General features: G+C 49.1%; 191 protein-coding genes, 3 rRNA genes, 3 pseudogenes and 4 riboswitches (2 of these 201 cut by a window edge). Of the genes and pseudogenes, 143 read left to right on the plus strand and 54 right to left on the minus strand.

What is annotated here, in order from left to right:
• Positions 1–215: the 3' end of a BrxA/BrxB family bacilliredoxin gene (locus H70357_RS02850; protein WP_038585544.1), read on the plus strand. Its footprint begins 220 nt before the window's first position; 215 of the gene's 435 nt are visible here — the last part of the coding sequence; its start codon lies beyond the left edge, outside the window; the stop codon is at positions 213–215.
• 105 nt (positions 216–320) lie between these two features.
• On the plus strand, positions 321–1,130 hold the full coding sequence (gene nadE / locus H70357_RS02855) for an NAD(+) synthase (protein ID WP_038585547.1): 810 nt from the start codon (positions 321–323) through the stop codon (positions 1,128–1,130).
• Positions 1,131–1,245: 115 nt separating this feature from the next.
• Here the strand turns inward: nadE and H70357_RS02860 are convergent, their stop codons facing one another.
• Entirely contained in the window at positions 1,246–2,064 is an 819-nt protein-coding gene (locus H70357_RS02860; protein ID WP_038585549.1) for an alpha/beta hydrolase family protein, read from the minus strand.
• Positions 2,065–2,333: 269 nt separating this feature from the next.
• Here H70357_RS02860 and acpS point away from each other — a divergent pair, with 269 nt between their 5' ends.
• A complete protein-coding gene (gene acpS, locus H70357_RS02865) occupies positions 2,334–2,726 on the plus strand; it encodes a holo-ACP synthase (protein WP_038585551.1) in 393 nt (130 codons plus the stop codon).
• Positions 2,727–2,834: 108 nt separating this feature from the next.
• Positions 2,835–4,226, plus strand: a complete 1,392-nt coding sequence (gene mutY / locus H70357_RS02870) for an A/G-specific adenine glycosylase (protein WP_038585554.1) — start codon at positions 2,835–2,837, stop codon at positions 4,224–4,226.
• 704 nt (positions 4,227–4,930) lie between these two features.
• Here mutY and H70357_RS02875 read toward each other — a convergent pair.
• Entirely contained in the window at positions 4,931–5,539 is a 609-nt protein-coding gene (locus H70357_RS02875; protein ID WP_038585557.1) for a superoxide dismutase, read from the minus strand.
• A 597-nt stretch (positions 5,540–6,136) separates the two neighbouring features.
• Between H70357_RS02875 and H70357_RS02880 the strand changes: the two genes are divergently transcribed.
• From H70357_RS02880 to folE, 5 genes and pseudogenes are all read left to right on the plus strand, one after another.
• Positions 6,137–6,556 (plus strand): GNAT family N-acetyltransferase, encoded by a 420-nt coding sequence (locus H70357_RS02880; RefSeq protein ID WP_038585559.1) that lies wholly within the window; start codon positions 6,137–6,139, stop codon positions 6,554–6,556.
• 181 nt (positions 6,557–6,737) lie between these two features.
• Positions 6,738–7,355 carry a signal peptidase I gene (gene lepB / locus H70357_RS02885; RefSeq protein ID WP_038585562.1) on the plus strand — a complete coding sequence of 206 codons (618 nt, stop codon included), beginning with the start codon at positions 6,738–6,740 and terminating at the stop codon, positions 7,353–7,355.
• An 18-nt stretch (positions 7,356–7,373) separates the two neighbouring features.
• Positions 7,374–9,141: pseudogene (queG, locus tag H70357_RS02890) on the plus strand (tRNA epoxyqueuosine(34) reductase QueG).
• A gap of 103 nt (positions 9,142–9,244) precedes the next feature.
• Positions 9,245–9,496 carry a YneF family protein gene (locus H70357_RS02900; RefSeq protein WP_038585565.1) on the plus strand — a complete coding sequence of 84 codons (252 nt, stop codon included), beginning with the start codon at positions 9,245–9,247 and terminating at the stop codon, positions 9,494–9,496.
• A 50-nt stretch (positions 9,497–9,546) separates the two neighbouring features.
• The gene (gene folE / locus H70357_RS02905) at positions 9,547–10,140 is read left to right on the plus strand and encodes a GTP cyclohydrolase I FolE (RefSeq protein WP_038585568.1); all 594 of its coding nucleotides are present in this window, start codon (positions 9,547–9,549) and stop codon (positions 10,138–10,140) included.
• Between the two features lie 90 nt (positions 10,141–10,230).
• Here the strand turns inward: folE and H70357_RS02910 are convergent, their stop codons facing one another.
• Both H70357_RS02910 and H70357_RS02915 read right to left on the minus strand, forming a co-directional pair.
• Positions 10,231–11,406, minus strand: a complete 1,176-nt coding sequence (locus H70357_RS02910; protein ID WP_038585570.1) for a Fe-Mn family superoxide dismutase — start codon at positions 11,404–11,406, stop codon at positions 10,231–10,233.
• Positions 11,407–11,613: 207 nt separating this feature from the next.
• Positions 11,614–12,654 (minus strand): alpha/beta hydrolase, encoded by a 1,041-nt coding sequence (locus H70357_RS02915; protein ID WP_038585573.1) that lies wholly within the window; start codon positions 12,652–12,654, stop codon positions 11,614–11,616.
• A gap of 288 nt (positions 12,655–12,942) precedes the next feature.
• Here H70357_RS02915 and H70357_RS02920 point away from each other — a divergent pair, with 288 nt between their 5' ends.
• Both H70357_RS02920 and H70357_RS36855 read left to right on the plus strand, forming a co-directional pair.
• Positions 12,943–13,689, plus strand: coding sequence for an IclR family transcriptional regulator (locus tag H70357_RS02920; protein ID WP_038585575.1), 747 nt, complete (start codon positions 12,943–12,945; stop codon positions 13,687–13,689).
• A 163-nt stretch (positions 13,690–13,852) separates the two neighbouring features.
• Positions 13,853–16,084, plus strand: a complete 2,232-nt coding sequence (locus H70357_RS36855; RefSeq protein WP_269322463.1) for a response regulator transcription factor — start codon at positions 13,853–13,855, stop codon at positions 16,082–16,084.
• A gap of 173 nt (positions 16,085–16,257) precedes the next feature.
• On the opposite strand, the gene acnA is transcribed toward H70357_RS36855, so the two are convergent.
• Positions 16,258–19,002 carry an aconitate hydratase AcnA gene (gene acnA / locus H70357_RS02930; RefSeq protein WP_038585578.1) on the minus strand — a complete coding sequence of 915 codons (2,745 nt, stop codon included), beginning with the start codon at positions 19,000–19,002 and terminating at the stop codon, positions 16,258–16,260.
• A 266-nt stretch (positions 19,003–19,268) separates the two neighbouring features.
• Here acnA and H70357_RS02935 point away from each other — a divergent pair, with 266 nt between their 5' ends.
• The 9 genes from H70357_RS02935 (at position 19,269) to H70357_RS02975 (ending at position 27,016) form a co-directional block, all read left to right on the plus strand.
• The gene (locus H70357_RS02935) at positions 19,269–20,297 is read left to right on the plus strand and encodes an amidase domain-containing protein (protein ID WP_038585582.1); all 1,029 of its coding nucleotides are present in this window, start codon (positions 19,269–19,271) and stop codon (positions 20,295–20,297) included.
• Positions 20,298–20,316: 19 nt separating this feature from the next.
• The gene (locus H70357_RS02940; protein ID WP_038585584.1) at positions 20,317–21,408 is read left to right on the plus strand and encodes a D-alanine--D-alanine ligase; all 1,092 of its coding nucleotides are present in this window, start codon (positions 20,317–20,319) and stop codon (positions 21,406–21,408) included.
• Positions 21,409–21,457: 49 nt separating this feature from the next.
• Complete coding sequence (locus H70357_RS02945; protein WP_038585586.1) at positions 21,458–21,775, plus strand: hypothetical protein; 318 nt, start codon at positions 21,458–21,460, stop codon at positions 21,773–21,775.
• A complete protein-coding gene (gene uvsE / locus H70357_RS02950; protein ID WP_038585590.1) occupies positions 21,772–22,779 on the plus strand; it encodes a UV DNA damage repair endonuclease UvsE in 1,008 nt (335 codons plus the stop codon). Before H70357_RS02945 ends, uvsE begins: the two co-directional genes overlap by 4 nt.
• Positions 22,780–22,941: 162 nt before the next feature.
• The gene (locus H70357_RS02955) at positions 22,942–23,820 is read left to right on the plus strand and encodes an inositol monophosphatase family protein (RefSeq protein WP_156130802.1); all 879 of its coding nucleotides are present in this window, start codon (positions 22,942–22,944) and stop codon (positions 23,818–23,820) included.
• Between the two features lie 22 nt (positions 23,821–23,842).
• Positions 23,843–24,133, plus strand: a complete 291-nt coding sequence (locus H70357_RS02960) for a hypothetical protein (RefSeq protein WP_052091784.1) — start codon at positions 23,843–23,845, stop codon at positions 24,131–24,133.
• A gap of 106 nt (positions 24,134–24,239) precedes the next feature.
• Complete coding sequence (locus tag H70357_RS02965; RefSeq protein ID WP_038585596.1) at positions 24,240–25,526, plus strand: stalk domain-containing protein; 1,287 nt, start codon at positions 24,240–24,242, stop codon at positions 25,524–25,526.
• A gap of 151 nt (positions 25,527–25,677) precedes the next feature.
• Positions 25,678–26,241, plus strand: coding sequence for a peptide deformylase (gene def / locus H70357_RS02970; protein ID WP_038598485.1), 564 nt, complete (start codon positions 25,678–25,680; stop codon positions 26,239–26,241).
• Between the two features lie 154 nt (positions 26,242–26,395).
• On the plus strand, positions 26,396–27,016 hold the full coding sequence (locus H70357_RS02975; RefSeq protein WP_038585598.1) for a hypothetical protein: 621 nt from the start codon (positions 26,396–26,398) through the stop codon (positions 27,014–27,016).
• A gap of 140 nt (positions 27,017–27,156) precedes the next feature.
• On the opposite strand, the gene H70357_RS02980 is transcribed toward H70357_RS02975, so the two are convergent.
• Positions 27,157–28,473, minus strand: coding sequence for a glutamate-1-semialdehyde 2,1-aminomutase (locus tag H70357_RS02980; protein ID WP_038585601.1), 1,317 nt, complete (start codon positions 28,471–28,473; stop codon positions 27,157–27,159).
• 197 nt (positions 28,474–28,670) lie between these two features.
• Positions 28,671–29,723, minus strand: a complete 1,053-nt coding sequence (locus H70357_RS02985) for an LCP family protein (RefSeq protein ID WP_052091785.1) — start codon at positions 29,721–29,723, stop codon at positions 28,671–28,673.
• A 102-nt stretch (positions 29,724–29,825) separates the two neighbouring features.
• On the opposite strand from H70357_RS02985, the gene bcp reads away from it, so the two are divergent.
• Positions 29,826–30,290: a thioredoxin-dependent thiol peroxidase gene (gene bcp, locus H70357_RS02990; RefSeq protein WP_038585603.1), complete on the plus strand. Its 465-nt coding sequence runs from the start codon at positions 29,826–29,828 to the stop codon at positions 30,288–30,290.
• Positions 30,291–30,409: 119 nt separating this feature from the next.
• On the plus strand, positions 30,410–34,699 hold the full coding sequence (locus tag H70357_RS02995) for a 2-hydroxyacyl-CoA dehydratase (protein ID WP_052091786.1): 4,290 nt from the start codon (positions 30,410–30,412) through the stop codon (positions 34,697–34,699).
• Positions 34,700–34,796: 97 nt separating this feature from the next.
• Here the strand turns inward: H70357_RS02995 and H70357_RS03000 are convergent, their stop codons facing one another.
• On the minus strand, positions 34,797–35,483 hold the full coding sequence (locus tag H70357_RS03000; protein WP_038585606.1) for a hypothetical protein: 687 nt from the start codon (positions 35,481–35,483) through the stop codon (positions 34,797–34,799).
• 230 nt (positions 35,484–35,713) lie between these two features.
• Between H70357_RS03000 and H70357_RS03005 the strand changes: the two genes are divergently transcribed.
• The gene (locus H70357_RS03005) at positions 35,714–36,160 is read left to right on the plus strand and encodes a MarR family winged helix-turn-helix transcriptional regulator (RefSeq protein WP_038585609.1); all 447 of its coding nucleotides are present in this window, start codon (positions 35,714–35,716) and stop codon (positions 36,158–36,160) included.
• 2 nt (positions 36,161–36,162) lie between these two features.
• The gene (locus H70357_RS03010) at positions 36,163–37,692 is read left to right on the plus strand and encodes a DHA2 family efflux MFS transporter permease subunit (RefSeq protein WP_038585611.1); all 1,530 of its coding nucleotides are present in this window, start codon (positions 36,163–36,165) and stop codon (positions 37,690–37,692) included.
• 78 nt (positions 37,693–37,770) lie between these two features.
• On the opposite strand, the gene H70357_RS03015 is transcribed toward H70357_RS03010, so the two are convergent.
• The 3 genes from H70357_RS03015 to tnpB form a co-directional block, all read right to left on the minus strand.
• Positions 37,771–38,073 carry a zinc ribbon domain-containing protein gene (locus H70357_RS03015; RefSeq protein WP_052091787.1) on the minus strand — a complete coding sequence of 101 codons (303 nt, stop codon included), beginning with the start codon at positions 38,071–38,073 and terminating at the stop codon, positions 37,771–37,773.
• A 118-nt stretch (positions 38,074–38,191) separates the two neighbouring features.
• On the minus strand, positions 38,192–39,124 hold the full coding sequence (locus tag H70357_RS03020) for a helix-turn-helix transcriptional regulator (protein WP_038585614.1): 933 nt from the start codon (positions 39,122–39,124) through the stop codon (positions 38,192–38,194).
• A 196-nt stretch (positions 39,125–39,320) separates the two neighbouring features.
• A complete protein-coding gene (gene tnpB, locus H70357_RS03025) occupies positions 39,321–40,409 on the minus strand; it encodes an IS200/IS605 family element RNA-guided endonuclease TnpB (RefSeq protein ID WP_038585617.1) in 1,089 nt (362 codons plus the stop codon).
• A gap of 199 nt (positions 40,410–40,608) precedes the next feature.
• On the opposite strand from tnpB, the gene H70357_RS03030 reads away from it, so the two are divergent.
• A complete protein-coding gene (locus H70357_RS03030) occupies positions 40,609–41,871 on the plus strand; it encodes an MFS transporter (RefSeq protein WP_038585620.1) in 1,263 nt (420 codons plus the stop codon).
• Positions 41,872–42,026: 155 nt separating this feature from the next.
• Here the strand turns inward: H70357_RS03030 and H70357_RS03035 are convergent, their stop codons facing one another.
• Entirely contained in the window at positions 42,027–42,656 is a 630-nt protein-coding gene (locus tag H70357_RS03035; protein WP_038585622.1) for a DedA family protein, read from the minus strand.
• A gap of 108 nt (positions 42,657–42,764) precedes the next feature.
• Between H70357_RS03035 and H70357_RS03040 the strand changes: the two genes are divergently transcribed.
• From H70357_RS03040 to H70357_RS03115, 16 genes are all read left to right on the plus strand, one after another.
• Entirely contained in the window at positions 42,765–44,195 is a 1,431-nt protein-coding gene (locus tag H70357_RS03040) for a polysaccharide deacetylase family protein (RefSeq protein ID WP_038598493.1), read from the plus strand.
• Between the two features lie 163 nt (positions 44,196–44,358).
• Positions 44,359–45,765 carry a DUF58 domain-containing protein gene (locus H70357_RS34110; RefSeq protein ID WP_052091788.1) on the plus strand — a complete coding sequence of 469 codons (1,407 nt, stop codon included), beginning with the start codon at positions 44,359–44,361 and terminating at the stop codon, positions 45,763–45,765.
• Positions 45,734–48,115, plus strand: coding sequence for a DUF4129 domain-containing transglutaminase family protein (locus H70357_RS34115; RefSeq protein ID WP_052091789.1), 2,382 nt, complete (start codon positions 45,734–45,736; stop codon positions 48,113–48,115). Before H70357_RS34110 ends, H70357_RS34115 begins: the two co-directional genes overlap by 32 nt.
• 218 nt (positions 48,116–48,333) lie before the next feature.
• Positions 48,334–49,872 carry a glutamine-hydrolyzing GMP synthase gene (gene guaA / locus H70357_RS03055; protein WP_038585625.1) on the plus strand — a complete coding sequence of 513 codons (1,539 nt, stop codon included), beginning with the start codon at positions 48,334–48,336 and terminating at the stop codon, positions 49,870–49,872.
• A 165-nt stretch (positions 49,873–50,037) separates the two neighbouring features.
• Positions 50,038–50,439, plus strand: a complete 402-nt coding sequence (locus H70357_RS03060) for a nuclear transport factor 2 family protein (protein ID WP_038585627.1) — start codon at positions 50,038–50,040, stop codon at positions 50,437–50,439.
• Positions 50,440–50,556: 117 nt separating this feature from the next.
• Positions 50,557–50,656: riboswitch (purine riboswitch) on the plus strand.
• Between the two features lie 127 nt (positions 50,657–50,783).
• Entirely contained in the window at positions 50,784–52,184 is a 1,401-nt protein-coding gene (locus H70357_RS03065; RefSeq protein ID WP_038585630.1) for an NCS2 family permease, read from the plus strand.
• 175 nt (positions 52,185–52,359) lie between these two features.
• Positions 52,360–54,363: a glycosyltransferase family 39 protein gene (locus H70357_RS03070; protein WP_038585633.1), complete on the plus strand. Its 2,004-nt coding sequence runs from the start codon at positions 52,360–52,362 to the stop codon at positions 54,361–54,363.
• Positions 54,360–58,184, plus strand: a complete 3,825-nt coding sequence (locus H70357_RS03075) for a glycosyltransferase family 39 protein (RefSeq protein ID WP_052091790.1) — start codon at positions 54,360–54,362, stop codon at positions 58,182–58,184. The genes H70357_RS03070 and H70357_RS03075 overlap by 4 nt, the downstream gene beginning before the upstream one ends.
• 43 nt (positions 58,185–58,227) lie before the next feature.
• Positions 58,228–59,208, plus strand: coding sequence for a glycosyltransferase family 2 protein (locus tag H70357_RS03080; protein ID WP_038585635.1), 981 nt, complete (start codon positions 58,228–58,230; stop codon positions 59,206–59,208).
• Positions 59,198–59,602 carry a GtrA family protein gene (locus H70357_RS03085; protein ID WP_038585638.1) on the plus strand — a complete coding sequence of 135 codons (405 nt, stop codon included), beginning with the start codon at positions 59,198–59,200 and terminating at the stop codon, positions 59,600–59,602. The genes H70357_RS03080 and H70357_RS03085 overlap by 11 nt, the downstream gene beginning before the upstream one ends.
• Positions 59,603–59,698: 96 nt before the next feature.
• Positions 59,699–60,304, plus strand: coding sequence for a class D sortase (locus tag H70357_RS03090; protein ID WP_231578372.1), 606 nt, complete (start codon positions 59,699–59,701; stop codon positions 60,302–60,304).
• Positions 60,305–60,425: 121 nt separating this feature from the next.
• A riboswitch (cyclic di-GMP riboswitch) is annotated at positions 60,426–60,507 on the plus strand.
• A gap of 73 nt (positions 60,508–60,580) precedes the next feature.
• Positions 60,581–60,663: riboswitch (cyclic di-GMP riboswitch) on the plus strand.
• 13 nt (positions 60,664–60,676) lie between these two features.
• Positions 60,677–61,483 carry a transglutaminase-like domain-containing protein gene (locus H70357_RS03095; protein WP_038585644.1) on the plus strand — a complete coding sequence of 269 codons (807 nt, stop codon included), beginning with the start codon at positions 60,677–60,679 and terminating at the stop codon, positions 61,481–61,483.
• A 361-nt stretch (positions 61,484–61,844) separates the two neighbouring features.
• Positions 61,845–63,400 (plus strand): 16S ribosomal RNA (locus tag H70357_RS03100).
• Between the two features lie 246 nt (positions 63,401–63,646).
• Positions 63,647–66,573 (plus strand): 23S ribosomal RNA (locus H70357_RS03105).
• A 76-nt stretch (positions 66,574–66,649) separates the two neighbouring features.
• Positions 66,650–66,766 (plus strand): 5S ribosomal RNA (gene rrf / locus H70357_RS03110).
• Together the 16S, 23S and 5S rRNA genes form the textbook arrangement of a ribosomal RNA operon.
• A gap of 262 nt (positions 66,767–67,028) precedes the next feature.
• Complete coding sequence (locus tag H70357_RS03115) at positions 67,029–67,784, plus strand: acyl-[acyl-carrier-protein] thioesterase (protein WP_052091791.1); 756 nt, start codon at positions 67,029–67,031, stop codon at positions 67,782–67,784.
• Between the two features lie 99 nt (positions 67,785–67,883).
• Here the strand turns inward: H70357_RS03115 and H70357_RS03120 are convergent, their stop codons facing one another.
• Both H70357_RS03120 and tsaA read right to left on the minus strand, forming a co-directional pair.
• The gene (locus tag H70357_RS03120; RefSeq protein ID WP_038585646.1) at positions 67,884–68,819 is read right to left on the minus strand and encodes an AraC family transcriptional regulator; all 936 of its coding nucleotides are present in this window, start codon (positions 68,817–68,819) and stop codon (positions 67,884–67,886) included.
• A gap of 67 nt (positions 68,820–68,886) precedes the next feature.
• A complete protein-coding gene (gene tsaA / locus H70357_RS03125) occupies positions 68,887–69,330 on the minus strand; it encodes a tRNA (N6-threonylcarbamoyladenosine(37)-N6)-methyltransferase TrmO (protein ID WP_052091792.1) in 444 nt (147 codons plus the stop codon).
• A 128-nt stretch (positions 69,331–69,458) separates the two neighbouring features.
• On the opposite strand from tsaA, the gene H70357_RS03130 reads away from it, so the two are divergent.
• From H70357_RS03130 to ilvA, 20 genes are all read left to right on the plus strand, one after another.
• On the plus strand, positions 69,459–71,597 hold the full coding sequence (locus H70357_RS03130) for a DNA topoisomerase III (RefSeq protein WP_038585649.1): 2,139 nt from the start codon (positions 69,459–69,461) through the stop codon (positions 71,595–71,597).
• A gap of 190 nt (positions 71,598–71,787) precedes the next feature.
• Entirely contained in the window at positions 71,788–73,071 is a 1,284-nt protein-coding gene (locus H70357_RS03135) for an MFS transporter (RefSeq protein WP_052091793.1), read from the plus strand.
• Positions 73,072–73,151: 80 nt separating this feature from the next.
• Entirely contained in the window at positions 73,152–73,415 is a 264-nt protein-coding gene (locus H70357_RS03140) for a DUF1294 domain-containing protein (RefSeq protein ID WP_038585652.1), read from the plus strand.
• A gap of 52 nt (positions 73,416–73,467) precedes the next feature.
• Positions 73,468–73,902, plus strand: a complete 435-nt coding sequence (locus H70357_RS03145; RefSeq protein ID WP_038585655.1) for a universal stress protein — start codon at positions 73,468–73,470, stop codon at positions 73,900–73,902.
• Positions 73,903–74,067: 165 nt separating this feature from the next.
• Positions 74,068–74,169: riboswitch (purine riboswitch) on the plus strand.
• Between the two features lie 247 nt (positions 74,170–74,416).
• Complete coding sequence (gene purE, locus H70357_RS03155) at positions 74,417–74,902, plus strand: 5-(carboxyamino)imidazole ribonucleotide mutase (protein ID WP_038585661.1); 486 nt, start codon at positions 74,417–74,419, stop codon at positions 74,900–74,902.
• 164 nt (positions 74,903–75,066) lie between these two features.
• Complete coding sequence (locus tag H70357_RS03160) at positions 75,067–76,326, plus strand: 5-(carboxyamino)imidazole ribonucleotide synthase (RefSeq protein WP_052092430.1); 1,260 nt, start codon at positions 75,067–75,069, stop codon at positions 76,324–76,326.
• Positions 76,327–76,332: 6 nt separating this feature from the next.
• The gene (purB, locus tag H70357_RS03165) at positions 76,333–77,628 is read left to right on the plus strand and encodes an adenylosuccinate lyase (RefSeq protein ID WP_038585664.1); all 1,296 of its coding nucleotides are present in this window, start codon (positions 76,333–76,335) and stop codon (positions 77,626–77,628) included.
• Positions 77,629–78,043: 415 nt separating this feature from the next.
• Positions 78,044–78,934, plus strand: a complete 891-nt coding sequence (locus H70357_RS03170) for a phosphoribosylaminoimidazolesuccinocarboxamide synthase (RefSeq protein WP_038585666.1) — start codon at positions 78,044–78,046, stop codon at positions 78,932–78,934.
• Positions 78,935–79,234: 300 nt separating this feature from the next.
• On the plus strand, positions 79,235–79,480 hold the full coding sequence (gene purS / locus H70357_RS03175; RefSeq protein WP_019913657.1) for a phosphoribosylformylglycinamidine synthase subunit PurS: 246 nt from the start codon (positions 79,235–79,237) through the stop codon (positions 79,478–79,480).
• Positions 79,481–79,485: 5 nt separating this feature from the next.
• The gene (gene purQ, locus H70357_RS03180) at positions 79,486–80,175 is read left to right on the plus strand and encodes a phosphoribosylformylglycinamidine synthase subunit PurQ (protein ID WP_038585669.1); all 690 of its coding nucleotides are present in this window, start codon (positions 79,486–79,488) and stop codon (positions 80,173–80,175) included.
• Positions 80,153–82,399 carry a phosphoribosylformylglycinamidine synthase subunit PurL gene (purL, locus tag H70357_RS03185; RefSeq protein WP_038585673.1) on the plus strand — a complete coding sequence of 749 codons (2,247 nt, stop codon included), beginning with the start codon at positions 80,153–80,155 and terminating at the stop codon, positions 82,397–82,399. Before purQ ends, purL begins: the two co-directional genes overlap by 23 nt.
• Positions 82,384–83,880 carry an amidophosphoribosyltransferase gene (purF, locus tag H70357_RS03190; protein WP_038585676.1) on the plus strand — a complete coding sequence of 499 codons (1,497 nt, stop codon included), beginning with the start codon at positions 82,384–82,386 and terminating at the stop codon, positions 83,878–83,880. Before purL ends, purF begins: the two co-directional genes overlap by 16 nt.
• A gap of 688 nt (positions 83,881–84,568) precedes the next feature.
• Complete coding sequence (purM, locus tag H70357_RS03200) at positions 84,569–85,609, plus strand: phosphoribosylformylglycinamidine cyclo-ligase (RefSeq protein WP_038585681.1); 1,041 nt, start codon at positions 84,569–84,571, stop codon at positions 85,607–85,609.
• Positions 85,609–86,223: a phosphoribosylglycinamide formyltransferase gene (gene purN, locus H70357_RS03205; RefSeq protein ID WP_038585683.1), complete on the plus strand. Its 615-nt coding sequence runs from the start codon at positions 85,609–85,611 to the stop codon at positions 86,221–86,223. The genes purM and purN overlap by 1 nt, the downstream gene beginning before the upstream one ends.
• A 437-nt stretch (positions 86,224–86,660) precedes the next feature.
• Positions 86,661–88,208: a bifunctional phosphoribosylaminoimidazolecarboxamide formyltransferase/IMP cyclohydrolase gene (purH, locus tag H70357_RS03210; RefSeq protein WP_038585686.1), complete on the plus strand. Its 1,548-nt coding sequence runs from the start codon at positions 86,661–86,663 to the stop codon at positions 88,206–88,208.
• A 24-nt stretch (positions 88,209–88,232) separates the two neighbouring features.
• Positions 88,233–89,498: a phosphoribosylamine--glycine ligase gene (purD, locus tag H70357_RS03215; RefSeq protein WP_038585689.1), complete on the plus strand. Its 1,266-nt coding sequence runs from the start codon at positions 88,233–88,235 to the stop codon at positions 89,496–89,498.
• A gap of 288 nt (positions 89,499–89,786) precedes the next feature.
• Positions 89,787–91,100, plus strand: coding sequence for an SEC-C metal-binding domain-containing protein (locus H70357_RS03220; RefSeq protein WP_038585691.1), 1,314 nt, complete (start codon positions 89,787–89,789; stop codon positions 91,098–91,100).
• A gap of 252 nt (positions 91,101–91,352) precedes the next feature.
• The gene (locus H70357_RS03225) at positions 91,353–91,580 is read left to right on the plus strand and encodes an aspartyl-phosphate phosphatase Spo0E family protein (protein ID WP_331281748.1); all 228 of its coding nucleotides are present in this window, start codon (positions 91,353–91,355) and stop codon (positions 91,578–91,580) included.
• Between the two features lie 426 nt (positions 91,581–92,006).
• A complete protein-coding gene (locus H70357_RS34120; RefSeq protein ID WP_052091794.1) occupies positions 92,007–94,190 on the plus strand; it encodes a methyl-accepting chemotaxis protein in 2,184 nt (727 codons plus the stop codon).
• A gap of 132 nt (positions 94,191–94,322) precedes the next feature.
• Positions 94,323–95,585 (plus strand): threonine ammonia-lyase IlvA, encoded by a 1,263-nt coding sequence (gene ilvA / locus H70357_RS03235; RefSeq protein ID WP_038585695.1) that lies wholly within the window; start codon positions 94,323–94,325, stop codon positions 95,583–95,585.
• 79 nt (positions 95,586–95,664) lie between these two features.
• Here the strand turns inward: ilvA and H70357_RS34930 are convergent, their stop codons facing one another.
• Positions 95,665–96,609 (minus strand): hypothetical protein, encoded by a 945-nt coding sequence (locus tag H70357_RS34930; protein WP_052091795.1) that lies wholly within the window; start codon positions 96,607–96,609, stop codon positions 95,665–95,667.
• Positions 96,610–96,648: 39 nt separating this feature from the next.
• Positions 96,649–97,311, minus strand: a complete 663-nt coding sequence (locus tag H70357_RS03245) for a DUF1129 family protein (protein WP_038585699.1) — start codon at positions 97,309–97,311, stop codon at positions 96,649–96,651.
• 190 nt (positions 97,312–97,501) lie between these two features.
• Between H70357_RS03245 and H70357_RS03250 the strand changes: the two genes are divergently transcribed.
• From H70357_RS03250 to corA, 13 genes are all read left to right on the plus strand, one after another.
• Complete coding sequence (locus H70357_RS03250; protein WP_156130804.1) at positions 97,502–97,702, plus strand: hypothetical protein; 201 nt, start codon at positions 97,502–97,504, stop codon at positions 97,700–97,702.
• Positions 97,703–97,892: 190 nt separating this feature from the next.
• Entirely contained in the window at positions 97,893–98,723 is an 831-nt protein-coding gene (locus H70357_RS03255; RefSeq protein ID WP_038585703.1) for an alpha/beta hydrolase family protein, read from the plus strand.
• An 85-nt stretch (positions 98,724–98,808) separates the two neighbouring features.
• Positions 98,809–99,585 carry a DODA-type extradiol aromatic ring-opening family dioxygenase gene (locus H70357_RS03260; protein ID WP_038585705.1) on the plus strand — a complete coding sequence of 259 codons (777 nt, stop codon included), beginning with the start codon at positions 98,809–98,811 and terminating at the stop codon, positions 99,583–99,585.
• 274 nt (positions 99,586–99,859) lie between these two features.
• The gene (locus H70357_RS03265) at positions 99,860–100,960 is read left to right on the plus strand and encodes a DUF3048 domain-containing protein (protein WP_038585707.1); all 1,101 of its coding nucleotides are present in this window, start codon (positions 99,860–99,862) and stop codon (positions 100,958–100,960) included.
• Positions 100,961–101,165: 205 nt separating this feature from the next.
• Positions 101,166–101,783, plus strand: coding sequence for a DUF47 domain-containing protein (locus H70357_RS03270; protein WP_038585709.1), 618 nt, complete (start codon positions 101,166–101,168; stop codon positions 101,781–101,783).
• 13 nt (positions 101,784–101,796) lie between these two features.
• Positions 101,797–102,786, plus strand: coding sequence for an inorganic phosphate transporter (locus H70357_RS03275; protein ID WP_038585711.1), 990 nt, complete (start codon positions 101,797–101,799; stop codon positions 102,784–102,786).
• A 362-nt stretch (positions 102,787–103,148) separates the two neighbouring features.
• On the plus strand, positions 103,149–103,877 hold the full coding sequence (locus tag H70357_RS03280; protein ID WP_038585714.1) for an amino acid ABC transporter ATP-binding protein: 729 nt from the start codon (positions 103,149–103,151) through the stop codon (positions 103,875–103,877).
• A 32-nt stretch (positions 103,878–103,909) separates the two neighbouring features.
• Positions 103,910–104,767 carry a glutamate ABC transporter substrate-binding protein gene (locus H70357_RS03285; RefSeq protein WP_442950455.1) on the plus strand — a complete coding sequence of 286 codons (858 nt, stop codon included), beginning with the start codon at positions 103,910–103,912 and terminating at the stop codon, positions 104,765–104,767.
• A gap of 165 nt (positions 104,768–104,932) precedes the next feature.
• Entirely contained in the window at positions 104,933–105,583 is a 651-nt protein-coding gene (locus H70357_RS03290) for an amino acid ABC transporter permease (protein ID WP_038585717.1), read from the plus strand.
• Between the two features lie 647 nt (positions 105,584–106,230).
• Complete coding sequence (locus H70357_RS03295) at positions 106,231–106,881, plus strand: amino acid ABC transporter permease (protein ID WP_038585720.1); 651 nt, start codon at positions 106,231–106,233, stop codon at positions 106,879–106,881.
• Between the two features lie 87 nt (positions 106,882–106,968).
• Positions 106,969–108,264 (plus strand): ATP-binding protein, encoded by a 1,296-nt coding sequence (locus H70357_RS03300; protein ID WP_038585723.1) that lies wholly within the window; start codon positions 106,969–106,971, stop codon positions 108,262–108,264.
• Between the two features lie 3 nt (positions 108,265–108,267).
• Positions 108,268–109,170, plus strand: a complete 903-nt coding sequence (locus tag H70357_RS03305; RefSeq protein WP_038585726.1) for a response regulator — start codon at positions 108,268–108,270, stop codon at positions 109,168–109,170.
• A gap of 191 nt (positions 109,171–109,361) precedes the next feature.
• Positions 109,362–110,321, plus strand: a complete 960-nt coding sequence (gene corA / locus H70357_RS03310) for a magnesium/cobalt transporter CorA (RefSeq protein WP_038585729.1) — start codon at positions 109,362–109,364, stop codon at positions 110,319–110,321.
• A 21-nt stretch (positions 110,322–110,342) separates the two neighbouring features.
• Here corA and H70357_RS03315 read toward each other — a convergent pair whose 3' ends face one another.
• The gene (locus tag H70357_RS03315; RefSeq protein ID WP_038585732.1) at positions 110,343–110,888 is read right to left on the minus strand and encodes a hypothetical protein; all 546 of its coding nucleotides are present in this window, start codon (positions 110,886–110,888) and stop codon (positions 110,343–110,345) included.
• A gap of 427 nt (positions 110,889–111,315) precedes the next feature.
• Here H70357_RS03315 and H70357_RS03320 point away from each other — a divergent pair, with 427 nt between their 5' ends.
• The 5 genes from H70357_RS03320 (at position 111,316) to H70357_RS03340 (ending at position 115,535) form a co-directional block, all read left to right on the plus strand.
• Complete coding sequence (locus tag H70357_RS03320; protein WP_019913624.1) at positions 111,316–111,606, plus strand: YerC/YecD family TrpR-related protein; 291 nt, start codon at positions 111,316–111,318, stop codon at positions 111,604–111,606.
• Positions 111,607–112,380 carry a sirohydrochlorin chelatase gene (locus H70357_RS03325; protein WP_038585733.1) on the plus strand — a complete coding sequence of 258 codons (774 nt, stop codon included), beginning with the start codon at positions 111,607–111,609 and terminating at the stop codon, positions 112,378–112,380.
• Positions 112,381–112,619: 239 nt separating this feature from the next.
• Positions 112,620–113,513: a diacylglycerol kinase gene (locus H70357_RS03330; RefSeq protein WP_038585736.1), complete on the plus strand. Its 894-nt coding sequence runs from the start codon at positions 112,620–112,622 to the stop codon at positions 113,511–113,513.
• A 93-nt stretch (positions 113,514–113,606) separates the two neighbouring features.
• Entirely contained in the window at positions 113,607–115,178 is a 1,572-nt protein-coding gene (gene rlmD / locus H70357_RS03335; RefSeq protein WP_038598520.1) for a 23S rRNA (uracil(1939)-C(5))-methyltransferase RlmD, read from the plus strand.
• 108 nt (positions 115,179–115,286) lie between these two features.
• Positions 115,287–115,535, plus strand: a complete 249-nt coding sequence (locus tag H70357_RS03340; protein WP_076110188.1) for an amidohydrolase family protein — start codon at positions 115,287–115,289, stop codon at positions 115,533–115,535.
• A gap of 49 nt (positions 115,536–115,584) precedes the next feature.
• Here the strand turns inward: H70357_RS03340 and H70357_RS03345 are convergent, their stop codons facing one another.
• On the minus strand, positions 115,585–116,529 hold the full coding sequence (locus H70357_RS03345; protein WP_038585742.1) for a ketopantoate reductase family protein: 945 nt from the start codon (positions 116,527–116,529) through the stop codon (positions 115,585–115,587).
• Positions 116,530–116,678: 149 nt separating this feature from the next.
• Between H70357_RS03345 and H70357_RS03350 the strand changes: the two genes are divergently transcribed.
• On the plus strand, positions 116,679–117,269 hold the full coding sequence (locus H70357_RS03350) for a TetR/AcrR family transcriptional regulator (protein ID WP_038585744.1): 591 nt from the start codon (positions 116,679–116,681) through the stop codon (positions 117,267–117,269).
• A gap of 547 nt (positions 117,270–117,816) precedes the next feature.
• On the opposite strand, the gene H70357_RS03355 is transcribed toward H70357_RS03350, so the two are convergent.
• A complete protein-coding gene (locus H70357_RS03355; RefSeq protein ID WP_038585747.1) occupies positions 117,817–118,794 on the minus strand; it encodes a phosphotransferase enzyme family protein in 978 nt (325 codons plus the stop codon).
• Between the two features lie 510 nt (positions 118,795–119,304).
• Between H70357_RS03355 and H70357_RS03360 the strand changes: the two genes are divergently transcribed.
• Both H70357_RS03360 and H70357_RS03365 read left to right on the plus strand, forming a co-directional pair.
• The gene (locus H70357_RS03360) at positions 119,305–119,817 is read left to right on the plus strand and encodes a LytTR family DNA-binding domain-containing protein (RefSeq protein WP_231578374.1); all 513 of its coding nucleotides are present in this window, start codon (positions 119,305–119,307) and stop codon (positions 119,815–119,817) included.
• Positions 119,818–119,830: 13 nt separating this feature from the next.
• Positions 119,831–120,259 carry a DUF3021 family protein gene (locus H70357_RS03365; protein WP_038585750.1) on the plus strand — a complete coding sequence of 143 codons (429 nt, stop codon included), beginning with the start codon at positions 119,831–119,833 and terminating at the stop codon, positions 120,257–120,259.
• Positions 120,260–120,492: 233 nt separating this feature from the next.
• Here H70357_RS03365 and H70357_RS03370 read toward each other — a convergent pair whose 3' ends face one another.
• The 4 genes from H70357_RS03370 to H70357_RS03385 all read right to left on the minus strand — a co-directional run bounded on the left by H70357_RS03370 (position 120,493) and on the right by H70357_RS03385 (position 125,481).
• Positions 120,493–123,051, minus strand: a complete 2,559-nt coding sequence (locus H70357_RS03370) for an ABC transporter permease (RefSeq protein ID WP_038585752.1) — start codon at positions 123,049–123,051, stop codon at positions 120,493–120,495.
• A complete protein-coding gene (locus H70357_RS03375) occupies positions 123,048–123,737 on the minus strand; it encodes an ABC transporter ATP-binding protein (protein ID WP_038585755.1) in 690 nt (229 codons plus the stop codon). Before H70357_RS03375 ends, H70357_RS03370 begins: the two co-directional genes overlap by 4 nt.
• Positions 123,738–123,818: 81 nt before the next feature.
• Positions 123,819–124,808, minus strand: coding sequence for a sensor histidine kinase (locus H70357_RS03380; RefSeq protein WP_038585758.1), 990 nt, complete (start codon positions 124,806–124,808; stop codon positions 123,819–123,821).
• Positions 124,795–125,481, minus strand: a complete 687-nt coding sequence (locus H70357_RS03385; RefSeq protein WP_038585761.1) for a response regulator transcription factor — start codon at positions 125,479–125,481, stop codon at positions 124,795–124,797. The genes H70357_RS03380 and H70357_RS03385 overlap by 14 nt, the downstream gene beginning before the upstream one ends.
• A 281-nt stretch (positions 125,482–125,762) precedes the next feature.
• On the opposite strand from H70357_RS03385, the gene H70357_RS03395 reads away from it, so the two are divergent.
• The 13 genes and pseudogenes from H70357_RS03395 (at position 125,763) to H70357_RS03455 (ending at position 141,701) form a co-directional block, all read left to right on the plus strand.
• Complete coding sequence (locus tag H70357_RS03395; protein ID WP_038585768.1) at positions 125,763–126,752, plus strand: tRNA dihydrouridine synthase; 990 nt, start codon at positions 125,763–125,765, stop codon at positions 126,750–126,752.
• Between the two features lie 193 nt (positions 126,753–126,945).
• Positions 126,946–127,176 (plus strand): AbrB/MazE/SpoVT family DNA-binding domain-containing protein, encoded by a 231-nt coding sequence (locus H70357_RS03400; protein ID WP_038585771.1) that lies wholly within the window; start codon positions 126,946–126,948, stop codon positions 127,174–127,176.
• Positions 127,170–127,511, plus strand: a complete 342-nt coding sequence (mazF, locus tag H70357_RS03405; protein ID WP_038585773.1) for an endoribonuclease MazF — start codon at positions 127,170–127,172, stop codon at positions 127,509–127,511. Before H70357_RS03400 ends, mazF begins: the two co-directional genes overlap by 7 nt.
• Before the next feature lie 42 nt (positions 127,512–127,553).
• Positions 127,554–127,862 carry a hypothetical protein gene (locus tag H70357_RS03410; protein ID WP_038585776.1) on the plus strand — a complete coding sequence of 103 codons (309 nt, stop codon included), beginning with the start codon at positions 127,554–127,556 and terminating at the stop codon, positions 127,860–127,862.
• A 269-nt stretch (positions 127,863–128,131) separates the two neighbouring features.
• Positions 128,132–128,700, plus strand: a pseudogene (locus tag H70357_RS03415) (SF0329 family protein).
• Between the two features lie 171 nt (positions 128,701–128,871).
• The gene (locus H70357_RS03420) at positions 128,872–129,201 is read left to right on the plus strand and encodes a MazG-like family protein (RefSeq protein ID WP_038585778.1); all 330 of its coding nucleotides are present in this window, start codon (positions 128,872–128,874) and stop codon (positions 129,199–129,201) included.
• 20 nt (positions 129,202–129,221) lie between these two features.
• Positions 129,222–129,776 (plus strand): hypothetical protein, encoded by a 555-nt coding sequence (locus H70357_RS03425; protein WP_038585780.1) that lies wholly within the window; start codon positions 129,222–129,224, stop codon positions 129,774–129,776.
• Positions 129,777–129,814: 38 nt separating this feature from the next.
• Positions 129,815–131,155 carry a hypothetical protein gene (locus tag H70357_RS03430; protein ID WP_038585782.1) on the plus strand — a complete coding sequence of 447 codons (1,341 nt, stop codon included), beginning with the start codon at positions 129,815–129,817 and terminating at the stop codon, positions 131,153–131,155.
• Positions 131,156–131,415: 260 nt separating this feature from the next.
• Positions 131,416–133,521 (plus strand): AAA family ATPase, encoded by a 2,106-nt coding sequence (locus tag H70357_RS36220; protein ID WP_052091796.1) that lies wholly within the window; start codon positions 131,416–131,418, stop codon positions 133,519–133,521.
• Complete coding sequence (locus H70357_RS03440) at positions 133,508–134,554, plus strand: 5-methylcytosine restriction system specificity protein McrC (protein WP_038585784.1); 1,047 nt, start codon at positions 133,508–133,510, stop codon at positions 134,552–134,554. Before H70357_RS36220 ends, H70357_RS03440 begins: the two co-directional genes overlap by 14 nt.
• 260 nt (positions 134,555–134,814) lie before the next feature.
• Entirely contained in the window at positions 134,815–137,379 is a 2,565-nt protein-coding gene (locus H70357_RS03445) for a type I restriction-modification system subunit M (RefSeq protein ID WP_038585786.1), read from the plus strand.
• On the plus strand, positions 137,376–138,602 hold the full coding sequence (locus H70357_RS03450; protein ID WP_038585788.1) for a restriction endonuclease subunit S: 1,227 nt from the start codon (positions 137,376–137,378) through the stop codon (positions 138,600–138,602). The genes H70357_RS03445 and H70357_RS03450 overlap by 4 nt, the downstream gene beginning before the upstream one ends.
• Before the next feature lie 15 nt (positions 138,603–138,617).
• Entirely contained in the window at positions 138,618–141,701 is a 3,084-nt protein-coding gene (locus tag H70357_RS03455) for a type I restriction endonuclease subunit R, EcoR124 family (protein WP_038585791.1), read from the plus strand.
• A 92-nt stretch (positions 141,702–141,793) separates the two neighbouring features.
• Here H70357_RS03455 and H70357_RS03460 read toward each other — a convergent pair whose 3' ends face one another.
• Positions 141,794–142,042, minus strand: a complete 249-nt coding sequence (locus H70357_RS03460; protein WP_038585794.1) for a helix-turn-helix domain-containing protein — start codon at positions 142,040–142,042, stop codon at positions 141,794–141,796.
• A 151-nt stretch (positions 142,043–142,193) separates the two neighbouring features.
• On the opposite strand from H70357_RS03460, the gene H70357_RS03465 reads away from it, so the two are divergent.
• The 3 genes from H70357_RS03465 (at position 142,194) to H70357_RS03475 (ending at position 147,476) form a co-directional block, all read left to right on the plus strand.
• Entirely contained in the window at positions 142,194–142,691 is a 498-nt protein-coding gene (locus tag H70357_RS03465) for a hypothetical protein (RefSeq protein WP_038585799.1), read from the plus strand.
• A 158-nt stretch (positions 142,692–142,849) separates the two neighbouring features.
• Entirely contained in the window at positions 142,850–145,090 is a 2,241-nt protein-coding gene (locus H70357_RS03470; protein WP_038585802.1) for an MrcB family domain-containing protein, read from the plus strand.
• Positions 145,062–147,476 (plus strand): restriction endonuclease-like protein, encoded by a 2,415-nt coding sequence (locus H70357_RS03475; protein ID WP_038585805.1) that lies wholly within the window; start codon positions 145,062–145,064, stop codon positions 147,474–147,476. The genes H70357_RS03470 and H70357_RS03475 overlap by 29 nt, the downstream gene beginning before the upstream one ends.
• A 306-nt stretch (positions 147,477–147,782) precedes the next feature.
• Here the strand turns inward: H70357_RS03475 and H70357_RS03480 are convergent, their stop codons facing one another.
• Both H70357_RS03480 and H70357_RS03485 read right to left on the minus strand, forming a co-directional pair.
• Complete coding sequence (locus H70357_RS03480; RefSeq protein WP_038585808.1) at positions 147,783–149,522, minus strand: sensor histidine kinase; 1,740 nt, start codon at positions 149,520–149,522, stop codon at positions 147,783–147,785.
• A complete protein-coding gene (locus H70357_RS03485) occupies positions 149,519–150,253 on the minus strand; it encodes a response regulator transcription factor (RefSeq protein WP_038585811.1) in 735 nt (244 codons plus the stop codon). Before H70357_RS03485 ends, H70357_RS03480 begins: the two co-directional genes overlap by 4 nt.
• A gap of 291 nt (positions 150,254–150,544) precedes the next feature.
• Here H70357_RS03485 and H70357_RS03495 point away from each other — a divergent pair, with 291 nt between their 5' ends.
• The 9 genes from H70357_RS03495 to H70357_RS34140 all read left to right on the plus strand — a co-directional run bounded on the left by H70357_RS03495 (position 150,545) and on the right by H70357_RS34140 (position 161,868).
• Positions 150,545–150,856 (plus strand): YbjQ family protein, encoded by a 312-nt coding sequence (locus H70357_RS03495; protein ID WP_038585821.1) that lies wholly within the window; start codon positions 150,545–150,547, stop codon positions 150,854–150,856.
• A gap of 263 nt (positions 150,857–151,119) precedes the next feature.
• Complete coding sequence (locus H70357_RS03500) at positions 151,120–151,851, plus strand: CPBP family intramembrane glutamic endopeptidase (protein WP_231578375.1); 732 nt, start codon at positions 151,120–151,122, stop codon at positions 151,849–151,851.
• A gap of 384 nt (positions 151,852–152,235) precedes the next feature.
• Positions 152,236–152,976, plus strand: a complete 741-nt coding sequence (locus tag H70357_RS03505) for a Fic family protein (protein WP_038585824.1) — start codon at positions 152,236–152,238, stop codon at positions 152,974–152,976.
• A 256-nt stretch (positions 152,977–153,232) separates the two neighbouring features.
• Complete coding sequence (locus H70357_RS03510) at positions 153,233–154,393, plus strand: cobalamin-independent methionine synthase II family protein (protein ID WP_038585826.1); 1,161 nt, start codon at positions 153,233–153,235, stop codon at positions 154,391–154,393.
• Between the two features lie 259 nt (positions 154,394–154,652).
• Positions 154,653–155,729, plus strand: coding sequence for an ABC transporter substrate-binding protein (locus H70357_RS03515; protein WP_038585829.1), 1,077 nt, complete (start codon positions 154,653–154,655; stop codon positions 155,727–155,729).
• A gap of 1 nt (position 155,730) precedes the next feature.
• Positions 155,731–156,507, plus strand: coding sequence for an IucA/IucC family C-terminal-domain containing protein (locus H70357_RS03520; RefSeq protein ID WP_038585831.1), 777 nt, complete (start codon positions 155,731–155,733; stop codon positions 156,505–156,507).
• A 30-nt stretch (positions 156,508–156,537) separates the two neighbouring features.
• On the plus strand, positions 156,538–158,259 hold the full coding sequence (locus H70357_RS03525; protein WP_038585834.1) for a helix-turn-helix domain-containing protein: 1,722 nt from the start codon (positions 156,538–156,540) through the stop codon (positions 158,257–158,259).
• Between the two features lie 154 nt (positions 158,260–158,413).
• Positions 158,414–160,147 (plus strand): ABC transporter ATP-binding protein, encoded by a 1,734-nt coding sequence (locus H70357_RS34135; protein ID WP_052091797.1) that lies wholly within the window; start codon positions 158,414–158,416, stop codon positions 160,145–160,147.
• A complete protein-coding gene (locus H70357_RS34140; protein ID WP_052091798.1) occupies positions 160,144–161,868 on the plus strand; it encodes an ABC transporter ATP-binding protein in 1,725 nt (574 codons plus the stop codon). The genes H70357_RS34135 and H70357_RS34140 overlap by 4 nt, the downstream gene beginning before the upstream one ends.
• Before the next feature lie 61 nt (positions 161,869–161,929).
• On the opposite strand, the gene H70357_RS03540 is transcribed toward H70357_RS34140, so the two are convergent.
• The 4 genes from H70357_RS03540 to H70357_RS03555 form a co-directional block, all read right to left on the minus strand.
• A complete protein-coding gene (locus tag H70357_RS03540) occupies positions 161,930–162,484 on the minus strand; it encodes a dihydrofolate reductase family protein (RefSeq protein ID WP_038585839.1) in 555 nt (184 codons plus the stop codon).
• Between the two features lie 112 nt (positions 162,485–162,596).
• Complete coding sequence (locus tag H70357_RS03545; RefSeq protein WP_038585842.1) at positions 162,597–163,430, minus strand: MerR family transcriptional regulator; 834 nt, start codon at positions 163,428–163,430, stop codon at positions 162,597–162,599.
• 21 nt (positions 163,431–163,451) lie between these two features.
• Complete coding sequence (locus H70357_RS03550; protein ID WP_038585846.1) at positions 163,452–164,195, minus strand: ABC transporter permease; 744 nt, start codon at positions 164,193–164,195, stop codon at positions 163,452–163,454.
• A gap of 31 nt (positions 164,196–164,226) precedes the next feature.
• On the minus strand, positions 164,227–165,168 hold the full coding sequence (locus tag H70357_RS03555; RefSeq protein WP_038585848.1) for an ABC transporter ATP-binding protein: 942 nt from the start codon (positions 165,166–165,168) through the stop codon (positions 164,227–164,229).
• 201 nt (positions 165,169–165,369) lie between these two features.
• On the opposite strand from H70357_RS03555, the gene H70357_RS03560 reads away from it, so the two are divergent.
• The 8 genes from H70357_RS03560 (at position 165,370) to H70357_RS03590 (ending at position 174,198) form a co-directional block, all read left to right on the plus strand.
• A complete protein-coding gene (locus H70357_RS03560) occupies positions 165,370–166,179 on the plus strand; it encodes a hypothetical protein (protein ID WP_038585851.1) in 810 nt (269 codons plus the stop codon).
• Between the two features lie 117 nt (positions 166,180–166,296).
• Positions 166,297–167,265, plus strand: coding sequence for a helix-turn-helix transcriptional regulator (locus H70357_RS03565; protein ID WP_038585853.1), 969 nt, complete (start codon positions 166,297–166,299; stop codon positions 167,263–167,265).
• 131 nt (positions 167,266–167,396) lie between these two features.
• The gene (locus tag H70357_RS03570) at positions 167,397–167,615 is read left to right on the plus strand and encodes a hypothetical protein (protein ID WP_038585856.1); all 219 of its coding nucleotides are present in this window, start codon (positions 167,397–167,399) and stop codon (positions 167,613–167,615) included.
• A gap of 41 nt (positions 167,616–167,656) precedes the next feature.
• Positions 167,657–167,938 carry a hypothetical protein gene (locus H70357_RS35640; RefSeq protein ID WP_156130807.1) on the plus strand — a complete coding sequence of 94 codons (282 nt, stop codon included), beginning with the start codon at positions 167,657–167,659 and terminating at the stop codon, positions 167,936–167,938.
• Positions 167,939–168,319: 381 nt separating this feature from the next.
• Positions 168,320–170,329 (plus strand): serine hydrolase domain-containing protein, encoded by a 2,010-nt coding sequence (locus H70357_RS03575; RefSeq protein WP_038585859.1) that lies wholly within the window; start codon positions 168,320–168,322, stop codon positions 170,327–170,329.
• Between the two features lie 373 nt (positions 170,330–170,702).
• Positions 170,703–171,584: an aminoglycoside 6-adenylyltransferase gene (locus H70357_RS03580; RefSeq protein WP_038585862.1), complete on the plus strand. Its 882-nt coding sequence runs from the start codon at positions 170,703–170,705 to the stop codon at positions 171,582–171,584.
• A gap of 556 nt (positions 171,585–172,140) precedes the next feature.
• Positions 172,141–172,875 (plus strand): hypothetical protein, encoded by a 735-nt coding sequence (locus tag H70357_RS03585; RefSeq protein WP_038585865.1) that lies wholly within the window; start codon positions 172,141–172,143, stop codon positions 172,873–172,875.
• Between the two features lie 156 nt (positions 172,876–173,031).
• On the plus strand, positions 173,032–174,198 hold the full coding sequence (locus H70357_RS03590) for a DUF4317 domain-containing protein (protein WP_038585868.1): 1,167 nt from the start codon (positions 173,032–173,034) through the stop codon (positions 174,196–174,198).
• Between the two features lie 98 nt (positions 174,199–174,296).
• Here the strand turns inward: H70357_RS03590 and H70357_RS03595 are convergent, their stop codons facing one another.
• Positions 174,297–174,830 carry an NAD(P)H-dependent oxidoreductase gene (locus H70357_RS03595; RefSeq protein WP_038585871.1) on the minus strand — a complete coding sequence of 178 codons (534 nt, stop codon included), beginning with the start codon at positions 174,828–174,830 and terminating at the stop codon, positions 174,297–174,299.
• A 190-nt stretch (positions 174,831–175,020) separates the two neighbouring features.
• On the opposite strand from H70357_RS03595, the gene H70357_RS03600 reads away from it, so the two are divergent.
• A complete protein-coding gene (locus H70357_RS03600) occupies positions 175,021–175,386 on the plus strand; it encodes a winged helix-turn-helix transcriptional regulator (protein WP_038585874.1) in 366 nt (121 codons plus the stop codon).
• Positions 175,387–175,422: 36 nt separating this feature from the next.
• Here H70357_RS03600 and H70357_RS03605 read toward each other — a convergent pair whose 3' ends face one another.
• Positions 175,423–176,364 (minus strand): AraC family transcriptional regulator, encoded by a 942-nt coding sequence (locus H70357_RS03605; RefSeq protein WP_038585877.1) that lies wholly within the window; start codon positions 176,362–176,364, stop codon positions 175,423–175,425.
• A gap of 442 nt (positions 176,365–176,806) precedes the next feature.
• Here H70357_RS03605 and H70357_RS03610 point away from each other — a divergent pair, with 442 nt between their 5' ends.
• From H70357_RS03610 to H70357_RS03635, 6 genes and pseudogenes are all read left to right on the plus strand, one after another.
• A complete protein-coding gene (locus H70357_RS03610) occupies positions 176,807–177,826 on the plus strand; it encodes a glycoside hydrolase family 88/105 protein (RefSeq protein WP_038585880.1) in 1,020 nt (339 codons plus the stop codon).
• 12 nt (positions 177,827–177,838) lie between these two features.
• Positions 177,839–180,001 (plus strand): 1,3-beta-galactosyl-N-acetylhexosamine phosphorylase, encoded by a 2,163-nt coding sequence (gene gnpA / locus H70357_RS03615; RefSeq protein ID WP_038585883.1) that lies wholly within the window; start codon positions 177,839–177,841, stop codon positions 179,999–180,001.
• Between the two features lie 215 nt (positions 180,002–180,216).
• Positions 180,217–181,005 carry a peroxide stress protein YaaA gene (yaaA, locus tag H70357_RS03620; protein ID WP_038585886.1) on the plus strand — a complete coding sequence of 263 codons (789 nt, stop codon included), beginning with the start codon at positions 180,217–180,219 and terminating at the stop codon, positions 181,003–181,005.
• A 173-nt stretch (positions 181,006–181,178) separates the two neighbouring features.
• Positions 181,179–182,096, plus strand: a complete 918-nt coding sequence (locus tag H70357_RS03625) for an AraC family transcriptional regulator (protein ID WP_038585889.1) — start codon at positions 181,179–181,181, stop codon at positions 182,094–182,096.
• A 119-nt stretch (positions 182,097–182,215) separates the two neighbouring features.
• Positions 182,216–182,800: pseudogene (locus H70357_RS36475) on the plus strand (aminoglycoside phosphotransferase family protein); the annotation flags it as partial.
• Between the two features lie 222 nt (positions 182,801–183,022).
• Positions 183,023–183,592 carry a GNAT family N-acetyltransferase gene (locus tag H70357_RS03635; RefSeq protein WP_038598536.1) on the plus strand — a complete coding sequence of 190 codons (570 nt, stop codon included), beginning with the start codon at positions 183,023–183,025 and terminating at the stop codon, positions 183,590–183,592.
• 79 nt (positions 183,593–183,671) lie between these two features.
• Here H70357_RS03635 and H70357_RS03640 read toward each other — a convergent pair whose 3' ends face one another.
• The 6 genes from H70357_RS03640 to H70357_RS03665 are packed head-to-tail and all read right to left on the minus strand — an operon-like array spanning position 183,672 to position 189,038.
• On the minus strand, positions 183,672–185,123 hold the full coding sequence (locus tag H70357_RS03640; protein ID WP_081965670.1) for a Sapep family Mn(2+)-dependent dipeptidase: 1,452 nt from the start codon (positions 185,121–185,123) through the stop codon (positions 183,672–183,674).
• On the minus strand, positions 185,120–186,124 hold the full coding sequence (locus H70357_RS03645) for an aldo/keto reductase (RefSeq protein WP_038585891.1): 1,005 nt from the start codon (positions 186,122–186,124) through the stop codon (positions 185,120–185,122). The genes H70357_RS03640 and H70357_RS03645 overlap by 4 nt, the downstream gene beginning before the upstream one ends.
• Positions 186,125–186,135: 11 nt before the next feature.
• Positions 186,136–186,501, minus strand: coding sequence for a tautomerase family protein (locus tag H70357_RS03650; protein WP_038585893.1), 366 nt, complete (start codon positions 186,499–186,501; stop codon positions 186,136–186,138).
• Positions 186,502–186,546: 45 nt separating this feature from the next.
• Positions 186,547–187,380, minus strand: a complete 834-nt coding sequence (locus H70357_RS03655; RefSeq protein ID WP_052091799.1) for a MetQ/NlpA family ABC transporter substrate-binding protein — start codon at positions 187,378–187,380, stop codon at positions 186,547–186,549.
• A gap of 42 nt (positions 187,381–187,422) precedes the next feature.
• The gene (locus H70357_RS03660; RefSeq protein WP_052091800.1) at positions 187,423–188,100 is read right to left on the minus strand and encodes a methionine ABC transporter permease; all 678 of its coding nucleotides are present in this window, start codon (positions 188,098–188,100) and stop codon (positions 187,423–187,425) included.
• A complete protein-coding gene (locus H70357_RS03665) occupies positions 188,085–189,038 on the minus strand; it encodes a methionine ABC transporter ATP-binding protein (RefSeq protein ID WP_038585895.1) in 954 nt (317 codons plus the stop codon). The genes H70357_RS03660 and H70357_RS03665 overlap by 16 nt, the downstream gene beginning before the upstream one ends.
• Positions 189,039–189,348: 310 nt before the next feature.
• Here H70357_RS03665 and H70357_RS03670 point away from each other — a divergent pair, with 310 nt between their 5' ends.
• From H70357_RS03670 to H70357_RS03695, 6 genes are all read left to right on the plus strand, one after another.
• Positions 189,349–190,395: a LacI family DNA-binding transcriptional regulator gene (locus tag H70357_RS03670; RefSeq protein ID WP_052091801.1), complete on the plus strand. Its 1,047-nt coding sequence runs from the start codon at positions 189,349–189,351 to the stop codon at positions 190,393–190,395.
• Positions 190,396–190,481: 86 nt separating this feature from the next.
• Positions 190,482–191,195: a response regulator transcription factor gene (locus H70357_RS03675; RefSeq protein ID WP_038585898.1), complete on the plus strand. Its 714-nt coding sequence runs from the start codon at positions 190,482–190,484 to the stop codon at positions 191,193–191,195.
• Positions 191,192–192,289, plus strand: coding sequence for a sensor histidine kinase (locus tag H70357_RS03680; protein ID WP_038585900.1), 1,098 nt, complete (start codon positions 191,192–191,194; stop codon positions 192,287–192,289). The genes H70357_RS03675 and H70357_RS03680 overlap by 4 nt, the downstream gene beginning before the upstream one ends.
• 129 nt (positions 192,290–192,418) lie before the next feature.
• On the plus strand, positions 192,419–193,330 hold the full coding sequence (locus H70357_RS03685; protein WP_038585902.1) for an ABC transporter ATP-binding protein: 912 nt from the start codon (positions 192,419–192,421) through the stop codon (positions 193,328–193,330).
• Complete coding sequence (locus H70357_RS03690; RefSeq protein WP_038585904.1) at positions 193,327–194,034, plus strand: ABC transporter permease; 708 nt, start codon at positions 193,327–193,329, stop codon at positions 194,032–194,034. Before H70357_RS03685 ends, H70357_RS03690 begins: the two co-directional genes overlap by 4 nt.
• 17 nt (positions 194,035–194,051) lie before the next feature.
• Complete coding sequence (locus H70357_RS03695; RefSeq protein ID WP_038585906.1) at positions 194,052–194,786, plus strand: ABC transporter permease; 735 nt, start codon at positions 194,052–194,054, stop codon at positions 194,784–194,786.
• Between the two features lie 89 nt (positions 194,787–194,875).
• Here the strand turns inward: H70357_RS03695 and H70357_RS03700 are convergent, their stop codons facing one another.
• Positions 194,876–195,199: a DUF2178 domain-containing protein gene (locus H70357_RS03700; protein WP_038585908.1), complete on the minus strand. Its 324-nt coding sequence runs from the start codon at positions 195,197–195,199 to the stop codon at positions 194,876–194,878.
• Positions 195,199–195,405, minus strand: a complete 207-nt coding sequence (locus H70357_RS03705) for a helix-turn-helix transcriptional regulator (RefSeq protein WP_038585910.1) — start codon at positions 195,403–195,405, stop codon at positions 195,199–195,201. The genes H70357_RS03700 and H70357_RS03705 overlap by 1 nt, the downstream gene beginning before the upstream one ends.
• A gap of 218 nt (positions 195,406–195,623) precedes the next feature.
• Here H70357_RS03705 and H70357_RS03710 point away from each other — a divergent pair, with 218 nt between their 5' ends.
• Positions 195,624–198,989: a HEAT repeat domain-containing protein gene (locus tag H70357_RS03710; RefSeq protein WP_038585913.1), complete on the plus strand. Its 3,366-nt coding sequence runs from the start codon at positions 195,624–195,626 to the stop codon at positions 198,987–198,989.
• Between the two features lie 226 nt (positions 198,990–199,215).
• On the opposite strand, the gene H70357_RS37015 is transcribed toward H70357_RS03710, so the two are convergent.
• On the minus strand, positions 199,216–199,296 hold the full coding sequence (locus H70357_RS37015; protein WP_368665125.1) for a putative holin-like toxin: 81 nt from the start codon (positions 199,294–199,296) through the stop codon (positions 199,216–199,218).
• A gap of 323 nt (positions 199,297–199,619) precedes the next feature.
• On the opposite strand from H70357_RS37015, the gene H70357_RS34145 reads away from it, so the two are divergent.
• The 3 genes from H70357_RS34145 to H70357_RS03725 are packed head-to-tail and all read left to right on the plus strand — an operon-like array spanning position 199,620 to position 203,855.
• The gene (locus tag H70357_RS34145; protein WP_052091802.1) at positions 199,620–201,617 is read left to right on the plus strand and encodes a serine hydrolase domain-containing protein; all 1,998 of its coding nucleotides are present in this window, start codon (positions 199,620–199,622) and stop codon (positions 201,615–201,617) included.
• A gap of 32 nt (positions 201,618–201,649) precedes the next feature.
• On the plus strand, positions 201,650–202,348 hold the full coding sequence (locus tag H70357_RS03720; RefSeq protein WP_038585916.1) for a response regulator transcription factor: 699 nt from the start codon (positions 201,650–201,652) through the stop codon (positions 202,346–202,348).
• Complete coding sequence (locus H70357_RS03725) at positions 202,317–203,855, plus strand: sensor histidine kinase (protein ID WP_156130808.1); 1,539 nt, start codon at positions 202,317–202,319, stop codon at positions 203,853–203,855. The genes H70357_RS03720 and H70357_RS03725 overlap by 32 nt, the downstream gene beginning before the upstream one ends.
• 80 nt (positions 203,856–203,935) lie before the next feature.
• Here the strand turns inward: H70357_RS03725 and H70357_RS03730 are convergent, their stop codons facing one another.
• Positions 203,936–204,532, minus strand: a complete 597-nt coding sequence (locus H70357_RS03730) for a TetR/AcrR family transcriptional regulator (RefSeq protein ID WP_038585919.1) — start codon at positions 204,530–204,532, stop codon at positions 203,936–203,938.
• A 352-nt stretch (positions 204,533–204,884) separates the two neighbouring features.
• On the opposite strand from H70357_RS03730, the gene H70357_RS03735 reads away from it, so the two are divergent.
• From H70357_RS03735 to H70357_RS03745, 3 genes are all read left to right on the plus strand, one after another.
• On the plus strand, positions 204,885–206,828 hold the full coding sequence (locus tag H70357_RS03735) for a serine hydrolase domain-containing protein (RefSeq protein WP_052091804.1): 1,944 nt from the start codon (positions 204,885–204,887) through the stop codon (positions 206,826–206,828).
• A gap of 228 nt (positions 206,829–207,056) precedes the next feature.
• A complete protein-coding gene (locus tag H70357_RS03740; protein WP_038585922.1) occupies positions 207,057–208,607 on the plus strand; it encodes a glycosyltransferase family 39 protein in 1,551 nt (516 codons plus the stop codon).
• A 6-nt stretch (positions 208,608–208,613) separates the two neighbouring features.
• Positions 208,614–208,859 carry a hypothetical protein gene (locus H70357_RS03745; protein ID WP_038585925.1) on the plus strand — a complete coding sequence of 82 codons (246 nt, stop codon included), beginning with the start codon at positions 208,614–208,616 and terminating at the stop codon, positions 208,857–208,859.
• A 67-nt stretch (positions 208,860–208,926) separates the two neighbouring features.
• Here H70357_RS03745 and H70357_RS03750 read toward each other — a convergent pair whose 3' ends face one another.
• Genes H70357_RS03750 through H70357_RS03760 form a run of 3 tightly spaced genes read right to left on the minus strand, consistent with a single transcriptional unit; the run spans position 208,927 to position 210,646 of the window.
• A complete protein-coding gene (locus H70357_RS03750) occupies positions 208,927–209,565 on the minus strand; it encodes a flavodoxin family protein (RefSeq protein ID WP_038585928.1) in 639 nt (212 codons plus the stop codon).
• Entirely contained in the window at positions 209,562–210,065 is a 504-nt protein-coding gene (locus H70357_RS03755) for a flavodoxin family protein (RefSeq protein WP_038585930.1), read from the minus strand. The genes H70357_RS03750 and H70357_RS03755 overlap by 4 nt, the downstream gene beginning before the upstream one ends.
• A gap of 11 nt (positions 210,066–210,076) precedes the next feature.
• Positions 210,077–210,646, minus strand: coding sequence for a TetR/AcrR family transcriptional regulator (locus tag H70357_RS03760; protein ID WP_038585932.1), 570 nt, complete (start codon positions 210,644–210,646; stop codon positions 210,077–210,079).
• A 183-nt stretch (positions 210,647–210,829) separates the two neighbouring features.
• Here H70357_RS03760 and H70357_RS03765 point away from each other — a divergent pair, with 183 nt between their 5' ends.
• The gene (locus tag H70357_RS03765) at positions 210,830–213,217 is read left to right on the plus strand and encodes a GH36-type glycosyl hydrolase domain-containing protein (protein WP_038585934.1); all 2,388 of its coding nucleotides are present in this window, start codon (positions 210,830–210,832) and stop codon (positions 213,215–213,217) included.
• 272 nt (positions 213,218–213,489) lie between these two features.
• Here H70357_RS03765 and H70357_RS03770 read toward each other — a convergent pair whose 3' ends face one another.
• The gene (locus H70357_RS03770; RefSeq protein WP_038585936.1) at positions 213,490–215,265 is read right to left on the minus strand and encodes an ABC transporter ATP-binding protein; all 1,776 of its coding nucleotides are present in this window, start codon (positions 215,263–215,265) and stop codon (positions 213,490–213,492) included.
• Positions 215,252–217,027 (minus strand): ABC transporter ATP-binding protein, encoded by a 1,776-nt coding sequence (locus H70357_RS03775; RefSeq protein ID WP_038585939.1) that lies wholly within the window; start codon positions 217,025–217,027, stop codon positions 215,252–215,254. Before H70357_RS03775 ends, H70357_RS03770 begins: the two co-directional genes overlap by 14 nt.
• Positions 217,028–217,270: 243 nt before the next feature.
• Here H70357_RS03775 and H70357_RS03780 point away from each other — a divergent pair, with 243 nt between their 5' ends.
• The 3 genes from H70357_RS03780 to H70357_RS34950 all read left to right on the plus strand — a co-directional run bounded on the left by H70357_RS03780 (position 217,271) and on the right by H70357_RS34950 (position 219,413).
• Positions 217,271–218,266: an effector binding domain-containing protein gene (locus H70357_RS03780; protein WP_038585942.1), complete on the plus strand. Its 996-nt coding sequence runs from the start codon at positions 217,271–217,273 to the stop codon at positions 218,264–218,266.
• Between the two features lie 225 nt (positions 218,267–218,491).
• Entirely contained in the window at positions 218,492–218,815 is a 324-nt protein-coding gene (locus tag H70357_RS03785) for a PadR family transcriptional regulator (protein ID WP_052092434.1), read from the plus strand.
• Between the two features lie 49 nt (positions 218,816–218,864).
• A complete protein-coding gene (locus H70357_RS34950; protein ID WP_081965673.1) occupies positions 218,865–219,413 on the plus strand; it encodes a DUF1700 domain-containing protein in 549 nt (182 codons plus the stop codon).
• Between the two features lie 175 nt (positions 219,414–219,588).
• On the opposite strand, the gene H70357_RS03795 is transcribed toward H70357_RS34950, so the two are convergent.
• Positions 219,589–220,200 carry an adenylyltransferase gene (locus tag H70357_RS03795; protein WP_197073651.1) on the minus strand — a complete coding sequence of 204 codons (612 nt, stop codon included), beginning with the start codon at positions 220,198–220,200 and terminating at the stop codon, positions 219,589–219,591.
• 152 nt (positions 220,201–220,352) lie between these two features.
• Between H70357_RS03795 and H70357_RS03800 the strand changes: the two genes are divergently transcribed.
• Positions 220,353–221,108, plus strand: coding sequence for an aminoglycoside phosphotransferase family protein (locus H70357_RS03800; RefSeq protein WP_038585948.1), 756 nt, complete (start codon positions 220,353–220,355; stop codon positions 221,106–221,108).
• A gap of 23 nt (positions 221,109–221,131) precedes the next feature.
• Here the strand turns inward: H70357_RS03800 and H70357_RS03805 are convergent, their stop codons facing one another.
• On the minus strand, positions 221,132–222,292 hold the full coding sequence (locus H70357_RS03805; RefSeq protein WP_038585951.1) for a leucine-rich repeat domain-containing protein: 1,161 nt from the start codon (positions 222,290–222,292) through the stop codon (positions 221,132–221,134).
• Between the two features lie 233 nt (positions 222,293–222,525).
• Here H70357_RS03805 and H70357_RS03810 point away from each other — a divergent pair, with 233 nt between their 5' ends.
• Together H70357_RS03810 and H70357_RS03815 are read left to right on the plus strand one after the other, a co-directional pair.
• A complete protein-coding gene (locus tag H70357_RS03810; RefSeq protein WP_038585954.1) occupies positions 222,526–223,227 on the plus strand; it encodes an ABC transporter ATP-binding protein in 702 nt (233 codons plus the stop codon).
• Between the two features lie 13 nt (positions 223,228–223,240).
• Positions 223,241–225,769 carry an ABC transporter permease gene (locus tag H70357_RS03815; RefSeq protein ID WP_038585957.1) on the plus strand — a complete coding sequence of 843 codons (2,529 nt, stop codon included), beginning with the start codon at positions 223,241–223,243 and terminating at the stop codon, positions 225,767–225,769.
• A gap of 49 nt (positions 225,770–225,818) precedes the next feature.
• Here H70357_RS03815 and H70357_RS03820 read toward each other — a convergent pair whose 3' ends face one another.
• Both H70357_RS03820 and H70357_RS03825 read right to left on the minus strand, forming a co-directional pair.
• Complete coding sequence (locus H70357_RS03820) at positions 225,819–226,289, minus strand: GNAT family N-acetyltransferase (RefSeq protein ID WP_052091805.1); 471 nt, start codon at positions 226,287–226,289, stop codon at positions 225,819–225,821.
• Positions 226,289–227,275, minus strand: a complete 987-nt coding sequence (locus H70357_RS03825; RefSeq protein WP_038585960.1) for a DUF4003 family protein — start codon at positions 227,273–227,275, stop codon at positions 226,289–226,291. Before H70357_RS03825 ends, H70357_RS03820 begins: the two co-directional genes overlap by 1 nt.
• 190 nt (positions 227,276–227,465) lie before the next feature.
• Here H70357_RS03825 and H70357_RS03830 point away from each other — a divergent pair, with 190 nt between their 5' ends.
• Positions 227,466–228,371, plus strand: coding sequence for a GNAT family N-acetyltransferase (locus H70357_RS03830; RefSeq protein WP_038585963.1), 906 nt, complete (start codon positions 227,466–227,468; stop codon positions 228,369–228,371).
• A gap of 175 nt (positions 228,372–228,546) precedes the next feature.
• Here H70357_RS03830 and H70357_RS03835 read toward each other — a convergent pair whose 3' ends face one another.
• The 3 genes in view from H70357_RS03835 to H70357_RS03845 are tightly spaced (at most 2 nt apart) and all read right to left on the minus strand, a layout consistent with a single transcriptional unit that may run on beyond the window.
• Positions 228,547–229,338: an ABC transporter permease gene (locus tag H70357_RS03835; RefSeq protein WP_038585966.1), complete on the minus strand. Its 792-nt coding sequence runs from the start codon at positions 229,336–229,338 to the stop codon at positions 228,547–228,549.
• A gap of 2 nt (positions 229,339–229,340) precedes the next feature.
• The gene (locus H70357_RS03840) at positions 229,341–230,132 is read right to left on the minus strand and encodes an ABC transporter permease (protein ID WP_038585969.1); all 792 of its coding nucleotides are present in this window, start codon (positions 230,130–230,132) and stop codon (positions 229,341–229,343) included.
• Positions 230,129–230,686 carry the 3' portion of an ABC transporter ATP-binding protein gene (locus H70357_RS03845; protein ID WP_038585972.1) on the minus strand. The gene runs 447 nt beyond the window's last position, so 558 of the gene's 1,005 nt are visible here — the last part of the coding sequence; its start codon lies off the right edge, out of view; it ends in the stop codon at positions 230,129–230,131. The genes H70357_RS03840 and H70357_RS03845 overlap by 4 nt, the downstream gene beginning before the upstream one ends.

The following is a 230,686-nucleotide window of genomic DNA, read 5'->3' on the forward strand; positions in this document are numbered from 1 at the left end:
CGGATCATCTGTTCACCGTGTTCGCCGGACAGGAGAAGGAAGCCACTGCTAAAGCACGTGAATACTTCGCTCCATATCCGCCTTCTTCACCATCTATCGCTTTGATGAAGGATGGAGAGCTTGTTCATTTTATTGAGCGTCATGGGGTAGAAGACCGTTCAGCTGCCGAAATTGCTGCTGAATTGAAGGAAGTATTCAACCGTTTGTGCCAGTAATAGCGGTTAATTCATAGGATCTCGCGGTGGCCGGCAATCCGGCTGCTGCGGGATTTTTTCAAAATATAATTTATATGTTCAAAGTGATGAAACGGGGTGTGGTTTGTGAGCTTGCAAGAAGAGATTATTGCTGCCCTCGGCGTAAAGCCGGCCATTGATGAAGAGGCAGAGGTACGGAGGCGTGTCGATTTCCTGAAAGCATATGTACGGCAGGCAGGAGCAAAAGGGCTGCTCATTGCGATCAGCGGCGGGGTCGACAGTGCGGTGGCAACAGGCCTGTGCAAACGGGCAACCGATGAGCTGACCGCAGAAGAAGGCAAGGAGTACATCACCCTTGGCGTATTTCAGCCTTACGGTGTCCAGGAGGATATCGAGCACAGCTACGCGGTGGCTGAAGCTTTTGAACTGACACATAAGGTTGAGACCAATATTGAAGAAGCTGTAAATGAGATCGCACTTGAGGTTGAACATAGCCTGAAAGCGCTGGGCCAGCACCGTCACATTACACATCAGGGCAAAGGCAATGTGAAGGCGAGAACCCGTATGGTTATGCAGTACGCGCTCTCCTTCGAGAATAATCTGCTGGTAGTGGGAACGGATCATGCTTCCGAGGCCATCACCGGCTTTTACACCAAATGGGGCGATGGCGCAGTCGATATTACACCGCTGAGCTCGCTGAACAAGCGCCAGGTACGCCAGCTTGCAGCTTATCTGGGAGTACCGGCGGATATCGTAACCAAAGCACCGACGGCCGGACTCTGGCCCGGACAGACGGATGAAACTGAGCTGGGTATTACGTATGATGACAACAGCGACTATCTGGAGGGCAAACAGGTCAGCCCTGAGGTTGCCGGGAAACTGGAAGCTTATTACCGGAGAACGGCGCACAAGCGCAATGTAATACCGGGCATCTAGAAGGAGAAGTTTATACAAAAACCGCCGGAGATCTGAGTGCATACTCAGACTTTCCGGCGGTTTTGTGTGTAGTATTATATGATATGGCGGTCTTCCGTTGGCGGCGGGCCGGCGGTTATCCGGCCAGTACGCTGCGGATAAACTCGCGGGTAGCGTCGATCGCCTGTTCCAGCTGCGGAGTGGTCCCGGCAAAAGGATGGACACTGCCAAAGGTATGATTGCCCTCCGGAATTTGCACCCGCTCTATATCGGGCCGGAGGTTGACCAATTGCTCCGAGCCGCGGCGCAGCCGTTCGCTATCCTGGGTCCCCTGAATGAGGACAACGGGGAAAACGGCAGTTTTCATTCGCTCCAGAAGATTGTAGCGCCCGGCTTGCCGCTCCAGATCTTCAATAATGACGGCATCGAGCGGCATTTGCTGACCCGTGCGGCCATTGAGTACATGAGTCCGGCCGCTTTGTTTCATTTCGCGTTTTTGTTCTTCAGTGAACAAATCCAGATCGGTGATTCCGTTCCAGGAGATGACTCCGGCAATCTCCTCGGGGTGGTCCAGTGCGTAAAGCAGACAATCGCCGCCGCCGCGGCTGTGACCCAGCAGGAATAAGGGCAGGCTGCCAAATTTATGATGCTGGCTGAGATAGGAGAGCAGAATCTCCATGTCTTTGATCTCGCGGTTATAGGTATTGCGGGCGAACTTCTCAAGCTCGGTGAAATTCTGCAGATCCTCACCGATTCCCGCATGGGAGAAATTGAAGGAGATCACTTCATGCTCCTGGCTGAGCGCGGCTGCGAGGTAAGGGAACATTCCCCAATCCTTAAAGCCCTTGTATCCGTGGGCAATAACAATCAAACTATTGGCTTTGCCTTGAGATGGAAAATGTGAGCAGCGCAGGACGGCATCTTCTCCGGCAGGCAACTGAAAATTGCGGTTCATGGTCGATTCCCCTCTCTTTAGCTTTCAGAGATTATTATGTCTTCTTAATATAGAATTGAGATTCTGTGGTTAAGATTCATGATGAGGGAAGTAGCAGGATAGACTTCGGCGGTTTTTTCTTTTAAGATAGCAGAAAGAATCCGGGACAACTATAATCTATATGATTTACGGACAATGTCATATGAAGATCATACCATTAACAAAGCTATTAAGGATAGCTATCAGATTGAAGCGGTTTATGACTGCACGTCCATAAGGAGCGTGGGATTTTGATATACGGGATCGGGCATGATGTGCTGGAAATCCAGCGGATTGAAGCATTAATGAATAAAGGATCTGGAGCGAAGTTTATCCGGCGTATCCTTACAGAGGCAGAGCTTGAGCTTCTGGAGCGGCGGGGCGGCAATGCTGCGGAGTTCATAGCCGGGCGGTTCGCGGCCAAGGAGGCGGTTGTGAAAGCGCTGGGCTGCGGCATCGGCCGGGAAGTGGGGTTTCAGGATATTCAGATCCTGCCGGATGTATATGGCAAACCGATAGTTACACTCTCAGAGGAGGCCTGGGAACGGCTCCGGCTGAAAGGCCGGGAGTACCTCATTCATCTTACCATTACCCACAGCCGTGAGCTGGCTTCGACTTTTGCGGTAATGGAACGGAGGGCTTGAGCGGCAAGGAAGGCTGGGGTTTATAGTACGGGACTTGAATGAACTGACGGGCCGTAGCTCCACTGATGCCAGTGTGAAGTGAATATAAAGAATCAAGGAGAATAAATGATGACAACGCATGAACAACAGGAGCAGGCGCAGCAAGATACTAAGTTGTTTTTTAGCCGTAATCTGCTGGAATGGTACCATGGGCAGAAACGTGATTTGCCTTGGCGGCGCCATCGCAATCCGTATTATATCTGGATTTCGGAAATTATGCTGCAGCAGACGAGAGTCGATACGGTAATTCCATATTTCAACCGCTTCATTGAGCGGTTTCCTACGGTGGAATCGCTTGCCGACGCACCGGAGGAGGATGTGCTGAAATGCTGGGAGGGTCTTGGTTACTATTCCCGTGCACGGAATCTTCAGCATGCCGCGCGGCAGGTGAAGGAACAATACGGCGGAATGGTTCCGAATGACCGCGATGCCGTATTCAGCCTTAAAGGAGTTGGCCCCTATACGGCAGGAGCTATTCTCAGCATTGCGTTCAACCGGCCTGAACCTGCGGTGGACGGAAATGTGATGCGGGTATTGTCCCGCTACTTTCTGATGGAGGATGACATCGCTAAGGGGCCGACGCGGGTGAAGATGGAGCGGCTGGCGGCGGAGCTGATCCCGGAGGGGGAGGCTTCGCATTTCAACCAGGCGCTAATGGAACTCGGGGCGCTCGTCTGCACGCCGAAATCACCGCGCTGTCTGCCTTGCCCGGTGATGGAGCACTGCGCCGCGCGCCTGGCGGGCTGCGAGACTTCGCTGCCCGTCAAGACCAAGGCCAAGCCGCCGCGCCCCGAGGAGCGGCTGGCGGCCCTTGTTACGGGCCGCGGCGAGCACGCGGGCCGGGTGCTGATCCGGCAGCGGCCATCCAGCGGGCTTTTGGCCCGCATGTGGGAGCTGCCGCACTGGCCGGCGCCGCCTGCGGAGGGCGGCGCTTCCGCTGCGCTGCTGCCTGAGGCGGCAGCGCTGGACCGGCTGCGCCGGTCACTGCGGCAGGCCGGGATCTTCGCCCGGCCTGAAGAGCACTGGATGGCTGCGGAACATACGTTCAGCCATATCGTGTGGACCCTGCAGGTGTACCGCTGCAGGGAAGAGGACGCCCCGGCGCTGCCGCTGGCGGCGGAGGGACGGGCGGCATACGCGGCCGGGAACGCGGCTGCCGCCGTGCCCACGCAAGGCAGCGCTCCACCCGCAGATGGCACACAAGCTGGTGCTGCACTGGCCTCAGGCATGCCGCCAGCCAGTGTTGTGCGTGCTATGGACACGCCAGATGCGTATGAGGTTGATCTCTTCACCGCCGCGGACAGCCCGGTCGAGCAGTTTGCAGACGGTAGCGGAAATCCGGAGGATGCCGGAGCCGTGCGGTGGATCAACCGCGAGGACATGGCGAACTACGCCTTTCCGAACGTTTTTTTGAAGCTGCTTAACCATTATTTTGATGAGCTGGAAGCACAGAAGCTGTAATAGCGGAGAAGAGTGGCTTGATGAGGGGAATAGGACCGAATAGGCTGGCAGAACGGGCGGTACGAAATGGGGTTCTAGGGCGAACCGGAGCGAAGCGCGATTACCTGAGAGAGTGAGCGCGTGCAAGTAATGAAGCGGAACGGTTTATCAATGGAATCTGAGCACAGGTAATGTCCAAAGTCTAGATTTCTAAACCGTATTGCAGCTGATCCAGCTCGCATCTCCCTCAGGTTCAGGTCGAGATGCAGTTCTATTGCACTCTGTACAGCAGAATCTAGTGGAATAGGCGTTTTTGGCGATAAATCCAGAAATCTGTTGTACAAAATACAGCGGAATGTCATTTATTGCTGAGCAATGAGCATTCTACTGCAGAAAGTGCAATCACATAAAAATGCCTGATAGCAATCAGGCATGAGTGCTACGGATCAAATTCAGTCTAGATAACGACTGGTTTGTACAAAAGCATTCGCTACTGTAGCGCTCCAAGCGTACGCTGCCGCATCAACTCCGGGCCTATCAATGAAAAACGGCTGCGCTATGTCCTAACTGGACACGGCGCAGCCGTTCTCACATCTAGGGATAAGGTGGAAGCTGGACACCACATCCTGCGTACAGCAACGGCCCCGTCCTTTAAAAAGGACGGGGCCGTTTAAGTTATAGATTAGAGTAGGCTGAGCAAGGCGCGGCGATATCGCCGCAGTCCCTTACTTCGCGCTTTCGTAACGTTTGCCGACTTCTTCCCAGTTAACTACATTCCAGAAGGCCTTGATGTAGTCAGGGCGTTTGTTTTGATAGTTCAGGTAGTAAGCATGCTCCCATACATCGAGGCCGAGGATAGGAGTAGCACCTTCACTGATTGGGTTGTCTTGGTTCGGTGTGCTTGTTACAGCAAGTTTTCCATCCTTAACCACGAGCCAAGCCCAGCCGCTGCCGAAACGGGTAGTTGCTGCAGTAGCAAAATCTTCTTTGAATTTGTCGAATCCGCCCAGCTCGCTGTCAATTGCAGCTGCCAGTGCACCTGTAGGTGCGCCGCCGGCGTTTGGTCCGATGACTTCCCAGAACAGGGTATGGTTGGCGTGTCCACCACCGTTGTTGCGAACAGCAGTGCGGATGGATTCAGGTACAGCGTTCAGGTCTGTGAGAAGCTCTTCGATGCTCTTGTTTTGAAGTTCAGGTGCTTTTTCCAGAGCGGCGTTCAGGTTCGTCACATAAGTATTATGGTGCCTGTCATGATGAATCTCCATCGTCAATGCGTCGATGTGCGGTTCAAGAGCGTTGTTCGGATAAGGAAGTGCCGGTAATTGAAATGCCATGGAAAAATCCCTCCTGAGTTTATTAGAATTGTATAGATAAAGAATTTTGGCAGTCTTGACGTCAAAACCCCTTATTTCCAATGCCTCTTATTGGTTATATCCGATAAGATACTTTTATTAAACCGTATCTGGAACAATAATGCAACATTAAACAAACATAAACGTTTAAAAAGTTGTGATCAAACAAACCTGACCGGAAGTGTAAATGCTGTGTTAAACTTATAGAATTCCGTGGAGACTTTGCTTTTATACCTTTGAATTTACCTTTATAAAGAAAATATGTAAACATGTTTCATGAAAACGCTTCATATCAAGCGCTTTCAAAAGAAAAATGGTGATATCGCGAGAAAAGTGTGCTTTAATAGAGTCAAAAGCAGGTATTCCTCGGTTTTTGGAGATTAGAGAAGTTACCGACCATTTTACATTAGGTTAATACTTCTTTGATCGCAAGAAAAGCTGCTTGAAATGATGGATTCGACAACATCCTCGAAATTCATCCATTTTTGCTTTTCTGATGCCTTTTTTCCTCTTTATACTGTTACGGGAACTCCTTCTTTTTGTTAAACTCTAAGCCATAGAAAAGGGAGATTTTAAAGAATGCACGTTCGTTCCTTTCAATTAAGCGACGTTACCCCTGTGACTGAACTGCTGCAGAGCGCATTATCGGAAGAATGTTTTGAAAGCACGATCGAGCCCTTCTCCAGACAGCTTTCTTGGGATTCAGATCTCATTGTAGTTGCTGAGGATGAAGAAGAAATTGTTGGTGCGCTGATAGGTACAATCGAGAAGAACCACGGCTGTTATTTCCGAATTGCCGTCCATCCCGACTACCGCCGCAGAGGAATCGGCAAAAGTCTTGTAACGGCGATGGAACACAGATTTCAGGCGCGCAAGGTCAGCGGTATTTTCGTAGCCGTTGATGAGCACAATTCCTTCGCATTGCCGCTGTATGAAGCTATGGGATATGATGAGAATCAAATCTTCAAATCAGTACGGAAGCTCAGCATCGTTGGATAATGTCTTTTATCATGGGCGCTGCGTAAGCGGAAACATTTACTAAATAGAGAACTATAGCGACTTGCATAGTCTGATCCATTATACTAAAGCATATCTCCCCGAAGTCCATTGCAAATGGCCGGGAGATATGCTTTTCTATTGTTATAGACTTGATCTACCAATCTGGGCAAGAAGGTGGCATATGGACCGGGAGCTTGAAGGGGAATTTATGCGAAGCCGCAAGCAAAGATACAGATCTGTCACACATCACGGTTCCAAACTGCAGCCGGGAAACAGATGGATTCTAGAACTGCGGGATTGGGTAATCACCGCGGCAATTGTATTTGGGTTCATGTCGCTTTTGAATTTATTTATTTTCGATATTTCTACTGTGGTCGGCCAGTCCATGCAGCCTACGCTGGTTGAGGGGGAGAAGCTGATCATTAACAAGATCACTTTGAGCTTTGCGAACCCGTCGCGGGGAGATGTTATTGTGCTGCATGATCCCAGCACCGGCCCGGACCGCAAGGAATATCTGGTGAAACGCGTCATTGGGATACCCGGTGATTTCATAGAGGTGCAGGGACATAAACTGTATGTTAACGGAAAAATGGCCGATGAGCCTTATATTGATACGGAAATTCAGGATCCTGATTTTTCGGGGCTGACTGTCGAAAAGGGAAGCTATTTTGTGATGGGCGATAACCGGCATGCCGGAGCCAGTAAGGACAGCCGTTACTTTGGCACTGTCCCGCAGAAGAGTATTGTCGGCAAGGCAGTTTATATCTGGTGGCCGCTCTCCAAACTGAATTCATTATAAGAGAAGGTGAAGGCGGAAATGAACATTAAAACTCAGTCATCCTATGCTCCTCCGCCTTCCATATGGGAAGATCTCAAAGCGGAGATCAAGGCTGCCGCTCCGGCGCTGGGCATAGATGATATCGGGTTTGCGACGGCGGAGCCGTTTCTATATTTAAAAAATATCCTGCAGGATCACCGGGACAAGGGGTATGAATCCGGTTTTGAAGAGCCTGATTTGGACAAGCGGACTATTCCGGCACTTCCGTCCGGTGAGACTCCGCTATCCATTCTGGCCATTGCGGTGGCCTATCCTTCCAAGATGGAGAATCCGCCCAAATCTGAGCCGGGTGCGCGCCGGGGGATTCTGGCCCGGGCTTCCTGGGGCCAGGATTACCATCATGTGCTGCGTGAAGCGCTGGGGAAGCTGGAGGCTTTTATCCGCGAGCGTGTGCCGGATGCCGTGCTGGAGAGTATGGTGGATACTGGCGTGCTGGTAGACAGAGCTGTAGCGGAGCGGGCAGGAATCGGCTTCAGTGCCAAGAACTGTGCGATCATCTCTCCCAAGTGGGGGTCATGGATCTATCTTGGAGAAATGGTGACGAATATTCCGTTTCCCCCGGATGCACCCGTGGAGGAAGGCTGCGGCGAGTGTACGAAATGTATTGACGCTTGTCCTACCGGGGCACTCGTTGGCCCAGGTCAGCTTAACGCCCAGGCCTGTATTTCCTATTTAACGCAGACCAAAGGGTTCTTAAGCGATGAGTATATGACCAAGATCGGCAACCGGCTGTATGGCTGCGATACCTGCCAGATTGTCTGCCCGAAAAATCGCGGGAAGAACTGGAACCACCGTCCGGAGCTGCTGCCTGATCCGGAGATCGTCAAGCCGCTTTTGCTGCCGATTCTTGAGCTCAGCAATCGCGAGTTCAAAGAGAAATTCGGCAGCAGTTCGGCGGCCTGGCGCGGCAAAAAGCCGATCCAGCGCAATGCGATTATCGCGCTTGGCAATTTCAAAGAGGCTGGCGCTGTACCGAAGCTGACCGAAATTGTGCTGCGGGAGTCACGCCCGGAAATGCGCGGGACTGCGGCCTGGGCGCTTGGGCGCATTGGCGGCGGAGAGGCGCTGGCGGCTGTTGAAAAGGCACTGTTGGCTGAAGAGGACAACCAGGTCCGGGAGATGCTTGAACGGGCGCTGGACAAGCTGCTGAAGCGGGAGGAGACGGAGAGCAATGAGCAAGCTGGCGGGGGGCAGTCTGGGAACTGAAACTGCTGTGTATTACAGTGAAATGGAATCGCCGATTGGCCCGCTGACCTTATGTGCAACAGAGGCGGGATTATGTCTTATAGAATTCGGGACATTTGCCGGGAGCCGGGACAACCTGGAGAAATGGCTCAAGGTACAGATTGGAACTGTGATATTAATCGAAGATGAGTCCCGGCTGAAGCAGGCTAAAGCACAGCTTGAGGCATATTTTGCCGGTGGACTGCAGGACTTCACGCTGCCTCTGGATATGCGTGGCACGGCTTTCCAGCTTCAGGTATGGGAGGCGCTGCGCGGCATTCCCTACGGAGAGTCCGCTTCCTATAAGGATATTGCTGTGCGGATCGGCAATCCGCAGGCTGTGCGCGCTGTAGGCGGAGCTAATAACCGCAATCCTGTTCCGGTAATTGTGCCGTGCCACCGGGTAATCGGTGCGGGAGGAACGCTGGTCGGCTACGCCGGTGGCCTTGCGATTAAGACCCGGCTGCTGCAGCTCGAAGCAGAGCACGCCCTCCCGGATGACACCGGAACCTACCTCTTCTGACTCATGGGATTTACCAATTGCTGTCCAGTTCTTGAAATGCTATGATAGATTCGCATGCCCGCAGCGGGCGCTGCAGACAATTGAGTACAAAGGTGGATTCCAGATGAATATTGTATGGCCTATTATTACGCTTGTTGTTGGTCTGATCGGCGGATTCTTTATCGGTGTATATTATCTACGCAGACAAATGACAACGATGCAAAATGATCCGGAAATGCTGCAGAAGGTTGCGAAGCAAATGGGTTACAACCTGAACGGCAAGCAAATGCAGCGTGCACAGCAAATGATGAAGAACAATAATCAGCCTGGACGTGCTCCTGTTGCAAACAAAGGGCAGCGGCGCAAGGGCAAGTAACACGGCCCGGATAGATGAAGGTATACGCGGGTGCGGAAGGGGGAGGTTTCATGGGGGGCATCAAGGAATACGTAAACGGCAAGGTCTCGGTGAACCGCGAGCAGATCGAGTACCATGTTGAGAAGATATTGGAGTTAATCGGAGAGGACACCGGCCGCGAAGGGCTGTTGGAAACACCGGCACGGGTCACGCGGATGTACGAGGAGATATTTGGCGGTTATTCAATAGATCCCCGAGAGGCGCTTGGTGTAACTTTTGATGAATCTCACGAAGAGCTTGTCATTGTAAAGGATATCGTCTATTACAGCCAATGCGAGCATCACATGGCTCCTTTCTTCGGCAAAGTGCATATCGGCTACGTCCCAAGCGGGCGTATTGCCGGACTAAGCAAACTGGCCCGTCTCGTTGAAGCGGTTAGCCGGCGTCTGCAGGTGCAAGAGCGGATCACGACTCAAATTGCCGACATCATGACCGAGGTGCTGAATCCTCATGGGGTCATGGTCGTCGTAGAAGGCGAGCATCTGTGCATGTGTGCCCGTGGGGTGAAGAAGCCCGGCAGCAAGACGGTGACCATGGCGACGAGAGGAAGCTTCCGTGAGGATGCTGCCGCACGCGCGGAGTTTTTGGCTTTGATCAAGGAATAGGATGATAGGGGAGATTCTCCCGGATTTGTACACATACAGAGCCCTGCTTTCACTTTAGATGAGAGCAGGGCTCTGTTTATTTCGAAGATCTCAAAAGGGCTGCCAGACCAGCTTGCGGGCGGCGGCATAACGCTGTGAGACATAAGGCCAATTGACGACCTTCCACCAGTCTTGTATATAGGCGGCGCGATTGTTCTGATGCTTGAGGTAATAGGCATGCTCCCACACATCCAGGGCGAGCAGCGGCACAACATCCCATTGCGACAAATTCTGGTGTTTCTCAGCAGTGAGGATTTCCAGTCTGCGGCTGCGCGGACTCCAGACAAGAATAGCCCAGCCACCGCCTTCAACCTTATTCGCTGCTTCGGTGAATTGCGCTTTAAAGGCATCATAGCTACCGAAGCTGCGTTCAATGGCGTCCAGCAGGGCGCCGGTAGGACGTCCGCCGCCTTGTGGAGACATTACGTTCCAGAAGATGGTGTGAAGATAATGCCCGGCACCATTAAAAGCAAGCTCTCGTTCCCAATGTTTGACGAGATCGAAATCGTTGGTTTTGCGGGCTTCCGCCAGCTTAATTTCTGCTTTGTTCAGTCCGTCTACGTAGCTTTGGTGATGTTTGTCATGATGGATGGTCATGGTCTTCTCGTCGATATACGGTTCAAGCGCATTATAAGCATAAGGGAGCGGAGGCAGCTTATGCCCGCCTATAGGCACAGAACCGGGTTCACGGGTTTGGGCTGCCGGGGTTGCCGGCCCAAACCCGTTGCCGCTGCCCTCTGCAGAAGCTACAGACGCAAACTCCGCTGGGTCGGCTGCGCTTTCCCGCATTAGAACGGATACCTGTCCGGGCGTGCTCAGTCCTCCCAGAACAGCAAGGAAATACTCGGACTCGCGAATAATATGCATTAGTACAATACCAGCCAGCGGCTGGGCTTTCACCGCCTTGCTGCTTTCGCACAGTGCGTATAGCTGGCGGATGAACTCACGCGACTGGGAACAGACCGTCTGCAGCAGCAACTCTGTTTCGGCAGCAAGTTCACGCTGCCCGGCAAATGCCGGAGTGAGCGAAGTTTCCAGCAGCCGCCGCGCGGCTTGCTCTGTGGCACCAAAGACGACAGCCCATTCATCGAGTAGTTTGACATAAGGCTCTTCCAAGTGAGGCACAATTGCTTTGATGACTTCGGTATGCTCTTTCTCCTGGGTCTTCCAAAATACAGTTTCTTCGAGTATTCGTGCTGGCAGCAGCGGTCCATATACATATAACATTACATGCAGTCCTCCCGTCCGATATCTTAAACGGTTCATTATATGAGCGGAAGCAGTGTCTTATGTGGCCTTGCCTGGAGAGAATAATATATAAAGGCTTTGGTAAGGCGGTAGCAGCTAAACAACAAAAATAGCGTGCAGAGTTGTATTTTATGAATACATTCTGCACGCTTTTTATTTTTGATAAAAGATGATGCCTTAGTGAGGTTATTTGCCGGCAATGGAAGTCTGCTCATTCTCCTGGCTCTTGGCCAAATGCACATTGCCCAGAAAAGCGGAAACACGGCGCAAATATTCGCGGGGATGCTCGCGGAACAGCAGCTCATGGTGGCTGTCCTCGACGATCCATGAATCCGAGTACGGGTTGCTCTGGTTGGCCGCAAGCTCTTCGGCAATCGGGTATGGCGCCTTGTCATCCTTCGTGCCGTGCATGAACAGAACGGGGAAAGGATAGTCTTCAGCCTTTACCTTGGAATAAGGAATTTGATTTAGCCCTGTGCCGTTCAGTACCGGGAAGAGCAGCTCCATAATTTCCAGGGAAGGCTGGCGGGGAAGATCAATATTTTGCTTGATATTATGGTAAAGTGTATCCGGCTCCAGCAAAAAAGTGCTGTCCAGAATCATCGCATCGACGTCCTTGGTAACTAGCCCCGCCTGAAGCGCTGTGCCGGCACCCATGGAGAAGCCCCAAACGACGATCTCTCCGGCTCCCCGGTCCTTGGCGAACTGTATGGCGCCTAAGAGCTGCTGGGATTCTTTTTTGCCGCCGGTAGCGATATCCTTGTTGGTCTGGGAAGCGAAGCCATAGTCGAACATGACGACGTTGAAATTCAGGCTATGGGCATAATGGGCCAGATCATACATCGGTACCCAGGATTCCTCGCGGTTGGCGCCGTAGCCATGACTGAAGACAATGGTTTTGGTAGAGTCCTTGGACGGGATATACCAACCCTGCATCGTCCGGCTTCCGTCATGCGCCTGAAAGGTCACATCTTCATAGTCCAGCCCCTTGGCCAGTGAAGGGTTGGAGTACAGGGGAGCCACTGTCGGATTAGACAGCACCCAGGCAATATAGCCATGCAGGGCAATGAAGCAGAACACAAAAAAGAAAAATACGGACAGCAGCAATGCGACTACAATATGTTTAACGCGAATCATCCCCAGTGAAAGGTTGGGGGCGATGTCTGACTTATCCTCCTTGGTCTTGCGTGAGACCGGTCTGCCGGTACGGTGGGTTGCCAGATCCATAAGATCCACTCCTAAAATCGCAAAGTCAAAATCAAACTGAACTGTTTCATGTAATGAACTATTTCCATTTGTATCGGCATAATTAATTCATATGTTTAATCGTATGGGGACGCCCTCATAAAGTCAATGAATTCGCCGTTTTTGTAATCTAACTGTAAAGTGCGGCCCAGCCTTTTCCTGTCAGTTAATATACTGGACTTTCCTTGGGCTTTTGCTCTAAGATAGAATTAACTATGTACAATTATGTAACCGGGTTTCATTTAATGAAACAGGTAAGGGGAGATTGCTGTGGAGGATCGTAAACTGACCGTACGCGCTGTAGAACGGGCGCTGGATATATTGCTGTGTTTTACGAAGGAGAATGATGATCTAAGCTTGACTGAGATTGCCGCCAAAATCAGCCTCCATAAGAGTACTGTGCACCGGCTGCTCACTACCCTGGAGGAGAAGGGCTTTCTGATGCGCAATGAAAGTACCGAGAAATACCGGCTTGGTATGCGGATTTGGGAGCTGTCTACCCATCTGCCGACGCTGGATGAACCGGCGGCACTGCTGCTTCCGGCGATGGAGCGGCTGCGCGACCGGCTGGGAGAGACGGTCAGCCTCTATCTGCGCGACGGTCTGGAACGTGTGCGCATTCAGGCTGTGCAGAGCCGGCAGGCAATCCGCCGGGTGGCACAGATTGGTGCCCGGCTGCCCTTATCTGTTGGCGCTTCCAGCAAGGTGCTGGCCGCCTATGCGCCGCATGAGGTGCAGATCCGGCTGCTGGCAGATCCGGCTTGGCCGGAAACTGTAGATAGAAGCCTATACTTGGAGCAGCTTAAGGAAATTACCCGCCGGGGCTATGCGACCAGCTTCGAGGAGCGGGAACCAGGGGCTGCTGCAGTGGCTGTTCCTATTGTCGGCCGCAATGGCAGCGTAGTGGCAGCCCTTTCCCTGTCCGGCCCTGTCAGCCGCTTGTCCCGGGAAACTCTCGAGGAATATGCTGTGATTCTTTCGGAGAATGCAGCCGAAATGGGATTGATGATGGGGTAATCGGGAAAGTCTGGTTATGCAGTCGAATTATGGGGGTAAATTAAAGAGAAAGCTGCCAGAAGCAGTAATATTCAATTTGTAACTATAGGGAAAATGAACTATGATAAAAAATTATAGGTTTCAGATTTTATAAGTAATTATACTTTTTATTCCGGGGGGATGGGTGATTCCATTGAGCGCTGCAGTACCCGATTCATTAATGGAAGAGATTCAACAACTTCAAGACACATTCGGTGCTGTTACGAGTCAGGCTCTTGTGCTAACGGATCAGGAAGGAAACTTGATAACCCGTCCAACCATTGCAGGAAGGTTTTATAAGGAGATTATTGACTCCTTGCAGCACGTACACCGTCCCTTTGAGCAGACACTGCGCCGCTTGGGGGCCTTGTCACATCCTGCCGTCTTGGACCGGTGGATTCCCGGATTGAAATATATCATTACCCCGCTGGTTCCGGAGTACGGAGAGATTTATTATCTCTGGTCAGGCCTCTATATGGAGGAAGGTGCGAAGGAACTGGTATTGCAAGCCTTCGAGTCCAAGATGAAGAATCATCCGGAATATGATCAGCTAAGTTCTGAGCTAGCTGCCTTACCCGAGAGCAGTAGTGAACGTGTATTCGAGATCAGGGACAAGATAGCCGTTCTTGGCAGTATCCTGTGCAAATTAATAGGAGGCTCTGCCCTTAAGCCGGTGACGGAAAGAAACACTATGATGATTTCGCGCCTTCTGACTCATCTGGAGGAGGATTTCCTGAAGATTGAAGAGGTGCTCCAGCAACTGGCAGGGACTTTTTCAGCCGCCGATTTGTATGCCTTTGCCAAGGAGAACGATGAAGGGCAATTCAAGGTGAATTATGCTGCGGGAAAAGAGGCACATCTTTTGCTGAATGCTGTATTTCCGCAAGGGGACGGTTTTTTTGGACAAGCGGTCCTCGGCAAAGATCCGAGACATTGGAAAGACATTGCCAAAGATCCAAGATCCCTTTACTTCACCCGGCGGGGGATGACGCTGCCGGAATGCCTGTCTTGTTATCCGGTTTTGATCAACAACGGCAAAAGGGCGCTTTTGCTGGCAATCAGCTTTGGAAGAAATGAACAGGTTCAGGGCTACGACCGGCAGGAGCAAATCGTCGCCTCTTTGCTGGGAATATCCGACTGGGGAGAAATGCTGCTGCACAGGGGAAAACTGCTTGAAGAAGGAGCGTTCCTTCTTAAGGAAGCGGCTAGACTGCTGCCGCAAGCGTTGTCGAGGAAAGATCTAGGTATGCAACTGCTGGATGTTGTCATGGTCATGCCTTTCTATCCCTCATCCACGTTGGTTTACTTTCAGGAAATCGAGAGTCCGAACATTACGTATTTTTCCAGAGGCTGGACCTCAGATGAGGATGCATTGTATGTCAAAGGGCTGGAGTCCCGCTACTCCCAGCAATCCTTTCTCTCGTCTGCTGTCATCTTTGAGACGGCAGGAGGTTCGGTTCTGCTCGAATGTCCGCTGCTATCCGGGAACGAGTTCAAAGGACTGTTGTCTGTCGGATTCAGGGGGCGAAGTGAAGCGGAGCAATGGCAGACCTTCATCGAATCGGTAGCCTGTCTGGCCACTGTTGCCATTCGTCTTCTGGAGAAGGAAGAAAGGTATATCGGGCAGGCTGAGGCCTTTATGACCGAACTGCGCCGTTACCTCCAGAATGCAAACACTGAACTGAGCAGTCTATCGCTGGACGCTTCCGATATGGCGGTAGATTTTGCCCGTTACATAGGCCTGACTGAAGAGGAAGCTGAAAGGGTGGGAAAGACGGCTCTGCTGTCTCCTTTCCATATTGAAGCGTTAATGGATTTTGGATATTACCCGGATGAAATCTCGCTGCTGCAGCAGGTGGACGAGTTGGCCTCTCAATTCTTTACTGTGGAGAAGCCTCCCCTGCCTCTATCCGGCCAGGTGCTTGCACTGATACTGCAGCATACAGGAAGAGGTGCAGATCAGAAACATCTGGGCAGCCCTCCGCACAAATGGATTGATCCATCCAGATACAGCAAGGACTACAATATTGCTTCCTGGATTGAGGATGAACGGATTTCCTCGTTCCAGTCGTTTCTGCTGAGCCGGGAGGATTCGCGGCCTAAGAAGAGAATCGTATCGGCAGCGAGGCTGCTGGATAGCCCGGCATTGACTACACTCAAGGAAGAATGGGGGGTCTCACCCCGGGAAGAAGAAGTACTTGAGCTAATTGTCCACGGGAAAACGAATAAGGAAATTGCCAACACGCTGTTTATCAGCGAGCATACCGTCAAAAACCACCTGAGCCGCATCTTTAACAAGATGAACGTAACCGACCGCTCGCAAATTATTGCACTTATCTATAAGGTAATCCTCGATGCCGAACGCATCGAGATTTAGGCCTGATCCGAAGCTGCAGATACCGCTTGGATTGGATGAAGCTTCACCACAGGGTAAGCTGAATAGCCCCCGACAATCTCCCTTATGGGATTGTCGGGGGCTATTCAGTCTGTTCAACGCTGTCAGGATGGAACACAAGCACAGTGGGTTCCATCCATCCTGACCAGCTGTAGTTATTCTACAGGCAGCGCAGTTTCCGAAGCGGCAGCATCAGCCAGCATCTGGCGGAGTACCGTCTGCAGAATGCCGCCATTGCGGTAGTAGTCGATGTCAACGGTGCTGTCTAACCGGGCAATGACCGGGAATTCAAACTGTGTGCCGTCCTCGCGGGTGGCGGTGACGGTCAGTTCCTGGCCTGGCAGCACGTAGTTGTCGAGTCCGGTGATATTGAAGGTCTCGCGTCCGGTCAGTCCCATGCTGCTCCAGCCGTGGCCTTCCTGGAATTGCAGCGGCAGAACGCCCATGCCGACCAGATTGCTGCGGTGAATCCGCTCGAAGCTCTCGGCGATGACCGCCTTGACCCCAAGCAGCAGCGTACCTTTGGCGGCCCAGTCGCGTGAGCTGCCTGTGCCGTATTCCTTGCCCGCGATAACGATCAGGTTCTGTCCAGCCGACTGGTACAGCATGGACGCATCGTAGATCGACATCACTTCTTCGCTCGGCAGGAAGGTGGTTACCCCGCCTTCCGTACCCGGTGCAACCGCGTTGCGGATCCGGATGTTGGCGAACGTGCCGCGCATCATCACCTCATGGTTCCCGCGGCGTGAGCCGTAGGAGTTGAAGTCGGCGCGTTCCACGCCATGGCTGCGCAGATATTCTCCGGCAGGACCGGAGGTGGAGATATTGCCCGCCGGCGAAATATGGTCGGTAGTGACGGAGTCGGCAAGCAGCGCTAATACCCGCGCGTTGCTGATGTCCTTGATATCTCCGACACCATCCGCCAGATGCTCAAAGAACGGCGGGTTCTGGATGTATGTGGAGTTGTCATCCCATTCATACAACTCGCCTTCCGGCACAGGAATCGAATTCCAACGTTCGTTGGCAGTAAATACATTCTCGTATTTACGCCGGAACATCTCTGGACTCAGGGAGAGGCTGATTGCTTCACGAATCTCTGCAGAAGTCGGCCAGATGTCTGCAAGGAATACAGGCTCACCCTGCGGATCATAACCCAGCGGCTCAGTCTTCAGATCAATGTTCACAGTGCCGGCCAGGGCATAGGCTACAACGAGCGGCGGGGAGGCCAGGTAGTTTGCTTTAACCTGGGCATGCACACGGCCTTCGAAGTTCCGGTTGCCGGATATTACTGCAGCTACTGTCATATCATGTTCTGAAATGGCCTGGCTGACTTCATCCGGCAGCGGGCCGGAGTTGCCGATACAGGTAGCGCAGCCGTAGCCGGCCAGATAGAAGCCCAGAGCCTCAAGCGGCTTCAGGAGATCGGCTTTTTCCAGGTATTCCGTAACCACAAGCGATCCCGGAGTGAGACTGCTCTTCACATAGCCTGGCTTAGTCAGACCGCGTTCCACGGCTTTTTTGGCCAGCAGCCCGGCTCCAAGCATAACGCTAGGGTTGGAGGTATTCGTACAGCTGGTGATGGCTGCGATTACGACGGCACCGGTGCTGAGCTTGCTGGTGCTGCCATTCTTGTGCTGTACTTCCACGACTTCGGCAATCTTCTCATCACTGAGGCCGTAGCCTCCCTTGTCAACAGGGGTACGGATGATGCCCTCGAAGTTCTCTTTCATATGTGTCAGCTCGACACGGTCCTGCGGACGTTTCGGTCCGGCAAGGCTGGGAACAACAGAGGCAAGATCAAGCTCGATGACGTCGCTGAACTGCGGGTCCGGTGTATCCGCGGTGCGGAACATGCCTTGAGCTTTGTAATAGTCACCGACCAGCTCGACCAGTTCATCCGGACGTCCGGTGCTGCGCAGGTAGGCCAGCGTTTCTTCATCAACCGGGAAGAACCCGATGGTCGCTCCGTATTCGGGAGCCATGTTGGCTACGGTCGCACGGTCAGCAAGGCTGATGTTGGCAAGGCCCGGTCCGTAGAACTCTACGAATTTGCCGACAACGCCTTTCTTGCGCAGCATTTGCGTTACTGTCAAGGCCAGGTCGGTTGCCGTAGCACCTTCCATCAGGCTGCCTGTAAGCTTAAAGCCAACTACATCCGGTGTAACAAAATACAGCGGCTGCCCAAGCATGCCTGCTTCGGCTTCAATACCGCCTACACCCCAGCCGACGACTCCAAGGCCATTGATCATAGTGGTATGGGAATCTGTGCCGACCAGGGAATCGGGATAGACTACAGTTTCACCGTCAACGGACTTGGTAGTGGCCACGGACGCCAAATACTCCAGGTTGACCTGATGCACAATTCCTGTTGCCGGCGGAACAGCGCGGAAGTTGTTGAAGGCGGTCTGCGCCCAGCGCAGGAAGCGGTAGCGTTCTTCATTGCGTTCAAATTCTACATTCATGTTGTATTCAAGCGCATCGGCGGTGCCAAAAGCATCGACCATAACAGAGTGGTCAATGACAAGGTCAACCGGAACGAGCGGATTGATCTTCTTGGGATCGCCTCCCGCTTTCTTGACGGTATCGCGCATTGCAGCGAGATCGACGACCACGGGCACACCGGTGAAATCCTGCAGGACGATCCGCGCAGGAATAAAAGGAATCTCTTTATTGCGGTCTATACCACCTGACCAGCCGGCCAGCTGTTTTACATGCTCTTCCGTGATCGCCCGTCCGTCATACTGGCGGACAGCCGCCTCAAGCAGTACTTTGATGGAAAATGGCAGGGATGAAATGCTGCCTGCGCCTTGTTCTTCAAGGGAATTAAGATGATAGTAGCGGTAGGTTTTGCCGCCTGACTCCAGGTTCTTAGCCAGGGAAAAATGGTCCTTGCTTGGCATATATGCGCCTCCTCGTTTCATCTAGTGAAACATCATTTCATATTGTTTGTATGTTAAGTATAACGGTTACAAAGGGGGGAGTAAAGTTTTTTTTCCTGCTTTTTCACCCAGATTTGCCCTGTCCGGCAGGCCATCTTGCGCTTTGCCTAAAGCTTGGGAATTAGCTTGGCCTGCTTGTCATTCACTGATTCCATCTGTATAGCCGCAGGTATTCCTTCATATACATAGGACAGCAGCCAAACAGGGATGAAGGGGCGGGAAACGGGATGGAATTAGAGTGGAAGAAAAGCTTGTATGTTTATGTGGATCAGTTAAACAAGGCACGGGTGGCACCGGGGGCCGAACCGCGCCGTACTGCCGTCATGGACCCGCGTTATCTCGTGGCCCAGGGGGAGCGCTCCCGGCGGCTTGCCCAGTGGTATAACCGCCGGGGGATTACTCCTCTGCGTGCGGAGACCGGTGTCAGGACGCTGCGCACCGTCCGCCAGAATCCGGGTGAGGTCGTAGCCGATGTAGCGCTGCACAGTGCACTGTATTATGAGAAGGGCGGAATGACGCACCGTGAGGATACGATCGAGACGGAACGTCTGACTTTTGTGCGGGAGGGCAGCGCCTGGGAGATAGCCACTGTGGAGCGCAGTGTGCAGGAAAGAAATACGCAGCGCAGAGCACTGGATGCGGATCCCGCACTGCGGTTGTCCAAATGGGGCGAGGTACTGCCTGCCCCGCAGCCGTCGCAGCCGCTGCTTAACCGGAATGTGCTCCGCGGGATTGCCGGATCGAAGGAGGTCCGTTACCGCCGGGAAGAAGCGGCAGCCTATGCTGACCGCTGGTGGAAGGACGGCAATCCGGAGTTTGAGGTTTTTGATGTGGACTGCACAAATTATGTGTCTCAATGTCTCTTTGCAGGGGGCGCACCTATCAACTATACTGGTAAAAGAGAAACCGGCTGGTGGTACAAAGGCTACAATGGAGCGCAGGAATGGTGGAGCTTCAGCTGGGCTGTGTCGGACAGCCTTCAGCGCTATTTGAGCGGGGAGCGGAGCAGCGGACTTCGCGCTGAGGCCGTGGAGCGGCCGGATCAGCTGATGCTTGGCGATGTCATCCTGTACGACTGGGACGGCAACGGCCATTACCAGCACAGCACGATCGTCACCGCTTTTGACGCGGGCGGAATGCCGCTGGTGAATGCAAGAACGGTCAGCAGCCGTCACCGCTTTTGGGATTACCGTGATTCCTATGCATGGACCGACAGAACGGCCTACCGTTTTTTTCATATCAATGACTACTTATAATTCAGAAAGAGGTTAGGGCATGGGGAACACAAAATTAACCGTAGGACTGGTGTACGGCGGCAAATCCGGAGAGCATGAGGTATCGCTGCAGACGGCATTCGCGGTTATGAACGCTTTTGACTACGATAAATATGAGATTATTCCTTTCTATATTTCCAAACAGGGGCTGTGGAAGGTTGGCGAAACACTCACCGCCGCTTACAGCGGAATTGAGCAGTTGAAGCTTGCCGGGGCAGCCGGAGATATGGGCACAGCATTGAATGCGGTATTCAGCGGACTAGCGGGCGGGGAGAAGAGCATTGATGTGATGTTCCCGCTGCTGCACGGCACCAATGGGGAAGACGGTACGATTCAGGGCCTGTTTGAAATGGCGAATATTCCTTATATCGGCGCAGGCGTGCTGGCTTCATCCGCAGGTATGGATAAAGTCGTGATGAAGAAGCTGTTCGGCGAAGCGGGTCTTGCGCAATGCGAGTACTGTTATTTCAACGCTGCCGTATGGAAGCACAAAAGCCATGAGCTGATTATGGGGGTAGAGGATAAGCTGGGTTACCCTGTGTTCGTCAAGCCGGCCAATCTGGGCTCCAGTGTGGGCATTTCCAAAGCCGTAGATAAGGAAAGTCTAATCAAGGCTGTCGATTTTGCTTTCCGCTATGATACCAAGGTCATCATTGAAGAATTTGTTGATGCCCGTGAGGTGGAGGTTGCTGTACTTGGCAATGAGGAACCCGAGGCTTCCGTTCCGGGTGAAATCGTCTCTTCCGGAGAATATTATGACTATGCGGCAAAATATATCGACGGCAAATCGCAGATGCTGATTCCGGCTCCTGTCGACCCTGAGGTGGCGGACCGCCTGCGTGAATCGGCGATTGCTGCCTTCCGGGCGATCGAAGGCAGCGGGATTACCCGTGCCGACTTCTTCGTACGGAAATCCGACGGCCAAATTCTGATTAATGAAGTGAATACAATGCCGGGCTTTACGCCGTTCAGCATGTACCCGCTGCTGTGGCGCGAGACAGGTGTATCGTATCCTGCTCTGCTGGACCGCATGATCGAGCTGGCGCTGGAACGTTACAAGTATAAACAAGGCCTTAAATACGACAATGAATAAAATCAGGTGAGCGGCGGGATCCTTCCGGCCGGAAAGGAGAGACAACAGCATGGGTTTTCAATCGGAATTCAATTCGGTCTGCAAGTTCAAGAATGAGCAGGAGCTGTATGAACTGCTGGAGTACGGCCGCACCAAGATGGTGAAGCAGGGTTTTCGCGTGTATCCGACCGGCCAGAAGGTTATTGCCTATACACCGGAGAATGTGGCTGTGGCGATCGTCAAGATCTCCGCTTCGATCGCGGAGATCAACTTCCAGGGCAATGAGGTTACAGCGGTCGAGATGGAGCTGGTACGCAAGCTGAACGAAGAAGAGTCGCGGGTGCAGACGGCGCTTGCCTATGAGATGTTCTTCGGGGAAGAAGGATGATTGTCCGCTTCGGATATGTAGCCATGTCCACCGTCATCCCAGACTGTTCACCATCCAAGACAATGACGATGGCAAGCTTTGCGAAGCTGAACGACCGCGAAGCCGGGCTGCGGCGTCTGGAGACCCTTGCGAAGACGAACCTGCATAATACGCTGCGCCTGCTGAAGCATAATGCCGGCTCAGATATTATGGTGTACCGCATGACTTCCAAGCTGATTCCGCTGGCAACGCATCCTGATCTGCAGGACTGGAACCCTTTGGCCGTACTGGCTGAAGAGTTTGCCGAAGTGGGCAGCTATGTGAAGAAGCACGGGATGAGGGTGTCCTTTCATCCTGATCACTTTACGGTGCTAAGCACGCCCCGTCCCGAGGTGCTGGCGAGTTCCATCCGTGATTTGCAGCATCATACGGATATGCTCGTTGCAATGGGGCTGCCGGCAACGGCCAAGAGCAACATTCATATCGGCGGGGCCTATGGGGACAAGCCTGTGGCGGCAGCGCGGTTCCGGGAGCATTTTGCAGGGCTTGCTCCTGAACTGCAGGAGCGGGTTACGCTCGAGAACGACGATAAGACATTTAACGCGCAGGAGACGCTGGAGGTTGCCCGCAGTCTCGGGCTGCCGATGGTGCTCGATATTCATCACCAGTGGGTGAATAATGAAGGCGAGCTTCCATGGGAGCTGTGGCCGGAGATTCAGAAGACCTGGAAGAGTCCGCTGGCACTGAAGGATGTGCTTCCAGGCGAACTGCTGCCGCCTAAGATCCATGTCTCCAGTCCGCGCAGTCCTTCTGATCCCCGCAGCCATGCCGATGGTGTGGAACCGGCGCCGCTGCTGGCTTTTCTAAAGCGGATTGCAGCCGATACCCCTGCTGTGGATGCCATGATTGAAGCGAAATCGAAAGATGGTGCCCTGTTTGGTCTGATGGAGGCAATGAAGGAGCTGGCGGAAGCCGGCAACGGAATTACGATATTGGACGGGGCCAGTATTAATATTGAGCCGTAACCTGCACCATGCCAGAAGATTTGGGCAGGAAGCCTGGCAGGTTTGACTTGATAAGTAGACTGAAATAAGGTACGTTGAATGAAACTTAAGCAGCAGTGAGCCTGTGTGTAGCAGCAATGTTTCATGGGAGAGCGATTAAGTACAAGAAAGTGGAGTGAAGATATGAATCCTTTAAATCCTGAGAACCGGAAGGAACGGGAGCCCTATGTAGTTACAAGCAAAGGGCACACGGCGGCAGCGATTAACGCGGCAGCCAAAGCGGGGGAATGGATCAAGAGCAGACAAGGTCAAGTGAAGGAGCTGGGCAGCAAGACATCGGCCCAGGACCTGGTAACGGAAGTTGATAAAGGCGTGGAGCAGATGATCCGCCGGCTGATCCTGACCCATTATCCTGACCATGCTATCCTTGGAGAAGAGGGTGTTCAGCCGGGAACAGATTCGGTTGCTGCCGCTCTGGAAGAAGGACGGCAACACGAATACCTGTGGATTGTCGATCCGATTGACGGCACTACCAATTTTGTGCACGGATTTCCGTTCTACTGTGTTTCCATAGCTCTCGCCGTTAAGGGAGAACTGACTGTAGGTGTTATTTACGACCCTATCCGTGACGAGATGTTCGTCGCCGAGAAGGGTAAAGGAGCTTACATGCACGGCGTGCCTACCTCGGTTTCTGCCGAGACGGTACCTGGGGACAGTCTTATTGCGATGGGCTTTCCGCCGGACCGCACCTTTGCGCAGCCGGCGAATATGGCGGGACTGCAGCAGATTCTGCCTCAGGTCCGCGGCATCCGTGCCGGAGGTTCAGCTGCGCTGAATCTGGCCTACGTGGCGGTTGGCCGGGTGGATGGTTACTGGGAGGTCGGCCTGAGTCCTTGGGATTGCGCAGCGGGCGTGCTGCTCGTGAGGGAATCCGGCGGCAAGGTTACCGATACCTTGGGTAATCCTTATGACATCGGCACTCGCCATGTTGTGGCGAGCAACGGTAAAATTCATGATTATCTGGTTTCATCCCTGAAGGAAGCCAAAGCAACGGGATTTTAGCTTTAAGGAGGCAACTGGAACCATGAGCCGTAATGATGATCTGGAGCGCAAGCTCAGTGAGCTTTTGGAAGACGGGGACATGGAGCAGGGCGACAACAAGGACAAAGAAATCCGTCAAATCTCGCCCAAGTATGAAATCCGGATCCAGACTACACTCGATCCTATTGTAGAAGAAACCTTGCGCTACCGTAAAATAGCTTATGAACTGGATGACCGTTATGACAGATATCTGGAGCGTGCAGGAAAGAGCCACGCTCCCCGCAACGCCGAGGGTACAAAGAACAGCACCGGGTCCGGCAGCGGACAGGAATAAGTCACCGGGCCAACAGCAGGAGCGGTTTCCCGATACGGGAAACCGCTCTTCTGCGCAGAGCGGCAGAATGTTAGAATGGAATTATATTACTTTTGGGAGGGGAACGATGCTGAATACATGGAGGAAAATAGCGGCTGCCGGAACAAGCGGTCTGCTGCTGCTCGCCATACTGGTTAGCGCAGGTGCAGGATACGCCAAGGCCGAGGAGGCTGCTGCAGCAACCCAGGGATCGGAGCAGGATATCTTTCGCATTGTAGCACTGGGAGATTCGATAACTGCCGGATATGAGCCGGGGATGACCGATGTAAACGTGAAACCCTACGGTTACGCAGAAAGACTGCTGGAACAGGGGTATTATCATGGAAGAAGCACACTCGGCAATTACGGTATTCTGGGGCTGACCTCAACAGGGCTGCTTAATTATACCGGTGCGATTAAAGACGGTGCTGTGATTACAGCTGAGGGTATTCAGGCAGGGCTGCCCGATCCGCGGATAGAGCAGTTTGCGGCACTGACTCCGCAGATCCGGACCGAGCTTGCTCAGGCGGATCTAATTACAGTCACGATCGGCGGAAATGATGTCAGCAGCCTATTCCTTCAGTACAAGCAACTGACGGATGAAGATTTCCAGGCTCAGCTGGAGCAGCGTTTGAGCGCCTACAATACGAATGTGAAGACAGCGCTTGAGAACATCCGTGTCGTGAACCCGCAAGCAACCATTCTGATAGCCGATCAGTATCAGCCGGCTCCCAAATTTGCGGTAAAAGAGGCCTATCCCAAGCTGATGGGCGCAGCGGAGCGGTTGACAGCCATGGCGGACAGTATTGCGGCCAGTTTCGACCAGACCGGAGCACCGGTGCGGGTAGCCCATATTGCCAAACAATTCGTGGGTCTTGAGGGCTCGCTGACACATATCATATCGTTGGATTTTCATCCTACACAGCTGGGATATGAGAAAATCGCCCGGGTGTTTGCAGAACTGCAGTGGGGAGAATACCGCACACCGTCTGTTGCTGCAACAGCGCCGGGTTCGGCACCGATGTCGATTGTGGTAAAAGGCACAGAGCTTAATACCCCAAATAAGCCAGTCATTAAGAACGGCCAGAACTTTCTCGCACTGCGCGATGTTCTGAATGCTGTGGGTGCCAGTGGAAAGTGGGACAGTAAGACAGCCAGCGCAACAATTGTTTACGGTGACCGGACGGTGGTTATTACCATTGGCTCGAAGTATATTAAGGTCAATGGGGAAGATCAAGCAATTGATACACCGGCGTTTCTGCAAAAGGTCGGCAAAGAGGAGAAAACTTACCTGCCGCTTGCCGCACTTGCTACGGGACTCGGTTTCGACGTGAAATACAGCAGTCAGTTGAAGACTGCTTTCATAAATCCATAAAGCTGCATAAAATAATAGTGTAACGCCTTGAGCAAATACTTATAGGTGCAAGTAGCAATTTATAAATCATCATTATGAATTTAGCCCGCATGGCAAAGGTGGATGAGTGTTGTTGTCTAGTACAAAATATAGTGAAGATTATGTGATCACGATGGATGATATTATTCGGGAAGGTCATCCTATTCTCCGCAGTGTAACCGAGCCGGTACAGCTGCCGCTGCAGGATGCTGACCGTGAAGCGCTGCAATGCATGATGCAGTTTCTGAAGAACAGCCAGGACCCGGAGGCTTCCGCCAAACATAAGCTGCGTTCCGGCATTGGCTTATCCGCGAATCAGATCGGCCTTCAGAAGCGGATGTTCGTGATGTACCTGAAGGATGACAAGGGCAAGATTGTGGAGCATACCTGGGTGAATCCCAAGATCATTAGCCATTCGCTGGCGATGGTGTATTTGCCGGAGAGCGAGGGCTGCCTGTCTGTGGACCGGCCGGTTCATGGTTTTGTTCCGAGATATGAGACGGTAAAGGTAAAAGGCTATGATCTGAACGGCAAGGAAATCGTCCTGAAGTTCAAGGGTTACCAGGCCATAGTGATTCAGCATGAAATGGACCACCTGGACGGGATTATGTTCTATGACCGGATCAACCAGGAGAATCCGTTCAAACTTCCGCAGGATGTAGAAATCCGCAGCCTATATGATCAGAAAGCAAACTGAAGAGAGCTGCCGATGGCAGAAAGCTGTTGTCTTTAGGGATGACAGCTTTTTGTGCTGTCTATCTAGATTTCTTATAAATGGAAAAAAAGTGATATAATATCACAATCATAGCTAGGATGGAAACAGATTACACTGAACCTGGGAGGGAAAAGAAATGGGCTGGAGCAGGATGCCACTACGGGGAATACCGAATGATTACAATGATGAGGCCAGAGTAATTGATGAACAGATCTTAAGACTGGTGCAGCAGCGCAAGGCGCTCTCCGGAGGGAGGGCGCTTTTTCCGGAAGAGGAAACCTTGAAGCAACTGGCGGCGGAGTCTGGTCTTGAGGTTTCGGAAATATCGCTGATTCTAAGCAATCTGAACGAAGCCCGGCCCAGACGGCATTTCTGGGATGAGCCCGGGCCGCTGCTTGGGGTGCTGGCAATAATGAAGACTACGCTGGATGGCGATTTTGAATATATGCTGACCCACTCCATGCAGTATGAGAAGCTAAGCATCGTCACCCTGGAAATCAAGTGCTTGAAAGAAACGGTGGAGCGTGTCCATATTAATCCCATGCTTAAGCTTGCTGTTCTAAGTGAGACAAGCTATGAAGTAGAAAATCACGGTGCAAACGGCGGCGGAGCGCATGTTCACATGCAGTTCATGATCTCTCCGCCTCTTCCGGAGGATCTCAGCACCACACAGTTTTCTCTGGTGCCCGGAAGCAGCAGATTCCAGCGTCCCGTCTTCGAAGAGGTCAAACTGGACAAGCAGATTGATTTCTATTGATCGGCTGGTTTGATTCCCACACTTGAATACGGCTATGCAAATAACCCACTGCGGTAAGCCGCAGTGGGTTTGAATTTGTTAATGGAAGCAGGTCTAGTAAGCTTAAGTAATCAGTGCTGCAGCCGGGCAGGTGTTTATGATTATTTCTCTGCCGCCATTGCCTGGAAGGAAGCTTCCGCAGCTTCCAGTGTTGCGTCAATATCGGCATCCGTATGCGCTGTGGTCAAGAACCAGGCCTCATATTTGGACGGGGCAAGGTTGATCCCGCGGTTCAGCATATGGCGGAAGAAGCTGGCGAACATTTCTCCGTCCGTATCTTGAGCTTCCTCGTAGTTGGTGATCGGGTGAGCGCAGAAATGGGTGGAGAACGCCCCGCGGATCCGGTTGATCGTTAACGGAATGCCGTGACGGTCTGCCGATTGCTGCAGTCCCTCTGTCAGCCGGACTGACAGCCGTTCCATTTCCTCATATACTCCTTCACCCTGCAGCACCTCAAGACAGGCGATACCTGCCGAGATGGAGGCTGGGTTGCCGGCCATAGTTCCGGCCTGGTAAGCCGGACCGAGCGGCGCAACCTGTTCCATCACATGCTTGCGGCCGCCGTAAGCGCCGATCGGAAGACCGCCGCCGATGATTTTGCCGAGCGCGGTCAGATCAGGTGTAATATCTTCGTGATTATCAAGGCCTGCATAAGTTTGTGTAGAACCGTAATGGAAACGGAAAGCGGTGATGACCTCGTCATAAATGACAAGCGATCCGTTATCATGGGCCAGCTTGCACAGCCCCTCCAGGAAACCGGGCTCCGGCATAACCATACCGAAATTGCCGACGATCGGTTCCACCATAACAGCGGCTACATCGCCGCCCCATTTCTCCAGCGCCTCGCGCAGTCCGCCAAGATCGTTGAACGGAACGGTGATGACTTCTTGGGCGATGCTGCCGGGAACTCCGGCGCTGTCAGGAATGCCCAGTGTAGAAGGACCGGAGCCGGCAGCGACCAGTACAAGGTCGGAGTGGCCATGGTAGCAGCCGGCGAATTTCACGATCTTACTGCGCTTGGTATAAGCGCGGGCCACCCGGATTGTGGTCATGACGGCCTCCGTGCCGGAGTTGACGAACCGCACTTTATCCATCGAAGGGATTGCTTCCTTGAGCATTTTGGCCAGCTTGATCTCAAGCTGGGTGGGTGTGCCATACAGGATGCCATTCTGTGCGGCTTCCGTAATCGCCGCTGTGATATGCGGATGGGCATGGCCGGTAATAATCGGCCCGTAGGCTGCGAGGTAATCGATGTACTCGTTGCCGTCCTCGTCCCAGAAGCGTGAGCCTCCTGCGCGTTTCATAAATACCGGCGCGCCGCCGCCAACAGCCTTGAAGGACCGGGAGGGGCTGTTGACGCCTCCGACGATATGCTGAAGGGCTTCCTGATACAACTGTTCTGATGTGGTACGGTTCATGAATAATCATCCTTTCATATGTCTTGGGCAAGGGAACGGGCGAACTGGCGGCGGATGCCGCTGTTCGCCCGTCCTGAGGCCAAGCATGGGTTGTTGAAAATATAAGAATTTATATGTTTCACACGATAACTTATCCTTCTATTTCTCGCTGAAACGGTACCGTCCTTAAAAAGGACGGCAAAGCCGCTTCCACTTGTTTAATTGTTCTCTGCGCTTGCGGACGGACTGCTGTCCGGGGAAGCCTCAGTCGATGGCGTCGGCTCAGGTGCAGTCATGGTATCCTGCACGAATTGCTTCAATTTATCTTCACTGCTGATGCCGATAACGGAGGAACCTCCGCTTGTTGTCTCTTCTGTCAGCAAGTTCATCGGCGGTATTTGTTCACTACCGCCCATCGAGCCGTCATAGCCGACGGTGGCAAGCTTCCACATATCGCCCATATCCATGTTGGTATCGATGTATGGGATCACCTCAGACAATATGTTAGGCAGTTTAAGAATGGAAGTGGTGCTGATTACCTTGTCCGAAACAGCCTTAAGGAAACCCCGCTGCCGTTCTGTCCGGGTGAAATCAGATGTCGCATCATGACGGAAACGCACATATTGCAGCGCCATGTTGCCGTCAAGATGCTGAAAGCCTTTCTTCAAATCAATGTCGAATTCCGGCCCGTCGGCTTTTGTCTTGTAGACCATATCTTTTTCAACCTCGTAATCCACCCCGCCGACGGCATCCACCAGTTTGATGAAGCCCTGGAAATCGGTATAGACATAATATTGAATCGGGATGCCCAGCAAGTCGCTTACTGTCTGCATCGCCGTATTGGGTCCGTGTGTAATTGCCGTATTAATACGTTCTTTGCCATGTTCTGGTATAGATACATAGGTATCACGGAGAATGGAGAAGACATAGAACTTCTTTTTCACCGGATCAAGGGAGGCAACCAGCATCGTATCCGAGCGGGGGACTTCGCCTTTCTTCACTCCACGGGCATCCACGCCCATAAGCAGGATATTTACAGGCTCCGTGCCTTCCCATTTAGGAGGCTCAGCAACATCCGCCGAAGGGGAGGGAACAGATGCGAACGGCGATTTATCACCCGTTTTGTGCATGTTGTCGAGCTGGTTGTAGACGGAGGAGAAATAGTAGACAATTCCGCCGATCACTAGGAGAAGTATAATTGCCAGAGTCCAGAGCAGCGGTTTCTTCTTCGATTTGCCGGCTTTTACGTGCCGTTTCTTTCTTGGAGGCATTTCGTTCTTCCTTTCGCATTTGCATTCTCTACATTATAATTTCTTTTAGGAATACAAGCAATTTCGGAATATTCCCCCAAAAACTTTAGGAGTGAACCATTAATGAATGGAATTGAAATCGGTGATGAAGTCCCTGACTTCAGCCTTCCCGCCTCCACGGGCCGGAACATCAGCTTAAGCCAGTATCGTGGCCGCAAGGTGCTGCTATATTTTTACCCGAAAAATATGACCTCCGCCTGCACACAGGAGGCTTGCGATTTCCGTGACGCCCACGACCGGATTGCTGCGCAGGGTGCCGTGGTACTCGGAATCAGTGCCGACAATCTGGCCTCGCATGCCAAGTTTGCCCTGAAGAACGGCCTGCCTTTTCCGCTCTTATCCGACGAGGAGCATAGTGTAAGCGAGATGTTCGGGGTGTGGCAGCTGAAAAAGCTGTACGGCAAGGAGTTTATGGGCATCGTGCGCTCCACCTTTCTTATAGATGAGCAAGGCAAGCTTGCGGCAGCGTGGAGAAAAATTCGCGTTAAGGGTCATGTGGAGACAGCATTGAGTGAAATCACGAAATAATTAAGTATGCTAGTAGTGAATTGTAAATGTCTGTTACATTTTTAACAGCCTTCCTAATGCGCTCTCATGATATAGTTGCCTCATATTACTTCAAATTTGGAGCAAGGCATGGTGATGGCATGATGATACTGCGTATTGGGCTGGACGTCGGATCAACTACGGCCAAATTGGTTGTTATGGAACGAAGTACAATCATTTATCAGGATTACGTGAGACATTATAGCGATATAAAAAAAGCGGCTCTATCCCTCCTGTCAGATGTACAGCACAGGTTCCCGGATAGAGAGGCAGCATTGACTGTAAGCGGTTCCTCGGGGCTGTCCTTATCAAAGCTTGGCGGAGTACCCTTTGTCCAGGAGGTCATCGCCTGCACCAAAGCGATCAGCGAGCTGATTCCGGGGTGCGATACGGCGATTGAGCTTGGCGGGGAGGATGCCAAGATTATTTATTTAAGCGGCGGCATCGAGCAGCGCATGAACACTGCCTGCGCCGGCGGCACCGGAGCGTTCATCGACCAGATGGCTTCGCTGCTGCAGACCGACCCTGCCGGACTGAATACGCTGGCAGAGAAGCATGAGCGGATCTACCCGATCGCCTCGCGCTGCGGCGTATTCGCCAAGAGCGATGTGCAGCCGCTGCTGAACGAAGGGGCGCGGCGCGAGGATGTCGCGGCTTCGATCTTCCAGAGCATCGTGAACCAGACGATCAGCGGCCTCGCCTGCGGCCGTCCGATTCGCGGGCGGGTGGCTTTCCTGGGCGGACCGCTGACGTTTCTGCCCGCCTTGCGGGAACGTTTCGCAGAGACGCTGGGACTGAAGGAAGGGGAGGTGCTGTTCCCGGAACGCTCGCAATATTTTGTCGCGATTGGTTCGGCGCTGTCACAGAGCGACCCGCTCGTGCTGCCGCTGCCTAGCTGGCTGGAACGGATTGAAGCGGTGGACTTCAAGGCGGACCGTGCAGAGGATGCCGAACTGGCGCCTTTGTTTGAGACGGATGAGGATTTAGCCGAGTTCCGGCTTCGCCATGGCAGGGCCTCGGTTGCCCGCGCTGAGCTGGCTTCATACCGCGGACCTTGCTATCTCGGCATTGATGCCGGTTCGACGACAACAAAGCTTGTCATTACCGGCTCCGCCGATGAAATCCTCTATACCTTTTACGGAAGCAACAAAGGCAATCCGCTGCAGTCCGTCACCGATGCGCTGAAGGAGATTTACCGGATTCTGCCGGAAGGCTGCTATATCGCCGGCTCCTATGCGACTGGTTACGGCGAAGGATTGGTTAAGGCCGGGCTGCGTACCGACGGCGGTGAAGTGGAGACAGTGGCCCACTATAAGGCTGCGTCCAAGTTCATGCCTGAGGTAGACTTTATTCTGGATATCGGCGGACAGGATATGAAATGCATTAAGATCCGCGGAGGGGCAATTGACAGCCTGATGCTGAATGAAGCCTGCTCGGCGGGCTGCGGCTCTTTTCTGGAGAGCTTCGCCTCCGCGCTGGAGCTCGGTATCGAGGAATTTGCCAAGTCCGCGCTGGAGTCTAGCAAACCGGTGAATCTGGGCTCGCGCTGTACAGTATTTATGAATTCCAAGGTGAAGCAGGTGCAGAAGGAAGGGGCTTCCCTGGCTGACCTGTCCGCAGGACTCGCCTATTCCGTAATCAAGAACGCTTTGCAAAAGGTTATCAAAATCCGCAACCCCGAGGACCTCGGGCGCAATATCATTGTGCAGGGCGGCACCTTCTATAACGAAGCCGTACTGCGGGCTTTTGAGCTCCTGACTGGCCGGACTGTGGTCAGACCTGATATTGCCGGTGTTATGGGGGCCTACGGCTGTGCGATTATTGCCAGAGAACATGCCGGCTTGGACGGCTTCAGCACGATTCTTGGTCCGGAAGAGCTTGAAACCTTTGAATATCAGGTGTCGCCGGGCCGCTGCAGCCGCTGCGCCAACAATTGCGCACTGACCATCAGCCGTTTCCCCGATAAGAGCTTTCACGTCACCGGCAACCGCTGCGAACGCGGTGCGGGTGGCAAGAAAGAGAAGAACAACCTGCCGAACCTGATGCAGTATAAATATGAACGGTTCTTTGACTATGAAGAGCTGCCGGAAGAACAGGCAGAGCGGGGCACCGTCGGTATTCCGCGGACCATGAATATGTTCGAGAATTATCCGTTCTGGCACACCTTTTTTACGACACTGCGCTACCGGACAGTGTTGTCGCCGAAGTCGAGCAAGAAGCTGTATGAGAGCGGAATGGATACGATCCCTTCGGAATCGATCTGCTATCCCGCGAAGATGGCCCATGGACATGTGCAGAGCCTGATCGGCAAAGGCGTCGATTTTATCTTTTATCCGGCGGTTGTGTATGAGAAGAAGGAGGACGATGCGGCGCAGAATCACTTCAACTGCCCGGTGGTTGCTTCTTATCCTGAGGTTATCCGCAATAATATGGATGGTCTCAAGGAAAGTGGTGTTCCGCTCGTCAGCCCGTTTCTGACCTTTGACGATATTTCGGCCCTGACCAAGAGCCTGATCAAGACCTTTATGGATATTCCGAGAGAAGAGATAGCGGCAGCGGTACAGGCTGGAATTGCCGAAGCCGAGCAGGCCAAAAATGATCTGCGTACGAAGGGCGAAGAAACGCTGGCGTTTCTGACGTCTACAGGGACAAAGGGGATTCTGCTCTGCGGCCATCCCTACCATGCCGATCCAGAAATCAATCACGGCATCGCCGATATGATTACCGGAATGGGGCTCGCCGTGCTGACCGAGGATTCGGTCTGCCATCTGGACCGCAGCGAAGGCGATGTGGCTGTGGTGAATCAATGGACGTACCACGCCCGGATGTACCGTGCCGCCCGTCTTGCAGCCGGCAGAAATGATCTGGAGCTTGTGCAGCTCACCTCCTTCGGCTGCGGCATCGACGCGATCACTTGCGATGCCGTGCAGGAGATTATGGAGCGCCACAACAAGGTATACACCCTGATCAAGATTGATGAGATCAGCAATCTCGGCGCTGCGCGCATCCGGCTGCGGTCGCTGCAGGCAGCGATGCGCGAGCGTGAGAAGGGCGATGTGCAGCCGCAGCTCCTCTATAAGACACAGGCCAATGTTCCGTTTACGAAGGAAATGAAGGAGACCTATACCATTCTGGCACCGCAGATGTCGCCGGTTCACTTTGAGTTGTTTGAACGGGTCTTCCGTGACGCCGGGTACCGTCTCAAGGTGCTGGAAACCACCGGTCCGCAGGAGACCGAGGAAGGCCTCAGATTCGTCAATAATGATGCGTGTTATCCGGCGATTGTCACCATCGGGCAAATCCTCTCGGCCCTGAAGAGCGGCGACTACGATCCTAACCGGACAGCGGTCATCATGTCGCAGACAGGCGGGGGCTGCCGGGCTACCAACTATATCTCGCTGCTGCGCAAGGCGCTGAAGGATTCCGACCTGGGGCAAATTCCCGTCATCTCTCTCAATGCTTCGGGAATGGAGAATCAGCCGGGCTTCCGCATCCACCTCAAGCTGGCGAACCGGCTGATCGCCGCTGCCTGCTATGGTGATCTGATGATGCGGCTGCTGCACCGTTTCAGACCCTATGAGCGGATTCCGGGAAGCGCGGAAGCCCTCTACCGCAAAGGGATGGAGCGCTGCAAGATCAGCCTGTCGACGTTCTCCTTCCGGGAGTATAAGCGGGTGATCCGCGAGATCGTCGCCGAGTTCAGCCGCCTGGCGGTCACACCGGCAGTGAAGCCGCGGGTGGGCATTGTCGGCGAAATATTGATTAAGTTCCATCCGGACGCCAACAACCGGATCATTGAGATGATCGAAGCCGAAGGCGGCGAAGCAGTAATGCCGGACTTCCTCGATTTTATCTTTTATTGCGTGTACAATCCGATCTACAAAGCGGAGCAATTCGGCAAGAGCAAGAAGCTGGGTTACATCAATCCCATGCTGATCTCTTACCTGGAAATCTACCGCAAGCCGGTTAAAGTGGCGCTGGAGGAAGCGGGACTGGCTAAAGGCCGCGAGAATATTTACGGCCTCGCGGAGAAGGCCAGCCGGCTTGTGTCTGTCGGCAATCAGATGGGCGAAGGCTGGTTCCTGACGGCGGAGATGATGGATTTGCTGGATAACGGTGTGAATAACATTGTCTGCATCCAGCCGTTTGCCTGTCTGCCGAACCATATTACCGGACGCGGCTCTATCAAAGGACTGAAGGAGCTGTATCCCGGGGCCAATATCGCCGCTATTGATTATGATGCCGGGGTCAGTGTAGTGAACCAGGCCAACCGGATCAAACTGATGATGTCGATCGCCTGCGGTCTGGAAAGCGGCAGCAGTTCAACTGCTGTTGAAATTTCAGGACCACAGCGGCCGGTGGTGGTGGGGAGCTTAGGGAGCGGGGTATAAGAGAAGTGCAATTTATATAGTGCAATCCATATTAAAAAGCGGGTCCGGGGCAATTTCCCCGGGCCCGCTTTATTTTATAAGAAACATTAGAATGATCTTATTTCTGCAGCTTAAGCTTCACGCGCATCGCTTTGTTGAGGTGGATGAAATTATGCCTTGTGGCTGGCATCAGCACCAGACCGGCGATGTTTTTATTTCCCCAATAATCAATCAGCCATTGCTCCGTATCTTTTACCGCCCCTTCCTCCGATATTCTTCTGATCCTGGCAGGACTCAGCTTTGCCCTCAATTGCTCCGAGCTCAGTGAAGGAAGGATACTCCGCGTTCTGCCGGCAACTGCTCTCCTGTACTCAAATAAAGACTCGATATGAACTGACGAGCTGAAACCGGAAATTTCCTCATCGGTCATGCCATTGCCAGAATGAAGGTAAACCGTCTGTAATTTGTCGGCAAAATGCGCCTCGTGAAGAACCTGCCCGCTGCCGGCGGCAAGAATATTCATTGTGATATCTTCAATTCTCGCGCTGTGCCAAAGATGCCACACTATAGAATTTTTACTGCCGGGGGTATGTACTGGATAGCTGCGTAGAGTCTGCTCGCGGATATCTTTCAGGAGTTCGTCTTCATAGGTTGGCTGCTCTGGATGTTCCCCGTTTGACGCGTACAGAGAGGCATGCAATCTCAGGAATAAAGCAACCGCATTCTCATGCTCCTCCGGCCTCTTCAAGAGTCCCGTTAAAGTTTTATGTCCGTCACTCCAAATTTTCCGCTGTTCAGGATTCATTGCACAATCACCGCTTTCGAGTATTGTCATCCATCTAAATTATATCTAAAATTCCCAAAGCTGGGCACTCTGGAAGGGTGTCTATTCTGGGGCGGCGGAGCATGTTAGTTAAATGAAAGAAAGAAAGAGTTTTTCAGAAATTTTCAGTAATTGATTGACGGATAAATAGGTAAAGAGTAAAATAGTTCGTATACGAAGTATTTATTTATCAAACTAACGGGGTGATGGTGTTGGAGGAAAAAGAACAGCAGCTTGATGATATTCTGACCTCTTTCCGCTGTATCAATCATAATTTCCAGCAGCTTTTGTGGAAGGACGCAGAGGAGCTGCAGATTACCTCCACCCAACTGATGGTGCTGCGCAAATTGGCGATGCACCCAGACATCGGAATTACCGAGCTTGCCGACCTGCTCCATTTGGGGAACAGCGCTGCTAGTGGAGTAGTTGACCGTATGGTAAAGGCAGGGCTGATTACCAGACAACGCTCGCAGAGCGACCGGCGTATATTCAATCTGGCGGTGACGGATAAAGGTCAGGAAATCAGGGAACGAAGCAAGCAGTCCATGAGAAAACATTTGCAGCCGCTGTCCGACATACCTCGAGAGGATGTCAAGGAACTACTGCGGCTTCATGGTGAAATCGTAAAAATTTTGGTACAAGGGAGAGATAAAAAGTAACCATGAGTACAATAACTGCTAACGCTGCTGCGGAAACTAAGGCTATACGCAAAGGGCCTATCATCGCAGCGCTCTTAATTGGCGCTTTCGTCGCGTTGTTGAATCAAACGCTGATGAATGTGGCGCTTCCGAAAATGATGGAGGATCTTAACATTGTCGCCAATACGGCACAATGGCTGACCACAGGGTTTATGCTTGTGAACGGTGTGCTCATTCCAATCAGTGCTTATCTGGTGGAGAAGTTTACCACCCGCCAATTGTTTACTACGGCAATGATACTATTTTCCATAGGTACGCTTGTCTGCGGTATCGGAACCGGATTTGAAATGATTATGGTCGGCAGAGTAATCCAGGCCGTCGGTGCCGGTATTCTGATGCCGTTGATGAACATTGTGTTCCTGCGTATCTTCCCGATTGAAGAACGCGGTAAAGCCATGGGGCTCATGGCGGTAGCGATGATTTTTGCCCCGGCAATCGGACCTACCCTCTCGGGCTGGGTTGTGCAGAACTATTCCTGGCGGGTACTGTTCTTTATTGTACTGCCGCTGGCTATTTTCTCTACACTGCTTGGGATGAAGACTATGCAGAACGTCGGAAAGCTGACTTCTCCGAAGCTGGATAAGACCGGCGTCGTGTTCTCAACCCTTGGGTTCGGCGGATTGCTTTACGGCTTCAGTGATGCCGGAACAGACGGCTGGGGCAGCACGACTGTTATTGCCTGTCTGATCCTCGGAACCCTGGCATTGGCCCTGTTTGTATGGCGCGAGCTTACCGCCGACAAACCGCTGCTCGAATTCCGCATTTTCCGTTATAACATGTACTCACTTACAACGGTAATCAATATTATTATTACCATGGCCATGTATGCAGGTATGATCCTGCTGCCAATCTATCTTCAGACCATCCGCGGCTTTACACCGATGGAATCCGGGTTGATGCTGCTGCCGGGTGCCATTCTGATGGGGATTATGTCTCCGATTACCGGGATTATCTTTGATAAGATCGGTGCAAGATGGCTGGCGGTTATCGGATTGCTTATAACCACCATTACCACATGGGAATTCAGTCAAATTACGGATTCCACAACCTATACACATCTGATCCTGACGTATACGGCGCGGATGTTCGGGATGTCGATGCTGATGATGCCGATTGTGACAGCCGGACTTAACCAGCTGCCGCAGCGGCTCAGCTCGCACGGTACAGCGATGTCGAACACGCTGCGTACAGTCGGGGGAGCACTTGGGATGGCGCTGTTTGTCAGCCTGATGACCAACCGCACGAAGAGCAATATTACGGAAGCAGTAACCAGCGGCGCGGTCTCACAGACCGATAAGGCGGCGATGCTCAAACTTACGCAGGACGCGACGATCAATGGGATTACCCATGCATTCGCCGTGGCAACCTGGGTGACCGTAGTGGCTCTGGTGCTGGCCTTGTTCATCAAGAAGACTTCACCGCAGCCGGACTTCCTGAAGACGGAAGAAGCCGAGTCTGTACAACCTCAAGCCGTTAAATCTCAACAAGCATAACTTGTGATGTACAAAAAAGGGACTAACCAGCACCGGCGGGTGTATGGCTAGTCCCTTTTGTTATGGAGAAGACCCCGCTTACTCCACCGCAGCTGTCGTCTTCCAGCGTTTCAGTGAAGGAAGCGACTCGGCGAGCAGCTTGTGCGCCGCAGCCTCCTCCATGCCTTCCTCCACCATGAATCCGGTGCAGAGATCCGTCATACCCTGCAGCGTTATGTCAGGCTGCTTGAATTCCCCGGCTTCGTAACAGTAGATACAATAATCCTCATTCTTAGTGCCATCCTGCTCGCTGCCCAGCAGCTCCGCTTCAGGCATTGGCATTCCGCAGCTCTGGCAGAATACAGCCTCATGTTGATGGGGCGAAGTCTCTTCTATATTCATATCAACACACTCCCTTAGATTTCGCGGGACGAGTACCGCCCGCATTCCAGTCCAGTATAAACCAACAAACTAGACAGCATTCAGTCAGGTTTGTTCGAGCGTTGCTAGCGTTTGCGAATTATTTGTATTTTGCTGCGATGCCTGCAGCAAGTTCTCCCATCCGGACGCGGATATGCTCCGGCTCCAGCACCTCAACCGAGGTTCCGAACCCCAGCAAAAAACCGTAAAGCCAGTTATCCTCCGGATAATGAACCCTAACGGTGTACCCGCCGTTGCCGTCCGGCTGAAGTTCAGTCGAATCAAAATAATCTTCGGCGAGATGTTTGCCTGCCGCTGAGAAATGCAGTACCACTGGCAGTGAGTCAGCGGGCCGCATCCACCCTTTAGTCCAGGGGAAATCCTTCAGGGGGATATCCTGCCGGACATACACCCGGTCTTCCTTTACCAGCGCTTTCATACGCAGCAGCTTGAATAAGCGGAACTCTCCGTGCTTTGCACACAGGCCGTACAAATACCAGGCTTGCCCTTTGAGCACCAGCGTGTAAGGTTCCACAGAGCGCTTGCTCATCCTGCCGTCGGCGTTTACATATTCGAAGGCGACAGCGACTCCTTCTTCCAGCGCTTCCTTGAGCAGAGTCAGCCGTTCTTCCAGGGGGCCATTCAGCCCCCAAGGAGAGAAATCGACGATCAACTGGGTTGTTTTGCTGCGGAAGGCGGCGGATTGGGCAGGGGGGATTACACTGCTGATTTTTTCCATCAGCAGTGTGTGTTCTCCTCCGACATAGGAAGAGACGCTTTGCAAAGCGGTGAAAATATCGGCCAGCTCACGCTCCGTCAGCAGATTGCGGTCCAGGCGGTATCCCTCCATGAGACCAATTCCGCCGTTTGCACCCTGATAGGTTACGACAGGGATGCCAGCATTGTTAATGCTGTCGATATCGCGGTAGATGGTGCGGGCGGAGACCTCGAACATGTCGGCCAGCTCCTTGGCCTGAATGAGCGGGCGGTTCATCAACAGGATTACTATGGAGAGCAAACGATCTATTTTCAAAAGATGAGTCCCTTCTTTCCCGGAGAGTTGCAGTCAACCCTCATTCTATAATCTTGATCAAAGAAAGAAATTGAATCTCCACCACTTAGCTGACGCTTGAAGGGGTGGATTCTTGCGAACAGAGGAGCAACCTCCTCTTATGGGCAAGCGATCCCTGCGTTCTCGCAGTTCTACGTTTTATTTTTATAGGTAATAGCTATACCGCTACCTGTTTGATATTATGAGCCGTATTTTCATCCCGATCATGGTGTGTTCCGCAAGCTACACATGTCCATTCTCGAATCGAGAGGTTCTTCACTTCGGGATGGATCGTGCCGCATACGTGGCACTGCTGACTGGTCGGTTCGAAGGTGTCGGCAACCCGGAGGGTTCGTCCATACCATGATGCTTTATACGTCAGTTGTCGCACCCATTCGCCCCAGGACGCATCAGCGATGGACTTGGAGAGTTTGGGATTTTGAATCATATTCGCCACACGCAGATGTTCGATGCTGATCGTTTGGCACTCACGGATCAGCTTCGTTGTCATCTTGTGGAGAAAATCGTTCCGGGAATTTGCAATGTGTTCGTGAATACGAGCAATGTGTTGCTTGGCTTTCTTCCAGTTGGAGCCCCCTGGTGTGCGTCTTGCCAAACGCCGCTGCCACAGCGCAAGCTTTTTCTCGTATTGACGGTAAAACCTGGGGTTGGCAAAATGCTCGCCGCTTGAGCACACAGCATATTCCTTAAGCCCCAAGTCAATGCCGATATGTGCATCTGCTTGTGGGAGTGGGGTCTTTTCGACCTCGCAAACCAGGGAGACAAAATACTTATCGCTGGCGTTTTGCCGTACCGTAGCGGACAGTATACGACCCTCCAGCTTCCGAGAGTTGGCGAAACGCATCCAGCCGAGCTTGGGAAGCTTCAATCGGTTGCCTTCAATGGCGATATTTCCGTTCGTGAATTTCGTGGTGTAGCTTTGTACTGGATGCTTCCGGCTTTTGAAGCGAGGCGCTTGATTTTGCTTTTTGAAAAAGCGGTCAAAGCTATCTGCCACATGCCGAACGGCGGACTGTAAAGCAATACTATCGACTTCTTTGAGCCAGTCATATTGTGTTTTTAGGACGGGGAGCTGTGTCGCACAGGTCTGATATGACAAACCTTTGCCTGTCTCGGCATAGGTTTGATTCCACTCTTCCAGGAAATGATTGAACACAAAGCGGCAGCAGCCAAACATTCGACGAATGAGTTGCTGTTGCCCGGTATTCGGGTAGATGCGGTATTTATAGGCTTGATGAACGATCATGTGCGACACCCCCATTTGTAGTATTTTCTTACAGTATAGCACGTATGTTCGCTGAATAGTTGAAAACCGCCGATTCCTCTCCGCCTATAGAGGTCGGAGTCTTTTCGGCTTTTGAAAATAAAACATTGTCATAAATATGTTATTCGATTAATATCTAATTAGATATTTATTTAATCTTTAGATTGTGAGGGTTCATGAAATGACACAAACCGGAAATGGATTATCTGTTCTGCGCGGGCAGGGGTATTCCAGGCTGTTCGCAGCCGGATTAATCAATGGAATAGGCGACCGGTTCAGCAGTGTGGCCATGCTGGCACTGGTGCTTCAACTGACCGGATCGGGAATGGCGGTAGGCATATCGCTTGGTGTAAGGGTGCTGCCCTATCTTTTTATGGCTCCGCTCGGCGGGATGCTGGCAGGCAGGCTGCCGCGCAAAACGATTATGATGGCCGTTGATATTATGCGAGTGCCTGTAGCCTTGTCCTTTCTTTGGATCAATGGGGAGGACCGGCTGTGGCTGCTGTATGCGGGCAGTTTTATACTCGCAGCGGGAGAGGCGGTTTACAGTCCGGTCCGCAAGTCTTCTATCCCGCTCCTGGCTGCTCCGGATTCATTGCTCCGCATTAATGGCCTGGAACAGCTGATGAATGGCTCTGTGCTCATTCTAGGGGCCTTTACGGGAGGGCTGGTGTCCCTTTGGTTCGGGCCGGAGACGGCATTCGTCATGAACGCCGCATCTTTTCTGGTTGCAGCTTTATTGCTATGGGGTTTGCAGTTTCCGCATCATGCCGGGGAAACTGAAGCGGGGACAAAACATGATGCTTCCGCAGAACAGAGCGAACTGCAGCAAGGCAAAGCAGGGCGCCTGCGGACGCTTAAATACGTGGCAGGGGGAAGTCTGGTGCTGCAGGTTATTATTGCTTATGAGCTGCTGGTGCCGGTTATCAACGGCTGGGACAATGTACTGATCAGTGTGTATGCCGTGCAGGTGTTTCATGCCGGGGATGTCGGAGTCGGGGCATTTTATGCGGCACTTGGCATCGGGCTTAGCCTCAGTTTTTTTGCCGGCCGTCTGCTGAAGAAGAGGCTGCTCGCGGTGGCACTGGCAGGATTGCTGGCGGAAGGCTTACTGCTGATGGGGATCAGTGCCAGCAGCCATTTTGCGGCCGCATTTCTCCTGTATATTCTGCTGTCTTTATCGGGTGGAGTTGGCAATGCCTGTCTGGACACGCTGGTGATGAGAGAGACGCCGTCTTCCATGCAGCCGGTTATTTTCGGAATGCTATCGGCGGCGGGCGGTTCACTGATTGGGGTATCGATGCTAAGCGCAGGCTGGTTGCTTGACTACGTGGAACCCAGGCAATTAGGGTTTGCCGGAGGTGCCGGTTTTGCCGGAATTGCGCTGCTGCTGGGAGGATATTACCTGGTTCGCAGCAAACGGAAGAGTCTGTCCCGTATTTAAAGTCAGTAAGTTAATCTCGAGTTGCATAAGAAAAGCAGCTGTCGATGCTCTTCGAAGGGTTCTTCGAATTATGCGTCAAACGGCTGCTTTTTTAATGTTTCAGGTTGCGTGGCGTCCCCGGAAACTCTCTATGTTTTTTGCATTATGCTTAAGATTTAACCTTTGACCTTGCGCCGCAGCAGGCGGGCGGAAATGCCCCGGCGGTAGCGGTAAAGAAAGATCAGGGCTGCGATAGCCAGGATTCCGGAGACGATCCATAGGGCATACAGCTCAAACAGGTGGAAGATGCCCATCCACTGCGGCCCGAACAATTTGCCTATGCCCAGAAAAGCCAGTACCCAGAGCAGCGCTCCTCCATAGGCATACAGGGCAAACTTGCGGAAAGGCAAAGCGATAATACCGGCGAAATAGCCGGTGAAATGCCGGACGCCGGGAATGAAATAGCCGATTGAGATCAGAAAGCTGCCGTACCGCTCGAACCAGCGCTGCGTTTTCTCCAGCTTGGCCGGTGAAAAGAGAAACCATTTGCCGTAGCGCTGGATAAACGGCATCCCTGCCTTGAGCCCGACGAAATAAGTAATGGTCATCCCGCTTGTTGTTCCTGCAAAAGCCAGTACTATCAGTGTCATGAAATCAAGCTTGCCGGTATAGGAAAGAAAGCCTGCAAAAGCCATTGTTGTTTCCCCGGGAAAGGGCAGCGCAATAAATTCCAGCAGCAATCCGAAGAAGAGCACACTGTATCCGTAATTGGCGAACAATTCCTGTATCCATCTCAACATTTCCATAATATTGTCACTCTCCAAGGGCCGCATGCCTAATTCTATTTTGAAGCTTGTCTTCATACAATCTACCAAATGGTTCTGGAAGTGAATAGAATGCTGGAGGTAGAGAAGATGAAAGATAGCAAAAGTACCCAGATCCGCCGGATCCTTATCCGCGGGCTGCTTGCTATGGCAATTATATTATTGGTAAAGCCTGATTGGGAAACTGGACAGTCTTCGGCATCGTCGAAAATGTATCCTCTACAGGCTGGGATAATTGATCCTGTACTCTCTAAGAATAATCTTCCGGCTGCTCAGACGCAAGATTTGCCTGCCCCGCCCGTGAATTCAGGCGGCTCTGCCTCACCTGCACCGGTTGTCTCCACGGCAATAACATCGACCCAAAATCTCCAGAATCCAGAAGATTCGGCAGCTATATCAGCGTTAGTCAAATCCAAGGATGCACCCGCAGCAGCTGTGGTGGCGGCAGCCCCAAAGAAAACACAGAAGACAGTCTATCTTACGTTTGACGACGGGCCCAGCAAAGTCACTGCCAAGGTGCTGGAAATACTGCGCCAGCAGGAGGTGAAGGCGACCTTCTTCGTGCTGGGAGAGCAGGCCCGGAGCCGCCCCGAGCTGATTAATGCTATTTGGGAGCAGGGGCATGTCATCGGCAATCATACCTATAATCATAATTATCATGATTTATATAGCGGATTCACAGAATTTTGGACGCAAATCAAGCAAACGGAAGAGATTGTCAGAGAGATTACCTGGGTCCGTCCGCAGCTTGTCCGTGCGCCGGGAGGCACCTTCGGCCATTTTGATGCAACCTATTTCGACCTGCTGAAGCAAGCGGGCTACTCGGTAATGGACTGGACAGTGGACAGCGGAGATTCCAGACGCAGGGGTGTGCCGGCGTCGGAAATCCTGCAGGGATCGGTGGCGGACATGTCTTCCTCCCAAGTCATCCTGCTGCTGCATGACGGTGCGGGACATGAAGAGAGTGCCAAAGCACTACCCAAGATTATTGAGCGTTATAAGGCTGCCGGATATAACTTTGGTCAGCTGGATGCAAGTCAGCAGCCTGTACACTTCAGAGTATCTGCAACTATGGCAGACGCCAGCCGCTCGAAACCTCCACAGGATTGGATTCATTCTAACATTGTGCCGAATGCCGGATTATTTGCCTCCGGCAAGCCGCTGGTCCTGGAGGTGGGCAGGCTGGAGACCAAACTGGACCCGGGAGAATACAGAATCAGCCAAGGGCAATACATGGTTCCCCTGCGCGCGGTCATTGAACGGCTGGGCGGGCGGGTTAGCTGGGATAGCGCCAGCCGCAGCGGACTGATTGCCTGGAACGGGCGGAACCTGACAGTGGATGCATTACAGAATCAGCTAAAATTTGCTTTGCCTGACGGAAGTTTGGAAACAAGAGGGGCAGAGGTGCAAATGATCGGTTCCTCTCTCTGGATATCCCTGCGGGAATTGCTCACAACAGCGGGGCATTTGCCGCAGGAGGCCCGCGCGACGGCAGAGGAGCGCAGAGTTAGAACAACTTAGGCAGCCCTTCGGCATGCCGTTCAAGAACGGGACCAAAGTAACCTCCAAGGGTTTGGGCACTCTTTTTCGTGGGAAGAATAGACAGTAATAGGCTCCGAAAGTACTTCCTCGTTGATCGCGGCAGCAGGGCGGAGCTAGTCTATGCCGAAGGAAGGGTTTCCCCTTGTCCTCTTCATCATTAATAGAGCAAGAAAAAAATATGCAGCAGCAGAAGTCTGATTCCCCGGGTGACATGATCCGGCCTGTCCCGCGAAACCGTAGTGCTTTAAGTGCTTTAGGTGAATGGCTGCGGATGCTGGCTATAACGGCAGTCATCGGTGCTTTATATGCATGGCGTGGAGGTGCGTCTCTGCTGTTCCTCTTGTCGGCAGCCGGAATTCTTATGTTCGGCGGACTCCTGCTGCAGCTCTGCGGTCCACGGAAAGTGCAGATTGTCCGCCGTATATCCCCTTTGCGTCCGGCAGCCGGGGATACGTTGACTGTAGAAGTGCAGCTTAGCTTCTCTTCACGGATTCCACTCCCGTGGATGATCATTGCCGATTACTGGGGCGGACGGCGGCATCAGGAATTGCTGTTTCCCGGGTTCCGGCGCAAATTCACCTATTCTTATGAGCTGCAGGAAGTCCCCCGGGGAACTCATCGGCTTCAGAGCTGCAGCATAAGCTGGGGAGATCTGCCAGGGCTGTTCACAGGCGGAACCAAGCCGGAGTTCAAGGACAGCTTCAAAGTGCTTCCCAGACCGCTCTATGTAGGGGCAGCTGTGCCGGGGAGCGGCCTGCTGGCCGGGGATATGATGCTCATGGGCAGGGGGAGAGACAGCGGCAGTGAAGCGGCAGATCTCCGTGAGTATGCCCCGGGTGATCCGCTTAGCCGGATTGACTGGAAGAACAGCGCCCGTAAGGGAACGCTGCAGAGCAGGGTACCGGTGCGTGAACAGGGCCGGATGGCTTGTATCGTTCTTGCCAACAGCCCGGACAATTATGAGATTCCCTACGGAGCACTCACTCCGCGCGGGCTGCGTGGCACAACAACTCCGGCATTCGAAAAAGCCGTATCTGCAGCAATGGGCCTGATGCTTGCAGCGGAGCGCTCCGGCACATATGTGCAGCTGTTCAGCGGCGGATGGCCGGAAGGTATGGCCAGACATGAGGGGCTCGGCAAAATTCCTGCCAGAGTGCAGGATATGCTTACAGAAATTGCTCCCGACGGTACCCGAAGCCTGAGCGACCTGCTGGAAGATGCTTCACGGAGCTGGATCCCGGGGATGACGGTAACGGTGATCACAGGCAGGCTGGAGGAGGAATCCGCGCGGACGCTTGCCCGGTTCCTGGTACAGGGCGTGAAGGTGGAGATTTATTATGTGTGGGACCAGCCTGCTCCGGTAAATCAGCAGCAATCAACGGGGATGAAGGAATGGCCGCGGGATTGCACACAGCGTAATACCGGGACGGTAGGGGGCAGTCTGGAGCGGCTTGGAGCGCGGATCTACTGTCTGGAGAATTCCTCTCTGTCATACGGGTACAAGGGGGCGGAATTCCATGAATCTCCGGGGAAACGGACAGAACGGTAGATATCGGGGGACTGCCGGAATATCGGCTGATTCTTCCAGCGCCTGGAAGGACGAGGGGCCGTTCGGCAAACCGGCAGTGACGGTTAAACCGCAGGCGGTGGATGGACAAGCTGAGAACAGTTATACCGATAACAGGGAGGACATCCCCCTGCATTATCGTTTGCTGTTCTCTTTGGCCATTATGGGAATGTTTATGGCATGGCTGCTTCCGCTGCACAGATCCACAACAGTGCCCTCTACTGCGGAATTGCTCGAAATCCTGATGTTCTCTGCTGCGGCACTGCTGCTATGGGGCTGCTTTCGGCTCCCGGGATTGCTGCAGCTCAGTATCCGGTCTATTCTGATTGCTCTGACTTGGCTATACACCTGCGCCAGCAGTGAAGGAATAGCGCAATTTGGCCCTTATGTTGCAGGAATTCCGGAGGACGCCGTCCTGTTGTTCACGGGACAGATTTCGAAGCTAAGTGAACACAGCCGGCTGTTGATTCTGGTATTGGGCTGGGGTTTGCTGGTTTCTTCCGTGCAGCAGCTGGCGCTGTACAGAGGAAGCACGGCTCTGTTCGCAGCTGTGACTGTAGGTTATCTTCTGATGCTGGATATAGGATTTGGGGTAAAGACAACCGGCGAAGTGCTGGTTTCTGCGGGACTGATTCTGTGGATGCAGGGCATGAGCGGGCTGCTGCGCCTGAAGGAGCGAACCGGCCGGGTCAGTCTTCCCTATGCCCGCTGGGGAGGTTGTGCTCTCGCAGGGGCAATGCTGCTGACGGCAGCATCCTGGATAGGCGGCCAGCTGTATGGAACGCGGCCGGCTGTACCTGTTACTCTGAAGCCGGTGTTTAACCAATTACAGGAATGGGCGAGTGGACAAGTTCAGCGGCAGACGGAGGATGAAATCCGGCTTGAGGCAGGTACTACAGGTTACGGCTCGGGCAAAGGTGAGCTTGGGGCACCGCTATCCCCCAGTACGAAAGCCGTATTTACGGTCACATCCAGCCGCCCGGCTTACTGGAGAGGAGAAAGCTCAGCTTATTATGACGGCCGCCGCTGGAGCAGGGAAGGGACGGCATACCTACCGCTTAGTTTAACGAGCCTGCCTGCCGAAAGCTTGCCGGTATTCGCCAATGACGAAGACCGGACATTGGTACAGGAAATCCAGTTTGCCGAGCCTTCCTCCGGCAACCTGCCGCTGTTCAGCGCCGGAACCGTGGTGAACGTGAAACAGGTGAGGCTGGCGGACGGCAGCCGGCTAGGCTATGTGCTGGCGAACCGGGAGAAGAACAGCTTCCGCCTGCCTGAGACGGAAAGCTCTGCGAAGATTGCCGGGTATACAGTGAGCTCTCTGCTGCCGGAGAGTGATCCGGCTGTGCTTCGCGCTCTGGGCAGTGAGGATCCAGAGTCCATTGCCGATAGTTATTTGCAGCTTCCCGCGGCAATGCCGGAGCGGGTCGCCGCCTTGGCACAGCGGCTCACAGCTTCTGCCGTAAGCCGCTATGATGCCGTTCTCGCTGTACGCGATTATTTGCAGAGCGGCTACTCTTATAGCCTGCAGACGAGGATTCCGCCAGCCGGTGCCGACTTCGCCGATGATTTCATCTTCACGACGAAGCAGGGCTACTGCGTGCATTTCGCCACGGCGATGACGGTGCTGCTGCGGAGTAGCGGCATTCCGGCCCGTTATGTCCAGGGCTATGGACCGGGGACACCGGAGGCAGGTTCCCTGCCGCAGCGTTATGCCGTTACCCAAGGCGATGCCCATGCCTGGGTGGAGGTCTATTTCCCCGGCGCCGGCTGGATCCCGTTTGATCCCACCCCCGGCGCTGCCCTCGCCGCCGCAGGTCCGGCGGCGGCCCCCGCTGCGGCTGCATCTGTGCCGCAGGGAACCCCCGCGTCCGCAGCTGCCGGCGCGGACATCCTGCCCGCCCTGCCGCTGGCGGGCGGGAACCCCGCGCCGCTTGCTGCTGCAGCGGCGATTGTGTTCGCCGCCGCCTGGCGCTGGCGGCGCAGCCTGGCTCTGCTGCCGGCAGCGCGCCACGCCGGCAGCGTGAGCCGCGAGCGGCAGCTGCGCGCAGCCGCTCTGGCCTGGCACGGGCTGGCGGCGCGGTACGGCCCGCCGCTGCCCGGTGTGACGGCCAGGGAGTACGCAGCCTCCCTGAATATAGAGGACGCGGGGCTGCGCACCGCCGTCCGGGTGTTCGTCCGCCAGTGGGAAACCCTGGCGTACAGCGGCACGGCACAGGCGCAGCGTGCCACGCCGCGCCCCGGCCCGGCGCAGCCGCCGCCGGATGCAGCCGCTGCGGAGGCCGCAGGCTTTATCAGCCGCTGCCTGCTCATCATTTTCCGCCTGACCTGAGGCTTTCTGGCGGGCACCGGCTGGCCAATAAATCCTTGCAGGCCGCATGGAAGCGGATACCTTGACCAAAAGATGCCATAAGTCTTTTCCGCTCTCCTCAGATCGTTCAAGCGGCCGGATGAACTGCGCCAAAAGCATAAGAGATGCGTGCCCTCCTTTCCTTGACGATGAGATTTATCCATGAGTATAATGAATCCAATAATCAAGGGAGGCACGTAATGAACAAGCCAAATGAAATGATCGTCGTTCTCGATTTCGGGGGACAGTATAACCAACTTATCGCGCGCAGAATTCGGGACTTAGGGGTATACAGCGAGCTTCTGCCGTACAATACGCCAATTGAGAAGATCAAAGCACTTTCGCCGAAGGGGATCGTATTCTCCGGAGGACCAAGCAGTGTGTATGCTGAGGACGCACCACATCTGGATCCGGCTATTTATGATTTGGGACTGCCAATTTTCGGTATTTGCTACGGCATGCAGCTCATGGCTCAGCAGCTCGGCGGCAAGGTGGAACGTGCAGCCAAACGCGAATACGGCAAAGCTGATGTCGATTTCGAAGCGGGTGCTGTGCTTGCCGCAGGCCTGGAGAGCAAACAGATGGTCTGGATGAGCCACGGCGACCATGTAGTGGAGCTTCCATCCGGATTTAAGCTGGATGCCGGTACGGAGAGTGCGCCGATTGCCGCAATGAGCAATGCTGCCCGCAAATTCTTCGCGGTGCAGTTCCATCCGGAGGTTCGCCATTCCGTGAACGGCAATGAGATGATTTCGAACTTCCTGTACGAGATCTGCGGCTGCGAGGGCAAATGGACGATGGAATCGTTCATTGACGATGCCATCAAGGATATCCGTGCCAAAGTCGGGGACAAGAAGGTGCTTTGCGCACTCAGCGGCGGTGTGGATTCCTCCGTTGTGGCTATGCTGATTCACCGGGCTATCGGCGATCAATTGACCTGTATGTTTATCGACCACGGCCTGCTGCGCAAAGGCGAAGCAGAGAGTGTAATGGAGACATTCGTCGGCAAATTCGATATTCATGTCGTGAAGATCGATGCCCGCGAGCGTTTCCTGGGCAAGCTGGCCGGTGTATCCGATCCAGAACAAAAACGTAAAATCATCGGCAACGAGTTTATCTATTGCTTTGACGAAGAATCGGCCAAGCTGGGTGACTTCGCATTCCTCGCCCAAGGTACACTGTACACAGATATTGTGGAGAGCGGAACAGCAACAGCACAGACTATCAAATCGCATCACAATGTCGGCGGATTGCCGGAAGACATGAAGTTCAGCCTGATCGAGCCTTTGAACACGCTGTTCAAGGATGAGGTCCGTAAACTGGGAGAAGAGCTGGGCATGCCGCGTGCCATCGTCTGGCGCCAGCCATTCCCGGGTCCTGGACTTGCTATCCGCGTATTGGGTGAAGTGACCGAAGAGAAGCTGACGATTGTCCGCGACTCCGATTACATCCTGCGCGAGGAAATCATCAAGGCCGGTTTGGACCAGGAAATTTGGCAGTATTTCACTGCACTTCCTAACATGAAAAGTGTCGGGGTTATGGGAGACGAGCGCACTTATTCCTACACCGTGGGCATCCGTGCAGTAACTTCCATCGACGGTATGACCGCTGACTGGGCACGTATTCCGTGGGATATTCTTGAGAAAATCTCCGTACGTATCGTCAACGAAGTGGATAACGTGAACCGCATCGTTTATGATATTACCTCGAAACCGCCTGCAACGATTGAATGGGAATAGCAATAGCTGAATAAGAGTATATCCAGAGCCGGAACACCATTTTAACAGGGTGCTTCCGGCTTTTTTTGTTGAATGTAAGAAAATGAATTTCGTGTCAGGTGGTAAAATGATAGCATGCAGTTGCACGCACACATTAACGATTGAATGGAGAACGGAGGCGGAATAATGAATCAGATCCAGGGCGAACAGCTGGCGGCAGTCTATTTCACAGCATGGCTGGAGCGGGATGAGGCTGCATTTCTAAGCGTTTTACATAAGGATGTCAGAATAGAAGAATGTGATGGTGCAGAATACTCCGGCATTCTCGAATGTCAGGAGTGGTTTCGCGGCTGGCATGAGCCAGGGAATAAGGTTCTGCAATGGGATATCCTTGAATCCTTTTTTGATGCCAAGGAGCAAACCGTAAGCAATGTCTGGCGCTTTACTTGTCTTTATGATGGCAAAACCAGCATTTTTGACGGATGCTCCATCATCTCCTGCAGTGAGGAAGGTATTACAAGACTGCGGGAATTCGCAATGAAAATAGAGAAATACCGCCCGTATCCTATGAGTGAGGTTCCGGATTAACCATTCCTGCAGATTTTGTCATGAAAATGTTTGATTTACGAACAATATTAAAAATATAACGCGCATTGTTCGTATTTGCCATTGACAACTTATGTGATGTACACCTAAAATGATAAAGCGTTGAGCAACATAAATATTCGTATAATTTCGGGAATCGGCCCGAAAGTCTCTACAAGGTCACCGTAATGACCTGGCTACGATTAAGAAGAGCGAGTTCCCGGAATCTTTGGCCTTTGTGCTGAAGACAGGCGGGTGAATCCTCTTTTTTCGGGCCGGTGTCTACCAAGATACCGGCTTTTCTGTTGCGCGCGAGACACTCACATAGATCTTAGGGGGAGAACAATTTGAATCGCTTTTTCAAGTTGAAAGAAAACGGCACCACAGTACGCACAGAGATTATGGCCGGTCTGACCACATTCATGGCAATGGCTTACATTCTCTCGGTTAATCCCGGGACTTTGACGGCTTTTGGCCGGATTGACATGGGCTGGTATTCCGTGTTTCTGGCTACAGCGCTGGCAGCTGGTATTTTTACAATTGCCATGGGACTTTTCATTAATTTCCCGGTAGCTCTGGCGCCTGGTATGGGCCTTAATGCATATTTCGCATCCGTGGTTTTATCCTCGGCTACAACTGAACATGAATTTACCTGGCAGATGGGTCTGACTGCCGTATTCATTTCCGGTATCATCTTCATCCTGCTGACGGTAACGAGGGTGCGGCAAATGTTGCTCACAGCCATCCCTGACAATCTGAAGCATGCCATTACCGTTGGGATCGGGATGTTTATTACCATTATCGGCTTGAAGAACAGCGGTCTTATGACTATCGGCGTTGAAGCCGGCAGCGACATTGCTGCTAACAAGTTCACTGATGTTTTGTCCTTCGAAACTGTTATTCATATGGGCAGCCTTGAAAATACCAATGTCCAGCTGGTCATCATCGGCTTGCTGCTGATTTCCATTCTGATGGTGCTGCAAGTCCGCGGCGCGATTTTGTTCGGAATTCTGGGAACTACTGTTGTCGCCATCCTCATGGGTGCAGTTGATTTCAGCTCGCTGAACAATCCACAGACGCCTTGGGTTCCTGATTTCACACAGCTGAATTTCTGGGAATTTGACTGGGAAGGCATTATGCACACCGGTATTGTTTCCGCAATTGCCACCTTTACGTTCGTAGAATTGTTTGATACCTTTGGCACGCTTGTCGGTACTGCTGAACGTGCGGGAATTATGAAGGACAAGGAAGATGGCAAGAGACGTGTCGGCAATGCGATGTTTGTTGATGCAGTTGCTGTTGCCGGCGGTGCGATGCTGGGTACTTCCACCACTACTGCTTATGTAGAAAGTGCTGCCGGGGTTGCTGAAGGCGGCCGGACAGGTCTGACTGCCGTAACAACCGGTGTTTGCTTCTTGCTTGCTCTGTTCCTTGCTCCGGTGGTTGCGCTAATTCCTGGTTCCGCTACGGCAGCGGCATTGATTGTGGTCGGTGTGCTTATGGCACAATCGATTCGCGAGATCGACTTTCAGGATATGGTTTATGCTATTCCAGCCTTCCTGACTTTCGTCATCATGCCATTCACTTACAACATTGCCAACGGCATTTCGTTCGGGATTGTTACCTATGTAATCCTGGCTTGTGTAGCCAATCTGGCCGGCAAGAAGAAATACGATATCCACTGGATGATGTGGGTGCTCGCCGTTCTAATTGTGCTGCGCTACGTGTTGATCGGCAGCCAAGGCTAAGTCTACTTCTAATATAAACCCGAATATTACGGCTCCTTCAGTGATGAAGGGGCCGTTTTGCTGTAGCAGAACAAGAATCAAAGTACCTGTATCTTGCGGTTTCGGCCAGGGACATCGACCGGTCCCGGTCTTTTCTTCAACCGGCATTTAGATTATATTGTTGAAGAGGTGATTAATGTTGTCCGGCATTGTTAATAGAGCGTACAGCTCCTGGAAGAACAACCCTTGGCCATTGCTGATCTTCCTGCTGGGGGCCATCGTGCGGGTGATATACATAGGGAGTATCCCTCCGGGACTTAACCAGGATGAAGCATCCATAGGCTATGATGCTTATGCCATCCTGCATTATGGGATAGACCGCAACGGCGTTCATCTGCCCATTCATCTCATTTCCTGGGGCAGCGGGCAAAATGCACTTTATGCCTATTTATCGCTGCCTTTTCTCCTGCTGTTCGGGCTGACACCACTGTCTGTGCGGGCGGTAAGTATCGTGATGGGGCTGCTGGGCATGCTATTTTTCTATTTAATTATGAGGCAGCTGTTCCCATCGAAAGTGGCGGGTCTTGCCGCCATGTTTTTTATCGCGATAAATCCTTGGCATATTATGATGTCGAGATGGGCGCTGGAGTCCAACCTGCTGCCTACCCTGGTATGTATTGCGGTATATTTTGGACTGAAATCCTTCCGCAGCGCCAAATGGACTTACGGTTTTACAATCATGCTTGCCCTGTCGCTTTATGCTTACGGAACAGCCTACTTTTTTGTACCTTTATTTGCCTTAGGCACCGCACTTCTTCTATTGTATAGTAGGGCGCTAAAATTACGGACATTATTGTGGAACAGCGCACTATTTATCCTGCTGGCCCTTCCCATATTTTTATTTGTAGTTATCAACCGCTATGAACAGCAGGGGATAGCGACTCCATTCTTTTCTATTCCCAAATTAACTATGCCGCGTGTAGAAGAGGTCTCTTCCGTATTCAGCGGACAGCTGCTGCAGACCGCGGCAGACAATTTTAGTGCTTTTGGCAAAATATTACTCAGCGGAAGCGACGGCCTGCCGTGGAATTCAATCTCACCGTATGGCTATGCTTATCCGATCGCTTTGCCTTTTGCTATAGCTGGCCTTCTTGTGATGATTCATGCACTGCGGACACGCGGCCGCGAGGGTATCCCGCATGCGGTTGTGCTGCTGTGGCTCTCCCTTGCCGTACTCATGGCCTTTATCACGAGTGTGAATATCAACCGGATCAACATTATCTTTTATCCGTTGATCCTGCTGGTTGCAGCAGGGTTTACATGGCTATACCAAAAATTAAAAATTGCAGGCATCCTGTCTGCTCTTGCTTTCACCATTTTGTTCGGGTCATTCACGAATGCATACTTCCGTGATTTCCCCGGGCGTATCGGTCCGGCGTTTTATGATTCGCTGGGTGAGGCGATACAATATGCATCTGAACACAGTACAGAAGACGTCTACATTACGGATGAAATCAATATGCCTTATATCTTTGTGCTGTTTTACGAAAGAATCAATCCGCATGATTTTCTGGAATCTGTTGTCTATGCCAATCCGGGAGCGGCGTTTCAGCAGGTATCTGCCTTTGGCAGATACAGGTTCGGCAAACCGGACGTTGTGACTGGGAATTCGGCATATCTCTTCAGGAACGGAACCCCACTCCCTGACGCCGTGGCAGGAGAGGGGACGGTCAAGCATTTTGCCAATTATAGTGTTCTTCTCGTTAAAGAGTATGCAGACGGGGGAACGCCCCTGGACACAACAGCGGATAAGGAGTTTTCAAACGGTGGTTTTGAAGAGGGGGCTGCAGGCTGGAGTTTTTCAGAGGGAACGGGGGTTGCCAGCAATAACCCGGGTGCCGGAACTTATCTTGCCTATCTTGATGCCGGTGGTGACAAAAGTGTCGTGCAGGCTTTTACAGCACCAACAGAGCCGGGGGAATACAAGCTGTCAGCCATGGTCAGTGCCGGCGGCGAGGGTGGAAAGATCGGATTGCGGGTGAACGGTATCGTGCAGGCTGAAGCAGAGCTGACCAAGGGAGACGAATACCATCAGATTACACTGCCGCCTGTTGCTCTAAATCAGGGAGATCGGGCAAAGATTTTTATAACCGGCGGGAACGGCTGGATTAACATTGACGAGGTGAGGTTGGAACGATGATCAAAAATACACGCGCGGCTGCTATCATTGTTTTGATGCTGTTATTGTTTGTGCTTCCGGTAACAAGCATCTATGCAGAAGGAAACTTATTGCAGAATCCAGGCTTTGAAGATGGGGAGGTGGGTGCACCCTCCAGCTGGACCAAGGATGCATGGATATCCGGAGACGGCTCCGGTGTATTGTCGGTCCAGTCCGAGGAGGTTCATTCCGGCAGTAAAGCCGCAGTCATTGAGAATCTTGAACCGAATCATCTGAAATGGGTGCAGAATATAAGCGTTGCTCCAGACAGCTATTACAAGATCTCAGGGTTTGTCAAAATCGCCAGCGCCGCAGGCCAGGGGCTGGGGGCTAATATATTCCCGGTCGGCATCGGCAGCGGGTATCCCGCTACAACTGATACTGCCGGAGACTGGCAGTATCTTGAGTTTATCGGTCAGACCGGGAAAGAGCAGACCGAACTTGGTATAGGTGCAGCCCTTGGCGGATACGCCAATTTGATTCAGGGCAAAGCTTATTTCGATGATTTGGCTGTAGAACAGCTGGATGCCGCCCCCGAGGGAGCTGGCGTCATTTCACTGGATAGCGGCGCCGCCGCCCAGGGAGGTGACAATCCGGCAGAGGAAACTCCGCATAAGGTATCACCGGCCAAGCTGCTGCTGATCTCGGCGTTATTCAGTGTGTTCTTCGCTTTTCTATATAATAGAGCCTTCAGGAGCGACAGACTGCTGAAGCAGCCGGATGTGATTTATACAAGATGGCTTTATCTTATCGTTGGAGCTGCTTTAATCCTGCGGGTCTGGATTGGCCTGACTGCGCAGGGCTATCAGAATGACATGAATACCTTTATAGCCTGGGGCCAGCGCATGGTGGATTTGGGTCCGGGCAAGTTCTATGAGGAGGGTTATTTTGCAGACTATCCTCCAGGGTATTTATATATATTGTACCTGTTGGCCTCGATCCGCGGTTTATTCGGCTTGGCGCATGGCTCAGGCGGGGAAACGCTGCTCTTTAAACTGCCGGCGATCCTTTCCGATCTGGTGCTGGGGTATTTGATTTACAAAGGCGGCCGCAAAAAGCTCGGATCAGGCATGGCAATTGGCTTAAGTCTGCTCTTCCTGTTTAATCCGGCGGTGCTGATGGATTCTGCTACCTGGGGACAGGCAGATTCGTTCTTTTTAGTGTTCTTGCTGCTTAGCATTGCCGGGGCCTCCGATAAAGCCTTTGTGCGTGCAGCGATATTTTTTGCCTTGGCCACGCTGATCAAACCGCAGGCACTTATCTTCACACCAGTCCTGCTGTTTGCCTTCTATCATCACCGGGCCTGGAAGCAGCTTGCGGTGGGCGCTCTTTACGGACTTGGGATCTTTGCCTTGCTGGCGGCACCATTCTTCTGGAATAACGGCGGGTTAGGCGCGCTTATTGATCTGTATAAGAGCACGCTGTCTTCCTATCCGTATTCTACGGTTAATGCGTTTAATCTCTATGCACTGACTGACCCGATGTGGTCCCCGCTCGATTTTACATGGCTTGGGATTACGTACCGGGTCTGGGGTTATGTCTGCATCCTGGCAGCAGTAGCCGTGGCGGCGTATTATTCCTTCAAGCGGGACCGCAAGGAGCTGTCCAAATCTTTCTTCATCGGCATGGTGCTGATTGTCATTATGTTTGTACTCGGAACCAAAATGCATGAGCGTTACATGTATCCAGTTCTGATTCTCTCGCTGTTCGCTTATATTGAAAGCCGGGACCGCCGTTTTCTGACGCTGTTTCTCGGATTTTCGCTGACGCAATACATTAATGTAGGCTACACGCTTGCCCATCTGAACGCCGGAAATAATCCGCCTTCGGACGGAATTGTTCTGGTTACGTCGATTGCCAATCTCGCTTTGTTGTTATATATGCTGTACATTGGGTATTCGTTGTATATCCGTAACGAAACGAAGCTGCTTCCGCTGCCTTCTGCCCCTGCGGAGAAGTATGAAGCTGATATGAAACTCGCCGAGGAGCTTCGTCCGCTTCCGCAGCCGGGTAAGAGATCCAGGTTCAGAATGCAGCGTAAAGACTGGATCTGGATGCTGGCTATTACTGCCGTCTACGCAGCCCTGGCTCTTTACCACCTGGGCTCATCAAAAGCTCCCGAAACCTTATGGGAACCGGCTGCCAGCGGCGAAAGCTTTTATGTCGATCTGGGCCAGAGCCGCCAGTTGGAGCGTGTCAACGTATTTGGAGGTGTCGGGACCGGTAAATTCAAACTGGAATTCAGCCAGACGCCGGATGCCTGGAGCAGTCCGCTCGATGTGAATGAGGATGTCGGCAATGTATTCATCTGGAAAAGCCAGCCGCTGAACGTTGCGGCAAGATACGTGAAGCTTACGGTGACTTCACCGGGCTTTACCTTAAATGAAATGGCCTTCTACGAGCAGGGGGGCGGGAAAACTCCGCTTCCGGTTACAAGTGTCACCCCGGATGCCGGTGCAGCGCCAAAAAGAGGCGTCCCCTCCAACCTGTTTGACGAACAGTCAATCATACCGGAAAATACCGGTTTCATGAACAGCACCTATTTTGATGAGATTTACCATGCACGGACAGCTTATGAATACACGCATGGCATCGTCCCTTATGAGAATACCCACCCGCCGCTCGGCAAGCTTCTGATTGCTATCGGCATGGAGGTATTCGGTGTTAATCCGTTCGGCTGGCGGATTATCGGTACTTTGTTCGGAATCGCTATGCTGCCGCTAATCTATATCATGGCGCTGCACCTGTTCAAAAAGAGCATTTACGCCGCCCTTGCCGCGGGACTGTTCGCACTGGATTTCATGCATTTTACGCAGACGCGGATTTCTACAATTGATGTATACGGCGTATTCTTCATCATGTTAATGTTCTATTTCATGCAGCGGTATTTCACGATGAATTTCTACTGTGTTCCGCTGCGCAGGACACTCGTCCCGCTGTTCTGGTCCGGATTGTTCTTCGGTATCGGCGTCGCCTCCAAATGGATTGTGCTCTATGGAGGAGCCGGGCTGGCCATTATGCTGGCGCTCGCCTTATTTGAACGCTATAGGGAACATAAGGCCGCTGGGCGTGTGCTGGCAGAAGGCAAATTAAGTGACCAGGAGCTCAAGGACGCCTGCCGGACGGCAGATAGTTCCTTTTGGAAGAACACCATCGTTACGCTGGCCAGCTGTGTTGTTTTCTTTGTAGTTATTCCTGCCGTTATCTATAGCCTGTCCTTTATCCCTGCGCTGTCCGTAACAGCCGACGGGTTTACTGTAAAAGGCTTGATCGATGCGCAAAAGAATATGTATAACTACCACAGCCAGCTTGTCGCCACGCATCCGTTTGCTTCCTCCTGGTGGGAATGGCCGTTTATGAAACGGCCTGTATGGTTCTTCAGCGGCGGCGAAGGATTGCCGGAAGGCAAGGTAAGCAGCATAGTCACCATAGGCAATCCGCTAATCTGGTGGACCGGGATCTTCGCGATGCTGGCTACGGTATGGCTTACCGTAAAACGGAAAGACAAAAGCATGTACATGATCTGGATCGGCTTTTTCTCGCAGTATGTCCCTTGGATGCTTGTACCGCGTGAGACGTTCCTATACCATTATTTTGCGATGGTACCGTTCATGATTCTTGCTATTGTATATATCATGAAGCTGCTGGACAGCAAATATCGGGAAGCTAGGTACATCCGGTATGCATACGTGGCTGTCGCAGCGCTGCTTTTTGTACTGTTCTATCCGGTGTTGTCGGGAATGGTGGTTGACAAAGAATATGTGACGGATGTGCTGCGCTGGTTCCCTTCCTGGGTATTCTAGGAGGGGAGCGCGTAGTGCTACAAAACTTTTAGGAGGAACAAAGGTGAAAGCCAGATACAGTGTAATTGTCCCCATGTACAATGAGGAAGAAGTTATTCAATATACGTATGAGCGGCTTAAGAAAGTCATGGACGAATGCGGTGATACCTATGAACTGATCTTCGTTAATGACGGGAGCCGGGATCGCACAGCTGAGATCATGAGTGGAATCAGCAGCAGCGACGAGCATGTTAAGCTGATTGACTTCTCCCGTAACTTCGGTCATCAGGTCGCGATTACGGCCGGAATGGACTATGCGCAAGGCCAGGCTGTTGTGGTGATTGACGCGGATCTTCAAGATCCGCCCGAGGTCATTTTGCAGATGATTGCCAAGTGGAAAGAGGGCTATGAGGTAGTTTACGCCAAACGGCTGAAACGGCATGGGGAGACTATTTTCAAGAAAGTGACCGCCAAGCTCTTTTACCGTCTGCTCAGCAGCATGACCAGTGTGGAGATTCCCACCGATACAGGCGACTTCCGGCTCATCGACCGTAAAGTATGCGATGTGCTGCGTGGTCTCAAAGAGAAAAACCGCTATGTCAGAGGTTTGGTGAGCTGGGTCGGCTTCCGGCAGACGATGGTGGAATATGTGCGGGAGGAACGTTTTGCAGGTGAAACCAAATACCCGCTGAAGAAAATGATCCGGTTTGCGGTTGACGGCATCACCTCATTTTCACATAAGCCGCTGAAAATAGCCTCATATGTAGGCTTCTTTCTCTCCTTCTCCAGCTTTGTGTATCTGTTCTTTGTATTGTTCCAGAGAATCTTTTTTACCTCATGGACGGTTCCGGGCTGGGCTTCCATCGTCGGTGTGAATTTGTTGTTTAACGGCATCGTGCTGATGCTGCTTGGCGTAATAGGTGAATATATTGGACGGATATATGATGAATCCAAGGATAGACCGCTGTACATCGTGCGTGAGACCAAGGGTTACCGGGGCGGAGAGCATGAGGAGCGGCAAGAGGACAATGATTATGGCAGATAGGAAGCTGAATGCGGGATTTATCCAGTTTTTAAAATTTAATGCTGTAGGCTTACTGAATACGCTGATTGATTTCGCCGTATTTACCTTGCTGCATTCTCTGGGTATGATGAACACCCCGGCACAGATTATTTCTTATAGCGCAGGGACAGCGAACAGTTTTTTTTGGAACAAGAAGGTGACCTTTAAGGATAAGAGTCAGGCTAGCAAGGACAGTTTTGACCGTATGCAATTAGTCCGATTCATCATACTGAACCTGGTTGTACTGGGGATATCAGTGCTGCTGATGCATCTGCTAACGGACAAATTTGGAGTTCAGGTGCTGATTTCCAAAGTGCTGGTTACGTTCGTCACCGTCATCATCAATTTCTTTGGCAGCCGTAAATGGGTATTTTAAGTCAAATGTTGGGCCGTGGAGTTTCTTTATCTTAAAGATCGGGGGGATTTGATGCGTAAGTTTTCCTATTTGATCATAATTGCAGGAGTTCTAGTCATGCTGTATCCAAAAGCGAGCGAATGGTATAACGACCGGCAGCAAGAGAAGCTGCTGAAGGAGGCTGAACAGGCTTATAGTGAGCTGGCCCCTTCGTCAGAGCCCGATCTGAAAAAACAGTACGCCGAGGTCACTGCACTGCTGGCAGAAGAATCAGCTGGGGATGAACCAGTGCAGGCTGCCGAACCGGCAGAGCAGGAAATAGAGGTCGGCGGCAAAGTGACCGGAATTATCACAATCGACAAAATCGATTTGAAATTGCCCATATTGGAAGGGGCGACCAAAGCCAACATGAAGCATGCCGCAGCCCATATGAAGGAAACCGCTCCAATCGGTGAAATAGGCAATGCTGCCATAGCTGCACACAGGTCTAGGACTACAGGGAGATTATTCAACAGACTGAACGAAGTAAAGGTCGGAGATACCATTTCCGTCAAGACAAGCGATCAGGAGTATAAATACGAGGTTTATGATATCTCGATTGTTGAGCCTACGGATGTGTCTGTACTGAACGGGAATAAACAAGATAAGATCCTTACCCTCATTACGTGTGATCCTTTGGTAAATCCGACCCATCGACTGATTATCCACGCTAAAGCGGTTTGAAGTAAGAGAACAGATCATAAAATGCGAAAATTATAAAAATTTAAATGAATTAAGTAGAAATCTAGTGATTTAGGTCTTGTAACTAGGCATTAATATGATACTATATAACTATAAAAGCTAAACACGATAACGGCAAACCTATCGAAAGGTAGGGACGCAAAGCTAAAGGGCCTTCCCTGTAAGGATGGCAGCCAGCTACCGAATGAAGAGGCTTTTTTTGTTTGTTCTTAAGATGAATCTAGTATATTCCAATAGTAGTAGGAACAGATAAAGCTTAAACGATAACGGCAAACCTATCGAAAGGTAGGGACGCAAAGCTAAAGGGCCTTCCCGGGTATGGATGGCAGCCAGCTACCGAAAGGGGTTTTATCCATGAAGAAGTTCTATTATATGTTCTTGACCTTGTTCGTCCTGGTTACTTCTGTTCAAGTAAGCACAGCTAACGCATCCAGCGTAGAGTCGGGCTGGTTAAATACATCGCAATTGAGCCAAGGGGTTGTCCAAGTTTCCTATGATGTTCCCAAGGACAAACGTATCAAGCTCATGATTACTAAAGACAACAAGAGCTACTCTTATAACTTATATGCCTCCAAAGCTACAGAAACGTTTCCACTGCAGCAGGGGAATGGCGCTTATAAAGTGTCAGTCCTAGAGAACACCAGCGGCAACAAATACAAAGTGCTTTCTTCCGAAACCGTAGACCTGAGCATGAGCAACACCAACGCCGTATATTTGAGTTCCGTACAGAATGTGAAATGGAATTCTTCCGATAAAGCAGTACTGAAAGCTAAGCAGCTTACGCAAGGGCTGACCACTGATGAAGCAAAGGTACAAGCTATCTATAATTACATCGTGGCGAATGTAAAGTACGACTACACCTTGGCGGCTAATGTTACGCAGGATTATATCCCGAACAACGACAACACACTCGCTAGTAAGAAAGGGATTTGCTACGATTATGCATCTTTGTTCGCCACTATGCTCCGCAGTGAAGGGATTCCGACAAAGCTGGTAATGGGCAATACGAGTTATGTATCTGTATATCATGCCTGGAATGAAGTATTGCTTAACGGCAAATGGGTAACGATCGATACGACAGTGGACGCCGGATTAGGTAAGAACAAAGAAACAGGCTTCACCAAAGCGTCGAGCAAATATACAGCAGCTAAGATCTACTAATCCTGTAGAATGATGATTACTCTAAGATAACCGGCTTAATATTTAAGCCGGTTATCTTTTTTTGTTTAAGGGGTTGCTTTTTTATATTGATGTGGGGTATTATAGGTAAGCGTTGTTAGAGCGCACCCAAGTAAATAAGGAATGGCTGAAAAGTTGTTTCAAAAAAAAGCTTGCGTTTCTAAATCAAACGTGATATATTATAAGAGTTGCTGGTGACGAGATAATCGACACTGACAACGAGCTTGATCTTTGAAAACTGAACAACGAGTGAGTATGGAAATCACGCAAGTGAGATCCAAAATTAGAGAATGTAAATTCTCGTCAGATGTTTCAAATTGAGCAATCGCTCTTTCTAAATACCAATTTGGAGAGTTTGATCCTGGCTCAGGACGAACGCTGGCGGCGTGCCTAATACATGCAAGTCGAGCGGAGTTATGAAGGAGCTTGCTCCGGATTAACTTAGCGGCGGACGGGTGAGTAACACGTAGGCAACCTACCTCTTTGACTGGGATAACTACCGGAAACGGTAGCTAATACCGGATAATTCCTTTGTTCACATGGACGAAGGATGAAAGGCGGAGCAATCTGCTACAAGGAGATGGGCCTGCGGCGCATTAGCTAGTTGGTGGGGTAACGGCTCACCAAGGCGACGATGCGTAGCCGACCTGAGAGGGTGAACGGCCACACTGGGACTGAGACACGGCCCAGACTCCTACGGGAGGCAGCAGTAGGGAATCTTCCGCAATGGGCGAAAGCCTGACGGAGCAACGCCGCGTGAGTGATGAAGGTTTTCGGATCGTAAAGCTCTGTTGCCAGGGAAGAACGTCCGGTAGAGTAACTGCTACCGGAGTGACGGTACCTGAGAAGAAAGCCCCGGCTAACTACGTGCCAGCAGCCGCGGTAATACGTAGGGGGCAAGCGTTGTCCGGAATTATTGGGCGTAAAGCGCGCGCAGGCGGCTATTTAAGTCTGGTGTTTAAACCTTGGGCTCAACCTGAGGTCGCACTGGAAACTGGGTGGCTTGAGTACAGAAGAGGAAAGTGGAATTCCACGTGTAGCGGTGAAATGCGTAGATATGTGGAGGAACACCAGTGGCGAAGGCGACTTTCTGGGCTGTAACTGACGCTGAGGCGCGAAAGCGTGGGGAGCAAACAGGATTAGATACCCTGGTAGTCCACGCCGTAAACGATGAGTGCTAGGTGTTAGGGGTTTCGATACCCTTGGTGCCGAAGTTAACACAGTAAGCACTCCGCCTGGGGAGTACGGTCGCAAGACTGAAACTCAAAGGAATTGACGGGGACCCGCACAAGCAGTGGAGTATGTGGTTTAATTCGAAGCAACGCGAAGAACCTTACCAGGTCTTGACATCCCTCTGAATCCACTAGAGATAGTGGCGGCCTTCGGGACAGAGGAGACAGGTGGTGCATGGTTGTCGTCAGCTCGTGTCGTGAGATGTTGGGTTAAGTCCCGCAACGAGCGCAACCCTTGACTTTAGTTGCCAGCAGGTTAAGCTGGGCACTCTAGAGTGACTGCCGGTGACAAACCGGAGGAAGGTGGGGATGACGTCAAATCATCATGCCCCTTATGACCTGGGCTACACACGTACTACAATGGCCGGTACAACGGGAAGCGAAGCCGCGAGGTGGAGCCAATCCCAGCAAAGCCGGTCTCAGTTCGGATTGCAGGCTGCAACTCGCCTGCATGAAGTCGGAATTGCTAGTAATCGCGGATCAGCATGCCGCGGTGAATACGTTCCCGGGTCTTGTACACACCGCCCGTCACACCACGAGAGTTTACAACACCCGAAGTCGGTGGGGTAACCCGCAAGGGAGCCAGCCGCCGAAGGTGGGGTAGATGATTGGGGTGAAGTCGTAACAAGGTAGCCGTATCGGAAGGTGCGGCTGGATCACCTCCTTTCTATGGAGAATCGTCACCTGCAACGGTGACATTCAAATCGGAAGCTTAGCTTCCAAAACTCAGGTTTAGGCCTGTTACTCACTCGTTGGTCAGTTTTGAGAGTTTAAGCTCTCAAGTAACACCTTGATCCTTGAAAACTGGATACCGAAACGAATTTGCGTTTTAGAACATTCCTTTAAGCTGAACTTGTGTAAACAAGTTTGTATTATAGCGATGCTAGCGATTTTCCTTCTGGAAAAACGCATTGGTTAAGCTAATAAGAGCACACGGAGGATGCCTAGGCGCCAGGAGCCGACGAAGGACGTGGCGAACAACGAAACTGCCTCGGGGAGCTGTAAGCAAGCTTTGATCCGGGGGTGTCCGAATGGGGAAACCCAGCTGTGGTAATTCGCAGTTACTTCTCTCTGAATACATAGGGGAGATAGAGGCAGACCAGGGGAACTGAAACATCTAAGTACCCTGAGGAAGAGAAAACAATAGTGATTCCGTCAGTAGCGGCGAGCGAACGCGGAACAGCCTAAACCAAGGGGCTTGCCTCTTGGGGTTGTGGGACGTCTCACATGGAGTTACAAAGGAATATGGTAGGTGAAGAGGTCTGGAAAGGCCCGCGATAGAGGTAAAAGCCCTGTAACCTAAACTGTGTTCTCTCCGAGACGGATCCCGAGTAGTGCGGGGCACGTGAAACCCCGTATGAATCCAGCAGGACCATCTGCTAAGGCTAAATACTACCTGGCGACCGATAGTGAAACAGTACCGTGAGGGAAAGGTGAAAAGCACCCCGGAAGGGGAGTGAAATAGAACCTGAAACCGTGTGCTTACAAAAAGTCAGAGCCCTATTAATGGGTGATGGCGTGCCTTTTGTAGAATGAACCGGCGAGTTACGTTTAACATGCAAGGTTAAGGTGAGAAGCCGGAGCCGCAGCGAAAGCGAGTCTGAATAGGGCGATTGAGTATGTGGACGTAGACCCGAAACCGTGTGATCTACCCCTGTCCAGGGTGAAGGTGCGGTAACACGCACTGGAGGCCCGAACCCACGTATGTTGAAAAATGCGGGGATGAGGTGGGGGTAGCGGAGAAATTCCAATCGAACTCGGAGATAGCTGGTTCTCCCCGAAATAGCTTTAGGGCTAGCCTCGGTGAATGGAGTGGTGGAGGTAGAGCACTGATTGGGTGCGGGGCCCGCAAGGGTTACCAAGCTCAGTCAAACTCCGAATGCCATTAACTTCTTGCCGGGAGTCAGACAGTGAGTGCTAAGATCCATTGTCAAAAGGGAAACAGCCCAGACCATCAGCTAAGGTCCCCAAGTGTGTGTTAAGTGGGAAAGGATGTGGAGTTGCACAGACAACCAGGATGTTGGCTTAGAAGCAGCCACCATTGAAAGAGTGCGTAATAGCTCACTGGTCGAGTGACTCTGCGCCGAAAATGTAACGGGGCTAAACACACCACCGAAGCTATGGCTAGATGCTTTGCATCTGGGGTAGGGGAGCGTTGTATGCAGGTTGAAGGTGTACCGTAAGGAGCGCTGGACAGCATACAAGTGAGAATGCCGGTATGAGTAACGAAAAGATCAGTGAGAATCTGATCCGCCGAAAGCCCAAGGTTTCCTGAGGAAGGCTCGTCCGCTCAGGGTAAGTCGGGACCTAAGGCGAGGCCGAAAGGCGTAGTCGAAGGACAACAGTTTGAAATTACTGTACCACCGTAATCCGCTATGAGCGATGGGGTGACGCAGGAGGGTAGTGACGCGGACTGATGGATGTCCGTCTAAGCAGTGAGGCTGGTGTGTAGGCAAATCCGCACACCGTTAAGGCTGGGCTGTGATGGGGAGCGAAAATTATAGTAGCGAAGGTCATGATCTCACACTGCCAAGAAAAGCCTCTAGCCAGGAGAAGGTGCCCGTACCGCAAACCGACACAGGTAGGCGAGAAGAGAATTCTAAGGCGCGCGGAAGAACTCTCGTTAAGGAACTCGGCAAAATGACCCCGTAACTTCGGGAGAAGGGGTGCCTCGGTAGGGTGAATAGCCCGAGGGGGCCGCAGTGAAAAGGCCCAAGCGACTGTTTAGCAAAAACACAGGTCTGTGCGAAGCCGCAAGGCGAAGTATACGGGCTGACGCCTGCCCGGTGCTGGAAGGTTAAGGGGAGCGGTTAGGAGTAATCCGAAGCTGTGAACCGAAGCCCCAGTAAACGGCGGCCGTAACTATAACGGTCCTAAGGTAGCGAAATTCCTTGTCAGGTAAATTCTGACCCGCACGAATGGCGTAACGACTTGGGCGCTGTCTCAACGAGAGATCCGGTGAAATTTTAATACCTGTGAAGATGCAGGTTACCCGCGACAAGACGGAAAGACCCCATGGAGCTTTACTGCAGCTTGATATTGAATTTGGGTACGATCTGTACAGGATAGGTGGGAGCCGTAGAGGCAGGAGCGCAAGCTTCTGCGGAGGCGCCGTTGGGATACCACCCTGATCGTATCTAGGTTCTAACCTGGTACCCTAATCGGGTACGGGGACCGTGTCAGGCGGGCAGTTTGACTGGGGCGGTCGCCTCCTAAAGAGTAACGGAGGCGTTCAAAGGTTCCCTCAGAATGGTTGGAAATCATTCGAAGAGTGCAAAGGCATAAGGGAGCTTGACTGCGAGACCAACAAGTCGAGCAGGGACGAAAGTCGGACTTAGTGATCCGGTGGTACCGCATGGAAGGGCCATCGCTCAACGGATAAAAGCTACCCTGGGGATAACAGGCTTATCTCCCCCAAGAGTCCACATCGACGGGGAGGTTTGGCACCTCGATGTCGGCTCATCGCATCCTGGGGCTGAAGTAGGTCCCAAGGGTTGGGCTGTTCGCCCATTAAAGCGGTACGCGAGCTGGGTTCAGAACGTCGTGAGACAGTTCGGTCCCTATCTGTCGTGGGCGCAGGAAATTTGAGAGGAGCTGTCCTTAGTACGAGAGGACCGGGATGGACGTACCGCTGGTGCATCAGTTGTTCCGCCAGGAGCATGGCTGAGTAGCTACGTACGGACGGGATAAGCGCTGAAAGCATCTAAGCGTGAAGCCCCCCTCAAGATGAGATTTCCCAATTAGTAAGACCCCTTGAAGACGACGAGGTAGATAGGTTGGAGGTGGAAGTGCAGCAATGCATGGAGCTGACCAATACTAATCGGTCGAGGGCTTATCCAACAGTAAGACGCAGATTCGTTTCGGATTCAGTTTTCAGGAATTAAGGTTCCTGAAGCATTTACGCTGTAAATGCCCGTTTGGTGGCGATAGCGGAGGGGTTCCACGCGTACCCATCCCGAACACGACCGTTAAGCCCTCCAGCGCCGATGGTACTTGGACCGAAGGGTCCTGGGAGAGTAGGACGCCGCCAAGCACACAAAGCCATTGTTGAGTTTCTCAACAGTGGCTTTTTTGTTGCCTTTTGCGTTAAGATTTAACTGCTGGCTATTGAATGTGGATAGGATAGGGGATAAAGTGAATAGAAGAAAAACTTGTCCACATGTGGATAAGAATCATGAAATATACAATGAATCAAAAGTACTCCCCAATTAATGTGGATAGTATTGAGTATTTGTGGATATATGTGACTTTTAATGTTGATAATAGGGAGCTTCGCGAGCAAAGGGGATATTTCAGTGGATAATACAGACGATCTTGTGTGGATAGAAAGATTTGTAGTTCAAGCCAGCGATACGGATTACCGTTCCCAGGCTAAGCTGTCTTTTATTCTGGAAATGATGCAGCGTACGGCTGACTCAGCGGTAAGTGCACTTGGCCTCAGTCTTGAACAGATGCTGGAGGCAGGGATGGGCTGGATGATGATCACTCTTGATCTGGAGTTTAAACGTATCCCCCGGCTGAATGATGAGTTGACAGTGCGCACATGGAGTAAAGGGACCAAAGGAGCCATGTGGCAGCGTGACTACCGTATTTATGATAAGGAGCATACAGAGGTAGCCATGGCGCGTTCAATCTGGGCGCTTGTGGATACGGAGAAGCGTAAGCTGCTGCGGCCATCGGCTCTTCCCATATCAGTACTGCATTATGAAGGTGATTCGGTTGGCAGTATTCCAGATAAGGTAACCATTCCTCAGGACATCTCCATGGAACAAGCCTACCAGTATCAGGTCAGATACAGTGGTCTGGACAGCAATAATCATTTGAATAATGCACGTTATGGTGATTTGTGCTGCGATGCTTTGTCTCTGGAGGAATGGGGTGTGAAGGAACTGAAGCGGTTCCGGATTACTTATGTACAGGAGGCAAAATATGGGGATGAGCTGATGATTGTGCGGTCACAGCTAACAAGTGAAGGTGCATTTGTTCAGGGAAAGCTGGAGCAGGCCATATCATTTGCAGCTTGTCTGGAACTTGGTGAAGAAGCACGTTAACGGAAATACATATAGGAATTATACTTGAGGGGCAACTATCCGAGACTTAGAATCCCTATACAAATGTCCGTGTCTGCTTAGCAGATACGGACATTTGTGTTATACCAGTTCCAAGGGAACATAAATCTCGCTTATTGAATTTTTGTCATCCGGGCCCAGATATTGCTCGCCATAATATTCGAATTCGTAAGGCAGGGAAAGCCGGTATTCGCTTTTTGGAAGCCAAGTCTCATAAATATATTTGTAGGTATAAGAGACATCCTTCGACAACCCTTTATGTATGAACTTTAAATAGGTGGCTGCAGGCAAGGTATACATAGGAAAATCCGCTGATAGTTGCGCTTGTTCAGAGGCGGAATGGCGATAAGAGGTTTGAGTTACGGCATATTGACGACGGCCCGATATCTCTGGCTGAGGGTAAAGCTCGCAAGCACATATAAAGGAAACCCCGCTGTTTTCAAAATCGTCAGCCCAGTAGCCCACTTGATAATACCGTTCGGGAAGCCTGCGGCCGTGCAGACTGGGCACTCTGGTGAACAGCTGGGACCAGGCTTCGGAGATTACAGAATAGTCAGCGATAACATTCACAATAGGTCCCTTGAGAGTAATTTCATCTAGCTTTACGATCTGCGGAGGCGTTCCTTGAACTACAGGCAAATGAAGCAGGTCCTGTTCGTGAAGCCGGTGCAGCAGTGGAAGCAGAGGATTATTTCGTTTATTGCGGACCTGCGTCGGTGTGGTATGAAGCAACCTTTTAAAAGCCCTGGTGAAGGTCTCGTAGTCGTTAAAATAATAATCCAGTGCAATGTCCTGGAAAGAACGCTCCGGCCATCGTTTAAGATCCTTGGCAGCCTCGGTAATTTTGCGTCTGGCTATATAATCCCCCGGTGTTATCCCCGTAATGGCCTGGAATAAACGAATGAAATGATACAGAGAATAGCCGGTTCTCCTGGAGAGGGCAGTGACAGACAATGGAGATTTCAGTTCAGCTTCAATATGGTCCAAAGCCTGGACGACGAGCTGGTAATTGTTCATGTCTACCCCCTCAGGAATTAATGGAATAAAATGTAAGTTGCTGCAGTTGAGCAGCTATCAGCACTAATTAATCAGCTACCCAGTCTCCCCAGCCGGCGGCCCATTCAGGGACAGTGACATCTTTGACGCGGTCCGTACTGGGAAAGTAAGCCTTGATATCGAGGATTGGCGTACCAGGGTAAGCATCCAGTCCGGCAACCTCGACAATGCCCGATTCCATATCGACAGACACTATGGCAGCTACACTAAGGCCTAAAGGATTGGGGCGGACAGGAGAGCGGGAGGCAAAAACTCCACTTAAAGGTGCCTCATATGGAGGCTGAACCTGCGTAGTTTGCCGGAAGTGGTCATCTGCAAACTCATGAATCCACCAAAGGATCTGGCAATGGCTGAAATTTTGCAGGCCTTTCAAGGCAGGGTGAAATTCAGGTTTAAGCTCAAGACGCAGATTGTCAGGCTGCCCGGCAACCACACCTACTGGTATGACATTATACACTTCTTGCTTGGACATTTACTGTGACTCCTTTCGGATAACGGATACAGCCTATTGTATAATGTGGAGGTGGAATTCAGCCTGACGATATTTGCGGTCTTTTAGATCATGGTATAATAGGTTGTTGGCAAGGAAGGGAGAGAATTATGAAGGTATTGGTATTGGCGGAAAAGCCGTCGGTTGCGCGTGAGATTGCCCGGGTGCTGGGTTGCGGGAATAAACAGAAGAGTTATATTGAAGGTCCGAAATATGTAGTTACCTGGGCTTTAGGGCATTTGGTCGGTCTGGCAGAACCTGAAGACTATAACAATAAATTTGCTTCTTGGGCATTGGAGGATTTGCCGATTCTGCCGGAGAAGGCCAAACTGAAGGTGCTGCGTGAGACAAGCCAGCAGTATAAGGCTGTGCAGCAGCTGATGAAACGCCAGGATATCGACGAACTGATCGTTGCAACGGATGCAGCGCGGGAAGGGGAGCTTCTGGCCCGCTGGATCATGAATATGGCCGGCTGGAAAAAGCCGTTCCGGCGTCTCTGGATTTCTTCGCAGACGGATAAGGCGATCAAAGAGGGATTTGCGTCACTGCGTCCGGGCCGGGATTTTGACCGTCTGTATGAATCGGCGCGCTGCCGTGCAGAGGCGGATTGGATGATTGGTCTTAACGTTACCCGTGCTTTAACCTGCAAGTTCGGTGCTCCGCTGTCGGCTGGCCGTGTGCAGACACCCACGCTCGGCATGATCATGGACCGGGAGAACGAAATTACAGGCTTCCGTTCCCAGGAGTATGAGATGTTGACCGCAGATTTCGGGAATTTCCAGGCGGGTTGGCGTGCTCCGGGCGGGGATGGCCGGATTTTTGACAAGGAGAAGACAGCGAAGCTCAATGACAAGCTTACCGGCCGAAGCGGGCGTATCGCCAAGGTGCAAAAAAGCGAGAAAAGCGAGCCGCATCCACTGGCTTATGATCTCACCGAGCTGCAGAGAGATGCCAACCGCAAGTTCGGCTTCTCGGCAAAACAAACATCCAGTGTGCTGCAGCGTCTATACGAGCAGCATAAGCTGGTCACTTATCCGCGTACGGACAGCCGTTATCTAACTTCGGATATGACGGGGACGTTAAAGGAACGGCTGGACAGCATCGCTGTCGGACCCTATGCGGCATTGGCACGGCCGCTGCTGCGTAAACCGCTGCCCATTACAAAGCGGATAGTAGATGACAGCAAGGTGAGCGATCACCATGCCATTATTCCTACGGAGCAGACAGTGCTCTTAAATCTGCTTAGTGCGGAAGAGCGTAAGCTCTATGATCTGATCGTGCGGCGATTTATCAGCCTGTTCTATCCGCCGGCCCGTTATGACGCGGTGGCCGTCACGGTAAGCGTGGAAGGCGAGAGCTTTCATGTGAAAGGCACCACGGTAAAGGACGCAGGCTGGCGTGAGGTATACGGCGGTGATATGAGCAATGACGACGAAGAAGACAATATAGCCGATGAGCCTGCGGCAAGCAGTGTGAAGCTGCCGGAGCTGCGTGAAGGTGAGGCCGTTAAGGTTCTGCGCTGTGTGATCCGTCCAGGTCGGACACAGCCGCCCAAACGGTATAACGAGGCTTCGCTGCTGACTCAGATGGAGAAGCATGGCCTCGGAACACCCGCAACCCGGGCCGATATCATTGAGAAGCTGGTCAGCTCGGATACTATCGAGCGGCAAGGGAATTCTCTTCACCCGACAGGCAAAGGGAAGCAGTTGATTGAACTAGTCTCGGCACAGCTGCGCACGCCGGAGCTGACTGCGCGCTGGGAGGCCGAGCTGGAGAAGATTGCCCGCGGACAAGGGCGGCCCGAACCTTTTCTGCAAGGCATCCGCAGTATGGCGCAGGAACTCGTATCCGGCGTCAAGAGCAGCGGCGCAGAATACAAGCCGCATAATGTCTCCAGCAGCCATTGTCCTGAATGTGGGACAAGAATGCTGGAGAAGAAGACCAAAAAGGGCAAGCTGCTGGTCTGCCCTGCTGATGACTGCGGCTATACCCGTGCCGGAGAGAAACGGCTTTCGAATCGCCGTTGTCCGCAGTGCCATAAGAAAATGGAGCTTAAAGAAGGCAAGGCGGGCCTCTATGTGCAGTGTCTGGGCTGCGGAATAACAGAGACAATGGATAAGGATCACAAGCATATCAATAAACGTGAGCAGCAGAAGCTCGTGCAGCAGTACAGCAAACCTGAAAGCGTAGGCTCGAATCTGGGTGAGCTGCTCAAAGCGGCAATGGAGGCCAAACAGAAGGGGAATTAAGCTTAATAACCTCTGTGAAGCGGACATTCAACCATAAATTAAAAACCTAAATAAGTCTGCCGGAGTTCCCGGCAGGCTTATTTAGGTTAAGAAGGACCTGTCAAACAAAAGACAGATATGTTTTACTAAGAAGATCGGCAAAAGAGCAGGAGCAACTCTAAAAAATGAATAAGCAGGTGGTAAAGTGACAATGCCTAAGCAAAAAGAAAACGGGGCCCAGTCGGTAGAAGGTTCAAAGACCAGGGAAAGCAGCCGGTTCTTCTTCCTGGTCATCGTCTTTATGTTCTGGTTCTCTTCATATATTTATGTTCCGGTGCTCTCTCCCTACGTGGAGCATCTCGGAGCTTCGTATGTTATGGTCGGCTCAGTGCTGGGGATATACGGTCTGATGCAGATTCTGTTCCGGCTGCCGATCGGAATCGGCTCGGATTATTTGAACCGGCGGCGGCCGTTCATTTATCTGGGGCTGATCGCCAGCGGCGCAAGCTGCCTGCTGTTTATGGCGGGAGCGCATCCGGGCTGGGCACTGGCGGCTCGTGCCGTATCCGGAATAGCAGCCTCCGCCTGGGTAGTGTACTCGGTGATGTTTGCCGGCTATTTTCCGAAAGAGGAAGCGGGAAAAGCGATGGGCATGCTGCAGTTCACCACGGTCATCGCCCAGTTGATGGGCATGCTGCAGTTCACCACGGTCATCGCCCAGTTGATGAGCATGATGATCAGCGGCTACATGGTGGAGCACTGGGGCTGGAATGCCCCGTTTGTTATCGGCGGGCTTGTGGCGATAGCGGCTCTGGTACTCGCCCTTCGTCTGCCGGAACAGCAGCAGGAGAGGCGGGAGAACGCGATCCAGCTTAAGGACCTTGCTGCGGTAATTAAAGAACCGCTGCTGGTCAAAGTCTCGCTGTTATCCGTGCTGGCGCACTGTGTGCTCTTTATTACAATGTTCGGCTATACTCCGAACCAGGCGCTGGACATCGGTGCTAGCAAGGAAAGCTTAGGCTGGCTGACTCTGGCATTCATGCTGCCCCATGCCGTTGCGACACTCTACGGTTCCCGTCTATTTGGCAGGCTGCTTGGCGACCGTGGGACACTGCTGCTGGGTTTTGCCGGAAGCGCGCTGTTCACGCTGCTGATTCCTTCAATGCCGACGCTTGCCGCCTTGTGTGCGACACAAATCGGGAACGGCTTTATGCAGGGACTTATTTTTCCGCTGCTGCTTGGCAAATCGGTATCGGGAGTGGCGCCTTTTAAACGGGCAACTGCGATGGGCTTCTATCAGGCGGTGTATGCGATCGGCATGTCAGGAGGGCCATTTGTGGCGGGGTGGATGAGCTCTGCTTATGGCTTAAGCGGCGGATTCTGGCTGGGAGGGATCGCGGCAGCACTTGCTGCCGTATTATCCTGGGTATGGATTACGGATGCTGGCGGGTCCCGTGAAAGAACAGGAAAGCAAGGGCGTATACGTGGCAGGTAATGTGAGGATTATTGGTTTTTTGCCGGAAAGGGTACTATAATATGAAGTAGATAGGGTAAGAGGGAGGAGAGCCGGAAGGAATGGTCAAGGGTGTGTTGCTGTGGTTTGCACTAATTAATATTATCGGGTATGTGGTAATGTCCGAGGACAAGAACAAGGCCCGCACAAGGCGGGAACGCGTACCTGAGAAGACGCTTTTTCTGCTGGCATTTATGGGCGGTGCGCTGGGTGTGCTGACTGCCATGTACCGCAAGCGCCACAAGACGCGGCATACTTCTTTCAGGATCGGAATTCCGCTGCTGTTGCTGCTTAATATCCTGCTGTATGGGTACTTTTTAAGGTAAGCTTTTTTGAATTACGTTATGGCTACACAAAACAGAAAAAGAGGTGGCGTACATGTTATTCTCAAAAATTTTGCTCGCCTATGACGGTTCCAAGGCATCCAATCAGGCATTGGAGCGTGCGATCGAGCTGGCTAAGGTAACTCCGGGTTCATCTCTTTACGTTGTACACGCATTTGAATTCCCGCGCTTTTTTATCGGGGAAGCTCTTGCGCCTCTACCTGCTTCTGTAAACAAAGATTACTATGATCTGGCGGTGCAGACCACAGAAGAAGTGAAGAGCCGGCTTGAAGCGGAAGGACTGAATGCTACGGTGGAGCTGCTGCAAGGATCTCCTGCAGAAGTGATCTTGAATTATTCCAAGGAGCATGATGTGGATGTTATTGTAATCGGCAGCCGCGGACTTGGCGGAATACGTGAATTTGTTCTGGGCAGCGTAAGCCATAATGTGGTGCAGAGCGCCCGTATTCCGGTATTGGTCGTAAAATAATAGATTTTATTCCGGGAGGAGCACAGAGGTGTTCCCCCCTTTTTCTTTAGTTTCCCTGCCCAATTAGCCAAGAACAGGAATTGGAATTTGCCAAAAAGCGAACGATTTAACGTGTAAATTTTACAATGTTCGTGTTTAAGTTGACATGAAGTGTAGGCCATTGTTAAACTGAACCTATGAAGAGCTCGTATAAAACCGGGGATAAGGCCCGGAAGTTTCTACCCGGCAACCGTAAATTTCCGGACTACGAGGAAATAGGATGACTAGAATGGCCATCAGCGCCGCCCCGGGGATATTAGGGCAGTGCACTATGTGCTTGTCCCTGTATGCTCTGCCGAGGCGGAGACAGATGGAGCAGTCCCTCCTGATTCCTGCAGTAGTCTGGGTCCACCCGCAGCAGAATGCGTTTGGAATCCGGGCTTTTTTTTTCGGAATTATGGGAAACTTGCGAGAAATGGGACAAACTTAAAGCAGATAAGAGTATCTATATCGGGAACGGAAGGTAGGTTGAGTCATGTCTGTGCAAGTTGGGGTTATTATGGGCAGCAAATCCGACTGGGAAACGATGGAGCATGCCTGTGCGGTGCTGGAAGAGCTGGGTGTGCCTTACGAGAAAAAAGTGATTTCCGCACACCGTACACCGGATCTGATGTTCCGCTATGCGGAGGAAGCGGCGGGCCGCGGACTTCGCGTCATTATCGCCGGAGCAGGCGGCGCGGCGCATCTGCCGGGTATGGTGGCAGCGAAGACGGTGCTGCCCGTTATCGGTGTTCCGGTGCAGTCCAAGGCGCTTAACGGTCTGGACTCACTGCTCTCCATTGTGCAGATGCCAGGCGGCATTCCGGTGGCGACAGTAGCCATTGGCCGTGCCGGGGCCATCAATGCAGGGCTGCTCGCGGCGCAGATAATCGGCGCGTTCGAGCCAGAGGTGCAGAGCCGGGTGCAGCAGCGGCGCGAAGCTACAGAGCGCGAAGTGCTGGAAAGCAGCGACACCTTATGAAACCGGAAGAGCTGAAGCCGGACGGTTTGGAAGTGAGCACGACGCGGGACGGGAGACAGTCGCGGGGCGAAGCAGCGGATGGCCTGGATGTCCTGACACAGCAGGGACAGGCTGGACAGCGGGGCGAAGAGAATGGCCTGGAAGCTCAAGGCCAGGAGGCTGCGGTGTCCTACGTCGCCGCACCGGGTGGAGACAGGCCCCGGACGCTGCGCCCCGGTGCAACCATCGGCGTGCTGGGCGGCGGCCAGCTCGGGCGGATGATGGCGCTGGCCGGCAGCGCCATGGGTTATCGCTTCGTGGCGCTGGACCCGGCGCCGGATGCGCCCTGCGGGCAGGTGACGCCGCAGATTCACGCGGCGTACAACGACCGGGACGCGGCGCGGGAGCTGGCGCGCCGCTCGGACGTGATCACGTACGAGTTCGAGAACGTCGATGCGGGCGTGGCCGCGCTGCTGACGGCAGAGTCGTACGTGCCCCAGGGCAGCGCGCTGCTGTACACCACGCAGCACCGGCTGCGTGAGAAAGCGGCCATCGAGGCGGCAGGCGTGCCCGTTGCCCCGTACCGCAAGGTCGGCAGCCTGGCGGAGCTGAACACCGCGGCCGCCGACCTGGGCCTGCCCTGTGTGCTGAAGACAGCCACAGGGGGGTATGACGGCAAGGGACAAGCCGTCATCCGCCGGCCGGAAGAGCTGGAAGCAGCCTTCCGGCAGGTCGCGCCGGGAGCTGGCGGAGCGCAGGAGGCGCCGCAAGCTGGCGGAACAGACAGCTTCACCGATTCCGCAGCCTCAGCCGGAAACGTTATGCCGGAGCTGGTGCTGGAGAAATTCGTTGCTTTTAGCTGCGAAATCTCCGTCATTGCTGCCCGCAGCGCATCCGGTGAGGTCAAGAGCTTTCCGCCTGCCGAGAACATTCATGTGAACAACATCCTGCATCTGTCGATTGTGCCTGCCCGTGTGCCGGAGGAGATTCAGCAGAGAGCCTGCGAGCTTGCCGAGCGGCTGGTGTCCGGACTGAATGCCGTCGGACTGCTGGCGGTAGAGATGTTCGTGACGGACGACGGAGAATTGTTCGTCAATGAACTGGCTCCGCGCCCGCATAATTCAGGGCATTACACGATGGACGCCTGCGTCACCTCGCAGTTCGAGCAGCATGTCCGGGCGATCTGCAACTTGCCGCTCGGCGATACCTCGCTTTTGACTCCTGTAGTCATGGTGAATGTGCTTGGGCAGCATCTGGACGGGGCAGTGGAGCGGATTAGTGAGATGGACGAAGCAGCAAACCAGCTGGGGATTTCGCCCAAGCTTCATATATATGGCAAGACTGAGAGCAAGACCGGCCGCAAGATGGGCCATATCAACCTGCTCTGCAAGGACACCAGAGACGGCTTGTCCTGGGTGGAGCAAACTAACCTTTGGAGGAACTGACAAGATATGATCGAACGATACAGCAGACCTGAGATGCGGGCCATTTGGACCGAAGAAAATAAATTCAATGCATGGCTCGAAGTGGAAATATGTGCGTGCGAAGCCTGGGCGGAGCTGGGAGTTATTCCGCAGGAAGACGCCGCTAAGCTGCGCAAGGACGCCAAGTTTGATATTGAACGCATCAACGAGATTGAACTTGAAACCCGTCATGACGTGATCGCCTTTACCCGTGCCGTATCCGAAAGCCTTGGCGCGGAGCGCAAATGGGTGCATTACGGATTAACCTCCACGGATGTTGTTGATACGGCGCTGGGTTACCTGCTGCGCCAGGCGAACGAAATTCTGGAGCAGGACATCATTAACTTCATCGAAATTCTTAAGGATAAAGCGGTAGCTTACAAGGATACGCCGATGATGGGACGCACACATGGCGTTCACGCTGAGCCGACGACCTTTGGACTCAAGATGGCACTGTGGTATGAGGAAATGAAACGCAACCTGGAGCGCTTCCGCCATGCTGCGAACGGCGTGCAGTTCGGTAAAATCTCCGGCGCGGTCGGCACTTATGCCAACATCGACCCGTTCGTGGAAGAGTTCGTCTGCCGCAAGCTGGGTACCAGCCCGGCACCGATCTCCACGCAGACCCTGCAGCGTGACCGCCATGCCGAATATATGGCTGCGCTGGCGCTGGTCGCCACTTCGCTGGACAAGTTCGCCACCGAGATCCGCGCGCTGCAAAAGAGTGAAATCCGCGAGGTGGAAGAGGCTTTTGCCAAAGGTCAAAAAGGCTCCTCCGCCATGCCGCATAAACGCAATCCGATTGGCTGCGAGAATATTTCCGGCCTGTCGCGCGTCATTCGCGGCCATATGGTTACTGCTTATGAGAATGTACCGCTGTGGCATGAACGCGACATCTCGCACTCTTCGGTGGAACGGATTATCCTGCCGGATGCGACCATGCTGCTCAACTATATGCTGAACCGTTTCGGCAACATCGTGAAGAACCTGACCGTGTTCCCGGAAAATATGAAGCGCAACATGAACCGGACCTTCGGCGTGCCGTTCTCCGGCCGTATCCTGACCAAGCTGATCGACAAGGGCTTCAGCCGCGAGCAGGCTTACGATACCGTTCAGCCGCGTGCGATGCAGGCTTGGGAAGAGCAAACCCAGTTCCGCGACATCGTCGAAGCCACACCTGAAATCACCGCTGTCCTTAGCCCGGAAGAGATCGAAGATGCATTCAATCCTACATGGCACCTTAAGCATGTCGACACTATCTTCCGTAAGCTGGAGCTTATCTAATAAAAGGTAAGTTATTGGTGAACGGAGGAGCTGGAGAATAATACGAGCGGGAGCACTAGGCAGTTTTTCTATACTGAGAAGCGGAGCTACAGGGAGAATGAAATAAGCACTTGGGGTAAAGAGGAACGGAGAGAAATTTTGGAACTGTAGAAGCGTCAGCGTTCGCCTGAAAGCTTTCCGTAGGAAAGCTCGCTTCGGAAGCATGAGCTATGGTCAGATTTCTACCGCAGCTTGCGGTTAAATCAGAGAAATATGACCATAACAGCGATCGGAAGTCCAAATATTTCTTGCAGTGAACCTATTAACCAGAGGAAGTATTACAAATTTCTGTTGGTCCAGATCGAAGGAAATAAAACGTCCCAGTGCTTTTTGCTCAAGATATTAGCAAGATCATTTGGTCAAGGGAGGAAAGGTCATGACACACCCTGCCGTATCCACGGCTGTGGATCTCGTAAATGCACCGCTGCTCTATAAAGGAAAGGTTCGCGAATTGTATGACTTGGGGGAACAGACTCTGATTGTCGTTACGGACCGGATCTCCGCGTTCGACTATGTGCTTGATCCGGCGGTGCCGGAGAAAGGCAATGTGCTGAACCGGCTCAGCGCTTTCTGGTTTGGCAAGACGAAGGACCTGATGGAGAACCATGTCGTGCATATTGATGTGGACCAGCTGGGAGATATCGCACGCGACAGAGAGGCGCTCAAGAACCGGATCATGGTTGTCCGCAAAGCAGAGCGCATTGATATCGAATGTGTCGTGCGCGGCTGCATCACCGGCGGGGGCTGGCGGCAGTACCAGGAGACCGGGAAAGTTAACGGTATTGAACTACCCCAAGGCCTGCGTAAAAATGCCGTACTGGCCCAGCCGATTTTCACCCCTGCGGCCAAAAATGATGTAGGCCATGATGAGGATATCCCTTTTGAGCAGATGCAGGAGCTGATCGGTGCCGACCTGGCGCTTGAGCTGAAGGAGAAAAGCCTGAAGCTGTTCGCTTTTGCCAAAGAATACTGTGAAGAGCGAGGTATCATCCTAGCGGATTGCAAGTTTGAGTTCGGTTTGCTGGACGGCAAGGTGATTCTGATCGACGAGATTTTCACCCCGGATGCTTCCCGCTTCTGGGCCAAAGATAAATACAGTCTGGATATTGAAATCGACAGCATGGACAAGGAGCCTGTCCGGACGTATCTTGCCGCATCCTCCTGGGACAAGAACAGCACGCCGGACCCGCTGCCGCTTGAAGTCGTGGAAGAGACGAGCCGCCGTTATCTGGACATCTATCATCGCCTTACCGGCAAGTCTTTATAGTTTATTAACTTGGCCAGCTGTAGTGTGTCCGCTAGTTGCATTCTCTGCAGTTATTTTGAGCAAAATCGCCGCTGGCTGCCTTTTAAATGTATCTGGTACAACTAAATCAGGCGAACAAGCCTGGAACGGCGGTTGTTTCAAAATATAGCTGTATGGAATGCAATTAAAGTGGGTTTTGCCCGAAATAAAAGGAATTTAGCTGTACAGAATGCAGTTATCTCAATATTAAACTCAGGTACATCCGTGTTCTTGTTGATTGCCCATTGAGGCCCATAAAATTTTAGGAGGAACTACAAGCGTATGTTAAAAGCGACAGTCTATGTCACCATCAAGAAAAGCGTGCTCGATCCCCAAGGTGTAGCGGTGCAAGGAGCGTTGCATTCGGTAGGGTTCCAGGAAGTTGAAAGTCTGCGCATCGGCAAATATATGGAGCTTACCCTCGACACAGATAACCGCGCCGAAGCGGAAGGACGCCTCAAGGAAATGTGCGAAAAGCTGCTGGCCAACACGGTGATCGAGGATTACCGCTACGAATTGGAGGACTAAAAGTCATGAAATTTGCTGTACTCGTCTTTCCAGGCTCCAATTGCGACATTGACTGTTATAAGGCGGTAGAAGACAGCCTTGGCGAACCCGTGGATTATGTGTGGCATACTGCGACAGACCTGTCGGCGTATGACTGCATTCTGGTACCAGGCGGCTTCTCTTATGGTGACTATCTGCGCTGCGGCGCGATTTCCCGGTTTGCTCCGGTGATGGCTGAAGTGGCCAAAGCTGCGGAGCAGGGCAAATTCGTGCTTGGCATCTGCAACGGGTTCCAGATTCTGACCGAAGCGGGACTTCTGCCGGGTGCGCTGCGCCGCAACATGTCGATGAAATTCCGCTGTCATGATACCGTGCTTAAGGTCGTTAATAACACAACCCCGTTTACTGTTGATTATGCGAAGGATGAAGAGATTGTCATTCCGATCGCGCATGGCGAAGGTAATTATTACTGTGATGAAGAGACTTTGGCGTCGCTCAAAGCAAACAATCAGATCGTATTCACATATAGCGACAATCCGAACGGCTCGGTAGCCGATATTGCAGGCGTCAGCAACGCAGCGGGCAATGTGGTTGGCATGATGCCTCACCCGGAACGTGCAGCGAACAGCCTGCTGGGCTCGGAAGACGGCAAACGGATGTTTACATCTATACTCAAAACCTGGAGGGATCGTTATGACGCAGCAAGTATCCGTTAAGGAGCCGACCGCAGAGCAAATCGCGGAGCAGAAAATCTACAGTCAATTCGGCGTGTCGGACAGCGAATATGAACTGATCACGTCCTTCATGGGCCGCAAGCCCAACTATACAGAAATCGGCGTATTCAGTGTAATGTGGTCCGAGCACTGTGCCTACAAAAATTCCAAGCCGCTTCTTAGCCGTTTCCCGACCAGCGGACCGCGTGTCCTGATGGGACCGGGCGAAGGCGCCGGCATTGTCGATATCGGTGACAACCAGGCGGTTGTATTCAAAATCGAAAGCCACAACCATCCGTCGGCGGTAGAACCCTATCAAGGTGCGGCTACAGGCGTGGGCGGGATTATCCGCGATATTTTCTCCATGGGTGCTAGACCGGTAGCGCTGCTTAACTCTCTGCGTTTCGGGAAGCTCGAGAGCGACCGGGTAAAATATTTGTTCGAGCATGTCGTGTCCGGTATCGCAGGTTACGGCAACTGTATCGGCATTCCGACCGTAGGCGGCGAAATCATGTTCGACAACAGCTATGACGGCAATCCGCTGGTCAATGCGATGTGTGTCGGACTGATCGACCATGATAAAATCCAGCGCGGTGTCGCCAAAGGTGTAGGCAATCCCGTATTCTACGTGGGTCCACCTACAGGGCGTGATGGTATTCACGGGGCGACGTTTGCCTCCGTGGAGCTGAGCGAGGAGTCGGAAGCCAAGAAGACAGCAGTGCAGGTTGGGGATCCGTTTATGGAGAAGCTGGTGATGGAATCCTGCCTGGAGCTGATCGACAGCGGCATCGTGCTTGGCATTCAGGATATGGGCGCGGCAGGCCTGACCTGCTCCAGCGCAGAAATGGCCAGCAAAGCGGGCAATGGCCTGGAGCTGTATCTGGATCAGGTACCGCAGCGTGAAGAAGGCATGACCCCTTACGAGATGATGCTGTCGGAATCACAGGAACGGATGCTGTTTGTGGTGGAGCCTAAGGATGAGGCGCAGGCACAGGAGATTTTTGACCGCTGGGGCGTCATTTGCCGCAAAGTGGGCAAGGTAACCGATGACGGCCGCCTGAAGCTGTTCCATCACGGTGAGGTTGTCGGCGATATGCCGGTAACGGCTCTTGTAGATGAGTGTCCAATCTACAACAAACCGTCCGCAGTTCCTGCTTATTATGAAGAGAATGCATCGGTCGATACTCTGCGTTATGCCGAGGTTACCGATCTGGGCGGCGCGCTGCGCACGGTACTCGCTTCCCCTACGGTAGCAAGCAAAGCATGGGTATACAACCAATATGACTATATGGTTCGCACCAGCACAGCGGTTCGTCCCGGTTCCGATGCTGCAGTGGTTACGATCCACGGCACACGCAAAGGCCTGGCAATGACTACGGACTGCAATGGCCGTTATGTTTATCTTGACCCTGAAGTCGGTGGCCGGATTGCAGTCAGCGAAGCGGCGCGCAACATTGTCTGCTCCGGAGCTAAACCGCTGGCGATTACAGATAACCTGAACTTTGGCAGTCCCGAGAAGCCGGAGATTTTCTGGCAGATGGAACGTGCGGTAGACGGCATGGCTGAAGCCTGCCGTGTGCTCGATACGCCGGTTATCGGCGGAAATGTCAGCCTGTACAACGAAAATGCCTCCGGAGCGATCTATCCGACACCGGTTGTCGGTATGGTGGGTCTCGTGGAAGATACCGATCACATTACCACTCAAGCCTTCAAGCAAGAGGGCGACGCCATTCTACTGCTTGGGGTGACTAAGGCTGAGCTTGGCGGCAGTGAGTTCCAATATGCTGTACATGGCCTGACGGAAGGCCGTCCGCCGGCACTGGATTTGGCTACTGAACAAAAGCTGCTGGATGCTGTGCTTGGCACGATCCGCGGCGGTCTGGTCCGCTCCGCGCATGACCTTTCCGAAGGCGGCCTTGCGGCTGCACTGGCAGAGAGCTGCATCAGCGGCGGTATTGGTGCTAACGTAGAGCTGTCCGCGAACGGGCTGCGGCCCGATGTGGCCTTGTTCAGCGAGAGCCAATCCCGTATCGTACTGACCGCTGCTCCTGATCGTGCGGAAGAGCTGAAAGCAGCAGTTGCCGCTTACGGCGTGCCGGTGGAAATCATCGGAACCGTTGGCGGGGACAGACTGCGCCTGGCTCTAGACGGCAAGACTGCACTGGATGAAGCTGTAACGGAATTAAAAACCATTTGGGAGGATGCTATTCCATGTCTTATGAAATAAAGACCGGGAAAGAGCAGGCGGCTCCAATCCTGTGGACCGGCGATTTTTACAACGAAGGAACGGGCTCGGGAGATATTTTTGACACTTTAAAAGAAGAATGCGGCGTATTCGGGGTCTTCGGACACCCGGAAGCCGCCTCCATGTCTTATTATGGACTGCATGCGCTGCAGCACCGGGGAGAGGAAAGCGCGGGCATCTGCGTGGCAAACGGACGCGACTTCAACTATCACCGCGGCATGGGCCTCGTCAAGGAAGTATTCGATAAGGATAAAATTGCTTCACTGGTTGGTGACATGTCCATCGGCCATGTGCGTTATTCCACCAGCGGCGACAGCCGGCTGACCAATGCGCAGCCGCTTGTCTTCAAATACCGTGACGGCGATCTGGCCATTGCCACCAACGGCAATATTGTCAACGAACCGCTGATCCGCAAGCAGCTGGAGCAAGGCGGCTCTATTTTCCAGACTACAAGCGACACCGAGGTACTGGCACATCTGATCGCACGTTCGCAGAAGGATTTTGTCGAAGCCACGAAAGATGCCCTGCAGCAGCTGGTCGGCGGTTTCGCCTTCCTGCTGATGACCAACGATAAGCTGATCGTCGCATCTGATCCGCACGGACTTCGTCCGCTCGTCATGGGCCAGCTCGGTGAAGCCTATGTCTTCGCTTCAGAGTCCTGTGCGCTTGAAGTTATCGGTGCCAAGCTGGTGCGTGATATTGAGCCGGGTGAATTGCTCGTGCTTGATAAGGACGGCTTCCGGGAAGACCGCTTCGCTGAGCCGAAGCGCAAGGCGCTTTGTGCCATGGAATATATCTATTTTGCCCGGCCGGACAGCGATCTGAACGGCTCGAACCTGCACTCCGCCCGCAAGCGGATGGGCAGCCGGATGGCGCTTGAAGCTTTTGTGGATGCGGACATTGTAACCGGCGTACCGGATTCCAGTATCTCCGCAGCCATCGGCTTTGCCGAGCAAACAGGTATCCCTTATGAGCTGGGACTGATCAAGAACAAATACACTGGCCGGACGTTCATCCAGCCGAGCCAGGAGCTTCGTGAGCAAGGTGTGAAGATGAAGCTGAGCGCCGTGCGCCGCGTCGTTGAAGGCCAGCGCGTCGTCATGATCGACGATTCCATCGTGCGCGGCACCACCTCGCGCCGGATCGTGAACCTGCTGCGTGAGGCCGGAGCGCTTGAAGTGCATGTGCGGATTACCTCGCCGCCATTCAAGAACCCATGCTTCTACGGCATTGATACACCTGATCGGCGTGAACTCATCGCCTCCTACAAGAGTATTCAGGAAATGTGCGAGGAGATCAACGCCGATTCCCTGGCCTTCCTTTCACCGGAAGGGCTGATCCAATCCATCGGCGGTTATAATAGCGATGATTACAAAGGCGGTTTATGCCTTTCCTGCTTCGACAACGATTACCCGACGCAGGTGGATTTCGGCGGGGAAGAAAAAGACGGCTGTTCCTGTTAAGCGGGTCCATCCCCCTATAGTCGAGTGGCCCATCCCCCTAAGTCCCCCTTGCGAAGGGGGATTCCGAAGGGCTCTGCCCTCCGGCCACCCGAAAGTTTGGCGGTAGGAGTTTGCTTTTAACTTGCTAAGAAGGCTGGGGTGCGGGTGCCCGCTTTGTCCCTGTGTGCTGCGCACGGCCGGGACACGCTCTACGGCGCTCCGCGCCCTGGCGGCATGCTGCCTCGCCGGGCCAAAGGCTCAAGAACCCATCCTGTTTGCTACGCAAAATCGGAGGTTCTCTCGCTTAAGGCGCGCCCGGCTTCGCCTCGCGCGCCAAAGACAAAGCTCTTAAAGCTCTCCCTTGTTTGCTGCGCAAATGCAGGGAACGCTTTTCTCGCTGAGGAGGCGCTTGTCTTTGCCAAGCGCCGAGGTCTTGCTGCTGCTGTGCAAGGCGCGTACAGCGGCTTGCGGCTGGGTTTGCCCCGGGTGGTTCGGAAGGCATGGAGAGGAATTTTGGAACTGTAGGAGCGATAGCGTTCGCCTTTATATTTGGATTTCTACCGCGAAGAGCGGTTTAAATCAGGAAATCCAAATATAACAGCGACCGGAAGTCCAAACATTCATCGCAATGGCGTCCAAGAACCACACACAGCCAATCCCTGCCGCCCCGAAACGCGCTCTAAACTAACTAATAATGAGGTGTCCAAAAGTGTCGGAAGCTTATAAAAACGCCGGAGTGGATATTGCGGCTGGCAATGAAGCCGTTGAACGCATGAAGAAGCATGTAAAGCGCACGTACCGTCCGGAGGTTATGACGGAGCTGGGAGGATTCGGCGCGCTGTTTGGTCTCAATAAGGACAAGTATGAAGAACCGGTGCTCGTATCGGGAACCGACGGCGTGGGCACAAAGCTCAAAATCGCTTTCGCGGCCGACCGCCACGACACGATTGGCATCGATGCCGTAGCCATGTGTGTGAATGATATTGTAGTACAAGGCGCAGAGCCGCTGTTCTTCCTCGATTATCTAGCCTGCGACAAGGTTGTGCCGGAGAAGATCGAGGCTATTGTTGCCGGCATCGCGGAAGGCTGCCACCAGGCAGGCTGCGCGCTCATCGGCGGCGAAACGGCTGAGATGCCGGGGATGTACTCGGCGGGCGAATATGATATCGCCGGCTTCACAGTTGGCGTAGCCGACAAAGCGAAGCTGGTTACGGGCGCGAACATCGCACCGGGAGATACGGTGATCGGTCTCGCGTCCAGCGGTGTGCACAGCAACGGCTTCTCGCTGGTACGCAAGCTTCTGCTTGAGGAAGACGGCTATGCGCTGAACGATGTGGTCCCTGAGCTTGGAGCTCCATTGGTGGATGTGCTGCTGGCTCCGACGAAGATTTATGTGAAGCCGCTGCTCGCGCTGCTGGAACAGCTGCCGGTTAAAGGCATGGCGCATATTACCGGAGGCGGGTTCATCGAGAACATTCCGCGCGTACTGCCGGATCATGTGAATGTGGAGATTAATTATGGCTCCTGGCCGATTCTGCCGATTTTCGGCTTGCTGCAGAGCAAAGGCAATGTAAGCAACCGCGATATGTTCACTACCTTCAACATGGGCGTGGGCCTGGTGCTGGTAGTGTCTGCAGAAGACGGAGAAAAAGCGCTGGAACTGCTGAAAGCAGGCGGGGAAGAGGCTTATCTGATCGGCACAGTAACGGAAGGGGAACGCAAGGTTACCTTTACGGGAGCTGAAGTGTGATGCAGTACAGCCGGATCGCTGTGTTTGCCTCCGGGCAGGGCAGCAATTTTGCTGCGCTGGTTCAGGCTCAGAACGCAGGGAAGCTTGGCAGAGGCCGCATTGAGCTGCTGGTATCTGACAGGCCGGAAGCGCTAGTGGCACAGCGTGCGGAGGAAGCGGGGATTCCTGCCCTCCTGCTGCGGCCGAAGGACTTCGCAAGCCGGGAGCTGTATGAAGCGGAGATTGTAGCTGAGCTCCAGCGCCGGGATATCGGGCTTGTCGTACTGGCGGGATATATGCGGCTGATTACTCCGGTGCTGCTTACGCCTTACGCCGGGCGCATCATCAACATTCATCCTTCTCTGCTGCCAGCCTTTGCCGGCAAGGATGCCATCGGCCAGGCATTAGACTACGGTGTGAAGCTGACGGGGGTTACGGTGCATTTTGTCGATGGGGGTATGGATACCGGACCGGTTATTGCCCAGCGCGGCGTTGCCGTAGAGGCCGAAGATACAGCGGAAACCCTTGCCGGACGAATTCATCAGGTAGAGTATGAGCTTTACCCTGAGGTAGTATCTGCTTTTGCCGCCGGGAAAATTGGACTGGACGGAAGAAAAGCCACAATTTCCGAATAGAAGTATAAGCGTTGCTGCTAAGGACAGGGAGCTTGCCATAAATGGAGTCATTCTGTGTCGCATACTATGGACATGAGCTGCGATTCCGCAGGAATTTTTAAAACAGCATTGTTTAGCACGTCTATAGCGTTAAATACTGGCGAATTGCGCGGTGCGCTGATCTTTTTATTGACAAAGGTTAATTTCTGCGGTCACTTCCGATATTTCTCGGGAAATATTGCACAAGCGGGCAAAGGGTGTCGGAGAGTGATGGAATGCCTGATTTATGCCTTAGGAAGAATGCTGTAAGCTGATGGAATTTTAGTGATTTGGCAAGACTGGTTTATTCGGGTGAAAGAGCTTGTAGATCAGTTATACAAGTTTAGGGCATCACATTGTTAAGCATTAACCATTCAAACACAACTAATCGGGCATCATCCGGAGGAGGACTATTCAAAGTGAGTATCAAAAGAGCGCTGGTCAGCGTATCGGATAAACAGGGCATCGTGGATTTTTGCCGCGAGTTGTCTACATTGGGCGTAGAAATCATCTCCACAGGCGGCACTAGCACACTTTTGGCTAAAGAAGGTGTACCAGTCATCGGTATTTCCGATGTCACAGGGTTCCCGGAAATTATGGACGGACGCGTCAAAACGCTGCATCCCGCCGTACACAGCGGACTGCTGGCAGTTCGTGACAACGAGGAGCACACGCGTCAGATGACCGAGCTTGGGCTGGACTACATCGATCTGGTCGTGGTGAACCTGTATCCGTTCGCGGAGACGATCGCCAAGCCGGATGTATCGTACGAGGAAGCTATCGAGAACATCGATATCGGCGGACCGACGATGCTGCGTTCGGCGGCGAAAAACCATGCTTTTGTCAGTGTGGTGGTGGATGCGGCCGATTATGCAGGTGTGCTTGATGAGGTACGTGCAGGCGGAGATACGACCCTTGAGACCCGCAAACGTCTTGCGGCAAAAGTGTTCCGCCATACGGCGGCTTACGATGCCCTGATTGCCGATTATTTGGCTAATGTGACCGGTGAACCGCTGCCGGAGCGCTATACGGTGACTTACGAGAAGATTCAGGATCTGCGTTACGGAGAGAACCCGCATCAGAAGGCGGCGTTCTACCGCAAGCCGCTCGCTGCGCAGGATACGCTGACGGCTGCCGAGCAGCTGCACGGCAAAGAGCTGTCTTACAACAACATTAACGATGCCAATGCGGCGCTGCAAATCGTCAAAGAATTCGAAGAGCCGGCGGTTGTGGCCGTTAAGCATATGAATCCATGCGGCGTGGGCGTGGGCGCAAGTGTATACGAGGCTTACCAAAAAGCCTACAATGCTGATCCAACCTCTATTTTCGGCGGGATTGTGGCTGCGAACCGTATTATTGATGCGGATACCGCTAACCTGCTGAAGGATATTTTCCTGGAAATCGTACTGGCACCGGGCTTCACAGATGAAGCGCTGGAGATCCTTACGAAGAAGAAGAACATCCGCCTGCTCAAAATCGGCAGCTTAAGCACGGCCTCTGCACGCAAGAGCAGCTTTGTCGTTACCTCCATTGAGGGCGGTATGGTAGTGCAGGAGAGCGATGTGCACTCCGTGAACCCGGAAGAGCTTCAAGTGGTCACAAGCCGCAAGCCAACCGAAGAAGAGCTCAAGCAGCTGCTGTTCGGCTGGAAAGTAGTTAAGCATGTGAAGTCCAATGCGATTGTACTGGCGGCGGATGATATGACCGTTGGTGTAGGCGCCGGACAAATGAACCGTGTCGGAGCGGCCAAAATTGCCATTGAACAGGCCGGAGAGAAGTCCAAAGGCGCTGTACTGGCTTCCGATGCCTTTTTCCCGATGGGCGACACGCTGGAAATGGCTGCGAAGGCTGGAATTACCGCAGTTATTCAACCGGGCGGCTCGATCAAGGATGAGGAATCCATCAAGGTTGCAAATGAATATGGAATTGCCATGGTCTTCACCGGCGTCCGCCATTTCAAACACTAGAGGCCCGGGGAGGATTTCGTTTATATGGATATTTTAGTGGTTGGCGGCGGGGGCCGGGAGCATGCGATCATCTGGAGTCTGTCTCAAAGCCCAAAAGCCGGTAAAATCTACTGTGCACCCGGCAATGCCGGGATCGCGCAGCTTGCTGAATGTGTGCCGATTGGCGTGTTCGAATTCGACAGGCTGACTGCCTTTGCCAAGGAACGTGAGGTTGGTCTTGTAGTCATTGGACCGGATGATCCGCTCGCGGCAGGTATCGTTGATGCCTTTGAAGCGCAGAATATTCCTGTATTTGGGCCGCGCAAGAATGCAGCTGAAATCGAAGGCAGCAAAACGTTTATGAAGGATCTGCTGCACAAATACAGCATCCCGACAGCAGCCTACGAGAAGTTCAGCGGTTATGAAGCAGCGCTTGCTTATTTGCGCGCACAGGAGCTGCCGATCGTCATCAAGGCCGACGGCCTGGCTGCCGGCAAAGGCGTTACCGTAGCTTATTCGCGTGAAGAAGCCGAGCAGGCGCTGCGTGATATTATGGTGGACAAGGTATTCGGAGAAGCCGGTGCGCAGGTAGTCATCGAAGAATTCCTCGCGGGGCAGGAAATGTCGATTCTTGCGTTTGTTGACGGTGAAACGGTGCGGCCAATGGCGGCGGCGCAGGATCACAAGCCGATATTCGACGGCGACAAAGGACCGAACACCGGCGGAATGGGCACGTATTCGCCTCTGCCGCACATCGCTGAGGATATTATCCGCGAGGCGGTGGAGACGATCATCGAGCCAACAGCCAAAGCCATGGTGGCCGAAGGCCGCCCTTTTAGCGGCGTACTGTTTGCCGGGCTGATGATTTCACCGGATGGCAAGCCGAAGACGATTGAGTTCAATGCCCGCTTCGGCGATCCCGAGACGCAGGTCGTACTGCCTAGGCTGAAGAGTGATCTGCTGGAGATTTTTCTAGCTGTCACTGAGGGCAGGCTGGCGGATATTGAGATTCAGTGGAGCGATGAAGCGGCTGTATGCGTAGTGCTGGCTTCAGAGGGTTATCCGGGTCCTTATCCTAAAGACGTGCCTATCTCCGGTCTGGAGAGCAGCCAGGACGCACTGATCTTCCATGCCGGGACGGCACGCGGTGAAGATGGAAGCTGGGTTACGAATGGCGGACGGGTGCTTGGTGTTGTCGGCAGGGGCGCGAGTATTGCGGATGCCCGTGCGGCCGCATACGCCAGTGCAGAAACCATATCTTTCCAGGGAAAGCAGAACCGCAGTGACATCGCCATGAAGGCGCTCATCTGAGGATAAAGGACTGCAACCTAGCAAATTTTTACGCTATTAGTCCCAAAAAAGGACTGACAAGTGATAGAAGAAGTGCTATAATACAATTCGTACGGGGGAAAATGTGCGGATATATACAGATAAAGGGTCTTTCCTTTCATGGAAAGGCCTTTTTTAAATTAGGTTTTTGGAGTGCCCGTGAAGTTCCCGTAATATAGAATACGTCTTGCCGGGAAATGATACTTATAGTGCAAAAGTAGCGATGCGCTTATGTGTATGGCTAGTCACAGATTTAAGGGGGAATTATTTTTGAGTAAGGTTGGAAGAAATGACTTGTGCCCATGTGGAAGCGGGAAAAAATATAAAAGATGCTGCCTTGGTAAAGAAACCTCAGCGGTTGAATCCATACTGCGGCTCGTAACAACGGAGGAGGCAGCAGCCCATGAGGCTGTAGTAACTGAACCTGTCATGAGCCCTGAGGCGTTGGAACCTGTCCTTCGTCCAGAGAGCAAGCTTACCCTGACCAAGCTGAAAAAGATGGTAACACGCGAGCTAAAATGGGAGCATCCGGCCCACGAGCAGCTGGCGATGCAGCTTATCGAAAGCATGAGAAACCAGTATGAGCGGGAGCTGATTTTTGAAGCATTAGTGCTTTGGAACGGCTTCTCCCGCCAGACTAAACCTGCTGTGAAGAAAATGGGCTCCTTCTGTGCCGCGATCGAGTATTTGCTGTCCGAGGAGTACGGCTTTATGATTTCGCAGGCTGAACTTGCAACCAAATATGAGGTTACTGCGGCTACGATTTCCCGCAAGGTTAAGGAAATGCTTAACTACGTGGAGGAATACGGCATGGGCGGCGAGTCTGACGAGCTGCTAGTGCTGAACGGTCCGGGTACTCCTAAGGAGAAAGCACAGGCCCTTCTGTATCAGGCAGCGGAAGCCACTTCTACCAAACGGCGGATTCAACTGGCTGAAGCTGCACTTGAATTATATCCGGACAATTCCGACGCTTATCTTATTCTGGCTGAGGAATCGGAGAATGAGCAGGAGGCGCGTGCCTACCTCAAAGCGGGAATTGCTGCGGGTGAGCGTGAGCTGGGGGAGCTGTATTTTAACCAAAATAAAGGATACTTCTGGGGCCTGCATGAAACCCGGCCATACATCCGTGTCTGCAAGAGCTATGCCGAGTCTTGCTGGTTCAGTGGCAACGCGGAAGAAGCGGCGCAGATGCTGGAACGCATCATGGAGCTTAATCCGGAAGACAATACCGGTGCGCGTTATTTGCTGGCGGCTGCGTACTTGTACACCAACCGGTTGAATGATGCAGAACGTGTGCTGAAGAAATATGGCAAGGATGATGCCGCGGCTGCGTTTGCCTATGACCGGATTGTCCTTGAATACAAGAAGAACGGAATCACTTCCCAGCTCAAGATGCTGTACCGTGTGGCGCGTGGCGTGAACAAGCATGTGCCGGATTATTTACTGGGCGTGAAGCGGCTGCCGCATAACCTGCCGGATTTTGTAGGCTTGGGAGATTCTAATGAAGCGATTGAATATGTCATCATGCACTCCCGTTTATGGGCAAGCATGCCGGACCTGCTCAAGTGGATGCTGAAGCAATAGTTCATCATATGATGTATACCGGACACAGCCGCTCAGGCTGTGTTTTTTTTAATTTAAAGATAAGAATTTATATGCTTCACGCTATAAATTATCCTTCTATTTCTCGCTGAAACGGATACCGTCCTTTTGAGGACGGCGAAGCCGTTTCCACTTGATAGGGGAGGTTCTCTGAAAAAAATTTTCACCCGGAAAAAGAAATACTCTTCTAAAATACTTAAATGAGGAGGGATAAGAGTGAAGGAAGCGGAATGTTTGAAACAACGCATTGAACAAGCCCGGTATAAGCTGAATAAGTTGGAAAATCAATATACTCTGGGCCATCCCGCCGTGCTCCATCAATCGATGGTGCTCGACGAACTTATAAATGAATACAACAGGAGTTCTGGCACGCGTACAGCCATGAAATCGTTCCATAGCAACAATGAACCTGTAAACGAGGAGCTTTGGCCTACCCACTCCCTGCGTCTCCGGTATGTCTGAACACAGAAGGATTAAAAGTTAAAGTTATAAAAACTTGCGTGGTTGCGGCAAATCGTTTGCACAATCTTCGAAGTATCATCTGGTGCCGCAACTGCAATCCTCTCCCAGCGCTAAGCTTTAAGAATATATCGGATCACCTCCCTCTTCACTCTCTATTTAATCCCCTAACTGATATAAATCCTCACATAAAAACCAACGAAATCCTTGATATCAGCATAAATAGGGTCGAATCACGCATTTTTACATAAAAATGTGTTTTTTATTATGCTCTTTTGTGAAAATACCTGACATGGACACAGTTTTTTCACAGCTCGAGGTAAAACGGTAAAGGGATAAAGGGATTTTTTGCAGAAATAAGTCGAAAACAAGGAAACATTCATAGAGAGAGTATTGTCGGCCCATATTTTATGGAAGGCGGGGAGTCCTATGGCACTAAGAAAAAATAAGGAAGAGAAGATCAAGAACGGGCTGCAGCCTGAGCTTAAGGTTGTGGAGAAGAAGGAGCCGGATCAACCGGCTGTACAGGAAAAGAAGGTAAGCGGCCTGTTCTCCGCATTGCGTTCAATGATTCGAACCTTTAGCAATATGGGTATCCGCGGCAAGCTGTTTTTGTCCGTGATTTTATCTGTCGTTGCTATTTTCGTTATTGTATCGGTTGTGATCTACAGCAATGCGAAACAAATTATTGTAGATGATCTGAACAGCTCGCTGACCTATGAGAAGGAGAAAATCAGTGTAAAGGTCAATGACCTGCTTCGGCCTGCTATGAACAGTGTGGAGCTGCTCAATGCCAATGCTTATGTCCGTGACTTCATTGATCGGGCAGACTCCGGGGATACGCTAAAGACGACAAACGGCTATAGTGAACTGATCCGTACACTTAACCTGATTAAGGACAACAACAAAAACCTGCTGAACGTATATGTGGGAGTGGATGCGCTAAACAAAGTGATTACCCAGGATGAGTTTGAACCTCCGGCAGATTTTAATCTGAAGGAACGCGACTGGTATGCGGTGACGGCCAAGAATAACCGTGTTACAGTTACAGACCCTTATATTGATGCCGGCTCGGGCAAGATGGTAGTCAGTGTCAGTGCGCCGATTCTGAATGATGCCGGCAAGCTGATTGGAGTGGCGGGAGCGGATATCTCCACGGAGCAAATAACACAGGCGTTGAGTGCTTTTAACTATAAGGGCAGCGGTTTTGCTGTACTGATTGATAAGACCGGTACGTTCATCTATCATCCGGACAGCGATAATATTCTGCTGAAGAAGATGGGCGATCTCGGCGAGGACTGGAAAGCAGTCGGTGATAAAATGACTGAGTGGGGCTCCAATGTCATCCAGACGGATATCGACGGAAAGGCAAGCTATGTATCCTATTCCCCTGCGGTGGAGAACCAGTGGTCGGTAGCGCTGATTGTACCTGAAAAAAATGCGGAGAAGGAACTGCAGATGTTCAAACTGATCTTCATGCTCTCCATCATCGCTTCTATAGTGGTGATGTCCGTGCTGCTCTATTTTGTCTCCAACAGCATTCTGAAGCAGATTCCGATCCTGACTGCTGCTTTCCAGAAGGCGATGTCCGGTGATTTGTCGGTACGGGCCAAGGTTACAGCTAAAGGAGAAATCGGAGTGTTGGCGCACGGCTTCAACGAGATGATCTCTTCGCAGCAGGCGCTGATTCAGGACATTATGAGCAGCTCGCAGAGCATTTCAGGCGCTGTAGACAATACGGAGAAAAATGTATCAGCGCTGGACGGAAGCATCTCTGAGATCTCGGCCATTACGGAGGAATTATCGGCTGGAATGCAGCAGACGGCTGCCTCGATGGAGGAAATGAACGCCAGCACGAATGAAATCGGGCATGCGGTCAGCGGTATTGCCCGCAAAGCCCAGGAGGGTGCTGATGCTGCCAGTGCGATCAATGAGCGGGCCGAACGGCTCAAGGAGGGGGCGTTCCGCTCGCGGAAGCAAGCGGACGAGATGTATGGAGAGAGCGAAGTGAAGCTGCGGAGCGCGATAGAGCAATCGAAATCCATCTCACGGATTGGCGCCTTAACTAGTGCGATTCTGGAGATTGCTGCCCAGACCAATCTGCTGTCGCTGAACGCATCGATTGAAGCGGCCAGAGCGGGAGAAGCGGGCCGGGGATTCGCTGTTGTGGCGGAGGAGATCCGCAAGCTGGCCGACAACTCGCGAGACACGGTGACTGAGATTCAGGAGGCAACGGAGGCCGTAGTTAGAGCGGTGTCCGGCCTGGTGGAGGGGGCGGAGGGTATGCTGCGCTTTATGGACCAGCAGGTGCTGCAGGACTATAATTCCATGCAGGAGACGGGCCGGCAGTACAGCGAGGATGCCAAATATATCGATGAGCTGGTAACGGACTTTAGCGCCACCACCGAGCAGCTGCTGGCTTCCATCCAGAGTATGCTCACCGCAATCAGCGAGACCAGCAGTGCCACGAATGAGGGAGCTGAGGGCGCGGGGAGCATCGCTGCCCAAGCCGAGCAGATTATTGGCAAATCCGGGGGCATCGTGGCCGAGATGGAAGAAATCAAATACAGCTCCGCCCAATTGCTGACAACGGTATCCAGATTCAAAGCCTAACTGCCGAACTAGGACCGTATATAAAAGGTATTCATGTGTTGCCCGGAGAGGACAATGCTTGATAAAATGTCCTTGGAAGAGTATGTTACAAGAAGCAAATAGATTAGATAGAGACAGTGAGGCGAGGAATTGATGAGAGAAGGCGAAAACCGGATCGTAGGAATGGAAGATATTGTGCGGGCACACCATGTGCTGCGGGAGGTTATCGTCCGTACACCGCTGCAGCTGGATGCGGTGTTGTCGGCCAAATACGGCTGCAATGTGTATTTGAAACGTGAGGACTTGCAGATTGTCCGTTCTTTCAAGATTCGCGGCGCGTACAATATGATTCGCAGCTTGTCTGCGGAGGATAGAAGCAAGGGAATCGTCTGTGCCAGCGCGGGAAACCATGCGCAGGGCGTGGCGTATTCCTGCAAAGCACTAGGCATTATGGGCAAGATCTATATGCCAACCACCACCCCCAACCAGAAGATCAAACAGGTCCGGCGGTTCGGCGGTGAATATGTTGAGGTTATTCTGAAGGGGGATACCTTCGACGATGCGTATGATGAAGCCTTGCAGGCTTGTATTGATCACGGGATGACACTGATCCATCCCTTCGATGAACCGCGTATTATCGCCGGCAACGGGACGGTTGCCATGGAGATTATGGAAAGTTTGGACAAGCCGGCGGACTTCATGTTCGTTACCATCGGCGGGGGCGGTCTGGCTGCCGGTGTAGCCACCTACGTGAAAACTGTAAGCCCGAATACCAAGGTGATTGGTGTAGAGCCGACTGGTGCGGCTTCCATGAGTGAAGCCATGAACAACGGGGCTGTAGTGACCCTTGAAGAAATCAATAAGTTTGTGGACGGCGCAGCCGTGAAGCGTGTCGGCGGACTTACCTATGATATCTGCTCCCGGCATCTGGATGACGTTATTAAAGTGCCGGAGGGCAAGGCGTGCACGACAATTCTGGAGCTGTACAACGAAAATGCCATTGTCGTTGAACCGGCAGGCTCGCTGCCCATGGCTGCGCTTGATCAGTACCGTGATCAAATCCGCGGCAAGACGGTGGTCTGCATCGTGAGCGGCGGCAACAATGACATTGACCGGATGCAGGAAATTAAAGAACGGTCATTGATTTATGAAGGTCTGAAGCATTACTTTATGGTCAACTTTCCGCAGCGGGCCGGTGCACTGCGTGAGTTCCTGGCCGAGGTGCTTGGACCTAACGATGATATTACACGGTTCGAGTATACGAAGAAGAATGACAAGGAGAACGGCCCGGCGCTGGTCGGCATCGAGCTTCTGAACACAGATGACTACGCCCCGCTGATCGAACGGATGCAGCAGAAGGGTCTTGATTATACCGAGATCAACAAGGATCCCAATCTGTTTAATATGCTGATTTAAGCAGGGAAACACCGGTTACCGGTTATCTATGCAAAATGCCCGCCCCCGAAACAGCAGGGGGCGGGCATTTTTGCATAGTTCAGGTGAGGGGGACTTCTGTCTTCAGATACTGCTGGACACCTTCATCAAGCTTATAGCCATTTTCCTTCAACAGCTTCATAAGGCCATCCAGCTTCTGGAGAATTTGACTGCTGCCGTTGTGCTTGGCCAGTATGCTGCTATAGGCTTTCTGGGCTTCCAGATCCATCTCCAGATTGTCATAGTGGAAGAGCGGCGTATTGTTCTGCCCATAGAAAGTATCGCCAACATACATGGAATACAGCGACTTAACTGCCGCGATCCGGTTCGATTTGGGGTAGGACAGGGTGAACTCTTCCTGGGACAGCGCCCGGGCAACCACATCCGTCCAGGAAATCACAAGGCCGTTGTCCTTGGATGAAGGAAGCTCCGACTCGATGGCCATAATCGTAATATAATCGCGGATGTCATCCGTAACATACATTTTATATCTGCGGTAGGTTGAATAATCGATGATTGGAAAAAAAGTCCCTTCCGCATTCTCCAGCTTGTAGCCGCTCTCTCCGGCGCTCTTCAGCAGGCTGCTCAAGGCAGCATCCTCTGTACTCTCGGCAAGCTTGGCCATGCTGCTGCCCTCTTTGTAGATGGAGGTGAGTTTACGCTGGATTTCGTTGCTGCTGAATCTGCTCTCCCAGGATTGCAGCAGCGATTTTTGCAGATTCTCCAGCCTCAGGGTCATTAATGCCGCCTGATAGGGGGTGACCGAGTAAATGTTGCTGTTCAGGTAGCTGATTCCCTGATGAAGCGTGCTGGAAGATTTCAGCAGCGACAAGGTCGTTTTATAGACCGCTTCGGCATGTTGCTTCTTGGCGGCTTCAGTTACCACTGATTTGGAGGCTCCGGCAGATGCGGCGGCTGATCCTTCCGCCTGCACGGGTGCAGCGAAGCCCGGCTGGATTCCCAGTACTGCAGCAATAACCGCGGTTAGTATGATGTGCTTCTTCATGGAAGTTCCTCCTGTTTGGTCGGAAGTAGAATAAGAAATCTATGATCTGAAGAATATAAGTTTCAGTCCAAGCCCTCCGCCCAGACACAGAATCAGGCTCACCCAGGGGGAGATAGAGATGACCGGAAACAAGTTTTCGAGGAATGCCCCGGCAAATACGGCGATGATGACGATCACGACATAGACGCCCAGCCCTTTGAGATCGAAGGGTTTAGGTCTGGGTGCATCGCTTTCGGACAGGGAGGACAGCCATTTCATAAGCAGTTCAATAATAACCACGGAGCCTGCGCCTACGAGCAGAATCGTAAACAGGCTGATCTGGCTGAATATGCCTGCTGATCCGGTGATCCATAACAGGATGAGCCCGGCAATCGCGAGTACGGCGAACAGACTCGTCAGAGATGCCCAGGATATCATCAAGTAATAGTTCCACTGGCTGCGCATAGGGCGTTCAGGAATGCTGTCTATGATCTCCCGGAAATAATCTCCCGGATGCTCTCCGAATATTTGCTTGGCATCTTTGCCGTTACTCTGTTCCCGCAGCATAAGGTTTGCTGCTTCCAGCAGCAGTTCCTCCGCGCGGACAGCTTCTACCCGGCTGCTCCGCATCTCCAGAATCATATCTTCCATATAAAAGCGGTTAGATGGTGTCATCTGCTCGCGCAGAACGTTATTTTGTTTAATCATAGCTTTGACTTTCATAGTATGGATGTAAACCTCCAGTAGTCTTGATCGAGATAGCCTATAACCTAGAGTATACGGTTGGGCGGCTGTTGTGTGCAAGGACATCCATTTTCCTGTCCCGTGAATAATCCTTTTGGAAGAGTGAACACTGATAATGAAGTTTGAAGTTGCTTCACCAAATACAGCTTATAGGAAGGCAGGCAGCGTTATGGGACATGAGAAAAAAGAAGAACCAGGCAAATTCATGGGTGACGGCTTCGCGCCTGCGCAGGCTAATGAAGTGGGCGATTGGGGCAATTCCGACGGCTTCAGCCTGTGGGACGCAGCGGGGCAGGACCAGGATAACGGCCTGGAGGATTGGGAAGGCAGACGGGAAACCCATGATATGTTTCACGACAGCTACGATTGAGTGAGTTTTGCGGACAGGGGCCTCTTTTGTTCCTTTGGGAGCGGAAGGGGCCTTTTCGGTCATTATTGATTTCCGCTGGCTTCTTGTTGACAATAATAGCGTAAACCGTATAATAAAGATATAAATCACACTAAATTAATCGGAATTATTGTACTTTGGAATAGCTTTACTTTTAGAGGAGGATACGGCCATGGAACGGAACATTATTATCCGGCATAACCAGGAGGAGCTCACAGCAAGCATACACTATCCATCGCGTGAAAAGGGGAGCAGCGGCCGCTGCAAGGACCGTGTGCCTCTGGCGGTTATTTGCCATGGTTTTGTAGGCAGCCGGATCGGCGTTGACCGGATCTTTGTCAAGGCTGCCCGTGAATTGGCGCAGGACGGATATATGGTGATCCGCTTTGATTATGCGGGATGCGGAGAGAGCACCGGGAATTACGGCAGCGAGGATATGGAATCCATGATTGCCCAGACCCGGGCTGTGCTTGATTACGGGATCGGTTCTGCAGATGTGGATCCGCAACGCGTTACGCTTATCGGACACAGTCTCGGCGGTGCCGTAGCTCTCTTGACCGGAGTCCGCGACCGGAGGGTGAAGAATCTGGTCCTGTGGTCTGCCGTCGGCTATCCGTTCAATGATATCGTAAAGATTGTAGGAAGGGAAGCTTATGACCGGTCGGTGAAGAGCGGGTCGTCCGATTACGCCGGATATACGTTTACTCCGGTATATTTCAACTCGCTGGCTGCTTTCCAGCCTTTTCAGGAGGCCGGCAAGTTCAGTGGAGATGTGCTCGTTATTCATGGAACCTCCGACGATGTCATTCCGGTTGATTATGCCTTCCTTTATCAGAAGCTGTTCTGGACCCGGCCGGAGGGACGCTGCGACAAGGAGATCATTTTTCAGGGAGACCATACCTTTTCCTCAGGCCCGGCGCAGGAGCAGGTGCTGAAACGGACCCGGGAGTGGATGAACCAGCAGGAGCATCTGCAGCAGGAATGGCAGAACTGGATGATATAGGTGATATGTAGCATTAGCAATAACTGTGATTTAGCGGTAAAATAAAGGGGCACACCATATACTGGGTTATGGAGGTTGGCACCCTATGAAATTACCGGCATTTTTTATTGCGCACGGTTCTCCGCTCCTCGCTCTGGAGGATAATGAGTACACCCGTTTCCTGGAGCGGCTTGGTCAGGATCTGGGGAAGCTCCGCGGTATTGTAGTTTTCTCCGCGCATTGGGATAGCCCTGAGCAGCTGATTACCGTGGACGCACAGCATGAGACGCAGCATGATTTCTATGGATTTCCGGAAGAAATGTATTCGCTGACCTATCCTGCCCCGGGTGATCCCGCACTCAGCAACCGTATTTCCGAGCTCTTCAAGGAGAATAATCTCGCCCATCAGCCTGTTCTGGGGCGCGGCCTTGATCATGGCGTATGGGTGATCCTGAAGAAGATGTTCCCGCAGGCCGATATTCCGGTAGTGGCTTTATCCGTCGATTCTTTGCGCTCTCCCGAGGAACAGTATACTATCGGGCGAATGCTGGCTCCGCTGCGGGATGAGGGAATACTGCTGATTGGAAGCGGAGGATTAGTCCACAATCTGCGGCTGCTCAAGCAGGATGATACACCCGAGCAATGGGCACTCGATTTCGATGCGTGGGTTGCCAAAGGACTTGCGGCATGGGATCTGCCGTCTTTGTTCGCGTACGAGAAGCAGGCACCACATGTGCGCGAAGCGGTTCCGTCTTATGGAAGGGAACATTTTGTTCCGCTCTTCTATATTATGGGCACCGCAGATGAAGGCAAGCGGGCACAACTGATGATTCAGGCGTATCAATACGGAACACTCAGCCTGAACTGCTGGATGGTAGACTAGCGCAAATTCATACAATAAACATAGGATACAGCCGATAGCGGGCTGTATCCTTTTTATTTTGCGGATGAAGAAGGCAGTGTGCAAGACAAATCTGCTAGCCTGTGATTAAATGGAAGAAACGCGATACGGGTTTTGTACGAAGTGAATTTTGTACGGAGTGAATTCAAAGAAGTAAAGCTACAAAACTTTAAGCACATGCTTTCGAAGCCAGTTTTGTACGGAGTAGAATCTATGAAGTTAAGCTCACAAAACTTTTAGGAGGAACAACAAGTTTATGACCATGAACCGCTATTCTTCCCGTCTCATATCCGGTCTTATGCTTACTGCACTGCTGCTCTCCGCCTGCGGAACACCAAGCGCGGAGAATCTGCCTGCCCCGTCCCCATCGCCAACACTGTCTCCGGTGCCAACTGCTTCCATAGAGCCGTCGCCGACAACCGATCCTGCTAACACGGGGCAGTTGTCCGGATTGACCGGGCTTCCGGTGCAAGGGGAGCTGCTGAGGCCTTTGGCTGTAATGATCAATAATGCACCCGCTGCCCGGCCGCAGTCCGGTATCAGCGAAGCGGACATTCTGTACGAAGTGTTGGCTGAAGGCGGAATTACCCGGCTGATCGGGATCTTCCAGAGTCATACCGGAGTCGTCAAAATCGGACCTATCCGCAGTATCCGCCCTTATCTGATCGATATCGGTGAGAGTTATGGGGCGGTCACGGTACATGCCGGCGGCAGTCCTGCTGCATATGCGATTCTGCAAGGTCAGAAGAAGGAGGATATGGATGAGATCGGCCGGGCCGGTGCCTATTTCTGGCGGGACAAGGAGCGCAAAGCTCCGCATAACCTCTACAGCAATGCAGCCAAGCTGCGGGAGGGTGCCGGAAGGCTGGGGTATGCGGAGAAAGCCCAGGTTCCCGGGTATCCATTCACCGATCCGGATTTCTTGCCGACTGAAGGTGAGGCTGCTGTGGAGTTAAATGTTAACTTTCTGCTGACAAGTTATAACGTAGGTTATAAATATAATCCCGAGACGCGGACCTACCTGCGCTGGGTGAACGGGAAGCCGCATTTGGATCTGAATAATGCCAGTCCTGTGGAAGCGGCGAATGTCATGGTGATTGGATCGGACCATAAGGTGCTGGATGATGTCGGCAGACTGCAGATTGATGTGGAGCTGGGCGGCGAAGCGCTGCTGTTTCAGCGCGGGCAGGTGATCAAAGGCAAATGGTCACGCAAGCCGGACGATGTCATCCGGTTTGTGAAGAGTGACGGGACAGAAGCGCTGATGTATCCAGGCATCACACATATTCTGATCGTCCCTAATGCGCCAGCCTTCAGCAGCCATGTGAACTATACAGCGGTTCCAAGTACAACGTGATTCCAAACCTGAAAAATGGCTGTTCAGAGAATTATTTCTGTTATTACTGGGAATTGTTAATATAGTGTAAAAAAGTTCGTTCTTTTTACTTCTATCCCTTCTATTGATATGATAAGATAACAAGGGTTGTCATTCATTTTCATGCTGTTTACATATGAGTGGCTTCAAGTTTTCACGGCAATTTTATGTAAAGGGGTTTAAACTAATGAAGTTTAAAAAAAAGGACATTTTCTTTGAGACGCTGGAAAATATGGCTGACACCATTGTCCAGGCTGCGGATTACTTCGCTCAGAATATTACAACTCTCCAGGAGAATGTCGAAAACTTCGCTGCGGTGATGAAGAAGTACGAATCCCAATGCGATACTTACACGCACACCGTTATTAAAGAGTTGAACAAGACGTTCATCACGCCGCTGGAACGCGACGACATTATGGACTTAATTACCAGTATGGACGATGTCATTGACGGCCTGGAAGCTTCGGCCTCGCGTTTCTATATGTATAACCTGCTGGACCCTGATGAATATATCGTTCAATTCGCGGAAATTCTGCGCCAATCTGCCTATGAAATCCAAAAAGCCGTTCATTTGCTGTCCCAGAAGAAACTCCTGGCGATTCGTGAGTATACCATTCGTCTGAATGATCTGGAGAATCAAGGGGATGAAGTGCTTCGCATTTGCACCAAAGCCTTATTCGAGACCGTAAAAGACCCGATTGAGCTGATCAAGCGCAAAGAGCTGTATGAGCGGTTGGAGACGACCACGGATAAATGTGAAGACGTAGCCAACATGCTGGAATCAATCATCATGCGCAACTCATAAGGGGCTCTGAAATATGGAAACATCATTATTTATGCTAGGTTTTGTTATATTTCTCGCGCTTGCGTTCGATTTCATCAACGGCTTCCATGATACAGCCAACGCAATCGCCACCTCCGTCTCCACACGGGCGCTAAAGCCGCGTACCGCTATCATTATGGCGGCGTCGATGAACTTTGTAGGGGCTCTGATGTTTACAGGAGTCGCCAAGAAGATCGGCGGCAGCATTACCGACCCTACCTTGCTAGATAACGGGATTGATATTGTTATAGCTACCCTGATAGCCGCGATTATCTGGAATCTGGTTACCTGGTGGCTGGGGATTCCTTCTTCTTCTTCACATGCACTTATCGGGGCATTGGCCGGTGCTGTATATGTAGGGGCCGGTACGGACCACATCAAATGGAGCGGTTTTGTTGAGATTGTGGAAGGATTGATTTTCTCCCCGCTCATTGCCTTTGTCATTGGTTATATTGTTATGACGATACTGAAATGGATCTTCGCCAAACGCAGTCCGCACACGGTGAATAAAGGCTTCCGCTCGATGCAGATCATTACAGCGGCGCTGCAATCCTTCACGCACGGCACGAATGATGCCCAGAAGGCGATGGGGATTATCACCTTTGCGCTCGTGACCTCGGGACGTTTGGAGACTATGGAGGTTCCGCTGTGGGTTAAGATTGCTGCAGCCACGTCGATGGCACTCGGAACTTCGATTGGCGGCTGGAAGATCATTAAGACGATGGGAACCAAGATTTTCAAAATCGAGCCGATCAACGGCTTTGCAGCGGATATATCCGCGGCTTCTGTTATTTTCTCGGCCACGCTGATGCATTTGCCGGTAAGTTCAACGCATGCCATTACATCCTCTATTCTTGGTGTAGGCTCTGCCAAACGCTTCTCCGCTGTGAAATGGGGAGTTGCCGGACGGATTATCGTTACCTGGTTTATTACAATTCCGATCAGTGCAGTGCTGGCGGGAGTTATCTTCACAATTTTCTTCTAGAGCACGGGTATGAAGATGTCACGGAAGCCACGGATGGCTGCGGACATCTTTTTTTGTTGTCTTTTTAGATGAATGGAATAGGGTCAGAGCGGAGACACCGAAAGGTGTCTTTTTATATTTCAAGAGAGGAATGTCACAAAAAGTAACGCAATCCCGATAAAATGCATTAATCAGAGGTAAAAGAAAAGGAAATATATCACGTTTAAAAAAGAAAATGACATGAAAAATTTGTGATTCGCGTAGTATTATGTAGGATTTCGTAGTCTTTAAAGTAAGGTGTGTTTTAAGTGTTACCATAGCTGACAGAGAACGGTTCGAAGATTGTGCAAGAACTTAAAAAGCGTGGCAAAGGAGGCCTGTCGTTGATCGACTTTCATCAAGTAGACAAACATTACGGACATTTTCATGTACTGAAAGCAATCGACCTGCATGTTCAGGAAGGGGAAGTGGTTGTCGTGGTCGGTCCTTCCGGCTCAGGTAAAAGCACAATGCTGCGCTGCATTAACCGGCTGGAGACGATTACGAGCGGCGGATTGACCGTAGACGGGATAACTGTAAATGAACGCAAGACGGATATCAATAAGCTGCGCAAAGAAATTGGAATGGTGTTTCAGCATTTCAACCTGTATCCGCATAAAAAGGTGATCGACAATATTACACTGGCACCGATCAAGGTGCTGGGGCTTTCCAAGGCGGAAGCGGAGAAGACAGCGATGTATTACCTGGAAAAGGTAGGGATTGCCGATAAAGCTCTGGCTTATCCGTCCCAGTTGTCAGGCGGCCAGCAGCAACGCGTGGCGATTGCCCGGGGACTGGCGATGAAGCCGAAAATAATGCTTTTTGACGAACCGACATCCGCGCTGGATCCGGAAATGGTTGGTGAGGTGCTGGACGTGATGCGGACGCTGGCCCGTGAAGGCATGACGATGGTTGTGGTCACCCATGAGATGGGGTTTGCCCGCGAGGTTGCGGACCGGGTTATTTTCATGGATCAGGGACAAATCGTAGAAGAAGCGGAGCCGGAGCAGTTCTTCGCCAGCCCGCAGGAAGAGCGGACACGCACATTTCTCAGCCGTGTATTAAGTCATTAACCAAATAGACAGCAATAAGGGGAGGAAGAGAAATGAAAATGTCCAAAAGCTTCAAACGGTTAAGTGTGCTGATGATCGCTGCTGCCCTGTTCGTAATTGCCGGATGTGGTAACAACAACGGGGACAGCAACAATGCTGCAGGCGGCAACAATGCTTCAGGGGGATCTACGGATTCCAAAGCTATTGCCAAGATTAAGGAACGCGGCAAGCTGCTGGTAGGTGTGAAATACGATACGAGACTGTTCGGACTGAAAGATCCGGGATCGGGCAACGTGGAGGGCTTCGACATCGACATTTCCAAAGCCATTGCCAAACATATCCTCGGTGACGAGAACGCAATTGAACTGAAGGAAGTAACCTCCAAGACACGGATTCCAATGCTGAACAATGGTGAGATCGATATGGTTGTCGCTACCATGACCATCACCGAAGAGCGCAAGAAGGAGGTTGACTTCTCCGACGTTTATTTCCAAGCCGGACAATCGCTGCTAGTAAAGAAGGGTAGTACGATCACCGGTCTTGAGGATGTAACGAAGGATACCAAGATACTCGGCTCCAAGGGTGCAACCTCGATCAAAAACATTAAAGAAAAGGTTCCGGGTGTAACTGTACTGGAATTTGATAACTACCAGGATGCGTTCAGCGCCCTGAAGGCGGGTCAAGGGGACGCGTTAACAACAGATGATGCCATCCTGTATGGTATGGCTTCGCAGGATCCGAACTTCGAGGTTGTAGGCGAACCGTTCACCGACGAACCTTACGGCATTGCTGTACAGAAGGGCAACACCGATGTAGTTAAAGCCATTAATGATACCTTGACCGAACTGAAATCAAGCGGTGACTATGATGCCATCTATACGAAATGGATCGGTAAAGCTCCGGCAAAATAAGGCTGGTCAGGCATCTTTGACATCATGCTCTGCATTCACCATTGGTCCTTGCATGAACGGTAGCCGTCCTTTAAAGGGCGGCTCTGCCGTTTCTGCCTGTAAGATCAAACGGATGACGAATGGGGCAAGTGAGCAAGCATCTTTAGGCAAGGGTAGGTGAGATCCATGGATTTTACGATATTAACCGATTATTTCGGCCAGTATATGGAGGGCTTTAAGGGCACTTTACTCTCCAGCGTACTCGCTCTCCTCGGCAGCTTTCTGGTGGGTACAGTAATCGCAGTCTTCCGCATTACATCTGTGAAGGGGCTGCGCTGGTTCGGAACGGGCTACGTCGAGTTTATCCGTAATATTCCGCTATTGCTCGTGGTGTATATTTTCTATTATGGTCCTTCTGCACTGGGATTCACACTTGATGGCTTCAAGGCAGGAACCATCGGCCTGGCCGTGTATACCTCAGCCTTTATCGCCGAGGCGATCCGCGCCGGAATCATGGCTGTTCCCAAAGGACAAATGGAGGCCGCACGTTCGTCCGGACTCAGCTACATACAGACTATGCTGCATGTCATTCTCCCGCAGGCGATTAAGCTGGTCATCCCGCCGCTTGGCAACCAGTTTATTAACCTGATTAAAAACTCCTCGGTGCTGACCATCGTCGCCGGTCTTGATTTGATGTATTTTGCAGATAGCATTTCAACTGAAACATACCGCACATTCGATACCTACATCTTCGTAGCGCTGTTCTATCTCGTATTGACTCTTCCGCTCAGCTACGGCGTGCGGGTATGGGAGCGCCGTCTGCAGCGCAATTACTAGAATAGGATGTTTTATGGGGTGAATTATTAGTTGTTTACAGTCCGCGAAGCGGCTGTAAGGTTTGCGGTTTAGGGTTAAGGTTTTACAGTCCGTGAAGCGGCTGTAAGGTTTGCGGTTTAAGGTTCGTAAGGATGAGAGAAGGCCGGGATAACAGGTCTTCGATCAATGGCTCGCGATCTTAGCTTTGCTTGGCGAAGCTTTGAATTCCAGTTGATAAGAAGGAATGAATGGAGAGAGGGTTTGGCGCTGTGGGGGCGGAAGCGATAGCGCCTGCCTGGAAGCCTAGGCTATACCGGATAAATAATGATGAAGATAAGCAGGCATAGAGAAGGTGAAAGTAACGGAGGGGGATTTTGGAACTGGAGGAGCTTTAGCGTCCGCCTTTATGTTTGGATTTCTACCGCGGCCAGCGGTTCAAATCAGGAAATCCAAACATAACAGCGGCCGGAGGTCCAAACATTCACCGCAGTTACCCGTCACCGGCTCGAACCAAGCCCGCATCTTTAGAATCCATGCATCCAGCATAGCCCCAGCCTCCAGCCAGCTACCGCATCACGTTCCCCACTCCAAACCCTACGGACAAACATCCGTCCGTATATCAACATTTCAACACTTCCCATGCAAAGCACCTAAGGAGGGTTACTATTTTGGATTTTACCGGCGCATACTCCATTGATAATTTAAAGTTTCTGCTGGATGGGCTGTATATTACGCTCATCGTGGCTTTTGTATCGATCATCCTGAGCTTTGTCATTGGCTGTATTATGGGAGTGATCCGTTATTCGGAAGTGCCGGTATTGTCGCCGGTAATGTTCGTACTGGTGGAGCTGATCCGTAATCTGCCGCTGCTGCTGATTATTTTCTTCATCCGTTTTGCGCTGCCGGAGGTGGGGATCAAGCTGGGATTGATCACGGCGGCTATTGCCGCATTAACGATATTTGAAGCTGCAATGATTGCTGAGATTGTGCGCGGCGGATTAACCTCGATTGACAAGGGGCAAATTGAAGCGGCGCGATCCTCCGGACTCAGCAATTTCCAGACCTTATGGCATATAGTGCTGCCTCAAGGATTGCGGCGTATGGTTCCGCCTCTGGTAAGCCAATTCATCTCACTGCTAAAAGATACCTCGCTCGCAGTTGTGATCTCTTTGCCGGAGCTGATGCATAACGCCGGGATTGTCATCGGGCACGGCTACAGCTACGCAATTCCTACGTTGCTGCTCGTAGCACTGATTTACTTTGCAGTCAATTTCCTGCTGTCGATCCTCTCGCGAAGATTGGAGAATAAAGTGGTCTGACGGACAGGGATCGTGTACTTTAGCGTAGGAAAGCAGAGGCGGTTATGGTAGTATAATTGTCAACATCTTTGGCAGGAGCAGTGGGCGATGGGACATTTCATACTGAAATCCAAATATGCGCAGATTATCATAGTAGCCGCCGGGACGGCATTGGCCGGTGAATTCAAAATAAATCCGTTTGATGGCGACATCTTCCGGATTGCAATGGGCAGCAGTGCGTTTCTGCTGTTTTTGCTTTTAATGAGGCGGCTGCCTTACATTAGTACAGGTATTGCCACAGGCATTGTCGTGCTGCTGTTTCGTACCGGATTGGATGCTGCGGGAGGCGCTGAGCTGAGCTTTGTGCAGAGTTTAACCAGCCATTTCTCAGCAATGGTCTATTATATTGTCTTCGCAATATTGATGCATTTGCTTAAGAGCCGGCTGGATACCTTCCATCCGCTTGTGCTTGGCGGTGTTGCGTCGCTTATTGATCTGGTGTCGAATGAAATGGAGCTGCTGACCCGGCTGATTGTGCTGGACTCGGCCTCTTTCCGGCTGAATGAATGGACTTATCTGATGGTTATTGCTGTCATCCGCACGTATTTTACGACCGGTGTGTACAGCAGTATTTCCGTCAGCCAGCTGCGAATCGCGCAAAGAGAACAGAAGCAGCGGATTGAGCAAATGCTCGGATTCGGCTCGGGCCTCTACGGTGAAGTATTTTATCTGAAGAAGTCGATTGGAACACTGGAGAGTGTTACCTTGAGCAGCTATGACCTATATCGGAATCTTAAGGCCGGTGAGGAGCATCAGTTATACAGCCGCCAGGTACTGGATATTACCCAGCAGATTCATGAGGTGAAGAAGGATACCCAGCGGATTTTGGCCGGTCTGGTGAAGCTGGTGGAGCGCGAGGTTACCGGGGACATGCGTCTATCCGGCATCCTGAGTTTTACCGTGAAGAGCAATGCCAAGTACGCCGAAATGCTGGGTAAGAGTATCAGCTTCAGTACCCATATTCCCCAAGACTCCGATTATACCACCGCAAGCTACATTCCACTGCTTACCCTGCTGAACAATCTTACCGCCAATGCGGTTGAGGTTATAAAAGGAATAGGGATCGTATCCCTAGATATCTATGAGAAAGCCGGGTCTACGATCCTCACCGTAACTGACAGCGGCGGCGGAATTAAGGAACGTGATCGTGAGCTGCTGTTCGAGCCCGGGTTCACAACGAAATTTGATGAAGAAGGTATTGCTGCTACGGGAATCGGACTTTCGCATGTGCGGGATATTGTTGATGCATTTGAGGGCGAGATTACGGTTCATAAGGCCTCCCATACCGGAGGGGCGATGTTTCAGATTATTTTACCGACGGCAAAGCTGCGGAAGGAGGAATAAAGGATGCCGCTTTCTTTCTGTATAGTGGATGATGATGCGGCCGCCAGAAGAATGCTGCAGCATATCATTGAGGATAGCGGGCTTGGCGAAGTGGCGGGTACCGCGGAATGCGGGCAGGACGGGGTACGGCTGATCTTAAGTGAATGTCCGGACATCGTACTGATGGATCTGCTCATGCCGGATCAGGATGGGATCGAGACAATTATCTCGCTGCAAGCCCAGGGCTGCCGCTCCAAATTCGTAATGATCTCGCAAATTGAAAACAGTGACATGGTAGGCCGCGCTTACCGCAGCGGAATCGAGTTCTTCATCCGCAAACCGATCAATAAGATCGAAGTGGAGGCCGTGCTGTATAAGGTGAACGAGCGTTATGCGATTAACCGCTACCTGGATGAGATCAAATCTAGCCTCAGCAAGCTGGAGGGACTGCAGTTCGGACTGCCGCCGGTGCAGATCAGTAAACGTTCCGTACGGGAGATCATTCAGCCGATTCTGATGAATATGGGCATGGTGTCCGAAAGCGGAAGCCGCGATATTATCACGATGATGGAGCTGGCCGCAACGCACAGTAACCGCGGAAGTCTCCCACCGCTTAAGGAACTCTACGAAATGGCTGCAGCCAGCTATAAAACCGTTCCCGCCGAAGCAGCGAAAGAGGTGAAAGCGATTGAACAGCGACTGCGCCGCGCGTTGTCTGCCGGACTGACGAATCTGGCCTCCATTGGACTGACGGATTACGGGAATCCCAAGTTCGAATATTACGCGCCGCTTTATTTTGATTTTGAGGAGGTGCGGCTGAAGATGAGGGAGATCGAGCAGGGCCGGGATTCCGGCAAGGTTAAGGTGAATATCAAGAAATTTCTGCAAGTGCTGCATCTGGAACTGCTGGACGGCCTGGGCCGCTAAGGTGCAACTATAGATGTAGGGATCATGGGACCTCCGGAACTGCTGAACAGCAGGCTGGTGGTTATTTTTTTGCGCAGAGATGTAAGCAGGGTAGGCTTCACATCAACATTTGGGCTGGGGATGCCTCATGCGGTACAATGGTAACATGAAGCTGCTGAAAGGCGTAAGTAGGAACAAACGGAGGATTCATTATGATACGTACATTAGTGATAACACATCAGGGTGAAGTGCTGACAGGGCTGGCACTGCAAAATATAGTGATTGCTGATTATGCCTGGATTTGGGCGGATTTTGCTATGCCTACGGCGGAGGAGTCCCTGCTGCTGGACACCTATTTTCATTTTCATCCCTTGGCAATTGAGGATTGTATGCATATCTTGCAGCGGCCGAAGCTGGATTATTACGAGGATGTGCAGTTTTTTGTGCTGCATGCGCTCAATGAGCGCACGCTGGAGGCGGAAGAGGTCGACCTGTTTCTGAGCAAAAACTTTCTCGTGTCCTATCACCATCAGGAGAAGTCGGAGATGGATGAGGCCTGGGCTTCGGTGCAATCGGAGATTCACAGCCGCAAAGGCTGGTCGGGCGGTCCAATTGCGGCAGCCTACACCGTAATGGACAAGCTGGTCGATAAGTATTTTCCTAGCCTGTACAGCCTTGAAGATGAACTGGCCGATCTGGAAAGCAGCGGCGGCAGCGAGTCAGTGGAAGAGCTTATGAGCCAGGTCTTCAATGTGCGCGGACGGCTGCTTAAGCTGCGCCGGACGATTGTGCCGATGCGCGACCTGATGTACCGGATCCTCAATTCGCAGCATGTGCAGAGCAATGGAGAGGAACGGATTTATTTTGGCGATATCTATGATCATCTGTTGAAGCTGACCGATATGATCGAGGTGGACCGGGAAATGACCGCTGATCTGCGCGACAGCTATATTTCGCTTAACTCCAACCGGATGAATTCCATCATGAAGACCCTCACGGTAATTACTACTGTATTCATGCCGCTGACCCTGATTGCCGGGATATACGGGATGAACTTCCAGGTGATGCCGGAGCTCCACTGGACGTACGGTTATCCCTTGGTGCTGCTGCTAATGCTGTTGCTCGGAGTGGGGATGTTCAGATGGTTCCGGCGGAGCGGATGGTTTAAGTAAAGGAAGCGTAAACGCCACCGCTTAAGTGCGGCGGCGTTTACTGGAGGCAGGAGCCGTTTTTTTACGGTTCTTGGGCGGGGAATTGCGGCGCTTCGGAGCGGAGCGTCTTTTTTTACGCCGTTTGGGGCTGTACAGAGCGGCATCCTCTTCCGCTGCGAGCGCACCTGCCCCGCTTTTTTTGCCTTTTCCGAAGCTTCCCATTACGAGCTTAACCATAGGGGCCATTTGCTGAAAACCCTGCATCACCTTCTGCACCTTGCCCATGGAGTTTACGATGCCGTCAATTCCGCCCAGCCGGTCGACGATACCTTTGATCTGCTCCATATTCGCGAGATTGCCGAGTCCGCCGAGACTGCCCAGCAATCCGCCTGCTTTGGCGGTGGCGGCTTCAGCGGCAGGCAGGGCCAGCGCTGTTTCGGCAGCTTCCGCTCCAAGGGCAGGAAGCAATCCGGTTTCCACGGGAACAGGCGGCGCATATGAAGTGATACCGGGATAGGGGGAAGACGTGTACGGCCCGGCCAGCGAACGCCCATCCCGGCGGGAATGATTATAGTAATGATGAGGCATAACATCACATTCCTTCGTTAGTGGTTTGCTATACTGTATGTCATGGGCGAACATAAGGTATAGACGAATGCCCGGGTTACCGGGATAGTAGCGGAAAAGGGCGAATGCCTACAAGGAAGGACGGGAAGTGAAGAAACCGTGTCTATGCTTGATTTTCGGTGCTTATGTAGTACTATAATTAAGGCGGTAATCCTATAAGGATTTTGAAGGAAGACTGTCGAATACATAAATTGTGTGCGCCTGGGGTGGACGTTTGTCCATGATTTTCGTTCTTTACAGCGTGAAACCGTTAATGCTTGAAAAAACTGCTCCAGTACAATATAGTAGAGGCAAGATAGTCATATTAAATTATGTATTTAATGTCAGTTTTGTACGATGCTTATTCAATGAGGCTAATGCTGACCAAACTTTTAGGGGATGATCTACGATGCAGCTTAAGAAGCTAAACGATAAAAGTATTGACCAATTATTTGAGGCTATTTTGACATTGAAAAATATGGAAGAATGTTATGTTTTCTTTGATGATCTTTGCACAGTAAACGAAATCCAATCGCTCTCACAGCGTCTGGAAGTTGCGCGGATGCTGGGCAAAGGCTCTACTTATAATCAGATTGAAGCAGAGACTGGAGCAAGCACGGCGACCATTTCCCGTGTGAAACGCTGCCTAAATTACGGAAATGACGGGTATAAGCTTACACTGGAACGTCTGGGACGATAATTGATGAAGCCGGGCGTACTTATTATTAGTCACGGCTCACGGGACAAGACATGGGTTTCGATTGTTGAAGAAGCCGTCGGCCATTTATCACTGGAGAAGGAGCTGCCTGTGGCGGTTTCTTTTTTGGAGCTGGTAGAGGGCTGTCTGATACAGGATGGTATAAATGAATTGGAACATGCAGGGGTCACAGATATTATTGTGATCCCCTTGTTTGTGTCTTCGGGAAGTACGCATATTGATGAAATAGAGTATGCGCTCGGCGCCAAAGCTGCCCCTGAACGTGAAACGGATCTTGAACGCTTTACGGTTAATGCGCGTATCCATTTCGGCTACCCCGTCGATGATGATCCGGATATTGCGGTCATGATCTGGGACAAGGTCCGTGAGCTGTCCGCTAATCCGCAGCGGGAGACGATTCTGCTCGTGGGACATGGCAGCAAGCATGACGGCTTCCGCCAGCGCTGGGAGCAGGGCGTTTCCTCACTGGCGGAACGTGTGCGCACTGTGAGCGGAGTGGCGGCGGCCGATTACGGCCTGCTGAACCCGGACAGTATCAGAAGCCGGACGGTATATTGGCAGGAGCAGGGCTATGATGTACTGGTGGCTCCGCTCTTTTTAAGTGAAGGCTATTTCACCAAGGTAGTCATTCCGGAGAGACTTCAGGGATTAAAGTATGCTTATTCGGGACGGACACTGCTGCCTCATCCGCTGCTGCCGCACTGGATCGAAGAGCAGGTAAATACGATGCTGGTGAAGCTGCGGGCGCAGGCATAAATATCATCGGACTGATGTAGCCGCTAAAGCCGCTAACTTTAAAAAGATCGCGTATCCATTGTGTTTTTTTCGGTGGCTGCCGCATACATATATTTATACTTTTCTGCTGCTGCTGCTGATTTGATGTCATTGCAATAAGTAAAATATATTCTTCCTCAGGCTCTGGCATTGCTTGTGGGGTGCAGAATTGGGTATAATCAGTAAGGTTATCTATTATAAAAACAGGTGGCGTTCCGGTAATGAAAACTGCGAGACTGATTTATAATCCCACTTCTGGACGGGAAGAAATGAAAAAGCGGCTCGCCGACATTTTGGACCGGCTGGATATTGGCGGCATCGAAACCTCATGTCACGCAACAACCGGTGAGGGCGATGCTACGGCAGCCACAATTGATGCGGTCGAACGCGGAACTTATGATCTAATCATAGCGGCCGGCGGCGACGGCACATTAAATGAGGTAATCAACGGCATGGCGGAGAGACCGAATCTTCCCCCGCTTGGCGTATTGCCGCTGGGTACAACCAATGATTTTGCCCGGGCTATGGGTATTCCGAAGAACTGGGAGGATTCCTGTGATCTGATTCTTCGCCAGGAGTCACGCCTGATTGACCTCGGCAAAGCCAATGACCGTTACTTCATTAATATAGCCGGCGGCGGCAGCCTGACCGAGCTGACATACGAGGTTCCAAGCAGACTTAAGACGATGATGGGCCAGCTTGCTTATTACCTGAAGGGTATTGAGAAAATGGCCAGTCTCTCTCCGCAGGAGCTATACATCCGTGCCAATGGCCAGGAGCTGATTCATGACGAGTTCATGCTGTTCCTGATCGCCAACACCAATTCGGTAGGCGGCTTTGAGAAGCTTGCCCCGGATGCAAGCATTGACGATGGACTGTTCGACGTCATTGCTGTTAAGAAATGCAACCTTGCAGAGTTCATCCGTCTCGTGACTTTGGCGATCCGCGGTGAGCATTTGCAGGATAAGAAGGTCGTTTATTTCCGTACCGATGCCATGGAAGTCACTTCCCCGGGGTATGTCCAGCTTAATCTGGATGGTGAACTCGGCGGTACGCTGCCAGGTAAATTCCAGATCCTGCCGCAGCATTTGCGGATTTTTGCGCAGAAGCCTTGAGGCAGTTAAATGAAGGGAAGTGCAGGTGGCTGTAAGGCTGGCCTGCACTTTTATTGCAAAAGCGAAGATAATGAAAGAAGTGAACCTATAGATATGAGTAAACACCGCAGTGGACGCAGCGCAAGCCGCCGGGAAGGCACGGCGCCTGTCGCCGGACTGCCAGTGAATAAGAATGACGAGGTTATGCTCGATATCATCGGCATGACCCATGAAGGCGAAGGGGTAGGCCGCGTAGAGGGCTTTACCCTATTTGTGCAGGGCGCTCTCCCCGGTGAGAAGGTCCGGGCGAAGGTGCTTAAGACGAAGAAGCAGTATGGCTACGCCAAGCTTCTGGAGCTTGTGCAGGCCAGCAGCGACCGCATCGCGCCGCCCTGCGCCATCTATGACCAATGCGGCGGCTGTCAGCTGCAGCATATGGATTACACCGCCCAGCTGGCGTGGAAACGCCAGCTGGTGGTGGACAACCTGCAGCGGATCGGGAAGCTGCAGGTGGCGGGTGCGCCGGGCAGAGGCGCAGGTGCTGGGAAGCCTGTTGCAAAGGAGGCCGTTGAACCGGCGGATCTGACTGCCGGGGCAGAAAGTGCAGCAGCTGAGGGCGGGAGTGTGGCCAGTGCAGGTGCTGCGGGTGGCCAGGCTGACGGTATTATCGTCCGGCCAACCCTGGGCATGGACGAGCCTTGGCGTTACCGCAACAAGGCTCAGGTACCGATCGGCGTCACCGAAGGCGGCCTTGTCGGCGGCTTCTATGCCCGCGGCAGCCACCGGATCGTAGACATGGAGACCTGTCTGATCCAGCATGAGCATAACGACGACGTCGTTGCCGCGGTAAAACGCATAGGCAGAGAACTGGGCATCTCCGCCTACAACGAAGAGACCGGACGCGGCCTGCTGCGCCACGTCGTCGTGAAGAAAGCCTTCCGCACCGGGCAGATGATGCTGGTACTGGTCACGAACGGCCGCGACATCCCGCATCTTGACGCCTGGCTCGGCAGCATCCGCGAACAGCTGCCGGCTGTGGCAAGCATCTGCCAGAACATCAATACACAGAAGACAAATGTCATTTTCGGAGATGAGACCCGTGTCTTATGGGGCACCGACGTCATCTACGATTACATCGGCGATGTGCAGTTCGCCATCTCCGCCCGTTCGTTCTATCAGGTGAATCCGTCACAGACTGAGGTGCTGTACAGTAAAACCGTAGAATATGCCGGTCTGACAGGCAAGGAGACTGTAATCGATGCCTATTGTGGTATCGGGACAATCTCGTTGTTCCTGGCGCAGCACGCGTCTAAAGTGTACGGCGTAGAGATAGTGCCTGAAGCTATTGAGGACGCGCGTGCGAACGCACGGCTTAACAATATGAACAACGTAGTGTTCGAGGTAGGTGCCTCAGAGGACGTGATCCCGAACTGGAAAGAGCAAGGTGTCACGCCGGACGTCATCGTCGTAGATCCGCCGCGTAAAGGCTGCGACCCGCGCCTGTTGGATACGATTCTGGCGATGAAGCCGGAGCGGGTGGTGTATGTGTCTTGTAATCCATCGACACTGGCGAGGGATTTGCGGGTATTGGAGGATGGCGGGTACAGAACAGTGGAGGTAACTCCGGTGGATATGTTCCCGCATACGGTGCATGTGGAATGCTGTGTGTTGTTGGTGAGGGAGTAGTGATTTGGAGCCACATTTACCTGAATGAGTCCTAATGTATCACAAATTTTGGCTTACTCTTTAGAAGAACAATCGGATTCTACAATAAATTAAGATATCGAAGACGAGTTGGAGAAGGCCGGTATCCCGCCGCTTCATGTTCTTCAGATGACAACCCTGAACGGGGCTGGATTTCTGGACCGGATGAATGATATGGGGACCGTGGATATCGGCAAAAACACCGATTTGGTCCTTCTGGACGCCAACCCCATAGAAAGCGTACAAAATCTTTATGGTATTAACGCTGTGATACGGGCAGGTGCTTACCACGATAATCAAAAGCTAAGCTCAATGAAGGAAAGGCTTGGAGCAAAATAGAATCTAAGGCCAAAATTATCCGCATGATGACAGAGAATCCTGGAAATTTTTATGATATGGAATTATCAATAGCTTTGTGTTGTTCAGTGTTTTCAAATGCCAAAGTAAGACGTGGTAAAGGAATACCTAACTTTTTTGCTTCTCTCACAACTTCAAGTACCGCAAAACCTGCTTTACTATTGTTGTATTCGATGAAAAGTCGTGGTAAGCTACCCTTTGCAAAAATAACCTTGTTAAAAAGCGTGCCGAGAAGTGCCGGTGGAATCTTAGTTAACAGTAGAGAAATCGTATCAATCTTTGCACCTCTTGCTTTAAGTACAGGGATAATTCCCCTCATATTCTTACCAACATTTGCGAATGAGTCACTATGATTCATGAGTGCTGGAAAACTTCCCAGTTTTAACACCTCGGTCTCTATAGCCGCATTCATGGCAAAGTGATTCCATAGCCAGTTTTGCATATCCTTTATCCAACTAATTTTAAAATGGGCACTTTCAAATAGTTCTTTGACCTTGTTGTTAATATGTTCAGTGCCTACCCGTGGTTTTTCCAGAAATAGCATTTTTAAAAAGCCACCTCTAAGCCTATTGTCCGCGATGCCGCCGCCGCCTCCTGGGAACCCAAAGACAACATTGTTCATAGACAATGGTGAGATCGATGATTTCAAATCTTGCCAAACGTTATTGAATATTAGGACAGGGGTGTTTCCAGCAGCAGTCGATAGTAATTGTGCTGCTTCTGGAAGTTGTTCCGTGTTGACACTCACAATAATGAGATCATAATTTGGGCTCATCTCCTCATGCAGTTTGACGTTCCAGCTTTCTTTTATTAGCTGTTTCCCTCTTCGTGCGTCCCACATTTCAAGCTCTATGTTGCTTCCGAAGGTTTCTTTTCTCCCTTTTCTAACGTAAAACTCAACTGTATGCCCTGCCTTTTCAAAAGCCCAAGCATATTGGGTCGATATTACACCTCTACCGAAGAATAAAATTCTCATATTAGCCTCCTAAAAATATATATTAATCCTTGTTGATGATCAAACAACGTGTTGTATAATGTTATTGTATAGATTCACTATACGGTCATCAACCATCAGATTATTATTATCTGTCGTATAATCGATTGAACAGAAAATGGAGGCAAATAATGAATAAGCAACCTGAAATTACGGACAAAACTAGGCAAACATTTATAAATGTATTCTGTGATTTATATAGCCAAAAACCAATTGAAAAAATATCCATTCAAGAGATTGCTAACCAATCAGGATATAATCGCAGTACATTTTATCAATACTTTACGGATATCTATGAGTTGTTGGACTGCGTTGAAGAGCGTGTCTTTAAATCCATTAACGAGGAAATGGCAAGCAGAGAGTTTTCTACACATACTTTTCAAGATGCACTTCAATGCTTGGAAAATGCAGAGGAAATTTCAGTTCTTAAAGCCCTCTTGGGCGACTATGGTTCTGTTCATTTTGTTGAACGCCTGAAAAGAGAAATTCCCTTTGAGAGATTGATTGTGGACTTTCCAACAAATGATGTTTTAGCACCATACATAATTGAGTTTTACATATCAACATTAATATCTATGTTTCGCCTTTGGATACGCAACGGCAAAGATCTATCGTCGGAAGAATTGGTCAAGTTGGTAGACAGCCTATTTGCAAATGGGATAACACCGTATCATATTTTTGGCACGGTCAATCCGCGGCGCCCTGATTCGAATAAAAAGTAAGGGGACGAGGAGAAAGAGAATGAGGGACTTTAATATCGGCTCATCTTGCCATTTGGCGGGTATCATTGGCGCATTCTTGATATACAGGGCAATGCGGCCTTGATTTTAACTGAATACATGATCGAACAACACTCCTATATTACTGACAATGAAAAAAATACGGTGAGCGGCAGTATGAAGTTGATTTTATCAATCAAACGGCAAAATAAATAAATAAATTACGAAACCCGCACATGTGGAGTCGGTGGCGTGGATGACTCCAAAAAAACTGATGTCAAAAAGGAGCCGGTTAGGCTCCTTTTTGACATCAGGGTTGAAAGATATTATGTATGCTAATGCTTTCGTTTGAGAACATTTCAACTTTGCCATTGCTGCAGGCAGGGAGGCCGGGTATTTCAAATATTGCCCATAAAAGAGCTGGTATTTCAAGCTTGCTCATCGTTTTGGGGCAATCTTTTTCCGTTATGGCGGCAATGTAGTAATCCGTCGTGTTCTATCCATTCCGCTGTATACACCCACTAGCCCATCCCCATGACGGTATAAATTGTTATTCCCAATACGGAACACCTGTGAAGAGAAACGATTCATTGTTTACATAGGCATTAATTTCTCTACTGGCTAATTTGCTGATATGGTCTGGTAACCACTCCTGAGAGTCGGGCAGACCCAGCCAGAAATTCATGGTCTCAAGCTGTGCTGCAACGAAAAAACCTTCCAATAGCTCAATATAGTTATCCGGTAATGAATGATACTTAGAATATGATTTCAGTAACTGTTCTCTGAATGAAGGATGTATATATGAGAATGTCCAGCCCAAATCAACCAAATAGTAACCAAATCCGCAAGCGCCAAAATCGATGGGCCGCGCCTCTTTTTCATGAAACACAATATTACTTGGAATCAAATCGGCATGAATCATTCCCCAATTACCGGACGTTCTCTCAATAGAGTTCATCATTGTAATTACCTGCCCACCTGCAATCTGAAGAAGTTCGGTATCACTTGTATTAAGCAGACCTGCATTAGCCCGCTCCTTAAGCTTGCCCAGTGATTGTAATATACGGGAACTATCAAAGGCAGGACGTTCAAATAAACTTGGGATTTTCCAGTTAGAGGCTTGCCTATGTAATTTACCGGTCATTTCACCTATATATTTAGCGTCATCTATTGTAAGGATAAAAGGTTTCTGCTCACCTTCCACCCATTGTAGTAAAGTGCAGTTTGTATTGTTTACGGTCGTAATGAATTCTCCGCGGGTATTCTTGTAAGGTGAAGGCAGGGTTAAATCTGTATCTAAGGCTAAGGCGTGAAGCCAGACCATTTCGGAGTGGATCACTTCCTGCTTACTCCAAAAACTTTCAAGAGCGTCACCTTTGGATATATGCAATCGGAGGCTATAACTGTTGTTATCCAGGTCAGTGATTTTGTAGATCGTATTTCCGCTTTGTGCAATGAAATCAATCGATTTACATGTTATGGAGTAGTTACTTAATGCTTCCTTTGCTATACTTAAGTTTTTATTCAATCGCAGATCTCTCCTCGTTATCATTGTATAAAATTACAATAACACATCTATTTTTTTGAAAAAATGTAATGGTTAATTATATTTGTTTTTGACGTCGAGTGTGTAGACATGTCAGAGGATAGGAAATGAGAGAGTAATAAATTCATTTATAGAAAATTTTGATGAGAGCATCCTTGGATAGCTCTCTTTTTTAGTCCGAAATTATTAAGGTGAATTTTGGATAAAATAGTTCTATTATATAGAATGAATTTAATAACTACACAAAAGGGCAAAAGTAACGGAGGGGAAATTTGGAACTGTAGGAGCGATAGCGACCGCCTTTGTCACCGGATTTCCACCACATATAGTGGGTTAAATCAAGAAATCTGGGGACAACAGCGGCCGGAAGTCCAAATATTCACCGTAGTTACTTCCTCGCCAAAATGGGAAAATCTTAAATTCAATCTATATAGAAGGATTTATAGGTCTTGAAGTCGAAAAAAGTAACAGGATTCAGAAGAGGTAATTGGATTGACACACAAGTCCTACCACCGATTCAGTTACTGGAATAACTTAAAAAAATTAGAATTTCTGAGGGTGTTTTCTATCAAAATTTCCATCGAAGTAATAGAACATACAGAAGAAGAGGAGATCCGCATCAGGTGTCACCAAGTAGACGAAGAAATACATGAGCTCGTTGATAAAATAAAAACCGAAATGCTTATTATACTTGGTTATCATGAGGATAAGATCAGCCGCATCAAACTTAGTGATATTTATTATTTTGAAGCTGTTGACGGAAAAGTGTTTGCGTATGGCAAGAACAACGTTCATGAAGTCAAACAAAAGCTTTATGAACTGGAGGGACTTTGCAAAGAGAAACATTGTTTTCGAGCCTCCAAATCGACCATTCTAAATATAGCTAAGATTGCCAGCATTCATCCGTCGATCAGCGGCCGCTTTCAAGCATTATTGGATAACGGGGAAAAGGTAGTCATATCACGGCAGTATGTGCCAATGCTTAAACATATGCTTGGATTATAAAAGGGGGACCTATATGAAGTATTCCGAGCTCATAAAAGAAATGATTAGAGATTTCTTAATTGTATTCGCCTCCATAATTATAATCATCGCTATTTTGCGGCAAATCTATGATCCTGATGCAAGTTTCGAATTAAAGACGATTTTTACAATTATGGCTTTCTCTTTTCTGGGTACTTTGACCGGAATCATTTTATATACGCCGCATGCGATTAGCGAGAATAAAATGCGCCTCCTAGTGATTTTACATTTCTTTTTTCTGGAAGCCCTATTAATTTCTCTGGCTGTAATATTGAATCTCGTATACGGCACTTTCGGTATACTATTATTGGCTTTGGAAATTGCCGCAGTATACACTATCGTTCACCTACTGACGTATAAGAATGACAAAAAGGAAGCTCAAAAGATCAATGAAAGGCTAAAAATATTTAAAAACGAGGTTTAGAAGACATACACAAACCGATCATAAATATAGTCGTATCTGCAGCGTAAGTACACTTCTTTGCGTTGTTTTTATAACCTATTGGCTCTAAGCTACAGCTTATCGTTTATGCGTATACACCTGTGGATTACTTCAATGCGCTGGAAGCCTACGCCGTTCATGGGGAATGAGGCTGTTCAAAAAGTAGGCATGTACTACTTTTTGAACAGCCTTTTTACTTTAATATCGCTTTTGAATCAAGTCATATCATCCCGAAGCGCATCAATAATATTTTCCTTTTTGATCTTGCTAATGGCATACAGCATTGTAACAAACACAATAAAGAGAACGCTGAACACGCTAATTCCGATGCTGGCCCAAGGCAGCACAAAAACGATACCGTCCGCTCCGCCTATGAACATCCCTTTGTAAATCAGCCAAGAGAAAATCACCGCTACGGGAAGCCCGACGAGCAGTGCCCTCATGCCATAAAAGGCACACTCGAAATTCATCATCTTCTGGAAATCGTGTTCCGACATTCCCACCGAGCGAAGCATGGCAAGCTCCCGCCGGCGCAGCTTGATGTTCGTGGAAATGGTGTTGAACACATTGGCAATTGCAATCAGTGAAATCATAATGATAAAAGTATAGGCAAACACGTTGGCAATGAAGATATAATTACGGCTCTCATCCATCAGTCTGTTCATATTGTACATATTGTACGCAGCTGTGATCCCCGCGCCCTCGATCATCGTTTCCATTTCATCTGCCGACTGCGTGGGGCTCTCTGACTGAAAGGTCATGCCCTTCATAGCCACATGAGTGTCAGGTGTTACATACTGCTCTTTGAGCGAATAGGGAGCCATCACATAGAAAAAGATCGGCGTCGGCTCCGTGGCATCCAGAATTGGGAGTGTATCGGGCGGCGCGGTATCGACAAACGTAATGCTGACGTTTTTCCCCTGTTCCTGCTCCGCCCCGTCATCTGTCTTGGGCACGATGGTAAAATTCATGGCAGAGTTTGTGAACACGTCCACATACTCGCCCGCCTCTTCAATCTTGGCAACGGAAATCAGCTTAGCATTTTGCCCGGTATATTCCTCTGCCGGCAGACCCAGCTCTGAAAGAATACTAAGATAGGTGCTTTCATCAAGGAACTGAAATTGCATGGGCAGATTAACGGTATCGCCCGTTGCATAAGAAGGTGCATGTTCCCAGTAATCGTCTGTCATATCGCTTGCTTTGGCAGTGCCTGAATAGGTAACAAGCGCCTGATATGAGCTTGCATAGACGCCATCAGCGGTCTTCATCTTGTCATATAGCGGCAGCATTTCGCTGTCGTCCATGTCCCGTGCGGCAAAGGCGATGTCGTAGGTCGTAACCTCTGTCGACTGACCTAACGCCAGCTTCAGATCCGTCACAAAAGCACTGGCTGATATAAACAGCACTACGCTTAAAACAAGCGACAGCACAATGCTGCGATAGCGTTTCTTGTTTCTCTTAAAATTCTTGAGTGCAAGGGTTCCCTCCAAACCGTAAATGTGCTGTGCCAGGTTTGAAGTTTTAACAGCTTTGGATTCAACCTTGACCTCGTTCGTCTGGCGAATACACTCCATCACAGGCGTGTTTACAGCTTTTCTTGCCGGGATATAGGCCGAAATCAGAATCGTAACCATACTGACCGCTGCCGCAGCAATAATTGCGGGAATGGATACCGTCACGGTCAATGGGACATCAGTGTAGAGGATGTTACCAAACGTCTTGGCGACAATGTCGATTACGAGTTTGATGCCGCCCATGCCAACCAGTATACCTATCGGTATGCCGACTGCGCCGATGCAAAGTCCCTCAAACAGCACTGAATTTCGTAGCTGCTTTGCCGTGGCTCCCACCGACATGAGGATACCAAACTGCTGTGTACGCTCATTCAGGGAGATGTTGAAGGAGTTGTAAATCAGAAAAATCGAGCCTATCATGATGATGGCGACCACAATGCCGCCAACCGCATACAGAAGCCTGTTGAACATGTTATCGTCCGAAAGGCCCATGAAACGCAGCACATAATCATTCAAAAAATACGCATGGTCTCCGGCTGTTTTGTCGATGTAAGCATGTATCTGGCGCGGGTTTTTCAGGGTGACAAACAGGCTGAAGCTATCTGTGCTATCCCCGGCATCTGTTTTAGTGATTAGGGTATATCCCGGCGCGGAGGTTTCCTCAAAGCGGGGTCTTTGACAAATACCCACAATCTTGTAGGTTTTCTCACCCTGAGGCACAAAGGTTTCGCTCTGGGCATTGTACGGGTCATTCTGACCGAGCTTTTCGCCGCCGCTCATGCGGCTTCCCACTGTGAGGGAAACGGTGTCGCCCACCGCGAATTTCACGCCGGCTTCGGTTGCGACTTTCCCCGAAACAAGAATCTCTCCGCTGTTTTCGGGCATCCTGCCGGAAAACAGTGTGACAGGCAGAGCATCCAAGGTTTCCTCACTGTAACCAGCCAGAAAAAGATACGGCTTGCCCTGGGTTTTGCTGCCGTCAAGCGCGGCGTAACCGATATTTTCAAAGGTTGCGGTGCTTGCAACTCCATCGTCGTGGGTTCGTTCCTGTACGAAAGAGGAATCAACATCCAAAAACTCGACATGCCAATCACCGTATTTTGCAATTGCGCCGTTTGTCATATAGCTCAGCAGGGATACGCCAAAGGTAGCGACTGCCGTAATCATGGCAGCAGACAGAACAACTCCGATAATCGTTACAAGCGTTCGTGTGCGGTTCTTTTTCAGTCCTTGTAGGGCGACCTTGTTGAAAATGTTCATGACCGTGCCACCTGCCTCTCATCCCGCACTACTTTGCCGTCTGATATGCCGATAATGCGGTCTGCTTGCAGGGCGATATTTTCGTCATGCGTGACGATGAGAAGAGTCTGCCGATATTTTTGATTGCTTAATTTCAGCAGGTTGATAATTTCATGTCCATTTCGGCTGTCCAAACTGCCCGTGGGTTCGTCGGCAAGCATGACCGCCGGGGCATTCATCAAAGCGCGTCCTATGGAAACGCGTTGTTGCTGACCGCCCGAAAGCTGGTTGGGTAAATGCATTTTCCGGTCCTTCAGCCCAAGCAGGTCCAACAAGTCATTCAGCCGTTCCTCGTTGACCTTCCGCTTGTCCATCAGTATAGGTAAGGTGATGTTTTCCATCACATTCAGAGTGGGAATGAGGTTGTGAAACTGGTAAATCAGTCCGACCTGCCGCCTGCGGAAGATGGCGAGTTTCTCATTGCTTTGGGCATATACATCCTGCCCGTCCAAATACACCTTTCCGCTTGTCGGCACGTCCACGCCGCCGATAATGTGAAGCAATGTGGATTTGCCGGAGCCGGAGGAGCCGATGATTGCGGTAAACTCCCCCTTTTCGATGGTAAGCGAAACATGGTCAAGCGCGGTAACTTGGTTTTCGCCCTTGCCGTAGACCTTGCATAGATTTTCAATTTTTAAGAACTCCATTATGTGAGTCTCCTTCTCATGGTTTACCCATATAATAGAACCTTCATCTTACATCTCTGTGACTTTCAGGTGAGAGATTCGTCACTTTGGGAAACGAATAGCAAATACCGCACCGCCCTGCGGGTGATTTTTTGCGGTAATCGTCCCTCCCTGCCTTGTTATAATCATCTTGCAGAGAGAAAGTCCAATCCCGTATCCTGTAGCATTGGGGTTTTTCCCGCGATAAAACCTGTCAAACAGGCAGGGTAAATCTTCTTTTTCAAAGCCCGCGCCGCTGTCGTGGATAGCAATCCCGGTAAACAGCGGGTTGTCCGTGCAAACAATCTCAATCTTCCCGTTCTCGCCAGCGCTTTCCAAGCAATTTTTGAGGATATTTTGAATGGCTTCCGAAAGCCAACCCGAATCGCCCTGAATCATTACCCCTTTCGGCACGTCCATTTGCAAATCAATATCGTGCAGTTCCATTGAGATTAGAAACGGGCGAAGCGCGGCGCATATTAAGTTGTTTACATCGATCTGCCCGCTTTGGAACACCACAATGCCTGCGTCCAAGCGGGATAATTTCAATAGAGAAGTAATCAGCCAATCCATCCGCACAAGCAATTCCTCTGTTTCCCGTACAAATGCTTTCCGCTCGTTTTCATCAGGGCTATTCGCTAACAATGACAGAATGAGGTTCGCGGATGTGAGCGGAGTTCGGAGCTGGTGGGCTATGTCGGCAAGCGAATCGGCAAGATGTTCTTTTTCTTTTATCAGCGCGTCGTTTTGCTCCCGAATACGCAGCATCATTTTTGTTATCTCGCTGTGCAGAATGGAAAGTTCGCCCTCGTCTGATTCACCAATATACAGATGGTCAGCATTATGAAGTACAAGATCAATTTGATTTGAAATCCGCGCAATGCTTTTGTATCGGGCTTTGGTAAACACGAAAAACGCTGTGCCAAAGGCGGCGGCAGAAGCAATGGCAAGGATTCCCGCCGCCTCATTTATTGCAAATCCCAGCATTACAGCGGCGGCGGCCATTAAGGAGAACAAAGTGGCAAACTGCCGAAACTCTCTATTCCGAAGCATGCCCGCCCCCCAATCTATACCCTGTCCCGCGAACGGTCAGAATAATTTGCGGGCTTGCCGGGTCGTTCTCTATCTTCTCCCGCAAGCGTTTGATGTACACGGTCAATGTATTGTCATTGACAAACTCGCCCGCCGCGTCCCACAATTCATCAAGTAGCTTGCCCCTCGTGATAATACTTTTTGGATTGCTAATAAACACCAGCAACAAGCGGTATTCTAATGCTGAAAGAAAAACCTCGCTGCCGTTTTTTTTCACAACGCCGCTTGCCGTATCGACATGAAGCCCGCGAATTTCAAAATCCGCCCCGGAACGGCCGCTTTTTCGCAGGGCGGTTCCAATTCGCGCAATCAGTTCGCGCGGACGAAAAGGCTTGGTGATATAGTCGTCCGCGCCCATGTTCAGCCCGGTAACAACACTCGCCTCATCGCCGGAAGCCGTCAGAAAGATAACGGGTACATCATGCGTTTCTTTGATTTCCGTGCAAACCGTAAAGCCATTTCCGTCAGGCAAAGAAATATCAATCAACGCCAAGTCGAATTTATTCCCGGCAAGTGCGGCAAGGGCTTCACTCCGCGTAGGGGCGTGGAGGACTGTAAATCCCTCTGAGCGGAGCAAAAGTATAAGGTTTTTAGCGATTGCCTTATCGTCCTCAACCAAAAATATCCGTTTCATTTATTTTCACCAGCCTTTACTTTAGCGCTCCTATATCGTCCGTTAGCCGGTTTTTCAGCGTCAACCGGAACAAGCCATGTATTTCCCACGCACAACACCTCCATAGCTTTATTATATTTCTTTCGACGGAAATATATAGGCTGAGGTATAAAACAAAAAAATACAGGAGCGTGGAAAGGAGTTCACGCTCCCGCACAGGTTAAAGATGTTAGGCGGCGTTAGCCCCTTCTTTTATGATATACTTTGATTTATCATGCTGTATTCATAGAGAGGTTTTTGAGATGACAAATAATTTTTGGCGTGATTTACCACGGCCTTTTTTTATACTGGCGCCTATGGAAGATGTGACGGATGTTGTTTTTCGCCATGTCGTAAGTATTGCTGCCAGACCGGATGTGTTTTTTACGGAGTTTGCGAATACAGAGAGTTATTGTCACCCGGAGGGGAACCATGCTGTGCGCGGGCGTTTGACTTTTACAGAGGATGAACAGCCCATCGTAGCTCATATCTGGGGAGACAAGCCTGAATACTTCCGTCAAATGAGCATCGGTATGGCGAAAGAAGGATTCAAAGGCATCGATATTAATATGGGTTGTCCTGTATCAAATGTAGCAGAGAATGGGAAGGGAAGCGGCCTGATCTGCCGTCCGGAAACCGCAGCGGAGATCATCCAGGCCGCCAAAGCCGGGGGACTGCCTGTCAGTGTGAAAACAAGACTTGGTTTCAGTGACTTAGACGAATGGCGCGGCTGGTTGACCCATATTTTGAAGCAAGACATTGTTAATCTGTCTATTCATCTGCGCACCAGAGAGGAAATGAGTAAGGTGGATGCCCACTGGGAACTGATTCCGGAGATTAAGAAACTCCGTGATGAGGTGGCACCAGATACACTGCTGACCATTAACGGGGATATCCCGGACCGTCAGACTGGCCTGAGGCTCGCTGAAGAGTACGGTGTGGATGGTATTATGATTGGGCGCGGTATTTTTCAGAATCCATTTGCTTTTGAGCAGGAGCCGAAGGATCACAGCAGTGAGGAATTGCTTGATCTGCTGCGGCTGCATCTGGATCTCTATGATAAATACTCCGTACAGGCACCACGTTCGTTCAGCCCTCTTCAACGATTCTTTAAAATATATGTCCGCGGATTCTGCGGGGCAAGTGAATTAAGAAATAACTTAATGAACACTAAGTCCACAAGTGAAGTGCGTGCGCTGCTCGATGAATTTGGAAGCAAGGAGCATGATGGGGTGGAGGAACATGGGGATTAAGCTGCCGAGATTGTAGAAATCCGAGTAGAAAATAGAATAGACGCTAAACGAGTGAGGATCGGATGAATGGGGAAGGGGATGAGCCCGGAGCCAACAAGCCTTTCCTCTGTTTTTTATATATATTCTACACAATGATTTGACTTCTAAAAAAACATTGTTTACACTTTGTTTATACATTCTGGGAGGCGGTTCTATGTTTCAGGTTCGAAAATGGGGTAACAGCTTGGGCATTCGCATTCCGAAATCCCTTGCCCTAAAGGTCGGTATTGAGGAAGGCTCCGAAGTCGATCTTGATGTGGAAGATGGACATCTTATCATCAAGCCGAAGTCGGCTACACTGGACGAAATCCTTTCCCAGGTCACCCCGGAAAATCTCCATAATGAGGTCTCTACAGGCGAACAACAAGGACGGGAAGTATGGTAACGGGCGGGTATGTGCCGGATCGAGGCGACTTGGTATGGTTGCAGTTCAACCCGCAAGCGGGGCATGAACAGGCAGGCAAACGTCCGGCCTTGGTCGTGTCTCCTGCTTCCTATAATGGTAAGGTCGGACTTTCCTTGCTCTGTCCGGTAACTTCTAAACAAAAGGGCTACCCGTTTGAAGTAGTCATTCCGCAGGATCTGCCCATCGAAGGGGTTATCCTTGCCGATCAAGTAAAGAGTCTTGATTGGCAATCCCGACAGGCAGTGTTCATCTGTAAAGTACCACAGATCATACTGTCAGATGTCGTTGCCAAACTCGACTTACTGATTCGCTGACCTACAATTGTAGGCAGCAATAAGAGAAGTGGTGCCCAGTAAATGAATAACATAAACTCTCATCATTGTAATCTCAATATATGGTATCATCTACCTGATGAAGTATGGAGTAAAGTTGCTGCTATATATAAGTCTATGCCCGGTTGGAAGGGGTATAAAGACGGGATTCCACATTGGTTCGGGCAGGAAGATGATGATGTTTTTATTGAAGCATCCGTTGAGCCGGGCGGATTGTCATTTTATGCCCAGATGAATCAGAGCGATTGGGATTCCTGGATAACAAGGTTTAAATCAGAAGCAACAAAGGTATTAGATTTTGACGTTGGTGAACCTGAAGATGGATTTATGTGAAAGGATTGTAACTTCAAATAAACGATGCAACCTTTTACGTATAGCGCTAGGGTTGCCTGAGAGTCCGTTTGTTGGGTGATGAAATTGGTGTATACGCTTGAATGTTATTCAGGCTCGGAATTGCCATTTCGAGAGAAATAAAGCTGTGCGCGGGCGGCATTTGGCTTAAACAGAAAATTGAAGTCAAATGATTGAGGATCGGCTGAATGGAGAGGGGATAAACCCGGAGCCAACAAGCCTTTCCTCTGTTTTTATATGGAGGGGATCACATGTCCTGGAGCAAATTGAAGCAACAACTGGAGGGCTTTCTCTGTCCTGCGCTAAATGGAAGGGTAGAATACCGCGCACCAGGTTACCGTTATCTGCCTGATAAATCAGGGATTTGTTATATCTCGGTAGATAAAAAGAACGTACTCAATATGAGTGATAAAACGAACACTATCAGATGGTATCAAACAGAGCTGGAAATTAAGAATGATCCGGATCTCCGAATTCCTGTCACAAGTAGCGACATTGAAGCGGTCAGAGTAACTACTAAGGGGCAGTGCCGGAGGACCGTCTAATCGTAATGGCCAGAAGCAGAAAAAGTACAGAACATGCCAAAGAGCTAATGTCAGCACAGGCTGCATTAAGTAAATCGAATTTCATCGTTGTGGCTAATAAGTTTTTAACTACTCCTATAGAGGAAAGTCTAGAGAGCAGTGATATGGTATTGAATATACTGGCTTTGGTGGACAGGAGGGTTGGGAAGAAGCGGATTTTAAGCATGGCGGAGAAGATGGAGTTAAAGCATCCGGTTGTGCGGTATTTTTATGAGTTGCGGCGTGGTAGGTTGTAGGGGGGGAATCTATAATTAGCTGTGTGATTTAATAAGGGCCTTCTGATAACAGGAATATTTTTCTGTTTAACTTGTAGGAATTTCGTGGATTTACATTGAGGATTGGGCTATCATTATTGTGCAATGCAAGTATTAAAGATTGAATTAGATCAACATGATGAGGTGCTACAAATGGACGAACTAATCGAGAAAATCATCCAATTCCGCGACGAAAGGGACTGGAAGAAATTCCATGATCCCAAAGATCTGGCTCTCTCCATCTCGTTGGAGTCGAGCGAACTGCTGGAACTCTTCCAATGGAAGAACAGTCAGCAAGCCATAGAGCAAAATTTTTCCGACATGCAGGACGAAATCGCTGACATTCTCATCTACACGCTAACGCTCGTTCATGATTTAAATATCGACGTAAAGGATGCCATCCTTCAGAAAATAAACAAAAATGCGGAGAAATATCCGGTATCCCGTTTCAAGGGAAGTTCGCAAAAAAGTACGCGGCAGTGAACGGATAGGGGAGAAGCACCATGATTATCTATGAATCGACCAAGCAGCAATTTATGAATGATGTGACCGAAGACATTATTGCGGTAAAGATTCATAACCAGTACGTGCAAAAAGTCGGCAGGGTTTCTCCGGGTGAAATCAATGCATGGAACAATTCCATGAACTATCTATATAAAGTATTAAACACATCAACCATTCCAGATGACGTAGGAATCGCGATTGAATATAAAATTCCAGCGACCTCGAGAAGAGTCGACTTCATGATTACAGGCTTGAATGAAAAGGATCAATACTCCGTCGTCATCATCGAGCTTAAGCAATGGTCAGAAGTTGAGACGGTTGAGGATGCAGATGGCCTTGTTAAAACCCGTTATAAAGGAACAAAGACTAAAACGGCGCATCCCTCTTTTCAGGCATGGTCTTATGCCAGGCTAATTAGCGAATATAACGAGACCGTGCAGAACGAAGCGGTCCAACTCTATCCTTGTGCTTATTTACATAACTATATTCGGGAGTGTGACCCAAGGTATACTACTGTAGGGAGATATTACACCCGTTTACATTTATTTGTTTGAGATTAAGTATTGTACTTGCGATTAAGGGAAGGTGCTAAGTGCGAAAAAAAAATAATAAAAAGCAATTTCTATCCGAGAACAAGCCATTAATTATTGAATGGCTGTTCATTTTGTCTATCTTACTAGTTCTAGTAGGTATTATCTTGTATCATACACCAGTGGGTTTTGGGCGATTAGTCAACAGTTGGAATCATGAATGGGCATCAAATTGGTTTGGGCTATTCGCAATATACTGGATCGAAATTGTACTACTTATGTTCATATGGGACTTGTTTTGGTTTCGCCTCGCTGGATTGGTAGAAACCATGTATGACGAACTTTCGCATTTATGGATTAAGAAAAAATGGCTACTAATTAAACTGATTCGATTTAAATACGGTTTCGACAAACTGCGTTTTCGCATGAGAATTGCTTTTTACTTTGGTGGAGGTAAAAGTCGTCAAGAATTGATAGACTACGTAGGTTATCCTACAATCGTTGAGTTATTGAAAAGCGTGTTTTATATAATAATTGGTAGGACTTCAATTCTCGCAGGAATATTTACCGTGTTAACTTTTGATAGTTCATCGTTTGATGTAGTACAGAATGAAGCAATAAATTTATGGAATGAAAGCACCACATTTTTATGGGATAATTTCACTAAACTTTCTGCGGTTGTCGTGCTTGTGCTTCTTGTATTCCTCGGGTATTTTGTAAGCAGGCAGGGGGTTATTCGCCGAGCTATTGCACAAGCAAATCGCAAAAAACTCGAAGAGATCGTTCAGATGCATCGCAAACTATCACATATCATTATAGGAATAATTCTTACAGGCTCAAAGAATGTTGAATATGCAATTAATTGTTATGATCTGCTTGTCGAATTTTGGGCTCATAAGATTCAACCCGACACATCTGTTGCCGCTCGAAGAAAGTGGGCACATCAGCGTTACAAGGATTCAAAAGATTTTCGTTTTGAAGATATTTCTGAATTGGAGCTTTTTTTGGAAGAATTAGACAAGTTGAAGCTTGCTGATAATGCGGATATCTCCCGTTGGTTTTGGAGATCAAAGTATGAGCTTATTTCGTTATTTGTATTAAGTTCAACTTCATTAAAGATTGATCAAATCAATCGATTATTATTTACAAAAAAGGGTTTTGAAGACATGAACAAAATTCCTGAAAACTATTTCGCGTCTTCTGATGGAGTGGAAGAGTTTGATGCAGATATTATTCAGGCCGAGGTAGATGAATATAAAAAATACACCCTAGAAAGTTATATCATTGAAGGGATTGAACTTATCTTTATACTATATCGATATATAAAAGTAATTGAAACTATGCTCCATATAGACTCTGATAAACCCGGGCGTGGGCTCAGGGCGTTCACAAACAAAGAATAGCATCAGGTAGAGGAGTATAGCCAGTTCTACCTAATTTCTGCGAATTACCAAGATTACATAGATAAAACATCAGTCCTTAATATCTACGAGGTCTATGCTATATAGACCACCTCTGCTGTAAAAGATTGCTGATATCACAATATTGGTACCTTTAAAAATAAAGTGCCCGATATCTCTTCGTATATCACAAGTAGGGCGAAACACTTGTTCTTTAGAGCTCTTAGTGAAAGTCATTTTATCTTCAATTTCGGAGGTACACTATGAATGATGTTGTAAATACTCAAAAAGAAAAATATAAAGTTTGGGTTACGGAAAACTTAGGTGAAAAAACAGGTGGATGGTACACGCCATATCTTGAGAAACTTGGACAATTGTTAGTAAAGTTTGCATTAGGTGGCGGTTATAAGGAGAATTTCTTTGATTATCAATCATATTCAGAATATAAAAATATTTATCAAGAAATGACGGAACAAAGTGATCAGGATATTGAGAGGTTAGTAAGTGGTAAAGGTACGCCACGATATCCACAAAAGTTTGGTATGAAAAAAAATCTGTTTAGAAAAAAATATGCGGAAGATGAATATAATCGCGGCGTAAGAGGTAAGCCTGATAATACAGGTGGAATACCTGACTGGGGCGTTTTAATGCGATCATATCTAATATTTTTATATTATGATGAGAATCCTACTTTAACTTATCCTAAAAAAGAGAAGAAAATTGCAAATCAAGAAGATGAAATTGATAACAGCATTAATTATTGGTTAATTTCACCTGGTGAAAATTCGAGATTATGGGATCAGTTCCAGGGCGGAAATATGATTGCACTTGGTTGGGACTATTTAGGGGATCTAAAAAACTATGATTCAAAGGAAGATGTTGAACGGAAAATAGCTGAGCAAAGAGCGGATGGGGTGCGTCCTATAAATGATACAAAGGCTGTGTGGGATTTTTATAGTGAAATTCAACAAGGAGACGTTATATATGTAAAAGAAGGAATTAAGACAATCCTCGCACGCGGAGTTGTTGCGGGAGATTATTATTTCGATAATGATGTATCAGAATATAAACATAGAAGAAAAGTAGATTGGCTTCAAGTTGGAAAGTGGGAACTATATCAGACATTTGCTCAGAAAACATTAACATGTTTAAATTCTTATCCTAATTTTATTGTAGAAATTGATCAAGTAATGAATGAAGACTTTATTGATCCAAAAATGGCTGAAGTGAATGGATTTCGAAATTGGTTATCTAATCAAGTTACGGATACAGGAGTTAGCTTGAATGATAAAACAGTTACGCAAAAAGTAAATGCGTTAAAGGATATAGAGCAACATTTTGATACTCTAATTTTTGGTGAAACAGATATTGAGCAACTAAAACAGTTGAAAGATGTTGTTGTATCAGATAAATCCTACAAAAAATATAAAGGTGTATCAGGAAGTTCAATAGACTACTACATTCGTTTTGTTGAATCAAAGCCCACTGTTCAGGAAAATGAATCCTTTACAATGGAGGATTTTCTTTCGGATGTTTTTATCGAAAAAAAGGAAATTGTACGTCTAATATCTCTACTTGAAAATAAGAAGAATCTTATATTGAAAGGTGCACCAGGAGTAGGTAAGACGTTTATTTCCAAACGTTTAGCGTATGTAATGATGGAAGAAAAAGATGAAACGCGTATTCATATGGTTCAGTTTCACCAAAGCTATAGTTATGAGGACTTCATTGAAGGGTTACGTCCAAAAGCTGAAGGGGATGGATTTGAACTGAAACAAGGTCCGTTTGTGAAGTTTGCTAGAAAAGCAGCACGAGATCCAGAACGAGACTACTTCTTTATTATTGATGAAATTAATCGTGGGAATATGAGTAAAATACTTGGGGAATTAATGATGCTTATCGAAGCGGATAAGCGAGGCGAGCAGATCAATCTTCTCTACTCTAATGATAAGTTTTCGGTGCCATCGAATTTATACATCATTGGAATGATGAATACTGCGGATAGAAGCTTAGCTTTATTAGACTACGCACTTAGAAGAAGGTTTTCGTTTTATGAAATTAAGCCAGCTTTCCAAAATGATACATTTAAGTCCTATATAAATGATTTAAATAATCCACAATGTTTAAACCGTATCATTGATGAAATTAAAAGATTAAATAATCAAATTGTTAAAGAGCTAGGATCAGGATTTCAAATTGGGCATAGCTACTTTACAGGCGATGCTTATAAAGTAGATACCGCAAATCGTGTAGAGGAAGTAATTGAATATGAAATTATTCCACAGCTATTTGAGTATTGGTTTGATGATGAACAGAAGGCAGACGATTGGGCTGAACGACTAAGAGGTTGTTACGATGGAGAGAAATAATAATATTCCAATTCGTAATATATACTATATGCTTTCCTATGCATATCAAACGTTAAATCTTTCCGAGTATAATCAAATTGGAACAGAAAAGTTTGAGAATGTTAAAGAGCTGTATACAGAAATTTTAGCGATAGGTATACCCGTTTTGATCCGCGGAGGATTAATTAAAGATTATATAAATATTGAAGAGGATTCCAATGTTATTAAGGGGGGAATTGATATTAATTCTACGATAAATAAAAATACATTGATAATTAAGAAAGTTTCAGTAGTTTATGATGATTTCTCTGGAAATATATTGTTGAATCAAATTATCAAAGCGACACTCGTTTACCTATCGCGCTCAAATAAAATAAATAAAAAGATACGTAGAATTTTTTACGGTTTACTGCCTTATTTCACAGAAGTATCAGATGTAGAGCTGAACTTGAAGCTATGGAAAAACCTTAGATATAACCGCCAAAACATTCGCTATCAATTCATTGTAGATGTGTGTAGATATCTTTATGAGCAGTTATTATTGGATGAAAACTCAACATCTCAAAGGATGAAAGAGGTTCAAGAAGAACAAAGATTATGGTCTTTATATGAAAAATTCATTTATGCATTTTTCAGACGTGAAACGGAATATATCGTATCCCATCCTCAAATTCAGTGGATTGTTGATGATGAATTTGCAGATGCATTACCGATTATGCAAACAGACCTTGTACTTCAAAAAGATAAAAAAACATTGATTGTGGATGCAAAGTTTTATTCTGAGAATATGGCAGTAAGGTTTGAAGGTGGAGTTCCCAAGCAAATATCTTCTAACCTGTATCAAATGTTTACGTATATAAATAATTGGGAAAAACAGAGGGATGAGACTGTTGCAGGTATGCTACTTTATGCCAAAACAACCGCTTTAAATCAACCTAACCATGTTTACAGTATTAAAGGTAATCAAATTTTAGTTGTATCTCTTGATTTACAACAAGATTTTAACGGCATAAAGGAAAACTTAATAGCATATGCCAATCAATTTTTTGAATAGCTTTATTTGGAGATAAAGAAACCAGACAGCAGAGCTAACTCTGGCGGTATTTTTTGCTTACGGTGTATTGGAAGTTTTTCTGTTCCTACTATAATAAATATAGGGATTATTCACTATGAGAAGCCTAGCTGTCAATCAATTGACAACTAGGTTTCATTCTATGATAAAGTGAACTTAAAAATGAATAGGCTTTTTAATAGCTTGAAAAAGCTATTAATTAAATTTTTGAATGGTAAAAATATTTCAATGGGGGATATATAGTGATTACATCAGAAGAAATCAAACGTAGATTATGGGACGGAGCAACTGAACTACGTGGTTCAATGGATGCCAGCCGTTATAAAGATTATATGCTTGGGTTGATGTTCTACAAATTTTTGAGTGATAAGACTTTAGAAGCATTCAAAGTTACCAGCGGTTTAGGGAATTTGACTGAATCCGAATTGGTCGAGGAATATATTGAGGCAAAAGAGGAATACGGTGAACAGCTTGATAAAATGATTCAGAATGTACTCGGTTATTATGTTTCACCTGAGTATCTCTATCAGACTTGGTTAAAGGACATCAATTCAGGAGAATTTGAGGTTCAAAAAGTAACGGATGGCTTGAATAACTTTGAGCGTACGATTGCTGCATCCGGCGATTCAAATGATTTCAGGGGATTATTCTCAAGTTCTACCCTTGATTTAACGGACACTGCTCTAGGCAGCAACTTAAATGAACGTAGCAAAAGTGTTAAAGCGTTGATTTTGCTGTTTGCAGACTTGAACATGGTGGCGCTGCAAAAAGGCGATGTACTCGGTGATGCGTATGAGTACCTAATTGGTCAGTTTGCGATGGAGTCAGGGAAGAAAGCAGGCGAATTCTACACACCACGACAAGTTAGTGAAGTTATGGCTCAAATTGCAGCGAAAACGCCAGGTATCAAGACAATCTATGACCCAACTGTCGGCTCTGGCTCACTTCTTCTAACAGTTAAGAAACATTTGGATGAAGATGTTCAGAGAAATCTTAGCTATTACGGGCAAGAGAAAAATACAGCCACCTATAACTTGACTCGTATGAACTTGTTGCTTCATGGTGTTCGTCCAGAAAAAATGACCATTAAAAACGGCGACACCCTTTCTCAAGACTGGCCAGAAGATCCAGAACATGCAAACGAAGGCGTGCTGTTTGATGCAGTAGTTATGAATCCACCTTATTCTGTTAAAAATTGGAACAGGGCGGAATTGAAGGTCAGCGATCCCCGTTTTGAAGTTGCTGGGGTGTTACCACCAGACTCAAAAGGAGATTTTGCATTTCTTTTACACGGATTATTTCACTTAGGTCAGAACGGTACAATGGCAATTGTCTTGCCTCACGGAGTTTTATTCCGTGGTTCATCTGAGGGAGAAATTCGTAAACGGTTGCTTAAGAAGAATTACATGGATACCATCATAGGCTTGCCAAACAATTTATTCTCCAATACAGGTATCCCAGTAGTTGTCATCATTTTGAAGAAGAACCGAAGAATTGACGAACCTGTCTTAATCATTGATGCTTCTCATAGCTATATTAAAGTTGGGAAGCAAAATGTTCTGCAAGAGAAAGACATCGCAAAAATTGTGGACACATACATTGAACGTCGAGAAGAGAAAGGGTACAGTCATTTAGCAACTCGTGAAGAAATAATGGATAATCAGTATAACCTGAATATTCCTCGTTATATTGAGGCGGTTGACGGCGAGATTCCTCACGATGTGGATGCCCATCTCTATGGTGGAATTCCTAGAAGTAACATTAACGAGTTAAAGATTTTGCAATCTACAGTGCCTGATATTATGGAACGATCTTTGAAAGAAGTTCGTCAGGGCTATGTTGAACTAGCAAAGCCTGTGGAGGAAATCTCTTCTGATATCTTGAATGACCCTCGTATTATTGAACAGCTAAAAGAACTCGAATGCAAAGCTATGGCTTATGTTGATAAATACTGGGGTATTTTGAGAAATGGAAGGGTAGAAATTGATTCAACTCCTTTGATGGAAGAAATGCTTTTTGAAATCAAGGCGATTTTATCTCAGTTCCCAAATATTGATGTATATGATGGATATCAGATTGTGGCTGAGATTTGGAAGAATGCCTTGACCCAAGATACGGAAATCATCGCGTTAAGTGACTTCTATACAGCAGGACGTACCCGTGAACCGAATATGGTTACAAAAGGAACTGGTGATAAGAAAAGAGAAGAGCAGGATGGCTGGGTTGGCAGTATCGTTCCGAATGAGTTGATTGCAAAACAATTATATAGAGATCAACTAGAAGAAATCGAGTCGAAAAATATCCGTATTCAAGAGATTGAAACGGAACTGGCTGACTGGGTTGAGGCTGCAAAAGTGGATGATAGCGATGAAGCCAATGCTTTAAGCGGGACATTGAATGAAGCTGGTGAAGCTTTTGAAAACAAAACAGTCAAAGTAGAACTGAAGAAAGCTATTAAAGGAACAGTTGAATATAAACTTTTGAGTAAAGTTGAGAAGTTGATTACAGATAAATTAGCGCTTAGCAAGGCGGTTAAAGAGGATGAAAAGGCGCTCAAAGAAGCCGTGCAAGCACGCATTCAAACTTTGACAAACGAAGAAATCGACAACTTAATGTATGAAAAATGGTTTGGTAACACCGTAGATGCTATGGTTGCACTTGTAGAGCGGTCATTAAAAAAAGAGTTGAGCACTTTACAAATGTTGCACAATCGTTATGCTGATACTTTGTCGGCAATTGATAATGAAAGTCGAGACTTGGAATCAGCGTTTGAAGCTTTGATGAACAAATTGGTGGTTATATTATGATGGAGCAAAAAAAATTAGTGCCAAGAAGAAGATTTAGGGAGTTTCAAGATACTCACGATTGGGAACAGCGTGAGTTAGAGGAGATAACCTTAAAGATAGGAAGTGGAAAGACTCCAAAAGGTGGAGACTCTTCATACGTTTCGGAAGGGGTTCCATTGCTCAGATCTCAAAATGTCTACGGAGATATAGTTGACTTGAAAGATGTTGCATATATTACTCCCCAAACTGATGAAGAGATGAAAAATAGTCGGGTGGTTATGAATGACGTATTGCTTAACATTACAGGTGCTTCGATTGGGAGAAGTGCAGTATACCGCCTTTCTAGTGGCGCCAACGTTAATCAGCACGTGTGTATCATTAGACCAGCCAAGGGTTATAGTTCAGATTTTGTTCAACTAAACTTGGCAACTTCTAAAGGCCAACAACAGATTAATAATAATCAAGCAGGCGGCGCGCGTGAAGGATTGAACTTCCAACAGATTAGTAAAATGAGATTCGAATTTCCATCTCTCGAAGAACAAGACCAAATTGGTTTATTTTTCCGTGACCTCGACAACCTTATCACTCTTCATCAGCGTAAGCTAGATAAGACGAAAGCGTTAAAATCTGCTTATCTTTCTGAAATGTTTCCCGCTGAAGGTGAAAGTGAGCCAAAACGGAGATTTGCAGGATTTACTGACGCTTGGGGACAGCGTGAGTATGGCGAAGTTATAGATTTATTGTCGGGACAGGACTTTTCGCCTTCAGAATATAACGATACGTGTAACGGTATACCTTATATGACAGGGGCTAGTTGTATAGTTGGGAAAGAGACTATCGTTAACCGTTGGACAACAGTTCCTAGATGTTTAGCAGAAAAGGGCGACGTTTTGCTTGTCTGTAAGGGATCTGGTTATGGAGCAATTGCTGTATTGGCACAAGATAAAGCACATATTGCTAGGCAATTTATGGCTTTGAAAAATCTACCTAATCTAGATAAAATATTCAATTTATACCTATTGAATTCAGTAATAGAAAATATCAAAAAAGATGCAAGAGGTTTAATAGCCGGGATTGCACGGGATGCCGTTATAAAACAAGAAATTTCTATTCCATCATTAGAAGAACAATCCCAAATTGGTGTCTTTTTTAAAAAAATTGACCACCTCATCACCCTTCATCAGCGTAAGCTGGAAAAATTACAAAATATAAAAAAAGCATACCTAAATGAAATGTTTATATAGAGGGGAGTGAGGACTATGAGCGATGCTCCAAAAAGTGCAGCAGAAAAATCGTTTCAAGAAAACTTTGTTAAAGAGCTCGAAAAGTATAAATGGAAAGCCCCCGACTTCTTAAATGGAAATCTTCAAAAAGTCACTGTTAATGACCTGATTACTCACTGGCGTAGCGAGCTCAACCGGATTAATGCCGATCAGCTAGAGGGTGTGGAATTAACGGATAACGAGTTCAAACAAGTGATGGCTAAAGTCAATCGGATCAGCAATAGCTACGAGGCAGCTAAGATTCTAGCGATTGAAGAATCCAAAGGAAAGATTGATGGTATTTACCGTGATGACAATCCTAAAATCACGAGAAAACAAATTACTTTGACCATATTTAAAAAAGCTGAAGTTCGCGGCGGGGACTCCAGTTATAGGATTGCTAGAGAGGTGCAGACTTCAAGCAATAACCGTTTTGATATTGTCTTACTGATTAACGGACTGCCTCTAATTAATATCGAACAAAAACGTACGGACAAAACACTGGATGAGGCTTTCGGACAATTCATGCGCTACTACCGTGATGGCGAATACAGTAATAACTTCATGGCTTTTTCGCAGATGATGGTAATCACCTCTGAAATTGCTACCCGTTATTTTGCTACTCCTAAAACAATAACAGATTTCAACCCTAGCTTTGTTTTCCATTGGTCGGATAAAAAAAACAAACCGATTAACAACTGGCAAAAAGTAGTGGAGAATTTTCTTATGATACCCATGGCCCATCAAATGGTGGGGGATTATTTAGTGATAGACGAAGCTAAGGACGAAGAAAACAGGCGTCATATGTTAATGCGACCATATCAAGTGTATGCTTTACAATCTGTCGAAAGTGCTGCTTTCGGTTGGGATAATGATGATAAAGTTCCTCACGGCGGATTTGTTTGGCACACAACGGGCTCAGGAAAAACCATTACCAGTTTTAAGACGGCTTTATTTTTATCGACTAGAGCAGGATTTGATAAGGTAATCTTCCTTGTTGATCGTCGTGAGTTAGACAATCGAACCAGTGAAAACTTCAAAGCATACGCTGCCTACGAGGCTGTCTCTGTTGATGATACCAAGCATACCTACCAGCTTAAAAAAATACTTAAGTCAGTTAAAAATGGAATTGTAGTAACGACAACATTTAAACTAAATTCTTTAGTGAAGGAAATGGAAGAAGCTCACGATAACAGTTTAGCAGATAAAAAAATCATTTTTATCATCGATGAAGCGCACCGCACAACAATGGGGCAGATGATGGGAAGCATTACGAAGTTTTTTAAAAAAAACGGACTTTTCTATGGGTTTACCGGAACGCCTTTATTTGATGAAAATAACGTTAAGGGAAAAGTCAATGAAAATAGTGAGGTCATCAATACAACCGAAAAACTATTTGGGCCCAAGTTACATCAATATACGATTGACGAGGCCATTGCGGATAAAAACGTATTGGGTTTCCACGTTGATTACATTAACACTGGAGAGTTCAAGAGTTATGAAGATTTAAGAGAGCAACTGGTTGAGCAGATGAAGGAAGAACGCCCTGAACTAACGGATAGAGAGATTGAACGTAAAGTTCAAGAAATGTCAGAAGCTCAACTTGAGAAACAAGCTCAAACACGAGGATTGCTGATATATCAGGATGAAACGCATATTCCACGCGTAGTTGAAGAAATTCTGAGTAACTGGGAATCCCAATCACAGGGTAGGGAATTTAATGCTATCTTAACAGTGGCTTATAAAAACCGGGTGATTGCCTATTATGATGAGTTCAAGAAGCAATTGACAGCAAATGGAGCGAAGCTAAACGTGGCAATGACTTTTAGCTTCGGCAATGAAAATGATCTTAAGCCACTAGACCCTAAAATTGTAAAAGGTATGTTTAAAGATTACGCCGAATTTACGGGTATTGAATTTATCGCTGGGGATAAAAAACGCGGTGAGGACGCTTACTTTGAAGATGTCGTAGAACGTGCCACTCGAGGCGGCAGCGGACGCAATCCGAAGAATATAGATCTCGTGATTGTAGCAGCCCAACTGTTGACAGGGTATGACTCTAAGCGTCTTAACACGCTTTATGTTGACCGTTATCTTGAACTTCAAAGTTTGATTCAAGCGTATTCTCGAACTAATCGTGTATTCGGTTCCAATAAAGAGTTCGGAACAATTATCAACTTCCAATATCCACGACTTACTGAGCAAATCGTAGAGGACGCTCTGAAGCTGTATGGAAGCGGTGGTAAGAGCAGTAAGGCCATTGTGGATACCTATGATACTGCTGTAAAAAAACTAGCCATAAAAAATACTGAAATGATTTCGACATTACCTGATCCGACGGAATGGCAGGTCATTAAAGATGATAACGAGAAAAAAGAAGCGTTTCTCCTGTCCTTTAAAGATACTGCTGAGCAATTGAATTTAGTGGAACAATACTATGAATTCAAGTGGGACGATGTTGCTTTTGGTATGGATGAGCATACTTGGCTGCAATATGTCGGTGCATATAAAAACTTAACTTGGAAGCCAGGGGAAGCGCCAACGCCAACGCCGATTAACCCTCTTTCTGGAAGAACTAAGCTAGCGGGAACACAGGTCATTGATGCCAATCATATTCTTAGCTTGATTGGTTCGAAAGTCACCGCTCCGAACGGTATACAAACGGTGGATGATGAAACACTCCGTATTATTTATGAACAAATTCAAGAGCTGAGTAACATGGGGGAATATGAGCAAGCACAGTTACTGAAAGAATTTGTGGACACTGAGCTTATGCGAGGTAACCTATCTAGTAGTCTAGACTTTGATGAGGCATTTGAAGCTTGGAAAGCAGGTAAGTTGGCAAACGTGGTTATTGCTTTTTCTTTAGAGTGGGGGCTTGACAGTAAGTTGCTTGGAAAATCAGTGGATTCATATTCTTTTACACAGCCTGATGTTGTTCCTTACATTAATGAACTCATTAGTAGCATTGATTATGGCAAGGCAACCAACCAAACAGCTGGAAATTTGTTAAGGCATAATATGAAGCTAACTACCAAACTTCCAGCGTGGATTGCTGAAGTTAAGCAAAAATATAGTTAAATCGATGTTGGTGAAAAAAGTATATTTTATGAGCCAAGGAGATGTATTCCTTGGCTTTTACATTTATTTGAAGATTGCAGAACAACTGTCCTTCAATTTTCCTCACCCAACAACTCCCCAACCGAAACCTCCAATGCCTTTGCAATAGCCACAACCTCATAGTCTTGTACAAGCCTATATTGACCTTCCAATCTTGATAAACTGGTTGGGCTGATGTCTAAACCGAAGGTCTGCAACCTGGCTAGAAAATCCTTTTGCTTCATTCGCTTAGTATTTCGAATAGCTACAACTCGGGTCCCGATGATGTTTTTGTCACCTGGTGGCTCTTTACGATGTCTCAATTCCGTGTCACCTCACAATTTAACCAAATTGTATGCGAGGTTACTGTTGTTTTAATGCGAATATCGAATTAAAATGAAATAAACCGATAAACGCATTAAAATATCTGCACATCGTCTACAGATATAGCTTTTCCAGGAAGGAGGGTTTGTAATGCAACATCTGATGCAGAAATATGAGGAGGAAAAGCGCAAGCTGAATGAACTTGGCCAGAGATCACTGGAGCAAGGAATTCCACTGAGCGGCAATGAAGCAGTTCAAGCCCAGAGTCGTAGAGTGGATGAACTCATTAATCAGATGCATCTAGAAAAGAATGGATATTCAGAGGCTTTTCGTTTAAACTTCTGTCTTGGGGGAGATGTGGTGAGCTTTCCAGTGTGGTTTGTACAAACGATTCAAGGTCGATTGAATGAGGTAACTGCACAGATTGAATATCAATCTGAGTCTAGACATGCCTTTGAAGAAGAGAGCAAAGCCTTTCAGGCGTTGTTTGACTCCATGGATATTGCACGCATGCCAGAATTTGAGTATTGGGAGGATAAGCTGCAATTGAAGCAATCTGCTCTTAATGAACGTCTATATCTACAAGGACTAAAAGATGGTATGCAGCTCGCAAATGCCTTTACTGCTCCTTCTATTCTCTCCGATTAAGTCACAATTAAAAATACGTACACTAACTGACTGGGCTGTCCGTGCGACAGTCTTTTCTTATGTGCTGTGGTTAGAAGGGATACATTCCCATATTGTCGAATAACCATACATATTGTAATTCTAGATTAAGTAATCATTAACCACCTTGGAGGACTCACATGCCATTACCCGAAATAATCACACAAATATTCAAGCGCAAGCAAAAATCATATAAGATGGTCCTGATCCTATCCTTGATAGAAGAGCTACGAGCCTCTAATCAGGAACGGGTTTCGTTCGATAGCGTTAAGCAGCGGTTTCTTAACTATTTCATAGCTGAACAAGAAAGAGGGAATCGGGTAGATCTGCCACCAGGGCGAGAGTTATGGAGGGAGGCTCCAAAGAGCCAGCTAAAGGATATCGTTAACAGCCCTGTTAATGCACTTTCGCATATTTTGTTTGTGAATTCAGAAGATAACACCATAGGTTTTCATAGCCAGATTCAGAGGCAGCTAGGGGAAGAAGAGCTCTCGCAGTTAGAGCGACTTGCGAGCGAAGAGCTCCAATCATACAATGCAGCGTTACAGCGGTTCTCTTTGCAGGGTTATCTGGAAAAAATCCTGGCGGAGTACACCACGGCCAAAATGGAATCTTTCGCGGGCCATTCACTGGGTACATTGTTTCGGCAGACTCTTCCTTCCGAGCTTAAAGCATTACCCTTCATAGATGAGCAATACAAGGTTCAAGGCTCGGTTGGGCAAGGGAATTGGGCAACGGTTCCATGGCTGGCAGTTCTGGATAAACGAATCACCGAAACGACTCAGCATGGGGAATATGTTGTGTATCTGTTTGCCGAGGATATGAGTGCTGTGTATCTTACGTTTAATCAGGGCGTAACGAAACCAATTCAAGAGAAGGGGCGAAGAGACGGCTATGCTTATCTGAGAGACCGCAAAGAAGCGCTTCTAGACCTTCTTGCTCTGACCAATATGAATAAGGATGAGAACATTCGTCTCGTGGATAGCGGATTAGGACAAGACTATCAGGTATCGACGGTTGCTTACATTAAGTACGAAAGAGGAAACGTCCCGAACGATGAGCAGCTCATTCAAGATCTTGAGAATGTAATCGAAGATTACCGTCTATATGTGGAATCGGCGATCGCTCCCAGTGATGACGAAGCCATTGACGAGGAAGTGGAACTATTGCCACAACAAGCCGAGCCTATGAAGGACGAGGAAGTTACAGGTATCCTCCACCAAATCCAATCCCACATCCGCCGCCAAGGCTTCTTCTTCCCTGAGCACCTCATCGAGAACTTCTACCTCTCGCTAAAAGCCAAGCCTTTTGTCATCCTGGCAGGCATATCGGGCACAGGAAAGACTCGGCTAGTGAAGCTCTTTGCGGAGGCGCTTGGAGCAACGAGGGATAATGGTCAGTTTACCTTGATCCCAGTCCGGCCGGATTGGAGTGATCCTGCGGATCTGCTGGGGTACAAGGACCTCTCGGGCAGGTTCCAGCCGGGTCCGATTACGAAGGTGTTCGTGGAGGCGCGGCAGCCGGAGAATCAGCATAAGCCTTATTTTATCTGCCTGGATGAGATGAATTTGGCACGGGTCGAGCATTATTTCAGTGATCTGTTAAGTGTTATGGAAACACAGGAGTGGCGGGAGGGAAAGATTACGACGCAGGATCTTATTTCTCCAACCTTGCTGGATACGCTTGAGGATCAAGAGGAGTATGGCAGTCTTGGCATCCCGGAGAATGTGTTCTCGATCGGGACGGTGAACATGGACGAGACCACACATCCTTTTAGCAAAAAAGTACTCGACCGCGCAAGCACCCTAGAGTTCAATTACATCAATCTAGAGCAGTATCCGGATTTGGGTGAGCAGGTAGAGGCTAGTGATAGCTTTGACGCTGCTGAACTGAATCATCTTTTCCTGCGCTCCGATTATTTGCAGCTAGTTGATGCCTATGATGTCAACAAAGAGCTCGTTGTCCGGACGACAGAAAGATTGGTTAAGATCAATGCCTTGCTTGAGGATATTCATGCTCATGTGGGCTTTCGGGTGCGGGATGCGATTTGCTTTTATATGATTTATAACGATCGGTACAAGCTGATGAGTGAGGAAGAAGCCTTTGACTGGCAGCTGCTGCAAAAGATACTGCCGCGCATCCAAGGGAGCCACTCCTCGGTTCGACGAGTCCTGTTGAGCTTGATTAAGGGTGCTATTGGTAGTGGTGCTGGCGTGACGGTAAATATTGAAGAACTCAAAGAGGATGCTAGACCACTCTATATGAGATGGGCTGCTGGCCAAACTCCGCCTACGGCCAAACATCCGCAAACTGCTCGTAAATTGGCTTTTATGCTCAGGAGGCTGGAGGAAGATGGATTTACCTCATTCTGGCTCTCTTAATGGGGCGGCCGAGTTGCTCCGTATCGAAACGGAGCTTTTTACGCTTTATGTGCAGGGGAGGCCCTATCATCCTACGGTAGAGACGTTGCAGCTTCATCGTTCTTCTAGTCAGGAGTGGGTGAGTGCACAGCTTGGGCTAGATTGCTCCGAAAGGCTGGGTAATGTGCAGATCAAAGTCTTCTCACCTGAGCTGGGCGGGATGGTGGAGTGGCAGCCGAATGAGTCGGTATTTCCTTGTTTTTATGAGACACAATCGTATGAACTGGTTATCCAGAACAAGTGCGCGGATAGCCTTTCTTTTTATCATGAGAATGTGCTGCTGCGGCAGGCGGTTAAGCCTCTAGGGGACTCTATTCTTGCGGGTGTTCTGAACTTTGGGAATGAGGTTGGTTTGACGGAGTGGGAGGTGCGAAGCGCGGGACAGACTTTACTGCGGGTAGAAATGGAGATTTTCCCCTCCAAGATGGATTACAAGCTGGATTACCAGAATATTTTGAATGAAGTAAACGCACAGATTTATAATTTGGCCTTTGATTTTTTGCGCAAAACCTACCAACTAACAGGCCTGCGGGAGACGCAGCATCAGAGCCTGACGGAGTTCTTCACCATACTACAGCATGTCTTTAGACAGCTCTTGGATGCCGTCGAGCGGATTAACAAGAATCCTAATTACGCGCTGCTCCAGGATCGCCGACTAGTGGATGCCAATCGGGTCAAAAAAGCAGGAAGAGAGAATATCCGCGAGCTCGCGAAGCATCCCGAACGATTAAGAGAAGACATGAACCATGGATTCTTAACCATCGGCAATCGAAACTACACAGCCACACACTTAATAGAGACACGTAAACGCCTAGCCTATGATACTAATGAGAATCGGTTCATACGGTGGATGCTGGAACGTATTCATGGGAAGCTGAAGGAGCTCAAGGCTCGCTGGAAGATGAACAGCCGAACCCCAGATCCACTACTTATCAAAAGGTTAGACGCCATGCTTACGCAGCTAGAGCGGGTGCTCAAGATAGATTTCTTGCGTGAGGCTGGAGCGCTGAAGCAGATGTCCGTTACGCTTGTGCTGCAGATGGCTCCTGGATACCGCGAGGTCTATCGCTGTTATCTGATGCTGCTTAAAGGCCTGTCTATCCAAGGCGACCTGCTCCGCTTATCTATGAAGGATGTTGCTCAGCTCTATGAGTATTGGTGCTTCTTGAAGCTGAATCAGCTCCTGGGGCAGAAGTATAAGCTGGTGAAGCAGGATATTATTAAGGTGAATCGGAACGGTATCTTTGTTACGCTGGATCGCTCGCAGAGCGCCAAGATGGTCTATGAGAATCCGATCAATGGCGAGCAGTTCATCCTGTATTATAATGCGATTCCTGGAACGGACAAGACCCCGACGCTTAATCAGCGCCCGGATAATGTGCTAACCTTGAAGAAGAAGGATGCTGGTCAGATCAAGGAGTATAAGTATGTTTTTGACGCAAAGTATCGCTTAAACCCTGCCTATGAGGGGACTTCCTATCATCGGACTTATGGACAGCCTGGGCCGGAAGAGGATGACATCAACACGATGCACCGTTATCGGGACGCGATTGTGTATCAGGAAAAAGGCTCAGGGGAATATGAGCGAAGCATGTTTGGGGCGTATGTGTTGTTTCCCTATCCGGATGAGGAGCGGTACAAAGCCCACCACTTTTACAAAAGCATTGAGCTATTGAATATCGGCGCATTACCGTTCCTACCGAATTCTACAAGCTTGGTGGAGCAATTCTTAGATGAGATTATTCAGGATAGTCCGGAAAAAGCTTTTGAGCGCTCCACACGTCCACGCGGGACGAGAGAATACTATGCCAATCAGCTTGCGGGCAAGAATGTGCTGGTTGGTTCTGTGCGGGGACCGGAGCAAGTTGAGGTGGCGTTGCAGAAATCTTTTTATCATATGCCATTAAAAAATCTTTCAGATGTAAAGATCCTCACTCAGATCGAATACGTGGCAATGTGCCAATCCAGAAAAAAATTCTATGATCCTGCGAAAACGGGGATTCATTGGGTTGGGAAAGTAGCCGATTGGAAGGTGCTGCGGCGTAAGGAGATCAAGGAGGTTCCTTCTCGCCCGGGTACAGAAGAAGAGCTGTATATACGCTTCACGATTGAGGCCTGGCAGCGGTTAGCGGCGCCTGTCTTGCTGGGAGGACAAGGGATTTATACGGTGCTCTATACCAGTAAGTATATCCTGGACCGGGCCTTGGAGATTGCAGAGCTCCGTTTAGAAACGGAGGAAGATATTCGCGAATGGCGTGAGAAACGCCGCAGGGGTAAAGTAAAGGTGAAACTGGATCATGAGCAGTATGTGGATTTAGGGAGGGTTGTGGAGGTTCGGAATATTTGAAGTAACGGGAGGCCAAATCATCATGATAATCAGCAACCTCCTGATTACCGTGATGGCTGCACGTTCCCGTTAATTTGTTGTTGTACGTGTTGACTCTGCTTACTCCACACATGTGGAATCGTGTTCAATGTTGGGAGTACATACTGGAGACTGCAGTTTTTTTGATATTATACGTGCTTATGGGTGGGGGGGGCCGCTTACAATTATGCTTACAGATCAGTCTCCCCCTAGAGATGAGAAAGAGCGGTGTCCTGATTTTGCTCAGCTGAGCGTTTACACAGGGAAGAATCATTCCCAGCCAAACGCTCAGTTGGGCAATAAGATCTCAATTATCGTGCCTTGCCACACTTTGGATTTTACCTGGATTTCGCCGCTATGCGCTTCCACGATGGTTTTGGCGATGCTCATCCCGAGCCCGGATCCTTCCGTCGATTCATCGGAATTCGTTCCCCGGTAGTAGCGATTGAACAAATGATGCAGCGTTTCCTCGTCCATCCCTTTGCCATTATCGATTACTCGTATGCATGCCTTGTCGTTCATCCTGCCGACATTGACGTTGACAATCACGCCAGGCGGGTTATGCTTCACGGCGTTGGACAGCAAATTGTCCATCAACCGCATCAGCCAGGTTTCATCGGCCTGTATCAGCAAGGGACAATCCTCCCCAACATAGTGAAACTGATACTCAGACATCATGGCGTCGTTGACGTACTTCAGTACGGAGCAGCGCACCAGCTCAACCAAGTCGATCTCCCGAAACTTCATGATCGAATCGCCCTGCTTGAGCTGATGAATCAATGAGAAGTCGGAGATCAGCTCCAGCATATAATCCCCCTTTTCCCGGATCGTCGAGCCCATGATGCGCATCTCCTCTTGGCTCCATTGCTCAGGCAAGCTCTCCAGCATATACCCATAACCTTGAATTGTGGCCAGTGGCGTGCGCAGATCGTGGGAAATCCCTGACATCCACTCCGCTTGCGCCTTTTCCAGCCTCTCGCGCTCCTTCTCGATCTGAGCCAATTGATGAGTCATCTGATAGAAGGATTCAATCACTTCCTTATAGAGCCTGTAGCGGATGCGCATCATGCCGTTGCGGCGGAATACCTTGCGCATGTCCTTGGCGGTCAGTACCTGGTCGTACTGACCCCGGCCCATACGTTCGAACCAGCCTGCGAACAGAATCAGCGGCTGACCGTAGCGGTAGCCATGCCAGATGGAGATCGGCAGCGCCAAGAGCAGGATCAGAACTGTAATCCGGACGAGTCCACGCGTTGCCTTTTCCATCACAGGATGCTTCAGAGGGGCTCCCGCTGCATGGGGTGTATAGAGAATCCACGTCATTCCGCTCAGCTTGTCCCGATGGGCGACAATATTCGTGTCATAGTTGCTGGGCGATTGCTGGATGGCCAGGATATCCAGCTGTCGATACGCCTTCTGCACGTATGCTTCATCGCCTATGCCTTGTACGATATGGCTCTCGGGGTCGATCACCTGCAGATAGCTGCCGGTTTTGCGCAGCCGCTGGTCCAAGTGGGAAACCGCTTCGCTACGCACGATTCCATGCTGCCCGTAGGCATCAAACCAGGCTACGAGCTGGTCAAGGTCAGGACTAGGATAGCCCAGCATATACAGAAGCGGGTCTTGGAAAGCAAAATTAAGCTGAGTGTGTACGGCGTACGTCCCAAACGTCCGTGTCTCTTGGATATCGAGCAGTTGAGCGATGGAGTAGGAGGCCGGCAGCGTATGATGCGGAGTTGTATTGACGGCGTAGATCACCTCTCCTTCGGCACTGACAACCTGTAGCCACATGCCTTTTTCCTCGATGAGCTTGTCCCACTCGGGGGAGATCTGAATCGTCCCGTCCTTGTAATGAGCTTCTTGAGCGATCTGTTGCAGGACGCCAACCGGAAAGTTCCGGCGTATCTCATTACTCGTCATGTTCTGGAAAAACAAGATGCAGGCAACCAGAGTAATAGCCACCATAAGCAGGGCATAAAAAATCAATTGATACGTGAAGTGGAAGGCCATGCGCTGTTGGATCTTCATCGCTCCTGCGGCTCCTTCACCAGCTTGTAGCCAAGCCCGCGTACGGTAAGCAGCAGCTTCGGATTACCGGGGTCGATCTCGATCCGCTCTCGGATGCGCCGGATATGCACCATTACCGTCGAATCATCGCCCTGTCCGTTGATCCCCCAAACCTTGTCGTAGAGCTGTGTTTTGGAAAATACGATGCCGGGAAACTTACAGAAGTGCAGCAGCAGCTGGAACTCCTGCGCGGGGCAAGGAACTGGCTGTCCCTCCACGATTAGTTCGCCCTCCACCTCGTTGACGGTGAAGCGGCCAAACCGATAAATCCCCGGATCGGGCCGTTTCGCCGGACTGGACGTCGAGGTTTCTGGCTCCAGTCGGCGTATGCGTGCCTGAATTCTTGCGGCCACCTCCAGAGGATTGAAGGGCTTCGTGATATAATCGTCCCCGCCCATAGCGAAGCCTCGCAGGACATCGAGATCGGAAGCCTTGGCCGTCAGAAACAAAATATGCGGATTCCCGTATTTGCGGAGCTTGGAGCAGAGCTCCAGGCCGCTGCCGTCGGGGAGCATGATGTCGAGCAGGAGGATATCGGGGGCTTCACGCTTCGCTAAATCGAGAGCTTCCGCACAGGTGGAAGCCGCGTACAGCTGATGAAACCCTTCCCTGCGAAGCACCATTTGCAGCATCGTGACAATCGAAGGCTCGTCGTCGACGATTGCGATTTTAAAATCGGATAGATTTGTCATTGTTTTCACCCATTTCCATAGTAGCATAATCACTTTAACAGAACCTAAACGGCGGGAGTGAAATTAAGCTGATGTTTGTCTATCCGTTTAGGTTCTGTTTCATTGGGGCTGGTAGGATAGGGGTGAGAAAGCTATTCGAACATACAAAGGATTGGTTTATGAGAAGATCGTCCCTAGTCACCGCCGCTCTTGTTGTATTCATGTCGTCCGAAAAAGGCCGGTTGGGGCCTGAAGCGGAAAACAGCAACAAAAGTATTACCCTATAGCCAGGCCAATTGAGGAGGATAATTTATGATTATAACCACTACATCAACTATTGAAGGCTCCCCGATAAGGCAGTATCTGGGCATTGCCACCGGTGAAGTCATTATAGGAGCCAACGTATTCAGAGACTTTAAGGCTTCGATTACCGACCTCGTAGGGGGGCGTTCGGGCGCTTACGAAGGCAAGCTTCAGGAAGCGAGAGATACGGCATTTGCTGAGATGACTCAGAAAGCTTCAGGGATGGGAGCTAATACGATTGTCGGAGTCGACATTGATTATGAAGTCATTCGCGATGGCATGCTGATGGTTGCCGTAAGCGGGACGGCCGTGATCGTTTAACACCACGATGTTTGCCTGTTGTCTGGATGACACGTTGCTTGCCTTTGAGAAACCACGTATGCTGAAGCGCTTGGTAATCGCGGATCATCGACTCATCTTTGAAGAGCAAATGAGCGATTTTCTCGTCCATTAACCTTTGTTCAAAGTAGGAAAAGTTACTTCTGAAGGCTTGTTGCTTGACTTCATCCACCGCAGCTAGCGTATCAACTTATATACTAAATAAGTCGTTATCTACGCATAACGATGCAAAGAGGTGTACACCTGTGAAAAATGTTCGAAAATTGTCTGAACCTGAAAAGGAACTCATGGAGGTAATTAGCTCTTCCACGTCCACTATGCCCCAAGCCCGACCTGGCTGGCCAGAGACCCTAACTGCACTGGGTCTCTATCTGATCGGCATTGTTATGCTCGGTCTTTGGATGTCGCAAATCCCTGACGAGCAAGCCATCTTCCGAATTAACATCGGGGGTGTAGGCAATGGTCTCGTTGGCCTCGCCGCCTTGTTCGCAGCCTACGCCCTGCGGGTTCGCGATCTGCGCGCTTTCGGTTTCCGGGCGATCGAACGGAAATGGCTGCTTGTGGGAGCCACCCTCGGTGTTGTCGCGTACGGCGGATGCTTCGTTATAGAGGGGGTGTATTTTCACTTCATCACCGAGCTGAACAACCAAGCGGACTTCCAGACGGCGGCGCAAGGTGGCGCGCTCTCACTCTTCGTTCTGCTTATCACTGGCGCTATCCTCACGCCGCTCGGCGAGGAGTTTGTATTCCGTGGCGTTATTGCCAATGCGCTGAACCGTTACGGAGCATGGGGCGGCGTGGTTGGCAGCGCTGCGATCTTCGGCGTCGTTCATGGATTCAACGTCATCCTGTTCGACGCATTCATGGTCGGCATCCTGAATGGTATACTGTTCCGTAAGACGGGTTCCATCTGGCCCGGGGTCGTGGTGCATATCGTGTATAACGGCCTCAATCTTATCTACTATTCTACGTTATAGATCTAATTTTATGAGACACCGTGGCAGAGACAAACAGCTCGGTCAGCTGCGCGCGACCGTGGCTGTCTATGATCGTAGCGTTTTAGCATAGATGTAGTGCTCATCATCGTCGGGCGTGCAGGGAGAATTTATCTATATGGCTTGCATGAACAATTTGGCTGGGATAATCCGGAGGCACAATTTGTGAAGGCGATGTTACAGAATGTCTGGCCTTCATTGAAGAGAATGAACAATGGTTGAATTTGCGGATGTGGAGAAGCTCAGACAGAATCTTGCACAACTGCATATTTTACAATAGAGAATGGTATAATGATAACAATAGGTAAGGCTATTTTGACTGTTAAGATACATGGAATCATTCTGAATTTACTGGGAGAAATGTGGATGAAATATGAAACATTAATAGAGCTCTTACAGGAAGAAATGAAGATGGGGCTTAAAGGAGGGCTGTACCATCAGACCCAAATTAAGCTTGCCTATAACTCCAACCGGATCGAAGGCAGTCGGTTATCTGAGGATCAGACACGATATATTTTTGAAACCAACACAATAAACGTAGAACCTGAAGAAACAGCAAGTGTTGACGATATTATTGAAACGGTAAACCACTTCGCCTGCTTTGACTATATGTTGAACCTTGCACATGAGGACTTATCCGAAGAAATGATCAAGGAATTCCATAGAATCTTAAAAAGAAATACTTCGGATGAAAGAAAAGACTGGTTCCGCGTGGGGGATTACAAAGCCAGGCCCAATGTGGTAGGAGATATGAAAACAACTGCTCCGGGAAAAGTGGCAAGCGCGATGGGGAAGCTGCTCACCATGTATCACCAAAAAACCGGAAATTCGTTTGAGGACATCGTAGACTTCCATCATGAATTTGAAAGCATCCACCCTTTTCAGGACGGAAACGGTCGTGTCGGCAGGATCATCCTGTTCAAGGAATGTTTGAAAAATGGTATACTCCCCTTTATCATCGACCATGAGTATAAGCTGTTTTATTACCGCGGCCTGAAGGAGTACTCTTCGGAAAAAGGATATTTGCTGGACACCTGCCTGTCGGCACAGGACAGATATGAAGCGGAGGTTGCTTATTTCTTTCCGGAATTGAAGCGTCTTCCGTGATAACCGCTCAAGGCATGTGGAATCCGTTGCGGTATTGGTTATGATACCCGAACTTTTCTAAGTTCGGGTTGTTGTTTATATAGTTCGCCTTTAAGAAGGCTATAATAGCTATTTATTTCCTTAGAAAGCTAAGATACTCACTATACTTTTTGACTATAACCAGATATTACTTTTAAGTGTTATGTAGATGATATTCCTCCATGCTAGAATCAAACCATTAGAGAAAGACATGTGGTTAAATGGAGGAGGATTTTTCATGTGCAATAGATTTCAAATCGTAGGCAGCCTGTTGCGTCCGTCGAATTTATTAGAATATAAACATCAGATTGAACATCGGGATGATATCAGTTATCCCTTTTACCAAGATTTCCAAGGGTATGAGCAGTGTGAAGCTGAGGCGATTCAGGCTGTAGTCGATAAAGAAATTAATAATGGTTTGTCCATTCTTACGGATGGAGAACATTCCAAATCTATGTGGCATTTGGATTTTGTCTGGGGCTTCCAAGGAATTAGCCGCTATATAGCGGATCATGGATATTTTTTCAGAGATACAGATGGGGCTTCAAAATATGAGACCCGAAAAGATATTGGTTTGCGCATCACAGGTGAATTAGGTGGAAAGAACCATCATTTTATTGAGGTATTTAAGAAACTTCAAGCCCTTGCTGGCGACCGTGAAACCAAGCTGTGCGTACCTTCTCCATCACATATTTTTGGTGAGCTGTCATGGTCAGATAACATTGGCGGCACAGAAGCGGTTTATAAGGACAGACATGAGCTTAAAGACGGTCTGGTTAAGGCTTATAAGGAATTTGTTGCGGATTTTGCTGCTGCCGGAGGACAAATCCTGCAATTCGACGATTGCTTATGGGAGCTATTTGCAGATGATAACCCGAACTCTCCATATACCGGCGAGAATATCAATCAAGAGGAAGTACAGGCTCTAGCTACAGAATTTATTGACATTAACAATACAATCATTGATTATGGTCATAGCTTAGGCCTCAAAATGTGGACTCATAACTGCCGTGGTAACTATGATTCCCGTAATATGGGTGGTGGCTCCTATGCCAAAATTGCTAATCTGTTCTTGAAGCAGCTGAAATACGACCGCTTTTTCCTGGAATGGGATGATGACCGTGCAGGCTCCCTTGAGGCGCTTGCGGTGTTCAAAGATAAGCCTGATACAGAAATTGTACTTGGATTGTTGTCTTCTAAGACCAATACGCTTGACGATGAGGCCCGTGTAGTTCAAATGCTTGATGAAGCCTCGAAAATTATTGATAAGGATAGATTATTACTTTCTCATCAATGCGGGTTTGCGTCCTGTGATGGCGGCAATGAATTAACGGAAGATGAACAGTGGGCGAAAATTAAACAAGGACAACAGATTGCCCAGCAATATTGGGGTAATTAATATTTAACTTAGTTAATGAGGGGAGCAGGTCCCCTTCCTTAAGACTGTCGAAGATATTGTCGGCAGTCTTTTTATATTGGATTATTGGAATCCCGAAGGGATACTGTGTAAAAGGAAGCATGCTCCTATGGAACACAATGTCGCATTAATCCGGCTGCAATGTCGCAAAAGTACATGGAAACGGAGTGTGCTGATCGATTATACTCGCTTTATATAATATGATAATGAAAATCATTATCATACAAAAGGGGGAGTCAGCATGAACAGAGCAACAAAGAGGCAGGCAACCGGCAGCAAGATAAACGCCGCCCAAAAATGTGGACCATTAATGGTATGGATGCTGGCACTGGTACTTGTGCTGACGGCTTGCGGCAATGGAGGGGGCACCAATGCAGGCACAGCCGCACAGCCGTCTGCTGCAGCTTCAGCCGAGCCGTCTCCAGCGTCTGAAACACAGGCTCAGACATCGCCGGAGGCGCAGGCTGCTGCAGCCTTCCCGGTTACCATCCAGCACATAAAGGGTGAAAATACGCTGACCGGGAAACCGAAGGTGATTGCTGCGCTTGATGTGAAATTTGTCGATCAATTGATAGCGATTGGTGAGCACCCGGCAGGCAGCGTTGTGGCTGGAGGGAAGGACGCCAAGTTTCCAGAATATTTAGGCGACCAACTGGGTGAGGTGAAGGTCCTCGGTACACGCGATGAGCCCAATCTTGAGGCTATTGTGGCGTTGAATCCGGATCTTATATTGATGACCGACTTTCAGGAGCAGGTGTATGACAGCGTCAGTAAAATTGCGCCTACAATAGTACTCGACTTCTACGAGGATTGGCGGGATACGTTGGCTACCATCGGTACGATAACAGGCAAGCAGGCGGAGGCGGAGGTAGTGCGTCAGGCTTACGAGGACAAAATCGTCGGACTGCGGGAGAAACTGTCGGCGAAGCTGGGCGACGAAACGGTAGCGCTGATTCGCCCGAGACCGGAAGGTATTCGTGTACATGGTCCCGAGCATCGGACCGGAAGCATTCTTTATGAGGATTTGGGGTTAAATGTCCCTGCATTCGTTCAGGAGATTAAAGATGACACCTCCGTAGAAATTTCGATGGAGAGAGTCGCTGATATCGGAGCAGATCACTATTTCCTGCTGTCGGATGAATTGTTTGCCAAAGAGGCAGAGGCTCTGGCGGGCAGTCCGGTCTGGAAATCCCTTGATGCAGTCAAGAATAACCGTGCATATAACGTGAATTCAACGCTCTGGATCGCTTACTATGGTCCCATTGCTCTCAACATTATCGTAGATCAGGCCTCGGAAGCGCTGCTGGGATCGCATTGAAATGGACAACTATCTGTCGTCTGTATCCTGGAAGCAAATGGCGGAAGAATACCGGCTGTGGCTAGGTGAGCCGCCGAAAGGCAGCGTCCGTACTATTGCTCTGAGCCAGTTGTATGAAGAAGCTGCATGCCGCGAATATGTAAGCTGGCTTAAGGATTATATCGGCGCGCCGGATATGCAGGTTGCCGCCTCTATGCTGGCCAAGCGGATCGGCTATCTGTGGATCGCGCCGCTTCTGACCGCTATGACCTTTCATAATCGGGAAGTCTCCTTCCCGCTGGACAACAGCTTCCTTTATCATCCGGCTTCCCCGGCTTTTAAAGTGGATACGCCTTTTCCTTTCCTGGCGCTGAACGGACTTCGGGCAGCATCGCCACCGGAAGATAGGGAAGTGTGGCGGGAAGAGGTCGTAGAGGAGATTTTTGCGGTAAGACTTGCGCCGCTGCTGCAGACGCTTGCCGCCATTGGCCCCGTTTCTATAGCGGTGCTTTGGGAGAATATTATGGTGCGTATTGCTCCGCTGTATTCTCCTGGAGCAGACGAATCCAGACAAGAAAGGCAGCGGATGAATGCAGATTTTACGTTCCTGACCCGGATGGCCCCCGGGCAACTGTTTGGCGAAAGGCGGAATCCGTTTACCCGTTTTACAGAGAACAATGACCTGGTTCAGGTTGCGAAGAACAAGCGTATCACCTGCTGCTTTTATTACCGGATGTCAGGAGAATATTGCGTAAAGTGTCCGAAAATTGACAATGAGAATGAATCTCAATTAAAATGACAATAGAAACATTGTCAGGAGATGAGAGGAATGCCGCTGCAAGAGCAGGCAAGTTTATGGAGTGATACGACAATCAAGACGCTTGACGTGCGCAGCGGTACTTTGCCGCCTGGCGGTGTTATGAGCGAAACGGGATTGACAGCCAATCTGTTGCTGCTGGCAGGCGGCGGAGAAGGGGGGCTTGTGATGAATGGTGAGGTTTGCCATATCCGGGCCTCTTTTGCTTGTCACGCTGTCAAGGGATCAGCTTTTACTCTCACTGCCGGATCAGAAAACATTCATTATACCGTTATTATCTACAAGGCAATTCCTATGACGGGAGCCGCCCATGTTCTGTTCCCGCAGCGTAATCACCCGCTGCGCACTTCGTTTGTTCACTATCCTGTGCTCCCGGCGGAGCTGCATCAGGCGGCGGACAAGATCGTAGCCAAATGGAGCCGGGGAGAGGGGCTGGAACGTTTCCATGCCAATGCGCTGCTGCAAGGAGTGCTGTATGAGCTTATTATGGAGCATGAACGCGGCCGGGGCGGCGCAGAGCCGGACATGGTGGACGTTGTCGCTGCTTATATAGCGGGGCATTATCGTCAGGAGCTGAAGCTTAAAGAGCTGGCTGCGCTTGCCGGATGCGGCGCGAGACAGCTGCAGCGGCGGTTCAAACAGGAGAAGCTGCTCGGACCGATGGAATATGTGATCCAGCTGCGGATGGAGAATGCAGAGCGGATGCTGCGTCATACGGACGCTCCCATCGGCGAAATCGCTGAAAGAACAGGCTACCACGACATGTATTACTTCAGCAGAGCGTTCAAGAAATATTATGGAGTTCCCCCACAGCTCTACAGGCGCACTGCCGCTTCCGGGACCGGTGCGCTCTCCGCTTGTTCCGGGCTGCCGGACCGCTTGGCCTGCTCGTACGAGTCGCTGCTGGGACCGGTGATATGCCATATGCGAGGCGAATATTGCGTTACCGCTTCTCCGCGGCGGATCGCCGTACTCGACATTCAATATGCTGACCATTTGCTTGCGCTTGAGATGCTACCGGCAGGAAGTGTAGGACTAGGCAGTGCGGCGTTAAATTTCCCCCCATATATCAGGGACAGGCTTAAGGCAACGGAAATGCTCGGAACCTATGAGTACCCGGACCTGCAGGCTGTGGAACGGCTGCAGCCGGATTTGATTATCTGTACCGAGGTGCATGCTCAGCACTATGAACGCTTAAGCCGGATTGCTCCAACTATAATGTTTAAGCGTAATGAGAGCTGGCAGAGAATTCTGAGCCTGTTCGGCGAACTGACGGGCAAGCGGGCGGAGGCGGAACGTATTATTACGGATTACATTCGCCGGACGGCATTACTGTCAGAAGAACTTGCCCCGGTACTGGCGGGTAAGAGCGTGGCTCTGATCCGCCCGCGTGAGTCAGTGGTTCGGGTACATACTGCCTCTCATCGCACAGGCGCCGTGCTGTACCGGGACCTTGGTCTGCCTGCTCCGCTATTTGTCGCAGACACCTCCGATACGGCTTATCATATTTCAGTCGACAGACTACCGGCTGTGCATGCTAACCACTACTTTTTACTTAGCAACGAGATGATGCAGGAGGGAATATCTGTGACAGAGCAAAGCGTCTGGGGCATGCTGGATGCAGACAGGCGGCAGCATATATATCCGGTGGATGCCGCTACATGGATCGGCTGCTATGGACCGACAGGCATCAATTGCATTGTGGATCAGGTGGCCCGCGCCCTGCTGGCCTGAGCGGCAGCCAAGGAACCTCAGCTTAGTGCAGAGCCACTGAATAAATTTGTTATTAATTCACAAGCACCTGTCATTGGCAGGTGTTTTTGAGCTTCTCACATACGAACGTTTGTGCTACAATATCATTTGTGAATATATGGAAAGCGGTGAGTTTATGACAAAAAGGCAATGGGTCACTAAATTTATGCTGATGCACAAATGGGTACTTGTATGCGGATTCATAATCACTACATTAATGACGATGATCAATCTGATTTATCCGTTCCTCAACGGGAGAATTATCAATATAGCTTTTTATGATAAAGACATGAGCGCCTTTTTGAATTTGTGCTTAATCTATGCAGGCATACTCATTTTCAATCAGTTTGTCGTTGCGACGTTAAACAATCTCATTTCGTCGCAATTGATGACGGGTTTTGTCTTTGATATACGGCGGGCTCTTTTCAAAAAAATATTACATAAAAAAGGGAAAGACCTCTCCGGGATGTACAGTGGGGATATGATCAGCCGAATGAACCATGACGCCGCGGATATTATGAATCTCATTTTCTGGAGCGGACTTTGGGGATACTCCAACTTTCTGCATATCCTATTCGCTGTCTGCTTCATGTTTTACTACAATATATTTCTGGGGGCTTTTACGGTCGTGCTGGTTCCCGTCGTGTTTTTTAGCTCGAAATATTTCAAGGCAAGAGCGCAGAAGGTCAATAAAGACATTGCAGCGGAACAGGGTAAACTATCCTCTTACTTATTTGAGATTGTGAAAAATTTGCGGGAGATAAAAATCCTTAACGCAAGTAAAAAAGTAAGGAGCGTTTATTTAAGAAAAACGACATCCATCAATAAAATGAACGTGGAAAACGGAAGAATCGAAGTGACGACAGAAAGGCTTAATTCGTTCATCACACTTATCGCACAGCTGTTGATATTTGTGATCTGCGCCTATTTCATCGTTAAAGGCCAAATGCAGCTCGGCGTTTTTGTGGCCGCCATAAGCTATTTCAATATAGCTGTGAACTACTTCAGCTCCATCAACAGCAAAATTGTCGATGTCTGGGGACAGACCATCTCCTTACAACGTGTCGTGGATATATTGAATGAAGAGGAAGAAGATTACAAAGAAAACCATCCTCCAAAACAAATAAAGGAGGGCAAGATTGAATTTAACAATGTCACCTTTGGATACACCGAAGATAGACCTGTTCTGAACGGATTCAATCTCCGCGTGGATGCAGGAAGCACGATTGGCATTGTCGGAAAAAGCGGCGCAGGTAAAACAACGATGGGGAACCTGCTCTACAATCTATATAACGTTGACAGCGGCGAGCTTCTGATCGACGGAATGAATGTCAATGAGTATAACCTGCATAGCTTGCGGAGCCAGGTGGGGATTGTCCATCAGGAGACCATCCTTTACGATAATACCCTGCGTTACAATCTTTCATTTACCAACAACAAGGATAATGATGACGCATTAATGGAAGCTATTAAGAAAGCCGCACTTTATGATGTTGTCCTGACATTCCCTGACGGACTGGACACGCTGCTTGGGACTGAAGGGCAAGAATTATCCGGCGGGCAGAAGCAGCGTCTGGCTATCGCAAGGATACTAGTCAAGAATCCTAAGATTCTGGTCTTTGACGAAGCCACAGCATTCCTCGACAGCCGGAACGAAGCGCTTATCCGGAACGTGATGAGTGAGATGTCACAGGATCGGACGCTCATTATCATTGCCCACCGTTTTTCCACCATTAAAAGCTGTGATAAAATCGCGGTTTTAGCGGACGGTGTTGTCAAAGGCTTTGATACTCACGACGTACTGATTAGAAACAATAAAACGTATATAGACTTATTCAGCGAACAGTGTTTAGGAGGTGAAGCTGTATGAAACGATTGGACACATTTAGAGCATTAACCCGGGATATAGACGGTATTAACAAGCCGTTGATTGCGCTCGGTTTTTTCAAGCTGTGGAACTTAATTTTCGGGCTTATCCCTCTGTTCTTGTACTCGTTTTTGGTTAATCGTGTTTTAGTAGATAAGAATATGAACGAGCTGTGGCCGGTCATCAGCGGTTATCTGGCTGTTTTCCTGTTCGCGACAATCGGGATTGCGGTCAGTAAGCGGTTTTCCAACCGGTTAATACTAAAATATGACCTGAGAATAAAGAATAAATTGCTGAAAAAGTATATCAGCCTTGATAATGATGTATATAGCAAATATAGCATTGGTGACGTTAGAAGCCGGATTGAGAACGATTCCACTGCTGCCGGGAACTTTTTTACGACCCATATATTAGATTTTATCTATGCTGTCGTTTACGCTGCTGCGCTGGCGGTTATTTTGTTATGCTACGACTGGCGAATCGCGCTCCTCAGTTTTGTTTTTGTTCCGGTCTCTTTATTTACGGTTAATTTTTTGGGAGGTAAAACGAAGACAACCGGAGAGGAACTATGGAAACTGCAAATTAAATATGAATCCTTCCTACACTCGAATTTTCAGAACTGGAAGGATGTTAAGACCAACAACCTTGAAGACGCACAATTGGATGAATTAAACGGACACTACAAGAAAATAAGGCATATTTGGTTCCTCAACCAGCTCTATTTGCATCTGGGGATTACCTATTCGTTCTTCACGAAAAACTTCATTACCCAGTTGTTTATCTACTTTATTGGCGGATTATTTGTAATTAAGGGCTACTCGCAAGTCGGTGTACTGCTCATTTTTATCAGCTTTTACGGGCAGTTCTTCGGGTACATAGAGAGCATTAGTAATTCCATGATGAATTATAAGAATGATTCGGTGAACATCGGAAAAGTGATCGAGATATTAAATTTAGAAGCAGGCAAGAGACCCTATAAGAAAATTGACGGGACAGATCTAAACGTTGAAAATCTGAGATTTACCTATGAGGGGAACGAAGCATTTGCTCTTGACGGTATTTCGTTCTCCGTGAGTAAGGGCGAACATCTGGCCATCGTTGGAGAAAGCGGCAGCGGCAAGTCTACAATCGCTAAACTGTTGACCGGGCAGATTAACCCGCAAGGGGGGACTGTACAGATTGGCGGCATTGATATCTATACGGTGAACAGCGAGAGTGTGTCAGAAAAAGTTAGTATAGTTGTGCAGGAACCCGTTCTTTTCAATATGACGATCAGAGAAAACTTATTGCTGGCAAAGGCCGGCGCAACCGATGCGGAATTGATAGAGTGCTGCCGCAGAGCGAGTATTTATGACTTCATTGAAACCTTGCAGAATAAATTGGATACGATAATCGGAGAAAAAGGTGTACAGCTTTCAGGAGGCCAGAGACAGCGCTTATCGATTGCCCGTGCTTTTTTACAGGACAGGGACATCATCATTTTTGACGAAAGTACCAGCGCTCTTGACAACGAAAATGAGAATGACATCATTACAGAACTAAAGAGCCTTTCATCGGGGAAAACCATGATCTCCATTGCTCATCGTTTATCTACTATTCTGGACTGCGACAAGGTAATGGTTCTTAAAGATGGCAGGGTGGTAGCTTTCGATACCCATCAAAACCTATGTAACCGAAACGAGACCTATGATTTGCTTTTCCAAAGTCAGTATATGGCAGGTTGATTTAAGGGAAACAGAAGCTTAAGGAATGGAGCGGGCGTATGCCCGCTTCATTTTTTTGGGTTTAGTTCTCATTCAAATGATAGATTAGTTGCACAACGCCAGAGGAGAACTTTTTTGTATTAACCATTGTCAAATTCAACCTCTGTTTAATATCAATAAACAACGGTTTTCCTTCTCCCAGAATGACTGGGTGAACAGATAATCTAAATTCATCAACAAGCCCTAAATTGATAAAAGTTGTAATAAGACTTGCTCCACCATATAGCCAGATGTCTTTGCCAGGCGTGTTTTTTAATGTATTTACTTCTTCAAGAATATTATCATTTATGAATATTGCTTTAGTGTCAGTCCCTTTTTGTGTCCTGGAAAACACGTATTTTTCTTTACTATGAATTAATTCCCAAGTTTCTTTTTCAGTATCATCTTGTTCAATTCCTGGAGTATATTGTCCCCATAAATCATAGCTTGTTCTTCCATACAAAATCGTGTCAATCTGATTTAAGAAATGAATAAACTCCATCTCAGAATCCATAATGCACCAATCAAGCTCCCCGTTTGTCCCTTCAATAAAACCATCTAAAGTAACTGCTAAATCTAAAATTATTTTCCGGTTCATGATTTGTTACTCCTTTCGTTGATCTACTACCTATTATAGATCTTAAATATGTCATCTTATGTCATATTAAAAAAGAAAGGGTACATTCATCGAGAGTGTCAAATATTCTTTATTATCCTATGATATTTGTTTTTTTCTTTATAGGAAAACAAATTTCCGTTAATAAGTTGGCAGCTTCGTTGGCCTCTTCAGGGGAGATATGATAAATATTAAAAGGGGAGCCGTTCAGTTCATAATCATTATCTAATATCCATCGAGCGATTGTTTCATTCACTTCACTAAGTTTGTTATAATTTCCTTCATAGATAAATGAAGCCACGGTTTGTTCTTTTTCTATTTTAATATTTGCTTCTTGCAGATTTTCATAATCCCCTGAAATGCATTTTTGGACTTCAATATCAATCCTTTGATTTTGAACATCCTCTTCGTAAAAAACTGTTATATTAAAATGCGGATAGCTTAGTCGTACATTCTGGCCATGAACGATCCTGGATAGTCTTTTCCATAACAGAGTTTCATCCTGATACTGCTTGATTTGTGCGCGTAAATAAATGACCCGTCGTTGTGGTATTTTCTTTGCCGTTACTGTATATTTTGATGATTCTTTCTGAGCGTTTAGGTGTTTAATCATGGAGTTTATCAACAATATTTTATCTTGCTTCCCATTTATTTCCTCCTGCAATTGTGCCGCTTGCATATTCAAAAACTTCATCAGATGAATATCCTCATCATATTCATATAAAATCTTTTTTATTAGATGCAGACTGAGTCCCATGGTTTTCAACATGTTTATTTTGTTAGCTACTGCTAGCTGGTGTTCATAATAATACCGATAGCCAGTACTTTCATCAATAAAGCCCGGAGGAAGTAAATCAATGTCAGCATAATGCCTAAGCATCTTAGTACTTAACTGCGAAAGAATGGAAAAGTCACTAATTCTAAGCATCGAAATCCTCCCTAACATTGTCTAATTTCTGGTTTTCAATAAATGTAAAGCGAGCAGAAATGCCGAAACGCCCAAGATCAGAAATAACAAGATAGTACCTAATATCGAGTTCCAGTCAATAGAGTTTTGTGAAATTAGATCCCTTATACCATTTATAACATATGTGAAAGGATTTACCGATACTGGGATTTTAAAAGCGGCCGGGATATATTCATAAGACATCAATGAAGTACTCACAAAAAAGATGGGAAGTATGAATGTATTAACAATGGCTAAAAAGGAATTTTCCGTTTTGAAAATCATACTAAGAGCATAGGAGAGGCTTGCTACAAAAAAAACGCACAAGAAAATTAAACAAATAATGAGTAGGCACCCAAGTATTCCAGTTGCTATTTTGACTGACAGGAAAAAAGAAAAAATAAGGAGTACAAAAACTTCGACAAAAGTTAAAATAGCTGCATCAAAAATATGTCCTAATACAATAGAGCTTCTTTTTACAGGAGAGATGAATATCCGATAAAAAATCCCTTCTGATTTCCAGGAGTAATTTGAAATTCCGCTCATACCGGATGATGTAAGTGTTACGAGAATCAGAATTCCAGGAAGCGTATAAGCCGTATAATTATCTCCAACATATGTTTCCGATTGGAACATCGTTGTAAATAATAGCAGCCAAATTAACGGCTGTATGAGTGTCATAATTATAGTTTCCATATTTTTGAATCGCCATTTTACATTTCTTAAGACAATGCTGAAGGTTCTCATTTTACTTCCTCCCTTATAATTATTTAAAAGCTCATCTTATGGACTTACTAGTGAATTTCAGGAAAATATCGGATAATGAAGGATTTTGAATTTCTATGGCACAAAATCCAATATTATTTTCGGTTAACAATAAATTTGTTTTAGCAAAGCCTTCAGAGCTGTCATCTACAGAAATATATAATGTCTTTTCCTCGACTCTTATATGTTTGGAAAAATTCTGAGCATTCAAACGTTCTACAATAGCAGCAATGTTATCAACGGTATTAAGCTCAACTCTAATAACAGGCTCGCTGAAATATTGTCTAAGTTCTTCCATGCTGCCTTGAATTAGAGGTTGCCCGTCTTTCATGATGCAAATTGTGTTGCTTAATAATTGAGCTTCTTCCAAATAATGAGTTGTCAAAAATATAGTCGTGTTAAACTTCTCTTGAATTGTCTTAATCATTTGCCACAAAATCTGTCTTGATTCTATATCCAAGCCAACGGTCGGCTCATCTAAAAATAAAACTTTTGGATGGGAGATCATACTCATTGCAATATCGAGCCGTCTTGCCACCCCTCCTGAATATTCGGATACATTGTAATCACAATATTCGGTTAGGTGGAAGGCTTGTATTAGTTCTTCACTGCGAGCATGTATGGCGGTAGAATCCAGAACGAACAGTCTGCCTTGAAATTCCAAATTCTCCTTAAGTGACATGTGTTTGTCTATGGATGTATGTTGAGCGACACAGGAGATGCAGTTTCGGATGCTTTGGCTTTCTTTCTTTAAATTATGTCCCATAATTGTAACTTCACCGGAAGTTGGTAAGATGAAAGTGGTAAGGATGTTAATCAATGTAGATTTTCCCGCCCCGTTTTGGCCAAGTAGAGAAAATATTTCTCCTTGTGAAACAGTTAAGCTGAAATTGCTTAAAGCCTTTTTTCCATTTTTAAAAATCTTACTCAGTTCCTTCACTATAATAGCTTCCAATTATTCCACTCCCTTACTGGTTATGTAAAGTGATCATAAACTATCCTATAATAGGAAAGTCAAGGGTCCATTTTCTTTAGTGTATGTTTGGGGGATTTATGTTTTTTCGGGGTTTTTAATGTTGTTAAGCTCACAGACAAGCTGCGGCTTATTCCGATATGATGGTGGCCGAGGAACAACATAGGGTTCGGGAGGGCTAGTATGAAGGGCAAATCGCTTCGAGGCATATGGATCATGTTTGTCGTATTTGTCGTTATTTTTATTTTGAATATGAGTGTGGTATGGGATATTAATGCAACACAGCGGATGTGGCTTGTAATGGATGTGTGGTCGCTGGTCCTTTCGATTATTCTGCTTTTCCGGCATCGGTTGCCGTCGGCCAAGCAAATTTGTATCTCGTTGATTTTGGGTGGACTGGTATCCTTATCCTATCTTCAAGGAAGTGCCTACTCCATAATCAGCAGCTTTCTGATTACCGTGATGGCTGCACTTGCTGTATTCAGTACATTTGCAGTATATCGGGAGAGTCCGGTTCAATTTTTGAGACGGAATGGAAAGGGCGGGGTGACGGGCAGTATTATATGGGGGCTGCTCTTCGGGCTGGCTTTGGGTGCTGTAAATGTGGGGTTGATGCTCTCCAATAACGAGCTCAATGTTCAGGTTTCGCTTTCACGCTTTCTCGTATCGCTAAATCCGGCAGTTCTTGAAGAAATCGCCATGCGAACCTTGTTTTTTGCCTTTTGCTACAGCCTGCTGCAAGGGAGAATTTCTACGAAGGGGCAGCGGTTTACCTGCTGGTTTATGATGGTCATTCCGCATGTGCTGATTCATACGCCAGAGGCCTTTATGAGCAAAGGCGTGATTTCTGGTCTTGTTGTTGTCATACTGACCACGGTCATTTTCGGGCTGCCTTTTGCTTACTTGCAGTGGAAGCGGGATGTGACATCAGCGATGATTGCGCATGGCGTGGTTGATTTTATCCGGTTCTGCTTGTTCGGCCTGCCATTTTAATATTTCATCTGACACGAATGGTGGGAATGCCCTCTCTTTTCCGCAAGTAGAATCAAGCAAGGCAATTTCCATTTCTCTAAAATGACTATAGAGCGGTTGAAACGAGGTGAACGACGAATGTACGAGTGGCACAAGCAAATCCAAATAATCGTTGATGAAATTGACGAGTGTATTAAAAATCGTAACTGTGAAGCAATAACGCTACGATTTCTTTCTCGCAAGTTAGGTTATTCCGAATTTCATACTACGAGAAAATTTAAGGAAATATCGGGTATGCAATTTAGGGATTATCTGCGGCACAGAAAATTAGCCTTTGCACTAAAAGAGGTTCGGGATAGTGAAAAAAGCATTTTGGATATTGCTTTTGATTATGGTTTTTCATCACATGAAGCCTTTACCAGAGCTTTCAAGGGAACATATGGTGTAACTCCAAGTGAATACCGAAAAAAGCCTATGCCTGTCGCCCTTCGTACAAAAATAAACCCGTTCGACCGCTACTTTTTCGGATTGGGAGAGATTGGTATGATGAAATCTACAGATGATGTTAAAATTTATTTTGTAACCATTCCCGCACACAAATTTTTGCACATTAAAAACTATGAGAGTAATGGGTATTGGGATTTTTGGCAAAAGCAAAGCCTTATTCCGGGACAGGACTGCGAAACCATTTGCGGCTTACTCGATAGTATCAAGGGCAAATTGGATGACGATGGTGGGAGCGAATCTAACAGCGGCAGCGGTCAGATTATGGCGTACATTAACGACCCGGACGGCAGACTCTGCGATTGGGGTATTCCACGTACAGAGTGTCATGGTGCACGTCTTCCTTTTGATTATAAAGGCGAAGTACCACCACAAATGCTTATGATTGATGTTCCCGAAGCCGAGTATATTGTTTTTGAACATGGGCCATTCGATTATGAACAGGAAAATCGTAGTGTGGAGGAAAAGATGGAAAAGGCAATGGCGACTTTTGATTTTGCAGGCACTGGTCACTGCTTTGATACTTCCCCCGGTAGAATAATTTACTTTTATTTTAATCCGGAACGGTTTTTTAAGTATATTAGGCCAGTACGGAAGTCATAATCAATAAAAAGCACCTGCCCAAATGCGGTAGGTGCTTTACTACATATGATAACCTCCTAACACCGCTCCTTCACAGATAATGACTTCCAGCCAGTTAAAACGGATTAAGCGGTAAGCAAAAGGTTGTAGCTATGTGCAAATCGCTACACTTTCAGAACTTTCCTGAAATCGGAATGATCAAATATGATGAATACAATACGCTCTCCTGGATTATCGGCGAAAAGCATTTTTTGGTTGTAATCAACGGCGAGGTGCGGTATTGCGGAGTGAATTTTCCTTATATGAACATGGATTTACACCTTGGGCAGCCCGCTCCAATCTTCATCGGCTCAAACGGTCAGGCCAGCTAAAATCCACACCGAAAATTAATGTCAAAAAAGGAGCATTGGTGATGGAAGTCAAAGCAAGCAATAACAGATTGCCTAAGATTCATCCAATGGTAACGCCGCATTACGGAGAAAATTACTGGTTTAACGGCTGTGCGGGCTTCGTTATGGAATGCCTGGGCGAACCGGATTACGATTATTGGTTTTTCGCAGGTCCATTCACACAATCATTTCAGAGGCGACGGTGTAACGGATTACTGCTTGAGCGAAAAGGGGAAGGCTTTATCGAGGATGTTTTTGAAAAATGCGGATACGCCAGCAGTTTGTGCCTCTTAAGCAGATTCTGAACAATCGGGAAATGTATGTTCAAACGCTGATGGCTTCTATCGACAAGGGTATTCCTGTAGCCTAAATAGTCGTAATAAAGCCTAAAAAGTCATGCTAAGAGCCGCGCGAAATTCAGGGACTCACTCCTGTTTTTCCCCGGCTTTTTCTTGTCGTATGAAAGTTATGACGAGTTGTCACTCGGCTTTATGACAATGCTTCTGTTAGGTTGGGGATGTCCCGGATCAACCCGCAATACATGAAAAGGAGTGGTGTCATTGCCGTTATTACAGCTTGGCGAGCTCACAAAAGAATAGGCAGTTAAGGCGATTAATAATATCAACGGACCTCTTGCTGCCGATGCGACACATTCATCTAGACATTCAAAAACAGGAGGCAATCTAATGTATATTCGTACATTCGTACATCGGAAAGTTCTTTTGCCCGTATTAAGCAGTTTGCTTATAGCTTCGTTTGTCCCGCAGCCGACAGCATCTGCATCCGCCCTTAAACAACAAGCCACCGGGGCAACGGAAGCGAAGGAAGTGGAAGCTTTTGCAGACCAATTCTTCAATCAGCCGAAAATCAAGGAGCAGCTTACAGGGGCTGCTGTTGTTTTAGTAAAGAATGATCAGGTATTGCTTGAAAAGGGCTACGGCTACGCCGATATCAGCAGCAAGAAGCCCATTGATCCGGAAAAGACCGTATTCCGTGTTGCTTCCATTTCCAAATTGTTCACCGCAACAGCTGTCATGCAGCTGGCCGAACAGGGAGCCATTGATTTACAAGCAGATCTCCAAACTTATCTGGGAGACTTGGAAATTGTCAACAAAACCAATAAAACACTCACCATGGAGCATTTGTTGACTCACACCTCCGGATTTGATTATACGGATAGCGCTGGCAGCTCAGCAAAAGAAGTCCCCAATAATCAGTTCATTAAGGAAAATGCGCCTACCATTATTCGGGAGCCCGGTGAAGCTTACCGGTACGATAACTATGCCTTTAATTTGCAGGGGTATATCGTGGAGCGGTTGTCCGGAGTTCCGTTTGCCCAATATGTTCAGGAGCATATTTTCAAGCCGCTTGGCATGGGGAACAGCAGCTTTAAGCTGACGTCCGGGCTGCGAAAGTATCTGGCTGTACCCTATACTGCCGAAAAAGATCCGATACCCGAATATCCGTCCAGGCCCGCTGAGTCACCGGATGGCGGCATGTTCTCCACCGGAAGGGACATGGCCAAATTTATGATCGCGCAGTTGAATGATGGACAGCTGGCAGGGAATCAAATTTTAAGCCGGGATTCGGTTAAGGATATGCAGCAAATCCATCATCAAATTCATCCGCAGGTCTCTGGCACAGGCTACGGCTTTGAATCCTTTTATCAAAATAGCTACAATGGCCAGCGAGTCATAGGTAAGGGCGGGGATTTGCCGGGATATCACTCATGGATGTGGCTTATGCCGGAACAGAAAGTAGGCGGTTTCGTTATTTTTAACAGTGACGGCCCGGATTTGCGGGAGGCGTTTTTCAAAGCCTTTATGGATCATTATTATCCCGGAACACCAACAACTACTTCCACTCCAGGCGCATCCCAGGCGGAACTGGGCCAGCTGACAGGGATTTATCAGGATTTGCGGCTTCCATTTTGGATTCTTCAGGTTTCCGTTACGGACGATGGCAAGCTGAAAATCAAGGACCCCTATGGCTCGCATACACTCCGGGAAATAGCTCCCTTGTTGTTTGAAGATGAGCTCGGGAATAAGGCGGCTTTTAAAGTCAATTCCAATGGTACCCAATATGCCTTTTACAATAAGATGGATAGTTGGGCGAAAAAAGTTCCTGAACCCAACGTCTATACGGATGTGGGAAATGAGCATCCTTATACGTCATGGATTCATGAAGCCGATCAGCTCGGTGTATTGACTCCTAAAGGAGACAGCGCTTTTCATCCGGAGCAAGAAATGACCCGGGCAAAGTTTATTGCGGGGCTTATGCATTTGACAGGGATGGCCCCTTCTAAAAACACGTCGTTAACAAGCGAACTGGAAGAGAAGGACTATTTGGGCTATGTGCAGAAAGCCATTGAGCTGGGGCTTGTGCAGGGGCGCGGCCCGGTACAGAGCTTTGCTGTCACTGCGGCCATTACGCGCCAGGAGGCTGCTGTTGTGATGTGGCGAGCGGCGATGATAGCCGGAGTGAATATGACAAAATCATCCGGTATCAAGCTTGCGGGGGACACGGCGCCTTGGGCCTTGGATGCCGTGCAGTACATTGTGAATAATGGCATGTACGGGCCGGAAATTGCACGGAATTCCGCTGGAACCTTGGACTACCAGTCAAACGAACCCCTTTTAAGGCAGGAAGCTGCCGCATTGCTGAGCCTATTCTGCAATCGGCTGTCCTTGAATTGAAATTAAGGGCTATCCTTAAAAGTCTTTGATAAAGACTTGGGATAGCCCATGTTGTATTTTATAACAATTGCAACCATGTTCTTCTCACCCCCTCGTATTACATGATAAGGAGGGGGCGTCTTGCTTTAACATACGCATGGTAACGATGTCTTAAGCAGACTACAGAAGCCAGTTATAAAATTGAACTCATTAATTACATAGGGTGCGTTTTAGAAAAAAATTTACACGGAATAAATGAGGGTGAACTTTATTGAGCAAAGAAGTTGTCTTTCACTAGGCACTGGGGTATACCTTATCTGAGAAGATGTAAGTAAAAATATCCCAGTTGTACTATGCTGCGTCTAGTATGTTTGAAGATTTGGAGGGGATGTATATGAGAACTGAAAAAGAAATGTTTGATTTAATACTAGAAGTTGCTCAAATGGATGAACGAATCCGTGCGGTATACATGAACGGTTCGCGTACCAACCCTAATGCTCCCAAGGATATTTTTCAGGATTATGATATTGTTTACGTAGTAAGTGAAACTTCATCTTTTATAAAAGACGAGACATGGGTAAATGTATTTGGTGAATTGCTTATGATTCAGGAGCCTGATAAAAATAACCAGTCTATGGGTATAGATATGGATTTTACTCGGTCCTACGGATATTTAATGTTATTTACAGATGGTAATCGTATAGACCTTCACATAGAAACTAAAGAATCTATGCTTGAAGGATATGTTAGTGATAAATTGACAGTTCCTCTATTAGATAAGGATAACTGCCTGCCAAGCATTCCTGCCCCCACGGATATCGACTATCATGTTAAAGAGCCTACAGAGCAATTATATTTGGGTTGTTGTAATAATTTTTGGTGGTGCCTGCAAAATGTTGCTAAAGGAATTTGGCGTGATGAATTACCGTATGCGAAACAAATGTTTGAGCACGTTATCAGACCTCACTTGGACGAATTGATTTCATGGTGGGTGGGTACCAAAAATGATTTTCAAGTTTCTACAGGGAAAATGGAGAAGTATATAAAGAAGTATCTTCCCGAATCATATTGGGAAATGTATAAGGAAACTTATTCCGACAGTAATTATGAAAATATGTGGAACTCGATATTCGCTTCGTGTGAATTGTTTAGGGTTCTAGCCAAGGATGTCGCTGAGTATTTTGGGTATTCTTACAATGCCAAAGATGATACCAATATGACTAATTATCTTAAGCGTGTTAGGGAATTGCCTATTGATGCAAAAGGTATTTATTGAATGTCATTGAGCCCATTCAGCGGATGATCGTGAATAATGGGCGTCCGTATTTCCGACAGAGAAACAATTATTCTTTCAACAAAATTCATTGAATCGCTGGATCCACATTATTACTTTATTAATTTGTCTGTGGTATAGTAAAGGCAGATAAGGCGTACAATGCAAAGAGAGCCGTGCTGGTAACACGACTCTCTGCGCAATAGCCGCTTTTAAGGGCGGAGGCTTAAAGGGTTTATCCATTGAAATAGGAACGCTACCTTTGAGCAGGGCGGCCTATTTCTTTTTGCCGCCCATATTAGCCTTCTATCGCTTCTGCTATTATACCATGTTGTTAAGTGTAAAGAACGTCTTGATTAGGCGTTCTTTTTTTTGCACAATAGATCAAATCCCGTACTCACCAAAAATACCCGCATACTTCTTTTCTAATATCGCCCAGCGCTTTTCGGCTCCGTATTTCAATTGTAGCTGCTTCAGATACTGCCCGGCGGCTTGTGTATCACCTGCTTGCACATTGGGGTAAGAATATAGTATATCTGGAGAAAGGACGCGTTGATGGATGAAGAAGAATGCCATTGTTCTATTAGTTGTCTTTCTATTTGCAGCCACTATGGTGCTGTTGTTCGGATGGTTCTTGCCTGCAGTTTTACAAATCTATCTACATAACTATTACATAAAGGGCCTTACTTTGCTGGTGATCTTTACTGGGGTGGTGCTTGGTAAACGGTTTACGTGGAGTAACCATATTGTCTATGTCATCGCCGTAGTTACAGTGGTGGGCATGATGTTTGATACTTCAGGCAACCCCATGTACAATAAGCCGCTTGAATGGATCGTGTCTCCTATCGGGGAATTGCAGGTCATGCAGGACGTAAATAATTATGCACCCGGTGAATATGCCATTTCTGATAACATAGCGATTCTGAAGCAGGATGGGGGGATCATAGAGCTCAGCACGGCATGGCTGTATCTGTACCGCTTCGTGCAGTATTTGGCTCTCTATTCGATTGTCGGGACCGTACTTGGGGCGGTTAACAGAAGATTGCCGGAACGCGATTATAAGTTAATTCAGACGGTAGATGAGACGCTGCCGGCAGACCTGGAGCAGAAAGTAGCCGCTGAACTGAAACGCAGAGAGGAAGCAGCCAGCGCAGGACGGATTCTACCCGATGAGATCCAAGCCTCTGTATGGAAATTGAAGCAGGACGGTAAGCTCATTCCGGCGATCAAATTGGTTCGCATGCATACTAATCTGTCTCTGGGCGAAGCGAAGCAATATGTTGAGAAGTTATAGCGGAGTTCCGTATCTCCCGGTAAATGCCTGTGACGATCCGTTGCGGGTATTTTGCCAGCTGTAATATATTTCACAAATTCCGTCCTTACCATTTTCATTCCTTATCATTTATACTGAATAAGGTTATTACACATCTAAGGAGCCGCCGAACCCATTATGAATAAAAAAGAAGTCGCACACATACGCAAGCAGTTTAAGCTGGATCATGATCTGATGAACATCTACGATATTCTTAACGTGTATATTATGAAGGAAAGCAACGAGATCTATCATTGGGAGCGCCTGCCGTTTGGCCTCGTGGACAGAGAGAAGCAGGAACTGTATATGGGCAATTTCAAAAAACTGCTCACCGGTGAGTTGGACCATAAGCTGTTCGAGCTGAAGTTTCAGGAGGAAGCGGAGGACCCGACGCGGGTAATGCTTCACCAAGGCCTGGTGACAGGTGATGCTGAAGAATGGCAGGATCTGATGATGCTGCTCGTGGACAAGATGCTGGTAGATGTCAAGTATGAGAAGGATATGGTAATCACTTTTGTTCGCGGGCAGTATTACCGGCCGACTAAGGCCAGGAATGATGAAGCCGAAGAGAGCGGGAAGGACGAGATGTTCGCGCATCCGTTTATTCTGTGCAGCGTGAATTCCACGGAACAGCAGCGCAAAAACCTCATGTTCGATTATGTGGAGCGGGAATTCAAGTACAATATCATTGTCGATCCGATCATCAAGCTGAGTTCACCGGAGCAAGGGTTCTTTTATCCGAGTGTGACAGACAACTATTCTGATGTGAACCGCATTCTGTATTGTACGGGAAAATCGAATTATCCGGACCCGCAGTTCATCGAGCAGGTCCTGAATGCCGAGAGATCTGTAACAGCATTGGAAGAGAGAAGCTTCTTCGAAGATATCGTGAAGGAATTGGCGGGTGAACAGCTCGATACGACCACTCTCGCCCAGGTGTATGAGGAAATCCAGCAGGTCATCGAAGATGGTGCAGAGGAGGAGGAAGCCCCCAAGCTGGATTATAAGGATGTGGAACGCGTCCTGAAGGTAAGCGGCGTAGAGAACGTGACGGCAGAAAAGGTGGAGCGGGCGTTCGAAACGGTCGTCGACGATAAGTACTATGAAATGAAGGCAAGCAGTGTTATACCGAAATATACTTCAAAATCGATCAAGATCGAGACAAAGGTAGCCACCATTTCCGTCAGCCCGCAGGATCTAAGGTATGTGAAGCAGGTGAATTATCAGGGGAAACGATGCATCATGATCGAGGTTGACGAGGAAGTCGTAATCGAGGGATTTACGCTCAGTACGGAAACATTGTAGACTCGTTTGGCTGTGCGTTGTCCGCTTTTGTGAAATAGGGGCTATCCATAAAGTCTTAGATAAAGACTTGGGATAGCCCCTGTTGTATTTGTATTTAGTTACTTTTGGTGCTTAAAGATATAGTTGATATATTCTTTTGCACTATTATTAATTTCTTCATCGCTGGCTTGAAATGAAGCTCCGAAGACAGCAAAGTAGGGGAGTGCGACTGCACCTACATGTATTGTACTGGCTTTGAAAGGCGCGATCATTTCATCCACGGTAAAAGAAACAGAACCCTCCGGCAAATAATTTTCTTTTTTATCGCCGATGGACATGGCAAGCCCTAACCTCTTCCCTTTAAGCTTGTCACCTTTTGAACCATAAGCCCACCCGTAAGCAAAAACATCGTCAAACCATTTTTTTAATAGTGGAGGATAGCTGTACCAATACAATGGAAATTGAAAGATAATATGATTATAGGCTTCTAATAAATTTTGCTCTCCAGGAACATCTATATTCCAGTTAGGATACTCTTTGTAAATCTCATGAACTGTAATATCGCTTGGATATTGCAGCAATTCTTTTTTCCATCGCTGGTTGACCCTTGAAGCCTCAAGGTTCGGGTGTGCCAGAATCACCAGTGTTTTCATTGGGAATCTCCCTTCACAGGCCTGTATTTTTTTGAATATCATCATTATCTTGCAGGCCCCAAAAAAAGAAAATACACACAATAAAGTAAGATGGTTACTTCAAAGTACGTACTGGACTCGGAAAAAAATATATGCAACAATGAATTTTTAGACCTGTGTTATAAGATCGTCATTAACGAGGTGTTATTCAATGAAGCAATATCATCTGGGCATAGAGGCAACACTTGAAATCATCGGTGGAAAGTGGAAATCTCTGATCATCTGCTTACTGATGCCCGGTGCGAAGAGAACAAGCGAATTACAGCGCAATATTCAAGGCATTTCACAAAAGGTTCTGATCCAGCAGCTTCGGGAACTTGAGGCGGATGGACTCGTCAGAAGATATGTATACCCGCAGATGCCGCCAAAAGTCGAATATAGCCTCACGGAATATGGAGTTACAGCCAATAAGATCGTTGACGTTATGTGTACTTGGGGAAAAGAGAACATTAAAATGAGACAACGGCAAGGAGAAGATATCGTCTTGCTGGAGGATAAGTCACCGGAACCATTTTGAAGATCGGAAAGATTACTAGAACCATATACACCCACCTCACACCCACCCCGTAAACTCCAATATCGACGCCTTCGCCGACTGTGCTTCGGACTGTGCCCCTTTACGCCATTGTTTGGGCGACTCTCCCAGGAGCCTGGAGAAGCAGCGGTTGAAGCTGGAAATAGAACGAAATCCGACCTGCTCAGAGATCGAGAGAATGGAATCATCCGTGCTTTTTAGCTGCTTGCAGGCCTCTTCGATTCGGGTGCTGCTCAGGAAATCGAGAGGTGCCGTTCCCATAATTTCATGGAATTTTCTGCGGAAATGCGTTGTGCTTAAGTGGCATGAATCCGCCAGGAAATCAATGGTGATGGGGGTCATATAGTTTTTCGTGATATACTCCAGAGCTGGCGAAATGGCGAAATAGCCCTTCATACTATGCTCAGTTTCTTGTTCAGCCAGCGGTTCATTTGTGGAATGAATTCTAAGCAATTCTATATAGAGAGACAGCAACAATCCGTAAGCGCTTTCTTGGTAGTAGGGCTTCTGCTGCTTGAGCTCCTCTACGACCGACGTGGCAAGAGAATAGACCTTGGGATATTGCTCCTTATTCAAAATACAGTTCTTTCCCTGCACTCTCCACAGGTTCGGCTCGAAGCTGCTGTAGGCACTTTTGAAGGAATGCTGAAACAGCTCCTCCGGTGAAAAAAAGAGATAGGACCACAGACTCGCCGTATCAGGCGAACTGTACGTGGTATGGGGGAGATATCTGGGGAGGAAGGTCACATCTCCGGCTTTAAAGGGGACGGCTTCTCCTTTGATCTCCATAATGCCGCTATCTGAATAGCAAATGCCAATCTCCAAATGGTTATGGAAATGGAGATGTTCGCTTTTGATATCGGAAATCCTCCAGCGGTCGCCGCTTAACAGCAGGACAGGGAAATGGATAGGCAAGCTGTAATGGCGGTACTCGATGACAGGTTTCTTTTTTCTGGGCATATTCGCTGCTCCCATTCCATTACTTGAATTTGTGTTGGTTGGAGGTGAATAATAGGTAACTTCAACTATATAGATTGAATTTAAGAATATAAACTTAGGGAAAAGTGGCGGAAGGGAATTTTGGAACTGTAGGAGCGATAGCGTCCGCCTTTAGGTTTGGATTTCTACCGCGAATCGCGGTTAAATTCAGGAAATCCAAACCTAACAGCGGCCGAAAGTCCAAACATTCTCTGGAGTCACTGCCAACCCCAAAGTAGAAAAACCACAAGTTCAATCTATATAGCTCTCTTCAACAAATGGTTGAAATTGCGCAGTTTTGCTGCGAATGTGCTTAGATGTATACCATTATACTGCTTACAATAGAGTATATAAAGCGTTTACAATAAGACGGACGGCTCTAAAGGCGCCTTTGGGGGCGTGTGCGAAGGAGAGGGGAATATAGATGCTTCAAATCAATTATGACAGGGAAGAAATATTAAGCGTTATCGACAAAGTCACCAGAAAAACACTCGCGATGGATTTAACGTGGGACTGGCCTTGCGGGGTGGCTTATTATGGGGTATCCAGAGCCTATCAGACCACAGGAAATAAAGAGTATTTGGATATGCTTGTCCAGTGGGCAGATGAATATATCGAGCTGGGCCTGCCGGACTGGACGGTAAACACCTGTGCCATGGGCCACATGCTGATCACCTTGTATGAAGAGACTGGCAACCAGAAATATTGGGATATTGTGATGAGCAAGGTGAATTATATCCGCAGTAATGCGCTGAGGTTTGGGGACAATGTGCTGCAGCATACCGTATCTGTGTCGAATGATTTTCCGGAGCAGGCCTGGGCGGATACGTTGTTTATGGCGGCATTTTTTCTGCTCCGCGTAGGAAGCAAGCTAAATGATCAGGAAATGATCCAGGATGCCCTGAATCAATATTACTGGCATATCAAATACCTGCAGGACCCTAGCAGCGGATTCTGGTACCACGGCTACAATAACATCAAGCAGGATCACATGTCCGGATTATATTGGGGTAGAGCGAATGCTTGGGGCGCCTACACCATGTCGCAGGTCAAACCGCTTTTGAAGGACTGGTATTTGTATCCGCAGTGTATGGATGTAGAATGTTCACTCCGGGATCAGCTGGCGGCGCTCAAGCTTGTTCAGACGGCGAACGGTTTGTGGCGGACGGTGCTGGATGACGAAGAGTCCTATGAAGAAGTATCCGCCTCTTGCGGGATTGCGGCGGCTATGATCAATAACGGCAATCCGCTGCATACCAAATATGTGCAAAAGGCTCTGAAAGGTATCTTGGACAATATCAGCGAAGATGGGCGGGTACTGGGTGTATCGGGCGGAACAGCGGTGATGAAAGACCGGGAAGGGTATCGCAATATCCCCAAAGACTGGATTCAGGGCTGGGGTCAAGGCTTAGCACTCGCTTTTCTGTCCGATATGCTTAAATAGGAGGGAACCAGGTTGTCCAATCTAACCAAGGGAGCCTTTACCCTGCCGGGAGAATCCGGTTATGAGGCGCTGACCCTGAAACTCGCTGAACGGTGGGGTGCCGATGTCATCCGTGACAGTGACGGCACGCAATTGTCCGATGAGATTATAAATGCAGGATACGGTATCTACTCTACAATCTGTATCATTAGGGAACATAATGTGTGGGCGTCGCAAAATCCGGATAAGCTGCAGCAGTGTTTTTTAATTACGAATCCAAAGGTGGCTGTACAAGATTATGTATCCATCTATCTGATGGAGGATTTTTTTGCTGAACAATTCAGAGTGAATGATTCCAAAGAGGCATTTAAATATTGGCAGGTTGTAGACCGGACGACCGGGGAGGAAGTTCCGAGAGAACAGTGGAATTATGATCGGGAATCGGGAAATATAGTCCTTACCGGAATTGCTCCGTGGCATAAATACACGGTCAGCTTCATGGCTTACCGGATCTGGGAAGAGATCTCCATGTACAATCATACGACGAATAACTGGGATAAAGAGCATTTGATGCAGATTGATCCCATCTATCCGGAAACGCAAAAGTATCTGCTGGACTGGATGGAAAACTGGTGTGTACAGCATAAGGAAACAACGGTTGTCCGGTTTACTTCGCTTTTTTATAATTTCGCCTGGATCTGGGGCAGCAGTGAGCGCAACCGCCATCTGTTCTCGGACTGGGGTTCATACGATTTCACGGTAAGTTCAAGAGCGCTTGATCTGTTCGCCAAGAGATATGGATATTCGCTGACTGCCGAGGATTTTGTGAATGGCGGCAAATATCGCGTCAGTCACATCCCGGCTGAGCAGCGCAAGCTCGACTGGATGGCCTTTATCAATGATTTTGTAATCGGATATGGCAAGCAATTAATTGACATTGTACATCGGCACGACAAACTAGCGTATGTCTTCTATGATGATAGCTGGGTTGGCGTCGAGCCTTACAATGAACGCTTTCAGGAGTTTGGCTTTGACGGGATGATTAAATGCGTGTTCTCGGGTTATGAGGCACGGCTGTGCTCAGGTGTAAAAGTAGATACGCATGAGATCCGGCTGCATCCGTATCTTTTTCCGGTTGGGCTAGGCGGACTTCCTACCTTTATGGAGGGCGGCGACCCCACGCTGGATGCCAAAAAGTACTGGATCAACATCCGGCGCGCGCTCCTGCGGGAGCCTATTGACCGGATCGGACTGGGCGGGTATTTACATCTGGTAGAGCCTTACCCGGATTTCTGCGATTACATCGAAAAGATTGCCAACGAATTTAGACAAATTAAAGAGCTGCATCAACAAGGCAAACCTTATCAAATAAAGACGAGAGTAGCCATTCTGCACGCTTGGGGTAAATTAAGATCGTGGACATTGTCCGGCCATTTCCATGAAACGTATATGCATGATTTGATTCATATTAATGAGGCTTTATCCGGATTGCCGGTTGATGTGCAGTTCATTGATTTTGAGGATATCCGTCAGGGCGTACTGCAGGATTGTGATGTCGTGATCAATGCCGGCTCTGCCGGATCTGCCTGGAGCGGCGGGGACTACTGGAAGGACAACAAGTGTGTGGATATACTGACCAAATGGGTGTATGAGGGCGGTGCTTTTATCGGGATTAACCAGCCTTCGGCGGTCGATGGCTATGACAGCTACTTCAGAATGGCACATGTTCTAGGTCTGGATGAGGATACCGGCTCCAGGATTGCTCATGGAAAATGGACTTATGAGACTCGGGACGAGTACAGCTTGGTGCCTGAAGGGGCCAGCATAACACCCAAGAATAGCATTTATCTTACCGACGGGTCAGCTGCGGTAATGGATGAAACGGGTGGCAGGATCACACTGTCTACTCATGCCTTCGGTAAAGGCAAGGGGATCTACCTTCCTTCGTTCGAGTTCAGCTTTGCGAATACAAGATTGCTGCTGAATCTGATCCGCTATGCGGGCAATGAGTTACATGAAATGAAGTACATTACGGATAACTTATTTACAGAGTGTGCCTATTATCCGGAAAGTAAAATGCTGGTTGTGATTAACAATAGTGATCAGCTTCAAAGTACTACGATTGATATGGAGTATGGGCAACAAACGTTGGAGTTAGCTCCGTATGACACGATTATCTCAACTATTGGCGAATAAATAACATTCAAAAAGCTCAAGCCTGCGGCTATATGCCGATGCTTGAGCTTTTTGCTGCAATGCAGCGGTTCACCAGTGCTTATAAATAGTAGGGAGGGTACCGTTTCGGTGAACATTATTTCTGCTGTAAACTCAATGATCGGGCCCTATGAGAGTGAATTGTGATAGGATAAGGGTACATTTATTTTCCCCACGGGGCAAGAAAAGGGAGCAACATGAGAATTATTATTTCGCCTGCCAAAAAGATGAAGCCGGACACGGATGTATTCACTAGCCGCCAGATGCCGCAATTTATAAACGAGTCGGAAATTCTACTGGCCACATTAAAAAAGCTGAACTATGAAGAAGCAAAATCCCTATGGAAATGCAATGATGCTATCACCACGCTGAATGCCCAGCGGATTGAGAATATGGATTTAACCCGCAATTTGGTACCTGCTCTCTTCGCCTACGAAGGGATTCAGTACCAATACATGGCACCGGGGGTGCTACAAACGGAGGAGCTGGAGTATCTTCAGCAGCATTTACGGATCTTGTCGGGGTTCTACGGGATACTCCGGCCGTTTGACGGGGTTGTTCCATACAGACTGGAAATGCAGGCCAAGCTGGCCGGACCGGGCTTCAGTTCGATTTATGGATTTTGGGGCAGAAAACTGGCCGATCAGCTTCTTGCGGAGAGCGGCTGCATTCTGAATTTAGCCTCTAAGGAATACAGCAAATGCATTTCCCCTTATCTGGGCAGAGATGTTCGAATGGTTACTTGTGTATTCGGGCAGCACATCGGTGGTAAGGTGATCGAAAAATCAACCCTGGTCAAGATGGCCCGAGGTGAAATGGTACGCTTCATGGCTGAGCGGCAAATCAGGTGCGTGGAGGATATCAAAGGGTTTACCGGGTTTGATTTCGAATTTGTGGATGAGTTGTCAAATGAGAGCACCTATGTGTTTATACAAAAAGTTACGAAAACTGGTGGTAATAAAGTCTGTACAGGAACAGGAAATTGATTGAAGGAATTAAAACAGTTAAAAAGCTCAAGCCTGCGGCTATATGCCCGGTGCTTGAGCTTTTTGCTGCAATAGACCCGTTCACCCGTACTTATTTATAAGCGCTTATAATGGATGCAAATAATGTATAATTTTAGTAAACAATAAATACATAGATATTGGGGAATTGATAGATGAATAATGACTATTTGAATAGAATTGATAACGTAATTAAATACATTAAGGAAAATAGCAATCAAAAACTCACTCTCGATATATTGGCTGGCGTTTCAAATTTTTCGAAATATCATTTTACAAGAATATTTACCTCTATAGTCGGTGTGACTCCAGTTGCGTTTGTAAATCAAGAGCGTTTACAAAAGGCTGTTTATCTTTTGGCTGAAACTAATAAGACTATTCTAGAAATTTCAAATCAATGCGGTTTCGAATCGGTGTCCACCTTCAATGCGCTCTTTAAGAAGCACTATGGCAAGACCCCAAGGGACGTTAGAAATAGTGTAAGGGAGAATAGCAATATTTCATTACACTTCAGCAATAAGCAAGAAGAGTTCTCTCAGCTTGAGGCTTACAATGGGATTGGGAGAAATCACATTCTGAAGAGGGCGTGGGAAAACGTGATCACAATCAAAGAACTTCCTGAATATGAAGTGGCATATGTTAGGCATGTCGGGAGTTACTTGGATACTCATGTTGCATGGGACAAGTTGGGACGTTGGGCAAGCTGGCAGGGACTTACTCCGAACAATCATTATTTTATCGGAATATCGTTGGATGATGGAAATCTCGTAGAAGAATTTGCTTGCCGATACGATGCTTGTGTCACATTACCAAGTGGATTCGAGAGATCCGGACATACAAAACATGTGGAATTCAAAACACTATCCGGTGGAATGTATGCTGTATATCCATACTACGACACAATCGATAAATTTGTTCTCGCCTATCAAAATGTATTCAGTCTATGGTTACCGGACAGTGAGTATGATGCCGACGATAGGCCATGCCTCGAATTCTGTATGAATGATCCTGCTAAGGATAAGGAAGGGAAATGTAAAGTGGATTTATATATACCGGTCAAGAAGAGAATTTAAATAACCATATGGAAGGAAGATGATGATTGGGATCTCCTATAGGGATCGTGGATTGGGTAGAAAAAAATGAAAATATGGATGAATTATTAAAGCAAGAAGAGACCTTAACCACACATGTAATGGATCATGGCTTTGAAGCTGAAGTTATGAAGATAAGTTCAGATAAAGAGAGCTTTGTATTGAAAGTATGGAATAAGAGCTCAAGACCTGATGTTAGTTTTCAATTTCATTTATTGAATGCCCTTTTTGAAAGAGGATTATCAGTCTCTAAGCCATTGGGCTGGGGGGTAAATCCAAATGCAGATAAGGTGCTGTTGACTACCTTTGACGGGATGCCGGTTAATGAACTGAATGAAAAGAAAATGATTGATATTGCGAATATATTATCAAGGATACATCAAATTCATGTAGAAGAGATTGGAAATATACATCTTCCCAAGTACGATTTCATTGATTATTTTTTTCCTGGAGTAAGGGAACAGGATGACTTGAATAGCGCATTAATTTCTCTTGTGCATATCAGTCAAATCAAGCTGGATCGGATCATTCATGGTGATTTCCATTTAGGAAATATTCTAGAGGAAAATGACCGATACACCGTAATTGATTGGACGAACGGACAATTAGGGGATTCCAGATATGATTTTGCGTGGTCACTTACTCTACAAAAAATATACATCTCAGAGCGATATGCACATGTGTTTCGTTCCGCTTATCTGTTAGATAATGATATTCAGCAGAATGAGTTTGAAGTTTTTGAGGCGTTGGCTTGTCTTAGGTGGATATTACTTCATAGAAACGGTGGCGTACCCAAAGGGATTAATACGATAGAGAGGGTAAAAGGGTTAATAGCCAAAAATTCATTCTTAAAAGAGCTGGAGTTTAGAGATTTATCAATTAAAAAGAAGATTTGGAGCGGTGACGGAATGAACATTGAAGCAGTTTATGAGCAGTTTCCTAGCCTGAAGTCAGATAATTTCGTATTGAAGAAGATTGAAGATCATCATCTTGAGGAAGTTTTTGAAATCTATAACAATGACAAAGTATTTGAATACTGTGGCATAATACCCAAACACAATAAAGATACTGTAAAAAATATGATTGGCCATTTTGAGAGAGATTATAATAAAAGGTCAAGGGTTAAATGGGGGGTATTCGCCAGCCCTGAACCCGATCGGTTGCTTGGAATTATTGAAGCTGCCGACTTTAATCAAAAGGTAAATGCTGTGACGATTGGCTACTTTTTATCGGAAGCACATTGGGGCAAAGGTATTGCTAGCGAAGCGTTAAAAATATTAATCGATTTTTTGTTTATGGATGTCAACGTCAACAGAATTCAAGCTGAAGTGATGCCACTAAATGAGACTTCAAAGAAGGTATTATTGAAGAATGGCTTCATCAAAGAAGGAACATTAAGACAAGCGACACTATGGGCAGGTAAAGGAATCATCGATTTAGAGATATACAGTATTTTAAAAGAAGAATATGTAAAATGATAAAAAGCTTCTCCAATCGGGTTCCATGCCAGTGGAGACAACAGGAAGCACCGGCCTTTCAGGCCGGTGCTTCACTCTGTTAATTTTGTTCTTTCTCCCCGCTTAACAGCTTGTCTATCACAAGAACCGCCTTAACATAAATCTGGAAGGCCTCCCATATGGTCTCCAAATACATGGCCTCGTCCGGCTGGTGACCTCCTCCTCTTCCGGCAGGAAAAGGGGAGGGCTTGTCCCGGCGCAGAGGGCCGAAGGCTGCTGCCCGTGGCAGCCATCTGGCGTGGGTAATGCCGCCCATGGCATAAGTGGGCTGGTTGGTGCCCAGCTCCCGGTTGGCCAGATCACATAGGGCCGCCGCAATGGGATCATCCGGGGCGATATAATGCGGCGGACTATCCTCCGTGCGGGTCAGCCGCATACCGTAACGGGCGGCCGCCTCTTCCAGCAACTGCTGTATACCGCTTTTCTCCTGGGTAACCCCGTAGCGGATGTCGCATAACAGGCGAAGCCTGCCGTTTTCCATATGGACGGCCGCATTGACTGTGGCTTCTCCCGACAGGTCACGGAAGGCGATGCCCAAGCCATGCCCGTAAGGACTGGCGAAGCATTCCTGCACGAAAGCCAGCGCCCGCTGCGTCCGGCTGCCCCGAACCAGCCCATGGGCGGCAAGAGCGGCTGCCAGCTTCACGGCAGCATTGTCCGTGCCATCGGGAAAGGCGGCATGTCCCGCTTTTCCCGATGCCGTAATGCGGATGCCCTCCGGCAGAGCCTCAACCGTGAAGGAACCGGGCAGCACCTGTCTTGCATGATCCGGGTCCACGTCCTGCAAGATTGCCGAGGCGGCTGCGGGAACCACATTATATTCGGTCCCGCCGCTAAAGGCCAGCAGGTTGCCGTCTGCCACTTCACCTTCGAAATCGGCACGCAGCATTCCCTTTTCGGCAAAGCACAGGGGAAAATAGGCGTCAGGCACAATCCCGAACAGAGGAGGCTCATGCCGGGACAGGAAGTGACGGATATCGCGCATGCCGTTTTCCTCATTGCAGCCGAGAAACAGATACAGCCCGTGCTGGAGGGGCAGCTTGCTGTCAGCAAAAAATTTCAGCACATAAAGCGCCGCCACAGCCGCCGCTTTATTATCCATGGCCCCACGTCCAAATAGGTAGCCATCCCGTACAAAGGGCTCGTAAGCCGGGAAGCTCCAGTCCCCGCCCTCCGGCACCACGTCCAGATGGGCGAAAAATCCGATGCTTCCCCGCTCCGAAGCTGCCAATTCCCCTTTGACACCGTAGCCGTCAAAGTCCGTCACTTCCAGCTTCTCCCGCTGCATGAGCCGGATGGCTTCGTCCAGGACAGAGCTGCAGCCTTCGCCGAAGGGCTGGGAGCTTCCGGGATTGTAAGCCAGGCCTTCGCTGTTGATGCGGATGAGCCCTTTGGCATCCTTGATCATGGCTTCCTGGTTTGCCTCAAGAAACTGAGAAATGTGCCAGTCCAGTTCCTGGCTGCTCTTCATCTCCATAGAGCTTGGCTTCATCGGCCCTGCCCGGCAGCCGTAAGATGCAGCCGGTTAAGCCGGCGGTCGATTTCCTCTATAGCACCGTCCGGGAAACGGAAGTCTGCTCCGGCCAGATTTTCATGCAGGTGGCGTTCCTTGCGGATGCCCAGAATTACATTCACATGCTCATGCTTGGCCCGCAAATATGCCACTGCCAGAGAGCTGGTGGAGATGCCGAATTCCAGCGCAAATCCCTCGAGCTCCCGGGCGAAATCAACGGCCAGCAGGAAAGCTTCTCCTTGCCACCAGCGGTCATTGTGCCGGGGATCGTCCTGGGGCAGTTGGTAATCCTTGCCGATGTGCCCGCTAAGAAGACCCTGGGCCAACGGGGAATACGCATGGAAGCTGATGCCATTGTCCTTGCACAGAGGCAGCACATCCGCCTCCGCCTCTCTGGACAACATGTTGTATTTCTTCTGTACAATGGAAATTTCCCCGTGCCCGATATAGCTTTGAATATGATGGGGTTCGCAGTTTGATGCACCGATGGCCCGTATTTTCCCTTCCTTCTTCAGCTCCATCAAGGTACCGATGGTTTCCTCAATAGGCGTCAGGAACGGCTCCATGGCCGGGTTATGAGTATAGTAAATATCGATGTAATCTGTACCCAGCCGCTTCAGGCTCTCCTCTACTTCAATGCGGATGACACGGGGGCTAAGGTTGCGCTTGACCCGGCGCCCCTCCCAGGTGAAGCGGTAGCTGCCTTCCTCATCACCCCACCACAGCCCGCATTTGGTAGACAGGATCACCTTGTCGCGTCTTCCCTTGATAGCTTGTCCAACGATTTCCTCACTGTGGCCGAAGCCGTACACGGGCGCCGTATCGATGCAGTTGATGCCTGCATCCAGTGCCGCATGGATGGCCCGGATGGATTCCCCATCGTCCGTGTCCGGGAACTGGAAGCCCCCGCCCATGCCAAAAGCGCCCAGAGTCAGGACCGAAGCCTCGATTCCACTACTGCCGATTTGCATTGTTTTCATAGCGCCGCTCCTTAAGCCTGGACCTGGTCCAGCCGCAGCTGGCCGCCTACGCCCACATTTTCATCTCCGTGTTCCTTAATAATGACGATGGTCTTCACGTTCACTCCGGCCAGTACCCGCTCCGCTGTAAGCTGGATGTTGCGGACAAGGGCACGCTTGGCTTCCACAGGTTTGCCCGGGGCTGTGTACACGAAGAAGGTAATCTCCTCGTAATCCTTCGGCGTGCTGTTGCTGCGCGGAAACTCCTGCAGGGTGATGGATTTCAGCTGGGGCGGAAGCTGCAGTGATTCCGTTACGGCGGTGCCGATTTCCTCTACAAAACGTTTTTTGTGAGCCTCATTCAGGGATGTGTTTGCCAAAACGATTACAGTTGCCATTTGGATCAGTTCTCCTTTTATATATAAGATTTTAGTAGTGCCGGATTATGAGTTGTAAGGCTTTTTCACACCGCTATAGGTTTCTAGCAGCCATTCCGCATACTCCTTGGAGGACAGAATGTTCACAACCTTATCCAGCCATTCCTTGTTTTGTTCTTCCGTGTCTTTATTGATAGCGAGAACGATACCCCCGTACTGCTTGTAAACCTCTGGGGTTTCCTGAAGCAGCGCCGTATCGATGGTGACCTCGGGATCTTTCATTTGATACACGGTAATGGAGGGAGCGGTCATGGCATCCAGATCAGCAAATGCGCCTACCCGGCTCCGGGGATCAATTTCTACGAAATTGAGCTTTTTCTTATTTTCTGTAATATCCAGCAGGGTTGGCAGATCTACACCCTCACGGAGCTTGATCAGGCCGTTGGTGGCAAGCAGCTGCAGTTCCCGGGCCCGGTTGGCGGAATCGTTGGCGATGCCGATTTTGGCACCTTCCGGAAGGCTGTCTAAGCTTTTGTGTTTTTTAGATACAAAAACCACAGGAGTCGTATAGATATTAGGACCATAGGTAATCAGGTTCGTACCATTGCTTTGGTTGAAGCTGGTCAGGTACTTCTCATTCTGAAAGTAGTTGGCGTCAATTTCGCCTTCCGCTGTGGCATTGTTCAGCGCGATGTTGTCGTTAAACACCTTCACCTCAATGTCATAGCCTTCGGTCTTCAGCTTTTCGGCCACGTAATCGATATCCGGCTGCTCACGGGCGATAACTCCGATGACGATTTGTTTGGACTGGTCACCGGAGGCGCTTTTGCCGCAGCCCGCCAACACCGACAGGGCAAGGACGATGACCAGCGACAGAGCGGTGAAGGACATTTTTTTCATAAAAGCATACCTCTTTTCTTGGGATTGGTTTGGAATAAAAGCTTACTTTAGCTTTCGATAAAGAAAATTGCCGCCGAACTGGATGAACTGCACGATAATAATGAGAATGACCACAGTGCTGTACATGATGGTATCGTTGAAGTTCTGGTAGCCGTAGGTCAGCGCCACCGCTCCCAGTCCTCCAGCGCCGACTGTGCCGGCCATGGCCGTAAAGCCCAGCAGGGAAACATACCCTAAAGTCAGATGGGATACGATGGACGGAATGGATTCACTTACAATGACATGGAATGTAATTTGCCAATCAGAGGCACCAAAGGATTTGGCCGCCTCGATCAGGCTGGGATTAACTTCCTTGAAGCAGCCCTCCAGAAGTCTGGCGATAAGCGGAGAGCCCACAATGGTTATGGAAAAAATAGCCGCCGTGGTTCCGATGGTCGTGCCCACCACAAGCCGAGTCAGCGGAATGATGGTAATAATAAGAATGATAAAGGGCACGGAGCGGAGCACGTTGATAATGGCGCTTATGGTTTCGTACACCAGCCGGTTGGGTCTGAGCCCGTTCACATCGGTGGTAATAAGGATAAGCGCCAGCACAAAGCCGAAGAAGGTGCAGGTGACGACTGTGCCGCCCAGCATGATAAGCGTTTCGCGCAAGCCGGGCAAAATGATGCGGTCCAAAATGGTCTGGAAATCGTACTGGTAAATTACACTCTCCTCCATTCTGTACTCGTATCCTCAAGAAAAGTCTGTGCCTTGGGGAAGTCGTCCTTGTCCACCGCAAGGGTAAAGGCTCCTGCGATGCTCTCCGCATACCGGTCAAGCCCGCCCCATACAACCTCGAAACGGATTCCCGTAGCTGTGGCGAACCGTGACAGCAGATCATTCCGACCTGGCCGCTGTACGATCTCGAACACTACCTTGTCTTCCGGCTGCCCCGTACCGGGCAACCCGAGAAGCTCGTCCAGCACCTCAGAGCGGCCCAGGAAAATATCCTGCACGGAACCCGATATCTTCAGTTCCCCCTTGCTCAAGAGAGCCATATCGGTGCAGACCTCCTTCACTACCTCCATCTGGTGGGTCACAATCACGATGGTAATGCCCAACTCCTGATTGATTTTCTTCAAAAGCGCCAGGATGGATTTTGTAATATTGGGATCCAGGGCGCTGGTGGCTTCGTCACACAGCAGAATCTTCGGATTCATGGCCAGGGCTCTGGCAATGGCTACCCGTTGCTTCTGGCCCCCTGAAAGCTGGTTGGGCCGGGAGTGGATTTTGTCCGACAGCTCCACCAGCCGCAGAAGCTCGTGAATACGCGCATCAGCCTCAGCTTTCTTGTAGTTGTAACACTTCATCGGAAACATGATATTTTCATAAACAGTCTTCCGCTCCAACAGGGAAAACTGCTGGAAGATCATGCCGATACCGCTGCGGAACTTGCGGAGTTCGGCACCACGCAGCCTGCTGATGTCCGTACCGTTCACCCGCAGGGTCCCCTGTTCGAAGGTTTCCAGCCCGTTGATGCAGCGCAGCAGGGTGGACTTCCCGGCGCCGCTTATACCTACAAGACCATAAATATCTCCGTCCCCGATGGTTACATTAATGCCCGAGAGTACAGGCTTGTCCCCGAAGGATTTGTATAACTCTTTGATTTCGATCATGGCAAAACCCCTTTCACCGTAACAACCGGATAACCAGACAACATGGAACCTTCTGCAGCTTTCCGGGGAATAATTCTTGCCGAAACCGTCCTTTTCCCGTAAAATTATATCGATCTAATTTTGCGAGAAAAAAATTTTGTTCCGTCCGGAAATGATAATCTTAAATGCATATAAGTTTACTGGGGATAATCGTAGCAGGTGCCTGTGAGCCTGTCAATACTAAATATTATCTGTTTGAAATGTATGCTATACTATTGTAAATTTATCCGGATAAAGGAAATGAATCGTACGGAAAAAGGAGGAATGCGGTTTGGCTTCGCGGGACAAGCGGGTTACCCTTCAGGATGTGGCCGATGATGCCGGGGTTTCCCGGGCGACAGCATCGCTGGTCGTCAGAGGAAGCAAGTCTATTAAGCCCAGCACCCACAAGAAAGTAATAGAATCCATCGAAAAGCTCGGCTATGTGTATGACAGGGTGGCGGCGAGCTTCCGCTCCCAAAGCTCTTCCACGGTGGGAATCGTGATCACTGATTTTGAAAACCCCTTCTATCATCAGATGCTTACGAAGGTCGAGGATATGCTCTATGAACAGCAGTTTACTTTCCTGCTGGGCATGTCCTCCGAATCCCGGGAGAAGCAGGAACGGGTGCTGGAAACGATGCTGGAGCACCGGGTATGCGGGATTATTCTGACTCCGGTGGTCGACACCCAGCCGACTCTGTTCAACAAGCTGCGCGCCCTGCAAATACCGGCGCTTCTCATGGGGCGGGAGGTAGCGGGCTCCGGCGCGGATTATGTGGGAACGGATTACAGACTAGGCTCCCAATTGGCTGTCCGGCATCTGGTAGAGCAGGGACACCGGCGGATCGCCTATATCGGTGGTATGCTTCCCGGCAATACAGCCTACCAGGAACGGATAGACGGCTACTGCAGCGCCCTGCAGGAATACGGCCTGGAAGTGGACCCCAAGCTCATTATACCTACACCACTGAACCGTGAGGGAGGAATCCGCGCCATTCAGGAGGTGCTACAGCTGGAGAACCCGCCGACGGCCTGCTTCTGCCATAATGATATTATTGCCCTTGGCGTCACCATCGGCTTGCGGCTCCAAGGTTTTATCCCGGGCGAGCATATGGCCATTGTGGGCTTTGACAATATTCTGGAGACGGAAACGGTGGAGCCTAAGCTGACCACAGTATCGGTCTTTCATGACCAATGGGGCGTTGAGGCGGCCCGGCAAATGCTGGACAGGATCGGAGGCTTGCAGAGCGATCCGGTCAAGATCATTATCCCGCCCAAGCTTATTGTCCGGAAATCCTCCGTTTGCTTCAAGGGCCTGCCGAACTTGAAGGCCTGAGCCCAATTCCAGGCGGGTTTGACACACTCGGAAGATACCATTTCCATTTTGAAGTATAATAGGATGGAAAATGGAGGGGAATGGCGATGAACGATGCGATATTGATTATAGAAGATGAAGCAGGAATTGCCTGCATGCTGGAACTGCTGCTGTCCAGGGAAGGGTATTCTTCCGTCCTTACCGCTTCTACCGGGGCGGAGGCGATGAGCCTGATGGACAGCCGGGAACCGGATATAATTTTACTGGATGTGATGCTCCCGGACTGTAACGGCTTCGAGCTGTGTCTGGAGCTGCGCAAAAAAACAAACGCCCCGATCTTATTCCTGACTTCGCGGGCTGCCGATTATGACAAGCTGACCGGATTTGCGATGGGCGGGGACGATTATATTACCAAGCCGTTCAACTCTCTGGAGGTGGTGGCCCGGATCAAAGCCCAGCTTGCCAGAAGAAGACTGTATCAGCAGGAGGCTCCATCTGCCTGTTACACTTTCGCTGATTTTGAAATCAGCAAGGATACCGGCGGGCTGACGGTACGCGGCCAGCAGCTTCACTGTACGGCTAAGGAGTTTGCGCTGCTGCTGTTTTTTGCCGAGCATCCGAGCCGCCTATTCACAACGGCCCAGCTCTATGAACAGGTCTGGGGTGAAATGCAGCTGGGCGATGAGAAAACGGTTGTTATTTATATTTCCAAAATCAGAAACAAAATAGAGCAGGACCCGAAGCAGCCTCGTTACATTGTCAATTTCCGTGGGTTAGGCTACAAATTTATTCCGAACCCCGTACCGACTGGTCAAATATGAAAGGGATCGTTCGTGTTGGCTTGCGGCTGCTGCTTTTTTTGCTTGCCCTGGGTATAGGTGTTATCGCCGCCTGGCTTGTTCTGTTTATCCTTTTTATTTTTATGCGGCAAATGGTTCCATGGCTGAAGGGAATTGAGTACATACAGTTTCAAATCTGGAGTTTCCTGATCGTGTGCTTGGCTGCGCTTGTCTTCTATCTGTGGAGCCTGACGAAATCGATTTTTTATATGCTGACCTGGCTGAAGCTGCTGGCAAAAGGTCACTATGCCGAGCCTCCGCGGAGCAATTGGCTCGGCCGCCCCATTCCCGGAAATCAGCTCACGCTGCCCTATGCTCTCTTTAAAGAAATAATCGGACAGTTGTCCACGTTGACCCTTGCACTGCAGCGAACGGAGAAAGAAAGACATGAATTGGATGAGAAGCGCAAAAGCTGGATTGCGGGCGTGCGGCATGATCTGAAAACCCCGTTGGCCTATATTCGCGGTTACAGCTCCATGATTGCAGCCGCTGATCAATATGCGTGGTCTACTGCGGAAATAATCCAGTTCGGCTCCTTAATGGAACAAAAGACGATCCAGGTAGAGCAGCTTATTGAAGATATGAATGCTTTCTATCAACTGGACGGCAGCGAGGTTCCGCTCTCGCGGGAATCTACGGAGATGGCAGGATTTATCAGGCAGATCGTTACCGATGTCGCTGATCATCCGCTGGCTGCACAGCATACCTTTGCCTTCAATACGGACGGGGAGAAATGCCTTGATATCGATCAACGCATGATTCGGCGGGCGCTGCACAATTTGCTGTGGAATGCCGTGGTTCACAATCCCGCGGGGTGCCATATTGAAACCGGGCTACGCTGGGATCAGTATGGACTGACGGTTGAGATTCGCGACAATGGGACGGGAATCGATGCGGCGGCGCTAGAGCGGCTAAACGCAACGGAGGACAATATGCTGTCGGCGCGGGCCAGATTGGCGGGCTCCGGCCTGGGCATGGCGCTGGCAAAGGGGTTTGTAACAAGGCATGGCGGCAAAATGGCTGTACATAGCAAACCGCAGCAAGGAACGCAAATCACACTTTTTTTTCTTTATTGAATGCAGGCCGGACATCCACTTTTTTGTGGTGTTGGCCTGTTTTTTTACGTAATTTTTACTTTTCTTTACCCTGCTGCTACTTCCAGCGCCTATTATTGTCCCTATATCAAAGATATGAGGTGACAGGAGATGCCACAACTTATAGTGGAGACAAAAGGGCTGACCCGCCGCTTCGGCGAGCAAGTGTCGGTGAATGAGGTAAACCTGGAGGTTCCCGAGGGGAAAATATACGGTTTTCTAGGGCCGAACGGTGCAGGGAAAACTACAACGATCAAAATGCTGCTGGGTTTGCTCCGGGCAGATAGCGGGACGATCCGTATTTTTGGACAAGAGATGCCGGGCAACAGTCAGGAGATTTTACGCAAGGTAGGCTCATTAGTAGAGAACCCATCCTATTACGGGCATTTGACCGGGTACAAAAATTTGAAAATACTAAGCACACTGCTGAAGCTGCCTGACCGGCGCATCGGTGAGGTGCTGGAAATTGTGCGGCTGACGTCAAGTGCAAACCGTAAAGTGAGCGGATATTCCCTCGGTATGAAGCAGCGGCTCGGCATAGCAGCAGCCTTGCTGCGGGATCCGCAGCTGCTGATTCTGGATGAGCCGACCAACGGCCTGGATCCGGCCGGTATTCAAGAAATACGGCATCTGATGCTGTCACTGGCCCATGATCAGGGAATGACGATCATGCTGTCCAGTCATCTGCTGAGCGAGGTGGATACGATTGCAGATGAGATCGGGATTATCAGCAGCGGCAAACTCGTCTATCAGGGAGCACTGGAAATGCTGGAGCGGCGCAGGGGCAAAGTCATGGGATTTGCAGTGGAGCGCCCGGAGGAAGCGCTTCGCACGCTAATGCTGCAAGGATTTGCCGTGGAGCGGGAAGGCAATATGCTGTCAATTTCAGCAGAGAATGTCAGTATGTCGCAGGCAGAATTGTTCAAACTGCTGGGCCCTTACGGGATTATGAATGTACGGGAAAGCAGCAAATCGCTGGAAGAGCTGTTCATGGAGTTGACCGGAAAAGGAGTCAGCTTATGATGTGGCGGGCCTTGCGGGCCGAAGGCATGAGGCTCAAACCTGCGGCCCGCTGGCTGCCGGTTATCAGCGCCGGGCTGTTCATCGCATTTATGTCGCTGGAATGGTATCTCTATTTCAAAGGCCCGGCAGGGGTATACAGCGTATTTAATGTGATGTATATGTTTCTAGGTTTCGTATTGCTGCTAAATACCGCGTTACTCACGGGTATGATTGCCGGTTTGGAACACGAATCCAATAGTTGGAAGCAGCTGCTGACCCTGCCTGTTTCCCGCTCTGTTCTTTATTGGGCCAAGGCGCTGTGGGTTCTTTTTCTGCTGTTGTGTACGGCCTTGCTGATTATTGCCGGCCTGACCCTGCTCTGGATTTGCTACACTTCCGAACCGCTGCCGTTCCAGCTTCTAATCAAGCAAATTATGTACAGCTTTCTCGCATCAACTGCGGTGCTGGGGCTGCAGATGTGGCTGTCTGTCCAATTCTCGAACCCGGCCATTCCGATGTCCATCGGCTTCCTGGGCGCTGTTTCTGGCCTATTCATAGCGCGGGACAGCGGAGCAGCATTGTGGACCTGGCTGTGGCCATGGGCCTATCCGACGATGTCCAGTCCGTTCATGGCACATCCCGAGAGGTGGATTGGCATCAGTGCAGGCCTGGGAACGGTGCTGCTAGCCGCCGGGGCCCTGCATTTTAAAAACAAACAATTTTAATTAACAGGGGTGTGATTATGGAAAATTTGATGAAAGCCGAACGAATGAAGCTGCAGTATCCCGTCATCTTCATCCTGTTCCTCCTCGGTGCGCTGGGAACTGTGATGCTCGGAATGAATAGTTTAAATTCGGAAAATTTTGTCGGTTTTTTTGAGCGCGGATGGAAAACCTTTTATCTGCATATGGCCAGCTTTCACGGTTTGTTTTTTTATCCGCTTTATGCCGGGGTACTAGCTTCTTTTATCTGCCGTTATGAGCATACAAACGGGGGCTGGAAGCAACTGTTTTGTCTGCCCATTCCCCGTTCCCGTGTCTATTATGCCAAATTGGGAACGCTGATGCTGCTGATGGGGTTGATTCAACTGCTTTTTGCCGGATCCTATCTGCTCGCGGGAGAACTGCTTCAATTGGGGAACGATTTGGATTTTACCGAATTGATCATCGGTACGGTTGGGGGATGGCTGGCTATACTGCCGTTTGCGGCGCTGCAGTTATGGGTGTCCATGCGCTTGAAGTCGTTTGTTTCCTCCTTGATTTTATCGGCTTCGATCGTGATAGCCAACATTGTGCTTACCGGGCTTCATGCTTCGATCGGCGCCTGGTTTCCTTCTACAACGGCCTATTACGCAATGTATCCCAGGGGGACGGCTTTGTCGCCCCGGCTGGATGTGATCCCGTTCATTCTCATTGTGGCCGTAACCTCTGCTGTTTACATCTGGGCGGGGCGCCGTTCGCTTATGCGCAGGGCCTAGCTTTTTGGACAAGACAAACTCCTGAGTTCCATTAGGAACAAAGGAGTTTGTCTGCGAATAAGGCCTCGTATTAACTGTGTTTGTAAAGCTTATAAAACTTTATCAAAGTGGCGTAAGGAAAATAATTCAATTGCATTTCGCAAAAAAATTGCAATTAACGAATATTGCAACACTCTATCAAGACCAATACTAAATTGAATATCGAAGATTGTTGTTATAATAATTCCAATGCAAATTGCAAAGCCAAGTGCACTATAGTAGTGCATTGCCACGTGGTTCGCCTTATTCTGAACCAATTGCCAACGTTCATCATTTCTATATTCTTTCACTTTTACAGCTTGGAAGCATGGAAGGGCAATAGTGCATATACCTAATACGACCAACACCACTAACATTACGAATTGATAAATCATTATTTTTCATCCTCCTCAAGTACAAATACTTCATTGATAGATACATTAAATGCTTTGGCAATTTTGAAAGCCAACTCCAACGAAGGTGTATATTTATATTTTTCAATGGATATAACTGCTTGTCGTGAAATCCCGACATGTTCTGCCAAATCAGCCTGTGTCCAGTCTCGTTCAGCTCTCAAAACTTTAATACGATTATTAACCAATGTAATGAACTCCTTCCTATATGTAATCAACCAATTACATTATCATTGTAACGACCTAGTTACATATTGTCAATAAAAGGATACATTATAGATGAAATAATCTAATGAATTTTTGCCGATGCAATAGAAAGCATGGTATGAGATTTTTTTAAAGGGTATGGATAGATATATATAGAATAAAGTTTGGATGGAACAACAACAGGTGAAGGAGGGGACTTATGATTTTTAATAAAGGTCCAATGGATAAAAAAAGTTTGCTTAAAGAATTAGACTCACTAGGCTATTCAGACAGAATCCATAAAATTGCCACTCTAGGCCGTGAAAATCATGGATCGACCCAATATTCAAAATTGCTCGCTTCATTACTGAAAGGCGGTGTCTATGAGGCACAGCTAGCCTTAATGGGGGCTATTGCCACACAGGATGCAAAGATTATTGTGTCAGCGTTAAAGCATCCTATGGCTACTATTAGAAATCAGGCAGCCGGTCTTTTAGCCAAAGTGGCTTCAGATATTGATATTGAACGTGAACTCCCGGAGCTATCCCATGATTGCCGCCGCAAAGTACTGCGCAGTATTTCATTTATTCATCGTCAAGAATTGGCGGAGCGTTTACTGCCTGTTGTGTATGCCCGGTGGGGGGCGGAGGAGGCCTCTATTCTGCTGCCTGCATGTTCTAAGGAAACGGTCAGTAAATGGCTTATAGAGATTGGATATATCGTTGTGAACTGGAAAAAATTAGCCAGCCGTCATCTTGATGCCGTTGCGGAGTATTTTAAAACAACGTTAGAAGGCACCCCCCTTAGGGAAAAGGGATATGTGTGGTGGAGATTTTCATCAGCTATCGAAGCTTTATGCAATGTAAAGCCGGATCTAATTCTCGAATGTGCCATGAATCATGGACCCATGGGTGTCATCCATCCTGTGCTTAAAAAACATCTGGGTACTTTAGTCCGAATCCATCCTGAAGCAGTGTATATGCTGCTAACCCGGAAGGAGTCACGAAGTGATCTGATCTCTCATGGTGTGCCGGATGGCGTCTTAAGAAGGAAAAAATATTTTTCCATAGATCAATGGATTGAATTAGCCAAGCTGCTTGCAGATACCCCCATACATATAGCGAAATTGCTTGAGTGTATGGCTCCTTCAAAGCGTAAAGTGATTTTTGAGTCGGTCTATGAAGAGGACAAGCGTAAAGAGCGCATTTTTCCAGAGACATTACTGTATCAGTTACCGCATATATTGCGCGACAAGGAAGCAACCCGAATGCTTGGTCTGCGTGAAATATATGATAGCCGGGACAAAACGATTAGGATTACGGCTTGCCGTTCTATTCATCATTCAAGAGAGCTGCTTGAAAAAGCGGCATATGCCTCTAATGCAGACGAACGCGCAATGGCACTTGTGCAGCTGGTTAAAAGCACTGCGCTCTCAAGGCAAGGTATGGATGAGACTTTGGTGTATTTAGGCCGCATCAAAAATGATCAGGATCCTGTACGCTCTGCAGTGATTAGAGAGCTTGCAAACAGCCCGGCATCTATGTTTACGGATGAGAATGTAAAGGAACTTACTTTACTCGTTGATAGTGTTATTGAGGCTAGAGATACTTCCTATGCTACAAGGTATGCTACTCAGGAATTAGCATTTGTGATTATGCGGTTTAATGCAGTAAATCCCGGAGGTGAGATCTTTAAGTTCGCTTTAAGCACGATTGTAAAATTAGCCAAGCAGAGCGGACAGCTTACACTTCCATCCTTCCAGGAAAATATACCCCGGGGTATAGAAGAGCGAATATTTGATGTGGTTTATCCGCTAGCTGTGGCGGCAAATCGAAGAGAAGACTACAATTTGGTGATCAGCCTGGCGAACTCGTTTGGCAAAAGAGGCTTTGGTATCTCCAAACTTCAAAATTTACTAAGCGATGCGGCAAAGGAGAAAACAGCTTCTATCGCAGTACGGGCGGCAAGACATTGGCTTGCACCTCCTAACACACGGGATGAGAGAGTCAGAGAATTATTAACCCTGGATAAGTCGTTTATTACCGTAAACGAAGTGTTCCTGCATCTGCATCTAAAACGTCAAGAATGGCTAGGTCCATTTATTTCGGGTGAGGTTATTAAGGGCAGGTTCTTAACGGGGAAAACCATTTATGTTGTGCCGGCTACGGATGGGTTCCATAGGTGGCTGCCACGTCAGCAACAATCTTTTAGAGCCTCAATAGAAAGCATTGCGTCAGATGCCAAACGCAGTTTTTATGAACGTTCAACAGCTATAAAGCTAATGGCAAGAATGCCTGATGTCAGTCCGGATAAGCTGGTAAAGTATTTAAAAGATAAGGAAGTAGCTGTAGTAGAAGCTGCACTTTATGCACTTTCATTGTTGGAAGAACCCGAAAAGGCACTTCCCGTTCTACTGGAGAATTTAGATGGCGACAGAGCCCGTGTAGCCATGTACTCGATACCCAGATGCATTCGTAGAGTGAATCCGGCTGTATTGACTTCAATACTTAAAGAACTGTTAAACCGGGACAAACTTAAAATCACTGTCAGAAAAGAGGCCATCCGGTTACTGGGTGCTTATAGAAGCAGTGACAGCATTCCGCTATTGATGAACGAGTTTGAAAAGCCTAATGCACATAAGGACGTAATCATTGCCATAGGGCATGCAGCGAGACAGCTTTTAGATGATGAACGCGGCTGGAAGATTCTAAGCAACATGGCCACTTCATCACAAAGTGATATTGCGAAAAGTGTACTTTGGCAACAGCCCCAAGAACTTCCGGTAAACTATAGATCCCGGTATTTAGAATTAATCATTACAATTGCCGGTCATACAGATCCGGATGTTGGAAGATATGCTTTGAACAGTATGATCCGTTGGACAAATGGACATGAAGAAATCATTGCGGCTGCCGCTGCAAAGGTTATTCTGGATTTAGAAGATAACGCCAGATGGAATATTGCAATGAACACGCTGACAGAAACATGCCGTGATGGTAAGGTCAATGAGAGGGTAATTGGTGTGTTTAAGGATTTGGCCAGTGTTGAAATTATTGAGGAATGGAATGCTAATACCAAAAGAGATTTGCCTCATCGGCAACGTCTGTTGAAATTTGCTGACCAACTGACCTCTTTGCCAAAGAACACTCGCGTAAACCTTGTGCCTCTGTATATGGGTATTATTGACTGTCTGGCAGCGGATGAGACCTTAAAGCAGGTTGTAATGAAATTGTATGTAGCCTCAATAGATTGGAATAATGTTCAGGAATCCGTTGCTTACCTAACTAAAATAGTTCATTGCATTTCAAATCAGCCACATCGTTTAGGCGATGCCTATAAGCAGGTTGCACAAAATTTAAAAGACAGCAAAGGCTACTGGAATCCAGAAACCATAGTAGAAATTGTAGATGTTATAGGGTCGGAAGGTAGTTACGAATCTCAGTTTATTGGACTTTCTTTGCTTGAGGTTGCAGGAAGTGTTTTATTATGGAGTCCGGACTGTGCCCGGCTTTTAAGATTATATAGAAATCACACGAACCTTGCGATTCGCTCCCTTGCGTTAGACATTTGGACAGCAATCGATTAATTATGGAAAAAGAAAGCGTAAGAAGAGGGGCGTCGTTTCACATGGAAAGTGTGAGTGTGGATTGAAATCCCCTCTTGCCATGTTATAATAAAAGCAGAACAAGCGTACAATGCAAAGAGAGCCGTGCTACCAACACGACTCCCCATGCAATAGCCGCTTCTAAGGGCGGTAGGCCTCAACAAACAGGATACGACAGATAGACCGCATGCCTTTGCGAGGGGGCGGTCTATTTGCGTTTATTGGACAGCAGCGCTACGATAAGCGAACCAAAGGTTAGCATAATCATCATTGCTTCAAACACTGTCACAAGGCATCCCTCCCTTCTTAGAGAGGTAGCCGACCGACCCTTTAAGCCTATTCTATTGCTTCTGCGATTATATCATGATGCTTTATAATTAGAAAGATTGCGTTAGGCAATACTTGGGCAATTATAGTATAGTTTTCCGTAAATGGATAAGGCCATGAATTTCTACGTCAGTAGAGCTCATGGCCTCTTTGAATATCGTAGTTATTCGCTGGATTGCGTATTGTGCGCGGCTTTATTTTTTCTTTAGATTTATACCGCTTTTTTCTCCATGTTGCCGCTGTATCATGGTCCTATAAGGTGTTAATAGAGACAGGAGTGGGAGCATGAGAACAGGGTTATGGATGAAAATAGGGCTGGTGGTGGCGATTTTGGCGCAACCAGTGGCGATGCAGCCGCAGTCTACGCAGGCACAAGCGGTGAAGGTGCAGCCGAAGGAGGCGCAGTCGCTATCGTCTGCAGCGGCCACCGCGCCGGAGCAGCATGAGGAAGCAGCCGCTTCCGCGGAACGGGAGCGCTTTGAACAGCAGACCGATGAATTTATGAAGACAGCGATGGACAAGTACCATGTGCCGGGCGTAACTTTGGCGGTGGTCAAGGATGGCGCTGTCTTGCTGGAGAAGGGCTACGGTTATGCGGATGTGGAGGGCAAGGTGCTGGTAGATCCGCTCAAGACCCGCTTCAGCATCGCTTCGGTCTCTAAGGTTTTTACGGCTACAGCAGCCATGCAGCTGGCGGAGCAGGGGAAGCTGGACTTAACTGCGGATGTGAACCAGTATTTGCCGGATTCGCTGCAAGTAGACAACTCGTACAAAACTCCGCTAACCATGAAACATTTGCTGACCAATACCGGGGGATTCGCCAATGCCGAACAGCGCGAAGGGGCTTGGTCGAACACGGTGCCGGAGCAGCGGGTTCCGCTGGAGCAGACTCTGCAAAAGCTGCTGCCGCCGCTGGTGAGGGCACCGGGAGATGCGGTGCAGTATAGCAATGAAGGCTTCACCCTCGCCGGATATATTGTGGAAAGAGCAAGCGGCCTGTCCTACGATGACTATATCCGCCAGCATATTTTTGCTCCTCTACATATGGACAACAGCTTGACCTATCTTACCCCGGAGCGTTTGAACCAGCAATTGGCCCAGGGATATTCTTACGATAAGGGGTTTGTCAAAATGAAGCAGGGGGAGGTTTTGACCTACCCCGCTGGCTCTATCTGGTCAACCGCTGACGATATGGGTAAGTTTGTATTGGCCCATCTACAGGGTGGGGGCCAAGGGGAGAACGCGATTTTACAACAAGACACCGCCAAGCAGATGCACTCGCTGCAATATTCCGCGCATCCCCTGCTGCCCGGTTATGCCTACGGCTTTTTTCAAAACTACAAAAATCCTGCCATTCTGGTTCACCCCGGAGATACGGAGGCTTTTTCCAGTCTGATATCGATCATGCCGTCCAAGGGACTCGGGTTTTTTATCGGCTGCAACTCCCAATACGAAGGAGACGACGGGACCTTCCGGGATGCCTTTGAGGAACAGTTCTACTCCTTTTTCGGAGTAAGTCTGGATCAGCCGCTGGCCGAATCAACCGGGGAGGCGCCGGAACCCGCTGCAAGCATTCAAGCCTACGCGGGTACATACGCCATGGTGATTAGCGAGGGACTGGGCCCGGGGGTTTCCAAGCTGCGTTACCAGATGGTTACACCAAGAGTGACCGTCAGTGAGCAAGGGGAGGTTACCCTGAAATCGGCGGGTGAGGCGCTGAACGGGCAATATACACAGATTGGCAAGCAGATTTTTTACAATAAAAAGGTCAATAAATATCTTGTGCTTAAAGAAGGGGAAAGCGGGAGCAAATATGTCGTGCTGGATACTACAGTGCCCTTCCAGGCGTTTGTTAAGCTGAATCCCTGGGAAGCAGGGGCGGGAGGACTGGCTTGGAAAGTAGCGCTGGCTGGCGCATTGCTGGGTCTTATAGCGGGAGTGATTGCCATTTGCAGACGCAAAAAATCGGGACCCCAGCGGATGCGCCTGTGGCACAGGCTTCCTGCCTATCTTATTGCTCCGCTTATTCTTGGTACGGCGGTAGTTACTATGCTGGGCGTTTTCTCCGAAAGCCGTGCGGTACAGGGCCACTGGCTGCTTGCCGCCAACCTCCTTGCAGCGGGAATCGCAGCAGGCATAGCTTGCTCGGCTGGATTTGCGGTAAAATATGGACGAAGCAAAAAACTGCATCTCCTTGACGCAGCGGTCATACTGGGAATGGGACTGGCCGGAGCGAGCGGAATCTTTTACATGTATCTGATGAAGCTGCTGCTTTTCGCTTAGAGGAGATAGGGAACGAAAGGCGGCTTGCCAAGATGTGCGCCCGGATTTTAATTGTGGATGATGACCGGACAATTGTGGACTTTTTATCAATATTTTTGAAGCGGGAAGGGTACAGCATTTCGTCCTGTTATGATGGGGAGACGGCGCTGGAACACATTCGGAATGAGGTCTTTCAGCTCATTTTACTGGATATTATGATGCCGGTCATGAATGGCTTTGACCTGATTGGCCGGATTAGGGGGATCTCGGAGGTTCCGGTAATTTTCCTGACCGCCAAGGATCAGCAGGAGGATAAAATCAGGGGATTCATTGCCGGCTGCGATGATTATGTGACGAAACCTTTTGATCTGACGGAGCTTTCCTTGCGAATCTCGGCGATTTTAAAGCGCAGGCCGGCGGCTGCGGAAAAGACGGCTGTAGCCCCGGGGGAGCTGCAGATTAAGGATATCACTCTGTTGCCGGAGGAGCATGCAGTGTCCAAAAATGGCGTGGAGATCAACATGACGCCAAAAGAATATGGGATATTGCTGCTGCTGGCCAGGAACAAAGGCCGGGTGTTTACCTCACGCGATATTTATGAGCTGGTCTGGGAGGATGCCTATCTGGAGAGCGACAACACCGTGCTTACCCATATCCGCAATCTGCGGGACAAGCTGGGGGATACCGTCAAAAATTCCAAGTACATCAGAACGGTCTGGGGTGTTGGTTATAAAGTGGACAAAGAAGCTTAAAACAGGGCTAGTCGGAGAACTGGTCCTGATTTTTATTCTGTCACTGGCAGCCACGCTGGTCGCAGTTTCGTTGACAGCCCATTTTCTGAAAGGCTCGGCATTATTTTATCCGGCGCAGACCGATGCGGAGCGGATGATGAGCTACAGGGAGAAGGTTGGCAATCCGCTGGCGGCTTGGCTGGAGGCCCGGGCAGGCGAGGCGGCTATTCCCCATCGGCTGGAGCAGGAGCTGCGGGACAAGTTTCCCTTGGACTACGACAAAAGCTTTAGGGCCGCAGAGGAGGTAGTCGTGTCTGTGGTGAACGGGCAGGGGGAGCTGCTTCAGGCCAATTCGCATGTTGTCATTGTCCGCTCCGGAGAGACATTGCCGGGGGGAAAGGCGTTGCTGTCTACCGCAGATTATTCCCCTGCACCGGAGGCTGGAGGTTTCGTGATCGGCAATCCCGAGGAGGAGCAGGTCTACAATATCGTTTTCTTTTCACCAGAGGAAGGCATCAACATCAGCTATAACAACGGCTCCGGCACAAAATTGCAGGAAACGCGGAAGCTCGGAAACGGGCTCTATCTGGTGGCTGCAAGCACGATTACTTATACCGAGAGTCCTGTATCTTTGCTGGGTGTTGTTGTGTTTTTGCTGCTTTTTTATCTTGGCATCCGGGGGCGAATCCGGTATATGCGCACTCTCGAACGGGGCACGCATACGCTGTACGCGACTGATTTTCAGGCTCGTATCCCGTTAAAATACAACAACGAGCTTACCACCATGGCTACCGCACTGAATGATATGGCCGAGCAAATCGTCGCAAGCCGGAGCAAGGAGAAGGATTTTCTGCTGAATATTTCTCATGACCTGCGCACGCCGTTAACTTCCATCATGGGTTTTCTCAGTTTGCTCAAAGAGAAATCATATGGCAGTGAGCTGGAAAGGGAGCGGTATGTCGAGGTTCTGGAGGAGCGGACCGGGTACTTAAAGAAGCTGATTGATGAGTTTTTTGAAATTTCGAAGCTGAAATGGAAACCGCCGGTGATAAATAAGAGCAGGGTGAATATGCAGGAGCTGCTGCGCCAGGTTGTGGAGGGATACCATCCCCAAAGCAGGGATACGCATATCGGGACGGTTCTGCTGCTGCCGGATCAGTCGGTTTATGTGGAGGTTGATGCTGACCTATTCGTCCGGGTGCTCGAAAATCTGTTGTCTAACGCCTTCAAATACAGCCGCGCAGATACGGAGCTTGTCATCCGCCTCCGGGAACCGGTGGCAGAGAGCCGCCGTCCATTCCCGGTACGGCTGGAATTGTGGAGCACGCCGGCCCAAGCGATGGACAGCGGGGAGCTGCAGCGGTTGTTTGAACGGTTCTACAAGCGGGATTCGTCGCGGGCTGGCGAAGGCGCGGGGCTGGGGCTGTCCATTGCTGCTGAGATCATCAGGCTGCACGGGGGCAAGCTGGACGCGCAGATCGAGGGCGAACGCCTAGGGATGATTATTGAACTGGAGCGTTCGCCGTGATTTGACACGCGAAAAAACCTCATGAGCTCATGAGGTTTTTTCGCGTGTCTATCTGAAAGGGATAATGCATACGAAGCCAATCATTTAGCTGAAATGCCTTGCAGGAATACTGTAATAGCGGTGCGGTGGAGCTTGATCAGCCTGTCCAGTTCACAATCATAGCGGGCAGCGCTGAGACCACCCAGCAATGCATACAGGATGACCGATAAATCCTCGAGCTCATAGTCTGGCCGAATATGTCCTTCACGGATTCCCTCTTGCAGTATTTGCAGAAACACTTCACGCTGTTTTTGGATTGCAGCAACAATTTCGGCAATAACCTCAGGATCGGCAGTCTCGGAGCCGCTAAATTCATCTGCTGCCTGGGATAGCGGGTTTTTCAGATCCAAGGCAACATGTTCGGCGAGACCATATAAGGTATCGGTAAAGCTGGTATACCGTGTCTTTTTGGCAACCCATTGCTCCAGCCATTGATCGACTTGCTCATTGATTAAATAGAGGAACAGTCCTTCTTTATTTTTAAAATGATGATACAGGTTTCCTTTGCTGCTGTCAGAAGCACTGACTATATCCTCAATGGAGGTGCCTAAATAGCCCTTTTGGGAAAAAAGCGTCTTTGCAGTTTCTGCAATGCGTTTTTTTGTGGGTGTATCCGCGCGGCGTGTCTTCTTTTTCACAGCACTCAAACCTCTTTCCTTGTACAAAACAAGCGTCCGTATTTTCTAAAAAAGCATATCATATGACTATTGGATTGACAATTGGCAGGCAGGTGCACAAGCTGTTTACTACATCTGAGCTATTACTGAGCAGGTTGCAGGCTGTTAAAATCTATGCTAGCATAAAAACAAACCGAACGTTCTGTTTATTAAATCATAAAAACGGACTGATCACTCTGTTTTTACAAAGGAATGAAATGAGATGCACGTGAAATGGAGTAAAACGCTATCTGTCGCTATATCCTTGATTTTGGGAATGACGATGTGGACAGGGATAACTGAGGCAAGTCTATCAAGGGGGGAAGTAACCAGCATGGAGCAGACGATTAACTTTGACCAGGTTGGAAATATGACAGATGATTTTATGAAATCAATTATTGGTAAGGAGAATGGTATACCTGGAGGCGCTGTTGTCATGGTGCAGGAGGGTAGAACCATACTTCAAAAGGGATACGGGTATGCTGATCTGGCCAATAAAAAGCCCGTCGATCCGGAAAATACCTTGTTCAGGATCGGATCTGTCACCAAAACCTTTACTGCTGCTGCTATTATGCAACTGGTGGATTCAGGCAAGCTTGATCTTCATGCAGACATCACGGGAATTCTGGGGGAGGTGAAGCTTGATAACCCATATAATAAGCCAGTGACTGTCCATCATCTGTTGACTCATACATCCGGTTTTGAGTCCGTTGTCGAGTCTGAAGAGGATTTCCGTTCAGATCTGTCAGCCCATTTATCCTTGAAGGATTATCTGATGTCCAAACCAGTCCAGGTGGTTCGTGAGCCTGGGTCAGCCTATATGTATGATAATCACGCCTATAATCTGCTGGGTTATATTATTGAACGGGTATCAGGTCTGTCCTATGACGATTACATGGAAAAACACTTATTGGCTGATTTAGGCATGACTAATTCCTTCGCTGTGCTGCGGGAGGCACAACTGCCCAATTTGGCAGTGGGCTATGAGGCCAATCAAACGGTTGTTGCTCCTTATTTGATGGGGCCTTCTGCCTCACCGTCCGGGGGGATGCTTATGACACCGGAAAATATGGCGCATTTTCTTAAGGCACAACTGGCAAATGGCCAATATGACGGCAAGACGATTTGGAGCGAGGCATCGCTGGAGCCGATGCTTCATTATCAGGTGGCCATACATCCCGCTATGCCGGATACAAGCTATGGATACGAGAATTGGCTGAGACCCAAAGAAACACAGGGCCAGCACCTGATTATGAAGGGTGGAGATGTGCCTGGCTATAGCTCGTTTATCATATTATCACCTGATCAGCAAATGGGCGTAGCAGTTTTTTTAAATCAGATGGAGGGGTCGGCCTTTGTAGCCAGAGAATGGGCTAACCTGTTCATGGAGCATGTTTTTGGCAAGGAGGAGCAACAAAACTTCAAACCTGATTCAAGGCAGAATCTCAAATACTTAGAGGGGAATTACACTGATTTGCGGGTCTACATTGTGTCGTGGCAGGTAGAGGCAACGGGCGATGGTGAGATTACGGTTACGGATACGTCACAGAGACAAGGGGGAGGCATAATATTGAAGCAGATTGACAGGTTAATGTTCGAGGATGCTAACGGTGAAATACTTGTATTCAAGGAAACGGCTGACGGATCGGTTAGCCATTTGAAATACACCAATCCGGTAGCTTACGCTGAGAAAAGACCCGGTCGGTTTGCAGATTTGCAGGAAACCAGCGTATATAAAAAGGATATCGAGCGTTTGGCAGCTCTCGGGCTGGTGAAGGGCCATGCAAATGACAAGTATGCTCCGCTCCGGCCGGTGACTAAGGCCGAATGGACGGTTATGCTGACAAGGATGCTAGGGCTTGATAAAGTTCCGGCAGAGCCTGTGGTTTATAAGGATGTCGTCGGTAACTGGTCGGAGCCAGAGGTTTCAGTTGCGCTGGCAATGGGGTTGGTAGAGCCGGATTCAGCCGCTAGCTTCGGGGTCAACCGTGTGCTAAATCGCATTGAGGCAGCGGAATATCTGGTGAAGGCTGTCCGGCAGGCGGGGCCCCATTTGTTATCAGAAGCTATCGAACAGGCTGCTGGCAAGGTCCGCTTAAAGCAGGAGCCTGCCGGCATTCAAACGAAAGAGGCTGTCAAGCTGCTGGTGGCTGCAGGGCTGCCAGGCCCCGATATCACTCGCGGCGCAGACGGTACAATTGATTTTCGTGGTACGGATCACTTTATTCGGCAGGAAATGGCGTTATGGATCATACATTTTCAAAAGCTCTATTTTTAGCATATAAAAATATCCCTTTGATGTACATGAACGCCGGAAGACGCTCGGGGAATTGCTCCCCGCAGCGTCTTTTTTTTGGATACACAGGCACAATAGGGCTCGTGATAGGCGGGGGATTTCGCCCCTCCCGATTTTCATTGGATATTCAGGTTGGGTGTTTATAATACGTCTATGAATCGGGGCAAGAGAATATAAAGCTGTGAAACTATTACGCATAGGAGGTTTTCCATGGTAAGGGGAACTCAAAGAATACTGTATATCATGCTTGCTTTCTGTATAGGACTTTTTATCGCATCCTCCTTTTTTATCCGGGCAAAGTATACCTACTCTGTGTACGGTGACACCACGGTTCTGGAGAAACAACAATGGGTTCTGTTTATCCTGGCGGCCGCGGCCGTTCTGGCAGTAAGCTTTGTTCTGTACAGAATGTGTTTAAAGCTTAACCGGTACAGCAGGAAAATCGTAATTCCGGCTGTGCTGCTGTTTTCGTTTGCGATCCAGCTCGTGATCATTTTCCTGTTTCCCCGGATGCCGACGGATGATTCGCAAACGGTGCTGTCGCTGGCGATGGATATGCTGTATGAACAGGATTATTCCTCTTTTCAAACGGGGGGATATCTGTATATGTTTCCGTTTAATTTCTCCATGGTCCTGTACCTGAAAACATTGCTGTTCTTATTTCCGGACAATTATCTGGTGATCAAAATATTCAACATCCTGTTCTCGCTCGTTACAACGTTAATGGTCTATTTGCTGTATAAAGAGCTTAATGCCCGGTCGAAAGAAAATGATTATGGGGTTTTAATAATTGCCGCAACCTATATTCCTTCCTTGTTCATGAGCAATTTTATATATAACGATGTGATTGCTACAGCTTTTCTGACGAGCGCTTTATATTTTGCTGTGAGGTACCTCCGAAGAATGTCCATGAAGGATATCCTGCTGGCTGCCATTCTGCTGGCTATCGGCAACTATTTCAGAAGCACCGGGATGATCTTTCTGATCGCAGTCCTGATCTGTCTGCTCTTCAGCATCCGGACCCTTGGGCTTAAGAAAGCCTTAGCTTCTATAGGCATAACAGTATTGCTGTTCAATGTGCCCGGCTGGACCCAGAGTGCTGTACTGCAGGCAACGCATGTCGTAGATGAGCCGGTGAACAAGAATTCCGCTCCCGTCTATATGTGGCTGAATATGGGCATCAATCTGGAGACCCTTGGGTTCTGGGACAATCAGCAGAGCTACAATATATACCAGAGAGAGGCAAACTATAATAAAGCGGACAGCGTAGAGCTGTTCAAGGCATCTATCGGCGATAAGCTCTCTGAGGCCAGTCTGGGTGAACTCGCGGAAATGTATTATAAAAAGCTGGTGTGGACCTGGACAGAAGGGACGTACCAGATGGAGAGATACGGCATTGGAAATGACGGATCGTCCAGAAGCGGAGGGAGAGCGGGGTTTGGGATGGACCGCTATAGTTATACTACCTTTGCCACGGATTTGTTTAAAGGAGATTCGAAGTATAGAAGCGGTCTGCTCTGGGTGCTGTATGTCCAGAATTTCCTGATGTATGGCTTTATTCTCATTCGATTGATAGGCGGCATAAGGGCTAAAAGGTTTGAGGAAACCTCTTTAATTCTGGTGGTTCTGGGTTTTATCGCATTCTATCTGCTGTGGGAAATAAAGTCCCGTTATATCTATCCGGTGTATCCGCTATTGATCGTGCTGTCGTACATGGGATTCAAAGACGTATATGATTATATGTTGAACAGAAAGAGGTGATTGAAGATGCGAACCAAGAGATACTCAATCTTCTTACTTGCAGCAGTGCTGGGTTGTTCACTGGTGCTCACCTCATGCGAGGCCATAACCGCTCAAAAAATCACAAAAACGGACTCCGGCTTAAGAATGAACGGGTTCCCGGGAGTGAACGGCGGCACGGACCGGGGTGGAGGCGGCCAGGGAATAAAGGGTGGAGGTCCGGGAAGAAGCGGCAGTCAAGGGACGGACGGCGGGCAAGGCGGGAGACAGTGAGCACTCCCTGCCTTGTACTGTCCGCTGCGGGAGGCCGCTGAAGTCTCATGCGTAATCCCAAGGCAAGCTATAGGGTTCTTCGGATGTCCTTCTTCTTCAGGCCGTTCTTCTTGGCGGTGGCGTTCCAGAAAGAGTGGGTCGCGGCAAACTTCCAGGCGAAGCGCGGGAAGTTTGGACTGAAGAGCATAGATTCATCTATACTTTGCGAATGTACATTATGAGCCAGGCTTTCCATGGCCTTGCCCAGATTCTTAAGCGGGCCCGTTCCAAGTGGAACCTTCTCGATAAAGTCCATCATTTCACCGGCGCCTTGACCGAGACCCTGCCCGAAAATTAGACCGGAACGGATGCACCAGTTCTGAATGATCTCAAGGGCAATGTGATTCTGCTTCCCTTCAAAAAAACCATTATTCATCAGGGTATAAACGTAAATATCCTTCTCACGCCGCGTTTTCATGTATTCCTCAAGGGTAACAAGCATTCTGAATAGATGGGACGGGACTCCGTCCACATAAAGCGGGAAGGCAATAATCAATATATCCATGCCGCACAGTTCGCTATATTGCCCGGGGGTCAGCGGTTTTTTGTTAATGTTATAATGGGTGATTTCATGCCCGGTGCTTATGAGCGGCTCCAGTGTCTTCAGCAGGTGGTCTGAATTGCTTTTTCGCAGCTTGGGGCTTCCGTTGATCATGGCGATGTTCATGCCAGTACCTCCTTGACGGCCTGCAGTCCGTTATGAAAATAAACCGAATTCCCTGAGGAATACAAATTTAAGCTATTTGCTGCGACAAGCTTTTGTGCTGTTCCTTTCTCGGCTTCAGTGATGTCTTCACCGTAAAAATGCACGGTCAGGGCAAATTCACGGTCATAACGGTTGCGGTGATGGGTTTCACCGTTTTTGGTTACAAAATAAGGCAGCACGTAGGAAATGCTCCGGTTCAACACATTGAGGATGAAAGGACTGTAGCTTCCATATTCACATTTACTGATAATCATCAGTTCATCGCATTTCGAGAGAAGTTCCCCCATGTTGTTATAGCCGTCCTTCAGAACACAGACTCCAGGCGTCCGGATCCAGCACCCGAAGCAGCCGATACAATGACGGATAGTACCATTGTCGGAGATTACAGTTACGTCGGGGGTGTTGTCTTCAACCAATGCCGCAAATTGTTGCGGATCCAAGTCGTGAATAATCATTTTCATGGGTTATCCTCCTAAAATACAGGTTTGAGCGTAAAGATATCCCGCCAATCTCCGGAATACCGGACCCCGTTATTGGTGAGCAGTGAGGCCATTCCGTGCACCATTGACCATAGGGCAACCAGCTGCTTCGCATATTCTTCTTCCGGCAGGCCAAAGCTCTCAAACAACTGATAGGCTGTTGTGCGGAATAGAGCAAACGGCGGATAGTTATCCGAATTATAATGGTCCAGGTCAATGGTGATATCCGAATGGTAGAAAAGAAATTGAAAATACTGCGGATGGTCAACGAAAAAGTCAATGTAGGCCTGCCCCAGCAAGGAAATCGCCTCCTGAGTGCCCTCCTTTCCGTGAATAGATGTACGCAGTGTGTCCGTAAATTGCGCAGTGACATGCTCGCCCATAGCGTAAATCAATTCGTCAATATTCTTAAAATGGCTGTACGGTGCGGTATGGCTGACACTGCATTTCGCTGCGACCTTGCGCAAGGAGAAGCTCTTCAAACCATCTTCATTAATAAGTGTGATGCCGGCTTCTATAAGCTGATTTCGCAGATTGCCGTGGTGATAGGGTTTGTCTTTCATGTGATGGATGCATCCTTCCATTAATCTTAGCGCTGTAAAGATTGTAGCATATAATCTTTACAGTGTTAAGATGTAAAATCAGGTTTAGAATACAGCTGTGTCAAACTCCACATTTATGACAACCGTTCTTGCGATAAGGTATAATTTAGGAATTATAGCTGGTGAAGAAAGAGAGGCACGGAAATGATAAGAGCATCAGAAAATCATGAGTATGTCGAATTGACAAGTCCTACAATGCTTCCAAAGGCTTCGGGGTTTTTGTGGAATGAGAAGATGATGATTCATATGAACTGCCGCGGGTATGCCGTAGCCCAGTTTATGCAGCCGGAACCCGCCAAGTATTCCTATGCGCCGAATTTGGAAGCCAAGACGTTCATGCAGCCGGAGCAGCCTTATTATGCACATCATCCCGGCCGGTTTGTCTATGTAAAGGATGAGGAGAGCGGTGAAGTTTTCTCTGCGCCGTATGAACCTGTCCGCGTGCTTCCTGATCAGTATACCTTTGCTGTAGGCAAACATAATATTAGCTGGAAGATTGCAAGCGGCGGCATCGGTATCGAGATGAGCTTGAGCCTGCCGAAAGAGGATGCCATGGAGCTGTGGCGGGTGAAGGTGACGAACCTTTCGTCGAATAAAAGAAACATAAGCATCTATCCCTACTTTACCGTAGGCTATATGTTATGGATGAATCAATCCGGAGAGTACAAGAAAGATCTGCAGGGAATTGTAGCTTCCTCCGTTACCCCTTATCAGAAGTATCAGGATTACGACAAGATCAAACATCTGAAAGACCAAACCTTCCTGCTCGCCGATCATGAGCCTTCCGCATGGGAAGTTAATCAGGAGGCCTTTGAAGGCGAAGGCGGTATAACATCACCGTCAGCCATCAAGCAGGAAACCTTATCCAAAGGGGAGGCCCGCTATGAAACGCCTGTTGCAGTCCTGCAGTACAGAATAAATCTGGACCCGGGGGAAGAGCGGGAATACCGGTTTATCTTTGGTCCGGCCCGCGATGAGCGGGAGATTGCCCAAATCCGCCAGCATTATTTTCTGGACTGTGATTCCAGTGGTAAGGATGGGTTTGTTCTAGCAGAACGGGAGTACGCGGATTACATAGAGGAAGGCAGAGGTTGCCTTACGATCACCACTCCTGACGCCGATCTGGATAACTTTGTGAACCATTGGCTGCCCCGGCAAATGTATTATCATGGCCAGACCAACCGCCTGACGACAGATCCCCAGACCCGTAACTATCTGCAGGATAATATGGGGATGAGCTATATTAAGCCGCAGGTGGCAAGAGAGGCTTTCCTGAAGGCTGTAAGCCAGCAAAATGTAAGCGGAGCCATGCCGGACGGTATTATTTTGCATGAGGGTGCTGAACTGAAATATATTAATCAGGTTCCGCATACGGATCATTGCGTCTGGCTGCCTATTTGCCTCAGTACCTATCTGGATGAAACGAATGATTATTCCATCCTGGACGAGAGGGTTCCTTATGCAGGTGGAGAGGAGAATGGAACTGTATTTGAACATATTAACCGGGCCATGCACTGGCTTATCCATGAGCGGGATGAACGGGGGCTGAATTATATCAATCAAGGCGATTGGTGCGACCCCATGAATATGGTTGGCTACCAGGGGAAAGGGGTTTCCGGATGGCTGACGATAGCTACGGCTTATGCATGTATGATCTGGGCTGATCTCTGTGAACATAGCAGCCGGCCGGAGTTCAGCAACGAGTTCCGTTTGGCGGCGGATGAAATGAATGCTGCAGTCAACACCTACTTATGGGATGGCGACTGGTATGCAAGGGGAATAACCGATGACAATGTGGTCTTCGGCATCAGTGCAGATCAGGAAGGCCGGATTTTCATTAACCCCCAGGGATGGGCGCTGCTCAGCGGGGCTGCCGATGAAGTGAAGCAGGAGAAGCTCATCCGGGCGGTCAGAGAGCAATTGGAAACCCCGTACGGTGTGGAGAAGCTGGCACCCTCCTATACTTCAATGCGCGAGGATGTGGGCAGAGTCACGCAGAAGCACCCGGGAACGGCTGAGAATGGAGCTGTATACAATCATGCGGCTGCCTTTTATATCTACGGGCTGTATGCAGTAGGAGAGAAGGAGGATGCGTACCGGCTGCTGCGCAAGATGATCCCGGGACCGGACGCGGAGGATCTCATCCGGCGGGGCCAATTGCCGGTCTTTATTCCGAACTATTACCGTGGCGCCTATAGACAGTTTCCGCATACAGCCGGACGTTCCAGTCATCTTTTTAACACGGGGACAGTTCCGTGGGTGTATCGCTGTCTGATTGATGGCCTGTTTGGATTGCAGGGGAATCCGGCGGGACTGCAATTTAAGCCGCAGCTTCCATCCGCTTGGCAGGGAGTGAAGGTGAAGCGCAGCTTCAGGGGCGCAGAGCTGCATATTGATATGAAGCGGGAACCGGGCGTTCAGACAATAGAAGTGTATGTTGATGGCCGTTTGATTGAAGATGGCATCCTGAAGGATCTGAAGCCAGGTCTGGACTATAACGTGCTGGTAAAGATCCCGTCCGCGAATAACTAATGGAAGCTAAAAATACACAGAGGGTGATTTCCAGCCGTTTGCTGGCCGGGAAGTAGTCCTTAGAATTAGGAAGCTCAGGCTGCGTAAGCGGCCTGAGCTTAAATTGGTGGCGTTTTGCCTCAGTTTGCATATCCCCATATGCTTTCAAAGCTTTGCCGATAAATTTTGCTGCTCCTGTGCCGAAGATTTTAGCGAATAAAAAAATCCCTTCCAGGTTGGGCCTGAAAGGGATTATGACAGCTATAGAATAATGTCTGAGTTTGATTTAGTGGCTAAGCTTCCATTTTCTGCGCCGTATAAAGCCGGTAATAGTGGCCCTTGCGTGCTATAAGCTCGTCATGCGACCCGCTTTCCGCGATACCTTTGTTTGCGACATACATAATGCGGTCGCAGTTTTTTACGGTGGACAGACGATGCGCGATAATGAACGAGGTGCGTCCCTTAAGCAGCTCATTGAGGCCCTTCTGGAGCAGACGTTCAGTTTTCGCGTCGATTGAAGAAGTCGCTTCATCCAGGATCAGAATGCGCGGATCAGCCAGCAGCGTTCTGGCGAACGAAATGAGCTGCCGCTGTCCTTGCGAGAGCTTGGAGCCACGTTCATTAACCTCTGTCAGGTAACCCTGATCAAACTCACGGATGAATTCGTCGGCACAAACGGTCTTGGCCGCAGCGATCACTTCTTCCTCAGTAGCATCGAGTTTGCCGTAACGGATATTATCCAGGATGGTCCCGGAGAAAATGAAGCTGTCCTGCAGCATGATCCCCATCTGGCTGCGAAGGGACTTCAGCGTAACCTGCGAGATATCCTGTCCGTCCATAAGAATCCTGCCGCCGGTAAGATTGTAGAAGCGGGAGATCAGATTGACGACCGTTGTTTTGCCTGCGCCTGTCGGACCCACCAGGGCGATGCTTTGTCCTGCCAGAACATCAAAGGAGATGTTCTCCAGAATGTTAAGCCCCGGATCATAGGCGAAGGTTACGTTGTCGAAGGTGACGTGGCCCTGTACAGGCGGCAGTGTCTTCGCATCCGGAATATCGCTGACGGTAACCGGCTCATCCAGCGTTTCGAAGATACGCTCCAGGTAGGCGACGGCATTGATAAAGTTATTGTACAGGTTCGAGAGATTCAGAATCGGCTGCCAGAAGCGGGCGGCATAGCTGCTCATGGCAAGAATCACACCAAAGGTGACATTTACAGGGTCCAGCGTCAGGAGACCCACCAGAAAGATCATCGTTGTAACGATGGTGCTCAGGTTGTCGACGCTAAACGGGATCAGCATGTTGAAACGCACCGCTGTTATCCATTCCTTGCGGAAATTGCCGGCCAGACGCGTGAAAATTCCCTCATTGCGCTGTTCACGGTTGAACATTTGGGTGACGCCGATGCCGCTGATGCTTTCCTGCAGGTAGGCGTTCAGATTGGAGCTTTTGTTGGACACCGCCTGCCATGCCCGGCGCTGCCGGGTTTTGATCAGCAGCATGATGCCGAAGAATACGGGCAGTCCTGCCAGGATAACGAACGAGAGCCGTACATCGACGGCGAACATGAATGCGGCAATAAAGACCAGATTCACAATTTCCAGAACAAAGTTGATAATACCGTTGGACAGCACATCCGAAACCGAATTGACGTAATTCACGACCCGGATCAGGATTTTGCCCTGCGGCCGGTCATCATAATATTTGAAAGGCAAATCCTGCAGATGCTTAAACAAATCCGTGCGGATGTCAAAAATAATGTCCTGTCCGACGCTTGTCATGATGCGTGAGCGATAGGTAGCCAGAATAACACTGACCACGATGGTCACAAGCATCAGCGCGGACCAGCCCAGCAGCGGAAGTTTGGCTTTGGCGGGAATGGTCACGTCGACGACATGCTGCATGATCAGTGGAGCGGACAGTGAAATGGCCGCTGAAATCGCGCTGAGCACAAACGCAAAGATCATGGGCTTTTTCTTCCGTTTGATATACACCATTGCACGACGGAAGTGTTTGATATTAAACGGCGATTCCAGATTCTCATCGACGTCGAATTTATTCCTTGCCATTAGCGGTCACCTGCCTTCCAATACCTTCGTTCTGCAGCATAAACACATCGTAGTAGTAGCCCCGTTTCGCCAGCAGTTCGGCGTGAGTACCCTCTTCAATCAGGCGTCCGCCATCCAGAATGAGAATGCGGTCAGCCTGCGAGGTAGTAGACACCCGCTGCGCGATAATGATCTTCGTGCAGGGATAGTCCAGATCGCGCAGACTTTTCTGAATGTGTTCCTCCGTCTCAAGGTCAACGGCAGAGGTTGTATCGTCCAGAATCAGAATAGGACGGTGGACCGCCAAGGCCCGCGCCAGCGCAATACGCTGCTTTTGCCCTCCGGACAGTCCAACCCCACGTTCCCCGACAACGGTGTCATACCCTTCGGGCATTTTGGAGATGAAGTCGTGGGCAGCTGCGAGCCCGGCATAGGCCATGGCCTCTTCCTCCGGAAGATCGGGGTCGCCATAGGCGATGTTGCCGTCGATGGTATCGGAGAACAAGAGTACATCCTGGGTTGCCATGCCGATATTGTCGCGGAGCTCATCGAGCTCAAGCTGGCGGACATCCACGCCGTCTACCAGCACACGTCCTGCGGATACGTCGTAGAAGCGGGGGATCAGGTTGATGATTGTCGTTTTACCCGATCCCGTCGAGCCCATGATCGCTATCGTTTCACCGGGTTCAACTGTAAAGCTGACATCGTCCAGCACGGTAGCGCTATCATATTTGAAGCGCACCTGATCGAACTCAATGCGGCCTTCGTAACGGCGTTTCTGTATGGACTTATGTTCGTTTACAATATTAGGCCGGGCATAATAGATGTCGATGATTTTAGTCAAGCTGGCAAAAAAGCGCTGAATGTCGTTGATAATAATCCCAATGTTGCGCATCGGGTTGGATATGGCCCAGATGAGCGAAGAGAAGGCAGCGAATTCACCAAAAGTGATCCGGCCTTCCATAAGGAACAGCCCGCCAGCCAGCATGAGGATGACGTTGAAGCCCTGAGCGAAGGATTCCAGATAAGGAAAGTAATCAAGCCATACCAGGGCAGCCTTTTTGTTAGCTGTTGAATAGTTGACATTCTTCTCTGTGAATTTTTCGATCTCGAACTCCTCGCGGGCAAAAGCCTTGACTACACGGTTGCCTGAAATATTCTCCTGTGTAGTGGTGTTAAGCTGGGACAACCGCTCGCGCAGGTCAATATACATGGGACGGACGCGTTTGGCAAAGATGAAGGCCACGATAAAAATCGGTGGTGACAGGATAAGCATCCACAGCGTCAACTCCGCATCTATTGTGAAAAAATAGATAACGGCAGCAAGGAAAATCGTTAACGATTCGATGATCGTCTTGAAAATCCATGCCATAGAGTGCCGGACCATGTCCAGATCGCCGGTCATCTTGGTCATGAGGTCGCCGGTGCGGTTATGGTCGTAATATTCCCTGTCCTGCCCCTGAATCTTGTTGTACAAATAAATACGGATGTTGTACATCATGTTCTGCGAGGACTTTTCGTACTGCATGGTTGTCAAATAAGCAAGACCCGTGCGGAGCAGGGAAAAGCCGATCATGCCCAGGCAGAGCGCGATCAAGAGCCCCCGCTCTTGTGTGAGATTCTGCTGCGCATTGTCGCTGGCTATGAACGTGTCGACAATGCGCTGACTGATGTACGGATTCACGATCGTAAGGCTTGAGCCTACCACCGAGAGGCAGAGCGCCAGAATGTACCGCGTACGGTTTCCCTCCAGGTTCTGCCACAGCCATTTTAGTTCGAACATCTAATCACCTGTTTCTGAATGTTCTTTCACTCTTGCTGGAAAAAGAATGAATAAATCAAGGTGATTATAACATTATCAAACGGCCAAGTATCGGCTACTGGAATATTTTCTTGTTACAATCGATTGAACTCTTTGGAAGGGGTTTGATTGATTTTGCGGAATTAGAGAAGGAACGGGTTGAATATGGGTCCTTGACTTTGACGTCGCGTCGCACTTTACAATGGCCCTGAGAGGAGGAGTCGCATGGAGCTTCAGACCATTAGCCAGATATCCAAAAGCTTTAAGCTCTCTACGCGCACGTTGCGCTACTATGAGCAAATCGGACTGATCCAAAGTACAAAGGTAGCGGAATATGCATACCGGACCTATGATGCCCAAACGGTGCTGCGTCTGCAGCAAATCGTGGTGTTGCGGAAGCTTAGGATTCCGCTAAAGCAAATCATTGTGATTCTGGAGAGCAAGGATTCGGCGGAAATCATCGCAACGTTTGAACAGAACCTGAAGCAGGTAGCGGATGAAATTACAGCGCTCTCTACCATACGCACCATTCTGAACACGTTCATCGTCCGACTGAATGAAAGTACTCAGCTGAATCTGAAGCGGAATCTGCTAGATGATGTGTCCATCCTGCCGCTGTTCGACTCCTTAATCACAAGCAAAATCCATTTCAAGGAGGACAAGACGATGGAGGATTTAAATCGGGCGAACGACCGGTTGGAGAAGCTGACGGACAGGGAGGTGCGGATTCTTTATTTGCCGCCGATGTCGGTAGCCGCACTGCATATTATTGGGAAGACAGCGGAGCTTGAGGGGAAGGAACCGATTTGTGAGTTTATTCAAAAAAACAAGCTGCCGCAGATCAAGCCGGATTTCCGCCATATCGGGTTCAATCATCCGGATGGACAACTGCCAGATGGGAGTGATCATGGCTATGAAAGATGGATCACCATTCCGGATGAGCTGTCAGTGGAGGCACCCTTTGCCAAGAAAACCTTTGCCGGTGGCCTCTATGCCGCCCATATGATTCCCATGGGAGCTTTCGACGAATGGGAGCGGCTTGGCGAGTGGGTGAAGAACAACGAAATATACGAGTATGCGGGAGGAGATCCCGAATACATGAGCGGTCTTTTGGAGGAACATCTGAATTACATCCACAAGTACATGCTTGCGGCGGATGACAGCACGATCCAGTTGGACCTGTTGATGCCGATCAAAGAAAAAGTGCATAAAAACGTATAGGCGTATGATGTAAAACCATATTGAGATATTTGCTGGAATCTATAATGTAGAAGAGATGGCTGCTAAGCTCATTAGGCAGTCTCTCTTCTTTGGCTATTTTGAAAACGTTATCATTTGTTGTTTGGGGTAGTCATAGAAAAAATAGGAAAATAAAGTTTGTTCACTAGTGTACGCCGCACAGTACTGTGTGGTATTATAGTAGTGTAAGGGGGGATGGCTTTGGATATGTCGGAATGGATTTCTCAGGTGCGCCGGGGGCTGCTGGAATATTGCATCCTGCAGCTGATCAGCAGCCAGCCCCGTTACGGTTATGAGCTGGTGACAGCGCTGGGTCAATGGGAGGTGCTGGCCGTTAATGAGGGGACGCTTTATCCTCTTTTACGGCGGCTGCTTAAGGAGAATTATCTAGAAGCCTTTTGGAAGGAATCGGAGACCGGTCCGCGCCGCAAGTATTATTCGCTCACCCCGCCTGGACGCGAGCTGCTTGCTTCCATGACAGAGGAATGGAGCAAGGTTGTAGGTGCTATCGGGCAAATTCAGCTGTATTGATTAGGTAATCAGGTGCGGCAAATACATGTTCAGTTGGAGGGAAACACAAATGGAAACAAACTCGAATGATTATCTTCGCAGGTTTTATGAGGCATTGGATTTTTTGCCTGAGGAGGAACGGGTAGATGCTGTCCGGGAAATTGAAAGCAGCATAGCTGACGGCATGGCGAGCGGCCAGCCGGAGGCGGTCATATTAGCTCGACTTGGCAATCCGCGCAAGCTGGCCAAGGCTTACCAAAGTGAATATATGATGGGCCGGGGCAGGAGCCTGTCGCTGAAATCCCTGTGGCAGATGGTGACTTTTTATTGCACTACCGGATTGCTCAGTATCATGATTATTCCGATCCTGGCTACTATCGCTTATGGCTTTGGCTTTAGCGCAGTTTTGATCTTGCTGGCAGGGGTGATCCGCAGCTTCGGCGTTTCCTGGATCAATATGAACCTGGGTAACGGATACGAAGTTCCCTACGCGTGGAGCATCCCTGTTGCCCTTCTGTTCAGCCTGTTTGTTGGTGGAATTGCCTTGATCAGCCGCAAATACTTGCTGATCTATATGAAGTTTCTCTCCAGACAATACAGCCGGCTCATTCCCCGCTAAACAGCAGGGAATACCGGTTGCCAAGATCATCATCCTTAAGCCTCTGAGTCTATTCTGTTATGAAAGTATGCTGTAATCTGCGCAGCTATTTTGTCAGGATACTCAATACCCTTAGCCTTGCATATTTCTGCCGCGTCCACTTGAAATAGGGCTATGCTCTTTTTGACAGCAGCTTCTAAATCATGAAATTCTGCAGTTGTAAGCTTAACAGCAGGTCTACATGCGAATGGAACAACACATCCATATTCTTGATGATTTTAAATAGATCCTTTCGCTTAAAGTATTTAATCAACATCTCTGTATGTAACCAGTAAGTATCCATAGCTCTTACAGTGTCGGGGAGATTATTATCTGTACGATAACCCTGATCAAGGAACGCTGCTGCTTCACCGGCTCTGTCAAAAATAAGCTGATCTCTTGTACAGCCTTTGCAATGCTGCCTGCACATCCATTCTTCAGGATAATCAGCATTAATAATGAAGAAATCGAACTGGTGCAGCTGGCTGTCTATACGAAGCACACTGCAGTAATTTTTGAAATGCTCATTATTAAAGCTTTCGCCCCAAAAAATTAAAAGCTCATCTGAAGCAGCGGCAAGAACTGCGGGCACATCTGCGGCAAAAGATTCAAAGTCCTTATCCGCTACCAGAAAAACAGGATCATAATCCGAATAAATATCTTCTGCCCCTCTGCTGATCGACCCATAGTGCCAGCCGCCTTTGCAGCGCTGATCTTTTTTTAAAATCTCTACGACTTTGTTAAAGGCTGCTTCCAGATCCTTGTGCATGAAAAAACACTTCCATTCCTGGTTTATGCTGCCATAATATCACGACCCGCCCCGGAATTATTGCACTATTCCAACCTGTTGTTGTTCATTTCAATCATCTAAAAATGTCGTGTTTTTCGAAAAAATTAATATGAAAAGGCAGTGTGGTCTAAATGAAATATGGGAAGATCATGGGTGAGGGTAATACGGCGACCGTATATGAATGGGAAGAAGGGAAAGTGCTTAAGCTTTTCGCTGCGGGTTACCCCCAAAGTGATGTGGAAACAGAGTTTCAAAACACCAGAATGATCAATGATATGAGCTTTGCCAAAGCAAAGGCCTATGAAATGATTAGCTGTGAAGAGCGCATGGGCATTATATATGAGAAGGTGGATGGGGAATCCCTGTTGAATTGGGTTTTGAGGACAGGCGACCTTCAGGGCTGCGCTGAATATACGGCAAGACTGCATAAGACAATTCTTCAGAACAAAGTCAGTGATGTATTGAATTACAAAGAATTTCTAAAATATCATCTATTAAATGTTCCGTCATCTAAAAGAATGGATCACGGACAAATATGCGGGATTCTGGATAAACTTAAGGATGGAGACACCCTTTGCCATGGCGATCTTCATCCCGGTAATATATTGCTCGTAAGCGGGCAGCCCGTTGTTATTGACTTCATGAACGTGTGTCATGGAGATTTACTATATGATGTGGCGAGAACAGTGTTTTTGGTACAGTATACTCCGGTTCCCGAAGCTGCTGACGACCGGGAGATGCTGTTGCGGTTCAAAAAAACACTGGCCGATTTATATCTTAACGAAATGAATATTAGCCGGCATATGATAGAAGATTATCTGTCCGTTATTATCGCGGCGAGAGCGGGAGAGTGCCCCGACGAACAGCCGGGGGAGCACTCTTCATAGTCTACTGGCGGTCAGGTTCATTACTAACTCAACTTACCGTTTCGCCCGGTTATTGCTTCTTCTAATTCCTTATATTCAGTAGACTGGGGGTCCACATTGCTTCCTGACAGTCTGAGCTTCTTCAAATGAGGGAGGTTCAGGAGTAGTCCGGGATCTGAAAATGAGGTTTTGCATAAATCCAGTGTTTCAAGCCCGGTCAGGGTGGAGATGAATTCCCATGATTTTGGCTTAAGCATAGTCAGATCCAGGTTGATTAACGACGACATCCCGGTCAGTGCTTCCAGATTCTTTACTTTGGTTCCCCATATCCAGAGCAGCTCCAAATGGGGGAATTGCTCCCGTATGCCTTCGATGGAATTCAGTTTTGTTTTTTCCAGATACAATGTTTTTAGGTTTGGACAAATCCCCATTTCTTGAAGACTCTCCACAGATGAGCCTCTAAGCCGTATTTCCTCAATGCTGTCATGCTGGTAGAAGGGACTTAGATCACTTGCGGCAGCAAAATTAGCGTCCAGTATCTTCAGTTTCCTCAGCTGTGAAACATATGAAAGATCCACAAGCTTTTTAGGTGCGATCAATCTGATTTCCTCTACATTTGGAAAAACCCTGAAAGAATCCAAGCTTTCCAGCTGACAGGTTTGCCCTCCCAAAGTAACCTTCTTCACACCCGCGGCGGGTGCAAAGCCTGGCACAGCCTCAATCTCATCAAAGCTCATACTGATAGTCTCCAGGCTGTCCGGGAGAACGGTTTGACTGTCATAATTATGCTTGGAGAAACTGACCGACTTTAAGGATTTAAGAGGGGACAGCAATTGATCGGGCAGCGTGTGCTGGACATAGAACATTTGCAGAGATTCCAGATGCTCAAGCCGGGAAAGGGCCTCTATATTCTTTTTAATCGTTGTTTTACTTATAAAGCTTAGATGTTCCAGACTCGTGGCGGAGTCCAGGCCGGCAAGATCAGGCAGGGTCAGCCTGGAATTTGTGGTGCCGAATTCAAGCTTCTTGAGATTTGCGAATTCTTTTAAAGGCTCGTAGGTTGTGATCTGTTTGACCTGGAGAAGTTTCAGTGTGTCCAGCTCATAAATGGAGCGGGGCTGATGAAACCATGCGTACTTTTTATAGTTCTCGACGTATGAAGCTGCTTCGTCCGTAAGGGCAGCTTTTGACTTGGCGTAATCCATTTCACGGCCTCCTAGCAAAATAAAATGATATATACAGATATTGCTAACTTAGCATATGGTCTCTCCTATAACAAATCACACGATGCCGGATACGTTGTTCCTGCCGAGCCCCGGCGGGCCTCAACTTTGTATTTATGATAAACTAAACCATATACAGCCGCACCGGACAGCGTATTGAAAATGTACATAGAGTGATAACTGGCTTGGTCCGGATAGAGACAGGAGGATGAGGCATGAGCTTTGTTGCCGTAAAGGGTGAGTACAAGCGTTACAAGATGGGCGAGAATGTGATTGTCGCCAACGACGGGATTGATTTTGAGATTAATAAAGGTGAATTTTCCGTCATTGTCGGTCCCAGCGGCGCGGGTAAATCGACCGTGCTTAACATTCTTGGCGGAATGGATTCCGCTGACGAAGGCCAGGTCATTGTGGACGGTACGGACATTGCCAAGTTCAGTGCCAGGGAGTTAACAGGCTACCGCCGCAATGACGTGGGTTTTGTGTTCCAATTCTATAATCTGGTGCCCAATCTGACGACGCTGGAGAATGTCGAGCTTGCTTCGCAGATTTCCCCGCGTGCCTTGGATGCACGTAAGGTACTGGAGGATGTAGGACTGGGGGCGCGGCTGGATAATTTCCCGGCTCAGCTGTCCGGCGGTGAGCAGCAACGCGTCGCGATTGCCAGAGCGCTGGCTAAGCAGCCGAAGCTGCTGCTCTGCGACGAGCCGACAGGCGCGCTTGACTACAACACCGGCAAGCAGGTGCTGAAGCTGCTGCAGGATACCTGCCGCAATACCGGAACTACGGTCATCGTAATCACGCATAATCTGGCGATTGCCCCGATGGCAGACCGGGTCATTGAGATCAACAACGCTAAGGTACGGAAGATGGTAACCAATCCTTCGCCGGTATCCGTTGACGATATCGAATGGTAAGGAGAAGGCATCTATGAAAAAACGAGCGCTATGGAAAGATATTTTTCGTGAAATCGGGCACACCAAGGCCCGCTTTATTTCAATATTTGCAATTATTATGCTGGGCGTCTGCTTTTTCTCCGGAATCAAGGCAGCCGGGCCGGATATGCTGGATACCGCCGGAACCTTTTACCGGGAGACGGGGTTGATGGATCTGAAAGTGCAGAGCACCTACGGTTTGACCGAAGACAACCTTAAGCTGCTGAAGGATGTGCCGGGGATCGGTGAGATTCAGCCGGGTTACAGCGCGGATGTGTTCGCCGGCGACAATGCTTTGATCCTTAAGGTCTTTTCCTACAATACAGATGCAACGCTTAACCAATACCGCATGATCGAAGGACATCTACCGGAGCATTCCGGAGAAATCGTGCTGGATGACGTGCTGGCCGGAGAATATGCGCTCGGAGACAAGATAACGTTTAGCGGAAACGGTAAGGATACGGAGCTGTCAGACGACTTCGGGACACTGGATTATACCGTAGTGGGCTTTGTGCGGAGTCCCCAGTTTATTGAGAAGAACAACCGGGGGACCAGTACGATTGGCAAAGGCACGGCGGATGCGTACGCCGCTATCCCGGAGGCAGACTTTAAGCTGCCGGTTTATACGGAAGCCTATCTGTCTTTCACGGATACTGCCGGGCTGAAGGCTTATTCGCCGAAGTATGAGGCGCTGATCGAACAGCATACTCAAGCGGTAGAGCAGGCGTTATCCGGCGTGCCGGAAGCGCGGCTTGCGGAGCTGCGGGTGGAAGGCGGGAAGGCGTTGTCCGGCGGCCCCCTGGAGGTGGCTGCTGCCAAGCAGCAGCTCGCAGCGCTGGAGATGCCCAAGATCTATGTCACAGACCGGAATGTAAGTCCGGGGTATACCGAATATAAAGACAACGCTGACCGGTTGTCGGCGATTGCGAGCGTATTTCCGGTGTTCTTTTTCCTGATTGCTGCGCTGGTCAGCCTGACGACCATGACACGGATGGTTGAGGAGCACCGCCTGCAGATCGGAACACTTAAAGCGCTTGGTTATGGTAACCGTGACATTATGGCCAAATTCATGGTCTATGGCACGCTTGCCAGTCTGGCGGCTTCGGTAGTTGGGCTTGCCGTAGGCTTCACCCTGCTGCCTACCATTATCTATAATGCGTACAGTTCACTCTATAACCTGCCGGATATCGTCAAGAGCTTCTATCCCTCGTATTCCATTCTCTCCGTAATTGTGGCGCTAATTTGCACTACGCTCACGGCTTGGATTGCTTCCCGGGTAGAGCTGCGCAGCAACGCTTCCGTATTGATGCGTCCGAAGGCGCCGAAGAGCGGACAGCGCATTATACTGGAGCGGATATCCTTTGTCTGGAAACGGCTGAATTTTGTCCAGAAGGTTACCGCACGGAATCTGTTCCGCTACAAGCAGCGGATGTTCATGACTGTGTTCGGTGTAGCCGGCTGTACGGCGCTGATCCTGACCGGGTTTGGCCTTAAGGACTCGATCGGCAGCATCGCCGGAGAGCAATTCGGCACGATTATGAAATATGATGCGCTTGTAGCGCTGCATGATGATGTGCCTGCCGGTTCACGGAATGCCTATGAGCAGTTGATCACCGGGGAGTCCGCCATTACCGGGACGCTGAATGTGGCGCAGGAAACGATGACCGCACGCGCCAGCGGTGTAAATGACCAGGATGTGAATCTGTTCATACCAGCAGCTGTTGATTCGTTATCCGAATATGTGGAGCTGCGGGACCGGATAAGTGGAGAAGGGCGAAAGCTTACGGACGAGGGGGCTATTGTCTCGGAGAAGCTGGCTAAGCTGTACGGGCTGGAGCCGGGCGACAAGTTGACCGTCGTGGACAACAAGAACGAAACCTTCAAGATTCAGGTCGCGGGGATTACGGAGAACTATGTGATGCACTATGTGTACATGACACCGGCGTATTATTCTTCTGTATTCGGGAAAGAACCGGTATTCAACACAGAACTGCTGAACTATGGCGTGCAGGATGCAGCCTGGGAAGACGGACTCAGTGAAAAGCTGACGGCTAGTGAGCGTGTTGCTGCGGTCAGCTTCTCCAGCAGTGTAGGCTCTGCCTTCGACGATACCATGAAGAGCATGGACGTTGTAACCTTGGTGCTCATTGTGTCAGCGGCGGCACTGGCTTTTGTCGTACTTTACAACTTAACCAATATCAATGTGTCCGAGCGGATCCGCGAGCTGTCGACGATCAAGGTGCTGGGCTTTTATGATAAGGAAGTAACGTTGTATATTTACCGCGAGAATATTCTGCTGAGTGTGCTCGGCATTGTGGCCGGTTCCGGCCTCGGCATATTGCTGCACAGCTTCGTTCTGAGGACGGCTGAGCTGGATGCGACGATGTTCGCCCCGATCATCAAGTGGCCCAGCTATGTGTATGCCGCGCTGTTAACCTTGTTGTTCTCGGGGATTGTTATGGTTTTCATGCATATCAAGCTCAAACGGATTCATATGATTGAGGCGCTCAAATCAGTGGAATAAGGCTTGATAACAATATGAGCAAAGCCAGCCGATATCGGCTGGCTTTTTGTCAAATAAGGGACGATAATTTCATATGCAGGATAGGAAAAGGGTTTCCCTGCTCATCCGATGCAGACCGGTCAAACACTTGAAATCCCATATGCTCGTAGAACCCTGCAGCTTGGGGATTCTGTTCATTCACGTCCACCTCGTGTACAGCCAGTGCTTCAATAACCCGCGCAACCAGCTTTCTGCCGATGCCTAGCCCCATCGCCTCAGGGGCTACGAACAGCATCTCAATCTTATGATCCTGCACCCCTATGAAGCCCAGCGGCTGCTCCTGTTCATCGGTGAACACAAGCAAATGGCCGATTTCCCGGAGTCCTTCAAGAACCACAGGCCGAAGAGCAGCGATATCCTGTCCGGAGAGAAAATGATGGGTAAGGCGTACCGATGCTTCCCAAATGCCCAATAGACCGGATAGCAGAGCTTCCGTTCTGGTTGTAATCCGGCGTATGCGTTCCCGATCTTCCCCCGTCATCAGCTTGACGAGGCCGCCGCGGCAGCCGAAGCAGCCGCAGCTGCGGTGATTGCAGTCTGCTGGGCAATGATAATGTTGGTAATGCTGGTGGAGAGCACCGTGTTCAGGATACCGTTTTGCACTTCATCCACCGCTTTGATCGCTGCCAGCGCAGCAGACAGCAGCAGCAGCTCCTGCTCGGTAATCGACCATTTGCCGAACCCCTTTTGCGTGCGGAGAAATTCGAAGGTCCCGGAGACATCGTTCACAATGTCTTCCCTGCTTAGGGGAAGCAGGGACAGCACGCCAAGCGAAGATAGGGTGAATTGCTTGTCCATGCGGATGTTCTGTGCAAGGAAGGCATCGCGTAAGGCCAGTACACGGTCCGCCGCCTCCTTGGCTTGATTGCCAAGAACCAGCACTTGTGTCAAGGCTTGCACGCTGTTGCCGGACCGGAATTCGGGCTTAAGCGTGGCATAGAGCTGCTCCATCCGCTCCACGCCGCTTTCGATATCGATATCGGACAGGCCGAGCATGGCGGCGAAGATGTAATCATCCTGCCCCGTGAGGAAACGGTGCTTCGCCTTCATGCTGTCATAAAACCGCTTTGCCCGCTCTACCGTGCGCAGATATTGATCCGGCGCTTGGTTTGCGGCAATTTGATAAGCCGCCACGACCAGATAATCGGAGCCATAGAATTTGATATCCTTCAACATGTCATATACGGACAGCGTGTTTCTAAGCTGTCCTTCCCTGTCGGCAGAAAGGGAGAGCAGGGCGGAAATGCTGATTGCAGAAGACCCCCTGAATGAAGAGAAGAGGCCGGTGTTCTCCTTGATCAGCTCATAGCTGGCACGGATCGCCCCTTCATCTGCAACCTTATCCTCTGTTGTGTAGAGTAATGCCGCTAACCGGCTGACCAGCGCATTTTGCCAAGGGAACTCCTTTTTGATACTTTGTGCGTTTTGTGCGAACAGCACAAGCCTTGCTGTATACGGCTCCTTCATTAGCTTCCACCTCTCACTAAACTGTGTTTTATTTCCTATTAGATATTTTACTATACCATGCAAAAATGAAGAAAAACGAAAGCTATAGATGACTATATTTAAAGTCTACCTTGCCGGGTGCAGTGTACTCAGTCAATATTGAATTAGGAAAGTAAGCGGTACCCGAGAAAATTGGAGGGCGATGCTAGTAATGAAGGAGTTTGTAATCCGAAATCCGAAAGAGGAAGACGCGGAGCAGATCGGGAGCCTGGATTTTGTTCTTAATATGACCTATCTGTATCATGGCGATCTGGATAAGAGAAATATGTTCTGCGCAGTGAATGGGGAAGCTAAAATTATAGCGGTTGCCCACCTGATGGAGCATGAGACCTTTCATGCGGCCGGACATGATGAAGATAAGGATTTCGTCCGATATCTAAAGTTTCAAATCCTATTTGCGGACGGTGTTGAGGATGAACAGATCAAAGATGCCCTGACGGATGCGTTAATTAGACGGTCCAGAGAAATTAAAGCCGAGCATCCGGACAAGCGTATTGTACTGGCTGAATATTTAGATGCGGATAACCTCAAGGATTTGAGCTACTACCTGGCCCGCGGATTTACCATCCGGGACACGATTGTCGTATTTAAATTCGACCTCAGTCAGGACATTCCCCGCTATCCTTTACCGGAGGGAGTTCAGGTGCTGCCATTTCTACTAGATAACAGTCAGGCTTTGGAACAGTATCATCAAGCTGAGCTCGCTTCCTTTGACGGTGTCGCATGGAGTATGAACCATTTAAGCTGGATGCAGGGATCGCCGGAAATGGTCAACTTTTGTGCGTTTGCTGGCAATCAATTGATCGGCAACACGTCCACATGGCGCATCACGGATGAGCGGGGCGCAACGGAAAGTGTTTTTGTCATACCGGAATGGCAGAAACAAGGCGTCGCCCGGAGCATGATATGCACAGCTCTGGAGCATCTGAAGCAGCAGGGCAAATCAATCGCCACCTTGGGCACACATGGAAACAATCAGAAGGCCATTCGCCTATATACTCAGATTGGTTATGAGCTGTACGGGTTCATCCTGACGATCGGCTATGCAATCGATTAAAATACGTAAAGAGAACGTCCTGAAATGGACGTTCTCTTTACGTCGTATAAGAGTTAGAACGATTACGCTTCAAAGCGAATTATACAACTAGGAAGCTGCCAATGTATAAGTGGAACAACCAGGCAGCGATGTGCTTCCAGCCAAGTTTTTCGTCGGGATCATCAAAATTGGTTGTTCAGCTGGATGCGCTGGAATACTTGTGGAGGCTGCGGTTGAAGAAGAGTGTCGCAATTGTAAAAAGGATGATCATAAGCACGGCTCCTGCCGCAAGCATGAGGGGCTCAGCTTTCTGGACAAGTGCTTCAGCCGGAACCGATACAATGAACCCGACAGGCAGCACCCATGTCAAGACCAACCGGAGCGGGCGCGGATAGATACCGATCGGATACCGTCCCGCTTGCAGGATATCTTCCATAATCCATAACAAGTAGGTCCCTCTGTACCAAAAAGCGACAGAGCTCAGAATCAGCATCACGGAATACAGAATTCCGAGTGAAATAACTAGTGCAAGCAGAAACTGAGCAGCGGCTAGGAGGGTTATTTCGCTGTTCATGCCGTCTATCGCGAAAAGGATTACACCTGTGGCAACGGCGATATGCAGAATCGACCAGAGAGACCATTCCCGCACACTGATATAATATTGGGTCGATATAGGTTTCAATAGGGTATAATCAAACGTCCCGCTTTCAATCTCGCCGTCCATGCCGCCAAGCTTGTTCATGCTGGGGCCGATCACAACATTTTTCACGGCTTGCACCAGCATGTAAACGCCGAGCACAGCCAGAGTCTCCGGCATCGTCCAGCCGTTAAGGACCTCATTGTTGACGTAGAGAATATAAATTCCCCCAAGACCGCCTGCCAGACCTAACACCGCACTTAAAAAATTCATAACAAAGTTCAGCCGATATGCTGACTCATTCTGAAACGCCGCCTTCATGAAGGTAAAGATTAGTCTGAAATATCTCATGATTATCCTCCCACTGCCGAATATTTACGCTGGCCGTACCGGTTTACACCATAACACACAAGCATCAATACAGCAGTCCAGAGCAGCTGCATGGTGAAGCCCCGGATCATGCTCTCACGGTTTAATGTGCCCATAAGCGCCTCCACCGGGAAAGAGATCATGTACCGGTAGGGCAGAAAATGCGTAAGCTGGTTAAGCTGGCCGGGGAACAAGGCAAGCGGAGCCACCTGTCCGCCGAACAGAAAGATGAAGGTATCGTTGACACTGAGCAGTGCCGAGGAATGCTGTGTCCAAAAAGCGAGAAGGGACAGGATGTAGGCGAGCAGAAAGCGAATCATGAGTGCAAGCATAAGGGCCGCAAGGCCGGCAGCTACGGACACAAATGTAAAACTGGCCTGTACGCCCAGCAATAACCCGAGCAGCGTAACCACAACCGCAACAAACGGGATGCACACCATTTTGACAGCCGCTTCTTGTCCGACAGCTCCATAAATAAGAGGCAACGGACGCAGCAGCGCTGAGGATATCGAGCCATTATGTATCGCTTGAGCCGTTGACCAGTGTGTCGTCGGATACGTCATTTGATTGATAAGGATGAGGCACAGATAGTATAGAACAAACGCATTCCTGTCATATCCCCCGATTGTGCCGGATGATGCAGCCGTCGACCAGACGATCATATAGATCACAGGTCCGATCATCCAGCCGAGTGCAAGCGTCCAGAAGAATCCTTTTTCCGACATGAAATTGAAGAGCTGGCCCCGAATCATCGCTATTCCGCCGCGGATATTCATACGGTGATCCCCTCTGCATATATGGTGTCAATCACTGATTCAATGGGGGGATCAGCGATTCCGAAATCAATGAGGATATACCTGCTCATTAGCATCCCGCTGGCCCTCACGACATCCTCTTTCTTTACCCGGAGGGTGTGTTCATTCCCGCTATTCTCAATCCATTCTGCCGGAATTCCATCTATCTGAAGGCTCTCCGGGCTCAGCGGAGGATTCTCTTCTTCAAGGGTCAGCTTGATGATCCGGTACGGTGTGATCTTGTCCGTCAGGCTGGACAGCTTACCGTCATAGACCAAATGTCCGCCGTTGATCAGCATCACCCTGGAGCAAAGCGAAGTGATATCGGACATATAATGGCTTGTCAGAATAACCGTTGTACCAAATTTCTGGTTATATTCCTTCATATATTGCCGCAGCCTTAATTGCATTGTCACGTCCATCCCAAGTGTCGGCTCATCCAGATACAGGATTTCCGGCTTATGCAGAAGGGTGACAATAAATTCGCATTTGGACCGTTCGCCGAGCGAGAGGTTGCGTGCTCGTTTTTGCATAAG

It is taken from the genome of Paenibacillus sp. FSL H7-0357 (assembly GCF_000758525.1).
In the GTDB taxonomy this organism is placed as follows: Bacteria; Bacillota; Bacilli; order Paenibacillales; family Paenibacillaceae; genus Paenibacillus_AQ.

Coding starts and splice junctions, on each gene's coding strand:
- H70357_RS03475 (WP_038585805.1), top strand. CDS start 145,062: ATGGATTTACCTCATTCTGGCTCTCTTAATGGGGCGGCCGAGTTGCTC.
- H70357_RS03525 (WP_038585834.1), top strand. CDS start 156,538: ATGCCGCTGCAAGAGCAGGCAAGTTTATGGAGTGATACGACAATCAAG.
- H70357_RS03270 (WP_038585709.1), top strand. CDS start 101,166: ATGAAGTTTAAAAAAAAGGACATTTTCTTTGAGACGCTGGAAAATATG.
- H70357_RS03035 (WP_038585622.1), bottom strand. CDS start 42,656: ATGGAAATGTTGAGATGGATACAGGAATTGTTCGCCAATTACGGATAC.
- H70357_RS03485 (WP_038585811.1), bottom strand. CDS start 150,253: ATGACAAATCTATCCGATTTTAAAATCGCAATCGTCGACGACGAGCCT.
- H70357_RS03410 (WP_038585776.1), top strand. CDS start 127,554: ATGAATAACATAAACTCTCATCATTGTAATCTCAATATATGGTATCAT.
- H70357_RS02960 (WP_052091784.1), top strand. CDS start 23,843: ATGAGCCGTAATGATGATCTGGAGCGCAAGCTCAGTGAGCTTTTGGAA.
- H70357_RS03770 (WP_038585936.1), bottom strand. CDS start 215,265: ATGGCAAGGAATAAATTCGACGTCGATGAGAATCTGGAATCGCCGTTT.
- H70357_RS03010 (WP_038585611.1), top strand. CDS start 36,163: ATGAGTACAATAACTGCTAACGCTGCTGCGGAAACTAAGGCTATACGC.
- H70357_RS03835 (WP_038585966.1), bottom strand. CDS start 229,338: ATGAGATATTTCAGACTAATCTTTACCTTCATGAAGGCGGCGTTTCAG.
- H70357_RS03580 (WP_038585862.1), top strand. CDS start 170,703: ATGAGAACTGAAAAAGAAATGTTTGATTTAATACTAGAAGTTGCTCAA.
- acnA (WP_038585578.1), bottom strand. CDS start 19,002: ATGCCAAGCAAGGACCATTTTTCCCTGGCTAAGAACCTGGAGTCAGGC.
- H70357_RS03090 (WP_231578372.1), top strand. CDS start 59,699: ATGCTGTATCCAAAAGCGAGCGAATGGTATAACGACCGGCAGCAAGAG.
- H70357_RS35640 (WP_156130807.1), top strand. CDS start 167,657: ATGGAAGTCAAAGCAAGCAATAACAGATTGCCTAAGATTCATCCAATG.
- H70357_RS34950 (WP_081965673.1), top strand. CDS start 218,865: ATGGAAACAAACTCGAATGATTATCTTCGCAGGTTTTATGAGGCATTG.
- H70357_RS03170 (WP_038585666.1), top strand. CDS start 78,044: ATGACACACCCTGCCGTATCCACGGCTGTGGATCTCGTAAATGCACCG.
- H70357_RS03640 (WP_081965670.1), bottom strand. CDS start 185,123: ATGAAGCCAAGCTCTATGGAGATGAAGAGCAGCCAGGAACTGGACTGG.
- H70357_RS02975 (WP_038585598.1), top strand. CDS start 26,396: ATGGGCTGGAGCAGGATGCCACTACGGGGAATACCGAATGATTACAAT.
- H70357_RS03145 (WP_038585655.1), top strand. CDS start 73,468: ATGTTATTCTCAAAAATTTTGCTCGCCTATGACGGTTCCAAGGCATCC.
- H70357_RS03480 (WP_038585808.1), bottom strand. CDS start 149,522: ATGAAGATCCAACAGCGCATGGCCTTCCACTTCACGTATCAATTGATT.
- bcp (WP_038585603.1), top strand. CDS start 29,826: ATGAATGGAATTGAAATCGGTGATGAAGTCCCTGACTTCAGCCTTCCC.
- H70357_RS03650 (WP_038585893.1), bottom strand. CDS start 186,501: ATGGCAACTGTAATCGTTTTGGCAAACACATCCCTGAATGAGGCTCAC.
- H70357_RS03800 (WP_038585948.1), top strand. CDS start 220,353: ATGAAATATGGGAAGATCATGGGTGAGGGTAATACGGCGACCGTATAT.
- H70357_RS03375 (WP_038585755.1), bottom strand. CDS start 123,737: ATGGAGTTCTTAAAAATTGAAAATCTATGCAAGGTCTACGGCAAGGGC.
- H70357_RS03495 (WP_038585821.1), top strand. CDS start 150,545: ATGATTATAACCACTACATCAACTATTGAAGGCTCCCCGATAAGGCAG.
- H70357_RS03760 (WP_038585932.1), bottom strand. CDS start 210,646: ATGAAAGACAAACCCTATCACCACGGCAATCTGCGAAATCAGCTTATA.
- H70357_RS03350 (WP_038585744.1), top strand. CDS start 116,679: ATGAATAAGCAACCTGAAATTACGGACAAAACTAGGCAAACATTTATA.
- H70357_RS03070 (WP_038585633.1), top strand. CDS start 52,360: ATGTTGTCCGGCATTGTTAATAGAGCGTACAGCTCCTGGAAGAACAAC.
- ilvA (WP_038585695.1), top strand. CDS start 94,323: ATGAGAGAAGGCGAAAACCGGATCGTAGGAATGGAAGATATTGTGCGG.
- H70357_RS03665 (WP_038585895.1), bottom strand. CDS start 189,038: ATGATCGAAATCAAAGAGTTATACAAATCCTTCGGGGACAAGCCTGTA.
- H70357_RS03505 (WP_038585824.1), top strand. CDS start 152,236: ATGAAATATGAAACATTAATAGAGCTCTTACAGGAAGAAATGAAGATG.
- H70357_RS03575 (WP_038585859.1), top strand. CDS start 168,320: ATGTATATTCGTACATTCGTACATCGGAAAGTTCTTTTGCCCGTATTA.
- H70357_RS34140 (WP_052091798.1), top strand. CDS start 160,144: ATGAAACGATTGGACACATTTAGAGCATTAACCCGGGATATAGACGGT.
- H70357_RS03520 (WP_038585831.1), top strand. CDS start 155,731: ATGGACAACTATCTGTCGTCTGTATCCTGGAAGCAAATGGCGGAAGAA.
- H70357_RS03135 (WP_052091793.1), top strand. CDS start 71,788: ATGCCTAAGCAAAAAGAAAACGGGGCCCAGTCGGTAGAAGGTTCAAAG.
- H70357_RS02875 (WP_038585557.1), bottom strand. CDS start 5,539: ATGGCATTTCAATTACCGGCACTTCCTTATCCGAACAACGCTCTTGAA.
- purL (WP_038585673.1), top strand. CDS start 80,153: ATGACGCAGCAAGTATCCGTTAAGGAGCCGACCGCAGAGCAAATCGCG.
- def (WP_038598485.1), top strand. CDS start 25,678: ATGGATGATATTATTCGGGAAGGTCATCCTATTCTCCGCAGTGTAACC.
- H70357_RS03820 (WP_052091805.1), bottom strand. CDS start 226,289: ATGACGGGGGAAGATCGGGAACGCATACGCCGGATTACAACCAGAACG.
- H70357_RS03370 (WP_038585752.1), bottom strand. CDS start 123,051: ATGAACATTTTCAACAAGGTCGCCCTACAAGGACTGAAAAAGAACCGC.
- H70357_RS02860 (WP_038585549.1), bottom strand. CDS start 2,064: ATGAACCGCAATTTTCAGTTGCCTGCCGGAGAAGATGCCGTCCTGCGC.
- H70357_RS03765 (WP_038585934.1), top strand. CDS start 210,830: ATGATAAGAGCATCAGAAAATCATGAGTATGTCGAATTGACAAGTCCT.
- H70357_RS02995 (WP_052091786.1), top strand. CDS start 30,410: ATGATGATACTGCGTATTGGGCTGGACGTCGGATCAACTACGGCCAAA.
- H70357_RS03395 (WP_038585768.1), top strand. CDS start 125,763: ATGACAAATAATTTTTGGCGTGATTTACCACGGCCTTTTTTTATACTG.
- H70357_RS03780 (WP_038585942.1), top strand. CDS start 217,271: ATGGAGCTTCAGACCATTAGCCAGATATCCAAAAGCTTTAAGCTCTCT.
- H70357_RS03605 (WP_038585877.1), bottom strand. CDS start 176,364: ATGCCCAGAAAAAAGAAACCTGTCATCGAGTACCGCCATTACAGCTTG.
- H70357_RS03610 (WP_038585880.1), top strand. CDS start 176,807: ATGCTTCAAATCAATTATGACAGGGAAGAAATATTAAGCGTTATCGAC.
- H70357_RS02935 (WP_038585582.1), top strand. CDS start 19,269: ATGGAATTAGAGTGGAAGAAAAGCTTGTATGTTTATGTGGATCAGTTA.
- mazF (WP_038585773.1), top strand. CDS start 127,170: ATGGTAACGGGCGGGTATGTGCCGGATCGAGGCGACTTGGTATGGTTG.
- H70357_RS03345 (WP_038585742.1), bottom strand. CDS start 116,529: ATGAGAATTTTATTCTTCGGTAGAGGTGTAATATCGACCCAATATGCT.
- H70357_RS02945 (WP_038585586.1), top strand. CDS start 21,458: ATGGGTTTTCAATCGGAATTCAATTCGGTCTGCAAGTTCAAGAATGAG.
- purE (WP_038585661.1), top strand. CDS start 74,417: ATGTCTGTGCAAGTTGGGGTTATTATGGGCAGCAAATCCGACTGGGAA.
- H70357_RS03560 (WP_038585851.1), top strand. CDS start 165,370: ATGAAGGGCAAATCGCTTCGAGGCATATGGATCATGTTTGTCGTATTT.
- H70357_RS03675 (WP_038585898.1), top strand. CDS start 190,482: ATGAACGATGCGATATTGATTATAGAAGATGAAGCAGGAATTGCCTGC.
- H70357_RS03775 (WP_038585939.1), bottom strand. CDS start 217,027: ATGTTCGAACTAAAATGGCTGTGGCAGAACCTGGAGGGAAACCGTACG.
- H70357_RS03635 (WP_038598536.1), top strand. CDS start 183,023: ATGAACATTGAAGCAGTTTATGAGCAGTTTCCTAGCCTGAAGTCAGAT.
- H70357_RS03570 (WP_038585856.1), top strand. CDS start 167,397: ATGTGCAAATCGCTACACTTTCAGAACTTTCCTGAAATCGGAATGATC.
- lepB (WP_038585562.1), top strand. CDS start 6,738: ATGGACCGGGAGCTTGAAGGGGAATTTATGCGAAGCCGCAAGCAAAGA.
- H70357_RS03440 (WP_038585784.1), top strand. CDS start 133,508: ATGGAGAGAAATAATAATATTCCAATTCGTAATATATACTATATGCTT.
- H70357_RS03245 (WP_038585699.1), bottom strand. CDS start 97,311: ATGAAAGTCAAAGCTATGATTAAACAAAATAACGTTCTGCGCGAGCAG.
- H70357_RS02985 (WP_052091785.1), bottom strand. CDS start 29,723: ATGCCTCCAAGAAAGAAACGGCACGTAAAAGCCGGCAAATCGAAGAAG.
- H70357_RS03750 (WP_038585928.1), bottom strand. CDS start 209,565: ATGAACATCGCCATGATCAACGGAAGCCCCAAGCTGCGAAAAAGCAAT.
- H70357_RS36220 (WP_052091796.1), top strand. CDS start 131,416: ATGAATGATGTTGTAAATACTCAAAAAGAAAAATATAAAGTTTGGGTT.
- H70357_RS03285 (WP_442950455.1), top strand. CDS start 103,910: ATGAAAATGTCCAAAAGCTTCAAACGGTTAAGTGTGCTGATGATCGCT.
- H70357_RS03720 (WP_038585916.1), top strand. CDS start 201,650: ATGTGCGCCCGGATTTTAATTGTGGATGATGACCGGACAATTGTGGAC.
- H70357_RS03315 (WP_038585732.1), bottom strand. CDS start 110,888: ATGCCTCATCATTACTATAATCATTCCCGCCGGGATGGGCGTTCGCTG.
- H70357_RS34120 (WP_052091794.1), top strand. CDS start 92,007: ATGGCACTAAGAAAAAATAAGGAAGAGAAGATCAAGAACGGGCTGCAG.
- purQ (WP_038585669.1), top strand. CDS start 79,486: ATGAAATTTGCTGTACTCGTCTTTCCAGGCTCCAATTGCGACATTGAC.
- H70357_RS03380 (WP_038585758.1), bottom strand. CDS start 124,808: ATGCTTCGGAATAGAGAGTTTCGGCAGTTTGCCACTTTGTTCTCCTTA.
- H70357_RS03825 (WP_038585960.1), bottom strand. CDS start 227,275: ATGAAGGAGCCGTATACAGCAAGGCTTGTGCTGTTCGCACAAAACGCA.
- H70357_RS03425 (WP_038585780.1), top strand. CDS start 129,222: ATGATTATCTATGAATCGACCAAGCAGCAATTTATGAATGATGTGACC.
- H70357_RS03040 (WP_038598493.1), top strand. CDS start 42,765: ATGAAAGATAGCAAAAGTACCCAGATCCGCCGGATCCTTATCCGCGGG.
- H70357_RS03320 (WP_019913624.1), top strand. CDS start 111,316: ATGCAGCTTAAGAAGCTAAACGATAAAAGTATTGACCAATTATTTGAG.
- H70357_RS03085 (WP_038585638.1), top strand. CDS start 59,198: ATGGCAGATAGGAAGCTGAATGCGGGATTTATCCAGTTTTTAAAATTT.
- H70357_RS34115 (WP_052091789.1), top strand. CDS start 45,734: ATGAATCTCCGGGGAAACGGACAGAACGGTAGATATCGGGGGACTGCC.
- H70357_RS03400 (WP_038585771.1), top strand. CDS start 126,946: ATGTTTCAGGTTCGAAAATGGGGTAACAGCTTGGGCATTCGCATTCCG.
- folE (WP_038585568.1), top strand. CDS start 9,547: ATGGGGGGCATCAAGGAATACGTAAACGGCAAGGTCTCGGTGAACCGC.
- H70357_RS03095 (WP_038585644.1), top strand. CDS start 60,677: ATGAAGAAGTTCTATTATATGTTCTTGACCTTGTTCGTCCTGGTTACT.
- H70357_RS02910 (WP_038585570.1), bottom strand. CDS start 11,406: ATGTTATATGTATATGGACCGCTGCTGCCAGCACGAATACTCGAAGAA.
- H70357_RS03690 (WP_038585904.1), top strand. CDS start 193,327: ATGATGTGGCGGGCCTTGCGGGCCGAAGGCATGAGGCTCAAACCTGCG.
- H70357_RS03060 (WP_038585627.1), top strand. CDS start 50,038: ATGAATCAGATCCAGGGCGAACAGCTGGCGGCAGTCTATTTCACAGCA.
- mutY (WP_038585554.1), top strand. CDS start 2,835: ATGACAACGCATGAACAACAGGAGCAGGCGCAGCAAGATACTAAGTTG.
- H70357_RS03255 (WP_038585703.1), top strand. CDS start 97,893: ATGGAACGGAACATTATTATCCGGCATAACCAGGAGGAGCTCACAGCA.
- H70357_RS03550 (WP_038585846.1), bottom strand. CDS start 164,195: ATGAGAACCTTCAGCATTGTCTTAAGAAATGTAAAATGGCGATTCAAA.
- H70357_RS03140 (WP_038585652.1), top strand. CDS start 73,152: ATGGTCAAGGGTGTGTTGCTGTGGTTTGCACTAATTAATATTATCGGG.
- H70357_RS03840 (WP_038585969.1), bottom strand. CDS start 230,132: ATGAATATCCGCGGCGGAATAGCGATGATTCGGGGCCAGCTCTTCAAT.
- purF (WP_038585676.1), top strand. CDS start 82,384: ATGTCTTATGAAATAAAGACCGGGAAAGAGCAGGCGGCTCCAATCCTG.
- H70357_RS03260 (WP_038585705.1), top strand. CDS start 98,809: ATGAAATTACCGGCATTTTTTATTGCGCACGGTTCTCCGCTCCTCGCT.
- H70357_RS03585 (WP_038585865.1), top strand. CDS start 172,141: ATGAAGAAGAATGCCATTGTTCTATTAGTTGTCTTTCTATTTGCAGCC.
- tnpB (WP_038585617.1), bottom strand. CDS start 40,409: ATGATCGTTCATCAAGCCTATAAATACCGCATCTACCCGAATACCGGG.
- H70357_RS03455 (WP_038585791.1), top strand. CDS start 138,618: ATGAGCGATGCTCCAAAAAGTGCAGCAGAAAAATCGTTTCAAGAAAAC.
- H70357_RS03595 (WP_038585871.1), bottom strand. CDS start 174,830: ATGAAAACACTGGTGATTCTGGCACACCCGAACCTTGAGGCTTCAAGG.
- H70357_RS03275 (WP_038585711.1), top strand. CDS start 101,797: ATGGAAACATCATTATTTATGCTAGGTTTTGTTATATTTCTCGCGCTT.
- H70357_RS34930 (WP_052091795.1), bottom strand. CDS start 96,609: ATGAAGAAGCACATCATACTAACCGCGGTTATTGCTGCAGTACTGGGA.
- H70357_RS03515 (WP_038585829.1), top strand. CDS start 154,653: ATGAACAGAGCAACAAAGAGGCAGGCAACCGGCAGCAAGATAAACGCC.
- purD (WP_038585689.1), top strand. CDS start 88,233: ATGGATATTTTAGTGGTTGGCGGCGGGGGCCGGGAGCATGCGATCATC.
- H70357_RS03450 (WP_038585788.1), top strand. CDS start 137,376: ATGATGGAGCAAAAAAAATTAGTGCCAAGAAGAAGATTTAGGGAGTTT.
- H70357_RS03540 (WP_038585839.1), bottom strand. CDS start 162,484: ATGAACCGGAAAATAATTTTAGATTTAGCAGTTACTTTAGATGGTTTT.
- H70357_RS03815 (WP_038585957.1), top strand. CDS start 223,241: ATGAAAAAACGAGCGCTATGGAAAGATATTTTTCGTGAAATCGGGCAC.
- H70357_RS03290 (WP_038585717.1), top strand. CDS start 104,933: ATGGATTTTACGATATTAACCGATTATTTCGGCCAGTATATGGAGGGC.
- tsaA (WP_052091792.1), bottom strand. CDS start 69,330: ATGTCCAAGCAAGAAGTGTATAATGTCATACCAGTAGGTGTGGTTGCC.
- H70357_RS02915 (WP_038585573.1), bottom strand. CDS start 12,654: ATGGATCTGGCAACCCACCGTACCGGCAGACCGGTCTCACGCAAGACC.
- H70357_RS02940 (WP_038585584.1), top strand. CDS start 20,317: ATGGGGAACACAAAATTAACCGTAGGACTGGTGTACGGCGGCAAATCC.
- H70357_RS03645 (WP_038585891.1), bottom strand. CDS start 186,124: ATGAAAACAATGCAAATCGGCAGTAGTGGAATCGAGGCTTCGGTCCTG.
- H70357_RS03695 (WP_038585906.1), top strand. CDS start 194,052: ATGGAAAATTTGATGAAAGCCGAACGAATGAAGCTGCAGTATCCCGTC.
- H70357_RS03565 (WP_038585853.1), top strand. CDS start 166,297: ATGTACGAGTGGCACAAGCAAATCCAAATAATCGTTGATGAAATTGAC.
- H70357_RS03795 (WP_197073651.1), bottom strand. CDS start 220,200: ATGCACAAGGATCTGGAAGCAGCCTTTAACAAAGTCGTAGAGATTTTA.
- H70357_RS34145 (WP_052091802.1), top strand. CDS start 199,620: ATGAGAACAGGGTTATGGATGAAAATAGGGCTGGTGGTGGCGATTTTG.
- yaaA (WP_038585886.1), top strand. CDS start 180,217: ATGAGAATTATTATTTCGCCTGCCAAAAAGATGAAGCCGGACACGGAT.
- H70357_RS03745 (WP_038585925.1), top strand. CDS start 208,614: ATGCGAACCAAGAGATACTCAATCTTCTTACTTGCAGCAGTGCTGGGT.
- H70357_RS02900 (WP_038585565.1), top strand. CDS start 9,245: ATGAATATTGTATGGCCTATTATTACGCTTGTTGTTGGTCTGATCGGC.
- H70357_RS03625 (WP_038585889.1), top strand. CDS start 181,179: ATGAATAATGACTATTTGAATAGAATTGATAACGTAATTAAATACATT.
- H70357_RS02965 (WP_038585596.1), top strand. CDS start 24,240: ATGCTGAATACATGGAGGAAAATAGCGGCTGCCGGAACAAGCGGTCTG.
- H70357_RS03735 (WP_052091804.1), top strand. CDS start 204,885: ATGGAGCAGACGATTAACTTTGACCAGGTTGGAAATATGACAGATGAT.
- H70357_RS34135 (WP_052091797.1), top strand. CDS start 158,414: ATGACAAAAAGGCAATGGGTCACTAAATTTATGCTGATGCACAAATGG.
- H70357_RS03830 (WP_038585963.1), top strand. CDS start 227,466: ATGAAGGAGTTTGTAATCCGAAATCCGAAAGAGGAAGACGCGGAGCAG.
- H70357_RS03805 (WP_038585951.1), bottom strand. CDS start 222,292: ATGGATTACGCCAAGTCAAAAGCTGCCCTTACGGACGAAGCAGCTTCA.
- H70357_RS03330 (WP_038585736.1), top strand. CDS start 112,620: ATGAAAACTGCGAGACTGATTTATAATCCCACTTCTGGACGGGAAGAA.
- H70357_RS03590 (WP_038585868.1), top strand. CDS start 173,032: ATGAATAAAAAAGAAGTCGCACACATACGCAAGCAGTTTAAGCTGGAT.
- H70357_RS03680 (WP_038585900.1), top strand. CDS start 191,192: ATGAAAGGGATCGTTCGTGTTGGCTTGCGGCTGCTGCTTTTTTTGCTT.
- H70357_RS03810 (WP_038585954.1), top strand. CDS start 222,526: ATGAGCTTTGTTGCCGTAAAGGGTGAGTACAAGCGTTACAAGATGGGC.
- H70357_RS03300 (WP_038585723.1), top strand. CDS start 106,969: ATGGGACATTTCATACTGAAATCCAAATATGCGCAGATTATCATAGTA.
- H70357_RS02955 (WP_156130802.1), top strand. CDS start 22,942: ATGAATCCTTTAAATCCTGAGAACCGGAAGGAACGGGAGCCCTATGTA.
- H70357_RS03000 (WP_038585606.1), bottom strand. CDS start 35,483: ATGAATCCTGAACAGCGGAAAATTTGGAGTGACGGACATAAAACTTTA.
- H70357_RS03465 (WP_038585799.1), top strand. CDS start 142,194: ATGCAACATCTGATGCAGAAATATGAGGAGGAAAAGCGCAAGCTGAAT.
- H70357_RS03755 (WP_038585930.1), bottom strand. CDS start 210,065: ATGAAAATGATTATTCACGACTTGGATCCGCAACAATTTGCGGCATTG.
- H70357_RS03660 (WP_052091800.1), bottom strand. CDS start 188,100: ATGGAGGAGAGTGTAATTTACCAGTACGATTTCCAGACCATTTTGGAC.
- H70357_RS03510 (WP_038585826.1), top strand. CDS start 153,233: ATGTGCAATAGATTTCAAATCGTAGGCAGCCTGTTGCGTCCGTCGAAT.
- H70357_RS02980 (WP_038585601.1), bottom strand. CDS start 28,473: ATGAACCGTACCACATCAGAACAGTTGTATCAGGAAGCCCTTCAGCAT.
- H70357_RS03250 (WP_156130804.1), top strand. CDS start 97,502: ATGGGACATGAGAAAAAAGAAGAACCAGGCAAATTCATGGGTGACGGC.
- H70357_RS03030 (WP_038585620.1), top strand. CDS start 40,609: ATGACACAAACCGGAAATGGATTATCTGTTCTGCGCGGGCAGGGGTAT.
- H70357_RS02880 (WP_038585559.1), top strand. CDS start 6,137: ATGCACGTTCGTTCCTTTCAATTAAGCGACGTTACCCCTGTGACTGAA.
- H70357_RS03600 (WP_038585874.1), top strand. CDS start 175,021: ATGAAGCAATATCATCTGGGCATAGAGGCAACACTTGAAATCATCGGT.
- H70357_RS03710 (WP_038585913.1), top strand. CDS start 195,624: ATGATTTTTAATAAAGGTCCAATGGATAAAAAAAGTTTGCTTAAAGAA.
- H70357_RS03700 (WP_038585908.1), bottom strand. CDS start 195,199: ATGATTTATCAATTCGTAATGTTAGTGGTGTTGGTCGTATTAGGTATA.
- H70357_RS03655 (WP_052091799.1), bottom strand. CDS start 187,380: ATGAAAAAAATGTCCTTCACCGCTCTGTCGCTGGTCATCGTCCTTGCC.
- H70357_RS03470 (WP_038585802.1), top strand. CDS start 142,850: ATGCCATTACCCGAAATAATCACACAAATATTCAAGCGCAAGCAAAAA.
- H70357_RS03120 (WP_038585646.1), bottom strand. CDS start 68,819: ATGAACAATTACCAGCTCGTCGTCCAGGCTTTGGACCATATTGAAGCT.
- H70357_RS03015 (WP_052091787.1), bottom strand. CDS start 38,073: ATGAATATAGAAGAGACTTCGCCCCATCAACATGAGGCTGTATTCTGC.
- H70357_RS03075 (WP_052091790.1), top strand. CDS start 54,360: ATGATCAAAAATACACGCGCGGCTGCTATCATTGTTTTGATGCTGTTA.
- H70357_RS03420 (WP_038585778.1), top strand. CDS start 128,872: ATGGACGAACTAATCGAGAAAATCATCCAATTCCGCGACGAAAGGGAC.
- guaA (WP_038585625.1), top strand. CDS start 48,334: ATGAACAAGCCAAATGAAATGATCGTCGTTCTCGATTTCGGGGGACAG.
- H70357_RS03785 (WP_052092434.1), top strand. CDS start 218,492: ATGTCGGAATGGATTTCTCAGGTGCGCCGGGGGCTGCTGGAATATTGC.
- purS (WP_019913657.1), top strand. CDS start 79,235: ATGTTAAAAGCGACAGTCTATGTCACCATCAAGAAAAGCGTGCTCGAT.
- H70357_RS03685 (WP_038585902.1), top strand. CDS start 192,419: ATGCCACAACTTATAGTGGAGACAAAAGGGCTGACCCGCCGCTTCGGC.
- corA (WP_038585729.1), top strand. CDS start 109,362: ATGATACGTACATTAGTGATAACACATCAGGGTGAAGTGCTGACAGGG.
- purB (WP_038585664.1), top strand. CDS start 76,333: ATGATCGAACGATACAGCAGACCTGAGATGCGGGCCATTTGGACCGAA.
- H70357_RS03305 (WP_038585726.1), top strand. CDS start 108,268: ATGCCGCTTTCTTTCTGTATAGTGGATGATGATGCGGCCGCCAGAAGA.
- H70357_RS03740 (WP_038585922.1), top strand. CDS start 207,057: ATGGTAAGGGGAACTCAAAGAATACTGTATATCATGCTTGCTTTCTGT.
- H70357_RS03545 (WP_038585842.1), bottom strand. CDS start 163,430: ATGCTTAGAATTAGTGACTTTTCCATTCTTTCGCAGTTAAGTACTAAG.
- H70357_RS03130 (WP_038585649.1), top strand. CDS start 69,459: ATGAAGGTATTGGTATTGGCGGAAAAGCCGTCGGTTGCGCGTGAGATT.
- H70357_RS03365 (WP_038585750.1), top strand. CDS start 119,831: ATGAAGTATTCCGAGCTCATAAAAGAAATGATTAGAGATTTCTTAATT.
- H70357_RS03265 (WP_038585707.1), top strand. CDS start 99,860: ATGACCATGAACCGCTATTCTTCCCGTCTCATATCCGGTCTTATGCTT.
- H70357_RS03385 (WP_038585761.1), bottom strand. CDS start 125,481: ATGAAACGGATATTTTTGGTTGAGGACGATAAGGCAATCGCTAAAAAC.
- uvsE (WP_038585590.1), top strand. CDS start 21,772: ATGATTGTCCGCTTCGGATATGTAGCCATGTCCACCGTCATCCCAGAC.
- rlmD (WP_038598520.1), top strand. CDS start 113,607: ATGAGTAAACACCGCAGTGGACGCAGCGCAAGCCGCCGGGAAGGCACG.
- purN (WP_038585683.1), top strand. CDS start 85,609: ATGCAGTACAGCCGGATCGCTGTGTTTGCCTCCGGGCAGGGCAGCAAT.